The sequence below is a fragment of the Mycobacterium sp. DL genome (assembly GCF_039729195.1).
In the GTDB taxonomy this organism is placed as follows: domain Bacteria; phylum Actinomycetota; class Actinomycetes; order Mycobacteriales; family Mycobacteriaceae; genus Mycobacterium; species Mycobacterium hippocampi_A.
This window is the reverse complement of the sequence record NZ_CP155796.1, coordinates 4,455,387-4,686,072: the sequence shown is the minus strand read 5'-3', so window position 1 is coordinate 4,686,072 and position 230,686 is coordinate 4,455,387. Positions and strand designations below refer to the sequence as shown.

The window sequence follows — 230,686 nt, the reverse complement described above, 5'->3', positions numbered from 1 at the left end:
AGCGTTTTGACGACCTGGAACTCAACGTGGCCATCACCGCCATGCCCGTCGATGACTCGGGCACACCCGATCTGGCGATCACCCGCCATTCACTGCCCGGGCTGTCCGATGAAGAGATGCTGCGTCACCCCGGCGTGCTCTCGGGGTCGACCGACGAGATCGCCGGGCGGATCCGCGGCTATCGCGACACCTACGGCATCAGCTACGTGATCGTGCAGGCCCGCCACGCCGACGCGTTCGCGAAGGTGATCGCGCTGCTGAAGTAGCGGCCGCGACCCCTCAGAGGAAAAGGTAGAGCGCGGACAGCAGCGCCCACATGCCCACGCAGTAACACTCGAACGCGGCGCGCAACGGGATCGGCGCGTGCCGCAGTTCCATGAAGTCGAGTCCGACCAGGCGCACCTTGATCGCCGCGATGGCCAGCACGACGACCGCGGCCATCGACCCGGTGCCGTGGTCCGCGCCGACCACCCAGGAGACCAGGGTGGCGGCGATGAGCACCAACCAACTGGCGCCGGCACGGTTGCGCAGGAGTTGGACGACGGTCATTCAGCTCACCAGGTACAGGAGTGCGAACAGGAAGATCCACAGCAGGTCGACCAGATGCCAGAAGCAGGCCGCGCCCTCGACCAGGGCCGTACGGGTATGGCTCAGCTCGTCCCGCCGGGTCTGGGTGAGCATGAACGCCAGCACCGCCAGCCCCACGGTGACATGGAACAGGTGCAGGCCGGTGAGGATGAAGTAGTAGAGGTAGAAGTGATTGGCGCCGGGGCCATGGCCGGCACCGACCAGTGACACGTACTCGAACACCTTGAGTGCGACGAACACCAGGCCGCAGCCGATCGCCGCGGCCACCGCCCGGGTGGCGACCGATCGCGCGCCGGCGCGCATCGCGCCAAGCGCCAGCACCACGAACAGCGAACTGGTCAGCAGGACAAGGGTGTTGGCCACGCCGACACCGAGGTGCAGCGTGGTGCGGGCGACGTCGAAGACGTCCGGAGCTTTGGCCCGCTCGACGAGGAAGGTGACGAAGAACGCGCCGAAGACGAGCATGTCGCCGAACAGGAAGACCCAGGTGCCGCTCTCCCCGGGGATACGTCGGGTGCCGGGCGGCGTCGTCAGGCCCGTGCTCACTCCGCGGCGACCGCTTGCCGCTCGGCGGCCTCCTGCGCCGTGATCGATCGCGAGATCACGACGCTGGTCGTGATCATCCACGTCACCAGTGCCAGACCGGGGATGTAGAAGGCGAATACACCGTTCCACGCCAACGGGCCGTCGTTCATCATCACGACCACGCAGCCGGGCAGCGACAGCATCATCACCCAGATGTTCAGGTAGCCGTACCAGCGGGGGAAGGTCGAGGGTTCGGTCGTGTCGACGAAGGAGGCGATGGCCAGCGTGGTGTTCTGGACGACCAGCGTGCCGACTATGCCGATGAACCACAACCAGAACATGTCGTTGAACGCCTGGGTGATCTCGATTCCGCGTTCTGAGGGTCGGAAGGCCGCAGTGGCCAACGCAATCAGGGAGAAGATGAAGGCCGGCGTGAAGACGGCGGCGGCGAGCAACTGCGTCATCGACAGCATGCCGAACTGCCCCTCGACCCGGCGGATCCGCAGCACGATCGCCGCGTGAAAGGGCAGCGCCAGCGCGGCCACCAGCATCGAACCGGCGATGCCGAGGCGCACCCAGAGGTTCTCGTCGACGAGGAATTGCGTGACCTCGCCTGCGGTGTCCCTGGGCCCCGGCGGCGGCCAGAGCTTGCCGATGACGGAGAAGAACACACTGAAAAGGACGATCATCGCTGTCCCGCACCACGCACCGATGCGCTGCAATTTCAGCTCCACGGCTGGCACGCTACCGGCCGGAGATCGATGTTTTGTCATTTTTGCCATAACTGTCGACTTCCCAGGTGCAGGCGCGCTCAGTCAACCGGTAAGCTCCCATCGGGTCCGCCCCCGTAGCTCAGGGGATAGAGCACGGCTCTCCTAAAGCCGGTGTCGCATGTTCGAATCATGCCGGGGGCACCACCTGCTTGACGTCGCCCGGGTGGGGCGCGAAACCCTCTAGCAGCCAGAGGAATTGGGACGTACTGAGCGCTGCGCTGTAGTAGTGCCCCTGCACCGCGTCGCACCCGAACGCCGTCAGCGCCGCCGCGGCGGCAGCGGTTTCGACACCTTCGGCGACGGTGGTCAGGCGCAGGCTGTGCGCCAGATAGATGACCGACTGCACGATCGCGGCAGCGTCGGGGTCTGTGGTGATGGGTGCGACGAAGGACCGGTCGAGTTTGACTTCGTCGATCGGTAGGTCGCGCAGGTAGGACAGCGAGGAGTAGCCGCTGCCGAAGTCGTCGATCGCAATCGTGACCCCGTGGCGACGTATCTCGCCGAGCACGGTCCGGGCCCGCTCGAGGTGGCCCAGCATGAAGTCCTCGGTGATCTCGACCGCCAGATCCCCCGCTTGCAACCCGTGGCGCTTGAGCGCTTCGGCGATCCGAGTCGGCAGATCCCGGTCGGCGAACGTCGGTGGCGACAGGTTGACGGCGACCCTCACGTGGTGGCCTTCTGCGTGCCAGAGGCTGGCATCGCGCAGGGCGCGTTCGAGGACGAACTCCGTCATCGAGCGCATCAGACTGCTGTTTCTGGCAAGTGGGAGGAACTGGTCGGGGTAGAGAAGTCCCCGGCTCGGGTGTGGCCAGCGGACCAGCGCCTCTGCCCCGATGACTTCCCCTGTGCGAAGCACCATTTGGGGTTGGTAGTGCACCGCCAGTTCACCGTGGTCGATCGCGCGGCGCAGTTGCGCCCGCAGTTCCATCCCCGCACGAGTGGTGCCGTGGTCGTGGCGTTCGACCGTGTAGATCATCTGACTGACGTGGGCCTGCTTGGCCTGGTACATGGCGATGTCGGCGCAGCGCAACAGCGTTCCGACATCGCTTCCGTGATCCGGGCTGACGGCGATGCCGATGCTGGCGTCGGCGTGGACCTCCACTCCGTCGAGCTCGACGCCCTCCTCGAGGATGTCGATCAGCGCTGCCGCCGTACGTGCCGCTTCACCGATGTCGACGTGGGAGATCAGCAAGGCGAACTCGTCTCCGCCGAGTCGGCCGACGACGTCGTCGTCGTTCAGCGACGCGGTCAGCCTGGCTGAGACCACGCGCAGCAATTCGTCCCCGGCGGCATGGCCCAGGGAGTCGTTGACGTCCTTGAAATGGTTGAGGTCCAACAGCAGCAGGGCACAGGACGGTTCACAGCCGTGGTTCGGATCTTTCCGGGTGATGGTCTCCGAGGCCCGATCGTAGAAGCCGCGGCGATTCAGTACCCCGGTCAGATCGTCGGTGCGTGCCAGGTGCGCATGCTCTCCGGCACGCCGTGCTTCGAAGAAGGCCACCGCGAGGCGGGCAAGTGCGGCGAACATGGTGGCCACCGCCAACCACTCGGCTACCGGGGCCATCGCGACGAAGGAACCGGCGGCCTGGACACCGACGGCCGCAGCGGCGGCAAGCAATGGCGCCGCAAGCGGAGCCCATACCGGCGGCGGGCGGGCGTCAGCGCGACTCCGACTCCATCCCGGCGCCAGCGCCACGAGTGTCGCGGCGACGACCCATGCCGCATCGAGCCAGCCACCAGGCTCGTGGGTGCCCCGCGCCGCCCGGATGACGTAGAGGGAATCCACGACCCCGTACAGCACCAGTCCGCCCCCCAGCCACCACAGCGTCACCGGCGGTCGCCACTGGAACAGGGACATGGCGAACACCACCAACGCCAGGAGCAGCAGGTTGGCTATCGCGTAGGCGACGGTGACCGCCGTGCCCGCGGCGCCCCGATCCAGATGCGCCATGAGTTGCGGGACGACGACCGCTGCGCCGACCGTCGCGGTCCCGAGTCCGACCACCACACCGTCCAGCCACAGACCCACCGGCAGCCGTGCTACCCGGCGCCGCATGAACAGCACCAGAACGACGTAGGCGCACAGATAGGCCGCCAGCCACAGACCATCACCGAGCGACGGAACGCTCTGGATCGCTCGGGGGCGGACGAACCAGTCGAGATACGTGTTCGCCAGGCAGAAGAGCACCAGGCCGAGGGCGACGATTCGCCACGCCACGCGGTCAGGCGACCGCGCCGGGGTCCGCACCACACAGAGCACCGCGGCCGCGAGGTAGGCCAGGTTCTGCCAGATTCCGTCCATCCACCACGAAAAGCCCGGTTCCGCTCGCAACCCCGGCACCTTGGTCACCACAAAGCCGGCGATCACCGCGAGCAGCGCGACCTGCAATCTCCAGAACCGCACGGGTTCCACACTCTGCCGAATCACGCGTCGCCCGGACGGCAGACGTGAAGCCGAGTCGACAGGAAATTCGCTGAGATCGACGAACCCCGTACAGATCGGAAGCGAATGGCCCAATGCGGGCGCGCCACCACTTCTGCCCGCCAACCGAAATCGGCTCGAGCCGCTAGGGCCTCAGATCCGACGGTTTCCAGTGCTGAGGGCCACCTCACCCCTCAGGGTCCTCCCACAGGAACACGGTAGCCAAATGCGGGCTCCGACGCGGGACATCGGAGATTTCGAACTGATGGTCGCGCGCCGGGTGAATTCGCCAGAAACTCAGCGCGGCGAAAGCCGGGTCACTTCCCCCGCGTCTCGATCACCCTCGAGGCCACCTCGGTCAGGCGGGTGTTGCTGTCCTGCGAGAGCTTGCGCAACATGTCGAATGCTGCGACGTCGTCGACGTCGTAGCGCTCCATGATGATGCCTTTGGCCTGTCCGATCCGGTCCCTGGTCGACAGCGCCGACTCCAACTGCTCGCTCTGCCGGCTCGCCAGGATCGCGGCGGCTGCATGCGCGGCGAGCACTGCGCCGATCGTCTCCGCTTCCGCATCGAACGCGTGCGCTTGAAAGGAGAACAGGTTCAGCGCCCCCGCAGTCTGTGAGCTCGTGTACAGCTTGAACGACAGTCCGCTCAGCACCCCGAGTTCAGCGGCCGCCGCCGAGTACAACGGCCACCGCCGCTCGCTGCGGAAGTCCTCGGTTCGCACGATCAGATCGTCGAGCGCGGCCTGCACGCAGGGGCCCTCGCGGTACTTCATCTGCAGCTCATCGAGACGATGCGGCAGATCCGACGTCCCCGCCACCGACTCGAATCTGCCCGCCTTGCCGATGAGCAGCACGCCCGCCGTGTCGACGCCTGCGATCAGCTTTTTGGCCTCCGTGGTCACGTCGGACAGCACATCTTCGGCACTCCGTGGAGCTGCCACGGACCTGGCGAGCTCAGCCATTCGATGGGCGAGCTCGTGGTTCGACGATTCGATCATGCCCCCAGAGTTCCCTATGTGGGCCGCGTCGTACACCTCACGGGGTTTGCGTCACCCCTATGTGGGCAATGCCCCGCTGAGACACAGACGGCGGTCGACCTCCGTCTCTGTCAGGTCTCGTCGGTTCAGAATCGCAGCCGGCGGGACCGCTCTCAATCCCCGGAGTCACTCCGTTAGCTGTAGTACGATCCGGGCATGGCGGCACCGCAGGTGTGGATTCTCGGCGGATACCAGAGCGATTTCTCCCGCAACCTCGACCGCGAGGGTCTCGGCTTCGCGGACCTGACCGCCGAAATCGTCGACGCCACGCTCGACTCATCCGGTATCGACGCCGCCGACGTCGACGTCATCCACGTCGCCAATGCGTTCGGCGAACTGTTCGCCCATCAGGGCCATCTCGGCGCGATGCCGGCCTCGGTCAACGACGGGCTCTGGGGCACTCCTGCCCTCCGGCACGAAGCCGCCTGCGCGTCGGGCAGTGCTGCGGCCCTGGCGGCGATCGCCGACCTCCGCTCCGGCGCATACCGCACCGCCCTCGTCGTCGGTATCGAACTGGAGAAGACCGTGCCCGGGGACACGGCGACGACGATCCTCGGCGCGGCGGCGTGGACAGGCCAGGAAGGTCGAGACGCGACGTATATGTGGCCACACATGTTCGACAGCGTCGCCGCTGAGTACGACATGCGCTACGGCCTCGACGACACCCACCTGCGGGCCATCGCGGCGCTCAACTTCGCCAATGCCCGGCGCAACCCGAAGGCGCAGACCCGCGACTGGGCGGTTCCCACGCCGCTGACCGACGACGACATCCAGAACCCCGTCATCGAAGGCCGCTTGCGCCGCTTCGACTGCAGTCAGATCACCGACGGTGGCGCAGGCGTCGTGCTGGTCAGCGACGACTGGCTGCGGGATCACCCGCAGGCCCGGCCCCTCGGCAGGATCGACGGGTGGGGGCATCGCACCGTCGGCCTGGGCCTGCGACAGAAGCTCGACCGCTCCCGCGACGATCGGTACGTGCTCCCCCACGTCCGCACCGCGGTGCTGGACGCCTTCGGCCGCGCGCACGTCACCCTCGACGATGTCGACGGGTTCGAGGTGCACGACTGCTTCACCCCCAGCGAATACCTCGCGATCGACCACATCGGGCTCACGGGCCCCGGCGAATCGTGGAAGGCCATCGAGAACGGCGAGATCGAGTTGGGCGGTCGGCTGCCCATCAACCCCAGCGGGGGCCTGATCGGCGGCGGACATCCCGTCGGCGCCTCCGGGGTGCGGATGCTGCTGGACGCTGCCCGACAGGTCAGTGACACCGCGGGCGACTGTCAGGTCGAGGGCGCGACGACGTTCGGCACGCTCAACTTCGGCGGAAGCACCGCCACCACCGTCAGCTTCGTCGTCGGGAGACCGAAATGAGCCTTCACACCCACCCGGAGGTCGTCGGCAAATTCCTGTCGACTCTGCCCGAGCAGGACGACCACCCCTATCGCAGTGGCCCGTGGCGTCCGCAAACCACCGAGTGGGACGCCGACGACCTGATCGTCGTCGACGGCCAGATCCCGCAGGACCTGGACGGCGTCTACCTGCGCAACACCGAGAACCCGCTGCACCCGGCGCTGAAGTACTACCACCCGTTCGACGGCGACGGAATGCTGCACATCGTCGGCTTCCGGGACGGAAAAGCGTTCTACCGCAATCGGTTCGTCCGCACCGACGCGTTCGCCGAGGAGAACGCCGAAGGTGGCCCGCTGTGGCCGGGCATCGCCGAGCCGGTTGAGCTGGCGCGGCGCAACTATGGTTGGGGCGCAAGGACTCTGATGAAAGATGCGTCGTCCACCGACGTCCTCGTGCACCGCGGCACGGCACTCACCAGCCACTACCAGTGCGGCGACCTCTACCGCACCGACCCTGTCACCGGCGCCCCGCTCGGCAAGGAGGACTGGGCGGGGGGCTTCCCGTCGGACTGGGGGGTGTCCGCCCACCCGAAGGTCGACGACCGCACCGGCGAGTTGCTGTACTTCAGCTACAGCAAGGACGCCCCCTACATGCGCTACGGCGTCGTCAGTGGCGAAGGTCGGCTCGTGCACCATGTCGACGTCCCGCTGCCGGGCCCGCGCCTGCCGCACGACATGGCGTTCACCGACAACTACGTGATCCTCAACGACTTCCCGATGTTCTGGGACCCGGCGCTCCTCGACCTCAACGTCCACCTGCCGGGCTTTCACCGCGACATGCCGTCGCGGTTCGCGGTCATCCCGCGGCGCGGAGACACCTCGCAGATCAGGTGGTTCGAGGCGGACCCCACCTACGTGCTGCACTTCCCCAATGCCTACGAGGACGGCGACGAGATCGTGCTCGACGGGTTCTTCCAGGGTGATCCCGAACCCGCCGACGACGGCGTCGGCGACAAGTGGCGGCGCAGATTCCGGTTCCTGGCGATGGACCGGATGCAGACCAGGTTGCACCGATGGCGCTTCAACCTGGTGACCGGAGCTGTCCGGGAAGAGCAATTGTCCGACAGCATCACAGAATTCGGCATGATCAACTCCGGGTACGCCGGACGTAGTCACCGCTACACCTACGCCGCTACCGCCAAGCCGGGCTGGTTCTTGTTCGACGGCCTGGTCCGTCACGACCTGCAGACCGGTACCGAACAGCGGTACGCCTTCGGCGACGGGGTCTTCGGAAGCGAGACCGCGATGGCCCCGCGAATCGGATCCTCCGCCGAGGACGACGGATACCTGGTCACACTCACCACGGACCTCGGCGCCGACGCCTCGTACTGCCTGGTGTTCGATGCGGCGCGGGTCGACGACGGACCGTTGTGCAAAATCGCTCTGCCCGAACGAATCTCGAGTGGTACCCACTCGACGTGGGCGCCGGGGTCCGACCTTCGGCAATGGCGCAACACCGACAGTGCGGCCGCCGCGATCGGTCTCTAGTTGCCCCCGCCCCCCAACGCCGTCGCCCACATGCTCGGGCTTCTCGGCGACGAATGGACGCTGTTGATCGTCCAGCGAGCGCTGCTGGGCGCGACACGCTATCGCGAATTCGCCGCTGCCCTGCCTGTTTCCAACTCCGTGCTGACCGGGCGTCTGCAATCGCTGGCGGCAGGTGGCCTTCTCGCGCGGCGCGAATATCAGGTCAACCCGCCACGATCGGAGTATCTGGTGACGGCGAGGAGTCGGTCGCTGTGGCCGATGCTGACGTCGATCTGGCAATGGGAACGGCGCTGGGTTCCCGACCACGCAGAGCAGTTGCCCGGGATGCGCCACCGAGTGTGTGGCGGAGACTTCGCGCCGCAGGTCGTCTGCAGGGCATGCAACGCAGCCGCCGACGAAAAAGATGTTGTGGCGCAATGGGGACCGAGCGGATCCTGGCAGCGATCCATCCCAGCCGGCACCACCCGCCGGCGATCGGGCGCCCGCCGCAGTGGCGCAGGCCTGCTGTTCCCGCAGACCATGAGCGTGATCGGCGACCGCTGGGCATTCGCGCTGCTGGTCGCCGCATTCGTCGGCATCACCAGGTTCACCGACTTCCAGTCCCAACTCGGCGCGCCACCCGCCACGGTCGCCGGGCGCCTGGCGGTCTTCACGGCCGAAGGCATCCTCGTCAGCACCGACGGCAGGTACCGGCTGACCGAGAAGGGGCGAGCGTTCTTCCCCGTCCTGGTGACCGCGCTGCACTGGGCACAGCGCTGGTATCCGGACCCCGACGGTGCCGCGGTGATCCTGACGCATTCGGCATGCGGACGCAGATTCATCCCGGTGCTCGTCTGCGACCAGTGCACGACGGCGCTGCGTGGCACAGACGTCGTTCCGGTCTGACCACCGAAAGAAACGGGGCCAGAGTCGGCCCCCCACCGCGCTTCTCGTCGCGGAGGTTCGTCGCCGAGGACTGGAAAAAGTCCCGAAAAGTTCTGGCACTCTCCGGTCGAGAGTGCTAATCTCGCCGGTGCACAGTGATTGTGGGTCGCCCGCCAGGGTGGCGGGCTCTGAGTGAATTAGGAGGTGGATTGCTGTGCTCCGTTTTGATCCCTTCAGTGACCTCGATGCCGTGACCCGGAGCTTGCTGACCAGCCAGACCGGATCAACTCGCACTCCCCGGTTTATGCCGATGGACCTCTGCAAGATCGACGACCACTACGTGCTCACCGCCGACCTTCCCGGAATCGATCCCGGATCGGTGGACGTCGACGTCGACAACGGCACGCTCACCGTGTCGGCCCACCGCACCGCCCGCTCCGAGGAATCCGTGCAGTGGCTCGCCAACGAACGGTTCTTCGGCACCTACCGCAGGCAGTTGTCGCTCGGCGAAGGTGTTGACACGTCAGCGATCTCGGCAACCTACGAGAACGGCGTGCTGACCGTGACCATCCCGGTCGCCGAACGCGCCAAGGCGCGCAAGATCGACGTCGCCCACGCGGGAGGGCAGAGGTCGATCCAACCGACCACCGTCGATTCCGGCTAGCGACCGATCGGGGCTGCGGACGGATCGCATCTCAGCGCCACCTCGCGATCTGTCCGCAGTCTCGGCGTCTCAGGAGTGCCGGGACAGGCGGTATCGCAAGTTGTTGCGCACCGCGGGCCACTCGATGTCCAGGATCGAGTACACCACGGTGTCGCGCCGCGAACCGTCGGGCAGGATCTGCTGACTGCGAAGCACACCGTCGAGTTTCGCACCCAGCCTTTCGATGCCGGCCCGGCTGGTCGAGTTGAAGAAGTGGGTGCGGAACTCCACTGCCACACAACCTAACTCGTCGAAGGCATGGCCGAGCATCAACAGCTTGGTCTCGGAGTTGACCCCGGTGCGCCGGGCCGCGGCGCCATACCAGGTGTTGCCGATCTCGAGTCGGCGATTGGGGCCGTCGACGTTGAGGTAGCTCGACGATCCGACAAGGGCCCCGTCGCGTCCGCGCACCACGAATGTCAGACCGGTGTCCGGATGCTGCACCCCGAGTCTTGCCTCCACCCAGTCGGCCGCTGCACCCGCCTTCGGCGCGGCGGTGAACCAGAGCGCACCGAGTTCACCGTCGGCGGCGGCTGCCTCGATCTCGGGAAGATGTTCGCGGGTAAGGGGTTCCAGCGTCACCCACCGGTCCCCGGTCAACGTCACCTGTTCGACGAATCCACTCACGACGACGCCCTCCACGCTGTCAGCATGGTCCACACGGACAGCAGGACAGCGGCCGCTGCGACCGCGGCGCCGATGTAGAGCCCGTAGCCGGCCGAAACGGGCGGGTACACGTAGAGGCGGTAGAACCAGCCTGCGAGGACCACCAGGATCACCGAAATCGCCAGCGCCACCGTCGAAGCCATCCGAGCAGAGATGCCGCGCGCTGACATCGCCCCGGCGATGACCAACGACGATGCGAGCAACACGATGAACTGGCCGACCCCGAATCCCGGCGGCGGTACCGGCATGGCTCCGCCGATCCCGCCGATCGCATTGGCTCTCCCGCCACCGTCGGCGCTGGACGTCAGCCACGGAAACCACGCGCTCACCGCGACGATCAGCGCGCACAACGCCACCAACCATCCGGGACGCACGCGAGCCATGCCCGCACCCTACTAGTGTGGGCCGATGAGCGATCTTCCGGAATGGGCGCGTCGGCTGGACCTTTCCCCGCATCCCGAAGGCGGCTGGTTCCGTGAGACCTGGCGCAGCGACCTCACCGTCCCGCAGTCGGCGTTGCCGCCGGATTACGCCGGCCCGCGCAATGCGGGCACCGCGATCCTGTTCCTGCTCACGGCGGGCCAGCAGTCCGCGTGGCACACGGTCCGCAGCGCCGAGTTGTGGCTCTACCACTCGGGTGGTCCGCTGATCCTGGAGGTCGGCGAGGAACAGGACTCGGCGCAGTCGCATCTGCTGGGCGCCGACATCGTGGCCGGCGAGAGCCCCCAGTTCGTGGTCCCTCCCGGGCACTGGCAGCGAGCCCGCCCCCGTGACGATCGGCCCTGCCTGGTCAGCTGCGTGGTGGTGCCGGGATTCGACTTCGCCGACTTCGCCCTCGGAGCCGCTACCGACTGAGCAGGTCCACCGCAGCCGAGACCAGCGCGGCGTTACCGGGTGCGGTGGAGCCGTCGGGCAGAGACAGCGTGTCCTCCATCCCGATCCGGGTCTGGACCCCGCGAACACCGGCGTGTTCCAGTAGCGGCCAACAACTCTCGTCGAGGCCGTGCAGCAGGGTCGGCGCCGGTGAGCCTGCCGCCGCCACCATGGCGAGCAGTTCGTCGGCCGTCGCGATGTCGCCGTCGGCACCGAGTTCGATCATCACCCGCAGGCAGTGCGGTGCGATGTCGGAGACGGCCCAGGACTGCGCCGCCTCGGCATGGAAGATGCCCACCTCCACGCCGAGCCCGCGACTGAGCAGCAGCTTCGCCAGCTCAGGGGAACCCGGCTCGTGCCAGTTCAGCGACGCGAAGTCGGGCAGCACGCTCCAGCCCTCGACGGCCTTCAGTCGCTGCTGCGCGTCCGGCAGCGCCCAGAAACCCGTCGTCACGCCCAACGGAAGCCCGGGGGCGGCCTGACGGACCGCCGCCACTGCGGCGTCCACCTCGCCGGGCAGCAGCGAGTCGACACCGTCGGCGGTCTTGGGATGCATGTGCACGGCCTGTGCGCCCGCCCCGTGTGCGGCCACCGCCTCGGTGGCGAGTTGCTCAGGGGTGACGGGCAGACCGGGGTGCTGGTCCGGGGTGCGCGCGCCGTTGATGCACGCCTTGACGTAGATCTTGGGGCTGCGGGGCATCCCTCAATCTTGGCCTACATGTTCAGAATCGACAGGGCGGAGCCCGCCGACACTGCCTCGACCTGATGCAATCGCGCCGCCCCCGTGCCGTTAGTGTCGTCGGACACGCCGAAACGAGTCGTTTTCCCCGACGGCCGGATGGGTAGTAGAAAACAATCGTGCCGTCAGGCACGTCGTAATGGGTTATGCAGACAGGATGGGTCGATGTCGAACACTTCAGGCGGAGAGCCGACCACCACGACGGCCGAGTCGGCGTGGTTGTCGAAGTCCGCGTCGCAGACACGCGGATCGGACAAGCAGGAAGTCCAGTTCCACTACGACATATCCAACGAATTCTTCAAGCTGTGGCAGGACCCCAACCAGGTCTACAGCTGTGCCTACTTCGAGAAGGACGACTACACGCTCGAGCAGGCGCAGATGGCCAAGATCGATCTCTCGCTGGGCAAGCTGGGCCTCGAGCCGGGCATGACGCTTCTCGACATCGGCTGCGGCTGGGGCGCCACGATCAACCGCGCCGTCGAGAAGTACGACGTCAACGTCATCGGTCTGACCCTGTCGGAGAACCAGAAGCAGCACATCGAGGACCGCTGGCTCGCCAACTACAAGGGTGACCGCACGATGGAGGTGCGCCTGCAGCCCTGGGAGGATTTTGACGGCCGGGTCGACCGGATCGTCTCGATCGGCGCTTTCGAGCACTTCGGCTTCAACAAGTACGACGACTACTTCAAGAAGACCTACGACTGGATGCCCGACGACGGCGTGCAGATGCTGCACACGATCACCATCCCCGAGGATGAAGAGATCAAGGCCAAAGGCCTGCCGCTGACGATGTCCCGGGTGCGGTTCATCAAGTTCATCATGGATTACATCTACCCGGGCGGCCGTCTGCCGCTGGCGTCGATGGTCAAGTCACACGCCGAGAAGGCCGGCTACCGGGTCACCCGCGAGCAGCACCTCCAGCCGCACTACGTCAAGACGCTGGACACCTGGGCGCGGAACCTGGAGTCCAAGAAGGACGAGGCCATCGAGATCACCTCCGAGGAGATCTACGAGCGATTCCTCAAGTACCTCGACGGCTGTGCAGATCTGTTCCGCGAGGGATACACCGACGTGGTCCAATTCACCTGCGAAAAGTAGTAACTGACGGCGGTGTAGTAATTTGTGGGCACACACGTAGCCTGAGAACAGTGCACGAAACTAGTGTCCGCTTGGTTCGGATGGAGGTCGGTCTGCCGATGGTCGAGAGCAAGGTGCAGCCGCCGGAGAAGCGCAGCGCCATGGAGCCCCACTTCGAAGAGGTCCAGGCGCACTACGACCTGTCGGACGAATTCTTCGGTCTGTTCCAGGATCCGTCCCGGACGTACAGCTGCGCGTACTACGAACGCGACGACATGACCCTCGCCGAAGCGCAGATGGCGAAGATCGATCTGGCGCTCGGCAAGTTGGATCTCCAGCCCGGCATGACGCTGCTCGACATCGGTTGCGGCTGGGGTTCGGTGATGCAGCGTGCGGTCGAGAATTACGACGTCAACGTCGTCGGCCTCACCCTGAGCAAGAACCAGAGCAAGTTCGCTCAAGAACTCCTCGACGGCATCGACACCGAGCGTTCACGCCGCGTGCTGCTGCGCGGCTGGGAGCAGTTCGACGAGCACGTCGACCGCATCATCAGCCTCGAGGCGATCGAGGCGTTTCCGCAGGAGCGATACGCGCCGTTCTTCAAGGCGTGTCACAGCATGCTGCCCAGCGGCGGCCGCATGGTGATCCAGGCGATCCTCGGCCATCCGCTGAAGCGCTGGCCGGAGATGGGCATTCCGATCACGATGACCGATCTGCGGTTCATGCGGTTCATCGCCAAGGAGATCTTCCCCGGCGGGTCGGTGCCGTGTGACGACGACATCGTCGGACTGTCCGGCGACGTCGGATTCTCGCTGGAGCAGAAACAGCTGCTCGACGAGCACTACGTCCGGACGCTCGACACCTGGGCCGAGGCGCTGGAGGCCCACCACGACGAGGCGGTTGCCGCCACGTCCGAGGAGGTCTACCAGCGGTACATGAAGTACCTGACCGGCTGCAGCGACTTCTTCAACCGGGGCATCAGCGAACTCGGGCAGTTCACCCTCGTCAAAGCCTGAGCTCGGACAGGCCTCAGGCCCGTCCGAGCACCACCGCGACGTTGTGGCCGCCGAAGCCGAACGAGTTGGTGACCGCGTACTGGTAGTTGCCCGGCCGTGCGCTGCCGGCGACCACGTCGAGGTGGATCTCCGGATCAAGATTCTTCAGGTTGCGGGTCGCGGGCACGATGCCGTCCCGCAGCGCCAGCAGCGTCAGAATCGCCTCCACTGCGCCGACGGCTCCGACCGAGTGCCCGAGGGCACCCTTCGGCGCGTAGACCGCCGGTTGGTGGCTGCCCAGCGCGTGGTTGATGGCGATCGATTCGGCCACGTCGCCCACGGTGGTACCGGTCGCGTGGGCGTTGACGTGGTCGATGTCGGTCGGCAACAGGCCGGCGTGCTGAATGGCCCGGGTCATCGCGTAGCCGGCGCGTGAGCCGTTGGGATCCGGAGCCACCATGTGGAACCCGTCGGAGGTGATGCTGGCCCCCATCAACCTGCCCAGGATCCGCGCACCACGCGCCCTGGCGTGCTCCTCGGTCTCGATCACCATCAGCGCGCCGCCCTCACCGAACACGAACCCGTCACGGTCCCGGTCGAACGGCTTACATGCGCCCTCGGGATCGTCGTTGTTCTTCGACAGCACGATGCGCATCTTGGCGAACCCCGCGATCGGTACCGCCTCGATCCTGGCTTCGACGCCGCCGCAGATGGCGATGTCGGCCTCACCGAGCACGATGTGCCGCCAGACCTGAGCGATGCCCTCAGACCCGGAAGCGCAGGCCGAGACCGGCGTGAGCACACCAGCTCCCGCATGCCGTTCCAGCGCCACCGCAGCCGATGGGCCACTGGGCGCGTACTGCTGCACCGCGGTCGGCGACACCTCGTCGAGGCGATGCTCGCGGAGGTGTTCGTAGGCGAAAAGGAGTTCCTCGATCCCGCCCATGCCGGTGCCGATGGACACCGCCAGTCGGCGCGGGTCGACTTCCGGCGCCCCGGCGTCCGCCCAGACCCGTCTGCCGAGCACCACAGCCATTCGCTGCACGTACGACAGTGCAGCGTGCTCCTCGGGGGTCAACTCGTCGTCGAACGACTCCAGCAGATGACCGCCGATGCGGACCGGCAGGTCGAACTGCTCGACGAACGAGTCGCCGAGCAGGCGGATACCGCTTCGACCGTCGAGCAGCCCCTGCCAGGTGCTTTCTGCGTCGGTCCCCAGGGCTGTTGTCATGGCAACCCCGGTCACCACTACGTTCGGGAACTTTCTGTTGGTTGTCATCGTCACCTCGCGTCAACGAATTTCTGACGCCCCTATTACCCCCCTACGACAGCGATTACTCAAGGCATCAGCAATCGCCGCTGCGGGTAATCGGGCAGCCATGAGCAACCACCAGTTTAGAAAAGGCGACAAGGTCACGTGGCAGAGCCATGGCAATACGGCCGAAGGCACCGTCGAGGAGAAGATCACCTCCGACACCACAGCGGCCGGTCGCAACGTCCGGGCTTCCGAGGATGAGCCGCAGTACCGGGTGCGCAGCGACAAGAGCGGCAACGACGCGGTGCACAAGCCGGAGGCGCTGACGAAGAAGTCGGGTTGACGGGCCCGTGACTCTCGGGTCCGCGAAAGTACGGTTTCTGACGCGATCTCGCCGAGATCCGTCAGAAACCGTACGCTCGCCGGCTACTGCTAGCTGGGCGCGTAACCCAGTGCGGCCTTGGTCTCCAGGTACTCGTCGAACCCGAAATTCCCCCACTCACGGCCGTTCCCGCTGCGCTTGTAGCCGCCGAACGGGGCGTTGAGGTCGAAGCCGTGGTTGATCGCGACCGAACCCGCGCGGATGCGGCGTGCCACCGACCGCGCCTGGTCCAGATCGGCCCCGGAGACATACCCGGCCAGACCGTACTCGGTGTCGTTGGCGATCTCGAGAGCCTGATCGAGGTCGTCGTACCCGAGGATGCACAGCACCGGGCCGAAGATCTCCTCGCGGGCGATCGTCATGTTGTTGGTGACGTTCGCGAACACCGTCGGCCTGATGTAGTACCCGGCGTCGAGTCCGTCGGGACGGCCCGTTCCGCCGACCGCGACGGTGGCGCCTTCGTCGATGCCCTTCTGGATCAGGCCCTGGATCTTGTCGAACTGCACCTTCGAAGCCACCGGCCCGATGGCGGTCTTGTCGTCGGGGTCGCCGACCTTCACCGCACCCGCGGTCTCGCGGGCGATCTCGATCGCCTCGTCCATCCGGGCATTGGGCACCAGCATGCGCGACGGCGCGTTGCAGCTCTGACCGCTGTTCATCATCATCACCGACGTGCCCGCGGCCACGCTCTTGGCGAAGTCACCGTCGTCGAGCACGATGTTGGGGCTCTTGCCGCCGAGCTCCTGGGTGACGCGCTTGACGGTGGCCGCTGCGTTCTTGGCGACGTCGACGCCGGCGCGGGTCGAGCCGGTGAACGACACCATGTCGATGTCGGGATGGCTGGACAGCGCCGCGCCCACGCCCGGTCCGTCACCGTAGACGAGGTTGTAGACCCCTGCGGGAACGCCTGCCGCGTCCATGATCTCGGTGAAGATCTGAGCAGAGTACGGGGCCACCTCCGACGGCTTGAGCACCATCGTGCAGCCGGTGGCCAATGCCGGGAAGACCTTGCAGGCGATCTGGTTGATCGGCCAGTTCCACGGCGTGATCAGGCCGCAGACACCGATCGGTTCCTTGACCACCAGGGTGCTGCCGAGTTGCTCCTCGAACTGGAAGTTCTTCAGCACATCCATGGCGGTGGCCAGATGACCCAGACCCATGTTCACCTGCGGGCCCGCGGCCAGCGATGCGGGCGCACCCATCTCCTCGCTGACGGCGTCGGCCAGGTCGGCGGCACGCTTCTGATACTCGGCCATGATCCTGCCGAGCACCTCCAGGCGTTCCTCCCGACTCGTCTGCGACCAGGTGTCGAACGCCTTGCGGGCGGCCTCGACCGCCTTGTCGACGTCGGCCGAACTCCCGATGGCGATCTGGCCGGAGACCTGCTCGGTGGTGGGGTTGTCGACGTCGAGGGTTCTCGGTTCGACCGGATCAACCCACTGGCCGTCGATGTAGAACTTCAGGTATTCGCGCATGGTTCTAGCCTTCCCTAAACTCGCACGGCTACTGGGTGCCTTCTGCATACCAGGTCCGGAAACGGTCGTACTTGGGCATCTCCTCGGAGTTCGCGGTCGGGTCGATGCACACATGCACCACACCTACTTTGCCGCTGGCGTACGCGCGGGCGATCGCCGGGCCGATCTCCTCTTCCTTCTCGACATACTCGCCGTGGCAACCGAAGCCCTCGGCGATCTTGTCCATCCGGACGTCCTTGCTCCAGTGCACACCGGGCTGCGGGGACGGCTGCGCGAAGGTGCGCTTGTAGACGCCCACTTCCAGCCCCCACTGATGGTCGACACCGACCACACAGACCAGCGGCAGATTCTGTCGCGCCGCGGTCTCCAACTCCGCGATGTGGAACAGGAACGCCGAATCACTGGTCAGCAGCATCACCGGGCGCTTGCCACCCTCGGCGACCGAGGCACCGACGGCGTACGGCAGGCCCGTGCCGAGGTGCCCGAAGTTCTGGTTCCAGATCACGTCGCGCGGCTTGGACTGCGAGTAGGTCCACTGGAAGATCACCGTGGCGCCCCCGTCGCGCACCATGATGCCGTCGGTGAGTTCGGCGAACGCCTTGGTCGCCTCGACCACATAGCGGGCCGGGTGCACCGGGGTCCGGCCACTCGGGGCGTCCTCGGCCACCCGCGCAATCTCGGCGGCGTCTGCTTTGATCAGGGCATCGAGGTTGGCCGACGGTGCGCGCGGGGTGTCCCGTAGCGCCTCGACGAGCTGCGGCACCACGCCTCGTAGATCCCCGACCAATGGCACGTCGAAGGCACGGTTCACGCCGATGGCGGTCGGGTCTTGCTCGACGTACACCCACTTGCGGTTGGCGTCGTTTCCGGCCCAGTGCTGGGTCCGGCCGTAGTGCATCGGCTCACCGAGTTCGGTGCCCAGCGCGACACACAGATCGGAATCCTCGACTGCCTGGTTGGCGGCCGGGGAGAACAGGTACGGAAAAGTCCGCTCCTGCAATCCCGGGATGAACGACGTGCCGCCGGAGGTCTGGATCACCGGGCAGGCCATCAGCTCCGCGAGCTCCCTGACCGGACCCTGGGTACGTGAGGTGTGAACACCGTGGCCCACCAACAGGATCGGGCTCTTCGCCTCCCTGATGAGCTTGACCGCCTCAGCGATCTCCCGACCACCGGCGCCCTGGTCGACGAGCCGGTATCGGCTCGGCGGCAACGGGTCCGGAACGTCGAGTTCCTCGAGGATCACATGCGACGGGAACTCCACGTAGGACGGTCCCGGCGTGCCCGACATCGCACGGCGGATCGCTTCCCGGATGATCTCGTCGGTCTGGTCGGCATACTCGATCGACGAACTGTACTTGACCGACGGCGTGAAAAGGCCTTCCTGCTGCACGAATTGGATCCGACCGCGTCGTACCCGTCGCTCGGTGATGCGGGCTCGCTGGCCACCGAGGAAGATCACCGGCGAGTTCTCCACCAGCGCGCACATCATCGCCCCGGCGATGTTGGCGACGCCGGGGCCGAGCGTGCCGATGCACAGTCCGGGCCTGCCCGTCATGCGTGACGCGGCCTCCGCCATGAACCCGGCGCTGAGTTCGTGATGGGGCGCCACCACGGACCATCCGCGAGCCTCTGCTTCGGAGAACATGTGCACGAAGTTGGGGTCCGGGATTCCGAACAGTGTGTTGACACCCTCGGCCTCGAACAGGTCGAGAATGCGTTTGTACACGGGTACACCCATGGTCATATCCTTTTCATCCGGACTATCACAAATATCGGCGGGAGATTCGTTGTCGTTGTGCTGCAGGCGATCCGAACAGTGAGCGGTTCAGAAGGGCGCGTTTGAGGTAGGTGTGGACACCGCTCTCCCACGTGTAGCCGATACCGCCGTGCAGTTGCATGGCCTTGCCGACGACGTCGACGGCGACCGATGTGACCTGGGCTTTCGCCATCGCTGCTGCGACACCCGCATCCGCCCCCTCGGCGATCAGCGCAACCGCGTCGTCGACGAGCTGGCGACCCACCTCGATGCTGACCCGCATGTCCGCGCAGGCGTGCTTGACCGCCTGGAACGAGCCGATGGGGCGACCGAACTGGTGGCGGACCTTGACGTATTCCACTGTCGCGAGGAGCATCTGCTCGGCCAGACCCAGGCTGTCGCATGCGATCGCGACCGATGCGCGGTCCTGCAGCACGCTCCGTGCCGTTGCGGGGTCGACGTCACACGTCAGCACCTCGTCGACGGCCACCTTGTCCGCGACCACCTCGGCCAGTCGCCGGGTCTCGTCGACGACGGGTTGTGCGACCACCGCCAGCTCCGCGGTGGACACCGCCGCCACCCCGACATCGGCGATCACCAGCAGACGGTCCGCGCCGATCACGTCCGGGACGAACTCGGCGTGTCCCGACAGGCGACCCCCGGCGATCACGAAGTCACCGGTGACCACCGCAAGCCTGCTGTCACCGTCGGCCACATCGACAAGTAGCCGATCGCGTGCTGCACTGCGCTGCAACGTTTTCAGCAGTCCCACACTGAGTACCGCACCGCCGAGGAAGCTGTTCGTGCCGGCTGACCGGCCGATCTGCTCGAGGATCACTGCGGTCTCGCCGAAGGTGGCTCCGGCACCGCCGAGCGGTTCCGGCACCTCCAGCCCGGCCCATCCGGCGTCGACCAGCGCCGCCCACCCCACCTCGCGCTCCTTGGCGAGCAGGTCACCGGCGACGGATCGGAGTTCGTCGTGGAACTCCGCGAATTCGGTGGCCGACATCAGACCGCGCTCGGCTCTCGGGGCAGCCCCAGACCGCGTTCGGCGATGATGGTGCGTTGGATCTCGCTGGCACCACCGGGGATCGTCCACTCCCAGGAGCCGATGAAATCGAGCACCCAGGAGCCCGACTCCCACCCGCTGGACATGGGCTTGCTCAGGACTGTGTGGGCTCCGGGCCCGCCGATCTCGGCACCGAAGTCGGTGAGTCGTTGCAGCAGCTCGCTGTAGTACAGCTTGACGATCGACGCGTCGGCCGGACCGGATGCGCCGCGCTCGACGAGTCGGCGGCACATCCCGCGGAGGCCGGTGAGCTCGATCTCGAACTGCGCGAGCCGGTCGGCGACGACGGGGTCGTCAACCGGGGCGGACTGCAGCAGCCATCGGAATCCCGCGTTGCCGAGCCGTTCGGCCAGCTCAAGCATCGTCATTCCGCGTTCAGCTCCGAGCGTTTCCTGCGCCACCTGCCAGCCCGCGTTCTCCGCACCGATCAGGTTGGCCGCCGGGATGTGCACCTCATCGAGGAAGATCTCGCAGAAGTGCGAATCGCCGACCGCGTTGCGGATGGGCCGCACGTCGACCCCTGGGCTCGCCATGTCGAGAAGGAAGTACGAGATCCCTTTCCGCTTGGGGGCTTCCGGGTCGGTGCGGGCGAGCAGCAGGCACCAGTCGGCGTGCATACCGCCACTGGCCCAGAGCTTCTGGCCGCTGACGATGTACTCGTCGCCGACACGGCGCGCGGTGGTGCGCAGCGAGGCGAGGTCTGATCCGGCTTCGGGTTCGGAGAAACCCTGCACCCAGATCTCACCGCCGAGGATCGCCGGCAGGTGGCGCCGACGCTGCTCTTCGGTGCCGGCGATGAGCAGCGTCGACGCGGCGTGATGGATCCCGACGAACGCGAGCACCAACCGCGGCGCGTCGTGGGCGGCCAGTTCCTGGTAAAGCACCACCTGCTTGTCGACCGGCAGGCACATTTCTGCTCCTCGCGTGCGCGGGCCCCCGCCCCACTCGGCCGGCCAGTGCGGGACCGCAAATCCTGCGCTGTGCAGTTCGGCGAACCACGCCTTCTGGAAGCGCACGAACTCCTCGTCGTCGACGCCGGTCTGCCGGGAGCGCCAATCCGCCGGGACGTGCTCAGCACACCAGGCGCGCACATCGGCGCGGAAGTCGTCCAGTTCGCTCACGAGTACAGCCCGGTGAGTCCGCGCCGACCGGCGGATCGGGTCAGATGGTCGAGCGTCGCGGACACGCCGAAGGGGAGGCGTCGCAGCGGCTGACTGTAGCGCGACAGCCACGACAACGTGGTCTCGTCGCAGAAGCCGACGGCGCCGTGCAGTTGATGGCACACGCGGAACACCACGTCGGCGGCATCGAGAGCCGACATACGGAGCGCCAGAGCGTCTTCGGTGGCATCGGATCGGCCGGTGGCGATGCTCCACAGGGCGTGCTTGGCGAGGATGTCCACCCCGGCGCGCTCCACCTCCGCGTCGGTCAACTGGAACTGCACACCCTGGAACGCCGACAGCGACTGGCCGAACTGTTTGCGCAGGTTCACATGTGCGATCGTCAGCTCCAATGCGCGGTCCAGCATGCCGAGCAGCGTCCAGCACGGCAGCACCAGGCCCAGCGCCACGTCGCGGGCCCCGCCGTCGTCGATCTCGGACAACTCCAGTTCGGTGACGAAGCCCGGCTGAATCGGCCCTTTCGCCACGACCCTGCTGCGCCGACCGTCGAGGGTGACTGCAATCCAATCGGATTCGAGCCCGGCCACAGCTCCCGACGGACGTGCGCCGGCGACGACGATCAGGCCGTCGACGTTCATATCGGCCGGCGCAGCGAGGCGCTCGGCGAGCGGGTAGGGCAATGCCCAGTAACCCGCGCTGCGGCACAGGGCCGCGGCTGCCTCGAGACCATCGCTGTCGGTGCGCGGGTCGAGGTCCCACGCGCCGAGTTCGGCGAGCACCGGGCCGACCAGGTGTTCCCGGCGAGCGGGGGCCGCTTCGGCCTGCGCCACCAACTGGTCACCACCGGCGGCGTCGAAGGCGTGGCGGGCCTGACGTCCGTACTCCAGGGCGTCGTCGCTGAGATCCAGGATCATCGTCGGCCACCTCCGAGCAGCGACCGTGACAGCAGAATACGTTGCATCTCGATGCTTCCCGAGGACACCGTGGACGCCTGGGAGTAACGCCAGTGGTCGGCCACCTCACCGAGGAACCACTCCGCCCGGGCATCGCTGTGCACGACCTCGGCGGCGATGTCCATCAGTACCTCGGCGCTGTCCTGGTCGAGGGTGGTCACCGCGATGCGGTAGGCGGCCGCGTCGCCCGGTGCGATCCGGCCGCTGCTCTGCCGCTCCACCACCCGGTAGGCCAGCAATCGCGCACGGCGGCAATGGGTGAGCATCCGGATCCAGCGTCCGCGCAACTCCCCGGGCAGCTCGTCCCACCGCTCCCCGAGCACGCCGGGTGCCGCCGCGAGCAGGCGTTCGCACCGGGCGTATCTGGCGATGCCGACCCGTTCGAACGACATCACGTCCTGCACGATCGACCAACCCTGATCAACCGTGCCCAGGACGTCGGCGTCGGTGACCCGCAGATCGTCGAAGAACACCTCGTTGAGGTGGTGCGGCCCCATGATGCAGCCGATCGGTCGCACCGTGATCGCCGGATCATCCATCGGCACAAGGAAGATGGTCAGGCCCTGCTGCTTCTTCTGGGTTGCGCCTTCGCCCACTCGCGAGGTGCGGGCCAGCAGAAAACACCACTGCGCCATGGTCGCGTACGACGTCCAGATCTTCTGCCCGCTGACCAACCAACCGTCACCGTCCGGCCGGGCATGAGTGCGCAGCGACGCCAGATCGGAGCCGGCCTCGGGTTCGGAGAAGCCCTGGCACCAGATCACCTCACCCGCGGCGATCGGCGGCAGGTGCCTGCGCTGTTGTTCGGCGGTGCCGTGCCGCATGATGATCGGCCCGACCCAGTTGACGCCCATGTACTGCGCGCCGCGTGGTTCGTGGTGTGCCCACATCTCCTCGCGCACCACCGTCTGCTCCCAGACCGAGGCGCCGGCGCCGCCGAACTCCTCGGGCCACGCCAGGCACAGAAGGTTGCGCTCGGCGAGGGTGCGGCAGAACCGCTGCGCGGTCTGCAGATCCGTCGGATCGTCGGTGAAGGCGCCGAGGAAGTGCTCGGGGACCTGTTCTGAGACCAGATCCCGCAGTTCGCTGCGAAGATCGGTGGCACGCTTGCCCATGTCGAAATCCATCGGTGCCCCTACCCCGACCCCACCACATCGGCGGCCGCACCCAGCCCGAGTTCATCGAGCACGGTCGCGGTGTCGGCGCCGAGTTCCGGTGCCGGCCCGCGCACCCGGCCCGGGGTGCGCGAGAACCACGTCGGCACGCCGGGAAACCGCACCTTGCCGTGCGGGGTGTCCACGGTTTCGAAGAGCCCCACCGCGTTGAGATGAGGATTGTCGAACAGCGCATCCGGGGAGTTCAGCGGCGCCGCCGGGATCTCCAGTTCACCGAAGAGCGCCAGCCATTCGTCGGTCGTGCGCTGCACCAGCGTCTCGGCCACCAGGCCGTACACGGTGTCGATCTGGTGCGCACGCATCTCCAACGTTGCGTACAGATCCGAGGCCCATGGCGGCTGCACCGCGGCGATGAACGCGTTCCAATGCTTGTCGTTGTAGATGAGCACCGCGATGTGGCCGTCCTTGGTGCGGTAGGGCCTGCGGTTCGGGGCAACGGTGCGCGGGTAGACCGCCGGCCCGAGAGGGGGGTCGAACATGGCACCATTGGCATGCTCGACCAGCATGAAGGACGCCATCGTCTCGAACATGGCGACCTCGACCTCCTGCCCCTCCCCAGTGCGCTCCCGGTGGAACAGCGCCATCGTCGTCGCGTACAGCGCCGTCAGCCCGGCGACCTTGTCGGCGATGATGGTGCCGACGTAGTCGGCTTCGCCGGTGAGTTGTTGCTGCACATAGGGTAATCCGCATTCGGCCTGGATGGTGTCGTCGTAGGCGGGCCGGTCGCGCTCGGGTCCCCGCCTGCCGTAGCCGTAACAGTTGGTGTAGATGATCGCCGGGTTGATCGCTGCGACGTCGGCATAACCGAATCCCAATTTGGCGACGGCCTTGGCGCGCATCGAGTGGATGAACACGTCGGCCCGTTCGATGAGCGCGCGCATCGCGGCCTTGCCGGAATCCTCCTGCAGGTCCAGCACGACGCTGCGCTTGCCCCGGTTGACGTTGACGAACACCCCGCTCATCCCGGAGACCGGTCCGACCGAGATGTAGCGGGTGTTATCCCCCTGTGGCGGTTCGACCTTGATGATCTCGGCACCCATATCGGCCATGATCTGAGTGCAGTACGGCCCCATCACCATCGCGGTGAGGTCGACGACGCGCACGCCCGCCAACGGTCCAGATTCAGGCATGGACCTCTCCCCTGTTGGCCATCGAGAAGCTGTACCGGATGTGATCGCCGTGCCCGTCGGGCACCACCGGGAATCTCAGAGGCTCTGACATGTCCCGGATAGCACCGATGTGCTCGGCGACATCCGCGATCCCCCAGGAAGGCCGGTAGACCCCCGGTGCTTCGGTGACGGCGGCGGCAGCGACCCGACCGGCCAGTGCGACGAACATCTCGCCTGTGACAGAGCAGGATTCGTGGGCGAGGTAACCCACGACGGGAGAGACCAGGTCCGGACCCATCGGCGGGTAGGCGGAGGTGTCGATGCCCTCGGCCATCCGGGTCACGGCAGCCGGGACGATCACGTTGCTGGTCACATTGTGAGCCGCACCCTCCATCGCCGCGACGTTGGACAGACCGATGACACCCGCCTTGGCGACGGCGTAGTTGGCCACCTCGTGGTTGCCGTACAGGCCGCCGATCGAGGACGTCAGCACGATTCGGCCGTAGCCGGCCTCGCACATCACCGGGAACGCCGGTCGCACCACATGGAAGGCGCCGCGCAGGTGGACGTCGAGCACCGCGTCGAAGTCGTCATAGGTCATGTGCGCCAACGACGCCCGGCGCACGATTCCCGCGTTGTGGATCAGGATGTCGATCCCGCCGAAGCGCTGCATCGCGGTCTCGACGATGGCTTGTCCGCCAAGGGGCGTGGCGACCGAGTCGGTGCTGGCGACGGCTTCACCGCCGGCGTCGACGATCTCGCGCACCACCTCGTGTGCCGGACCCAGGTCGGCGCCGTCACCGTCGAGTTCGCCGCCGGGATCGTTCACGACGACCTTGGCGCCGTGGGCGGCCAGCAGCAGCGCATAGGAGCGGCCCAGCCCACGCCCGCCGCCGGTGACCACGGCCACCCGACCGTCGAATCTCATATCATCGTCTGAGTTCGAGGCCACCGAGATCACCCTTGTCCCGCCACGCCGTGATCAAATCCTCGAACGCGTAGAAGCCGGGCGAATAGAAGTCGCCGAGGAACGACCCGTTCCCGTCCGCACCGCCTCGGCCCTCGTTGTTGTAATAGCCTGGTGTACATGACAATTCAAACGCCGAATTGTCGATGGAAAGCTCTCGGACGGTGGTGATCCAGTTGTTCTGGCCTTCCTCGCTGGGCTCGACGGTGGTGGCACCGCGGTTCTGCGCCTCGGCGATGATGTAGGCGATGTGTTTGGCCTGCTGCTCGAACATCGCCGTGGTATTCGCCGACACACCTCCCTGGATGAAGCCCATGAAGAACTGGTTGGGGAAACCTCGGCTGGTCATGCCGTGCAACGTCTTGTAGTTGTCCTGCCAGTAGTCGAACAGCGACAACCCGTCTCGGCCGGTGATGGATTCGATCGCATACCTGCGGCTGATCTCGGTGGAGATCTCGTATCCGCTGGCGAAGACCACACAATCGACCTCGTACTCGACACCGTCTGCGACGATGCCCTTTTCCGTCATCCGCTCCACACCCTTGGACGCCGACACGTCGACGAGCGTCACGTTGGGGCGGTTGAACGTGGCCAGGTACTGCTCGCTGGACGTGGGCCGCTTGCACATGAAGCGGTAGTACGGCTTCAAGGCCTCGGCGGTGTCAGGATCCTCGACGATCTGGGCGACGCGGCGACGTAGCCGCTCCATGATCTTGTAGTCTTCCTCTTCCCGGAATGCCATGATCTGCTCGATCGTCACCGCTGTGGGGTCATCGCTGCCCGCGATCCTTGCGGTCAGGTTTCGGCCGAGCTCGGTCCAGAAGTCGCACACCAGATCCGGCTCACCGAACACGACGCCGACGAACGGCGACCAGTTGTGGAAGTTGCGCTTGCGCTCTTCCTGCCAGCCCGGCTGCAGAGCCGCGGCCCAGGCCGGATCGGTGGGTGGGTTGGACCGCTGGTCGACCGACGACGGTGTCCGCTGAAACACGAAGAGCTGCTGCGCATCACGACCGAGGTGCGGCACCAGTTGGATACCGGTGGCGCCGGTGCCGACGAGGGCGATGCGCTTGTCCGCGAGCTTGTCCAGACCGCCGTCAGCATCACCGCCGGTGTACTCGTAGTCCCAGCGCGCGGAGTGGAACATGTGTCCCTTGAAGTCACCGATACCGGGGATTCCAGGGAACTTCGGCCGGTTGTAGGAGCCTTGCGCCATGACGACGAAGCGAGCCCGGATCTCATCGCCACGGTCGGTGCTGATCTGCCAGCGCTCGGTCGCATCGTCCCAACACAATTCGCGTACCTGAGTCGAGAACAGTGCGCCGTCGTACAGCCCGAAGTGCTTCCCGACGTTTCGGCAGTGCTGGAAGATCTCGGCACCGTCTGCGAACTTCTTCGACGGCATGAAGTCGAGTTCTTCGAGCAGCGGGATGTAACAGTAGGCGTCGTTGTCACATTGGATTCCGGGGAATCGGTTCCAGTACCACACACCGCCGAAGTCGCCGGCCATCTCGATGACGCGGATCCCTTCGACACCGGCCTTCTTCAGGTACGCCCCGGCCAGCAGACCGGCGAAGCCTCCGCCGAGAATGACGACCTCGACATCCTCGACGATCGGGTCACGCTCCGTCACCGTTGTGTAGGGGTCGACCTCATAGAACTCGGCGAGGTCCCCTTCGAGTTCCAGATACTGCGTTGCGCCGTCGGCTCGCAGACGCTTGGCTCGTTCGGCGGCGTACTTCTCCCGCATCGCCGGGATGTCGATGTCGGTGGGGGTGTCAGTGGGCCCGCACGTGTTCACTGTTCTCCTTCTTCTGGGCGGATTCGCTAACGCTTGCGGGGTTCGCCGACTCCCATGTACTGCGACAACTGGTAGTGCAGGTTGACCGTGCTTCGTTCGCGGTAGGGGTTGGGCAGGGTGCCCGGGAAACCCGCGGACTTCATCCCCTGTTGCACCGCAGCCATGTTCGAGAAGTCCTGGGGCAGCACCGAGAGCCAGTTCGGGGAGTCCTTCGGGGTGTACTGCCATTCCGTGGCCGGCTCTTCACCTTTCGGATACAGCTCGAAGACCGCGACCTCGAAGATGCACTTGTCGGGGTTGTAGCTCGGGTCTGGCCGGGCGCTGTAACACAGCGCGCTCGTCAGCCCCTGGCCCACCTGGAAGTTCGGGAAGATCTGCCACGCCGTGCCACTCTGCCCCAGAATATCGGGCGGGATCGTCGGCCAGATCACCCCACGTGCGGCGTCGTCGTTGCGTGCCGACGTCAGCCAATGCTGTAGCACCTGATCGGCGGGGGTGCCCTCCGGCAGTTCGTCGACGAGTCGCTTGGCGGCGTTGACGAGCGTGTTCGTGGTGGTCGCGTTGGTCTCTTCCATCGTGTAGATCTGCATCTCGGCGGTGGAAATGCGCGGATCCCCGGTTCCCAGACGGATTTTGGACTTGGTCTCGTCCATACCCTTGGGTGCGTCATAGCCGATGTTGCTGTGCCGGCCCTGCGCCTTGGCCCAGCCCTTGAACTCACCGAACTTGTTGAACTCCGGGTGCGTGGTGAAGACATGGTAGGTCTCGTTGAAGGCCTCCATCGCCACTTTCCAGTTGCAGTCGAAGTACAGCCATTTGCGCCACTTGAAGCGCATGTTCTCCAGGCCGAACGGATCCAGGATCTTCGCGGCCGGCATCAGGTAGTCCGCCAGCGGTTCACAGTCGGGATCCATGTTGACGAAGAGCCACCCTCCCCAGGTGTCGACCTGCACCGGGGCCAGATGGGTGTTCTTCGGGGTCAGCGTCCCCTTCCAGTCGTCCTGCTCCCGAATGTGGGTGCACGCACCGTCCAAACCGTATGTCCAGCCGTGGAATCCGCAGACGAACGATTTGCGGGCGCGGCCGACGGCGTTCTTCGCACCGTCGGGGGTGTCGACGAGTTTCCGGCCGCGGTGCATGCAGACGTTGTGGTGGGCAGTGAAGGCCGAGGACGAGTTCCCGGTTTCGGTCCGGACGATGATGATCGAGTCGTCGAGGATGTCGTAGGTCAGGTAGCTGCCGACCTCGGGGATCTCCTCGACCCGGCCGACCTGCTGCCACACCTTTCGCCACAGCCGGTCCCGCTCGGCGCGCGCGTAATCCTCGGAGATGTAGGCGTCCACCGGGATGGTCATCGAGTCGGAGAAGTCCTCGGCGATCTCTCCGGTCGAGTCGTCCGGTTCGGCTTCGACCTCGATCGCGGCGTCGAGGTCGGTTTCGGTGTGGGTCACTAGATCCTCCTAATGGCTTCGCGGAAGGATTGGTCCTTGAGAAACAGCGAGGTGTTGTCGGTGCCGAGATGGGTCCATTTCAGATTCAGACCACCGTCGACCAGCAACGTCTGGCCGGTGATGTAGCCGGACAGATCGGACAGCAGGAACAGGATGGCACCGGCCTGCTCCTCGGGGGTGCCGCGGCGGCCCATCGCGATCGCGGTGCGGTCGCGCTCGGGATCGTCGTCGACGTAGGTCGCCGACGCAGCCGTTTCGGTGACCCCCGGCGCAACGGCGTTCACCCGGATGCCGTGTTGCGCCAGCTCCACCGCCATGGTCCGTGTCATCGCCACCACCGCGGCCTTGGCCGTGCCGTACGCGATGTGGAACGGCGCAGTGTTCATCCCGCTGATCGAGGACACCGAGACGATCGACCCCCTCAGGCTCCGGGCGAGCAATTCCCGGCTGATCGCCTGGCTCATGAAGAAGGCCGTCTCCAGATTCGCCGCGAACAGTGCGCGCCAGTCGTCCCGGGTCACCCGGGTCGACGGCATCCACGTCGCCGGTGCGGCACCGCCCGCGATGTTCACCAGCCCGTAGAGGTCACCGTCGGTGCGTCGAACATGGTCGAGCACGGTGGCGATGCCGTCGTCGGTGGCCGCATCGGCTGCGACGGGCACCACGGACAGGCCCTGATCGGCCAGCGGCGCGACGTGTTCGTCGAGGTTGTCCGTGGAACGACTGACCGCCACCACGGTGGCGCCGGCCTCCGCGGCCAGCCGGGTCACCGTGGTTCCGATCCCGCCACCACCAGCGCCGGAGACGACGACGATGCGCCCCTCCAAGCTCACTGAAATACCGGTGGTCATATCATTTGTCCGGACAAATAACACTGCTCTGCATATTGAAGAACACTATTCCGCAGGACTTATCCCATCGTCAAGGGCCGATTGTGTGCCCGCCGGTCGCTATTGTCTGGACTAGAGCGGCTTGCTAACGTCCGAACGCATGAAGGCCCGCTACACCGCGCAGAACCCGACCGCCGCCCAGGGATGGCACGTGCGGCGGGTGACCGCACCCAGCCGCCTGTTCGGCGCCAACGGCCTACGGACCGGTCCCGACGGACGGATCTATGTGGCGCAGGTGACCGGCAGCCAGATCAGCGCTCTGGACCTGGCGACCGGCGAACTGGACACCGTGAGCGCCAAGGGCGGGGACATCGTCGCGCCCGACGACGTCGCCTTCGGCGCCGACGGCACGCTCTATGCGACCGAGGTGATGGACGGCAGAGTCAGCGCGCGGGACAGCTCCGGGCACACCCGCGTGCTGCGCGACGACCTCCCGTGCGCAAACGGCATCACCGTGCACCAGGGCCGACTGTTCGTCGGAGAATGCCGCGACGGCGGCCGGTTGATGGAACTGCCTCTCGACGGTGGCGCACCGCGGATCCTGCTCGAGAACCTGCCCTCACCCAACGCGATGGAGGTGGGCCCCGACGGACTGCTGTACTACCCACTGATGACCGCCAATGAGATCTGGCGCGTGGATCCGGAGGGGGGCGAGCCGCAGCGCGTCGCCGGTGACCTCGGGGTGCCCGACGCCGTCAAGTTCGACTCCGAGGGCTTCCTGGTGTCGACCCAGGTGGCCAGCGGGCAGGTGTTGCGCATCGATCCGCGTAACGGCGAGAAAACCGTTCTGGCACAGCTCAATCCGGGCCTGGACAACCTGACGTTCGTCGGTGACCGATTGTTCGCTTCCAACTTCACCGGCGAGATCACCGAGATACTGCCCGGACAACAGAGCAGCACCGTGCTCGCCGGCGGCCTGAACTGGCCCCTCGACCTCACTGTGGCCGACGATGGCAACCTCTACGTGGCCGACGGCACCTACTTCTATGCGGTCACCCCCGAAGGCGCGCTGCAGACCGTCGGCATGCTGTTCTCGCCGGGTTACCCCGGGTTCCTGCGCGGACTCGCCACGGTCGGATCGGGTGAGTTCGTCGTCACCACCTCCGGCGGACAGGTCGCCCGATATCGACCTTCCTCGGGTGAGACCGACTACCTGGCAACCGACTTCGACCAGCTCTACGGCGTCGCCGTGGATCGCGACGGAGTCATCGTGTTCGCCGAACTGGGGACCGGTCGGGTCCACAGTCTGCGCTCCGGCACCGTCGAGACCCTGATGTCCGATCTCCTGGACCCGGTGGGGGTTGCGTTCGACTCCGACGGAGCGCCGCTGGTCGCCGAGTCCGGTGCGGGCCGGGTGGTCCGACTCGCCAGGGGCGGAGTCGACACCGTGGTGGAGGGTCTGTCGCGCCCCCAGGGCATCCACGTGCATGACGGACGGCTCTACATCGTCGACGCGGCAGCCAAAGAGCTGGTCGAGTTCGATCTGAACACCAAGGCGCGCAGTGTCATCGCCACCGGCCTACCTGTGGGGGCGCCGCCCGGCGTCGAACCCAAACCGCTGAGGGGCATGCCGCCGTTCTCCGGACCCCAGGGGCCTTTCGCCGGGATCACCAGTGGACCGGACGGAACCCTGTACCTCTCGGCCGACGGCGACGGGAGCGTGTTGGCGGTGCACCGAGCATGACCACCACGGCCGGCGACCATCGTTATCTGCAGGTGGCGCGCGCGCTCCGCAAGGAGATCGTCGACGGCGTCTACCCGGTGGGCTCCCAGTTGCCGACCGAACACGAGTTGTGTGAGCGGTTCGCGGTGAGCCGCTACACCGTTCGCGAGGCACTGCGCCGACTGCGGGACGACAACCTCGTCGCGTCCAAGCCGCGAGCGGGCACGCTGGTGGTCCCCAGGCCGAACACGAACTCCTATGAGCAGGACGTCGTCTCGATCGATGACCTGCTGGCTTTCGCGCAGGGCGCGCGCTTCGCGATCGAGACCAACACCATGGTCACCGTCGACGCCACACTCGCCGAACGCACCGGGCTGGACCAGGGCACCGAATGGCTTTCAGTGAGCGGGTATCGGCGGGTGGACGACGACACCGCGCCGACCTGCCGGACGGAGTACTACATCAACCGCAGCTTCGCCTCCGTCGGCCGGTTGCTCCATCGCCATACCGGTCCGATCTTCCCGCTGATCGAAGACCTCTTCGGGGTCAGCGTCGTCGAGGTACACCAGGAGATCTCCGCGGTGCTCCTCACGGCGGAACTGGCGGAGCGCCTGCAGATCGAAGCCGGCACGGCGGCGTTGCAGATGCAGCGTACCTACACGACCTCCGACGGTGAGATCGCGCAGGTGACCGTCAACACCCATCCGTCGTCGAGGTTCCGGCACGCGATGACGATGCGCCGAGTGCGGGACGCACAATCAGGCCTGAGTCGGGACGCACAATGAGCCACAGTCGGGACGCACAGTGAGCATCACGCTGGCCGACGCTCTTCGCGACGCGGCGCGCGAGACGCCCGACCGAATCCTCGTGCGAGACGACGTCGGCACGCTGGCGTGTGCCGAACTGCTGTACCAGGCAACAACATTGGCCCATGCGCTGACCAGCCGGACACCTGCGGGCAGCGTGGTGTCGTTCATGCTGCCCAACTGGCGCGAGGCCGCGGTCATCTACCTCGGAGCCACGCTGGCAGGCATGGTGGTCAACCCGATCCTGCCATCGCTGCGCGATCACGAGCTCGCGTTCATCCTCGCCGACGCCGACACTCGCGCGGTGTTCATCCCGCATACATTCGGCGGATATGACTACGCCGCGATGCTGGATCGGGTGCTGCCCGGGCTGCCTGCCTCCCCCGAGGTCATCGTGGTGCGTGGCGACCCAGGTGGGCACACCGACTTCGGCGACCTGTTCACCGGGACGGCCGCGGGCACGCTGCCGCCCCTGGATTGCGCCGCCACCCGGATGATCCTGTACACCTCCGGAACCACCGGCAGGCCCAAAGGCGTTCTGCACAGCCATGATTCCCTGCATGCGCTGATCACCCAGCTGGGCACCCACTGGCGAATCGATGCGGGCGACACCTTCCTGGTACCGTCCCCGATCGCCCACATCGGCGGATCCATCTACGCGTTCGAGTGCCCGCTGCTGCTCGGCACCGAGGCCGTTCTCATGCAGCGCTGGGACCCCGACGCCGCGGTGGCGCACATGCTCGAGCACCGCTGCACGCACATGGCCGGTGCCACACCCTTTCTGACCGGACTCCTCGCGGCGGCCGAACGTGCCGGCACGCGGCTTCCTGATCTGAAGGTGTTCATCTGTGGCGGCGCCTCCGTCCCGCCGTCGCTGATCCGGCGCGCGGCGGGCTACTTCGACCGTGCCCTCGTGACCCGAGTCTACGGCTCGACCGAAGTGCCGGTGAGCACCGTCGGATCGCTCGGCGACGTCGACCGCGGCGCCGACACCGACGGGCGCCCGGGCTCCGCCGACATCATCCTCGTCGACGGCGAGATCCGTGCCCGCGGCCCACAGATGCTCACCGGCTACCTGCACACCGAGGACAATCACCAATCCTTCGACGAAGCAGGGTATTTCCGCACCGGAGATCTGGGTCGGTGGACCGACGACGGCTACCTGGTGGTGACGGGTCGCGCCAAGGACATCATCATCCGCAACGGCGAGAACATCTCCCCCAAGGAGGTCGAGGACATCCTCGTCACCCATCCTCAGATCGCCGAGATCGCGATCGTCGGGATCCCCGATCCGCGGACCGGTGAGCGGGCCTGCGCGGCCATCGTCCCCGCCGCAGACTCCCTGCCCGACACGGTGGCGCTACAGGAGTTCCTCACCGATCGCGGCGTGGCCAAGTTCAAGGCGCCCGAGCAGGTGGTGCTCGTCGACGCGCTCCCCAAGAACGACGCGGGCAAGGTCCTCAAGCACCAGATCAAGGCTTTGCTCACCGGACTACAGAAAGACAGGTCGTGACATGCAGGTGGCAATCGTCACAGGGGCCAGCAGCGGCATCGGGTTCGGCTGCGCCACAATGCTTGCCGAGAAGGGTATGGCGGTGCTGGGCACCGGTCGCGACCCCGACCGGCTCGCCGACCTCGAGACAGCAGTCGGTGACCCGGACCGGATCGCCACCCTGGCGGTCGACCTCACCGCCGACGACGCACCGCAGCGGATCGTCGCCGCAGCGCTGGACCGGTGGGGGCGGATCGACTTCCTGGTGAACAACGCCGGGGTGGGTAGCCCCAAACCGCTGCACGAGACCGATGACGACTCGCTGGACTACTTCCTCGATCTGATGCTGCGGGCGCCGTTCCGGCTCGCCCGAGATGTGATCGGCCACATGCAGCCCGGATCGGCGATCATCAATGTGACATCGACGTTCGCTGTCGTCGGCGGACTGCGCGGCGGGGCGTACTCTGCCGCCAAGGGTGGTCTGACGTCCCTGACCACGCATATCGCCTGTCAGTACGGCGCACAGGGAATCCGCTGCAACGCAGTCGCTCCCGGTGTGACCCTGACGCCGATGGTCGCCACCCGACTCGAAGATGAGCGGTTCCGCAAGATCAATACCGAGATGACCCCCCATGAACGACTCGGTCGCGTCGAGGACATCGCGTCCACCGTGGCGTTCCTCTGTTCCGAGGGCGGCAGCTTCATCAACGGCCAGACGATCGTGGTCGACGGTGGCTGGAGTTCGACGAAGTACCTGTCCGATTTTGCGCTCAACGCCGAGTGGGTTGGGCGTCGATGAGCGCTCGCGCGAAGAGGAGACCGTGTCGATGAGCGCTCGCGCGAAGAGGAGACCGCGTTGAACCTGTTCGGCCTTCTCGAGCAGACCGCGGCACGGCACGGCGACCGCGGCGCGGTCTACCACGGCGAGCGCCGTGTACACACCTGGTCGTCGTTGCGGGACCGGGCGCTGCGGCTGGCGACGTCCTTTCGGGACCTCGGACAGGGGGCTCGGATCGCGGTGGCCAGCGAGAACCGGCCGGAGATCGTCGAACTGATGTATGCGATCTGGGCGGCCGAATGTGTCTTCGTCCCGGTCAACTACAAACTTCATCCCCGCGAGATGGAGCAGATCCTCGACGACGCCGGTGTCGCCCGGGTGTTCGCGTCACCGAAGATCGGCGCACTGCTGGCTGCGGAAACCCACGTCCCGATCGAGACCATCGGTGACTCCGAGTACCAGAGCCGCTGCACTGCCGAGGTCTTGGAACCACCCAGGAACACCGACCCGGAGAGTCTGGCGTGGCTCTTCTACACCAGCGGCACCACGGGGCGCTCCAAGGGGGCGATGCTGTCGCACCGCAACCTGATGGCGATGACGGTTGCGCACCTCGCCGACTTCGACTCCCCCGATGCGAATTGCAGTCTGATCCACGGCGCCCCGATGTCACACGGCTCGGGACTGTACGTGCCGCCGTACGTGCTGCGCGGCGCCCGGCAGGTGGTGCCGGCGTCGGGCGCCTTCGACCCGGCGGAGTTCCTCGACCTGTGCGAAGTCCATCCGGGCTGCAGTGCGTTCCTGGCGCCGACGATGGTGGCCCGGTTGGTGCACACCGGCCGACCGCGTCCGGCGAATCTGACGACCGTCGTCTATGGCGGCGGACCGATGTACGTCGACAGCCTGCGGAAGGCGATGGCCGCGTTCGGGCCGATCTTCGTTCAGCTCTACGGGCAGGGGGAGGCGCCGATGACGATCACCGGTCTGCGCCGTGCCGACCACGTCGCTGGTGACGGATGGGCCGACCACGCGAGGCTGGGCTCGGTCGGTTACGCCCGCTCCGGTGTCGACGTCGCCGTGCTGGGCCCTGCCGGTCTGCCGGCCGGGGTCGACGAGATCGGCGAGATCGTCTGCCGCGGTGACGTGGTGATGTCGGGCTACTGGAGGAATCCGGAGGCGACCGCGGCGACACTGCAGGACGGCTGGCTGCACACCGGGGACATGGGGTCGTTCGACGCCACCGGATTCCTGACACTGCGTGACCGCTCCAAAGACGTGGTGATCAGTGGCGGCAGCAACATCTATCCGCGCGAGGTCGAGGAGATCCTGCTCGAGCACCCCGGTGTCGTGGAGGCCGGCGTCGTCGGCGCTCCCGACGAGGAGTGGGGTGAGGTCGTGGTGGCGTTTGTCGTCGGGGCGGTTTCCCCGGGAGAGCTGGACGCGCACCTGCTGCAACGCATCGCGCGGTTCAAGCGCCCGAAGCGGTACGAGTTCGTCGACGAACTGCCGAAGAACAGCTACGGCAAAGTACTCAAGCGTGAGCTACGAGCGCGGCTGGTCTGAGTCAGCTCGGTCCACCGGGTTCCCGGGGTAACTCGAGACGACGGCTTCGCACCGAAGACCGCGGTGCGCGAGCCAGTTTGAGCACCAGGACCAGCTCTTCTCCCGACGGAGTGCGGGCCAGCCGGCGGAACCGCGACTGCAGACGCTGCAATTCCGCGCTGTAGCTGGGCGACATCCCGGTCAGTTCTTCGGGCGTGATCGCGTGCAGGAAGACCGGCGACAGGGGGTGCACCGCCAGCCCGCTCTGCTGCGCCTGTATCCACATCGCTTCGACCGCTGCGCCGCCGTGTGCAAAATCGGTGAGCGTGCCGCCCTGGACCGACACGACCGCCAACGCGGAGGCCGCTTCCACCCGAGCTGAGACATCTTGTCCCAATGCCGATCCGGCATCCCAACGCGCCAGCTCGGCCATCACATCGGGACGGCGCAGCACCTCCAGCACTGCCCGGTCGCTGTCGTCCAGTTCCAGGCTGCGGACGTCGATCCCGGAGTCCGGCCGCTCGTCACCGGCGAACCTGAGCTCGGTGAACATCTCGTGGTGCAGCGCCGGAGTGAGGTACCGGATTCGGTCAGCGGCGGCAAAGATGGCTGCGGCCTGGCTGATATCGCTTCGCTCGGTGATCAGCGTCAGCCGCCCCCCCTCGCTGTCAGCGGCCCGATGGAGGAGATCGACCGTCTCGTCGGCCAGCGGTTCGGGATCACCGCGGTGCCTGCTGGTCTCCCTGTTGAGCATGGGCTGGTAGAGGTGTGCGAGCCGAGGGCTCGTCCCGGCACTCAATCGCACGACAGCCTGCAACGGAGTGTCCGGGTCGCCCTCGCTCAGTTCGACTTTCCCGAGCATGTCATGGGCGGCGGCGGCGACTTTGGCGTTGAATGCTGCGGCCCCCACGGCCACCGCACTTCCCCGATGCGCCACATCCATCATCGAGGTGCGCTCCGGTGCAAGCCGGATGACGACGGCGTCGGAACCCACCTCGATGTGCCATGGCTGCGCGTTGCCGCCGGAGGGAGCGAGAACCGCTGCGGCGGCAACGGTGTGAGGCACCGAGGACGGCGTGTCGGTAGCGACGGCAGCAGCGGTGGGCGGAGCCGCCTCGGGGCTCTCGGCGACCACCGAGGGTTCGGTCAGGTGGTCGAGCGCGTCGGCCACATCCACCCTCGCCTGGCCGGACGAAAGCGGTTCTCCCAGTCCGATTCTGCGGACGGCCTCTGCGATGACGGCCGCGCCCATGGTGACCTCACCGACCAACTGGGGCCAGGAGGACAGCGTGCGACCAACCTCGACCATCGACGCGGTCATCCGTGGTGACGAACGGGTGGGATCGGCGTGGCGCAACGTGTAGGGAATGCGCTCTCGGCTGCTCAGACCGGCAAGCTGTGTCGAATCGACATCGCCCAGCAGGCCGTGAAGTATCGGCCGCCGCGGATCCTGGTCATACCGTTCGACATCGATCAGCCCACGGTCGCTCGTTGCCATCAGCACCGGAATCCGACGCTCCCGGGCGGCTTCTCGCACCATCGCCTTGACCTCGAGCGAATCACATTCCTCCACCACGATGTCGAGACCGTCGGCGAACTCGTCGAGCGAATCGGCGGTGACCCCCGTCGGGAACACCTCGACGTCGAGATACGGGTCGAGTTCGGCGATCCGGCGGGCCGCCACGATGGCCTTGTTGAGGCCGAGGTCGAACACGGTGGCGGGGACGCGGTTGAGGTTGGAGAGTTCGAGGTCATCGAAGTCGGCCAGCCGCAAACGTCCACACAGACCTTCTGCTGCCAGCGTATGCGCGATGATGTGGCCCACGCTCAACCCGACAACACCGATCGTCAGCTCAGCGAGTCGGGCTTGTTCTTCGACTGTGATCAGGTTCCGGTTGCGGTCCAGACGTAGTGTGCGAAAGGCGTTCTGGCCGAGGATGCCGACCACCACGCGCCGCCACGGATAGTAGGCCCATCGGGTCGGCTGGTCGGCGAGATCGCCTCTGACCGCTGGATGCAACTCGGTCAGTGACCGGATCTGTTCGGTACGCCGATCCACGAACTCGATTCGTTCGTCGTCTGTCAGCCCGTCGAGGACCTGCCGGTCAGCAGGATCGTCGGAATCCAGAATCGAGGCACGGTAGACAGCGCTGCCCTCGTCGATGTTCATGCCGTCGCCACTCGGCCACCAGGACGGCGGCGCCGGGTCCGAGCCATCACCGGTCCGCCCGGCACCATCGTAAAATGCAGCTTCAGTGGGAAATCTGTTGACAGTGAGGTGAACTCGGTACGACGCACAATCGTCGCCAGGGCCAGGGTGTTCTCGAGCATCGCGAAATGGTCTCCGATACATGAACGCGTCCCGCCGCCGAACGGGATGTACTGCCACCGGTCGAGTTTCTTGAACCGCTCGGGGCTGAACCGGTCCGGGTCGAACGACATCGGGTCGGTCCACAGCGCCGGGTCGCGTTGCACGGCCATCCGGCCGACGACCAGCATGGTCCCGGCGGCAATGCGGTACCCGCCCACCTGCATGTCACGTGTTGCCATACGGGTTCCGGTGGGTCCGGGAGGACACAGCCGGAGCGACTCGCGAATCACCTGAACGGTATAACCCAGGCGAGGGACATCGTCGGACGTCAGCTCACGGCCGGGCAGCGCGGAAACCTCTGCAGCTACCCGATTCTGGATGTCGGGGTGGTGTCCGAGCGCCCACAGGGCGTACGTCAGGGTGGTCGCGGTGGTGTCGTGGCCGGCGAAGATGAAGATGATCAGTTCGTCGGCTATCTCGTCGTCGGACAGCGCTCGGCCCGTCTCGGGGTCTCGCGCGTCCATGAGCGCCCGGACCAGTGGCGCCTCCACGGTGGGATCCTCGCGGCAAGCCTGCAGAATGCGGTGTGCGAAGCGGTGGACGTGAGCGCTGGCCTCCCGGGCGCGTCTGCGCATCGGTGTCGGCAGCCAGCGTGGCGCGCGGAGAGGAATCAGCGCGCGGTGCATGGCATACCGGATGGCGATGTGCAACGCCTCGACGACGTCGGGCCGTTCGTCGAGGTTGATGCCGAGCACCGAACGTCCCAACGCCCGCAGACTGAGTAGCCGGGATTCCGCATCGAGATCGATCTCTGCTCCGTCGGCCCACAGCGCGCCCACCGACTCCGCGGCCCCGGCCATGTGATCACCGAACTCGCGAACGTGCTGCTTGGTGAACACCGGTTGGATGGTCCGACGACGCGGGGCCCATGCCTCGTGCGGCAGGTTCGCGAGGTTGGCCCCGAGGACCCGGCGCACTTCGTTGAACACCGGGGTCGTCTTGTCGACCGACCCGTCCCTGGGGGTGAGCACGTCGCGGATGGCGCCCGGCGACGTCGCCAGCACCATCGTCGGCGTCAGCCATCGCGGCCCGATGTTCCAGCGTGTCACCGGGCCGCCTGCGTCCCGCAGCGTCTCCGGCCCGCTGTGATAGTTCCGCACAGCCCGCAATCGTTGGAAGTACGGCAGCGGGTTGAGCGGAGCCAAGGGGAGATCAGCGGTGTCGCCGTCGGCGGGCATCGAAGGGATCGTGGTCACGCGGGAAGACCTCGGGGTGATTCTCCCTGTCCCCGAACGATTTCGACGTACTCGGTGGGGTCGTGGGCGCAGAAGATCGTCACCTCGGGATGGTCGGCGTGCAACGCTCGTAGTCGGTCCTGGTTGTGACGGCGTGCCTTGTCCTCGGCGCCGACGACCGCTTGGAACACCGCTGCGGACCTGGCGCAAACCCGTTGGGGCAGTTTGACCTCGCGCTGGTCGAAGTACGCGTCGCCGGCGGCGAGCAGCCAGCCTGCGGGCGAACGGACGGCTATCCCGACGTGACCGTGGGAGTGGCCGTGCAGTGGCAGCATCAGGACGTCGTCGTCGAGTCCCTCCAGACCGCGCACGGCATCAAAACCCAGCCAGGTTTCACCGGACGGGTGGTAGGCATTCCACCGGGGACCGTGCGCCCACATTGCGGGCCGGTATCGCAGTCGGTCTCTCCAGTTCGTCCCTTGACGTGCCGCCCGCAACTCGGTGGTGTGCACATGCACGTGCGCGTCGGGGAAATCGCTGAGACCGCCGACGTGGTCCAGATCGAGATGAGTGAGCACGATGTGGCGGACGTCGCCCGGCGAGAGTCCGCGCTGGGAGATCTGCTCGGCGGCAGCCAGCGAGGGATCAGGCTCGGGCCGCGAATAGATCTTGGAGAATCCGAACCCAAGTCGCGAAGTGAGGTCCGCGTAATCCGCAGTGCCCAAACCGGTGTCGACCAGCACAAGGCCGGCGGACGAGGTCTCCAGGAGCAGGACATGGCAAACTAGAGGCAGACCCTGCAGTGAGCCACCTCGTAGCGTTGCGCAGTTCAGGTGGTGGACCCGTGTAACCCCCACCTAGATAGCCTAACTGCTTGAGGGTCTCCGTGAGTGCGGCGCCGGGCAATAACCACTGGGCGCATCGATCGGTCCGTAGCATGGCCTCATGAGTGCTCCCGACTCTTCGATCCCGCGTTTCCACCTCGCGATACCGGTTGACGACCTGGCCGCCGCCCGCCATTTCTACGGCGACCTGCTGGGCCTCGAACAGGGCCGCAGCGATGAGACCTGGGTTGACTGGAATCTGCACGGGCACCAACTCGTCACCCATCTGGCCCCCGATCGCACGGCTGCAGTGCACAACCCGGTCGACGGACATGACGTGCCGGTCCCACACTTCGGCCTGATCCTGACGGTCCCCGCGTTCCAGGAACTGAGCGATCGACTGCGCGTCGCCGGTGTCGATTTTGTCATCGAACCGTACGTGCGCTTCGCGGGCGAAACAGGCGAGCAGTGGACGATGTTTCTTCTCGATGCCGCGGGGAATGCTCTCGAGTTCAAGGCGTTCGCCGACGATTCACAGGTGTTCGCAACGTAGGAGGGACGACAATGCATGTAGTGGTCGCCGGAGGGCACGGGAAGATCGCGTTGATCCTCGAACGATTGCTGTCCGAACGTGGGGACACCGTCGCAGGCTTCATCCGCAATCCCGCGCACTCCGCAGATCTGGAAAGTGCAGGGGCACAGGCCATTGTGATGGATCTGGAGAACAGCTCCGTCGACGACGTGGCGGCTGCTCTTCGCGGAGCAGACGCTGTGGTGTTCGCTGCCGGGGCCGGCCCCGGCAGCGGTGCGGCGCGCAAGGAGACGGTCGACCGCGACGCGGCGATCCTGCTGGCCGATGCCGCCGAGCACGCCGGCGTTCGTCGCTATGTGATGATCTCGGCGATGGGAGCCGATGCCGAGCTCGATGACACCGATGATCCGGTTTTTGCCGCCTACCTGCGTGCAAAAAGCGCTGCGGACGCCGACATCCGGGGCCGCAGGAACCTGGACGCGACGATTGTGCGGCCAGGTCTGCTCACCGACGATCCGGGGACCGGACAGGTGACGATCGCGGCCGAGACCGGACGTGACAGCATCCCCCGTGAAGATGTCGCGGCGGTTCTGCTCGAGGTGCTCGACGCTCCCGGCACCGCCGGTCAGACGTTCGAGCTGATCTCCGGTGACACCCCGGCGGCCGACGCGGTCACCATGTTCTCGCGCGGTTGAGCACTGCAGCGGTCACCACATCAAGCCGCGAATCATCTCGATCGGCGGGATGTCTTCCACCGAGACCAGACCTGCGGGAGCGCCGCAGACCCAGTCGATCGCGTTCACCGCTCTCGCCGCGGTGGAGATGCATCCGGCATCGGTGACGTCGAGAACCGGGTGAGACAGGTGGGTGCTCACCTCCACCCGCGGTTCACCTTCCACCACCACCTTGTGCATGCCGAGGTGGCCGTCGGGGGGAAACTCCCACTCCGGTGCGGCCGCGGACGTAAGTCGGTTGATGTGTTCCACGGTGATGACCGGGACTCCGTCACGTACTCCTTCGACGGCGAACCGCACCGCCGCCAGGTTGCCGGGTTCGACGGTCGTCATCGTGCATTCGATGCGCTCCGGGGTGTACCAGGGCTCGAACCGCTGCCGAACCTCGTCGAGTTCCACGTCGAGGTGGCGTGCGAGGTTAGACACCAGCCCCCCGAACAGCGACGTGATGACGCCCGGTTGATAGGCGGGCGCCAGTTCGTCATCGGGGCTGCTGTTGAAACCCATTGCTGTCCCGGTGTATTCGTAGTCGTCGTAGTTGCTGTAGTCGAAGATCTCCTGCACGGTCACGGACCGGACACGGGTCACCAGGCTCAGCGCGGCGTGCACCGCGGTGTCACCGGAGAACCCGGGGTCGATCCCGTTGACGTAGAGAGAGGCGTTTCCGGCGGCGCAGGCCTCCTGCAGCGGAAGCCGCAGCCATTCGTCGGCCTGGCGTGGCGTCACCAGCCACACCATCGACGTTCCGACCACGTTGATGCCGGCAGCCAGCAGCGTGGACATCTGCTCGATGGCCTCCATCGGGCGTGTCTCCCCCAGCGCCGTGTAGACAACACAATCCGGCTTCAAGGCGATCAACGCATCGACATCATCGGTGGCCGTCACCCCTGTCGGTTCACCGAGCCCGCACAGGTCGGCGGCGTCGCGGCCGATCTTGTCGGGATTGGCGGCATGCACGCCCACCAACTCGAGGTCGGGCCTTCCGATGATCGCCGCCAGGGAGTGGCGACCGACGTTGCCCGTGGAGAACTGAACCACTCTGCGCATCTGGTGTCCGTTCCTGCTCAGTAGTCGAGGATGGGCAGCGGCGAAGTGTTCGAGTCGATTCCACCGTCCACATGGAAGACGGCGTTCGTCGCGTAGCAGTCCCGCGTCGCAAGGTACACGCAGAGCCGTCCGAGGTCCTCGACATCGCGGAAACGTCCAGAACCTGCGAGACCTCGGGGTGAAGTAGCCGATTGACTCTCGCTTTCGATTGACTATAGTCAGCGTCCATGAAATTGCCCACGCTGGGCCGGGGTCGGCGCGAAGTCCATCGCACCGCACCAACTACCTCTGCGAGCGGTCTCGACGAGCACCTGGAGGCGTCGCAACAAGCACAACGCCAGGCCGACAAGTGGCTCATCTCCGGGAGCCTGCTGATCGGCACCGCAGCGCTCGGCATCTTCGGATTGCCCCTCTTCCTGCGAGGGGTGTGGCTGATGCGCAAGGCGCAGCGGGACGGGCTCACGGTGCGCCCTCTGCTGGTGACCCTCATCGGCTATCTCGTCATCATCGACGCCGCGATCAACACCGTCGGATGGGCCCTCGATCTGGTCGCCAACCACACCTTGCTCGCCCGAGTGCTGTTGAACGGGTGGGGAAACATGTTCGACGCAGGGTACTTCTGGCACTACAACGAGCTGTGGCTGGGAGGCGCCGCCGGTCCGGGTGAGAAGGCCATGGAGGTGGGGATGATCCTGACCGTTTTCACCATGCGGATCGCCGCCGCAATCGGGTTCCTGCAGATGAAGCGCTGGGGCCACCAGTGGATGATCATCACCTGCTGGATGGGCGTGCTCATCTGGTGCCTCTACGTGTTCAACATGACGATGTACGCCGATGTCCGATTCGCCGGCGTCGTGCTCCCCGTCGTCGGATGGTGGCTCTACGACATCTTCTACATCACCCCCTTCTTGGCGATCCCCTACCTGCATTCGGTCAACCGCGAGATCTTCTCCGATTAATTCACTGACTTCTATCATTGACTACTATCAGCCAATCGGCTACAAAGATCGGACCATGACATCTCGGGTCAAGCACTCGGTCCGCGAACAACGTCGGCTGCAGACGCGCGAACGCATCCTCGGCGCAGCGATCGCGGAGTTCAAGCGGTCGGGAATGGCGCGGGCCGATATCGGCACGATCGTGGCGGCCGCAGGTGTCGCCCACGGGACCTTCTTCTTCCACTTCCCCAGCAAGGAGCATGTGCTGCTCGAGCTCGAGGGTCGCGAAGAGTCACGGATGGCAGCGGAGTTCGCCCGGTTTCTCGGCGAGGAGCACAACCTGGCCACAGTGTTGGCGGAGCTCGTGGGCCTGGTCGCCGGACTCGAACAACGTCTTGGACCGCTGCTGTTCAAAGAGCTTTTGGCGCTGCACTTCTCGCCGACCCGCTCGAGCGCGGACGAATGGTCGGACCACCCCGTGATCGTCCTGCTCGTCGGCGAGATCGAGCGGGCACGCGGTGACGGCGAGGTCCACCGCGAAGTCGAGGCGTTCTACAGTGCCGCGTTCTTCCTGCTCGGAATCTACGGCGTGCTGACCACCACGACGAACAGCGAACGCCGCGACGCAATGCTGGCCAACCTGATCATCACTGCCCGACGAGGACTGGAGGTCCGATGACGTACCCCTGCTACGAGGAGGTCTGACATGGTCGGCTGGATCTGGGAGATACTGCGTTATGTGGCGGCCTGGGGTGGCGCCGGACTCATCATCTGGTTCTGGTACTGGATGTTCTCCAACATCGGAACTTTCTGAGGCTCGCCCAGGACATGACCGGACTCTCCGACACACACGCGATGGCTACCGAGCGCAGCTGCGCCCTGACCGCCGTCGCGCTGAGTGACCGGCGCCGCACCGGCGCCCGCCTTGTCACCGGGCAACACCGCGGCTTCGGTTTGAGTTCGATGCTCGACGTCGTCCATGTCCCCCACCCGGTGGCACAGCGTGACTGGACGCGTCGCACCCTGACATGCGGTGTTGCCCTGCAGTGTTCACCTTCCAAGGATCGCCTCACCGACTACCGCCTCAATGAGCTGTCCGGCCGCGAACTGAGCGCGCTCGCGGTTGTCGAAGCCGGCGTTGCTCTCGGGTGGGTTGCCGAGAACTGGCCGGGGTTGCTCACCGAGATGAGGCGCGTGCTTCCCGAGATCGTGCCGGCGGCGGCCGACATGGATGGCCGGGAGATGCTGAACCGCGCTGTGGCACTGGCCCGCACTGAGCGGCCGTTGGCTGTTGATCCCCTGCTGGGGCGCCTGCCACGGGCGTACACGCTGCCGCAGGGATTGTCCGACAAGCTGCGCCGCTCGTTCGGGCGCCTGCCGTGGACGACGAACCAGAAACGGGTACCGCAACCGCATTCGGTCCCCGCCGGAGGCGACGGCGGTGTCCGCAATCCCAACCTGCCGCCGCCGAGTCGTCCGCAGGACAACGATCTCGACGTCACCCCGGACCACCGTCCGGGCATCCCCTATCCGGAATGGAATGCCTGGACCGAGAGTTTCATGCCGGATCACGTCGCCGTGCTCGAACAGGCGCACAGCGGCAGCACCGGGCAACCGGGTGCCATCGCCGTCGACGTCCGGCACTGGTTCGAGAAGAACACCCACCGTGCGATGAAGAGCCGCCTGGAGGACGGGTCCGACATCGACGTCGACCAGTACGTCGGTCACTACATCGACGTGACGACCGGAGAGGCGTTCGAACCAAGGATCTTTCGGGAGCTGCTGCCCACCAGCCGTGATGTCACCACAGCGCTGCTGCTCGACGGCAGCTCCTCACTGGGGATCCACGGCGGCACTGTCTTCAAGCTGGAACTGGCCTGCGCCGACGCGCTGTCCCGCGCGATGACGTCCGCACGCGAACGGCACGGCATCTTCACCTTCACCGGGAACACCCGCCATCGTGTCGAGGTCAACTGCCTCAAAGACTTTCCGGATCGGCGATTCGTGCCGCCCGGCAGTCTCGGTTTGTCTACCGCCGGATACACCAGGCTCGGTGCGCCACTTCGCCATATGACAAGTCGCCTTCTCGCCCAACCGTCGGAACGACGTCTGCTGATCGTGATCGGCGACGGCCTGATCTCCGACGAAGGGTACGAAGGGCGGTATGCATGGGCGGATGCTGCCCACGCAGTGGAGGAGGCGAACGACGCCGGGGTCTCGATGTACTACGTCGGCATCGGCCCCGTCCGAGTCGACCCACTCCAGGAAGTCTTCGGGCCGCGACGATCCCAGCGGATCCGCCGCGTCGACGACCTCCCCCGCGTTCTCGCCCACGTCCACAGGGAGCTGGTAGCGGCATGAACAGAACCGACACCTACCTCGCCAACGGCAGCGAAGTGCAGATGTTCGAACGGGCCTACCGGCAGCGACTGCCCGTGATGCTCACCGGACCCACCGGGTGTGGGAAGACCCGGCTGGTCGAGCACATGGGAACGCTGCTGGCCCGCCCCGTCGTCACCATCAGCTGTCATGACGACCTGACCAGCTCCGACCTGGTCGGGCGGTTCATGGTCACCGGAGGGGACGTCACCTGGACCGACGGGCCGCTCACCCGCGCGGTCAAGGCGGGCGCGATCTGCTACCTCGACGAGGTCGTCGAGGCCCGCCACGACTCCCTGGCCGTCCTGCACTCCCTCACCGATCACCGGCGCACCCTGTACCTCGATCGTGCGGGCGAGGTAGTCCAGGCGCCGGAGACGTTCATGCTGGTGTGCTCCTACAACCCCGCCTACCGCAGCTCGCTCAAAGAGCTCAAACCGTCGTTCCGCCAGCGATTCGTCACGCTGCCGATGCGCTATCTGCCGCCCGACCGCGAAGCCGAGGTGATCGTCGCTGAGTCGGCCGTCGGATTGCCGACCGCTCAGCGGCTGGTCAGGTGCGCCACGGCGATCCGAACAGCGGACGCCGCGTTCCACTTCGAGCCGCCCTCCACCCGCGTTCTCGTCACCGCAGCGCAGCTGATCGCTGCAGGCGCAACAGAACTGGAAGCCGCTGAAGCCTGCGTGCTCGCACCGCTGTCCAGCGACGGCGCCATCTCCGAGGGCCTACGCGAGGTGGCCGCGGCCAGTCTCGCCGAGGCTGACAGCCCGAATACGAACCGCTAGAAGGGATTGCCCGCATGGTCGACCAGAAGGAAAAGAACCGCAAGAAGGCCCTGATCGTCCTGCAGGTCGTCATCTACGGATACCTGCTCACGATGTTCCTCATCCAGCTCTACATGTCGTTCGCGCGCGGCTGGTGGTATCTGTGAATTTGCCACTGCTGAAACGGAAGTCGCGTACCGAGGTGCCGGCTTCCGTTCCCCTCGAGGGCTCGATCACCCTCGAAGAACACCACGAGCAGTCCCGACTGGCTCAGCGGCAGGCCGACAAGTGGATGATCGCCGGAGCGGCGCTGATGGGTATGTGGGCACCGGGTCTCATCGGTTTCCCGATCTTCATGCGCGGTGTGTGGTTGCAGCGCCAGGCGCTGCGCGCGGGATACTCGGTCCGACCGATGATCGTCACGCTCATCGGCTACCTCGTGCTGATCGACGGCATGCTCAACAGCCTGGGATGGGCTCTCGACCTCGTCGCCAACCACACGCTGATCAATCGGGTGCTGATGATCGGCTGGGGCAACATGTTCGACGCCGGCTACTTCTGGCATTACAACGAATTGTGGGTCGGGGGCAGCGCCGGACCGGGCGAGAAGTCGATGGTGTTCGGCATGATCGTCACCGTCTTCGCCATGCGGTGCGCCGCGGCGATCGGCTTCCTGCAGATGAAGCGCTGGGGTCACCAGTGGATGATCATCACCTGCTGGATGGGCGTGCTCATCTGGTGTGTCTACGTGTTCAACATGACGATGTACGCCGATGTCCGATTCGCCGGCGTCGTGTTCCCGGTCATCGGCTGGTGGCTCTACGACATCTTCTACATCACCCCCTTCCTGGCGATCCCCTACCTGCACACGGTCAACCGCGAGATCTTCACCGACTGAGCATGATCCGCAAGAACTCTAAGGAGCACGGCTGTGACCACATCTGAAACCACCGAGGAAGAGAAGGCCGAGGATCTCCCGCCCGGCACCACCCCGTACTACGCGCGGATGCACAAGTACATCAAACGCGCGGTGCTCGTGTGCCTGGTCGCCCTGGTCATCGAGGGTGCCTTCACGTTGCCGTTCATGGCGGTCTACTACGGCTATCCGACGTTGAGCCTCACAGAGGTCTGTAGCGAACTTCTCAAGGTCCGCTACTCCGATGACACCCTGGAGTGCAAGGTCCCGTATCCGCCGCTGGGACCACCGGAGGGGGCCGAGGGGAAGGACACTGCGCAGGACGAATGGGGTATCCAGCCGGTGCCCGAGTACAACCGAATCGGTTTCCGCGAACTCGTGCGTATCCACGAAGAGCGGGAGGCTCGTCAGGCGGCCGAACAGCAGGGGGCTTCCAGTCCATGACCAAACCCGTTGAGGAGCATGCGCAGAACTGGGATCTGCGCCACCCGGATTTCAACGACAACGACTACCTGTACGACGTCTACTCGCTGATGCGGCAGCAGGCGCCCTTCGCCCGCACCGACAACCCGTTCCTCAGCGCAACGCCGGCAGGCGCGTGGGTGGCGGTCCGCTACGCGGAGTGCGTCACGATCCTGCAGGATTGGGAGCACTTCTCCAGCAATCCGACCCCCGAAGGGGCCGAGCAGCTCGCCGGTGATCTGGTCATCACCTTGGACCCGCCGAGACAGCAGAAGTTCCGCAAGGTCCTCAACCCGTATTTCTCCCCGGCGAGAATGAAGGCACTGCGCCCGCAGATCGCCGAGGAGACCGACCGGCTCATCGATGAGCTCATCGAGAACGGGTCCGGTGACCTCGCCCAGATCGCCTGGCGGCAACCCGGCATCGTGTTCTTCAAGTATCTGCTCGGCATGCCGATCGAGGACGTCCCGCTGTGCATCAAACTCACCGACACCGCACTCAACGGGGCCGGCGAGGACTCCCGGATGGCCGCCTGGGGTGGGCTGTATCAGCATCTGCACGACGCCGTGACCGCACGCACCGAGCAGCCGCCGCAAGACGACATGATCGACGTTCTGCTGTCCGCCGAGATCGACGGCGAGAAGCTGTCCTTCCCCGACGTCGTGTCCAACGCGATGCTGCTTGTCCAGGCGGGCCTCGAGACCACCGCCAGTGCAATGTCTTTCGCCTACCACTATCTCGCCACCAACCCGGCCGAGCGGGACCGACTGATCGGAGATCCGGATCTCCTGGCCAGGGCGGTGGAGGAATTCATCAGATTCGCCGGATCGATCCACGGAATCCCCCGCACCGTGGCCGCCGAGGTCGAGCTCAGCGGGTGTACCTTTCAGCCCGGCGAGTCGGTGATCGTCAACTATGCCTCCGCCAACCGCGACGAGACGGAGTTTCCCGACGCCGGCCGGTGCATCCTCGACCGCCGGGAGAACAGACACCTCGGCTTCGGCGCAGGGGTGCACCGTTGTCTCGGGTCCAACCTGGCGCGACTCGAGTTCCAGGTCGGTCTCGAGCGTGTGCTGTCCCGGATGCCCGACTTCACGCTCGCGCCGGGAGCGCACGCGAAGTTCCACGGCAACTCCGTCACCCGTGGATTCCGCTCGGTGCCGGTCGATTTCACTCCAGGTCCGCGGTCATCGGCATTACGTTGAGGACCTGCAGTGGACGACCCGCAACAAGCTGAGAGGTGTTCCCGTGCCGCAGAAAACCTACCGAGTGATCCAGTGGATGACCGGCGACGTCGGACAGGTGGGTATCCGCCACTTCGCGGACAACCCCCTCTACGACCTGGTCGGAGTGCTGGTGCACAGCGAGGAGAAGAACGGCAGGGACGCCGGCGAGATCGCCGGTATCGACCCGATCGGTGTTCTCGCCACCAGCGACGTCGACTCGATGGTCGGCCTCGAGGCCGACTGCGTGTTCTATACGCCGATCATCATGGATGTCGACACCGTCTGCCGACTCCTGCGGTCCGGCAAGAACGTGGTGACGACAAGCGGGTTCTTCCACCCGTCGCCGGACTTCGAGGGGCCGGCGCAGTTGATCAGGGATGCCTGTGACGAGGGGGGCACGTCCTTTCACGGCGGGGGAATCCACCCCGGATACGCGGGTGACCTCCTGCCGCTCACGCTGGCGCGGGTGATGAGCAGAATCGACACCATTCAGGTGTACGAGGTCGTCGACGTCCTCAAAGACGCTCCGCTGGATCACATCGACTGGATGGGATTCGGCAAGGACAAGGACAAGTTCCTCACCGAGCCGACGATCCTCGGTCTCGGCACCCCGTTCTTCGCCCAGTCCATGTACATGATCGCCGACGGCCTCGGCGTCAGCATCGACAGCGTGACCTCGGAGGTGGAGGCCGCAGTGGCCACCGAGGACATCCCACACGACGAGGGAACCATCCCCGAAGGCACAGTCGCCGCGCAACGTCACGAATGGACGGCGTGGGTCGGTGGGCAGCCACTGATCGTCTTCCACGCGATCTACGTGACCGCAGGACCCGATCGGCTGGAGCCGGCATGGGATTGGGGTGAGACCCGGTACGAGATCGTGATCGATGGGGACCCGCCGACCGAGTTGACCCTCAAAGGCGTCAGACAGCCCGACGGCTCGATGAAGCACCCTGGGTATGACTGGACAGCCATGGGCGCCATCAACGCCATTCCCGATGTCTGCGATGCGCCACCGGGGTGGCACACCCACCTCGATCTCGGCCTGATACGACCTCGCGGACTGGTACGCCCGTGACCGCACCTCCGGCGAACGTGCCCCGGGTCCTCTACGAGGATCTTCCGATGTCGCGCGATCGCGGTGACGGATGGTCGATGCTGCGCCGCCTCGGACCGGTGGTCTACGGCGACGGCTGGTACTACCTCACTCGCCGTGAGGATGTCCTTGCGGCACTGCGGGACCCGGCGGTGTTCTCCTCGCGGATCTCCTACGACGACATGATCAGCCCGGTCCCGCTGGTGCCGCTGGGGTTCGATCCTCCCGAGCACACCCGTTACCGCCGAATCCTGCACTCCCACTTCAGCCCACAGACACTCAACTCACTGCTTCCCTCGCTGCAGGCCCAGGCCATCAACATCATCGAAGCGATCGCCCGCCGAGACGAGTGCGAGGTGATGGCCGATCTCGCGACCCCGTACCCGTCCCAGGTCTTTCTCACCCTCTTCGGGTTGCCGCTGGAGGACAGGGAGCGGCTCATCGCGTGGAAGGACGCCATCATCGCGTTCAGCCTTACCACCGACCCGGCGAGCGTGGACCTGACGCCGGCGGTGGAGTTGTACACCTACCTGACCGAAGCTGTTCAGACACAGCGGAACCAACCCCGTGCCGGGATCCTCTCCGAGTTGCTCCACGGCGACGAGACGCTCTCCGACAACGAGGCCGTGGGTCTGTCGCTGGTGTTCGTGCTCGCCGGACTCGATACCGTCACCTCGACCATCGGTGCCACCATGCTGGAACTCGCACGGCGACCCGAGTTACGGGATTCGCTGCGGCACCACCCCGACGACGTCGCCGCGTTCGTCGAGGAGATGATCAGGCTGGAACCGGCCGCACCCGTCGTCGGGCGGGTGACCACTCAGCCCGTCACCGTCGCAGGTGTCACACTGCCCGCAGGCGCGGAGGTGCGACTCTGTCTCGGCGCGATCAACCGCGACGGCGCCGATCCACAGTCCGGGGACGACTTCGTACTGGACGGCAAGCTGCACAAGCACTGGGGTTTCGGTGGGGGTCCACACCGGTGCCTGGGCGCGCACCTGGCCCGGATGGAGCTCAAACTCGTTGTCAGCGAATGGCTCTCGCGGATACCTGACTTCGAGCTGGCTGCCGGATTCGACCCTCAGATCACCTGGCCGTCAGCCACCTGCACACTGCCGGAGTTACCGATACGCATTTTCCCGAAGGGACGTTGATGGCCTACAGGATCGACCCCGACGTCCTGCAGAAGGTCACCTCGCAGGCTGTCGGCAGCCCTCTCGAGGGTGCTGAGCTCATCACGTACGCCATCGAGTTACTCGCCGACGAGTACCCCGACCTGATCGACCCCCGGCCGGGACGCTGGGTCGGCAGCAAGGCGGGCGGAATCCTCGGCAAGGTCCGATTCCTCTACTTCAGCCCGCGCGAGTACATCGTGATATTCGGATCCCCTACTGGTACGCAGGGCTTTTCGGGGCGCTACAAGCACGTCGACATCCACAAGTTCCTGATCGCCGGCCAGATCGATTCCTATGACCTCGATTCAGATGAAACCTCGGCGCTACCGCCGTTGTCTCCCGGTGAGCACACCTGCCTGGAGAGAGGTCACGCCCGCGGGCTGACGATTCACCCAGGCTCGTGGCACATCGAGTACGGCCGCGGGGCCGTTGCCACCACACTGCCGTTCGCGATGATCGACACGTTGCTGGTGTCACTGGAATTCGAATCCGTGCGCCGCTCGACGGTCGAGTTCGCGAAGCTGATCGGTCGGCGGTTCGGCCGCTGACCGAAGGTGGCCAAGGCGCCCACCTCTCATCACGAGGGCGCGAAGACCGCCTTGAACCGTTCCAGAGATTCCCGGATGTCGCCCTTCAAGGCGCCGGCGACCACCATTCCGATCGGACCGAACAACGCCGGTCCGCCCAGATGGACGTCGAACGTCAGGGTCGATCCCAGATCCGAGGGTTTGACCTTGCCGATGAGCTTGACCTTCACCCCACCCTTGCCGTCGCCGTTGAGCGTCATCGCCTCCGGCGGGCGGTAGTGCACGACGGTCCAGCGCATCCGGTTGGGCATGCCCTTGACCTCGACGATCGAGTCCAAGACCGTGCCCTTCTCGATGGTTTCCGGCAGCGAGGAGCGCCATACCCGGTGAATGGAGAGCCACTCCTTGTACCGGGACAGGTCCGAGGCGCTCTCCCACGCCTTGTCCGGCGCCAATGGCACATCGATGGAGACCGACAACTTGGCCATGCCGTGAGCTCAGCCTATGACGTCGGCGGAGCCGTCGGGGGTTGCTGCTGCGGCGGGGTTCCCGGCGGCGGCTGCGGGGGCGGGACCTGGCCCGATTGCTGCCCCGGTGGCACCTGCCCGCCCGGATTGGTGTTGTCCTGGACGGCCTTCTTGGCGGCGTCCTGAACCTTGTCGATCGTCGAGGCGTACTTGCCCTGGGTCTTCTTGTCGACCAGGTCACCGGCCTTGGTGATGGCGGTGTCGACCTTGTCGGCGTTCTTGCCCAGGAGGTCCTTGGCTTTGTCCAGTAATCCCATGGGAGCAACCCTACCGCTCGCGCGGACGCCACAACCTGCGGCGTTCACCCAGAATCGCGCCCTGCACCCACCAGATCACCTCGACGGCGAGCGCCCCGAGCAGGCCGATACCCAGCGCGATCGACGTGACGCCCACATCGGAAATGTCCAGGATGAACAGGTCACGGGCCGGCGGGATGCTGAAGATCACGACGTAGGCCAGGGCCGACACCGCGACCAACGCCACCCGCCACCATTCGTAGGGACGGGCCACCACCGACAACACCCACAACGCGGACACCAGCAGCGTGATCAGGGCGGCAGTGGACGCCTGGGTCTGCTCGGTCTCCGTCGCCGCCCGGCCCTCGTAGGCGAGCAGGTACGACACGAACGTCGCGGTACCTACGACCAGTCCCGACGGCAGCGCCGAGGTCATCACCCGCCGCACGAAGCCGGGTTGGGCGCGCTCCGTGTTGGGGGCGAGGGACAAGACGAACGCCGGGATGCCGATGGTGAACCAGGCCGCGATCGTGACGTGGATCGGCTGGAACGGAAAGGGCAGGGGGTCGGTCCCGAATATCTCCGCCGACAGCCCCGCCAATCCGACGAGCATCGCCAGCAACACCGAGTAGACCGTCTTGGTGAGGAACAGATTGGAGACGCGTTCGATGTTGCCGATGACCCGTCGCCCCTCGCCCACGACGTAGGGCAGGGTGGCGAACTTGTTGTCCAGGAGCACGATCTGCGCGACCGCGCGCGACGCCGAGCTGCCCGACCCCATCGCGACGCCGATGTCGGCGTCCTTCAGCGCGAGGACGTCGTTGACACCGTCGCCGGTCATCGCCACCGTGTGTCCGCGCGATTGCAGCGCGTGCACCATCGCCCGTTTCTGGTCGGGCCGTACGCGGCCGAACGTCGTGTACTCCTCCAAGGTGTCGGCGAGTGCCTCCGGTGCCGCCGGCAGCTGACGCGCATCCATGGTCTCGCCCTCGAGCCCGAGTGAACCGGCCACCGCACCCACCGAAACGGCGTTGTCTCCGGAGATGACCTTGACCGTGACCTTCTGTGAGGCAAAGTATTCCAGCGTGTCACGGGCATCGGGGCGAATCCGCTGCTCGAGCACCACCAGCGCCGCGGGGGTGACCGTTCCGGGTGCGTCGCCGTGGTCGACGGGCAGGTCGCTGGAACCCAGCAGCAGCACCCGCAGACCTCGCGCGCCGATCTGTTCGGCTGCATCGGCCGCCGGAGATGCCGGATCCAGCAGCACGTCGGGTGCACCGATCACCCAGTTGCCGTGCTCCGCGTAGGAGGAGCCGCTCCACTTGGTTGCCGATTTGAACGGCGCCGTGGCGGTCGCGGTCCAGCCCGGCGGTGACGCGTAGGCCTCCGCGATGGCGGCCATGCTGGCGTTGGGGCGGGCGTCGTCGGCGGCCAGTTGCGCCAGCACCTCGGCCACCGAACACTCGTCGAGTTCTTTGAGATCGCTGACCCGCATACCGTTCTCGGTCAGCGTCCCGGTCTTGTCGGCACACACCACGTCGACGCGGGCGAGTCCCTCGATCGCCGGGAGTTCATTGACCAGACACTGCCTGCGCCCCAACCGGATGACGCCCACCGCGAACGCGATCGACGTCATCAGCACCAGACCCTCGGGCACCATCGGCACCAGCGCGCCGACCATGCGCAGCACCGATTCCTGCCATCCCGCACCGGTGGTGAACAGCTGGGTGTAGATGATCAGCGCACCGGCCGGCACCAGGAGGTAAGTGATGAACTGCAGGATCTTGTTGATGCCGCTTCGCAGTTCGGATTTCACCAAGGTGAACTTGGAGGCCTCCTCGGCGAGCTTGGCGGCGTAGGCCTCCCGCCCGACCTTGGTGGCCCGGTAGGCCCCGCTGCCTGCGACCACAAAACTGCCCGACATGACGTGATCGTCGGCGTCCTTGGCGATCGGATCGGCTTCCCCTGTCAGCAGCGATTCGTCGATCTCGAGGTTGGACTCCTCGAGGATCACGCCGTCGACGACGATCTGATCACCGGGACCAAGCTCGATCACGTCGTCGAGGACAACCTCACTGGGAGCCAGCGCAGCGGTGCCGGATTCCCTGCGCACCATGGGTTTCGCTTGACCGACGATCGCCAGCTTGTCCAAAGTCTGCTTGGCCCGCAGCTCCTGGATGATGCCGATCGCGCTATTGGCGATGATCAGCAGACCGAATGCCCCGTTGATCACCGAACCCGTCGACAACACGATGACCAGCAGCACGCCGAGGATCGCGTTGATCCGCGTGAAGACGTTGCCGCGGACGATCTCCGAGACGCTGCGCGCCGCACGGGTCGGGACGTCGTTGGTCTTTCCTTCGGAAACCCGTTGCGCGACCTCGGCGTCGGACAGGCCCGTCGTGATTGCCGTCGTCATCGTCGTCTCTTCGCGCGAGCGCTCATCGCCGCCTTCTTCTCTTCGCGCGAGCGCTCATCGCACAAACACTCCGTTGCCTTCCCCGTCGTAATACTCCAGCGTGAGCCGATCACCGTCGAAGGTGGCCTTGGAAATCGTTCCCGGAGGCGCATTCTCGGTGACGAACGAGAAGGTGAAGACGTCGCCGTCCCAATGCGTGAGCGGCACGGTGAGCGTGGACCCCAGCGCGAGTTTCAGCCCACCGTCGCGCATGTTCACCCGCGCGGGACCCCAGAAGTCGTTGGTGTACACCCCGACGTAGCTCGCCAGCGGGGCGGCAGGGGCGGGATCTGCCGGCGGCTTCTGACCCACCAGTGAGCCGACGGGCTGTTCCATCTGCTCGAACGCCCGACTGTACGGCGTCCACCAGTCTTCGCGCGCCTCGCCGAACTGGACGAGGTCGGCGAACTGTGCGGTCAGCGTCTCCGGGACTCCCGACGGGGTGGCATTGGTCAGGGCGACAATCGCCACATCGGCCGACGGAAGCATGAGGAAGTTCGTTCCCGCACCCAACTCGAAGGCGCCCGAGTGACTGATCTGCTGGCGGCCCGCCGACGTCGTCCCCACGTTGAACCCGTAGCCGTAGAAGCCCGACCTCATGGCCGGCTCCGAGGCCCGGTCCGACACACTCTGCGGAGTGAGAGCAGGCAGCAGCGCTTGGGAGTCGACGATCTGCCTGCCGTCGTAGGTGCCGTTCGCGAGCACCATCGTCAGCCACTTCGACATGTCGTTGACCGAGCTGCTGACGCCACCGGCAGGTCCTTCGTTCTGCGGGTCGCGGACGTAGTCGGGCGCGTACTCGCCGTCGATGTGGATGTGGCCGACGGCGCGATCGGCGCGAGCCTCGTACTCGTCGAAACGTGAACTGGTCGACGTCATCCCGAGCGGTCCGTAGAGGACGTCCCGGCTGAGGTCCTCCCAGGACCTGCCCGCCGCGAACGCCACCGCTTCCGCACCGGCGGTGAAGCCGAAGTTGGTGTAGGCGTAGGAGATCCGGAACGGATCGAGCGGATAGTCACGCAGCTTGTCCAGCACCTGGCGACGGTCATAGCCGAGATCCTCGAGCAGGTCACCGGCGTGGTCGGGCAGCCCGGAACGGTGCGAGAACATGTCACCGACGCTCACCATCTCCGTGACCGCAGGGTCCGACAGCGCGAACCAGGGCAGCTTGTCGACGATCGGAGTGTCCCAGTCGATGGTGCCTTCGCCGACCTGGTGGGCGACGACGGTGGCGCTCAGCGACTTCGACAGCGACGCCAACTGGAACACGGTATCGGGGTTCACCCGGTTGTCCGGCGCGTCACCGTTGCGCACATCCTTGACGCCGAAGCCCTTGGCGTAGACCGTTTCTCCGCCGTGGACGACGGCCACCGCCATACCGGGCAGACCCGACTTCGCCATCAGGTCCTCGACCATGCCATCGAGCTTGGACACGGCATTGTTCACCGCGTTCTCGGGCAACGGCATCGCGGGGACCAGCGGCGGCGGCACCTCGGCCGACTGACTCGACGGAGGTGCCGTAGACGGTGCGGGGTCGGCGCGCTCGGCACTGTCGGCGCCGCACCCGGCCAGCAGCGCGATCAACACAGCGAGCGCGGCACCTCGGGCGGGTGGGTTCATGATCAGCACCGTAACGCGTCCGGCGGTGCTACATACGCCACCACGGCTGCAAAGTCGACTCCGGGTCGACACGCTCACCCGGAACGGGCACCGCGATCCGGATGCGTTCTGCTTCGGCGGCCGTGACCAGGCGCTCCACCGGTTCCGCCCACGGGTGCGGGGCAAGCCGGAAGGTGGCCCAGTGGATCGGCACCATCAGGCTGCTGCCGACGTCGGCCAGATCGAGGTGGGCGCGCACCGCTTCCTCGGGGTTCATGTGGATGTCGGCGAAGGCCGGGTGGTACGCACCGATGGGCAGCAGAGTCAGGTCGAACGGGCCGTACTCGGCGCCGATCTCGGCGAAGCTCTTCGTGTAACCGGTGTCCCCGCCGAAGAATGCGCGGTGCGTCGGCCCGGAGATCACCCAGGACGCCCACAGAGTGGTGTCGCGGCTGAACAACCGGCCGGAGAAGTGCCGTGCGGGGGTGCAGACCAGCGTCAGGTCGCCGATCCGGTGGCTCTCGTTCCAGTCCAGCTCGACTATTCGGCGCTCGGGAATGCCCCATTTGCGCAGATGCGCGCCGATGCCCAGCGGCACGACGAACGGAGCGCGCTGGGTGCGGGCCAGAGCGACGATGGTGTCGATGTCGAGGTGGTCGTAGTGGTCATGGCTGATCACCACCGCGTCGACGGCGGGCAGCGCCTCCAACAGGATCGGTACCTCGTGCATCCGCTGGGGACCGACCGCCCGCGACGGCGAACAGCGCTGGCTCCACACCGGGTCGACCAGCACCCGGTACCCGTCGATCTCGATCAACGCGCTGGAGTGCCCGTACCAACTTGCAGCGGCCTGCGACGCGGCGAGGTCCGCGGGCGGCTCGTCGGCCAACGGGATGGGACCGGGCGGCTGGCCGTGCGAGCCGGCGTTGGCGAGGTCGCGAAGCAGCTTGCGCTGCAGTTCGCGGTCCATCGTGAGGCCGGACGAGGTGGCTTCGAGGTTGAAGAAGACCCCGTCACGGTAGTGCGGCGAGCGGGTGGCCACCGCCGCGATCTCCACCGGGGTGGCCCCCAGGGAGGCCGGGGTGCCCTGCAGCGCGCGCAGTACCCACCCGCCGGCAAGCAGCGAGGCCGTACCGAACCCGAAGCGCAGCGCCGATCGCAGCATCAGGCGCCCTGGAACCGGGGTGACCGCTTCTCGATGCGCGCGACCTGCGCCTCGATCACGTCCTGGCTGGACCATGCGCGGTCGAATAGCTGCTGGTGCTCGGGCCACGGATCCTCGTAGGCGCCGTCGTCGTTGAGAACACGCTTCGCGTGTTGCAGCGCCAGCGGCGCGAACCCTGCGAGCTCCGCGGCCCACGCCTGCGCATCGGCGAGGGTGCCGATCCGGTTGGCCATTCCCGTCTGCAGCGCGGTCTCGGCGGTGAGCCGCTCCGCCGCCATCAGCATGCCCCGCGCCCGGCCCGCCCCGACCAGCGAGGTCAGCCGCCTGATGCTCCAGTTGTCCAGCGCGAGGCCGTATTTCGCGACGGGGAACTGGAAATACGCATCGGGTGCGACGACACGCAGATCACAGATCATCGACAGGATCACCCCGGCGCCGATCGCGGGGCCGTTGATCGCGCCGATCACCGGGACAGGCGCCTGGTCGATCGCGATATTGAGAGCCTTGGCCTTGTCGGGCAGCGCCTCGGCCACCCCCGCCGCGTCGGTCAGGTCCGCGCCGGAACTGAACACGTGCCCCTGGCCGGTCAGAACGATCGCGCGGATGTCTTCGGTTGCCGCTTTCTCGACCGCCTCGCGCAGGGCGTCGACGAGTTCGACGTTCAGGGCGTTGCGACGCTCCGCCCGTTGCATCTCCAACGTCATCACATGGCCGTCTCGAGTGACTCCAATCATGGGTCCACCCTAGTTAACCTTTGCCTGTGAGCCGGATCGGTGCCCTGACGCTGCGCGACGCCCTGCTCGACGACGGGTCTTTCATCAGCTGGGACGAGCCGCCACTGGACGTCGGCGCTGGTGAGGCCTACCGCCGGGAGTTGGCCGCCGCGGCCGCCAAGACCGGCCTCGACGAGGCTGTGGTGACCGGCGAGGGCCGCGTGTTCGGTCGTCGGGTGGCGCTGGTGGCCTGTGAGTTCGACTTCCTGGCCGGCTCGATCGGGGTGGCGGCCGCCGAACGCATCACCGCGGCGGTGCGGCGCGCCACCGCCGAGAAGCTGCCGTTGCTGGCCTCGCCGAGTTCGGGCGGCACACGGATGCAGGAAGGCACCGTGGCGTTCCTGCAGATGGTCAAGATCGCCGCCGCAGTCGAGCTGCACAAGCAGGCCCACCTGCCCTACCTGGTCTATCTGCGTCACCCGACCACCGGCGGGGTGTTCGCGTCCTGGGGCTCACTGGGCCACGTGACCGCCGCCGAGCCCGGCGCGCTCATCGGATTCCTCGGTCCGCGGGTCTACGAGCACCTGTACGGCGAGCCGTTCCCCGCCGGCGTCCAGACCGCGGAGAACCTGCAACGCCACGGCGTCATCGACGCTGTGGTGCCCCTCGAGGTGCTGCGCTCGACCCTCGACCGCACGCTGAAGGTCGTCGCCGACCCTCCCGGAGTGCCACCCCCCGGACCGGACCCCGAATCCCTTCCCGACATCCCCGCGTGGCAGTCGGTGGAGACGTCGCGCCGTCCGGACCGGCCCGGTGTCGGCTACCTGTTGCGACACGGCACCACGGAGCGGGTACTGCTGTCCGGAACCGGCGGGGGCGAGGCCGCGACCACCCTGCTGGCGTTGGCCAGATTCGGCGGGCAACCTGCCGTGGTGCTGGGCCAGCAGCGGGTCGTGGGTGGCCTGGTGGGACCGGCCGCGCTGCGGGAGGCCCGCCGCGGGATGGCGCTGGCGGCCGGCCTGAGGTTGCCGCTGGTCCTCGTCATCGACACCGCGGGGCCGGCGCTGTCCACCGAAGCCGAGCAGGGCGGGCTCGCCGGCGAGATCGCCCGCTGCCTGGCCGAACTGGTCACCCTCGACACGCCCACGGTGTCGGTGCTGCTCGGGCAGGGCAGCGGCGGGCCGGCGTTGGCGATGGTGCCGGCCGACCGGGTGCTGGCCGCGCTGCACGGCTGGCTGGCGCCGCTGCCACCCGAGGGAGCCAGCGCGATCGTCTACCGCGACCTCGACCATGCTCCGGAACTCGCTGCGGCACAGGGCATTCGGTCGGCGGATCTGCTGCGCAACGGAATCGTCGACGCGATCGTGCCCGAACACCCCGATGCTGCCGACGAACCCGGGGAGTTCACCCGACGACTGTCGGCCACCATCGCCGACGAGTTGCACCGGCTGCGGTCGGTGCCCGACGAGCAGCGCCGCGCCGCCCGGTTCGAACGCTATCGGCGCATCGGCCTGATGGGTTGACGGACCTCCTGGCCGACGTTGACACTGCGCTCCGGGCGGAAAAGTGCGAGTGGCGGGAGCCCTCACCGCAGTCTCAACGGAACGTTCAGGACGTGGACAGAAACCCGAGACCGCTCAGGCCGAGCTGCAGCACCAACCCGGTGAGCGCGACGACCGCAGCTGACCGGGTGCGGGCCAGCCGCCAGATGACCAGCCCCAGGCTGACGATCAGCAGAGCGATCCCACCGTAGAACACCACGTCGATCGATCGGCCCGCCAGCAGAAACAACGTCGCCCGGAAGACTGCGGCCTGAAGCAACAGGAGAAACACAGCGCCGGCGAAGTCGACAAGGCGCCGTTGGCTGTTCCGTCCGTCTTCCGTCGCTGCCGCTCGTTGCTCGCCCATCGCCCCATTATCAGTGCCGACCCGCGCGCGCTCCGGTGGCATTCTGGGGATGTGGAACCCATTCTCGATTTCGCCGGGAACTTCTGGTGGCTGATCTTCCCGCTCAGCGGTGTCATCGGCGGCGCGGTCAAAGGGGTCTCGGCGGCCAACGAGCGACGGGCACAGCGGCGCCTCGAGCGCTACCGGATCAAGCAGCAGACGAAGGTCGCGCTGGCTTCCGCTGCGGCAGCGGGTCAGGCCAACACCGAAGGCAACCGACGTGAGATGACCAAGCTGCTGGCGCGCCACGACGCGACCGATGAACGCTGGCTGTCCTACGAGATCGACGTGGCCAAGCTGCTGGACTTTCCGTTGATGACCGACATGCGCGACCCGCTGACCCTCGGCTTCCACAAAGCCAAGAGCCGAGCCGATCTGCTGCGACCGACTTCCGTGGACGACATCATCACCGACCGCGATGCCCAGCTCGAATACCGGGACGCCGTAGCCGATTACGTCGCTGCCTTCGACGCCGCCGAATCCGAGGCGACCAGACGGCGGCGCAGCGACTTCTCCTCTGACGACCAGGATCGGTTGGCCCGCGCACAGAACCTGTTGCGACTAGCGTCCGACGACGCCGCGACACCGCAGGAGCGACGCAACGCCTACGGTCGGGCGCAGAAGGAACTCGACGGGCTGATCGTGTTGCCTGCGGCGACGCAGGCGGCCATCCAGAGCAAGGTGATCGGCGAGATCGAGGCGTGAAAGCCGCAGTAACCGCTGAACCGATTGAACTACAGCGATGAGTCATCGCGAAGACGACCGTGCCGGCCATCCGGCTGCCGGTGTCGTGTTCGTCGACACCGGGCTGACCTGGATTTGGCGACACCCAACGCACCCACCCGGCCGACATAATTTGCAGGCCCCGTGATCCCCGCCCCCAGACGCAGCTATTTGCCAGTTCGGGCTAGCCGCGCGGGGGGCACGAAGAGATAGGGGTCTCCCTACTGGTTCAGCCAGGATGAACCAGTTTCGGCGCCGGGGAAGCAGCGCCATGAGCCACGGGTCCACGGGGGTAGCAACCACCGATCGCCGTGCCATGAATCGCGACATGATTGCCGTTTCAAGCAACCCCGCCCGGCTTTGCCCGTCTGAGACATCGGCGGCCGTCGCTGACTGTCATGATGTGCCACATGGGGGTCAGTTTGGTGTCTCGTGCTGCGGAGTGGGCGGCCATCGAGAAGCTGCTCGACGCCGCGACGACCCAGGCAGCGGGGTTGGTGATCACCGGTCCAGCGGGTATCGGCAAGACCGCACTGTGGCTGGCCGGACTCGACCATGCACGCGAGCGTGGGTTTCGGGTCCTCACAGCGCGAGGCAGCCCGGCCGAGTCGGCGTTGGCCTACGCCGCGGTCGCTGATCTACTGGCCGACATCGAGCCCGAGGTCTTCGATGCCCTGCCCGACGTCCAGCACCTCGCTGTCAAACGAATCCTGTTCCAGGACAACACAGACGGTGGTCCTTTTACCGACCAGAGGGTGGCTGCCGCAGCGGTGGTCGCGGTGATCGACAGGTTGTCCAGGACCGGTTCCGTGCTACTGGCGATCGACGACGCACAGTGGCTCGACAGTTCGAGCCGAGCGGTGATCGCCTTTGCCGCACGACGTCTCAACGGCCGCGTCGGATTGCTGTGCACCGAGCGCACCGACGGCCGTACCGCCGGGGGCACCCACTGGTTGCAGCTCAGCCATCCGGAGGCGTTGTCGAGAATCCAGATGACTCCGATGAGCTTGGCCGGTCTGCACGATGTGCTGATGAGCCAGTTGGGTCGATCGCTGCCCCGTCCGACATTGGTACACATCGCCGAAGCCGCCGGCGGCAATCCTCTCTACGCCGTGGAATTGGCGCGCGCACTCGACAACCGGCGGCCTCACTCACCTCTTGTCCTCCCGGCCACGCTGGCCGATCTCATCGCCCACCGCACGAAGCGCTTCGACGAGCACACCCAGCGGGCACTGCTGGCCGCCGCGTGCATGGTCGATCCGACGGTCGATCTGATCGCTGAAGCCACCGCCGCAACCACCCGGCGTGTTGTCGACCTGCTCGAGGCACCGGAACGCAACGGCGTCATCACGATCGAGGGCAATCGGGTGCGGTTCACCCATCCGCTGCTGGCCCGGGCGACCTATACCTCCGCCGGTGCGGCGGCCCGCAGGCGTATGCACCGCGCGCTGGCCCACGTCGAAGGCAATCTCGAGCTCAAAGCCCGCCACCTGGCCCTCAGCTCGACCGACGCCGACCCCGAAGTGGTCAGTGCGCTCGACGACGCCGCCACCGCCGCCCGCGCCCGTGGCGCCCCCTCGGCCGCGGCCGAACTCCTCGAACTGGCCATCGGTCTGGGCGCGGATACCTCAGGTCGACGAATCCGCGCCGCGAAACACTGTCTCCAAGGCGGCGACGCCGATCGCGCTCTGGCGCTGCTCGAACCGACCCTCGCCGATCACTCACCCGGACCCACCAGAGCCGCTGCGCTTCATCTCCATGCGGGAATACTCACGTTTCGCAACAACTTCGGGCGGGCTGCCGACGTACTGACGGACGCACTCTCCGGCGCGAGCGGTGACGAACGTCTTGCCGCACAGATCCATCTGGGCCTGGCGATGGCCCTGGGCATGTCGGGCGGCAGGGACATCCCGATTCGCCACGCCGAAGAGGCGGTCAGGCTCGCCGAGGCAGCCGAGGACCCATCGCTGATCAGCCAGGCGGTCGCCATGGAAACCACTTTGCGATGCGCCGACGGCCAAGGATTCGATGCTGTCCGACTGCATGGCGCCCTGGAGCTCGAGTCACCGGACAACGATGTGCCGATCGCATTTCGCGCGAGCGCCGTCCACGCCCTGATGCAGCTGTGGACCGGCCGACTCGAGCAGGCGCGCCTCGAACTCGGCGAGGTACACCGGCGTTGCCTCGAACGCGGCGCGGAAACAGATCTGGTGTGGGTTGTGGGGCACCGCTTCTTCGACGAACTGTGGTTGGGCGACTACCCGAGCGCCGCGGCGACGGCGGCCGAGTTGATGCAGCGAGGCCAGCAGCAGGGCTCCGATCACGCGACGATCATCGCGACCTATCAGCGAGCACTCATCGCCGCCTACGAGGGCCGCGAGGACGAGGCCCGCGACGGGGCGATGGCAGCAATCACCTCGGCGCTGCAGAGCAACGCGCTGTACATGATGTTGTGGCCGGCGATGGCCCTGGCTTTTCTGGACACGTCGCTGGGCAGGTACGACGAGGCACTCGCCACGATGCAGCCCCTGCTGGCCCGACTCGACCCCGCCGACGGCGCCTGTGAGATCTTCGCCTCGAGCTTCGTCCCGGACGCGATCGAGTCGCTGATCGCGGTGGGCCGCCACGACGAAGCCGTACCGCTGATCGACGCGCTGGAGAAGAATGGACGGCGCCTGGACCGGCCGTGGCTTCTGGCAGTCGGAGCACGTTGTCGTGCAATGCATCTGGCCGCCGTCGGCGATCTCAAACAGGCCACCGCCGTAGTCGTCGAGGCGATGGAGCATCACCAGCGGCTGCCGATGCCGTTCGAGACCGCGCGCACCCAACTGCTACACGGTCAGCTCGAACGCCGGCAACGCCGAATCCATTCCGCAGTAACGATATTGACTGACTCGGCAGAGGCGTTCGACAGCCTCGGCACGCCGCTGTGGGCTGCGCGGGCGCGACACGAGTTGGTCCGTACCAAAGTGAGCCGCAACAACGACCTCGAGTTGACGCAATCGGAACGCCGGGTCGCCGAACTGGCCGGCGGCGGCAAGACCAACCGTGACATCGCCGCCATGCTGTTCATCAGCCATAAAACCGTGGAGCAACACATCACTCGCATCTACCGCAAACTCGGTGTCACCAATCGCGCTGCACTCGCCCGCCGGATCAAACCCCCGCAACACTAGGGAAACCCCTGTTTCAACGGCCGCCGCCCGCCGATACCGTTGGGGCATGGCCGGAATGCCCCACCACCTCGTCGAATGGTTCCGTGCCGACGCCGACCAAGTGTGGGTCGATCACATCACCGCCGCACTCGAAGCGGCCGGTCCCGAACCTGACGTGCGACTCATCATCGTCATCGCGGTACCCAGCGACGAGGTGATCTTCGGATTGTTCGCCGCATCCTCGTCCGAGAACCTTCGACAGGTCTGCGTCCGCGCGGGGGTACCTCCCCAGCGCCTGACCGCCGACGTGCAACCCACACTGCTCGCCGCGCGCTGACGCTCGTCAGGCCGCGGCGAGCGCCGCCAGCATCGCCGCGCACGTCACCAGGTTCAGCGGAAGCCGCAACAGGCTACGTCGTGTCCACCGGATCGCCGCTGCTTCGTCGACTTCGCCGGGATCCACCTTCTCGAACGCCGAGGCTTTCGGGCCGAGGTCGATCACCGACCAGATCCACATCACCGTGTGGCCGGCCAGGGCCACCCACAGCGGCCCGCGGACGACAGCGTCACCCCAGGTGGAGACCAGCGTCGCCACCAGCAGTATCTCGAGCAGGACGTACACGGGTCGCCAGAACCGCACTCGCGAGATGCCACCGTTGTGGGATTGGACGATGCCGGGCCGCTTGGGCCAGGTCGGATCGACGACGACCGCCTCGTAGAGCGCACCGCCCAACGCGATACACGCCACCAGGGTCGTGACGGCGATCAGGACCAGAATCGGAGTGCCCACACCTCCCGATTATCCTGACTGAACCATGGCATCGATCCAGCCGTTCCGAATCGCCGTCTCCGACGAGATCCTCGTCGACCTCACTGCTCGACTTCAGCGCACCCGCTGGCCCGATGCCGAATGCGTCGGGGACTGGACCCAGGGCATCCCGCTGACCTACACCCAGGAGTTGGCAGCGTACTGGGCCAACGAGTATGACTGGCGCACAAGGGAAGCCATGCTGAACCGGTTCGACCAGTTCACCACGGACATCGACGGCCTTCCCATTCACTTCATCCATCAGCGCTCCGCGCACCCGGCCGCCTTTCCCCTGATCATCACGCACGGGTGGCCGGGTTCGATCGTCGAGTTCCACAAGGTGATCGAACCGCTCACCGAGGCGGGTTTCGATGTGGTCTGCCCGTCGCTTCCCGGCTACGGTTTCTCCGGCAAACCGTCGAGCACAGGTTGGGGTGTCGAGCACATCGCCGAGGCATGGGACCAGCTGATGGTCCGACTGGGGTATTCCCGCTACGGTGCGCAGGGCGGTGACTGGGGTGCCGCGGTGACCACCCAGATCGGCCGCAACGCAGCGCATTGTGTGGCCATCCACACCAACATGCCGATCGGCCGGCGACCGAAGGATCTGCGCGACCCGACACCCGACGAGGCCGCCGCGCTCGAGCGACTCGGCTATTACCAGCAGTGGGATTCCGGGTACTCGAAGCAGCAGGCGACCCGCCCGCAGACACTGGGCTACGGCCTGGTCGACTCTCCGGTAGGGCAGCTCGCCTGGATCGTGGAGAAGTTCTGGTCGTGGATGGACTGCGACGGCCATCCCGAGAACGTGCTCACCAAGGACGAATTGCTCGACAACGTGATGATGTACTGGGCCACCGCCAGCGGTGCGTCATCGGCTCGGCTGTACTGGGAGAGCTTCGGCAGTTTCTCGGGCGGCGAGAAGGTCACAGTCCCCACCGGCGTCGCGTCGTTCCCCAAGGAGATCCTTCGCTCGCCACGCCCCTGGTGCGAATCCACCTACAACATCACCCGCTGGACGGACATGCCGCGCGGTGGACACTTCGCCGCCTTCGAGCAGCCTGAACTCTACATCGAGGACGTAACAACGTTTTTCGCCGACTTCCGGTGACCCTCAGAGCACGGTCGGCGGGGTGAACGTCTGCACCGTGGTCACGTACTCGTCACCGACGCGCTGAGTCACCGTCACGTACGGCGTGCCATCGGTTCCGAACGCGACGGGCTCGAGCGTGCCGCCGGGCCCGAGATCCACGTCGAGCACCTTGGTGGCGCCCTGCGGCGACAGTGCCCACACTCCGGCGTCGGCACCCAGCAAGGTGGCGTAGGCAGTGCCGTCGGCACCGAAAGCCAGGGCGGCCTGGTCGAAGACGTAGTTCGACTGCTGCGGCACCAGCGGACCGGTGGCGTCCAAGGTCACGACCGTGGCACCGTCCTCGTCGATCCCCAGGAAGTGATATGTGAACGTCGCCGATTCGACCGTGACGAGGTACGCGGTGCCGTCGGGGCCGAACTCGATCGACTCGTAGTTCGGCTGCAGCGGCGATCCCGGGAGCGCTGTTGTCACCGCGTCATTGGACAACGTGAGCACCGCCTCGGAGGCGACGCGTCCCTGAGCGTCCCTGAACTGGATCACCTGGTAGACGGCGCCGTCAGGAGACACGCTCACCGGGTTGGTGACCACGCCGCCCTCGGGTAGTGCCACAGTGCGTGTGATGGTGCCGTCGGGGTCGAGCACCGCCAGATACGTTGTGCCACCGTCGGTATAGGCGACATAGCCGTTCTCGCCGGCATTCGGGTTGCCGACACTGGCCCCGGCAGAAGGAACACTCGGGGTGACAAGGACGATCGAACCCGGGATCGCGACGGTGGCGACCTCGCCGTCACTGCTGACGACCGCCACACGGTCGATCAGTGAGCTGAAGTCTCGAAGCGCCACGTACACCGTGCCCGTCGGGGTGACGGTGATCGCGTTGATGACAAAACCGTCTATGGGGTCCGAGGTCGTGATGGCGTCTGAGGAGATCCTCGAGATATAGGACATACCGGTGGACTCATCGTAGGTGGCCTGGTACACCCCGTCGGCAGTCACCACCGTCTCCCTGACCGGCCCGCCCGGGATCTCGCGGATCGTGCTCGACGTCCCGGTGAAGGTGTACACCCGTGTCATGTCGCTGCCGGACAACGACTGGCGACCGACCATGAAGTACGCCAGGCCATCCGGACCGATGACCGCGTCGTCGGGAGTCATCGCGCCCAGCGGAAGGGACACCCGTCGAGCGTTACCGCTCGGCCCGACCGCCAACAGCGAGGGAATGCCGAACAGTGGGCTCTCGGCCACGACGTAGGCACTGCCGTCAGGCGCAATCGCCGGCGCGCCGCCCGCCACCCCGAGGGAATACACCCGGACCCCGTTGGTGGTCGACAGGCGGACGAGTCGATCGCCGGACTGGCTGAACTGCCGGGTCTGCAGGAACACCGTCCCATTCGAGGTGACCTGCACGGGTGCGGACGCCTGGCCGATCACCGTCCCGGCCTTCTTGACCTCGCCGAACCCGTCCACGATCGAGATGACCGTCGTATTGGTGGATTCCTTGTAGGTCGTGAGGACCAGGCTGCCGTCCGGACGCACCACCGCGGGTGCCTGCTCCCGCGGAGCGCCGGCGATGTCGCCGGTGGTCCTCAGCACCTGGCCGTTCTCGTCGAGAATGCTGACGCGCGTGCGGGTGGGCAGCATCGTCGTCGGATCCACGTCGTAGATAACCTGGTACACGGTTCCGTTGGAACTGACGATGACCGGCCCGGCGGCCCTGCCGGGGGTCGACGCGCTCGCCTCGATGACGGGCGTGACATCGACAGTGACGCTCGCAGTCCGTAGCCCGCCATGGCCATCGCTGACGGTGAAGGTCAACGTATCGGTTCTGGCGTCAGCCGGGGCCCCCGGCTCAGATGCGGCTTCGCGTGCCGCGGCGGTCGGCGTGTAGGTGAACGTGCCGTTGCCGTTGTCGACCAACGTTCCCTTGTCGGTTGCCGGGCTTCCGGTGAAACTGAGTGTGTCCCTGTCGAAATCGAAGGCGCTCACGGTGACGATCACCGAACCGGTACTCAGATTTCCCGCGCCGGCGCGTGCCCGCGCGCCGAAAGGCACCGCATTCGTCGGCGAGATGTCGAGAGTGACCAGCTGTGTCGCGGTGTTGCCCGCAGTGTCGGTGATGGTGACGGTGAAGGTGTTGACCTTGTCCGCGTCGGTGGCATCGTCGGCCGCCGCTGCGTGGCGGGCCGCGGCAGTCGGGCTGTAGATGAAGCGCCCCGACGACAGCACCGTGACCTGCCCCTTGTCGGTGGTCGTTGACCCGGTGAAGGTGAGGCGATCGCCGTCGGGGTCCGTCGCCGTCACCCGACCGCTGACCGAACCGGTGAAGAAGCCCGGGCCACCGTGGGTCACCTCACCGGGCACCGGTGCCGCGTTGTCGACGGCCTCGACCAGTTCGGTGGTGCCGACCTGGGCCCCCGATTGGCTGATCTCGTCTCGCTGCTGCCCGAACTGGCGCCGCGCGAACGCCAAAACCGCCCACAGCAGCGGTGATTCGATCGGTGCGGCGGGGCTGTCGGTGCCGTGCGGTGACACGAAGGGCGCGAGCAGAGTGGTGACCACAGCAGCGGCAGATGTCGCAGGCAGGTCAGCGGCTACGTCCTCGTCCGCGACACCGGCCGACTCGGTGACGGTGCCGGGTATGACCGCCTCCGCCTCGCCCCGGGTGGGTGGCTGTTCGGCGTCGGCGTCCTCGGAAGCCGTTGCATCCTGGTCAGTGTCGGGCTTGTCGCCGTCGTCGGACTCGGCATCCGGCGAAGGCTCGACTCGCTCAGATGGGGCTTGCGGCGAGTTGTCGCGGGAGGACTGCTTCCTCGGCTTCGACGTCTCTACCTCGGCGTCGGCATCGTCGTCACTGGATGCGTCATCGCTCGGATCATCGATGTCGACGGACCCGTCGCCGACGTCGGTGTCCGACTCGGCGTCGCTGTCGGTGTCGGTGTCGTCCGACTCGGCGTCGGCGTCGGTGTCGGTGTCATCCGACTCGTCGGTGTCGTCTGAATCATCGGTGTCGTCTGAATCATCGGTGTCGCTCGATTGGGGAGCGTCGGCATCGCCTGTGGAATCCTTACGTGCAGTCGCATCCTGCGACGACTCGCGGGCCTTGTCGGCGGTTCCGTCAGATGACGTGTCATTGCCCGGTTGCGCCCAGACCACCCCCGGTGAAACGACCACCGCGGTACCGATCCCCAGCGCAACGGCAAGCGCACCGACCCGACCCACATAATTAGCTTTCGCCACCGTAAATTCCCCCCTCATAGGAATCGTGCCGAAGCAACACTAGGTCACATCGCGCGCCAGGATACGCAATTTCCTTGACTGCGAGTCGAACCCGGCTTCTACACAGGAATCTCACAGCGATCGAGCGGCGACCTATGATCGCCGATCGACGACGTCTTCGTAGCGGTACTCGGTTGCTATGACCTCGCCCGAGCGGTGCGCGTCGTCCTCGCGTCGACGCAACTCGACCCGGCGGATCTTGCCCGAGATGGTCTTGGGCAGATCGAAGAACTCGACGCGTCGAACTTTCAGATACGGCGCCAGGTGGTCGCGTGAGTACTCGAGGATGGCTCGGGCGGTGTTTTCATCGGCCGACCACCCTTCGGCGAGCACCACGTACGCCTTGGGGACCGCCAGTCGGGTGGCGTCGGGCTGCGGCACCACGGCGGCCTCCACAACTGCGGGGTGCTCGATGAGCACGCTCTCGAGTTCGAACGGCGACACCTTGTAGTCCGACGACTTGAACACATCGTCGGTGCGACCGATGTAGGTGATGTAGCCGTCCTCGTCGCGGCTGGCGACGTCACCGGTGTGGTAATAGCCGTCCCGCATGACGAGTGCGTTGCGTTTCTCGTCGTCGACATAACCCGTCATCAGGTTCACCGGCGTGGCACTCAGATCCAGACAGATCTCCCCCTCGTCGGCGAGGTCGCCACTGAGCGGGTCCACCAGCACGACGGGCACCCCGGGCATCGGGCGTCCCATCGAACCCGCTTTCACCGGTTGCCCCGGAGTGTTGCCGACCTGCAACGTCGTCTCCGTCTGACCGAACCCGTCGCGGATGGTCAACCCCCATGAACGCTGTACCGCACCGATCACCTCGGGGTTCAGCGGCTCACCTGCACCCAGAATCTCGCGCAGCGTCTCCGGCCGCTCACCGAGCTCGGCCTGAATCAGCATGCGCCACACTGTCGGTGGGGCACAGAAGGTACTCACTCCTGCGCGCCGGATCTGGTGCAGCAGGGCGGCGGAGTCGAAGCGGGCGTAGTTGTAGACGAAGATCGTCGCCTCGGCTATCCACGGCGCGAAGAAGCAACTCCAGGCGTGCTTGGCCCAGCCCGGAGAGCTGATGGCCAGGTGGACGTCGCCGGGGCGCACCCCGATCCACGCCATCGTGGACATGTGCCCCACCGGATAGCTCACCTGCGAATGCTCGACGAGCTTGGGCCTGCTGGTGGTACCGGACGTGAAGTAGACCAGCAGCGGGTCGGTGGTGTCGGTCCCGGGATCGAAGGGCCCGTCCGGCTCCACCGTGTCCGCGCCGGCATAGGCGTGCCACCCTGCCGCGTCGCCGCCCACCGAAATCCCGGTGAACTCGGCATCGATGCCCTCGAACTTTCCCGAATCCGAGGAGTTGGCGATCACGAAGCGAGCGCGCCCGCGACCGATCCGATCGGTGATGTCGGCCGGGCCGAGAGCGCTGGTCGTCGGCATGATCACCGCGCCGAGCTTCGCGACCGCCAGCATCGACTCCCACAACTCGACCTGGTTGCCGAGCATCAGGATGACACGATCGCCCTTCCCGACACCGAGCCCACGAAGCCAGGCCGCTACCTGATCGGACCGACGGGCCATCTGCGCGAACGTGATCTTCTGCTCGCTGCCGTCCTGCTCGACGATCCACAGCGCGGTGTTGTCGTTACCGGCGGCGATCACATCGAACCAGTCGGTGGCCCAGTTGAAAGCGCCGTCCAACCGCGGCCACTCGAAGGTCTCCACGGCCGTCTCGTAGTCGGCGATCACGTCGACCAGTCGATCGCGCGCGGCGCGATACTTCTCGGTGTTCAACGAGGTTGCAGTCATGGCTACCAGCATCCACGCCTCGAGGGGCATCAGGCCAGCGACTGCACCCAGGACTGATGCAACGCTGCGTAATGACCGCCCTCGCGGGAGGTGAGTTCCTCCGGCGAACCGTCTTCGACGATGCGGCCGTGCTCGAGCACCAGCACCCTGTCGGCGATCTTCACCGTCGACAGACGATGTGCGATCACCAGTGCGGTGCGGTCGGCCAGCACCGTCTCCAGCGCGCGCTGCACCATCCGCTCGCTCGGGATGTCCAGCGAGGAGGTCGCCTCGTCCAGGATCAACACCGCCGGGTCGGCCAGGAACGCCCGCGCGAACGCGACGAGTTGCCGTTGCCCCGCTGAGAGCCGCCCGCCTCGCTTGGCGACGTCGGTCTCGAAACCGTCGGGCAGCGCTTCGATGAAGACGTCTGCCCCGACTGCCGCGGCGGCGCCGCGAACCTCCTCGTCGGTGGCATCCGGCCTGCCGAAGCGGATGTTGTCGGCGACCGTTCCGCCGAACAGGAAGTTCTCCTGGGTCACCATCACGACGTGACGACGCAACTCGGCCTGCGCCACATCCCGCAGATCCACCCCGTCGAGCGAGACCGACCCCGACACCGGGTCGTAGAACCGTGTCACCAGCTTGGCGATCGTCGACTTGCCCGCGCCCGTCGTGCCGACCAACGCGACCGTCTGCCCCGCGGGTACCACCAGGTCCAGGCCGGGCAACACCGGCCTGCCCCGAGCGTACTCGAATTGCACGTTGTCGAAAGTGATCTCGCCGCGGACCGCCCCCAGCTCCACGGGGTCGGCCGGGTCATCGATGCCCGGCTTCTCCGCGAGCACACCGGCGAGCTTCTCCAGCGCCGAGGACGCGGACTGAAACGTGTTGAAGAACTGCGAGATCTCCTGCATGGGTTCGAAGAACATGCGCAGATACAGCAGGAACGCGGTCAGCGTGCCGATCGTCATCTCGCCGTTCAGCACCCGATAGCCGCCGTAGAGCAGCACCACGCCAGTGGTGATGTTGCCGACCAGCTTGACGCCGGGCATGAACACGGCGAGCAGTTTGAACGTCTTCTCGTTGATCACCCGGTAGCGGTCCGCGACGTCTTCGAAGATCTCCTGGTTGCGCGGCTCCCGCCGATACGCCTGCACCGCTTTGATTCCCGTCATCGTCTCGACGAACTGCACGATGACCAACGCTGAGACCTCGCGGACCTCGCGGTAGATGAGGGAGGACTCGCGGTGGAACCACACGACCAGCAGCACCAGAACGGGGAACGCCACCAGGCACATCAGGCCGAGCTTGGGGTCCAGCACGATCAGCAGCACCGAGGTACCGATCAGCGTGAGCACCGCGGTGATCAGGCTGTCGAAGCCGGTTTCCAGCATGTCCTGGATTGCCTCGACGTCGTTGGTGGACCGACTCACCACCCGGCCGGAGGTGTACCGATCGTGAAATGCGATGTCCAGCTTGCCGAAATGACGGAACACTCGCCGACGCAGTTCGAGCAGCACCTTCTGGCCGGTGCGGCCCGAGCGGCGCAGGAAGTACAGTCGGCTGATCGCCTGCACCACCACCACCCCGCACAACGCCGCGACGATCGTCATCAATGTCGTGGCCGGCCCGCCCTCGAGCAGCGGCGGGATGCCGTCGTCGATGCCCTTCTGCACCAGCAGCGGAACCGACAGCCGTGCAACGTTTTCCACTACGACGATGACGGCCAGGAAAGCGACCGTCCACCGGTAGGGCCGAAGCAGCGAGCCCAGCAGCGCGCGAGCCTCACGCTGCCGTGGCACCGTCTCGTCGATGGGCAGGTCGCCCTGCTCGTCGAACTTGCCGCGCCAATCGGTTGTCGTCTGCTCCTCGGGCGTCGCCGTCACAGCCTCTCCTCCAGCACTTCACGCTGCAGCCGCGCCCGCTCTTCGTCTTCACGCCACGTGCAGTCCCGCTCGGCCCCGTCGTCGAGTTCGTCGTCCGCGGCCAGCAGGTACCGGTAGGCGGGGACGGTGGCCAGCAACTCGGTATGGGTGCCGACGTGGGTGATGGTGCCGTTCTGCAGCAGCGCGACCCGGTCGGCGAGCAACACCGTCGACGCGCGGTGCGCCACCACGATGCCGGTGACCGAATGCAGCACGCGGCGCAGCGCCTCCTCGACCTCCGCCTCGGTGTGCACGTCCAGCGCGGAGAGCGTGTCGTCGAGCACCAGGATCCGCGGGTTGGCGAGAATGGCCCGGGCCAGCGAAAGTCGTTGGCGCTGACCACCGGACAAGCTCATGCCCTGCTCGCCGATACGGGTATCCAGGCCGAACGGCAGGTCGTAGACGAATTGGGCGGCCGCGACGTCGATGGCCTGCCGCAGGTCGGCTTCGGTGGCGTCCGGCCGGCCGAGTCGGAGATTCTCCGCGACCGACATCGAGAACAGCGTCGGATCCTCGAACGCGGTGGCGACCGTGCGCCGCAGGGCCTCCAGCGACAACTCGCGGATGTCCTGCGCGTCGATCCGGATCTCGCCCTCGGTGACGTCGTACAACCGGGACAGCAGACTGGCCAGCACCGATTTGCCGGACCCGGTGGAACCGACGAGCGCCAACGTCTCACCGGGTTCGACGGTGACATCGACGTGCCGCAGAACCCATTCGTCCGCCCCTCCGGACGCGCCCACATCTTCGCCGTCGGGAAACCGGAAGCCCACGTCGACGAGTTCGAGGCGCCCGCCCCGCGCGGGCTGGTCCCGTGGTCCGTCGACGATTTCGCGTGGAGCGTCGAAGATCTCGGCGATTCGGTTGGCGGCGGTGAACGACTCCTGCGTCATCGACAGCAGGAAGCCCAGCGACGCGATCGGCCACACCAGCGACAGCATCATCGTGATGAACGCGACGAGCGTTCCCATCGTCACCTGGCCGTGGCCGGCCGCGTAGGCACCGAATCCGAGGACCACGATGAGCGTCAGGTTGGGGATGACCTCCAGCAGCGTCCAGAATTTGGCCGACACCGAAACCCTGCGCACCTGGGTGTCGTACAGATCGGTCAGTTGCTCGTCGAAGCGGTCGTAGACGTAGTCCTCCCGGCCGAAGGACTTGACGACACGAAGGCCGAGCGCGGACTCCTCGACGTGCGTGGCCACGTGACCGGCCTGGTCCTGGGCCTGGCGGGACAGGCGGGTGTACTCCTGCTGGAAATGCAGCACCGTCAGCGTGATCGGCACGATCGAGACCAGCACGACGACCCCGAGAGGCCAGTACATCGCCAGCAGGATCGTGGTGACGACGGCGATCTGCAGCACGTTGAGCATCAGGAAGATCAGGCCGAACGACATGAACCGGCGAATCGTGCTCAGATCGTTCATGATCCGCGACAGCAACTGACCGGACTGCCACCGGCCGTGGAACGACATCGGCAGGATCTGAAGCCGCGCGTAGAGGTCTTTGCGGATGTCGGCCTCGACGCCCATCGTGGCGCGCGCCACCAACCAGCGGCGGATGAACCACAGCACCGCCTCGGCGACGCCGATGCCCATCGCCGCGGCGCCGAGCATCCACAGGCCCTGCTGGTCCTGCTGCCGGACCGGGCCGTCGATCACTGCCTTGGTCATCAGCGGGATCGCCACGGTGGCGGCGAGGCTGGCGAGCGCGACCACGATCATCGCGATCCACCGGACGCGGTACGGCATCAGGTAGGGCATCATCCGCCACAGGTCTGAACTGGCCCTCACCTGCTTGAACGGCGGCGCTATCGCGGGCGCCGCGCGCAGCGCGTTCGAGGAGTCACTCACTTAGTAGATCTTCCCATTGCGCGCAAGTGGTTAACCCCTCTGCCGAAACGGTATTCCGCGCGCAGAAAGGGGAGTGGGGGCCGCGCGGAGCGCAGTTTCGGCGGTCGGTGCCGAACTGGGTGCGGTACAGGTCGGCGTAGCGGCCACCGCGCGCCAGCAACTCCGTGTGCGTACCGCGCTCGACAATGAGCCCGTCCTCGACGACCAGGATCACGTCCGCGGCCCGCACGGTGGAAAGACGATGCGCGATGACCAGGGAAGTCCGGCCCGCCAATGCCTCGGCGAGCGCCTGCTGCACCGCGGCCTCCGACTCCGAGTCCAGGGATGCCGTCGCCTCGTCGAGCACCACCACCTGCGGGGAGGCCAGCAGCACCCGCGCGATCGTCAGCCGCTGCCGCTGACCACCCGAGAGCCGGTAGCCACGCTCCCCCACCACGGTGTCCAGACCGTCGGGCATGTCGGCGACCACATCGGCCAACCGGGCGCGCTCCAGCGCCTCCCACAGCTGGTCGTCGGTCGCCTCGGGAGCGGCCAGCCGGAGATTCGACCCGATGGACTCGTGGAACAGGTGCCCGTCCTGGGTGACCATGCCCACGGTGTCCTTCAACGACGCGAACGTGAGATCACGCAGATCGATCCCGTTCAACCTGATCGCGCCGGAGTCGACGTCGTACAGCCGTGCCAGCAGTGCCGCAATGGTCGACTTCCCCGCACCCGACGATCCCACCAACGCCACCATCTGACCGGGTTGCGCGGTGAAGGACAGGCCGTGCAGCACCTCGTCGCCGCCGCGCTCGTCCAGCTCGGCCACCTCCTCCAGCGAGGCCAGCGACACCTTGTCGGCGGACGGGTAGGAGAACCGGACCGAGTCGAAGTCCACGGTGACCGGGCCGGCGGGCACCGCCGTGGCACCGGGTCGCTCCTCGATCAGCGGGACCAGATCCAGAACCTCGAAGACCCGCTCGAAGCTCACCAGCGCCGTGGCGACCTCCACCCGCGCATTGGCCAGCGCGGTCAGCGGTGCGTACAGCCGGGTCAGCAGCAGAGCCAACGAGACCACCGCGCCGGCCTGCAGCTGCCCGCCGATGGCCAACGCCCCGCCCAGCCCGTACACCAGCGCCAGGGCCAACGCCGACATCAGCGTCAACGAGTTCATGAACGTCGCCTGCAGCATCGCGGTGCGCACCCCGATGTCGCGGACACGGCCGGCGCGCACCCGGAATTCGCGGGACTCGTCGCCGGAGTCGCCGAACAACTTCACCAGAGTCGCCCCGGGCGCGGAGAACCGCTCCGTCATCTGCGTGTTCATCGTGGCGTTGTGGGCCGCCGCCTCACGCGACAGCCGCGCCATGGAGCTGCCGATCCGGCGTGCCGGGATCAGGAACAAGGGCATCAGCGCCAGCGACAGCAGCGTGATCTGCCACGAGATGCTCAGCATCACCACCAGCGTCAACGTCAGCGCGACCAGGTTGGACACCACCCCTGAGAGCGTGTCGGAGAACGCGCGCTGCGCTCCCATCACATCGTTGCCCAACCGGCTGACCAGTGCGCCGGTACGGGTGCGGGTGAAGAACGCCACCGGCATCCGCTGCACGTGGTCGAAGACCGCGGTGCGCAGGTCCAGGATCAGACCTTCGCCGATCCTCGAGGACAGCCACCGCGTGACCAGCGACACCCCCGCTTCGGCGAGCGCGACCGCTGCGATCACCAGCGCCAGCGCCACGACCACCGCCGAACTGCCGGCGCCGGTGATCTGGTCGACCACCCGACCGGCGAGCAGCGGGGTCACCACGGTCAGCACCGCGCTGACGACGCTCACCGCCAGGAACACCGCCAACCTGCGGTGATGCCGCGCAGCGAAGCGCCAGATCCGGCCGAGCAGGCGTCGGTCCGCCAACGATCGCAGATCGCCGCCCCGCGCGTGCGTCTGCCGGTACAGCGATTGCCTGGCAACCGTTTCCAAACTCATGTTTTCACCGTAGAACCTCAACAATGGATGAGGTCAAAGGCTTCCCCGGCGCCCACACCCGCTAATCCTGCTTTTCCCCAGGAAAATTCGAGTGCCGTCCTGCACAACGCGGATTCCGGCGTGAATCAGGCGCACGTGCACGGCGTCCCGCGACTGGGCGGTGTCATCGGGCAAGATTGCGTCCATGGACAGTGGCGTGGGCTCACCCAGAGTGCTCGTAGTCGACGACGATCCTGACGTCCTCGCCTCCCTGGAGCGCGGACTGCGGTTGTCCGGGTTCGAGGTCTTCACCGCGGTCGACGGCGCCGAGGCGCTGCGCAGCGCCACCGAAACCCGGCCCGACGCGATCGTGCTCGACATCAACATGCCGATCCTCGACGGCGTCTCGGTGGTGACCGCGCTTCGCGCGATGGACAACGACGTGCCGGTGTGTGTGTTGTCGGCGCGCTCGTCGGTCGACGACCGGGTGGCCGGCCTGGAAGCCGGCGCCGACGACTACCTGGTCAAACCGTTCGTGCTGGCCGAGCTGGTCGCGCGGGTCAAGGCGTTACTGCGCAGGCGCGGGTCGACGGCGACGTTCTCGTCGGAGACCATCGCGGTCGGACCTCTCGAGGTCGACATCCCCGGCAGACGGGCCCGGGTCGACGGCGTCGACGTCGACCTGACGAAGCGGGAGTTCGACCTGCTGGCGGTGCTCGCCGAGCACAAGACCGCGGTGCTGTCCCGTGCGCAGTTGCTCGAACTGGTCTGGGGTTACGACTTCGCCGCCGACACCAACGTCGTCGACGTCTTCATCGGCTACCTGCGGCGCAAACTCGAGGCCAACGGCGCGCCGCGGCTCCTGCACACCGTTCGCGGCGTGGGATTTGTCCTCAGGCAGCAGTAGGTCGTCGTGACCGTGCTGTCCCGGATCTTCCGTCGCACGCCGTCGCTGCGCACCCGAGTCGCTCTGGCCACGGCGATCGGGGCGGCGATCGTCGTCGTCATCGTCGGCACCGTGGTGTGGGTCGGCATCACCAACGACCGCAAGGAACGCCTGGACCGGCGCCTCGACGAGGCCACCGGCTTCGCCATCCCGTTCCTGCCCCGGGGGCTCGACGAGATCCCGAACTCCCCCGACGACCAAGACGCCGTCATCACGGTCCGTGAGGCAGACGGGGAGGTCACGTCGACCTCCAAGGTCGTGCTGCCTCAGCTGGAACCCGGTTATGCCGACACTTACATCGGCGATGTGCGTTACCGGGTCCGCACCGTGGAGATCCGGGCCCCTGACCCGATGTCGGTGGCCGTCGGTGCCACCTACGACGCGACCATCGCCGACACCAACAACCTGCACCGCCGGGTGCTCATCATCTGCGTGTTCTCGGTCGGCGCAGCGACGCTGCTCGGTTGGCTGCTCGCGGCGTTCGCGGTGCGGCCGCTGAAACGGTTGGCGCAGCAGACCCGCCAGATCGACGCCGGCGACGAAGCACCCGACGTCGACGTGCGGGGTGCCAGCGAAGCGGTCGAGATCGCCGACGCCGTCAACGGCATGCTGCAGCGCATCTGGAGCGAGCAGAACCGGACCAAAGCCGCGCTGACCTCGGCACGTGACTTCGCCTCGGTCTCCGCACACGAACTGCGCACGCCGCTCACCGCGATGCGCACCAACCTCGAGGTGCTCGCGACACTGGACCTCGCCGAGGATCAGCGCAAGGAAGTCGTCAACGACGTCATCCGCACCCAGACCCGGATCGAGGCCACCCTGGGGGCGCTGGAGCGCCTCGCCCAGGGCGAGCTGTCCACCGCCGACGACCATGTGCCGGTCGACATCACCGAACTGCTCGACCGCGCCGCGCACGACGCCATGCGGGTCTACCCCGACCTCGAGGTGTCGCTGGCGCCCGCTCCGACGGTGATCATCGTCGGACTACCCGCCGGTCTGCGGTTGGCGGTCGACAACGCGATCGCCAACGCCGTCAAACACGGCGGCGCCACCCGGGTCCAACTGTCGGCGGTCAGCTCACGGGCCGGCGTCGAGATCGCGATCGACGACGACGGCGTCGGGGTTCCCGAGGAGGAACGCGCCATCGTGTTCGACAGGTTCACCCGAGGGTCCACGGCGTCGCACTCGGGCTCCGGACTCGGCCTGGCCCTGGTCGCCCAGCAGGCCGACCTGCACGGCGGCACAGCGGCTTTGGAGGCAGGTCCGCTGGGCGGAGCGCGCCTGCTGCTGCGCCTACCAGGCCCGCGCTGACCGCCGCCGAGACTGCTTCCTTCGCGCGGAATCCGACGTCGAGGCCGCGTGGAATACCGTTTCGGCGGTTCGGCTAGCGGGTGGCCAGCAGGTCGATGACAAAGATCAAGGTCTTGCCCGACAGGCGATGACCGCCACCGGCAGGACCGTAGGCCTTCTCCGGCGGGATCGTCAGCTTGCGCCGCCCGCCGACCTTCATGCCGGGGATGCCGTCCTGCCATCCCTGGATCAGCCCGCGCAGTGGGAACTCGATGGACTCGCCGCGATTCCAGGAGCTGTCGAACTCCTCGCCGGTGTCGTACTCGACGCCGACGTAGTGCACCTCGACATTGGCGCCCGGAACGGCTTCGAGGCCGTCGCCGACGACGATTTCCTCGATCACCAACTCGGTGGGGGCAGGACCATCGGGGAACTCGATCTCGGGTTTGGTAGCCATTCGACCAGCCTAACGGCCGACTTGTCCGGATCTGCCTCTCGCCGGCCCTCCGATACGGGCACACTGAAAGGCGTGACCAACGACCAAGACATCCTGGCGCAGGTGAACGGACTCGTCGCCGAGGAGAAGGAGCTGCGCGACAAGGTGCAGCACCACGAGATCGACGAATCCGAGGAACACCGGCGACTGAAGTCGATCGAGGTACAGCTCGACCAGTGCTGGGATCTGCTCCGGCAGCGGCGCGCCCTGCGTGCCAGCGGCGGCAACCCGGATGACGCGCAGGTGCGCCCGGCCGGTGAGGTCGAGGGCTACCTCGGCTGACCGGTGACGCCGCAGCGGACGCACAGTGACGTCGTCGTCGTCGGCGGCGGACACAACGGCCTGGTTGCAGCCGCGTATCTGGCCCGGGCGGGTCGCCGCGTGCAGGTGCTGGAGCGACTGGACCACGTCGGCGGCGCAGCGGTCTCGGCGCACGCCTTCGAGGGCGTCGACGCACGCCTGTCGCGCTACTCCTATCTCGTCAGCCTGCTGCCGCGCAGCATCATCGACGACCTCGGCGTGCGGGTCCGGTTGTCGCGGCGCCGGTTCTCGTCGTACACACCCGATCCGTCCGACGGTGGCCGAACGGGGCTGCTGATCGGCCCGACCTCGACGTTCGGCGCTGTCGGGGCCGGTGCCGACGAGGCCGGATTCGACGACTTCTACCGGCGCTGCCGAGCGGTGACGTCGCGGCTGTGGCCCACGATGATCGAACCGCTGCGGAGCCGCTCAGAGACGTTGCGGGCCGTCGTCGCCGACGGTGGCGACGACGCCGGGGCCGTGTGGCGGTCGGTGTTCGAGCGCCCCATCGGCGAGGCGATCACCGCGGCGGTCGCCAACGACCTGGTTCGCGGAGTGATGGCGACCGACGCGCTGATCGGAACGTTCGCCCGCCTCGACGACGAGTCGCTGCGGCAGAACGTGTGCTTTCTCTACCATCTGATCGGCGGCGGAACCGGCGACTGGGATGTGCCGGTCGGCGGCATGGGGGCGGTCAGCGGTGCGCTGGCGGCGGCGGCAACCGGGTTCGGAGCCGAAATCGTCACCGGAGCTGAGGTTTACGCGATCGAACCGGACGGCGAGGTGCGGTATCGGCATAACGATTCGGAGCATCGGGTCGCCGCCCACCATGTGCTGGCCAACGTGACGCCCGCAGTGCTGGCCCGACTGCTCGGTGAGGACGAGCCGGACCTGGCCCCGGGAGCCCAGGTCAAGGTGAACCTGATGCTGCGGCGACTTCCTCGCCTGCGGGACGAAACCGTCACGCCGGAGCAGGCTTTCGGCGGCACGTTCCACATCAACGAGACCTTCACCCAACTCGGGGACGCCTATCGGCAGGCAGCGCACGGTGCGGTACCCGATCCGCTGCCGTGCGAGATCTACTGCCACTCGCTGGCCGATCCGACGATCCTGTCCGATTCGCTGCGCGCGGCCGGCGCGCACACCCTGACGGTGTTCGGGCTGCACACACCGCACAGTCTGGCAACGTCGGGAACACCCGACCGGGTGCGTGACGACCTGACCTCCGCAGTGCTCACCTCACTGAACTCCGTTCTGGCCGAACCTGTTCAGGATGTGCTGATGGAAGACTCATCCGGTCGGCTCTGCATCGAAGCGAAGACCACCTCCGACTTGGAGGACTCGCTGGGTATGACCAACGGCAACATCTTCCACGGGGCGTTGACATGGCCGTTCGCCGAGGACGACGAACCGTTGACGACGTCGGCCCAGCGGTGGGGAGTTGCCACAGCACATGACCGAATTCTGTTGTGCGGATCCGGTTCTCGACGCGGTGGTGCTGTCTCGGGGATCGGCGGTCACAACGCGGCGATGGCTGTGCTGGAGGGCTAACGGCCGATCAGCTTGCCGACGATCGAGCGCAGCGCCACCAGGTCGTCGACGTCGAGATCGGCGAGTACGTCGGGAGCAGGATCGTGCACGTCGTCGATCGCCGCGACCATCGCGCGGCCCGCGTCGGTCAGCGACACCAGCTTGCACCGGCGGTTCGCCGGGTCGACCCGGCGGACGACCAATCCACGTTCCTCCAGGTCGTTGACGGCGACGGTCGCCGCTGGCGCGTCAACGGTCGCCGCGGCGGCGACCTGCTTGACCGACAGCGGGGTGCGCGTCAATCGCTGCAGGATGCGGATCCTGCTGAACGGCAGGCCGGATTGATCAACGACAGCCCGCTTCCAGCCATCCTGGTGATCGATGACGAACGCAGCCAGATCGCGCCAGACCTCGTCGGCGATGCTGTTGTCAGACACGGGCCTCCTTGACCGGCTCCGGGGGCCCGGCGATCAGCGGTGCCAGCCGCTCCGCCGAGCGCAGACCGCGCGGCGATGTCGCGAACAGACCCAACGCCAGGATCACCAGCCCCAGGCCCGCGCTCATGAACCACAGCGGGCGGGCGGCGGTCGCGAAGTCAGCACCACCGGCCGCCATCGCGGTGCCCGCGATCGAACCGCACAGCGCCACACCGATACTGACGCCGACCTGACGGCTCGTCGAGGTCACCGCCGAGGCCGCCCCGGCGCGATCGAGCGGCATCCCGCTCACCGCGGCGTTCGTGATGGGGGCGTTGACCATCGAGAAGCCGATTCCGAAGACGGTGAAGATCACCAACAGCACCCACACCGGCGTCGTCGCGGTCAGGAACGTCAGCAGGCACGATGCGAGGGTGATCAACACCCCGGCCGCCACCAGCGACGGCCGCGCACCGTAGCGACCGACGAGGCGTCCCGACAGCGGGGAGAACAGCAGCGCCCCGAGTGCGATCGGCAGATAGATGAGCCCGGTGTGCATGGCCGAGTAGCCGCGCTCGTTCTGCAGATACAACGACATCATGAACAGGAACGCGCCCCACGCGGCGAACGCACTGACCGCGGTGACCGTCGCGGCGGTGAACGGGATGCTGCGGAAGAACCGCAGATCCAGGAACGGGTCCCGGCGCCGGGATTCGTAGCGCAGGAACCCGACGAAGGCGACCGCTGCGACACCGGCGATGCCGACGACGCGGGCGTCCGTCCAGCCCAGTACGGGCCCCTCGATGAGGGCGTAGACGATGCCGAACAGGAAGGTCACCGCCAGCATCTGACCGACAGGGTCGACGCTTCTCATGGTCGCCGATCTGGATTCGGGGACGAACAGCGCGGTGAGCAGGATCGCCACCGCACAGATGGGCAGGTTGATCCAGAACACCGAACGCCACCCGATCGTCTCGATCAGCAGGCCACCGACGATCGGCCCGAGCGCCATCGAGATGCCGACCACCGCACCCCACACGCCCAAGGCGCGCGCACGCTCCACCCGGCCGGTGAAGATCTGCGAGATGATGGACAGCGCAACAGGATTAAGCATCGAACCACCGATGCCCTGCAGGAATCGCGCGCCGATCAGTGTATCGATGGTGGGCGCGAGGCTGCATGCGAGCGACCCGATCGCGAAGAGGGCGAGGCCGGTCTGGAACACCTTGCGGCGACCGAGGCGGTCCCCGGCGGCTCCGGAGAGCATCAGCAACGACGCGAGCACCAGCGTGTAGATGTCCACGACCCACTGCATCTGCGCGGGCGAGGCGGACAGGTCGGTGCGGATCGTCGGAATCGCGACGTTGACGATGGTCGCGTCCATCGACACGATGAGCAGACTCAGGCAGCACGAGACCAGAATGGTGGCCTTGCGCCTGGGCGTCATCACGCCGACGGTTGGATTCACCCGACCATTGTGAAACTACAACTGTTGCGGTGCAACGTGCACTACGTCACCCTCGATCGGCGCGAGCGTGCGCAGAACGCCGGCGATAGCGGCGTGTCGTCGTGCAGACCCGCGCGCTCGCGGAAGAAGAGGGGGTTGCTCAGCGGCCGCCGATGTCGTCGTAGTCGCGTTCGGTGTAACCGGTGTAGATCTGACGCGGCCGGCCGATCTTGTTGGGCTCGCCGTGCATCTCTCGCCAGTGGGCGATCCACCCCGGGAGCCGTCCCAGCGCGAACAACACGGTGAACATCCGGGTCGGGAAGCCCATCGCCCGGTAGATCACGCCGGTGTAGTAGTCGACGTTCGGGTAGAGCTTGCGCTCGACGAAGAAGTCGTCGGTCAGCGCGATCTCCTCGAGTTCCTTCGCGATGTCGAGCAGCGGGTCCTGCACGCCGATCTTGGCGAGGATCTTGTCGGCCTGCTCCTTGACGATCCGGGCGCGTGGATCGTAGTTCTTGTACACGCGGTGACCGAAGCCCATCAGCTTCACGCCGTCCTCGCGGTCCTTGACCTTCTTGACGAACGTCGCGACGTCGTCGTCACCGTCGCGGATCTTCGTCAGCATCTCGAGCACCGCCTGGTTGGCGCCGCCGTGCAGCGGCCCCCACAGCGCGTTGATGCCACCGGAGACCGACGTGAACAGGTTCGCCTGCGAGGAGCCGACCAGCCGCACCGTCGACGTCGAGCAGTTCTGCTCGTGATCGGCATGCAGGATGAACAGCATGTCCAGGGCCCGCACGATCTCCGGATCGACCTCGTAGGGTTCGGCCGGTAGACCGAACGTCATCCGCAGGAAGTTCTCGACCAGCGTCAGAGAGTTGTCCGGGTACAGGAACGGCTGCCCCTCGGACTTCTTGTAGGCGTACGCCGCGATCGTCGGCAGTTTGGCCAGCAGCCGGATGGTGGACAGCTCCACCTGGCCGGGATCGAACGGATCCAGCGAATCCTGGTAGTACGCGCTCAGCGCGTTCACGGCGCTGGAGAGCACCGGCATCGGGTGCGCGTTGCGCGGGAAACCGTCGAAGAAGCGCTTGAGATCCTCGTGCAGCAGTGTGTGCCGCTGAATCTGGGTGGTGAACTTCTCCAACTGCTCGGAGGTCGGCAGTTCGCCGAAGATCAGCAGGTAGCTGACCTCGATGAACGTCGACTTCTCCGCCAGTTGCTCGATCGGGTAGCCGCGGTACCGCAGGATCCCGGCGTCACCGTCGATGTAGGTGATGGCACTCTTGGTGGAAGCAGTGTTGACGAAACCGCCGTCAAAGGTGGTGTAGCCGCTCTTGGCGAGCAGCGACCCCAGAGCGATGCCGTCCGCTCCCTCAGAGGCTTGGACGATGTCAAGGTCGAGCTCGCCACCTGGGTACTTCAAGGTGGCATGTTGCTGCCCGGCTTCGGCGTTATCGGCCACTGGGATCCCTTCATGTCTTTCGGGAGTACGAAGTCTGCCTACAAAAGGTAGTCCCATTGCACCAGTCACGCCCGCGGGGGCGGACAGCGGGTCAGGCAGGCTGGCCAAGACGGGTGATTTCGCCCGCGAACTCGGCATAGGTGGCTTCGAAGACGGCAACGACGTCGTCGATGTCGATGGGGACGAGTGCTGCGAGATCGTCGGTCAGTTCCCGCAGCGCCGTCATCAGCAGAGCCGACCAGACTGCGGCTATCAGCTTCACCCTCCGGTCGTCGACGGTGGTGCCCATCCGCTGGGCGATCACCGCGTCGACGGGTCCCGCACGGAATTCGACGGCGGCCTGCCGCAGCGTCGCCGACGACACGATGATCCGCATGATCTGCAGCATCCGGTCCGACGACAGGCCGCCTGCGGGGGCCAGCCGGGTGCCCTGCGCCATCGCGATGTAGGCGCGGCGCAGCGCTTCGAAGTGACCGACGTCGAGAGGCTGGCGCGCGAGCTCGTCGGCCACGGTGGCGAGCACCTCGTCGATCAGCGCGAGCGCGATGGCGTCCTTGGTGGCGAAGTAGCGGCTGAAGGTGCGGGGTGACACGTCGGCGATGGCGGCGATCTGGTCGACGGTGGTGCCGTCGAAGCCCTGCTGGTCGCACAAGCCGACCGCGGCGTCGATCAGCGTCGCGCGGGTCCGGCGTTTCTTTCGTTCGCGCAGACCGAGGACAGACTCCCCCCCGGCTTCGATCACGGATCAGATGCTAATCCGTCTAGCTATGAAATAGATGAGAATGTGGCACCCGCCGACAGTTGCCGAATGGCGCGACTTCGACCGTGCATGCCACCGTCACGCGGGGATCAAGGCTGCAGGCGCTCGACGATCGAGCCGCGGACCCGAATCCTGTTGTGCACCCGGTTTTCCCGCCCCTGCCAGAACTCGACCACCTCGGGTGCGATCAGGTAGCCGCCCCAGTGCGGCGGTACCGGGACATCCTCGACATCGGCGAACCGCTCGGTGACGTCGGCCAGCTGCTGCATCAGGGCCGCACGGGAGTCGATCGGTCTGCTCTGCTGTGAGGCCCACGCTCCCAGCTGGGATCCGCGCGGACGCTTGCTCCAGTAGTCGGCCGTCTCCTCGGCGGCCACCTTGGTGACGGGACCTCGGAGGTGCACCTGGCGCCCGAGCAGGTACCACGGAAAGGTCGCCGACGCGTACGGAGTGGCCGCCAACTGGTCACCCTTGTCGGAGTCGTAGTTGGTGTAGAACGAGATGCCGGACTCGTCGACGCTCTTGCACAGCACCGTGCGGGTGACCGGCCGCCCGTCGTTGTCGACCGTGCCGACCACCATCGCATTCGGTTCGGAGACACCTGCCTGTTCGGCTTCGGTCATCCAGCTACCCAGCAGTGCCACCCAGCCGACGTCGAGCCAATCGGCGTCGAGGTCGCCGCTGCCGTCCTTTTCCACCGATCCGTACTCCACCCGCATCCGGGCCAGATGTTCAGAAGTGCCCACGCGACAACGTTACGCCGACAGTGCCGTCTGGTCGGCCCGCCGACGTGGGTGCGAGAATCGGCGCATGACTGCGGTGCCGAAGGATTTTGCTCCCGGGTTGGCGGGCGTGGTGGCGTTCGAGACGGACATCGCCGAGCCCGACAAGGACGGTGGTGCGCTGCGCTATCGCGGTGTGGACATCGAGGATCTGGTCGCGCGCCGGGTCACGTTCGGCGACGTGTGGGGGCTGCTGGTCGACGGACGGTTCGGCCACGGCCTGCCGCCCGCCGAGCCGTTCCCACTGCCGATCCACAGCGGCGATGTCCGCGTCGACGTGCAGGCGGGCCTGGCGATGCTGGCGCCCATCTGGGGCTACCCGCCTCTTCTGGACATCAGCGACGAGACCGCCCGCGACCAGCTCGCCCGGGCGTCGGTGATGGCGCTGTCCTATGTCGCCCAATCCGCGCGCGGCATCTACCAGCCCGCGGTGCCCCAGCGCACGGTCGACGGATGCGACACCGTCACAGCACGATTCATGACCCGCTGGCAGGGTGATCCGGATCCTCGTCACATCGAGGCCATCGATGCGTACTGGGTGAGTGCCGCCGAGCACGGCATGAACGCCTCGACGTTCACCGCCCGCGTCATCGCTTCGACCGGAGCCGATGTGGCCGCAGCACTGTCGGGCGCGATCGGCGCGATGAGCGGGCCACTGCACGGCGGCGCACCGGCGCGGGTGATCCCGATGATCGAGGAGGCCGAGGCGACCGGCGATGCGCGGGCGGTGGTCAAGGGCATCCTGGACCGCAACGAGAAGCTGATGGGCTTCGGGCACCGCGTATATCAGGCCGAGGATCCGCGCGCCCGGGTGCTGCGGGCGACCGCGCAACGACTGGCGGCGCCCCGGTATGAGGTGGCGGCCGCGTTGGAGCAGGCCGCGCTGACGGAGCTGCGCGAACGCCGGCCCGATCGGGCGATCGAGACCAACGTCGAGTTCTGGGCGGCGGTGATCCTCGACTTCGCGCAGGTACCGCCGAAGATGATGCCCGCGATGTTCACCTGTGGACGCACCGCGGGCTGGTGCGCGCACATCCTCGAGCAGAAGCGGCTCGGCAAGCTCGTGCGGCCGTCGGCGGTCTACGTCGGACCTGCGCCCCGCAGCCCCGAGTCGGTCGAGGGCTGGGACCTTCTCGGACTGTCGTGACCGGCACCAGGCCCAGCGCGGTGTTCGCTTCGGCCGCAGAGGCTTTCGCGGCGCTGGTACGACGGATACCCGACGGGCGCTGGGACGGTCCCGGACTGGGCGAATGGGATCTGCGGTCCCTGGTCGGCCACACGTCGCGATCGCTGACCACCGTGAGCACCTACCTGCAGAGCACCGCGGAGCGCGAAGACGTCACCGACGCCGCCGACTACTACGTGAAGATCCAGGACTATGCCGCGGGGATGGGCGCCGCCGCCGTCGTCGAGCGGGGGCGCCAGGCTGGACGGGACCTCGGCGCGGACCCCGTCGCCACGATCGAGGCACTGGTGCCGCGGGTGCTGTCCGAACTGGACCAGGTGGACGACCCGCTGATCGAGGTGATCGGCGGCCTGGGGATCCGGCTGAGCAGCTACCTGCCGACCCGCACCTTCGAGTTCGCCGTGCACGGACTGGACATCGCCAGCGCCGTCGACCTCGAGTTCTCAGCACCGCAGGAGGTGCTCGCCGAAGCGGCCGCGCTCGCCACCCAGATCGGCGTCCGACTCGGCCGCGGTCCAGCGGTGCTGATGGCCCTGACTGGCCGCCGGGATCTGCCGTCGGGATTCTCTGTGGTCTGAGCGCCGATGAGTTTTCCCGTCGACGTCGGTCTCCATGACAGCCACCTCAGGCAACCACGACACAGGAGAGCAACATGGCCGTCAACCCCGAAGCCAACACCCCAATGCTGGTGCCCCACCTCGTCGTCGACGACGCCGCCGCCGCGCTCGACTTCTACGCCAAGGCCTTCGACGCCGTCGAGATGGCCCGCATCCCGGGCCCCGAGGGCAAGTTGATCCACGCCGCGTTCCAGATCAACGGTTTCATGGTCTTCGTCAACGACGACTTCCCCGAGTTCTGCGAAGGCAAGTCGAGCACGCCGGCCGCGCTGGGGGGCACCTCGGTGACCCTGCACCTGCACGGCCCCGACGTCGAGGGCCGATTCCAACGGGCACTCGATGCCGGCGCCGCCGTGGTCAGTCCACTCGAGGACCAGTTCTGGGGCGACCGCTACGGCGTGGTCCGCGATCCCTTCGGCCACCAGTGGTCGCTGGCAGAGACGGTGCGCGAGGTCGACTTCGCCGAGATGACCGCGAACATGGGCAGCGAAGGCTAGCTCGTCACCGCATTCGGGACGTACTGCCCGAGCAGCCACAGAGGCAGTCCGTTCGCCGAGGTGATTCCACTGAGCGCGGCGATGCTGTCCGGTTTCGGAGTGCGTTCCAATTCGGGAGTGTTCGGATCCGAGCCGTACAGACCGAATTTCAGGTCGTACCCTTCGGACCATTCGAGGTTGTCGACGAAGGACCAGTAGGTGTAGCCGCGGATGTCTATTCCATTTGTGGCGCTGCGCGACGTCAGGTCCTGGACGACGGCGATGTGATTGACGATGTAGGACGGCCGCTTGGAATCGTCGGCGTCGGCGATCCCGTTCTCGGTGATCCACAACGGCTTTCCGTAAGAGGCCGCGAGTTCGAGCACCTCGCGAAATCCGCCGGGGTCGGTGGGCTGGTTGAAGTCACTGCACGTAGGCGAAGGCTGGCAGCGGATCGGGAAGCCGCGCAGGAACGGGAACCCGGGCACCGGCGCCACGCCGAAACCGATCATCGGCTGCGAGCCGTAGTACTGCACGCCCAGGAAGTCGACCTTGCCCACGAAGTCCGCGAACACCTCGTTGGCGGTTTTGATGCCGTCGAAGTCGACGTCCACCCAGCCGTCGATCACGGCGTTCGGGAACCACTGGTTGTAGTACTGGTTCCAGGCGTCGGCCGCCTGCACGTCGAGCAGGCTCACCGGGTTGGCCGGCCGGGCCGGGAGCATGTTGAGGGCGAATCCCACAAATGCAGCGGGGCCACCTGCGTTGGCCACCTCGGTGTCCCACGCGTGGATCGCGTCGTAGGCCGCGACGTGGCCGATGGCCTGATTGACCAGGAACGTCGAGGCGAGATCGGGGCGGATCACCCCGGGCGGCCAGTTCGGCACCACCCACGGGATCGCCAGGAACTCGGTCAGCACCGGCGAGAAGGGCTCGTTGACGGTGACCCAGTTGTCCACCTGGTCGCCGAACTTCCACGCCACGTAGGCGGCGTACTTCTCGAACTCCCCGGGTGTGCTCGACGACAGCCACCCCGCCGCGGGCGCAGGCAACCCCAACTGGATCAGCGGACGCGCGACGATCGGGTCGTGCACCCACACCGGCAGGGTGAAGTGGTTGACGGTGACCATCGGGTCGAGCCCCCGCAGCCGTAACGCGTCGAACACCGCCCGGTAGTGACCGACCTCGTCGAGGTTCGCCAGCGCGTCCAGCGCCTGCAGGTCGGCGAGGCTGACTCCGCCACCTTCATCTGAGATGTCAATCGCCGCAGTGGAGTTCGGGAAGATCCGACTCCACTCGATACCCATCCGGAAGGTGTTCACGCCGAGCTCGTCACGCGCCAGGTCAGCGTCGCTCTCGTAGGAGACGTACGCTCCCGGGCCGTCTTCGGGCACCCCGTTCACCAGGCCGAGCAGTTGATTGAGCGGATCGTGCACCCACCGGTACCAGTCGGAGTTGGGGTCCACCGGCGAACCGGGACCGCCCTCGGCCTGAAATCCCGAGTGCGCTACACCCCAGCGGAAGTCCGCCGGTAGTGACAGATCGACCCCGTCGACCGGATCGACGGTGACGGTGACTGTGTGAGCCACCCGGTGCCCCCCACTGGGATAGAGCAGCGGGCCCAGAATGGGCACGAACTTCAACAGACCGAGCAGGCCTCCCACCTGGAGGCCGGCGCGCTCGTCGCTGACGACGACGGTGAACGAGTCGGTGCCGCCCACCGCGGCCATCGCGTTCATCGGCCGGTACACGAAGTCACCGTGTTGATCGACCTGCACCGTGCCACCGTTGAGCGGCCTGCCGACCACGGTGTAGGTCAGCGGGTCGCCGTCGCGGTCCTCGAACCCGACAGCGCCGGTCACGACGACATCGCCGTCGAGGGTGAGGCTCTGCATGTAGGGCAGCGGATTCTCGACCGGAGTCGGCCTCTGGTTGAAGAACTCGCGTCGGATCCAGGCCAGCAACGCCCACTCGGTGGGGTTGGCCGAGGGGGCCGACGGCTTCGCCGCGAACGGCTGCAACAGGGCTTTGATGAAACTTCCGGCCAGATCGGCCACGTACGTCACCACGGTGCGTACGTCGTACGCGGTCGGCCAGAGGCGCCAGCTCGGCACCTTCGGCGGCGCGACGGTGGTCGTGACCATGGCCGGCGCTACCGAATGTTGTTCCAGCAGAGCAGAATCCTCGGAATCGGTGGCAGGTTCGGCGGGTTGGGGCGGGTCCTGCCTGCGGGCATCGGCCTCGACCGCCCCGGTGGTGTCGGCAACGGTGTCCGACTCGCGCGCCACGGCTCGCTTCACCACTGTTGCCGGATCGGCGTCGGCCGGCCGGTTGCCCTCATGTTCGACGGGCGGCTCCGAGGTGGTGTCGGCGTCGGACACATCCCCGCTGACCTCGACGGCCTCACCGGTCTCGATATCGTCCCCGCCGGTCGAGGGCTCTAGGTCGGGCTCGTCTTCCACGTCGACATCCGACCCGGCCTCCTCGGACTCCTCGGTCTCGACTTCCTCCGCCTCGGCCTCTGCCTCAGCCTCGGCCTCGGTCTCGGTCTCGTCGGTCTCGTCGGGGTCCTGGGCATCGGCACGCTTCCCGTCCGACTCCGCGGGGTCGCCCGACGGCTCTGTCGCAGCCGCGCTGGGCGCAGACCCACCGCCGTCGGCATCGTCGGTCGCCCACGCCACTCCGGAGCCGGTGAACACCGCAGCGCCGACGCCGAGCGCCACCGCCAGGCTCCCGACACGACCGATGACCTGTGCAGAGTTCATCCACATTGCATACCTCCGCCCGGGGACGGCCGGTGTGACTTTGCCCAAAGACGAATCCGCCCAGAACAGACCGGTGTGTTCGCGACGCGGCGACGGGTGGCGGCAGTGATAATTGCCCTTCGGCTGAGGGTTAGGGACGCGCTTGTGATTTGGCTTCTGCAGATTCCCGCACCGATCCTGGGCTTCCTCTGGGTCGCCGTGATCGTCGGACTGTCCGTGGGCGGACTCCTGGTGTTCCGGAAGGTGGTCTCCCACACCCGACTCGAGAACTCCAACGCTGTGTCCGGCACGATGTTTCAGCTCGCCGGGGTCCTCTACGCGGTGCTTGTCGCCTTCGTCGTGGTGGTCGTCTGGGAGCAGTTCGGGGATGCCGAAGACGCGAGTAGCCGGGAGGCGGCCGCGATCGCCGACCTCATGCGGGATTCCGCTGCGCTGCCCGCCGAATCACAGACGCCGATCCAACAGAGCCTCATCGCCTACACCCGCCACGTGATCGACGTGGAGTTCCCGCGGATGCACCGCGGTGAAAAGGTCGTCGAACGCTCGGCCGAAATGAACGCCGTATGGGAGAACTACCTCCGGGTTCAGCCCGAGACCCGCAATGAGATCGCCTTCTTCGACCACGCCATCAACCGGTTGAGCGACCTGGACACCGATCGCAAGACGCGGGTGTCGACAGGCGACTCGTCGGTGCCCGGCGAACTCTGGGTCCTGTTGGTGGGCGGTGGTGGCGTGGTGATGGCGTTCACGTTCCTGTTCGGCACCCGCGACCTGCTTCTCCACTCCCTGGCCGTCGGCCTGACCTCGGCGCTGCTGGCCTTCGTCTTCTACCTCATCTTCGCGCTCGAGCACCCGTTCGTCGGTGATCTGTCAGTGCAACCCACCGCCTACGTGAACGTGCTCGAGGCCTGGACGGACTGAGCCTCAGCGACGCAGGCCGGCGAGCAGTCGTTGGTATGCCGGCGGTTCCGGGGCGGTGGCGGCGGCGTCGAGCATGTCGGCGACGGCGGTGAACTTGTCGCGGGGTCGGTGCCCGCCGCCGCGGCTGATCTCGGCGTCGTCGATCGCCTTCCATCCGGCGTGGTCGACCACCTTCGGCTGACGACTCCGGACGAACCGATCGAGGGAGGAGACCTTGTGCACCGGGTCGGCGAGCAAGCCGTTGTTGTAGTCGTCGACGAGATTGTGCACCGTCTGCGCGGCACACGACTTGTTCGTGCCGATGAAGCCCGTAGGGCCGCGCTTGATCCAGCCCGCGACGTAGCTGCCACGCACGGCGCCACCCTGATCGACGACGCGACCTCCGTCGTTGGGGACCACCGCGGCCACCTCGTCGAACGGAAGGCCCCGAATCGGCTTGCCCCGGTAGCCGATCGACGTCAGCACCAGCCCCGCCGAGATCTCCACGGTCTCGTCGGAACCCGTCAGAGTGAACTCGATCCCGGTGGTTCCCGCGTTCCCGAGGATCCGTGTCGGGGTCAGGCCGTACGCGAGCCGGATCCTGGGCCGGGAGATCCCCGTCTCGCGGGCCGCGGCCGATTCGCCCAGTTTGGCCAGGATCTCGAGCTTGTTGCGTGTCAGCGGGTCGGTTTCGGTCGCAAGGTCACGGATCACCAGGTCGTGGTCCGCGGTGTCGAGCACCACGTCGCAGGTCGACGTCAGACCGATCAGTTCCGGCAGCGTGAAGGCCGAGGCGGCGGGACCCCGGCGGGCCGCGATCACCACTTCCTGCACCCGAGATTCGCGCAGTGCGGCCAGCGCATGGCCGGCGATGTCGGTGCGCGCCAAGGTGTCCGGATCGCTCGTGAGAATGCGTGCCACGTCGAGCGCCACGTTCCCGTTGCCGACTATGACAACACGCTCACCGCTCAGATCCACAGGCAGCTCGGTGAACTCGGGATGCCCGTTGATCCACGCGACCACCTCGGTGGCGGTCGACGTTCCGGGTCGGCCCATTCCGTCGATCTCGAGTCGACGGTCGTCGGGTGCGCCGACTGCGTACAGCACCGCGTGATGGTGTTCGAGCAGTTCGTCATGAGTCAGGTCCGAACCCACCTCACAGTTGAGGAAGAAGGAGAACCCGGGGGTCCGGGCAATCCGCTCGAACAGCCACGTCACCCTCTTGGTGCTCGGGTGGTCGGGTGCGACCCCGGCGCGCACCAGTCCGTAGGGCGTCGGCAACTTCTCGAAGACGTTGACCCTCACGCCCTGCTGCGTCAACAGTTCGTCGGCGGCGTACATCGCCGCAGGACCCGAGCCCACGATGGCGACCCGCAGCGGACCACCCGACCGTGTGTGCACCACCGGGGCTTCGATCACCGGAGCCAATTTCGACGTCGGCGGCAGCTTGCCCTCCCGCGCCGGGTAGAAGGCCGCGTTCAACTCGACGAACGGCAGCTGCTCCTCGGTCAGCCGAGTGTCGGCCGCGATCGCACCGACCGGGCAGGCCGACACGCAGGCGCCGCAGTCCACGCATGCCGCCGGGTCGATGTAGAGCATCTCGGCTGTGGCGAATCCCGGTTCGTCCGGGGATGGGTGGATGCAGTTCACCGGGCATGCGTAGACGCACGACCCGTCACTGCAGCACGACTGTGTGATGACGTGGGGCATGAAGATCCCGTCCGGGACCGCCTAGGCGGCGGTCACCACGTGTTGACGCGCGGGCTCGCTGCGGTAGCGGCTCGGTTGGCCGTCGATCCTGCAGATCCGCCACATCAGCTTTGCGAACGGGTTCATCAACCCGGTGTCGTGACACAGCATCCGGACGTCGCCGAACATGTCCCGCAGGAACTGCCGCGACTCCGGAGCCTGGAAGAACAGTTCCTTCTTGACCGAGCGCGGAATGTCGAACTCTTTCCAGAACGACCTCGGCGGCTTCACGATGGCCTGGCACAGCACCCGCATGATGATCGGGACGTGCAGCGACAGCAGGAACCGCTTCCGTCGAGGCATGTGCGGAACCCTCTTGCGCAGGTACTCGTGGGCAAACGAGATGTGCCGCGCCTCCTCGGCCACGTGGATGGCCATCACGCGCTCCATGATCGGATGCAGCGCTTTGCCCTCCCGGAGCACGTTCTTCTGCGTGTGGTCGATGGGTTCCTCGCCGGCGAGCACACCGAAGAAGAACGTGATGGGCAGCGGACCCGCGGCCAGCGGGATGACCTGGGAGAGCCACTTGAGCATCCGCGGCATGCCCGGAACGTCGGCACCGATGCGGTTCACCATCTCCTGGAACATCATGGTGTGGTTGCACTCTTCGACCGACTCGTGCAGGCAGTAGCGGTACTCCGGGGAGCCGTTGGGCACCCAGAACGCGTAGTTCATCAGCCCGCGGATCAGGATCGACTCGAAGTGCAGGCCGACCTTGGCCACGTTCGCCTGGCGCCACATCCCGATCTCGATCTGCCGTTCGACCGATTGTGACCGGTACCAGGGGTGGCGGCCGATCGGGTCGGTTCCCGGCAGGATCCACCGGGGGTCATTGGGGATCACCGCGAACTCGGGTGAGTCCCAGTCGATGTCGGTGTACGGATTGAAGTTCCGACGCACCGATCCCTCGGAGAGCGTGGTCAGCATGTCGACGTACTCGGTGTCGTCGGATACGTCCATGTTCTTGCGCCAGCGCCGGATGATGGGCGTTCGAGCTTCTTTGACAGCCATCCTGTGCCTCCCGTTCGTCCCCGTCGAGCTTTACATTCGTCTATCTGCTGTCTAAAGACAGTACCCATGGTCCCAGGAATTGAACAGGCCGATTTCGCAGATGTGTCATCACCGGGTTACCTACGTCACATGTGACTGAACTCACACCAGATGCGACGGTCGGCCGCTGAAGGACCCACGCTCGGCAACGCGACGGCCGGAACTTAGGCTTGTCACCATGGCCGACGCCTCGACTTCCCTGACCATCCCGTCCGAACTCCGACCCTCGGACGGGCGGTTCGGCTGCGGGCCGTCCAAGGTCAGGCCCGAACAGTTGCAGGCGCTCGCCGCGGCGGGCGAGTTGTTCGGGACATCGCACCGCCAGGCACCGGTGAAGAACCTGGTCGGGCGCGTCCGCGACGGCCTTCGCCAACTGTTCGCACTGCCCGACGGCTACGAGGTGATACTCGGCAACGGCGGATCCACCGCCTTCTGGGATGCCGCCGCGTTCGGGCTGATCGACCAGCGCTCTCTACACCTCACCTACGGCGAGTTCAGTTCGAAGTTCGCCTCCGCTGTGGCCAAGAATCCGTTCGTCGGCGATCCCATCGTCATCAAGGCCGACGCGGGCAGCGCACCCAAGCCGGTGTCGGACCCGTCCGCCGACCTGATCGCCTGGGCGCACAACGAGACCTCCACCGGCGTCGCAGTGGCCGTCGAACGGCCCGAAGGCGCCGGTGACGCACTCGTCGCGATCGACGCCACCTCGGCGGCCGGCGGCCTGCCCGTCGACATCGCCGACGCCGACGTCTACTACTTCGCGCCGCAGAAGAATTTCGCCGGCGACGGCGGGCTGTGGATCGCGCTGCTCTCCCCCGGCGCCCTCGCCCGCGTCGAGGCGATCGCCGGCACCGGACGCTGGGTGCCCGAGTTCCTGTCACTGCCGATCGCCATCGAGAACAGCGTCAAGAACCAGACCTACAACACCCCCGCGATCGGAACCCTGGTGCTGCTCGCCGAACAGATCGACTGGCTGCTCGGCAACGGTGGTCTGGACTGGGCGACGGCGCGGACCGCCGACTCGTCGGGGCGGCTGTACGCGTGGGCCGAGAAGTCCTCGTTCGCCACACCGTTCGTCGCAGACCCGGTCTTGCGCTCACAGGTCGTCGGTACCGTCGACTTCTCCGATGACGTGGATGCGGCCGCGGTGGCGTCGATCCTGCGCAAGAACGGCATCGTCGACACCGAGCCCTATCGCAAACTCGGCCGCAATCAGCTGCGCGTCGGAATGTTCCCGGCCGTGGATCCAGACGACGTCAGCGCCCTGACAGGGTGCATCGACTTTGTTGTCGAGCGGCTTTGATCGACTGCCGCGTGTCACCCCGGTTACGGGTTGATAACGCAGTAGGGTGACCTCCGTATCGGGCTCGGCAACAGCCCGGAGGAGGTCGAAATGCGGGAACTCAAGGTCGTCGGACTCGATGTGGACAGCCGACGGATCATCTGCGAAACCGACGACTCCGGAGAGAAGTTCGTCCTGCGCTCCGACGAGCGCCTCAAGGCCGCGGTGCGCGGCGACCAGGTGAGTTCGAACCAAACCGCGATCGATGTCGAGGTCAAGAACATGCTGCGCCCCAAAGAGATCCAGTCGAAAATCCGCGCGGGCGCGTCCGTCGAACAGGTCGCGGCGGCCTCGGGAATGGACATCGCGCGCGTGGAGCGATTCGCCCACCCGGTGCTTCTGGAGCGCGACCGCGCCGCCGAACTGGCGACCGCGGCCCATCCCGTACTCGCCGACGGCCCGTCGGTGCTGACGCTGCTGGAGACCGTCTCCACCTCCCTGGTCTCGCGCGGCCTCGACCCCGACCTCACCGTCTGGGACGCCTGGCGCAACGAGGACGGCCGCTGGACCGTGCAGGTGGCGTGGACAGCGGGTAGGTCGGAACTCCAAGCGCACTTCCGATTCGCCCCCGGTGCGCACGGCGGGACCGTCACCGCGTTCGACGACGCGGCCTGCGAGCTGATCGACCCGAGCTTCGCCCGGCCGCTGCGCCCGTTGGCGCCCGTCGCGCAACTGGCACTCGAGGAACCCGACGCACCGCTCACGACGCCCACCGAGGCTCCCGAGCCGCCGCCGACGACAAAGCCCCCGCGCCCGAAGAAGAGCCGGCCCGCTGTGCCGGCGTGGGAAGACGTGCTGCTAGGCGTACGTTCCAGCGGCGGCCAGCGCTAGCAGAGCGATCCAGGCGCCGCCCACACCGACGGCCGATCCGAGCACGAACCACCGCCAGACCGGCACCGTCCGCCATCCCCACACCGTCGGGGCCAGCCCGCCCACCGCAACAAGATTGAGGCCGACGGCGAGCAGCGGATGAACCCTGATCAGACCGATGCTCAGCACCACGATCGCCGCCGCGATCACGGCCGCGACGAACGCCGCCAACGTCAAACCGGTCGCCCAGGGTGTGGAGTCGTCAGTCATATCTCCCTGTCCCTGTCCCGCTCATAGAATGCCAGCGCCGCGGCGGTGGCGACGTTGAGTGAGTCGGTCCCCCGCGACATCGGGATGCGCACGCGCATGTCGCTCGACCGCATCGTGTGCTCCTGAAGGCCCGGCCCCTCGGCACCGACGAGGACCGCCACCGGCTGCCCGGCCAGCCCGGTCATCGCCTCGGCCAGCGACGGCGCCGCCGGGTCCGGGGTCATCGCAAGAATGCGAAAGTTCTTGTTGCGCAATAACTCCAGGTCTCGAGGCCAGTTCTGCGCCCGAGCAAAAGGCACCAGCAGGGCGTGGCCCATCGAGACCCGGACCGCACGTCGATACAACGGGTCGGCGCATCCGCTGCCGAAGACCACCGCCCCGACCCCCAGCCCCGCGGCGTTGCGGAACACCGACCCGAGGTTCTCGTGGTCGTTGACGCCCTCGAGCACCGCGACCGTCCTCACGCCGTCGAGCACCTGCGCCACCGTCAGCTCGGCGGCGCGCGATGCCGACGCGAGCACCCCACGATTGAGGTGGAAGCCGACCACATCGGCCATCACCTCGGCAGACGCCCGGTAGAACGGCGCGTCGACGCCGTCGAGGTCGGCACCGAGTTCAGCCAGCCGCCGATCGGTTCCCAGAAACGCACGCGGTGTGAACCGGGAGGCGAGCATCCGCTGCACCACCAGGACGCCCTCGGCGATCACCAGCCCTTTTCCGGTGGGCAGGTCCGGCCGACGGTCGACGCTGTTGAGGTCCCGGAAGTCGTCGAGCCGGGAGTCACCGGGGTCGGCGACGTCGATGACGTTGGCCATCACGCGTTTTCGTCACCGTCGCCAGTGCATCCGACAGCTCTCACGGCGTCGAGACTACCCAGCGCCTCTCGGCACTCGACCGGCGATCGACTACGTTCGCAGGTGATGACCGCGTCCGAACCACCTCAGCCGCCCGCGCTTCCCGCGGCGCTGCGGGCGCCGTGGCCCGTCATCGCCGTCATCACCTGCGCCTGGTTGATCGCAGCGGTGCTCGCTTTCACGGTGAGTTCGCTGCACGACTGGCGGCCGATCACGGTCGCCGGTTTGGGTGTCGGCGTTCTTGGCACATCGATATTTCTGTGGCAACGTCACGCCGTGCGCCGCGGATCGCGCGGCGCACAGAGCGGCCTCGACTAGGAGCAGCAGCAATGGCAGCACCCGTCCTGCAAGCGCAGATCGACATCAATGCCCCGGTTTCGAAGGTGTGGGCGCTGGTCTCCGACCTGAAGAAGATGCCGCAGTGGAGCCCGCAGTGCCGCCTGATGAAGCCGATCGGTGGGATGCGCCAGGGTGCCCGCACCATCAACTTCAATCGGCGTGGGTTCCTCGCCTGGCCCACCACCAGCCGCATCACCGAGCTGATCCCCGAGAAGAAGCTCGCGTTCCGGGTCAACGAGAACCACACCGTGTGGAGCTACGAACTCGAACCCACCGAGGCGGGCACCCGACTGATCGAGACCCGGCACGCCGAGAACGGCACGACGGCAATGTCGAACTTCCTCGTGAACTCGATGATGGGCGGGGTGCCCAGCTTCGAAGACGAACTGATCGAGGGCATGAATCTGTCACTGAACCGCATCAAGGCGGCCGCGGAGCGCTAGCTGTCCGCGCGTTCCACCATGTCGAGCACGCCGTCGTCGTAGGCGTCGTACAACGGTGACCCGGTGCCGGCCGGCGCTGGGGTGTCCGAGTGCGCACCGCACCCGTACTCGGCGTCGACGACGTGTCCGTCGGAGGCGTACTCGTTGGCGCACACCCCGAACATCACCCCGAGGGCTCCGCCGAGGGGCAGATAAAAACCGCAGTCACGACACGACCGACGGGTCGCTCTGGCCATCGCAGACCCCGGCCCGTGTTCGCCGTCATGCCAACGCTGGGCGGCGTCGGCGCGCCCCCACATGCTCAGCACCTGACGACGACCCAGTCCGACCTCGACGGCAACGTCATCGATCTGCGGGTCACCGGTGGCCGTGTAACCCGGAACCAGGCGCGGGTCGTCGGTCTGCGGAGCCAAGAGGTCACCCGGGCCCAGATCGCCGGGGCGAACCCGCTCATCCCAGGGCACCCACTTGGGAGCCAGCAGCGCGGTCGGCCCGGGTACCAGCACCACCTCGCTGATCGTGGCCTGCTCGGCACCGGGGCACGCTGCGACCACGACGGCCCACTGCCAACCGCGATAGCCGGGAAGCTCGGCGAGGAATCGGTGGGTGGCTGCGGTCGGGTCCTCGAATCCCGCGCCCAGGTACTCACCGACGCTGTCCTCGCCGCTGTGCTCGACGATGGCCGCGCGCGCCTCGGCAACGGCGCCCATCAGCACCCCGGCGAGATCGGGCGCGTCCTCGGCGGCGGTCGGCTCAGGAGCCGCCACCGGTTCCTGCGCCGGTGCCGGTTCCTGCCCTGGGTTCGCTTCGGACTGTTGATCCGGTTCGGTCACGCTGTCCATTGCCTCCAATCTTGCCCGACGGGGCCAACATGTAGCCACACCGGCCGCCCGCACGCCTGCTGCCGTCCGGATGGGGGAGAATCGACACGTGACCGGAGAGCGGCGTGACCACCGGGACCCTGGCGGTCAGCATGGTGCACGCTACTACCCTCCGCGCCCACCTGCGGGCGAACACCCCGGGATGGCGAACTACCCCAGCGACCCGCACTGGAGCCCCGGCCAACGGACGCCGCGCAACCCTGCACCGCCGAACCACGGCGGCAATCGCTGGCTGCCACCCCTCGACGAGAGCACCCGCCACTCGGGCTCCTCGTCCCGCTACGACAGCTTCGATCCGTCCGGTCGCGCCGGTGCGAGCGCCGGCGAGAAGGTGACGGTGACACGTGCCGCCGCGCAGCGCAGCCGCGAGATGGGGTCGAAGATGTACGGCCTCGTGCACCGGGCGGCCACCGCCGACGGCGCGGACAAGTCCGGCCTGACCGCACTGACCTGGCCGGTGGTGGCGAACTTCGCGGTGGACGCGGCGATGGCGGTCGCACTGGCCAACACGCTGTTCTTCGCGGCCGCCTCAGGTGAGAGCAAGGGCAAGGTCGCGCTGTATCTGCTCATCACCATCGCACCGTTCGCGGTCATCGCCCCGCTGATCGGGCCGGCGCTGGACCGGTTGCAGCACGGGCGGCGGGTGGCGCTGGCGGCCTCGTTTGTGCTCCGCACCGTGCTGGCCGTGGTGTTGATCGCCAACTACGACAGCGCCACGGGCAGCTTCCCGTCATGGGTGCTCTACCCGTGCGCACTCGGGATGATGGTGCTGTCGAAGTCCTTCTCGGTGCTTCGAGGCGCCGTCACCCCACGGGTGTTACCGCCCTCGATCGACCTGGTGCGGGTGAATTCCCGACTGACCACGTTCGGATTGTTGGGCGGCACCATGATCGGCGGCGGTATCGCCGCGGCCGCCGAGTGGGGGTTCAGCCTCGTCCAGATGCCCGGCGCGCTGTACATCGTGGTGGCGATGACGGTCGCCGGCGCCGTTGTGGCGATGCGCATTCCCAAGTGGGTGGAGGTGACCGAGGGTGAGGTCCCCACCACCCTCAGCTACCACGGCGGCGCCGACGATCTGCGCCGCCGCACGGATACCCACGGCGCCACCACCAAGACGCGGCAACCGCTGGGCCGCAACATCATCACCGCCCTGTGGGGCAACTGCACCGTCAAGGTCATGGTGGGATTTCTGTTCCTCTATCCGGCGTTTGTGGCCAAGGCCCACGACGCCAGCGGATGGGAGCAGCTGCGCATCCTCGGCCTGATCGGTGCGGCGGCAGCAATCGGCAACTTCACCGGCAACTTCACCGCCGCGCGGCTGACCCTCGGGCATCCGGCGCGTCTAGTGGTGCGCTGTGCCACCGCAGTCACGGCCGTGGCGCTGGTGACGGCTCTGACCGGCAACCTGCTCGTCGCCGCGGGGGCGACACTGGTCACGTCGGGGGCCAGCGCGATCGCCAAGGCGTCGCTGGATGCCTCACTGCAGGACGATCTACCCGAGGAATCCCGGGCGTCGGCGTTCGGCCGATCGGAATCGCTGCTGCAGCTGTCGTGGGTCGCCGGCGGAGCCACCGGGGTGTTGATCTACACCGATCTGTGGGTGGGCTTCACCACGATCACCGCGATCCTGATGCTCGGCCTCGCCCAGACGATCGTGAGCTACCGGGGTGAGTCGCTGATACCCGGTTTCGGAGGCAATCGTCCGGTGCTCGCCGAGCAGGAAGGTGTACCGATGGACACGGCGGCGGTGACGCGCGAGTGAAACGTGTTGTCGCCATGCTGGCGGCGGTGGCGCTCGTCGCGTCCACCGGTACCGGGGTGCTGGTGTGGCGGTTGTCCCGAGACCACACCCCGCAGCCTCCCGAGATCTCCGCCTACTCGCAGGGACACCTCGCCCGCGTGGGCCCGTTCCGGTTCTGCGAGGTGCTCAACCCGACCGACTGCGTCGTCTCCGGTGAACAGGGCGAGCTGCCGGTGACCGGCCGCCATCCGATTCAGCTGTCGGTGCCGTCCGCCATCTCGCAGGCACCATGGGTGCTGCTGCGCGCCTACGAGGACGCCGATCTGATCGAGGAGTTCCGGCCCGATACCCGGCTGGCGGTGACGATCCCGACCGTCGACGCGCAGCGCGGCCGACTCGTCGGCATCGCGGTGCAGCTTCCGACGCTGGTCCGTGATGAAACGGGTGACGAGTTCCCGGTGCCGCACGCCGAGTGGTCGGTCCGCACCGTGTGGGATTGACCGGCCGCTAGCCAGCCGAATGCGCTGCCGGCACCCGCTCCGCCTCCCGCGTCGGCGGCGGCGGCGTCCCATCACCGAATGGTCTGCCGCCCAATGCTTCCCGACCGTGCGGTGTGAGCCAGTTGGTCAGGTCCGGCCCCTTGGGCACCACCCCGGTCGGGTTGATGTCGGAATGGACGATGTAGTAGTGCTGCTTGATCTGGACGAAGTCGGTGGTGTCGCCGAACCCGGGGGTCTGGAACAGGTCGCGTGCGTAGGCCCACAGCACCGGCATCTCGGAGAGCTTGCTGCGGTTGGTCTTGAAGTGCCCGTGGTAGACGGGGTCGAACCGGGCCAGCGTGGTGAACAACCGGACGTCGGCCTCGGTGATGGTGTCCCCGACCAGGTACCGCTGATCGGCCAGCCGCTCGGTGAGCCAGTCCAACGCGGTGAACAACCGGTCGTAGGCCTTCTCGTAGGCGCGCTGGGATCCCGCGAATCCGCACCGGTAGACGCCGTTGTTGACCTCGGTGTAGATGCGTTGGGACACCTCGTCGATCTCGTCGCGCAGCGGCTCCGGGTACAGCTGCGGCGCGCCGTCACGGTGGTGAGCCGTCCATTCGGTGGAGAAGTCCAACGTGATCTGTGCGAAATCGTTGGTCGCCACCGCTCCGGTCGGGACGTCCACGACGGCGGGAACCGTCACGCCCTTGGGATAGTCGGGGATGCGTTTGTTGTAGGCGTCGCGCAGGTAGTGGATGCCCAGCACCGGGTCCACGCCGTCCGGGTCCAGGTCGAAGGTCCAGCTGCGCTCGTCGTGTGTCGGGCCGCAGAAGCCAATGGAGAGAACATCTTCGAGCCCGAGCAGACGCCTGACGATGATCGTGCGATTGGCCCACGGGCAGGCCCTGGCGACGACGAGCCGGTACCGGCCGGGTTCGACGGGATAACCGTCTCGGCCGTCGGCGGTGACCCGGGTGTTGATGTAGTCGGTGTCGCGGTTGAACTCACCGTTGGCGGACGAGGAATCGGCGACGTAGCTCATGCACCCAGTAATACCCGCATCAGTGCGTCCCCGGCTCCCGGTTCCGGCTCAAGCTGCTACGCGTCGAGTTCCTGAGCGACGGCCTTCACCACTTCAGAGACGCGGCGCGCCACCTTACGGTCTGGGTAGCGGCCCTTGCGAAGCTCCGGCTGCACTGCGCTCTCCAACAGCGTGATCATGTCCTCGACCATGCCGTGCAACTCGTCCGGAGTGTGCTTGTGCTCGACCGTGGCGGCCTCTCGGCGGGTCTTGCTCAGGCTCGGCGGCGGATCGATCAGCTTCAAGCTCAGCGCCTGGGGCCCACGACGGCCCGCAGCGACACCGAACTCGACACGCTGGCCCGCCTTGAGACCTTCCACACCGGCGGGCAACGCCGAGGACCGCACGTAGACGTCCTCACCCTCCTCCTGGGAGAGGAACCCGAAGCCCTTCTCGGTGTCGTACCACTTCACCCGGCCGGTCGGCACTGGTCTCACCTGCTTGTCTATCTGAAGCGAATAAAGGTCTGTACCTGTTGGGTACACAAGTAAAGCGCCCCGCCTGCGTCGGGACGCGTCCGAGGCGATCTTACTCGGACGCCACCGCCGCCAGCATCCCCTTATGTAGGTAGGCTGCAGAAATCGTTGGAGGAAGAAGATGCGACTGATACTGAATGTGATCTGGTTGGTCTTCGGCGGACTGTGGCTCGCGCTCGGCTATCTCCTCGCGGCGCTCATCTGCTTCATCCTGATCATCACGATCCCGTTCGGCTTCGCTTCGCTGCGCATCGCGGCGTATGCGCTGTGGCCGTTCGGCCGCACCATCGTCGACAAGCCAGGAACCCGCCCCGGCGCGCTGGTCGGCAACGTCCTCTGGGTCATCCTCTTCGGGGTGTGGCTGGCCCTGGGTCACATCATCACCGCGGTCGCGATGGCCATCACCATCATCGGGATCCCGCTGGCGCTGGCGAACCTCAAACTGATCCCGGTGTCGCTGATGCCTCTCGGCAAGGAGATCGTGCCGGTCGATGCGGTGAATTCGCCGGCCTTCGGAGCCGCGCCGTGACTGTCGTCGGACTCGGGGTGCCATCGGTACACCGCATCCGGTCCTCCGCGCCTGCGGACGGCCCGTTGGTCGACACCTTCGGCCGGGTCGCGACCGACCTGCGGGTGTCCCTGACCGACCTGTGCAATTTGCGCTGCACCTACTGCATGCCCGCCGAGGGACTCGACTGGCTGCCCGGTGACCAGAAGCTGCAGCCCGCCGAACTCACCCGACTGCTTCACATCGCGGTGACCCGGCTCGGGATCACCAGCGTCCGGTTCACCGGGGGCGAGCCGCTGGTGGTTCCCCACCTCGAGACGGTCGTCGAGCAGACGGCCGCGTTGCGTCCACGTCCGGAGATCACGCTGACCACCAACGGGGTCGGCCTGGCGCGGCGCGCCGCCGCGCTCAAGGCGGCCGGACTCGACCGCATCAACGTCTCACTGGACACCGTCGACGCCGCGCACTTCGCCGCCATCACCCGCCGCGACAAGTTGGCCGACGTGCTGGCCGGGCTGGACGCCGCCAAGGCAGCGGGCCTGAGCCCGGTGAAGGTCAACGCGGTGCTCGATCCGGTCACCGGGCTCGCAGACGCCGTGGAATTGCTGCGCTTCTGTCTGCAGCACGGCTACCAGCTGCGCATCATCGAGCAGATGCCGCTCGACGCCGGGCATGCCTGGGAGCGCGACCGCGCGATCAGCGCCGACGACATCCTCCGCACGTTGCAGGGTGCGTTCACGCTCACCCCCGACCCGACTCCGCGCGGGTCGGCGCCGGCACAGCTGTGGCAGGTCCACGATCAGGCCGGGCTGTCCGGCAAGGTCGGCATCATCGCGTCGGTCTCGCACGCCTTCTGTGCCGCGTGCGACCGCAGTCGGCTGACCGCCGACGGCCAGGTCCGCAACTGCCTGTTCGCAACTGAGGAGACCGACCTGCGCGCGCTCCTGCGCTCCGGCGCAGACGACGACGCCCTCGAGGCCGCGTGGCGTGCCGCGATGTGGGCCAAAGCCGCGGGCCACGGCATCAACGACCCGGATTTTGTCCAGCCCGACCGCCCGATGAGCGCGATCGGCGGTTAGACGATGCCGACAGACCTCCGAGTGCGCGTCACCGTGCGGTACTTTGCCGCAGCGCGCGCCGCCGCGGGCGCCGAGACGGAGATTTTCGACCTGCGAGCTGGAACAACGGTGGCCGAGTTGATCGCGACGCTGAAGTCCAGGGATGCCGAACTGGCAAACGTGCTGGCCAGGTGCTCCTATCTGCGCGATGGAATTGCGGTGCGAGACATGGAAATCGTGCTCGATGACGCACAGACTCTGGATGTGCTCCCGCCCTTCGCCGGTGGCTAGCGACCGGCCGGGATCGATGTATTCCGTGATTTACGTCACATAACAAAACGGTCACGAGATGGCTACGGCGCGGTTGCGGCGGGCGGCACCTGCAGGAACAACGAACTTTCCTGGGTTTTTAGAGTTTTTTTAATATTTGCTTCGGCAGGAAACGCCGAGGCAGCCACGGGGTGACGGGACCGGGCCTTCCGGTTACCGTCTTGACTCAAGCCGTCGATCCCAAACCCGACCGGCCCGCCGTGAGACCGATTGCGCCGAGCTCCATCCGTCGGTCTGCGGGGACAACGAGAAACAACCTGGATGGAGGCGGGGGACCCACCGGTCCACCGAACACAAGGGACCTGGGGCCGTTCACGGCTCCTAGGGGTGAAGCCGTCTTCGTTTCGACGAAGCGGCCGGGCGACCTCTCCAGCCCGAACCCGACAGCTGACCTCGCGGGCGCTACAGAGAGGACCACAAGTTTTATGAGTGGACGGCATCGCAAGCCCACTTCGTCATCAGTAAGCGTCGCAAAGATCGCCTTCACCGGCGCAGTCATCGGTGGCGGCAGCATTGCACTCGCCGGCCAAGCAGGTGCTGCGACCGACGGTGAGTGGGACCGCGTCGCGAGCTGTGAGTCCGGCGGCAACTGGGCCATCAACACCGGCAACGGGTATCACGGCGGACTGCAGTTCTCGCCGAGCACCTGGTCCGGCCACGGTGGCGCCGACTTCGCACCCGCGGCGTACCTGGCGACCAAGGAAGAGCAGATCGCCGTCGCCGAGCGCGTGCTGGCGTCTCAGGGCAAGGGCGCATGGCCGTCGTGCGGCGGGCCGCTCTCCGCCGCAACGCCACGCAACGTCGTCAACGAACCCGAACCGCCTGCGCCGGTCGACCCGGTGGCACTCAACGGCGTGCTGCCTCCTCCGCCCCCGCCGTTCGCCCCGCCTGCCCCCGCACCGTTCGATGCGATGTCGGCCCCGCTGCCCGAAGCCCCGCCGCCGCTGCCCCCGGCTCCGCTGCCTGAGGCCCTGCCTCCGGCTCCCGCGCCGATGGATGCTCCCCTTCCCCCACCCGCGCCGCTGCCGCCCGCACCGGCGCCAATGGACGCACCGCTGCCCGCCCCGGCGCCAATGGACGCACCCCTGCCGGCCCCGCTGCCCGCTCCGGCACCGATGGATGCGCCGCTGCCGGCACCCGCACCGGCGATCGTCGAAGCCTCTCTCGCGGCACCGCTCGATGCGCCGCCGGTCGAACTGCCGATCGCCACCGCCGGCAACTGGGACACCCCGCACGGCCCGGTTCCTGCCGATCAGGCCCAGCTGTGGTCGCTGCACGCAGACGCACCACTGCAGCCCGCGCCGGCACTTCCGCCGCTTCCCCCGGCGCCCGCTCCCGCCCCTGCACCGGCCCCCGCCCCGGCGGCCGTCGCAGCTCCCGCGCCGATCGATCCGCTGGCCCCGTTGGCCGGTGTCGACGTGCCCGCTCCGGCATACGACATGGCCAACCAGGCGATCACCGGGGACCTGCCCATGCCCGAAGCCACCCCGCACCTGGTGAGCCCGGACAACCTGCCTCCCGGTACCACGGTCGACCCTGCGCTCGTTCCGAGCGAGAGCCCGAACGTCACGTACCTCAAGGAGATCTGGCACGCGATCCAGACCCAGGACATCTCCGGCAGCGACGCGTTGCTGGCGCTGACCCAGCGTCCGCTGACCACTCCGGACCCGGGTGGCCCCGCGCCGAGCATGCCGGTCCCGGTCGGCGCCGATCCGGCCGCGGTGCCTCCTCCGGCACCCGCACCGGTGTTGCCGCCCGCCTGACGCGACCCATCGCCGACTCGTCCCACGGTCGTCGTGGACTACGCGGAGTTGACCCACTCCTCGGTTCCGTCGGCGAAGAACTGGTGCTTCCACACCGGTAGCCGTTCTTTCACGCTGTCCACCAGGCGCGCACAGGTCTCGAACGCGGCGCGCCGGTGGTCGGCAGCGACGGCGGCAACCAGCGCCGCGTCGCCGATGTGCAGGGTGCCGACCCGATGGCTGACGGCGATGGCGCGGACCCCCGGGCAATCGGCCGCGATCTCGGCGACGACGTCCTCGAGGGTCTGTGCCGCGGACGGATGCGACGAATAGTCCAGTCGAGTCACGGTTCGGCCGCCGTCGTGGTCGCGCACGACGCCGGCAAAAACCACGACGGCGCCCGCGGCGTGGTGTGAGACCAGCGCCTCATGCTCGGCCGAATCGATGGGCTGATCGGTGAGAGCAGCCCTGACCACCGTCGTCATCGCACGTGGTCCCCTCCGCGCAATTGATCCAGCGCGTGCTCGAGAACATCGGCGAGCACTCCCAAGCCGTCTTTGACCCCGCCGGATGAGCCGGGGAGATTCACGATCAACGTTCGGCCGGCGACGCCGCACACTCCGCGCGACAAGACCGACGTCGGCACGTGCGGGAGTCCGGACTGTCTGATGGCCTCGGCGAGACCCGGGACCTGGTAATCCACCACCGCCGCAGTCGCCTGCGGAGTGGAATCGGTGGGTGAGATGCCCGTGCCGCCGGAGGTGACGATGACGTCGGGGCTGTCACGCAGAGCAGATCGCAGCGCCGATTCGACCGGTTCGCCGTCAGCGACGACCACGGGTGAGGGGGTGTCGACGCCGCGGCCGTTCAGCCAGTCCGCGATGACGGGACCGCAGCGGTCCTCGTAGACACCGGCAGAGGCCCGGGTGGAGGCGATGATCACCACACCTGACCGCGTCACGCGGTCCACATACCCGTTTTGCCACCCTCTTTGCGCACCACGCGGATGTCGTTGATGCATGCGGCGCGGTCGACCGCCTTGATCATGTCGTAGATCGTCAGCGCGGCCACGCTGACTGCGGTCAGCGCTTCCATCTCGACCCCGGTGCGGTCAGTGGTGCGCACGGTGGCGGTGATGCCGACCAGTCCCGGGTCGTCCGCACCGCCCACGGTGAAATCGACGTCGACACCGGTGATCGCCAGCGGGTGGCACAGCGGGATCAGTTCGCTGGTGCGTTTGGCAGCGAGAATCGCAGCGACCCGCGCGGTGGCCAACGCGTCACCCTTGGGCAGCCCGTTTGCGCTGATCATCTCGACGACATCGGGACGGGTCCGTACTGCTCCCACCGCTATCGCAACGCGCTTGGTGACATCCTTGGCGGTGACATCGACCATATGAGCTGCGCCCGACTCATCGAGATGCGAGAGGCCTTCTCCCACCCCGGAGCTCACCGCTACCTGTTGATGACCGTGGAGGACTGGATGAACGGGAGCTCGTCAGCCGGTAGCGGGAACGTCACGTCGCCGAACGGTGACAGTGCGCCCGTGCGGTCAGTGGCAAGCTCGCTGACCGCGTGATCGTCGGGGTCGGTCGTCGGCCAGCCCGGGTCGACGTACTTGTCCTTCTGCCGTTTCTCATCAGCCACACGAACATTGTGGCAGGCGTCTCGCCGTCTGGCGAGGTCGGGACGCTGCTTTAAGCTGGTCGGCGATGAGGCCTCGGACGAAGAGCAGACAGTGCCGATGAGGCCTCGGACGAAGAGCAGACAGTGCCGATGAGCGGGAATCCCCCGGTCGTACCGTTGGGCGCCTGGTTGGCCGAGTCCGACGATGACCGGCTGATCCGCCTGCTCCGGCTACGCCCCGACCTCACCCAACCCCCGCCGGGCACCATCGCCGCGCTGGCCGCCCGAGCTGCGGCCCGCCAATCGGTCAAGGCCGCTACCGATGATCTGGACTTCCTGCACCTGGGCGTGCTCGACGCCCTGCTCACGCTGCACGCCGACACCACCGGTGTCACCGTCGCCCGGTTGACCGAACTGCTCGGCGAGAAGGTTGACGGCGAGGCCGTCGGCGCGGCGGTCCAGGACCTCCGGGAGCGCGCCCTGGTCTGGGGCGACGACCCACTGCGGGTGGTCGCCGAAGCCGGGTCCAGCCTTCCCTGGTACCCCGGTCAGGCCACCGACGAGAACGCCGCCCCGTCGAGTGCGGACATCGCCGACGCGATCGAAGCCCTCGACGGTCCCGCGCGCGAGTTGCTGGACAAGCTGCTCGAAGGCTCGCCCGTCGGACGGACCCGTGACGCGGCGCCCGGAACCCCACCCGACCGGCCGGTGCAGCGACTGCTCGCCGCCGGCCTGCTCCGCAGTCTCGATTCCGACACCGTGATCCTGCCCCGGCTGGTCGGCCAGGTGCTTCGCGGCGAAGTCCCCGGCCCCGTCAGCTGGACCAAACCCGACCCCACCGTGTCCACGACCAGCGCCCGCGATGTGGATGCCGTGGCCGCCGGTGCGGCGATCGATCTGTTGCGTGAAGTCGAGATCATCATCGAAACACTGAGTGCCGCACCCATTCCCGAACTACGCAGCGGGGGCCTCGGGGTGCGGGAGGTCAAGCGGTTGACCAAGCAGACCGGCATCGAGGATCGCCGACTGGGACTTCTCCTGGAGGTCAGCGCCGCCGCCGGCCTGATCGCACCGGGAATGCCCGAACCGGATCCACCCGATGCCGCCGGACCGTACTGGGCGCCGACGGTCGCCGCCGATCGGTTCGTCGAATCCCCGACAGCGGTCAAATGGCACCTGATCGTGTCGGCGTGGTTGGACCTGCCGGGTCGACCGGGCCTCATCGGCAGCCGTGGCCCTGATGGCAAACCGTATGCAGCGCTGTCGGATTCGCTGTTCTCGACTGCTGCGCCCCTTGATCGTCGACTTCTTCTGGAGACGCTGGCGGAGTTGCCGCCGGGTTCCGGTGTCGACGGCGACAGCGCATCGCTGGCCTTGGTGTGGCGGCGACCCCGATGGTCGGCGAGGCTCCAACCCGCACCTGTCGCCGACCTGCTCACCGAGGGCCACGCAGTCGGTGTCGTCGGTCGGGGCGCCCTGTCCACGCCGATGCGGCGACTCCTCGCCGGCGAATCCGACGACGCGGTCGTCGCGGCCATGTCCAAGGTCCTTCCCAAACCGATCGACCACTTCCTGCTGCAGGCCGACCTGACGGTGATCGTGCCCGGACCGCTGGAGCGTGCGCTGGCCGAACAACTGGCAGCGGTCGCAACGGTGGAATCCGCGGGCGCGGCAATGGTGTACCGCATCACCGAGGCGTCCGTCCGGCGCGCACTGGACACCGGGAAGACGGCGGGCGAATTGCACGCATTGTTCACCCGCCACTCCAAAACCCCTGTGCCACAGTCCTTGACCTACATGATCGACGATGTGGCACGTCGCCACGGCCAGTTGCGCGTGGGCATGGCTTCGTCGTTTGTTCGCTGCGAGGACGCCGCGCTGCTGGCCCAGGCGGTCGCCGCTCCGGCAACCGAAGCGGTCGAGTTGAGGCCTCTGGCCCCGACTGTGGCGGTGTCGCAGGCCCCGATCGCCGAAGTGCTCGCCGCTCTGCGACGCGCCGGCTTCGCCCCGGCTGCCGAGGACTCCACCGGAGCGATCGTCGATCTGCGCAGCCGGGGCTCGCGAGTTCCGCCGGCGGGCCGTCGCCGCGTACACCGGCACCACCTGACACCTACGGATCAGACCCTCGGCGCGATCGTGGCGGTGCTCCGCAAGGTCGCTTCGACACCGTCGGGAATGCGGTTGGACCCCGCGGTCGCGATTTCGGAACTGCAGTACGCCGCTCACCACCAGGAGTCGGTGGTGATCGGATACGTCGATCCAGCCGGGGTGGCCACGCAGCGCGTCGTGGCACCGATCAACGTCCGGGGAGGCCAGCTCACCGCCTATGACCCTGCCTCCGGCAGGGTCCGGGAGTTCGCCATTCACCGCGTGACTTCGGTGGTGGCCGCCGAATCCGGATAATGGGTGGGATGACTTCCTACCGAGACCGCGCATGACCGACGGCCCGCTGATCGTGCAGTCCGACAAGACGGTGCTGCTCGAGGTCGACCATGAGCAAGCCGGGGACGCCCGTGCGGCGATCGCACCGTTCGCCGAGTTGGAACGTGCACCCGAGCACATCCACACGTATCGCATCACCCCGCTGGCACTGTGGAACGCCCGCGCCGCCGGACACGACGCCGAACAGGTGGTCGACGCCCTGGTCAGCTTCTCCCGCTACGGGGTGCCCCAGCCATTGCTGGTCGACATCGTCGACACCATGGCCCGTTACGGCCGGTTGCAACTGGTCAAGAGCCCGGTCCACGGCCTCATCCTGGTCAGCTTGGATCGCGCGGTCCTCGAAGAGGTCATGCGCCACAAAAAGATCGCTCCGATGCTGGGAGCGCGGATCGACGACGACACCGTCATCGTGCACGCCAGCGAACGTGGCCACATCAAGCAACTCCTGCTGAAGATCGGCTGGCCGGCGGAGGACCTCGCCGGCTATGTCGACGGTGAGGCGCACCCGATCAGCCTGGCGCAGGACGGTTGGCATCTGCGCGACTACCAGGAGATGGCCGCGGACTCATTCTGGGCGGGCGGCTCCGGTGTGGTGGTGCTGCCGTGCGGGGCAGGAAAGACGCTGGTCGGCGCAGCCGCGATGGCCAAGGCCGGAGCCACCACCCTGATCCTGGTGACCAACACAGTGGCCGGCCGCCAGTGGAAGCGCGAGCTGATCGCCCGGACCTCGTTGACCGAGGAGGAGATCGGCGAGTACTCCGGAGAACGCAAGGAGATCCGGCCGGTCACCATTGCCACCTACCAGGTCATCACACGCCGCACCAAGGGCGAATACAAGCATCTGGAGCTGTTCGACAGCCGTGACTGGGGCCTGATCATCTACGACGAGGTGCACCTGTTGCCCGCGCCGGTGTTCCGGATGACGGCCGATCTGCAGTCGCGCAGGCGCCTGGGACTGACAGCCACCCTGATCCGTGAGGACGGCCGCGAGGGTGATGTGTTCTCGCTGATCGGACCGAAACGCTACGACGCGCCGTGGAAGGACATCGAGGCACAGGGATGGATCGCACCGGCCGAGTGCATCGAGGTCCGCGTCACGATGACCGACAACGAGCGCATGCTGTACGCCACGGCTGAACCCGAAGAGCGCTACAAACTCTGCGCGACGGCGCACACCAAGATCGCGGTGGTGAAGTCGATTCTCGAGCGGCACCCCTCAGAACCCACGCTGGTCATCGGCGCCTACCTCGACCAGCTCGATGAGCTCGGTGCCGAACTCGACGCCCCGGTCATCCAGGGGTCGACGAAGACCGCTGAGCGGGAGGCCCTGTTCGACGGGTTCCGTCGCGGCGAAATCCGCACCCTGGTGGTTTCCAAAGTCGCCAACTTCTCGATCGACCTACCGGAAGCCAGTGTGGCAGTTCAGGTCTCGGGAACCTTCGGCTCCCGCCAAGAGGAAGCTCAGCGGCTGGGACGGCTGCTGCGGCCCAAGGCCGACGGCGGCGGTGCGGTGTTCTACTCGGTGGTGTCGCGTGACAGCCTCGACGCCGAGTATGCCGCGCATCGGCAGCGGTTCCTCGCCGAGCAGGGCTACGGATATGTGATCAAGGACGCGGACGATCTTCTCGGACCGGCGATCTGAAATCAGAGGAGCAGCGACGAGTGCGAACCCGATCCGTTTCGGGGTGGCCGTGTTTGAAATGGGCTACGCAAGTCGCGCTCAACCGGCTTGAAACGCTCAACCGGGCCCAAAGCGACAGTTGGGGCTTGCTGCAACTTCCAGAGTCAATGAGCAAAAAAATTTGCTGTTGTGACCTCAGCGCAACTCTGACTTGACCGGAGCGCGAATCATTCGACCTGACTAGTCGGACACTGTCTTGTTACCCACGAAAACCCAATTCAACGTCCGTGAAGTCCCAGAGATTTGATAACAGCATGCCTTCGTGCCGGAGGTCCTGTTGCTAAGCATTCCGGGGGACCACCAATCTGCTGCGAAGAACTCACACTATAAGTCATATATAGCAACGGGAAATCGATTTGCTATCAGCGCATACTGATGCATTTAACCAGCATTGCTGCAAAACAGGGTTTTCCTTCATGCAATATGAGCATGCAGGCAGACGGCTTGGCAACACACGTCATCGCGGGGGATCGCACATGTCAGATATTCACGAGAGAGGTGTGACAACCGGCAGTGGGCCGACCAAGGGGGCGCGCAACGGTGGGCGCGCCCGCAGGCAAAGAAGGATCGAGCCCTACGCGTGGCTGACCGCGGGTGCGGTCAGCGTCGGTATCGGCGCGGCCGCGTTCACCGGAGCGGGGTTGGCGGCCGCCGATGACACCGCCGGCGATTCCGCCTCGGCGAGCAGCAGCGCTTCGGCGGGGAGCGAAACGGCCACAACAGGGCCCGCGAAGCGCGAGCCCAGCGCCGCCGACGGCACCCGCCCCAGCGACGTCGACCGCACTGATCGCGAGTCGACGGACGACGACGAAGCAGATGACGAGGTAAGTGAACAGTCCGACCAGTCGCTCGATGGAGGCGATCGTGCTGACGACACAAAGGACGCCTCCAGCACCGAACCTGAGTTCAGCGAAAGCGACCCAGATGACATGGTTGGTGACCACGCCACAGCGGTCAGGGCCAAGCGATCGGAGAACAGCACACCGCGCGAGGCCCAAGTAGAAGCGAGTGTCGACCAAGGTCTGCGCCCGGGAGCCGTCTCCGCCGCCGACATTGAATCCATCTCATCCACGTCGGAGGAACAGGAATCCCGTTCGACCGCAGTTTTGCAAGAGTCGAACCAGTCCACAGAATCGGTGTTGACAGGCGCAGTGCCGGGAACCGCCGGCGGATTCGATGCCAACGGCGCTCCTGTGACGGTGAAGCTTTCTGTCACACCGAAACAGGGCCGCGTCGAGGTCAACACGGACGGGACGTATAGCTATACGCCTTCGAGTGCCTTGGCTGCCAGCGGCGGGACGGACACGTTTTCCGTCACTGTCACCACACTCAACCCACCAGAAACCGGCCTGAAGGCGCTCTGGAGCGCCATGATCCGGATGTTGACAATCGGATTGGTGAAGCCCGCCGTCAGCACCAGCGTCACGAGGACCGTGACGGTCACCGTTGCGAAAACCGCGGACATCGATACCGACCCAGCACCGGCCCCAGTTCCACCCAGCAAGTACGACTCTGGGCTGTCGGATCCCTTCCAGATGCCCAGCGCGAGTGCGGGTAAGACGTTGAACGTCCGCGACTACGGCGCGACGTCCAACAGGTCCTCTGACAACGATGCGACTGCCATTCAAAAGGCCATCAATGCAGCGCAGGCCGGCGACACGGTGTACATCCCGAACGGCACCTACCACATCAAATCCACGATCGGCCTGAAAGCTGGGGTGTCTCTCATTGGCCAATCACGGGACGGCGCCGTATTGGCCTCCGCCTTCTGGAGCAGTCCCCACGCGATGATCTATGCGGCGCCAAACGTCTCGAACTTGACTGTGTCCTCATTCACAATCACCCGAGCATCAGGAAGTGCGGTGAAGGCTGCCGTCCGGTTGGGTGTAGAAGGCAGCGCAGGTGTAGTCTCCCGCATAGTCGTCAAAGATCTGTTCATAGAGAAGTTTCAACGCTTCGGCATCCAGTTGCAAAATGCGTATCAAGTACTCGTCGACGGAAACACGATTCGAAATGCGACGGCACTGGACGGCGGGGGGTCGGGTTACGGAATCCTCATCGATCAGAGCCGGTCCAGTAATAATTGGATTCGGAACAACGATATTGGACCCGTCATCCGACACGGCATTCTCATACAGATGAGCGCGCACCACAACCTCATCGAGAACAACCGCATCACGGGCACGGTGTCCGGGGCCATCGATCTGCATGGCGAAGATGAATACAGCAACGAAATCCGTTACAACACAGTCTGGAACGGCGTTCGCAACGGCACCACCGTAAGCCCGAATGGAGCCGGCATCGAAGTCGGCGAATACAGCGGAAGCATCGGCAGTAGCGCCCAGCATGACAATTCCGGAGCGAACAACTGGATCCATCACAACGTGGTCTACGGATACAGCTACGGATTACGCATCGTGAACAACAGCAATGGCACTTACATCGAGAACAACATCTTCTACGACAACTTCGGCAGCGGAATTCTTGCCGATCTCGCGCCCATGAACAATATTCACATTTCAGGCAACGAGATCTACAACAACGCGAGCGGCATCACTCTTTACGATGTCACAGCGGCGAGCATCGAAGACAACGTAATCCGCGACAACGACAGCTATGGTATTTGGACCAACGCGGGAACAACCGGCTACATCGTGACGGGCAACACCGTAACGGGCAACGGGGTGAACGTCGCCCTCGGCAGCAGCAATGGTGTGTACAGCGTCAGCGCATAGCGGGTCATTTTTCGGCCGGTCAATGAAAGACATCTATGAAAGTCATTGCCCGACCGATCAGGTCGTGGGTGCCTCCAGCCCCCGCGAAAGGATCCACAAGCCAACACATCACCACGTGACTTCGTTTCCACAGAATGTGACGATGGTCAGCGCCTGGCACCTCGAGGTAGTCGACCCTGCCGCCGAGTGCGCAGCTCTGAGATACCGCGAACCACAACGCGGATGACGCGCGGACGACCATCGCTGACACAATCGATGATGACGTCAGCGAGGAGGCGCGAACCACAGACGTTATCGGTGCCTTCGACTACTCCACAGCCATCGATGTTCGCCAACGTCTTCGAGTACATCCCGCCGGACGAGCGCGACAGCAGCCTGCAGGAGATGTTCCGTATCTTGAATCCGGGTGGCGTCGTCCGTCGCCCAACCCCTAATTCGTGATCGAGTCTCGCCGTCGTCTCCCGTTCGTGGGCTGTTTGCCGACGAAGTGGCAGCATCGGTACTGGAAGCTCGCCCCCGTCCACTGGGAACATGACTTCTACGTGGTTACGACGAAGCACCTCAAAGAGTCCGCCGGACGCGCCGGTTTCACCCTGCACCACGTGCGGAACTTCAACTCTCCAGCCGACGCCATCCCCCACAATGCGCGGGAGGGCCGCACGACTGTTGAAACGACCGATGCGTCATCTGCCGTGGTCTTGGCAATTTGTACTACAGCGTCCGGCCGGAACTCGCCGACCAGCGCCCAAAGCATCTCGTCAGCGAGCCACGCACCACCAGTTCAGTCGGTCACCGCCGGACCTTGTGGCCGTGTGGTGCGGGTGTCCTGCCTTGACAAGCGAGTCCGGAAGGATAGACGCGCAATAGCTACATGTTTGAATAGCCATGTGAGCGCAGGTGTCGACTTGCTTGGCGGAGGCAGCGGTGTGCCCCGGCGCGCCGGCATTCCGTGCAGCGGCGGTGGATGAATGCGTCCCCGCCGGCCCAGTCGCGAGCCAGAGGTCCGCGCCACCCTGATCCGCTACGCCAAGTCGTTGTGGCCACTTGCCCTTGTCGGATTGCTCCTGGTGAGTCTTGCCACAGTCACGGACAGCGGCCCGAAGTTGCCATCGTCGCCGTCGGCGGATCCGATTATTACGTCGATCCCCGGGATAGCCGGTGACGTGTGGGCCAGCAGGGGACTTGTGGTTCACCGAGAGACCTACGGCGACGTGCCGCTCGAGGACAAGGACGCCGTCCTCGGTGAGGCATGGAGAGCCGTGTACACCTCGGTATCTGGGGTGGACGGCGGGATACGCGAGGTGTCCGGCGCATTCTTCATCCCCCGGGGGGTCGCCCCTGCGGAGGGTTGGCCGGTCGTCTCACTTGCCCATGGAACAACTGGTATCGGCAACAATTGCGGCCCGTCTCAACAACCGGACCTCATGGGGTACGGACCAGTGGTGGGATCGTTGCTCGCCAACCGTTTTGCAGTGGCGCTGACTGACTACGAGGGACTGGGCCCGAGCGGGACACATCCTTATCTGGAACCACGGACCGCGGCGTTCAACACCATCGACGCGGTCCGTGCCCTTCGCGAAATCTCGCCAAGCGTATCCAGTCGCTGGGTAGCCCTTGGTTACTCCCAAGGCGGACAGGCGGTTTGGGCCGCCAATGAATTGGACAGTTTTTATGCCGACGACCTCGAGCTACAGGGAAGTGTCGCACTGGCACCCGCGGCTAATGTGACCGGCGTGGCCGATCTGGCTTGGTCGCGCTCGATGAGCGACGAGCAACGAGCAACATATCCGCTACTCGTCGTGGGCGTTTCGCGCTTCACACCAGATTTGGACAAGCATGCGTTCCTGCATGGGTCAGAAGGGAATGACTTGAGTTGGTTGAGCCATTGCGAGATCAACACCAACGATACTGAGAAGACGCCGGTGACACCGTATCGCTGGCAAGAGGCCATCGCTCGCACACGCCAAGCCGACGAAATGAAGCCAGCGACAACGCAAGATGCCGACACGCTGCGGAATTCACTGCGCAAAGCAGCCCTGCCACAACGACCACTCGAGAAGCCCATGCTGGTCATCACCGGCAGGGCCGATTCGCTTGTCTTGTCTGAATGGGTCCAGGCAGCAGTCACCGACAGCTGCGCAATCGGTGGAAGAATAGAGTACCTAGACATCCCCGATGTCGACCACCGTGGAATTCTCTGGAAGGCAAGCGACATCGTGATGGGTTGGATGGACGACCGCTTTGCGGGTCTCCCTGCGCCGTCGAATTGCTCTGCACAGCAACCCTAGCGGGCGTTAGCAGTCAAGTCGAACGTTTCCTGCCACGGCTCGCTGTTTGCAGCGCACACTGGATGAACGTGACCGTCGAATCGCTCGGGTCTGGTCTACTGCACGCTTGCCAACTTGATCTGGCGAACCCGACCAGTGACCCCGGTAGGACTCGACCTCGACCGGGACGGCGGTGACGCGCTTTATCGCCTGTGACCACCGGCACGGCGGAGCGCTGCAACGTAACCGAAGCGGGCTTTGCCCTCGCCGCTTAGACGGGCCGACGAAGGATGAACTGCCATGACCACGGCATATAGCGCATTGGTCGTTCCAACAGTCGCGCCACCCACCTGACCTTTCGTGGGATCACTTCATGGGGATAGTTGAAGTTTCGGACATGGCTCACTTCAAAGCCTGCACGCTCAGCCGACTGTTTGACATGCTTCATCGTGACGACGTAGAAGTCGTGGTCCCAATGGACCGGCGCCATCTTCCAGTATCGATGCTGCCATTTTGTCGGCAACCAGCCCATGAGCGGTAGTCGACTGTGAGACTCGATCAGGAAGTAGGGGTTCGGTATCTGCCCAACGACCACGCCTCCCGGTTTGAGAATCCGAAAGATTCCGCCAAGGCTGACATCTCGCTCGGCTGGCGGAATGTGTTCGAATACATTCGCGAACAATGCGACGTCGAATGTTCGCTCGGGAAATTCGAGTTGGCTGGCCCGTGCGGGTTGTAGTACACAACCGTGTTCGGTCACCAGTTCCCCGGGCAACTTCGGATCGATGCCGGACCATATCGGCACGCGGGTCAGCTGGCCCATCCGATCCGTTAATGCACCACGCTGGCAACCGATCTCGATTCCCGAGGTCGCGCCGCGAGGGCTGAACTCGTCAACCAGATTCGCCAAGGACCTACTGAGAACCTCGCCGCGAGTGACCCACTCCTCCTCGGTTTGCAGAAACTGCGCTCGGGCGTATCGGCGCAGCGGGCCGACAGATTGCCGAAGGACCGCTTCATCTTCACCGGCCATGAGTTGAATACGGCGGTCAGCCGTGGCTCTGCTAGCAGACATCGTAGCCCTCTCCAATAATCCAACTCATCTCTGCAGCAGGGCCTCTCATCAGGAGGGCCCGCCAGTACTTCCTAATCTTCATTTGCTCGCTTTCGACTTTTGTTCGATCACATGGGAATTGACAGCAGCCGACAAGGTTCATGCTGCTCACCTCACAACCTCCCCACAGTGGGCCCGCAGTAGCGCGCACAATTCGACGCGCTCGCGCTTATTCAACCGTCCGTGTGCCGGCAGCGTGACCAGCCTCTCGGCAATCCAAGATGCGCCCGGCCACTGCAGGGCAGCATCCTCGGGTGCTTCGCCCATGATCACGGGCAGCGCCTGCCCGTAGAGTCGGGAAACTCCGAGGTGCCACGCCTGCGAAGCCAGGTGCGCTGCAGCATCCGGCGAGGGACACAGCACAGGGATTCGCCACAGTGGGAGTCGATTAGCCTCTCGCGAAACGGCATCCGGAATGTCCATGCCCGCCTGTTGTGCGAGTTCCAGCATACTGTTCGTTTCGTCTCGCCAGGTATCGAACCTTCCACGGGCTTGGTTCACCGCTGCGGCAAAGACGCCCGTCCAGGCGACAGGCATTCGGCGGACATCGTCAAGCGGACTGAATTCTGTTCTACCGACGTTGAGCTGAGGAATGGAGGATAGCGGGCCGAGAACAGCGGGCCGCATCGAAAGACCATACAGTGCTGCTCGCAACGCGAATTCCACCTTCGACGTCGCCGCTTCGGCGGCGAAGGATGCATCGACAATCCCCGCCCTGGTGAGCAGCGCGCCTCCTCTCAATAGCGACACTGGCTTTGCCCGACCGGTGCTAACAACTGTGTAGCGTGCGGTAGGCAGCCAATCTCGCTTATAAGGTGCAAAACTCTGCGCAAGGTCGTGAATCACGCGCGGGTGATCAGGGGGGTAGCAATCGGCGCCGAACATGTCCACGTGCACGATGGCGGTGCCTTCGTCGGCGAGGCACTCGGCGAAGCCATCCCTATCCGGAGCGAGATCGCCGTCCAGGTCGTAGTAGAGAGGCTTCGCGCCAGCCCACAGAGTTGCGGCCACCAGACTCGGACATGCGTAGGCCGGCAAAGCAACCCGCCTTGTTGCCCCCGGAGGGACTTCGATGAGGCAGTGCCGTATGGCCAGGGCCAACGCTGACGTACCCGAGTCGAGCAGGCACACCTTTGTGTCGGCCCAGATCGTGCCAGGGTCCCGATTGCCGAATCCACGAACGGCGCGTGCCGGAACGGCACGACCCGACGGCGCATGCCGTCCGCGGAGCTTTCGAGGCGTGGTCCCCGCTGGTGGAGTTGACTCGTTCATCTATTTCAACTCGGCGTTCAGGGGGAGAAACCGGATGCGACGGCGAAAGAGCAGCCACCGCTCTTCTCGCTGCGCGAAGGGAACCCACCCGGCCTTCTCGCCGGCCTTCAGGGATGCGGCATTCCATTCCGCGATGAATGCAACACCGCGCCGCGCACCGTCGGATTCTCTGGCCCGCTCCATAAGTCGGGTCGCCACGTCTGGCAGAATTCCCAGCCCTCGATGCGTTTCGGCGGTGAAAGCGCCTTCTATCGCGACTTCGTGGGGTTCGAGCGTCGGCAATAGCGGTCCCAACGTTGCCTTCACAGATGCGTTGTCCCGAGCACTGAGCATCCAGGTGATCATGCACACCCTCCCGTCGGGATCGACGGCCACCCACGGAGGAGGAAGGCTGGATTCGAGAAACCAGCGTTGGTCAGCCCGTTGTTGCGCTAGGCGGGACCCGAGTTCAGAGACTTCAGAGACGATCGACAGGTCATCGTCGGGTCGAAGCTGCCGCACCTCTAAGGGGATCTTCGCCGAAATTGTTGGGTGCGGCACCGTCAAGTCGCGGCTGATGCCGACCGCCGTGCGACGCGAGTAGAGCCGCTGCAGTGCGGTCCGCCACGCCCAACGGCGGCCGCTGCTAGAGCGAAGTAGTTCGACGCCCTCCCGCACACGCATCATGGACATCCAGAAATCGGTGGGCGTAGGAGGTACCGCCCCAGACCCAGCGGCGTTTCAATTGGCATGGCGGACAATTTCATCACCAACTATTTCAGTGGCTGCACGACGACGCAGTGCCGAATCTGCTCGCGCATAAGCCACGCGCGCCCGCTGAGCGACTCGATGCAACGACGGGCTCTGCAGGATCGCGTGATGTACCCGCTCCGCCGATTCCTGCCTCACCCAGTGCAGCCCACCCCCTGCCGATCGACGCACCACGCGTCCCCGAGCAACAACACCGTCCCGGCTGCGGAACCACTGCTTGTACGGTTCGTCCCCCGGACCCATATCTACGTCCTGCATCCCGGCGGCCCAAGCACCCTGGGCCAGATCGAGATTCATGATCAGGCCGGGGCCATAGATTCGGAAGCGAGTGTCATACGACGGAAACCACAGGGCCAGCACGCGGTCTGACCGTAATCCGAAATGGCCGGCGACTGGTTCGTCACCGGCGTACAGCATGGACATGACGCCCGAAAAGCTCTCACTACGGGTCTCGAGCAACAACTCGAGCAGGCCAACCATGAATGGCGAGGCGAACCGATCTGCCCAGCCCGACCGCAGATACTGGGCGGATTTCCAAGCCATTACGACGCGTAACGCACCCGCATCATGGGTATCGAAGACGAACCGCAACTCGCCTACCTCGCGCTCGAGCTTGCGGCGCGTGCGTGTCAGTTCCTTGAACTTGGACTTGCGCCTGCGTAGTTGCGAAACGAAAGGATCAAATCCCGCGGACAGGTCCATGATCGGAGATGGCAGGCGGACCTTGTGATACTTCGCGAGTGGTATCTGTCCGTCCACGAGATGGTCGAATTCCCAGACAGCCAGCCCGCACGCGCGCAACAGTTCCTGAGGATCCCACTCCAGACCGGGCAGACTCACCAGGCCCTGGCAGTCGTTGTGGCCTGAGCAGATCGGGACGCCGTGCCCAAGGCCGCGTCGCTCGAAGGGGAAGAATCCGACGATTTCGGCGCCGTCTGAGAGCACCGCAACGCGCGCTTTCGAGCGAAGACGACCCACAGCGACGGTGAACTCCGGGGACAGGAAGGGGCTGGCCAGGGACGGCGTCCCCTTCTGAATACTCCGCCACTTGATCATTTCCGACCGACCAAGCTCACCGGGGTGGACGACGTCGATCTTCATCGGCGGGCCCTATTCTTTCTGAACATCGCGCGACCTCCTACGCCATCACGGGTTTTAGTGCGTCGGCCACCGCACCGGACAAGTAATCCGCGTAGCCCTTCGTGAAGTGATAGGGGTTGTAGTAGACGATGGTGTCGGCAATGACCGGCTGACACCTCTCGGTGCACACCCACGGCACGGTATCGACGTAGAGCACACCTGCCGCCGATGCCGCTTCGCGCTCAGCGTCGAAGTACGGTGACACTGCGTTGGCCCGCTCGGTGCTGCATGCCTGTATGTCGCGTGCATGGGCGGCGACGCACTGCGCACCGTTTGTGTCCCAGTTGGGAATCGCCCCGAGAATCGCCAGTTGACTTCCGGGCTGAGCCAGCTTTTGAAACGTCGATTCCCAGCCGGCCTGCCATTGCAGGTTTGTCGGCATCTCACCGTTTGCCAGCCGGTGTCCGGCATGGCTCGCGGTGACCACCAGTTGCGGTTGGAGCTTGCGGATTTCCTCGATAGCGGCCGAACGAAATGCGTCGCAATCTGGATCAGGTGCGTTGGTCTCGTTGTTCTCGAAGGACAGATCGGCCGCAGGGCAGCCACCTTTGGCAAACACACGCAGCTGCCACCCGCTGACGGCCGCAACCCGCTCCAGGCTGGCCGCCCACATCGGCGCACGTGAATCGCCATAGATGACCATCTGTTTGGTGCCCTCGGGGTCACCGTAGGCGCACTCGCCAAACGTGGCGTCTGGTGTCACGGCGTTCATCTCGCGCCTATCGAAGCAATTCTCAGGTCCGTCTTGAACCTGGCCTTGGCTCAGCGTCGCCAGTTGTTGGGCAGCAGCACTCGGTAGTTCCTGGGTCTGCTGGGCTGCCGCCACGGCAGCGATCACTTCGTCAGTTGTGGCGTAACTCTGCGTGGCCAGACCAGAAACCTCAGAACCAGCGACCGCTTCATTCGCTTGATACGAGGGAATCTCGGTGCCGCCATACGTCGAGCATGAGGTCAGGACGATGGTCAGGATCGAGGCCACCGGAGCAACCCATCGAGTCCGCCGCCGGTGTGTGGGCTTGCGCAGACCGGTCGCCGACCTCGACGGGTGCGGCAGTGCGTTAGTTGAATTCATCAGATCTCCAATGGTTTAGACGAAAACGTTCCAGGTTCCGTAGTGGGAGGCGAGCTGCCACTGCGCCAGCAGGATCGTCACTGCCACTAGGATCGCCCCCAAAATCAGAGTCATTCCGGTGCGTGAGGTGAACATCCCGGCTCGCCGCACCGGATTCTCGACAAGCCGATAGGTTGCTGCCGATGCCACTACGGTGACCAGCACCAAGCCGGTGTTCTCGAGCACGCTCAGATCTCTGCCCGCATATTGCGCAGGGATGATCAGAAGTGGCCAGTGCCACAGGTACAACGAGTACGACCGGGCCCCAACCCATTGCATCGGTCGCGCCGACAGGATCCGTCCGACGAAGGTCTCCTGATTTGCGCATCCGGCGGCGATCAACACCGCACTTCCGACCACCGGCAGAATGGCGGCGTATCCCGGGTAACGAGTTTCTGAAGTGAAAACTATTGCGGAGATGAAGATTCCGGCTAGTCCAAGGACAGCCAGAGCCTGTGCGGCCCATGCAGGTCTCAGTCTCGCGATCGACGGAGCCAAAACCGCGACGAGCGCCCCCAGCGCCAACTCCCACGCCCGGGTCAACGGTGAGAAGTACGCCCATGTTTGATTGACCGAGGTTTGGGCCACGGACCAGATCAGCGAGGCTGCGATGATCACCGAAACCGCCGCGGCCAACACCCTGCGATAACGCGCACCGCGTGCGAGCAGAGCGACAATCAACAATAAACCCGGCCACACGGCGTAAAACTGCTCCTCGACGCCCAATGACCACATGTGCTGCAGAGGCGACGGCGGCGACTGCGCTCCGAAGTAATCGGTGCGGACCCAACCGAAATGGAGGTTGGCCCCGAAAATCGCTGTCCACTTGGCATCGTTGGCCACACTGTTCCCGGCAATGAACCCGAGCCAGTGATAGGTGGCGAACAACGTCACGAGCACCACCAAAGTGGAGGCTGGCAGTATCCGCCTGGTGCGTCTGGCGTAGAAACCGGACAGCGAGATTCGGCCTACACGCGTCTGCTCTCTGAGAAGCAGGCTCGTGATCAGGAAACCAGAGATCACGAAAAACACATCCACCCCGACAAACCCGGCGGTGAATGGCAGGTGGTAAGCGTGAAAAAGTATCACCAGGAAGACCGCGATCGCCCGCATGCCCTCGATGTCTGGCCGAAACTGAGCGCGCGTTGGCCCGACACGACTCAGCCCATCCGGGGAGCTGTCGACTTGCCCCGCCGGCGAAGAAGAACTTTCGGAGTCGGCGGCATATCTCTGTGTCATGTCGCCCACCATCGGCGTATCACCTGTTCAGCAGCCTTGCCTTTGGGTGAGAAATCGTGGGCTTCGGCCAGGCTGTAGGGCGGGGTGATCCAGACCCACCAGTACACGCCTTCCCACCATGGCTGCCCACTGAACGTCGCCAGAAGCGCCTGATAGGCCGCAGCTTGCTCAGCCTCGTTGATAATGGTGCTGATCCGCCAGTTCGAGGGATCGGTGATGGTGCCCTGCTGGCTTGTGTAGCCGGCCTCGGTGAACACGACCTTGCGGTCGTACTGCGCCGACAGTGCCGCCAGAACACCAACGGCGGGCTGCCACGCCTCCTGCAGCAACCGCGTATCGGTGGTGGACGTTGTCCCCAGTGGCAGGTACGCGTCAATGCCGATCATGTCGACTGCATTCCAGAATGAAACTGTCGCGTAATCACGCCCTGCGGCATACAACACGACGCCGTCGTACACATCGCGCACCGCTTGGATCACCGGCATCCAGGCGGGGCGGTCGTTGCTAATCGAGGACAACTCGGTACCCATAGCGAACTGTTCGACTTCCAGGCGCTGCGCCATCGCCGCGTAGTGGGTGATGAACGTCGTGTACGAGGCGAACCACGCCTCGCGATCTGCGGGAACGATGTTGTTACGACTGTCCTGGCCGGGCACCGGTAGGTCGACGTGGGGCTTGAGAAAGACCTTCAGACCCTGTTGGTGGGCGAGCCTGATCGCCCGCTCAACACCTGAATCACTGACCGTCTCGACCGTTCTGGTGACCTCGTTCGAATGCCTGTTCTGCTGAAACCACGTGGGAGTGAACTGAACCCACGTGGCGCCCACAGCCTTCACTTCCTGCAGAGACTGCTCCACGTCCGGGCCGTCATAGCCGTTCACCTGCCAGGACGGCAGCGCAAATCCTCGCTGCTGCGGCGGGGCTTGGGCTTTCACGGGCGCAGTGCGCGAATCGATCAACAGACCCAGCACCGCGGCTGCCAACAGTAACGACGCGACCACAATTCGAGTGAGTCTGGACGCGTGGCGCCCCCTCTTCGTCTGGTTCATCGGCCGGTCCTCATCCACGACGGCGTTGTCCCATAGCAACCCTCTTTGTCACAGATGCTCGACATGAGGACCCCTCAGCCGATGGCGACAGTCCAGGATCAACTTCGAATGAGCGACGATCTCGTCGAAGTTGAACTCGTCGTGGTCGGTCAGCAAAACCACCGCATCAGCAGACGCCAACACCTCCGGGGTGGCTTCGACACGGCTGACCAGACCGTCGATGGTGGTCGCCTCCACAATGTGGGGATCGGCACCGAGTACCTCCGCGCCCATCGCTGCGAGAAGCTGCGCGACCCGCACCGACGGCGACTCACGCGCATCGCCGGTGTTCTTCTTGTACGACAGGCCAAGCAGCAGGATGCGGGATCCGTTGACCGAGCGCCTTTCCTCGTTGAGTGCCATCGTGATTCGCCGAACCACATGATCAGGCATATGTTCGTTGATGTCGTTTGCCAACTCGACGAATCGGAAGTTGTGGCCCAGCGTCCGCTCGACACACCACGACAGGTAGGACGGGTCGATCGGCAGACAGTGCCCACCGACGCCCGGTCCGGGCGTGAAGCGCATGAATCCGAACGGCTTGGTCGACGCCGCGTCGATCGCGTCCCACACGTCGATACCCAGTTCGTGTGCGAAGATTGCGATCTCATTGACAAGGGCGATGTTCACGTGCCGGAACGTGTTCTCCAACAATTTGGCCAACTCCGCCTCCCGCGGAGAAACCACCGGGATCGTCTGCTCCACGATGGTTTCGTAGAACTCCCGAACGGCTGCCAAAGATGCTTCGTCCACTCCCGAGACGATCTTCGGCGTGTTGACGAGAGTCCAGGTGGTGTTGCCGGGGTCGATGCGTTCGGGACTGTACCCGAGGTGAAAGTCGGTGCCGACGAACAATCCAGAGCCATCTTCGAGGATGGGGCCGACCAGTTCCTGGGTGGTTCCCGGGTACGTCGTCGACTCCACGATGACGGTCGCCCCGGGTCGTAGGTAGCGCGCGAGCGTGTGCGCGGACTGTTCGATGTAGCAGAGATCGGGTGCGCCGTCACGGAGCGGTGTGGGTACTGCGATGACCGCGACGTCGAAGGCTGCACATGCGCGCGCTTCGGACGACGGAAGAAAAGTGCCGGCCGCCAATATTGCATTCAGGTCCTCGTCGGAGATGTCCTCGATGTAGGACTCGCCGGTGAGGAGCCGTTTTATCCGAATCTCGTCGATGTCGTACGCGACGACCTGGTGGCCGACCTGTGCGGCGCGGACCGACAACGGAAGGCCCACGTATCCCTGGCCCACGACTACTACGCGCATCATTGCACTCCTCGGTAGCGCCGAACACCGTAGCGATTGCCGACGGCGAGTGTTGAGACCAGGTGCTTGGCGTACAGTCGCAGCGCTGTGTCGCCCTCGTGCACCAAAGTCCGCGGAATAGCCTGGCGACCAATGGATTGGGTTGGTCTGACCGCACAGGAGTAGTCGTAACCCGCGGTCCGAGCAGCTTCCACGACGCGGGCATCCAGAGACCCATAGGGATAGCAGAACCCTCGTACCTGCCACCCGAGTAGGTCCGCCAAGATCGCCCGACTACGCACGACCTCATCACGCAACTGCGCGTCGTCGGCACCCACCAACGAGATGTGCTTCAGTCCGTGTGAGCCGATTTCCATTCCTGCCTTGTGAATCTCGCCTACCTCATCAGCGGTCAACAGCGCCTTGGCCGGGCCGGGCCTACTCCATTCATTCTCGCCGCCGAGCCGCCCCGCAAGGACGAATACTGTTGCGGTGAAACCGAATCGCTGAATCAATGGCATCGCAGTCGTGAGGAAGTCCTGGTAGCCATCGTCGAAGGTCAACCCGACCAGCCGGCGTGCCCGGCCCGCTGCCTTCGCCTGGAGCAACTCTCCCATCGAAACGCCCCGCAGACCTCTTCTACGAAGCCACCGCATCTGCTTCTCGAACCGCTGCGGGGTCATGGTGACCTCGTAGGGATCCTCGCTGTAAAGCGCAATCGAGTGGTACATCCACACCATGGGTATGGCGGTCAACTCTGCGGTCACAGGCATGCCTGCAGTGGTCGAAGGTCCCATGTTCACACCACCTCTGCTGCAGCGGGGTTTCGACATCGATTTCCTCTCCCGGACCGAGTTCTCGGGCTGGATTCCTGGCTCTTGTCGGCGTCGGCGAGGACCTGCAGGTAAACGGCATCGACTCGAGGCGCCACCTGTGACAACGTGAAGCTGGCCGCTTTCGCCGGCCCCGCCGCAGCCAGCCGGGACCGCAGAGCCTCGTCACCGAGCAGGCGCCGTATTGCGCCGGCCAGTGCGGCCGCGTCGCCGGGTGGTACATGTAGCCCGTCGATTTCGTCGGTGACGATGTCCAACAGACCGCCAAGCGCCGACACCACGCAGGGTGTGCCCGCCGCAAGGCATTCCACTGCGACGCGTCCGAACCCCTCGGGAACCACGCTCGGCACGACGCCGGCTATGGCGTGCCGCCACGCGGCGACCACCGCCTGTTGCGGGATGTTCGTCGCGACAACGACCCCGGGCCGCTCTTCCAACGGGAAATCGTCTCGTGGCAGCCCCGCAAGAACGAGCGGAACCTTGATCCCGTCCGCGCGGAGGCGAGCGTGAGCATCGAGCAGCACATCGACACCTTTGTATGCCCCGAGCGCTCCCGCGTAGAACAGGTAGGGCCCCGTTTGTGGGACGAAGTCGGGCCGCTCGGCGGTCCGCTCGTCACTGGCAAGGGCGAGCAGGTCATCGTCGATGAACGTCGGGATCACTGTCATCACGCCGCGGTCAGCGGGACGAGGCGCCGAACCGCGAGCAGCGAGAGCGGAGGAGGTGGCCGTCCATTGCGCGACCTCGCGATGCCGCCGCGAGCCCAGCTGATGCAGACCGGCCGCCAGTGGAATGCCCTTGAGTCCGTAGTGCGAGCGGGCGCAGCTGATGCACTTTCCGAGCTCCGGTCCGGAACAGAGGCTGCTCCCATGGTGCAACATGATCTTGGTGGAACACACCTGACCGTGGTCGTGCGCGCTCGCGACAACGGGGACGCCCGCACGATGCGCAGGACCGAGCACACTGTAGAGAATCCACCCCCGCACGTGGATCACATCCGGGCGGAAGTGGCGGATGATCTCGGCAAATGCGCGTGCGAACAACGGATCTGGGACAGGTGGAAAAAAGAGATGCGTCGGTGAGGCATAGGCTCCCGGCAGGTGAGCCATCGCCATCGGAAGCCGATGCACTTCGACGCCGTCCATATCTTCTCGGTCCGACGCACCCGGGTGCCGGGCAGTCGCCATCGCGACCACCCGGCCACGCCTCGCTTGCATCCGGGCCAGTGCCGCAATCGAGAGCTCGAGCCCGCCGACATTGGGCAGGAAGCTGTCCATGGCGTGCAGGATTCTCAGCCCATCGAGCGGTTCGCTTGCGTCATCCGGGTACGGCGCCATGTTCTCGGTCCCTGGGGCTGACATCATTTCCGACCTACTCGATCTCGGCGTCGATTCGACAGCTGGCCCGAGGCAACGATCTCCGATGACTCATCGCCGCTGAGACCGGGCGCGTCTTTGTGTTCGCCAGAGACATTTTCGGCCGAGACCGGGGAGCCACGCACCAGCGTGGCAGACAATGCGGCTAACGCGATCGCCTGCGAAGCGAACAGGGCCACGATCGCCCCGCTCACACCCATACTCGGCATCAACAGCCACGTCCCACCGATGGTGATGGTGGCCCCCAACACGGTTACGACGGCGACTTCAGTTAGTCGGCGCATCACCCGCAGGGCCGCGAGCGCCACGTTGATCAGCGCATCGGGGAAGGTGGACAACAGAAGCAGGATGAGCACCAAGCTGTAGTCGGCATAGCCGGAACCAAAGAGACCCAGCACCACCCGAGCCAGCAGGCAGGTGATTATGACGGGGGGAATCAACAGCACGGCGGCGAAACACAGAGCACGTCGCGTCTGTGCTCGGAGCCTTGCCGGATCGTCGGCGCAGTCCGCCAGCAAGGCGTTGGATACGGCGCCGGGCACCGCGAGAAAAGCACTGGCGATCATCACCGCCACCACCAGGTATCCGACCTCGGTGGGCGGCAGATGCGCGGAGGCGAGGATCGGTAACGCCAAGGCCGGTGCCCTGAGCGCGAGCGTGGCTACGTGGTCCCAGGCGACTGAGCGCCACACAAGAGAGAACCACATCGGGCCGGGACTGAAACGAAAGCCAGGTGCCGCGCGGACGAGCAACCAGATGGACAGGACTCCGGATATCCAGAGAGAGACTATCCACACGATGAGAATGGTGTGAACGGAACTCGTGCCGGCACCAGCGGCGGCCACACCCGAGGTCACGATCGCCGCAATGACTATGAGCCGGGCCAGGCTGGCGGCGACGCTGCCCAACAGGGAGAGATCGGCCCGGCGGACGCCCAGTAGCGCTGCGTTGATCACAAGCAGCATGGCGGTACCCACCGCGCCAGTGCTCACCAGCACCATCAACCATCCGGTGCCGACTGCGGCGTGGAGACGCTGCGGAAGCAGTAGCGCCGCCGCAACACCCACCAGACCTGACACAATGACGGTCAGAACGAATGCTGCACTGCAGACGCCACTGCGTTCCTCAGCGGTGGCTCCCGGTAGCAGGCGAGGCAACATCGGGATGTAACCCGCGACAGCCAGGATTGCAACCAGGGTCATCGCCGCAATGACCGTGTTGGTGATACCGATGACACTTGCGGGAACCCAATGGGCGCAGAGCATCCAGAACGCGTAACCGAGCAATGCCGTGATCTGGGTCGTTGCCAGGAGCGCGACGCTGTTGCCCAGCAGGCCACGGGCCACTTCAGGGCGGGACACCGTCATCCGGCACACCACCGCTCCGGGATCACGGCCTGCATTCGCACCCCGGTGATCCGATCGCCGACGGTGATTTTGGCCGGTCGATCTGGCCGGCACAACACCGATTGACTGCCCGGTGGCATTTCGACCAGCAACACCGCACGACTTGCCGTGCCGTCGGCGCCCACCGACCGCAACTGGACGGGCACCGGCCGTCCGGATTCATCGGCGGCACTGAACTCGGCTTGTCGCATGAGCCGGGGGCCCTCCGCGCCGATCGCGGTCAACGAGAACGCCAAATCGGCCCCCGGTAGAGCAGGGACCTGTTCGATCCCAAAAGCTGACGGCATCCGTTGCGCTGGTGACCAATTCATGTTCGCCACCGCCAGCGACAAGCAGGTTGCCACAACCACCCCGAATGAGAACAGGACAGCGCGAGTGTTGGCGATCGTCCGCGTCTGCGGCAATTTGGGACGTAACAGCGCTCCGACGGTCACGAGGATCGCGCAGCCGAATGCGATCAACCACTCCAGGCGCCGGATGTGTGCGTAGTTCATGTCGTGGGTCCAGAACCACATCGACGCCGAGATGACAACCTGAGCACAGGCCGCGCCAATTACTGCGGGCAAGAGGATTCGCAGCCAGCGACGCATGGGCCGGCGTGACAAGCCGAGCAGAACACCAAGGGCGACGCATGCGGTGGTCGCCGTCGTCGCCAGCACTATGCCGCCGGTGGTGACCCTTGCCCCTTGGCCGACCTGATGAATGACCGGACCCACCGCCGAGTACCAGATCAGCGTCGTTGCGATTCGGGTCCCCATCCACGCCGCAGGTCCGGCACCAGTGCGCATCACGACTGCGGACATCCACAACCCAGGAACTAGCCATAGGCCGATGAAGCCGAAGACCAAGGAGATCGCGGCCGCGGGACTGGACGGAAAGGCAAACAGTGAGCCTTGGTCGGGTTGAAGCCATTGCGCTGCAACCAGACACACAATCCCGATCATGGTCCAGGCACATAGCCGCAAGCGGAGTACCCGGTCCTGTTGTCCAGCGTATTCGGCAGGAGCGCCGATCCCGGCCAAGACCGTGTCGTGCCAACGGCGCCGACGTCGGCGCCGCGGAGCACGACCGGAAGGGACTGTGCGTGGCTCCGTCGATATCTCAGGGGACCCACCCACTGTCGTGCTGCCCGGTATCGACTGTTCATCTACTTCGTGGTCGGTTCGGGCGATTCCGCCGCCACCGGACTGCAGATCGCTCAGCATCTCCTTCATTCCGTCCGCACCTCGCAGGTACCTGCCGCGGTGCGGCGCAACGTGTCGCCGTTGACCTCGTAGACGGTCAAAGGACCTGCGGCAAATACCCCCTGCAACCACGGCAGACAATTGAACCGATCGAGTGCCGCTTGCGGAAACACGTCGTCACTGCGAACCCCGGGTTCGTTTCGCGTGAACCAGTATCCCAATCGAGGACGGGTTGTTGCCATCCGCGAGTCGACCACGAAATAACGGATGTCGGAATCCCAGATCTGCTTGAGAACTTCCGGACGTACCGGCGCTGCACTCATGTACAGGTCCCAGATGGGGAAGTTTGCACTGGGCCGCAACGCCGACATGCGCCCCAGGGAGCCGATCTGCAGCGACACATACCGGTCCCCCAGGACTGGGGTGTCGACCGGCGCGTGTGCTGCCATCCACGCAGCCACCGCCATGCCTTCCTTCGACATCGACCGCGCATCGTCACCGACATTCGCGGTTCCCGGAAATCGAGTCGAGAGATTGACGCCCAGCGTCGCGCTACCAAAGGCCAATACGGTGAAGACCGCGCACGCGGCGCCAGCCCTGACTCCGGGACGGCCCAGTGCGCCGACGAATGATCGAAATGGTTTGGTGACTGTCATTTTGGAGCGTGGCCCGTACGACCAGGCCATGCCGCAGACGACCGCGATGCCGATGAAGCTGTAACCCCACGACCGGTGGGCTCCCTCAGCGCCTCCATGTGTCAACAGCATCGGCATGCTTGCGAAGAACATCGCGCCCAGAACTGCGAAGGCCCACAGGGTTGTTCCGACGTTGCGTCGATGGCGCCACAGCACCACGAGCGACCAGAGGAAGAGCGCCAGCACCACAAACGGGTAGAGGTAGCCGGAGACGACCTCGTAGATCGGGTTCAGAGAGTTGCCGAAAAGCGACCGCTGGCCAGCGGACCGACCGATGCCGTCCAGGATCTTCCCGAGCTGCGAAAGACCCTCGGTCCAGGCGGGGCTGAGATACGAAAGCAGCCAGTCGTACTTCTCGGACCACCACAGGTGGATTGATGCGAGCAGGCTGCACCAGATGAGTACCAACGGCCACAGGCGCTCACGGCTTGCGCCGAGGCCACCGACTATGGTTCGAGGGAACCAGTAGGCGAAGCGGGCCGCGATGAGCAGCGCCAGAATCACGCACAGCATGATCGTGCTCAGGTGATGCACGATCGGCAGTACAAACACACAGAGCAACGCCGCGGCGATAGGTCGCCCGGCCGGTTTATTCGTGGCCCGGCCAGCCGCCACCGTTGCGGCGAGGCACCAAAGGGCCAACGGCAGCGCCACGCTCTCGTATGAGAATGCGGCGTTGAAGAACAACCAAGAGGGATTGAGCGTGTACATGATCGCGCCCACGGCCGCCCCCGGTGCGGGTACACCCACGGTTCGGCAGAGCTGGTATATGGCGAGCACTGACAGGACGTGCGCAAGGAGGATCACGGTCATGGCGGCGTACCACACCGGGAAGCCCGTCAGCCTCGCGAACGCACTGGTCAGTTGGTGAAGGCCGAAGAACTCCTCGCTGATCGGCAGGAGAAATAGGGTGTGGCCGACCTCGCCGTCGAAAAACGCCTCCATGGTCTGGCGCAGATGAATGAACTCGTCGGACCCTGCAGGGCCGAAGCGCTGGAGCCTCGGGATCATCCCAAACAGGCCGATGCCCGCAAGTGCGCAGGCCCGTGTAACACCATCGGTCCGCCGGGCGCATGCCAGAGCCGCGAGCGACAGCATCCCTGCCAAGAAGCCTGCCCAGTACAGCGCGAACTGGAGATCGTCCGGCTCAGCCAATCCAGCTGCATGATGGTACGCGAACACGATCAGGGTAGCCCCTGTCGGGACCGCGACGGCGGCCACCCACATGAGCATGCGCTGCTGTTGTGAGACAACATATTTCGGCAGCCGGTCCACAGATGTGGCCGAGGCCGAGATTGTGACGGTAGTCAAAGCCTGCTCACATTCTCGCTCGCTCGCTCGCCGCAGTCAGCGTCTCAAGAAGCTGCTCGACCACCTCGGCTGAACTGGGTAGGGAGCAACGAATTGCACGCTTCTCACGGGAGTCATGCAGGCTGAGCAGTTCGACGATTGCATTGGCATATCGAGAGGCCGCCTCGGCATCGGAGACATCACCTCCGCACAACCGCGTTGCCGCATCCGGCCCGGCGCGACTTATCACTTCGCAATGGGCGGGAATAGCGCTGGCGACCACCGGCAAACCAGCCGAGAGGGCCCCGGCGAGTCCAATGCCGTACGCCTCCTGCAGACTTGCACTCGCGTACACCGAAGCCGACGCCCACCAGCGTCCCAATGTCTCGTCGTCCACCGATCCGGTGAATGTCACCAGATGCTCAACCCCGAGCCGTGCTGCGAGCCCTCGGTAGGCAGCCAGAGCAGAGCCGTCGCCGACAACAACGAGTCGGGCGGAAATCCTACGTTGATTCAGGAGTGCTACAGCGCGCACAAGTAAGTCGGTGCGCTTGTAGGGTTCCTGGCGCGCCACAGTCAGTACGATGTTGGACTGGTCGTTGGACCGTTGTTGTCCACGCGTCGGATCTGTCACCACCGGGGGGATGATGGCGATCTGTTCTCGCTGCACCTGGCCGGCGAAATGCCGAAGTACCAGACTCGCCTCGCTATCGGTGTCCACCACGATTCGACGGCTCATCGCCATGAGGCGGCGACCAGCGGGCCGGTAGGCGCGGTGCAGCGCATGGCGCACCGGGGTGTGACCGACTCCGTGGTAGTGCGGAGTCAGCACCATAGGCCCCTTCACCTGCTCGGCCGCCAGCCAAGCCAACGGCGTGTGGTAGCTGTGCAGCCACACCACGTCGAAGCGTCCGCGCTTCGACGCTGCGCGGGCGGCGGACAGCGAGGGCACGTCATAAATGTCGGTCACGGGCAGCCGGTGACGTTCGATGGCGTATCCATCGCGCATCTCCTGCCGGGGCAGTGCGGCGCTGCGCGGTGCCTGTGTAATGACGCTCACCTCAACGCCTTCCGCAGCCAGAGCGGCGGCTGCGGATCCTACATAGGTCTCCATCCCACCACGGAATGGCGCGAAGCGTGGCACGACAACGCCCACTCGCAGGGCAGCTTTCCTCATGCAAAGACTCCCGGCACGCTGGTGCTCCACGGCCGATCTGCAGCAGTGCTGCACTCGCTGCAACACTCTGATTCGTTGCGGTGCAACGAATCTGCATACCGCCCAGCGCTCCGGCGCCACGAATGCGGGTCTGCATGTGCTTTGCCTATCAGCGGCAGCTCAGTTCCACTGCGGAATGGCGCGAACCGCGGCATGACGAGCCCGACCCGCAGGGCGAAGCGCTTCATACGAGCTCTACCGGCACACTGGCTTCTTCCGCACGACTTTCTGCAACTGGCGCGCTGCAGATCCAGTCTGCGTCGATTCGGTTGAGCAGAGATACATACCGCTGAGCACTCCAACGCCACGAATGCGGGTCCGTGTGGGTGATGCCTATGAGCGGCAGCGCCTTCCGAATCCCCTCAGCCAGAGCGGTCGGATCACACGGAGAAACGAGCACAGCTCCTGTGTATCCGGCAGTTGCCTCGACAAGCCCACCTACCGACGTGGTCACTACCGGCAGCCCACAACTCATTGCGATATGCAGCGGACCGGAGGCCGACGATCGGCGGTAGGGAAGCACGATAAGGTCAGCGGCAGAGAAGAACCCGGGAACCTCATCGTCGGCAACGTACCGGTCGACTATCGTCAGCCGATCTGCCGGAAGGGCCGCCCTCAGTTCTTTCAGCGGTCGTCGGTAGTCCTGCCAGACCTCGCCCACGACACTCAGGTGAATATCGAGACCCGACGCCTTGAGGATGGGAATCGCCGCCGCGAGCTCAGCATGGCCCTTATACGGCCGCACCACTCCGAAGATGAGCACGCGAATTGGACCGCCCCGCTTCGTCGGACAGCGTCGCTGTGAGACGCGACCGTCGGGTTGCGCCGTTCCTACGTGATGCGTGTATGGCCCATGCTGGATCACTTCGATCGGCAACTGTGCGAACTGTGGATAGGCGCGCCGAAGTTCGTGTTGATCGAATTCAGAGTGCACGACGATGGCATCTGCGCGACGCAGCAGGAGCTGCATGCCCGCGCGTGTATATCGCCCTGCCAGAGGCAAACTCGCCTCTCCGACATCTTGCAGCTCATGGAACTCGATCACGAGTCGAGCGCCCGCTCGTTTGGCCAGCCAGGCCATGGACAAGTAGCTGTGAAGCACCGTCCCGGTCCACCATTGCAAGACCACCACACTGGGTCGGATACTTCGCCAGAAGCGCCAGGCACGCACCGCCGAGAAGCCCCAGAACCAGTCCAGCCCATTAAAAACCGGGACTTGCGGCAGCGGCAACGCACCGTCCGTTCTTCCCACCCGCGCCCGACCTGGGTACAGGGCGCGGGGGCACAGCCTGCGCAGCAGCAGCACCGCCACCGGTCCTTGCTCAGCCAGAGCCGACGTGAGTAGCGCCGTGTAGTAACTCACTCCTGAGAGAAAACGGTCCCCAGGACCGACTATCAACGTGACGCGACCGACCTGGGGGTGCTCGCCTCCCCTCGGGTGCAATTCGGTCACGCCGTTCTCCCGATGGGCTCGCCGGCATGAACCTGTTTGCGGATCGCTTGTACGACAAAGCCGCTGACCCCAGCACGATGACCTCGAAGCACAGTTCGCAACACCCTGATGCCATCTCGAATCGAATTGAGATTGGATTTGCCTGCTCGCCTTGGCAGCTCCAGACTCGGAACCTCTGCGACTCGCAGGCCCGCCTGCATCGACCGCACCACCATTTCGGCCTCGATCTCGAAGCCCGTCGCCGAGAGCGCTAAGAGTTCGAGGTATCGACGGTGAAACGCACAGAAGCCGTAGCAGAGGTCGGTGAGTTCGGCCCGATACAAGGTGTTGAACACACCGAGCAGAAAGCGATTTCCCAGCCGCCGGAAGCCTGTGATGTCCAACGATCCTCCGCCCGGAATAAAGCGCGACCCCTTCACGAAGTCGTATCCGTTGGCGAGGAAATGCAGGTAGTGCTTGATTTCGGAGGGCGCCATGCTGCCGTCCGCATCCATCATCACGATGATGTCGCCTGTTGCCGCCAGGAACCCGGTCCTCAGGGCGCTCCCTTTGCCCACTCCGTCCTGGGGCACGATCTTGATGTCTGGGCGGCAACTTCGCGCGGTGATCAGGGTCGCGTCTGTCGAGTTCCCGTCGACCAAAATGAGCTCGCTGATGCCGTCGGGTATCTGTTCGAGTACCCAGGCGATATTGCGTGCCTCATTCATTACCGGGATGACCAGGCTGACGGTCGACGCCGGCCGTGACGTGGCCGATCGAGCCGCTTGGCCAGACATGCCGCCGAGCAGCGCGCTCGGATCAGCAACGTCAACCCTAGGGGTCCTCAGATCCGCTTCAGCAGACGGTTGCTGCTGCCCGTTTGCCGTCGATTGTTGTGCCATTATCGCCCCCTGGAAACCCGTTGCTGCAAATACAGTGAATTACAGTTGATTAGCTATTTATGGATGCCCGGGCCTCCCCGCCCTCGTGGAACGAACCGTAGCACCCCTTTACATCACCCACAAGAACTGGTTACAGGCCTCTTAATGGCGATTGGTGGCTAGTTTCTCGGATCCACACCGCCTCGTCAGGAAATTAGCTGAAGTAGATCTAGCGATGTTTGACAAGTCAAAGTTTTCCATCGCGCACGGGTAAGTGACATAACGTGTGACCTGCAGGTTCCGCGATGCGGCCATTGGGCTGTGGCAACGATATTGGCGACCCGGGCATGCCACCGACGGGGAGTCGACGAGCCTCATGGGGCTGGTGTGATCTGACGGAGGCATTTCGTCGACTGAGCCGTCATACGGCGACCGGCGGGCGCAATGGTCTACTCCCCACTTCTGCGCGACGGCCTACATGCCGAGCCGACGTGGACGTTGGCGATGCCGCCGTTGGTGGCCCATGTCTTGGTTCCGTTGAGGACCCCCGCGCATCGGCAGCTATACCTCGCCGAGCAGGGCTACGGATATGTGATCAAGGACGCGGACGACCTTCTCGGACCGGCGATCTGAAATCAGAGGACCAGGGTCATCGTCCCCGACGTGGTGTTGCTGATGAGCCCCTGCGCGTCCCGGACGACCATGGTGATGTTTCGGAACCCGAGCAGATTGAGCACCGACTTCGAGAACCTGATCGACTGAATGACCGTTTGATATTCGAGCACCGTGCCCAATCCTGTCAGCGTCAGTACACCGGCCGAGTACGCGCCGGTGATCGAACCCGTAGGAGTGAACGTCAGTGAATCACCGCTCTGAACGTTGGTGATGGTGACGACAGCCCGGTCGAGATATGACGAATCATCCAGGATCACAGCGGTGGAGCTCAGCACCTGCGCCCCCAGGAGGACCAGGCCGCCACCCAGCGGCGCTGTGAGTATCGGTGCGGAGTTCGCCGTCACCGTGACCAGCGCTGCCGCTGGGAGACTCGTCGCGCCTTGCGGATCGGTCACAGTGAACGTCACCGTCTTGACGGCAGCCGGAGCAGTTCCGTTCGTGGAGAACGTGACCGATCGCAGTAGCTGCTGGTACTGCGCCGGAGTCCCGCTTCCAGTGAACGTCAGGATTCCGGTAGCTGCGTCGTAGCTACCGCTGATGCCTGCAACCGCGGTGAATCCGAGGAGGTCTCCCGACGCGAAGTTCCCGGTGATCGCCACCGATGCACCCGTCAGCGTCGCCGAGTCCAGGTCGAGCACGGTGAGCAAAGGATTCACATCTACCGCGGTGTTTCCGGCGGTGTAGATCGGGCCCAACGCGGTCGTCACCACCAATGGCGCCAAGTTGACCGGCGCCGCCACCACAGTGACCACGACGTTGGCGGGCAGCAGGCTTGGCGTTCCCTCAGCGTCGACCACGCTGAACGACACCGTCTTCAGAGACGCGATCGCACCGGAACCCGTCGACAACGTCACAGAACGCAGTGCCTGTTCGTAGAGCGCGATGCTCGCCGTCCCCTCGAGGGTCAATACTCCGTCGGCGCTGTTGTAGGCGCCGGTGATGCCGGTCGGCGCCGTGAACGACAGCACGTCGCCGGCTGCGAATCCACCGGTGATCTCGACCGTCGCTCCCTCCAGCGAGGTCGAATCGAGATCGAGCACACTGACCAACGGATCGACGGTGATGGCGCTGTTGCCCGCGGTGTATGAAACGTTGACGACCGACGTGGTCACCAGCGGCGCGATCTGCAGCGGCAACGTCACGACCGTCACCGCGACGAGAGCAGGGGCACTGACCTTGTCCTGGTCGTCGGTGACGACGAACGAGATGGATTTGATCGTCGCCAGGGCATTGGAGTCAGTCGAGAACGTCACGGAACGAAGAAGCTGTTGATACGCGGCCACGGAGGCGACCCCGTCAAAGGTCAGGACGCCTGCGTTGTAGCTGCCGTTGATGCCCGCCTGCGGGGTATAGCCGAGACTTTCGCCGGCCGCTGCGCCGCCCACGATGGCCACTACAGCACCCGACATGGTCGTCGAATCCGCATCCAGCAGAATCAGGCCTGGATCGACGACAATGGCTGAATCACCAGCCGTGTAGGCGACATTGACCACCGAAGTCACCACAGCAGGCGTGGCCAGGATGGGCAGCGACAGCACCGTGACGGTGACCAACCCTGGGGAGCTCACACCTTGCTGGTCGTCTGTGATGGTGAACGAGATGGTCTTGATTGTCGCCAGTGCTGATGAGTTCGTCGAGAACGTCACCGACCGCAGAAGTTGCTGGTAATCACTGACTGATGCAGTGCCCTCGAACGTCAGGACACCTGAGTCAAAATCTGCGGTCACGTCGGTCGGTAGCGGCCCATAAACCAACGTATCGCCCACTTGGGGGTCGATGATCGTCACGGTCGCGCCCGTCATCGTCGTCGAATCGCCATCGAGGATGATCACGCCGGGATCGATTGCGACCCCGGTTGTCCCCGCGGTATAGGACACGTTGACAACGGAGGTCAGGACAATCGGGGCAGCAGAAACCGGAAGGCCCACCACCGTCACCGCGGTGACCGCCGGCGCCACACTGGTGTTGCCGTCACTGTCGGTGACCGTGAAGGTGACCGACTTGATCCCCGCCGTCGCCGAGGTCAACGTCACCGAAGCGAGCAGGTCCCGGTACTCGGCCACCGACGCGGTCCCGGTGAACGACAGCACCCCACCAGAAACATTGGCAGTCACATTGGTGGGCAGGGTCCCCCAGCCGAAGGAATCCCCCACACCGGGATTGCTGAGAGTGACTGTCGCCGAGTCGAGTTGGCTGGAGTCCAGATCGGTGATCACCACCACCGGCGACACCGTGATCGGCGACCCGGTCGTTCCCGCCGCGATCGGCGTCGCGACCAGCACCGGCGCCACCGACGCACCCGGCACCCCCACCACCGTCACTGCCGTGACCGCCGGCACCACACTGGTGTTGCCCTCACCATCGGTGACAGTGAACGTGACCGACTTCAACCCGGCCGTCGCCGAGGTGAGAGTGACCGACTCCAACAACGCCTGGTAGTCCGCGACTGACGCCGACCCGGTGAACGACACCACCCCACCAGTCACCGTCGCGACGACGTTGGTCGGCAGCGATCCCCAGCCGAAGGAATCCCCCACACCCGGACTGCTGAGAGTGACTGTCGCCGAGTCGAGTTGACTGGAGTCCAGATCGGTGATCACCACAATCGGCGACACCGTGATCGGCGACCCGGTGGTACCTGCCGCGATCGGCGTGGCCACCAGCACCGGCGCCACCGATGCACCGGGCACCCCCACCACCGTGACCGCGGTGACCGCCGGCACCACACTGGTGATGCCCTCACTGTCGGTGACCGCGAAGGTGACCGACTTCAACCCGGCCGTCGCCGAGGTGAGAGTGACCGACTCCAACAACGCCCGATAGTCCGCCACCGACGCCGACCCGGTGAACGACACCACCCCACCGGAAACACTGGCCGCCACAGTGTCCGGCAGCGTCCCCCACCCGAAGGAATCCCCCACACCCGGACTGCTGAGAGTGACTGTTGCCGAGTCGAGTTGGCTGGAGTCCAGATCGGTGATCACCACGATCGGCGATACCGTGAACGCCGACCCGGTCGTTCCCGCCGCGATCGGCGTCGCGACCAGCACCGGCGCCACCGATGCACCGGGCACCCCCACCACCGTGACCGCGGTGATCGCCGGCACCACACTGGTGTTGCCCTCACTGTCGGTGACAGTGAACGTGACCGACTTGATCCCCGCCGTCGCCGAGGTCAACGTCACCGAAGCGAGGAGGTCCCGGTACTCGGCCACCGACGCCGACCCGGTGAACGACACCACCCCACCGGTCACCGTCGCGGCGACGTTGGTCGGCAGGGTTCCCCACCCGAAGGAGTCCCCCACATCGGGGTTGCTGAGAGTGACTGTCGCCGAGTCGAGTTGGCTGGAGTCCAGATCGGTGATGACCACGATCGGCGACACCGTGATCGGCGACCCGGTCGTTCCCGCCGCGATCGGCGTGGCCACCAGCACCGGCGCCACCGACGCACCCGGCACCCCCACCACCGTCACCGCCGTGATCGTCGGCACCACACTGGTGTTGCCGTCACTGTCGGTGACAGTGAAGGTGACCGACTTGATCCCCGCCGTCGCCGAGGTGAGAGTGACCGACTCCAACAACGCCTGATAGTCCGCGACTGACGCGTTCCCGGTGAACGACAGCACCCCACCGGTCACCGTGGCCGCCACGTTGGTGGGCAGGGTCCCCCAGTCGAAGACGTCATCGATGCCGGCACCGGACAACGTCACCGTCGCCGACTGCAGGTTCGCCGAGTCCAGGTCGGTGATGACCACGATCGGCGACACCGTGATCGCCGAGTCGGTGGTACCTGCCGCGATCGGCGTGGCTACCAGCACCGGCGCCACCGACGCACCCGGCACCCCCACCACCGTCACCGCCGTGATCGCCGGCACCACACTCTCATTGCCGTCACTGTCGGTGACCGCGAAGGTGACCGACTTGATCCCCGCCGTCGCCGACGTCAACGTCACCGAAGCGAGGAGGTCCCGGTACTCGGCCACCGACGCGGTCCCCGTGAAGGTCAGAACCCCACCAGAAACATTGGCAGCCACAGTGCCCGGCAGCGTCCCCCAGCCGAAAGAATCTCCCACACCCGGACTGCTGAGAGTGACTGTCGCCGACTCCAACTCCGCCGAGTCCAGGTCGGTGATCACCACAACCGGGGACACCGTGATCGGGGACCCGGTGGTTCCCGCCGCGATCGGCGTGGCCACCAACACCGGCGCCACCGACGCACCCGGAACCCCCACCACCGTCACCGCAGTCACCGCCGGCACCACACTGGTGTTCCCGTCACCATCGATGACCGCGAACGTGACCGACTTGATCCCCGCCGTCGCCGACGTCAACGTCACCGACCCCAACAACGCCTGATAATCCGCGACCGACGCGGTCCCCGTAAACGACACCACCCCACCAGTGACCGTCGCGGCGACATTGGTCGGCAGCGACCCCCAGTCGAAGACGTCATCGATACCGGCACCGGACAACGTCACCGTCGCCGACTCCAACTCCGCCGAGTCCAGGTCGGTGATCACCACAACCGGGCTCACCGTGATCGGGGACCCGGTCGTCCCCGCCGCGATCGGCGTGGCCACCAACACCGGCGCCACCGACGCACCCGGAACCCCCACCACCGTCACCGCAGTCACCGCCGGCACCACACTGGTGTTCCCGTCACCATCGATGACCGTGAAGGTGACCGAATTGATCCCCGCCGTCGCCGACGTCAACGTCACCGACTCCAACAACGCCTGATAATCCGCCACCGACGCGGTCCCCGTGAAGGTCAGAACCCCACCAGAAACATTGGCAGCCACAGTGCCCGGCAGCGTCCCCCAGCCGAAGGAGTCCCCCACACCCGGACTGCTGAGAGTGACTGTCGCCGAGTCGAGTTGGCTGGAGTCCAGGTCGGTGATCACCACAATCGGGGACACCGTGACCGGGGACCCGGTGGCGCCCGCGGCTGCCGGGGACACGATCACCAGCGGTGGAACCTCCACCGCCAGACCCACCACCGTGACTACCGTCGCTGCCGGTACCACACTCGCATTACCGTCGCCATCAACCACGGCGAAGGTGACCGACTTCAGACCGACTGTCGACGACGTCAGGGTGACCGACTCCAGCAACGCCTGATAGTCCGACCGCGTCGCCGTTCCGGTGAACGTCAGGACTCCGCCGACGAGACCCGCGGTCACACCCGCAGGCACATCACCCCACCCGAACGAATCCCCCACACCCGGATCTGCGAGAGTGACTGTCGCTGAATCCAACTCCTCCGAATCCAGATCGGTGATCAGCACAACCGGGGACACCGTGATCGGTGAGCCGGTCGTTCCAGCGGCGGCCGGGGACACGATCACCAACGGCGGCACCTCGATAGCCAGACCGACTACGGTGACCACCGTCGCTGCCGGTACCACACTCGCATTACCGTCACCATCGACCACCGCGAACGTCACCGACTTCAACCCCGCCGTAGCCGACGTGAGGGTCACCGACTCCAACAACGCCTGATACTCCGACCGCGTCGCCGTCCCGGTGAACGTCAGGACTCCACCGACCAGACCCGCGGTCACACCCGCAGGGACATCACCCCACCCGAACGAATCCCCCACACCCGGATCGGTAAGAGTGACTGTCGCCGAAGCTAACTCCTCCGAATCCAAATCAGTGATCACCACCACCGGCGACACCGTCACCGGGGACCCGATGACGCCCGCGGCGGCCGGGGACACGATCACCAACGGCGGCACCTCCACCGCCAACCCGACCACCGTGACCACCGTCGCTGCCAGCACCGTCGACGCATTCCCATCACCATCAACCACCGTGAAGCTGACCAACTTCAAACCGGCACTGGACGACGTCAACGTGACTGATTCCAACAACGCCTGATAGTCCAAGACCGACGCGGTCCCCGTGAAGGTCAGAACCCCACCGGTGACAGTCGCTACCACATTGGTCGGCAGTGATCCCCACCCGAACGAATCCCCCACACCCGAACTGCTGAGAGTGACCGTGGCCGAGTCGAGTTCAGTGGAATCGAGATCGGTGATCACCACAACCGGCGACACCGCCACCGGGGACCCCGCAGCACCGGCGGCGGCCGGGGACACGATCACCAACGGCGGCACCTCCACCGCCAACCCGACCACCGTGACGACCGTCGCCGCCGGCACCACACTCGCACTGCCGTCAGCATCGGTGACGGCGAAGCTGACCGACTTCAAACCGGCGGTCGACGACGTCAGGGTCACCGAGGCGAGGAGGTCGCGGTACTCCGCCACCGACGCCGACCCGGTGAACGTCAACACCCCGCCGGTCACCGTCGCGGCGACACTGGTAGGCAGGGTCCCCCAGCCGAAGGAGTCCCCCGCACCGGGGTCGGTGAGAGTGACCGTGGCCGACTCCAACTCCTCCGAATCCAAATCGGTGATCACCACAATGGGCGACACCGTCACCGGGGACCCGGTCGTACCCGCAGCGGCCGGCGACACAATCACCAACGGCGGCACCTCCACCGCCAGACCCACCACCGTGACCACCGTCGCCGCCGGCACCGTCGACGCATTCCCATCGCCATCAACCACCGCGAAGCTGACCACCTTCAAACCCGCACTGGACGACGTCAACGTGACTGACTCCAACAACGCCTGATACTCCGACCGCGACGCCGACCCGGTGAACGTCAACACCCCACCGACCAGACCCGCGGTCACACCCGCCGGCACATCACCCCACCCGAACGAATCCCCGGCAGCCGCGCTGCCCAACGTGACAGTCGCTGACTCGATATCCGCTGAGTCCAGGTCAGTGATCACCACAATCGGACTCACCGTGATCGGTGAGCCCGTGCTGCCCGCAGCGGCCGGGGACACGATAACCAGCGGTGGCACCTCGACAGCCAACCCGACCACCGTGACGACCGTCGCCGCCGGTACCACACTCGCATTGCCGTCAGCATCGGTGACGGCGAAGCTGACCGACTTCAAACCGGCGGTCGACGACGTCAGGGTGACTGATTCCAACAACGCCTGATAGTCCGAGACCGACGCGGTCCCCGTGAAGGTCAGAACCCCGCCGGTAACAGTCGCGGCGACATTGGTCGGCAGTGATCCCCAGCCGAACGAATCCCCCACACCTGGACTGCTGAGAGTGACCGTTGCCGAGTCGAGTTCAGTGGAGTCCAGATCGGTGATCACCACCACCGGGGACACCGTCACCGGGGACCCCGCAGCACCGGCGGCGGCCGGGGACACGATCACCAGCGGCGGCACCTCGACAGCCAGACCCACCACCGTGACCACCGTCGCCGCCGGCACCACACTGGCATTACCGTCACCATCGACCACCGCGAAGCTGACCAACTTCAAACCGGCGGTCGACGACGTCAACGTGACCGAGGCGAGCAGGTCACGATATTCCGCCACCGACGCCGACCCGGTGAACGTCAACACCCCACCGGCATAACCGGCGGTCACACCCGCAGGCACATCACCCCACCCGAACGAATCCCCCACACCCGGATCGGCGAGAGTGACTGTCGCTGAATCCAACTCCTCCGAATCCAAATCAGTGATCACCACGATCGGCGACACCGTCACCGGCGACCCCGCAGCACCGGCGGCGGCCGGGGACACGATCACCAACGGTGGGACCTCCACCGCCAACCCGACCACCGTGACCACCGTCGCCGCCGGCACCACACTCGCATTACCGTCACCGTCAACGACGGCGAAGCTGACCAACTTCAAACCGGCGGTCGACGACGTCAACCTGACTGACTCCAACAACGCCTGATACTCCGACCGCGTCGCCGTCCCGGTGAAGGTCAGAACCCCACCGGCGACAGTCGCGGCGACATTAGTCGGCAGCGTCCCCCACCCGAACGAATCCCCCGCACCTGGATCGGTGAGAGTGACCGTGGCCGAGTCGAGTTCAGTGGAGTCCAGATCAGTGATCACCACGATCGGGCTCACCGTCACCGGCGACCCCGCAGCACCGGCAGCGACCGGCGACACAATCACCAGCGGCGGCACCTCCACCGCCAGACCCACCACCGTGACCACCGTCGCCGCCGGCACCACACTGGCATTGCCATCGCCATCAACGACGGCGAACGACACCAACTTCAGACCGGCGGTCGACGACGTCAGGGTGACTGACTCCAACAACGCCTGATAGTCCGACCGCGACGCGGTCCCGGTGAACGTCAGGACTCCGCCGACGAGACCCGCGGTCACACCCGCAGGCACATCACCCCATCCGAATGAATCCCCACCTCCCGGATCGGTGAGAGTGACTGTTGCCGAATCTAACTCCTCCGAATCCAAATCAGTGATCACCACCACCGGCGACACCGTCACCGGCGACCCCGCAGCACCGGCGGCGACCGGCGACACAAGCACCAGCGGCGGCACCTCCACCGCCAGACCCACCACCGTGACCACCGTCGCCGCCGGCACCACACTCGCATTACCGTCACCATCAACGACCGCGAAGCTGACCAACTTCAACCCCGCACTGGCCGAGGTCAACGTCACCGAAGCGAGGAGGTCCCGGTACTCGGCCACCGACGCAGTCCCCGTGAAGGTCAGCACCCCACCGTTCACCGTCGCGGCGACGTTGGTGGGCAGGGTCCCCCAGCCGAAGACGTCATCGACGCCGGCACCGGCACCGGCCAACGTCACCGTGGCCGAATCTAACTCCTCCGAATCCAAATCGGTGACCACCACAATCGGGCTCACCGCGATCGGCGATCCGGTCGTGCCCGCGGCGGCCGGAGACACGATCACCAACGGTGGGACCTCCACCGCCAGACCCAATACCGTGACCACCGTCGCCGCCGGCACCACACTCGCATTACCGTCACCATCAACGACGGCGAAGTTCACCAACTTCACACCCGCACTGGACGATGTCAGGGTCACCGAGGCGAGAAGGTCACGATATTCCGCCACCGACGCCGACCCGGTGAACGTCAACACCCCACCGGCATAACCGGCGGTCACACCCGCCGGCACATCACCCCAGCCAAACAAATCCCCAGCAGCAGGATCTGTGAGAGTGACTGTGGCCGAGTCCAACTCCTCCGAATCCAGGTCGGTGATCACCACAACCGGCGACACCGTCACCGGTGACCCCGCGGAACCCAAAGCTACCGGCGACACCACCACCAATGGTGGGAAACCGATCACTGCGATCGTCGCGACTCCCGGCACCGGGCTTGTGACATCAGTGTCGTCAGTGACACGGATCAGGACACCCCGCGGTATCCCGGCGTCGGTGGTGAAGAACGAAACCGCCTTGAGCGCCTCCCGATACTCCGCCAGGGTTCCCGGTCCCGTGAGCGTCAGAGTCTTCGTCTCCGCGTCCCACTCTCCCACGACGGGATTACTTTCGGGTGCAACGTATTCCAGGACATCACCATCCTGAGCGCCCGTCGCTATCGTCACCGTGGCGGAGGACAGGTTTGTCGAGTCGACGTCGGTGATCACCACCGAGGACAGCAACTGGACAGGATCGGAACCCAGCGCATAGATGGGGGCGCCGACGGTCACAACAACCGGGGGCAACTGAACTAGCGGATCGATCGTGACGGGAATCGTGACGGTGACCTTGTCGGGCTCGGCAAGTCCAATGGCCCGGAACACGCAGTGGAAGACGCCTTGGATGAGGCCTGCAATACCTTTGAGGTGCTCCGAGTCGTCACTGACGATGACCTGGAAAGTATCGGTCACGGGTTCCGTGACGATCGTGGTGGGCGTGTAGATGAATGTTCCGGTGATGGGATCCCTGATGACCAGGCCGTTCTCCGGCTGAATGATGGTATAGGTCAGCGGGTCACCGTTTGGGTCTGAGGCGCTCAGGTCGATGAGCAACTGACCGGTGACGATCTGTGATGTGGTAATCGGGCCGATGACCGGGCTCTTGTTGAAGAACGTATGGGTTATCTGCCTGCGAACCCATGCCATCAGCGCGTCGAACCACGGCACTTGGGCTGGCGCCGCCGGGTCTGCGAACGGCGAGATGACGCCGGCAACCATTGCGGAGACGATGTTGACGTTTTCTACGCCGACTTCCGTTGGCGATGCCGCCGGCGCCAACGCGACCGAATCGTCGGTCGTCGACGTCTCCAGCGAAACCATCTCGGTCTGAGGCCTGCCGTCGTCGGTTGGTGCGTCTCCTTCAATCTGGAGATCAGACGCTTCGTCACCGCTGTCGACCGGTGACTCTGCGTCAGTTCCAACGATGGCGTCGACGTCGCGCGTCGGGGTTGGTTCTGTTAGGGGCGGCGCCTGAGGGGCGTCATCAGAGTCGACGGGCAGATCGGAGACCCCGCCGGACGGCGGCTCTGTTTCGGGGGCGACCGCCTCCTCTGAGTCGACCTCCTCGTCGGGGGATTGACCCTCGTCTCCAGGGTCTTCGACTTCGGCATCTCCGTCCGGGACCTCCTCGTCCTCGGTGATGTCCTCGGTGATGTCCTCGGCAACATCGTCGGCGTCCTCATCGGGGGATTCGTCGTCGGACGACGTTTCTTCATTCGGTTCGCTGCCAGCCGTCGCTGAGGACTTGCGTGGGCCCGCGGACGGGGAGTCATCGTCGGATTCTGTTCTCGACGACACCGATTCCGAGTCGGTGTCCGCGTAGGCGACACCGGCGGTGTTCGCGATGGCCAGGCCAACACCGAGGGAGACGGCCAGCGCCCCCACCCGGCCGATATGCGGTGCGTACCACGACTGCACTTTGCGCGTATGCCTGGCCGAACGACCTTGCCCGGCACTCTCGACGAGGTCTCGTGCTGCCCAGAACTCCCGCTCGCAGTCAGGGGTGTCCTTGCGCTGCGCACGATGACGAGCTGGGGTCGCACACATACGTTGTCCTCCGTTTGCTCTGCTTGCGAACCCCCCGCCGGCTGATGTTCGCGCGGCTATAACAAGGGCCACGCTGGATTTCGGGAGGAACCTGCACCGCGCCGTCCGCTCATCACGCAAGCACGCAGCGCCATCGCCAGTCCCCGACTCGCTCAAACTCCCGAATAATGGTTTGCTAGGGGCGGTCTCTACGTTCACTGATCACGCCCAGCAGTCCGAGCCTAAATCACAAAAGTGACCTTGATCACAAAGTTTGCAAAGAAATTTGCGCACGCAACTATTGCGCTAATCAGCAAGCTTCGGTGTCACCGCAAACAAGCTGACTAATCTACTGAACAAGCAACTTTCAGCAAATTATCGGTGACGAAAAATTACTTCTCGGCAACCGTTCCACCGGCCGCAGACAGCAGCCTGACCTCGCTCGTCACTACATCTGGCGCCAGAGACGAGCGTCTACGAGTTGCCTCACCCGGTATGGCATCCAAGTTCGCCAATTGGCTCCACAGATCGATGCGCTCGCGGCGGCCTGCCACCGGCACGGTCATCGCGGCGGACGCCGCTGGCGGAATGCCGGCCGGGATCTCGTCACCCCGATTCGGCGATTCCGGATGGTTGCTCGACGAGAGCGGAACGACCGCACAGCAGTTTCGCTCAACCGGAAGAGAATGTCGCCGAAGCGGACGCTCCGATCCACTGCCCTGCATTCGGATCGCAGAGTGTCTCGCCGTGCTCGGGAATCACCTCAGCGCGGGAATGACTTCTTCTGCAAAGCGGTCGATGCTCGACCGGTCGTAAGCGGCCTCGGGGAAGTAGCAGATCACGTACTCACAGCCGAGGTCTTTGAGCTTCTGCAGCGACTCGATGAGTTGCTCCGGTGTGCCACTGCCGCCTTGGGGCGTGCTCATCGAATTCAGCATGGCGTCGGCAGCAGAATCGCCGGTGAGACCGCTGATCCGGGATCGCACCTGAGCCAGCCGATCCCTGACCTCTGACTCTGAAGCGCCGACCACCGCGTTGACATTGGCGGAGCGGACGATCGAGCCGAAATCGGTTCCCACATCTTGACAGTGCTCGGACAGTATCTGAGACTTGTGGGCGAACCCTTCCGGTTCGGCGGTGAAGTTCGTGTACTGGGCATACTTCGCCGCAATGCGCAGAGTGACCTTCTCGCCACCGCCGGCGATCCACAGCGGAATACCTTCGTCCTGAAGCGGTTTGGGTGCGACTATCGCGCCGTCGACCTGATAGTGCTTGCCGTTGAACGTCACTGCCCCGTCACGCCATGCGTCACGCATGATCTGCACGCCCTCGTCGAGCCGCGCCAACCGTACCCCCGCCGACGGAAACCCGTAACCGTATGCGCGCCATTCATGTTCGTACCAGCCGCCGCCGATGCCCATTTGGACGCGGCCACCCGAGATGATGTCCGCGGTCGCCGCGACCTTCGCAAGGTACGCGGGGTTGCGATAGCTCATCGCCGTACACATCTGACCCAGCTTTATTCTCGAAGTGGTGGCGGCGAAGGCAGCCATCAGCGACCACGCCTCGTGGGTGGCCTCGTTCGTGGGCATCGGCACGGTGTGGAAGTGGTCATAGACCCACAGGGAATCCCAGATGTCGCCCTCGTCGACGTAGGTGGCGAGATCCGACATCACCCGCCACTGGTCGACGGGTTCGATTCCTACCAGGTCGAGACGCCAGCCCTGCGGGATGAATAGTCCGAATCGCATGCACTCGACTGTAGGTGCGAGCGGACCAATGTGGAACGAGGCTCGGCCGAGCGGCGACTGTCAGCTGAGCTCAGTTCGCGCTAAGCCCGCGCACCCGGGTACAACGCGGCGACGGCGGGAAGGCTCACCTTCAGCGCGGGGTTGCGAGGCAGGGCGTCGACCGCAGTCAGGGCCACAGGCACGTTGTACACAGGCAATGCCCCTCGGACCAGGTCTTGGAGCTCCTCGTCAGTAGGACGGTCCATGCCAGGAGCGATCTCGATGGCCGCGAACGGCACTTCGCCGAGGCGAGCGTCGGCAACCCCCACCACACATGCGTCGCGAACACCGGGGTGCGACATCAGCACCCGCCGAACAGTTTCGGGCAGAACTTTGAATCCACCTCGGTTGATGGCGCCGTCCGACCTACCGTGCAACGTCACGAAGCCCTCAGCGTCGACGCTGGCGATATCGGTGGTCCGGATCCAGTCCGGTCCGAGCGGGCCGACCTTGGCTTCCAACAGACCCTGCTCACCCGCGGGCAGTTCCATGCCGGTCTGCGGGTCGACGATGCGCAGCTGGGTGTCAGGCAGCGCCCGGCCCACGCTGTCGCGCTTGGAGTCGCCGAAGTCCCGCAGCATCTCAGGAGTCCAGGCGCACAGGGATCCGGCGAATTCAGTTGCCCCGTAGGCCAACCGGATCGGAATGCCGTACCGATCCTCGAACTCGTCGCGGGTCTCGGGGTCGAGCGGTCCCGAGGCGCTGATCAGGAACTCCAGCGATGCGAGGTCCGCCCTCGGCACGTCGGCGTCCAGCAACATCCGGATCACGGCGGGCTGGACTCCGCTGCGCGCCAAGCGATGCCTCCTGATCGCATCCACCCAGCCCTCCACAGTGAACCGCTCGAGCATCACGATCCGACGGCCGTTGTAGACGCCGGCGATCAGCTGGCACACCCCGATACCGCCGAACTGCCAGTACGCGAATTCCGGCGGCGCATCCGGTGCGGCCGCTTCACCGCTGGTCACACTGAACACGGTGCGTTCCAGCACAGGCGCCTTGATCGCCTGTCTCTTCGGCGGGCCGGTGGTACCGCTGGTGAGAATCTGCAGTGCCACACCGGGTTCAGCTCGGGCATGCGATTGCGATGCGTCCCGACCCCCCAAACCATCGACGAGCGCGACCGTCGGACGGGTCAGTGAGATCGCGACGCCCGCACTACCCGCGCGCCGCGCGGCAAGTACGACCTCAGCGCTCCAGTCTTCACGGTCGGCGACGACACCGGCCAGCGCCAGCTTTTCGACATCGCGGCCGATCGCTTCCGGCGACTGGAATGAGTAGATCATCGAGACAGGACGGCCGGTGGCCAGGAAGCCGATGATCGCCGCAGCGTGCTGTAGTCGGTTACGCACCACCAAGCCGACGGGTGCTGCCTCAGGCACTCCGGCGTCGTGCAGTGCCGTGGCAATGGCGTCGGCGTAAGCAGTGATGTCAGCTCCGGAGTACCAGTGGCCGCCGAACTCGATGCACGGCCGGTCGCCGTAACTCGCCAACCCTGTCGCGAACTGCTCGGTGAAACCTTCAGGCACGATCTCATTCTGGCGGGCGGACGGCCGGGTGAACAGCCTCAACCGGTGAAGCAGGCCCGGTACTCGCTGGGGGTGGTCCGCATTTGGCGGACGAAGTGATACCGGTAGGTGACGGGCGAGTCGAAGCCGACCCGACCGGCGATCTGCTCGACCGAGAACGACGACGATTCGAGCAGGGCGAGGCTGGCCTGTATTCGCTGAGCTGTCAGCCATTTGATCGGCGTGGTGCCGGTCGCTTTGGCGAATTGCCTCAGGTAACTGCGGCGGGACATCGTCGACTGGGCTGCCAGGTCGTCGAGCGTGATCGTGCTGTCGAGATTCTCGAGCGCCCAGGCCATTCCCGCGGCGATCCGCCCATCGGTGGTGGGTTCGGGCACCGGGATCTCGATGTACTGGGCCTGTCCGCCGCCACGATGCGGGGCGATCACCAAGCGGCGCGCCACATCATTGGCCACCCGCGCTCCGTGATCTGACCGGACGATGTGTAGGCAGAGATCCAGACCCGCGGCACAGCCCGCGCTCGTGAGCACGCGGCCGTTGTCGACGTAGAGCGGCGCGGGATCGATGGTGATGGCTGGGTAGCGCTCCCGGAGCAGATCAACGTAGATCCAGTGGGTGGTGGCAGACCGACCGTCGAGCACCCCCGCCGCCGCGAGCGCAAAGGCACCCGAACAGATCGACACCAGCCGAGCCCCTCGGCTGTCGGCGGCCCGGATCGCGCTGACCAGCTCCGGCGAGATCGGTTGCGCGACATCACTCACGCTCGGAATGACCACTGTGTCCGCGGCCGCGAGATCATCCAGACCGTATGAGGTGCGCACCGTCGCACCGCCGAGCAACCGAATCTCCGGCTGCTCAGAGCACAGCTTCACCGAATACCAGGGAGATATCAGCCCCGCAGAGAACCTCTCGGACAGCTCGGTCATTCCGAAGATCTCCGCCGCCACCCCCGACTCGAAGCCCGACATGCCGTCGTAGGCGAGGATCGCGACAGAATGCATGTCACTATCTTATCGAACAGCGGCACCAGGGCCACTGTGCAGGAGCGCCACCGCCGGGCACCCTGGAAGGCATGCTGTACAAACGACCTACCCTCTGGGACCGGCTCCGCCGAAACATCTTGATCACTGAAGTATTTCGGCTGACCAAGGAGTTCGCCGCGGGCATCGATGCCGCCCACGGACTGGCGCACGGGATCACGCCGTCGCCTGATTCGGCCGCCCGCGCAGTTCGCGCACGCAAAAACCCCGGCAGCGCCTGTCGGTCCCGTGGCTAGCCTGAAGTCATGGCCCTATCCAAAGAAGAACGCGAACAGTTCCTGGCCGAGCCTCATATCGCGGCATTATCGGTGTACGCAGGCGATAGCCGGGGCCCGTTGACGGTGCCGATCTGGTATCAGTACTCCCCCGGCGGTGAGCCGTGGATCCTGACCGGCGCGGGGTCCCGCAAAGAACGGCTGATCGCGGCGACGGGATTCTTCTCGCTCATGGTCGAGCGGGTGGAACCCACCACCAGGTACGTGGCGGTCGACGGTGCGGTCAGCCGCATCGAGCCGGGAACCGACGCCCAGATGGAAGAGCTCACCTACCGGTATCTCAACGGCGAGGCGGCCGAGAACTACCTGAAGTTCGCCCGCGAGAATCTGGGCGACCATGTCGCGATCTACCTCCAACCGCAGCACTGGTTGTCCTCGGACATGGGTAGCTTCTGACGCACGAAGCCCCCGACACAGCCAAAAATGGAAGTGTCGGGGGCTCTGCGTCAAGCGGTTACGTCAGTGAATCCGGCGGAGTGAAGCGCTCGCCGTACTTGGCGGCCAACTCCCTGGCGCGGGCCACAAAGGCCTCCTTGCCGACACCGCCCGCACCCTGGTAGCCGACGATGAACTGCGCCGAACCACCGGTGTAGGGCGGGAATCCGATACCCATGATGGAGCCGATGTTCGCATCGGCGGTCGAGGTGAGCACACCCTCGTCGAGGCACTTCTGGGTCTCCAGCGCCTCGGCGAACAGCATGCGATCGATCATGTCCTGCAACGGGATGTCGCCGGCGTCTGCCTTGAACGTCTCGGCGAGACCGTCCCACAATCCGGTGCGCTTGCCGTCGACATACTCGTAGAAGCCTGCGCCCTTGAGCCGTGACGGCCGCCCGATCTCGATCATCGTGTTCACGACGGCCTCGGCCGGGTGCGGCTCGTAGGTGGCACCGGTCTCCTCGACGGCCTTGCGGGTCGCGGTGGCGATCTTCTGCATCAGCTCGAGGTTGAGCTCGTCGGACAGCTGCAGCGGCGGTGCCGGGTAGCCGGCCTGTGAACCCGCCTGCTCGATACTGGCCGGAGCCACACCCTCGCCGAGCATCGCCAGCGCCTCGTTGACGAAGGTGCCGATGACGCGGCTGGTGAAGAAGCCGCGGCTGTCGTTGACCACGATCGGGGTCTTGCCGATCGCCAGCGTGTAGTCGAACACCCGGGCCAGCGCCTCGTCGGATGTCTTCTCGCCCTTGATGATCTCCACCAGCGGCATCTTGTCGACCGGCGAGAAGAAGTGGATGCCGATGAAGTCGTCCTGGCGCTTCACGCCCGTGGCGAGCTCGGTGATCGGCAGCGTCGAGGTGTTCGAACCGAGCACCGCATTGGGCTCCACGATGTCCTCGATCTCCTGGAACACCTTGTGCTTCAACTCAACCGACTCGAACACCGCCTCGATGACGAAGTCGACACCCTTGAGGTCGGCCGCGTCGGCCGTCGGCGTGATCCGGGCCAGCAGCTCCTTGGACTTCTCCTCGGTGGTGCGGCCACGCTCCAGCGCCTTGGCCTCGATCTTCTCCGAGTAGTTCTTGCCCTTCTCGGCGGCCTCGACGCTGACGTCTTTGAGCACGACGTCGTAACCGGCCTTGGCCGAGACGTACGCGATGCCTGCGCCCATCATGCCCGCGCCGAGCACGCCGATCTTGGTGATCGGGGTCTTGCCGATGCCATCCGGACGCGACCCGCCACCGTTGATGGTCTGCAGGTCCAGGAAGAACGCCTGGATCATGTTCTTGGCGGTCTGGCCGGTGACAAGCGTGGTGAAGTAACGGCTCTCGATGCGACTGGCGGTGTCGAAGTCGACCTGCGCACCCTCGACGACGGCGTCCAGGATGGCCCGAGGCGCCGGCATCGGCGCGCCCTTGAGTTGCTTGCGCAGCAACGCCGGGAACGACGGCAGGATCGCCGCAAGCGCCGGGTGAGACGGGGTACCGCCGGGCATCTTGTAGCCCTTCTGGTCCCACGGCTGCGTGTGGCTGTCCGGATTGGCCTTGATCCACGCCTTCGCGGCCGGCACCAACTCCTCAGTGCTGCTGACTAATTCGTCGACCAAGCCGATGTCCTTGGCCTTGCCCGGCTTGAACCGGGTGCCTTGGCTCAGGACCTCCATGAACGCCTTCTGGATACCGAACATCCGCGTCGTGCGGGCCACGCCGCCACCGCCGGGCAGCAGGCCCAGGGTGACCTCGGGCAGGCCGATGACGACACCCTTGACGTCGGCGGCGATGCGATGGTGACACGCCAGCGCGATCTCCAGGCCGCCGCCGAGCGCGGCGCCGTTGATGGCGGCAACGACAGGTACGCCCAGGGTCTCGAGCTTGCGGAGATCGGCCTTGATGAACTCGACCTCGGCGAACGACTCGGCGGCATTGTCGGGGCCGACGTTCATCATGCCCTTGAGGTCACCGCCGGCGAAGAAGGTCTTCTTCGCGCTGGCGATCACCACGCCGGTGATCGAATCCTTCTCCTCGACAAGGCGCTCTACAGCCTTGTGCATGGATTCCTTGTAGTGCTCGTTCATCACGTTTGCTGAACCCGTGGGGTCGTCCAGCGTCAGGGTTACGATGCCGTCGGCATCCTTGTCCCACTGAATGGTGTTCTCTGCCATGGTCATATCTCCTAGACGCGCTCGATGATGGTCGCGACGCCCATGCCGCCGCCGATGCACAGCGTGATCAGCGCGCGTCGAGCGCCGCGGCGCTCGAGCTCGTCGACCATGGTTCCGGTGATCATGGCGCCGGTGGCGCCGAGCGGGTGGCCGAACGCGATGGCGCCACCGTTGACGTTGAGCTTCTCGTCGGGGATGTCGAGGTCCTTCTGGAACTTCAGCACCACCGAGGCGAAGGCCTCGTTGAGTTCGAACAGGTCGATGTCGTCGACCGTCAGACCGGCACGGTCGAGCACCTTGCGGGTGGCCGGCGTGGGACCGGTGAGCATGATGACCGGGTCTGCGCCGCTGGTGGCGGTGGCCACGATGCGCGCACGGGGGGTGAGGCCCTGCGAGCTGCCTGCACTTTCAGAACCGATCAGCAGCAGCGCGGCACCGTCCACGATGCCGGAACTGTTTCCGCCGGTGTGGACGTGGTTGATCTTCTCGACGTAGTGGTACTTCTGCAGCGCCACGTCGTCGAAGCCACCCATCGCGCCGATGCCGTCGAAGGCGGTCTTGAGCTTGCCGAGGCTTTCCACAGTGGAACCGGGACGCATGTGCTCGTCGTGGTCGAGCACGACCAGGCCGTTCTGGTCCTTGACCGGCACGACGGACTTGGCGAAGTAGCCGCCCGACCATGCTGCGGCGGCCTTCTCCTGCGAGCGCGCGGCGTAGGCGTCGACGTCTTCACGCGAGAAGCCCTCGATCGTGGCGATCAGGTCGGCGCCGATGCCCTGGGGGACGAAGCCGATCCGGTAGTTGGTCTCGGGGTCACTGGCCCAGGCGCCGCCGTCGGAGCCCATCGGAACGCGGCTCATCGATTCGACACCGCCGGCGATCACCAGGTCGTCCCAGCCGGAACGGATCTTCTGCGCGCCCAGATTGACGGCTTCGAGGCCGGAGGCGCAGAAGCGGTTGAGCTGGAATCCGCCGGTGGTCTCCGGCAGACCTGCCACCAGAGCTGCGGTGCGGGCGATGTCACCGCCCTGGTCGCCGACGGGGGAAACCACGCCGAGGATGAGGTCGCTGATCATGTTCTCGTCGAGGTCGGGGTAACGCGATCGCATTTCGTCGATCAGGCCGACGACCAGGTTGACGGGTTTGATCTCGTTCAACGAGCCGTTTCGCTGCTTGCCGCGCGGGGTGCGGATGGCCTCATAGATGAAGGCTTCTTCGGACATCGGTGTCCCACTCCTATTGATGTTGGTGTGCGGGCCCCGGAAGGCGTGGGTCCGCAGGAGGACAGTCCTCTGGCCAGCAGCCTAACAGCTTCGCCCAACCCGTTGGTTGGGCAGGGTTTGTCCACCTCTACTAGTGCACAGACACCAACTCGCACGATCCGGAGCGGGATCGTGCGAGTTGGTGTCTGGTCGCGAGTCAGGCGGAGAGCTGCTCGGCCTCCGCGAGCGTCGGGTAGTCGATGTAGCCGACGGGCCCCGGGGCGTAGAACGTCGCCACGTCCGGCTCGTTGAGTTCTGCGCCGATGACCAGCCGATCGATGAGGTCGGGGTTGGCCAGGTAAGCGCGGCCGACGGCGGCTGCGCTGATCACACCCCACTCGGCCAGGTTCTCCAGCGCCGCGAAGTCGCTGTCGACCTCGCGCGGGGTGTTGAGCACCAGGGCGCCTTCCCACTGGGTCCGCAGGGTTGCGAACGCGGGTTGCGAGGGTTCGATCAGCATGTGCAGGTACCCGATGCCCAGCGGGGCGATCCGGCACAGCAGAGCCTCATAGGCGCCGACCTTGTCGTCCTCACGCATGTCGCCCGCACCGTTTCCGGGTGAGATGCGCAGCCCGACGCGCTCTGCGCCGATCTCGGCAGCCACCGCTTCGACCACCTCGGCGGTGAACCGGGCCCGGTTGCGGGCCGATCCGCCGTAGCCGTCGGTGCGCTGGTTGACGACGTCGGACATGAACTCGTGGAGTAGGTAACCGTTGGCGGAGTGGATCTCGACGCCGTCCATGCCCGCGTCGACGGCACGCCGGGCGGCGGCGCGGAACTGTCCGACGATCGATTCGATTTCGTCGACCGTCAGCGCGCGCGGCACCGGCAGTGGCTGCTTACCCGACGGGGTGTGGGTGAGCATGTCGGCGGCGATGGGCGACGGACCCACTGTTTCGAAGCCGCTGATCTCCGGGTGCGCCATCCGGCCGACGTGCCACAACTGGACGAACATCTTGCCGCCGGCCGTGTGCACCGCGGAAGCGATGTCGGCCCACTTGTCCTGATGCCGGTCGGTGTAGATGCCCGGCGTGTTCATGTATGCGCCGTTGGCCTGTTCGCAGACCGCCGTGGCCTCGCTGATGATCAGGCCCGCCGAGGCACGCTGCGAATAGTAGACGGCGGCCAACTCAGACGGGGTTGCGTCGGCATCGGCGCGGGTTCTGGTCAACGGCGCCATGAAGATTCGATTCGACATGGGTGCGCCACCCAAGGTGACAGGCTTCAGCAGGGCGGAGTTCTCACCGAGAGCGAAGGTCATGCCTGCAGTCAGCACACGTGGCCGCGGATTCATTCCCGATGGGTATGGCGCCCCCCGTCAGTTGTGGTCGCCGACGACGGCGGAGACGCGGATTTCGACACGCATGTTCGGTGCTGCGAGTGCGGCAACTCCGATCGCAGTCCAGATGGGCGCCCGGTCCGGCAGGTGTTTGCGCACCTGCTCGACCATGAACCGAGTGTGGTCGTCGTCAAAGGAGCCGACCGCAGCGGCGACGTGGTACGAGTTCACCGCGATGACGTCGTCCCAGGTGGCCCCCGCGGTAGCGAGGGTCCGTTCGACGTTTTCGAACGCCCGGGCTATCTCGTCCTCGAGAGACTCCGGGAAGTTCAACTCGTCGTCCCAGCCGCCCTGCCCGGAGATCTCCACGCGGTCACCGACACGAACCGCTTGGTGGTAGTGGCGCTCCTTCAAGAACATCTCGCCGTATCCGGGGGTGGCGAAGAACGCGATCCTCGACATGACACACCTTTCGTTTGGTTACTTCACGCTTGAAGTAACCGTACACGACATGACTTCATGCGTAAAGTCACGCAGGCTCGCTACTGTGCTCGTATGGCCGGTACTGCATCACCAGATTCAGACGACGCACTGTGGCTCTCCCCGGACGAGAAGGAAGCCTGGACAGGCTTGATATCGCTGATCCTGCTGCTGCCGGGTCAACTCGAGGCGCCCCTGCGGCAGGTGGATCTGACCCTCTTCGAGTACCTGACCCTGAGTCACATCTCTGAGGCCCCGGGCCGGCGGATACGCATGAGTGAACTGGCGTATCTGGCCAACGGGTCACTGTCGCGATTGTCGAACGTGGTCAAGCGATTCGAGCAGCGGGGCTGGGTGACCCGGTCCCCCGATCCCGACGACGGCCGCTACACCCTCGCCGAACTGACCGACGCCGGCTACCGCCTCGTCGTCGCCGCCGCCCCGTTGCATGTGCGCGCGGTGCGGGATCTGGTTCTCGACCCGCTCACGGCGACCGACCGGCAGGCGCTCGCCCGCATCGCGGCCAAGCTCCGGGTCCGGCCGGCAGACCTCGCCTAGTTGCCGTCGATGAAAGATTCTGCACTTCCGAAGAACAACGCGACTGCACCAGCCCACACCGATGTCCTGGTCATCGGTGGGGGAATCGTCGGACTCGCCACGGCATGGAAGATTCAACAGCGCCGCCCCGGACTCACCGTCACTGTTCTGGAGAAAGAGAGTGGGGTGGCACAACACCAGACCGGCCACAACAGCGGCGTGATCCACTCGGGCATCTACTACGAACCGGGCAGCCTCAAGGCGACCTTGTGTAAACGCGGAGCGGCGGAGACCAAAGATTTTGCCGCAGCTCACGACATCCCGTTCCGGACCACCGGGAAACTCCTGGTGGCCACCAATGACCTCGAACACCAACGCATGCTGGCGCTGTACGACCGCGCCAAGACGAACGGTCTCGAGGTCACGCTCATGGACGCGTCGGCACTGCGGCGCGCCGAACCGAATGTGCGCGGACTGGGAGCCATCGAGGTGGCGGCCACCGGCATCATCGACTACACGAGAGTCTGCGAGGCCCTGCAGCACCTGGTGCGACGCGGCGGCGGATCGGTGCGAACCGGCACAGCAGTCACCGGCCTTCACGAGACCGCCGACGGTGTCATCGTGGAAACCCGAGACATGACATGGCACGCCGATCGACTGGTCTCCTGCGCGGGACTGCAGGCAGACCGAGTCGCCGCCATGGCCGGAATCGACGTCGACATCCAGATCATCCCGTTCCGTGGCGAGTACTACTCATTACCAACGGCCCGAACGGGAATCGTCACGCGCCTCATCTATCCGATACCCGACCCGGCGCTCCCCTTCCTCGGAGTGCACCTGAGCCCGACCATCGACGGTGGTGTGTCGGTGGGCCCCAACGCCGTCCTCGGATTCTCCCGGGAGGGATATCACAAAGGCGCCGTGCGGCCGCGTGACGTCCTCGAATACGCCCGCTTCCCCGGAATGTGGAGAGTCGCCAGGGCGAACCTCCGCACCGGAGTCCACGAGATGAAGAACTCCCTGTTCAAACGCGGTTACCTCGCCGAATGCCAGAAGTACTGTCCTGAACTCACTTTGGGCGATCTGCTCCCCAAAGAGGCCGGCATCCGGGCGCAAGCGGTCCGGCGCGACGGCACGCTGGTCCATGACTTCCTGCTGGAGACAACGCCGCGCAGCATCCACGTGCTGAACGCGCCCTCGCCGGCCGCCACGTCGGCGCTTCCGATCGGTCAGACTCTGGCCGAGATGCTCCTGCCGGACCCGACCTAGTCAGATCAGGATCGTCAGCGGATTCTCGATCCTCCGCACGAATGCTGCCATCCACTGCGCGGCCACCGCACCATCGATCACGCGGTGATCGGCGGACAGGGTCACGGTCATCACTGTGCCGACAGCCAATTCGCCCTCCACCACGACCGGACGTTGGGTCGCCCCGCCGACAGCGAGGATTCCCGACTGTGGCGGGTTCAAGATGGCGGAGAACTCGCTCACCCCGTACATGCCGAGGTTGGAAACCGAGAAGCTGCCGCCTTCGAGCTCATGCTGTTGGATCCTGCCGGCGCGGGCGCGCGCCGCCAGGCCGGCGATCTGGGTGGCGATCGCCGACACAGTGAGACTCTCCACGCCCCAGATCACCGGCGTCAGCAAGCCACCGTCGACCGCGACGGCCACCGCGATGTCGGCCGCCGAGAATCGGCGGATCGAATCGCCGTTCCAGATCGCATTCGCCTCGGGCACTTCCACCAGTGCGCCGGCCACCGCCTTGAGCACGAAGTCGTTCACCGACACCTTGGTGCTGCCTGCCTCGTTGACCGAGCGCCGCAGGTCCAGCAGGGCGTCCACGCGACAGTCCGCAACGACGTAGAAGTGCGGCACCGTCGTCTTGCTCTCGGTGAGGCGTCGAGCGATCGCCCTGCGCATACCGGTCAGCGGGATGTCGACGTGATTCGTTTCTGCGGGCCTGGCCGTTGCTGCGGGTGCTCGCACGGGTTGTGTTGCAGCCTGCGCCTTCTGGGGCGGCAGCCGGTCCAGATCCCGACGGACGATTCGACCGCCGGGTCCCGTGCCGGTCACCGCATCAAGGTCGATGTCTCTCTCCCGGGCCAGCTTGCGCACCAACGGTGTGGCGAACAGGCGTCGACCGTTGGTCACCGGCCGCGCCTCGAGAACGGGTTCGGCCGCCTCCAGTACCGGCGACCCCGATTCCGGATCCCGCGCCGGCTCACCGCCCAGCGGGTCCGACTCACCGCCGGTGGCGGTTTCACCCGGTGCCAACACCAGGGCGATGGGTTCCCCGATGGCGACGGTCGCACCGGCGTCGGCGAGCAAGCGTGACAGCACACCGCCCACCTCGGCTGCGTACTCGACAACCGCCTTGTCCGTTTCGATTTCGGCGATCGGATCGCCGATCGAGATCTCCTGGCCGACTTCGACCAGCCAGGTCTGGATGATCGCCTCGGTCGCATTGGCCAATACCTCGGGCATCCGCACGACGGTGGCCATCAGTTCACCTCACCCATGCCGATACGGATCTTCTCCAGTCCGGCAACCACTTCCTCGGTGCGTGCGATCGCAGCGCGTTCCAGCACTCTCGAGATACTCGGCGACGCCTCCTCCCCCGACACCCGCTCGACGGGCTGGTCGAGCCAGTCGAAGAGTCGGCGCTGGATCTCGTCGGCGAGCCAGCCGCCGTAGGAACTGCCCTGCGCCCCCTGTTCCACGATCAGGACGGCGTTGGTCTTCTTGACGCTGGCTTCGATGGTGCCCCAGTCGATCGACGCGCGGTCCAGCCAACGCAGGTCGATCAGTTCGGCGTCCATGCCGGTCTGCTCGATCGCCTCGGCGCAGTGGGCCACCATCGACAGGTAACTGATCACGGTCACGTCGTTGCCGGCCCGCCGGATCGCGGCTTGGCCGGGCGGAATGATGTAGTCGAGATCCACGTCGGGAATCTGATCGGCAATCCCGTAGAGGTCCACATGCTCGATCACGAGTACCGGATCCTGCAGTGCCAGTGCGGCGTTCATCAGACCGACGTAGTCGGCGGCTGTTGACGGCGCCACGACTCTCCAACCTGGGCTGGTGGCGAAGATCCCGGCCGGATCCATCAGATGCTGCGAGCCGTAACCGGATCCCATCGCCACCTTGGTGCGGAGCACGAAGGGAACCGAGTTCTCGCCGCCGAACATGTGGCGCGCTTTGCCGATCTGGTTGAACACCTGATCGGCGGCGACCCACATGAAGTCGGGGTACATGAACTCCACCACCGGCCGGAACCGGCCGTCGAGCGCCATGCCTCCACCGATTCCGGTGAAGGCGTTCTCACTGATCGGGGTGCCGACCAACCGGTTCTCGCCGTACTTGGCCAATCCCTTGGTGGCGCCGTTGGTGCCACCGTTGAGATGGTGGACATCCTCGCCGAAGATCACGATCCGATCGTCGGTTTCCATCCGGCGGTCCATCACCCCCGAAACGGCTTCGACAAACTTCACCGGGCGCCAAGGGCCTTCGAACGTCGTCGGCTCCAGCGCGTCAAGCGATTTCAGTTCGCTGGCGTCGCCGCGGACACCGACGTTGACGAAACTGGGATCCGGCCAGAGTTCCGGCCGGATGCGGCGCTTACCTGCCTTTTCCGGATCGGATTCCAACAGTTCGGATACCGCTGCCGACATCGCGTCCTTGGCCTGTCTGCGCAACGCCGCCACCCCGGCCTCGTCGATGAGACCCAGCGCGATCATCTGATCCGCCACCTTCTGGAGGGGATCCCGCGACCGCCATGACGCTTCTTCGTCTTTGTCGCGGTACCCGAAGGCACTGCCCGGGAACGGGCCGTTCTGATGGAAGAACCGGTATACCTCCGCCTCGATGACGGCGGGACCACCGCCGTTGCGCATCTGTTCGGCCGCCTGCTGGGTCGCCAGATGCACCGCGAGCGGGTCCATTCCGTCGACGCGCCAGCTGGGAATCCCGAAACCCTGCCCACGGACCGACAAACGTGGATCGGCGGTGATCTCATCGACCCGGGTCGACACCGCGTACCGGTTGTTCTCGATGAAGAAGCAGAACGGCAGCTTCCAGGCGGCCGCCAGGTTCATGGTCTCCAGCACGGAGCCGATCTGGCTGGAGCCGTCACCGAAGTAACTTATCGTCAGGTCTGTTGTACCACTGTGCTTTTGTGCCCAGGCATTTCCGGCTCCCATCGGGACCCCGCCGCCGACGATCGCGTTGGTCCCCAGTGCGCCCGCCTCGAACCACTGCAGGTGCATCGAACCGCCGCGACCGCGGCAGAACCCCTGGGCCAGGCCGAGGATCTCGGCGAGCGTCTTCTGAAGCAGGCGCTGGATCTTGGGGGTGATCGCCGCGGCCGGGTCGATCACCCCACCGGAGACGTGGGTCAACGCTTTGGCCAGGAATTGGTGGTGTCCGCGATGGGAACCGTTGACCGCATCGGACGACCGGAGGCCGACGATGGATCCAACCGCGCCACCTTCCTGCCCGATGCTCGAGTGCGCGGGACCATGAACCAGACCTTCGCCGGCCAGCTCCAACACCACCTCCTCGAACACCCGGATGATGTGCAGCTCGGCGAGCATCGTGCCCAGAAGCGCCGGGTCAGCGGCCTTCCAGTCCTCGTCGGTGGTCGACAACTCGATCCAGGGAGCGCCCGTTTCCAGGCGGTTCTGCTGTGGCATGTCCCTCATCTCCATCGACGGCGGGCGGCTTGAGTGCCGGTCGATCTGTTGACGCTAGGCCGCGAACATACCCTGATTGGATTCACTTTGGCCATAGTTCTTGCAAAAACGGCCCCCGTAGCCGCTATTATCAGACGTATTGGATCCACTGAGGAGGTTTCATGCCGCTACCGGGTCTGGTCGGCACCGACCACATCGGCTTCACCGTGCCCGACCTCGAGCAGGCGCACGACTTCTTCGTCCGCGTTCTCGGATGCACCCACGTCTACACACTCGGGCCCTACGCCCACGACGACGACTGGATGGAGGAGCACCTCAACGTCCACCCGCGCACCGTGATGCGTGAACTCCGGTTCTACCGCTGCGGCACCGGGGCGAACTTCGAGGTCTTCTCCTACGAACCGGCGGACGGCCAAGCGCCACAACCACGCAACAGTGACGTCGGCGGACACCATCTGGCCTTCTACGTGCACGACATCGACGCCGCGGTTGCGTATCTGCAGTCCGAGACCATCGAGGTGCTCGGCGGCCCGACAGCCAGTCGAAACGCCAGCGAAGGGCAGCGTTGGGTGTACTTTCTGAGCCCGTGGGGCATGCAATTCGAACTGGTCAGCTTTCCCGATGGCAAGGCCTACGAAGCCGACGCCGACGTACTGCTGTGGAACCCGAACCATCCGGCGGACTGACTCCGCGATGACCCAACCCCAGGTGCGCGACGGTGTCACCGGCGCCCGAGTGGCTGACGAACTGCGCAATGCCATCCTGCGCGGGATGTATCCGCCGGGAACACGGTTGCGGCAGGAGGAGCTCGCAAACCAGTACGGCGCCAGCCGAGTGCCGGTGCGAGAAGCGTTGCGAATACTCGAATCCGACGGCCTGGTCACCACGGTGGCCAACGCCGGCGCCTGGATCTCCCGCCTGAGCCTCGACGAATGCGTGGAGCTCTATCAAGTCCGCGAACGGATCGAACCGCTGCTGCTGCGCTACAGCATGCCGCACCTGCGCAGTGAACAGGTCGACCGGCTGGCCACTCTGGCCGAGGAGATGGCGGCAGTCCACGATGTCGAGCGGTTCCTGGAACTGGATCGCGAATTCCACCTCGGCAGTTACGCGGGAGCCAGCACCACGTTCCTGGGGCAGACCGTGGAGCGGCTGTGGAATACCACCCAGCACTATCGCCGCGCATTCACCCAGCTCCTGAACGAAGACAGTCATCGCATCCTGCACGACGAGCACCACATGTTGGTCGCCGCGATCCGCGACGGCGATTCCACCGAAGCCGAGAGGGTGCTCCTCGGCCACATCCGACGCACCCGCCGCCAACTCGCCAATCATCCAGAAGTTTTCGAGTAACCCCACCACCGAACAGGATCCACATGGCAATCGCGACCATCAACCCGGCCACCGGCGACACCGTCGAGACCTTCGAACCACACGACAGCGCCGAGGTGGAACGGCGCATCGCCGAGGCCTACCAGGCGGCGCAGACGCTGCGCAGCACCAGCTACGCTCAGCGGGCGGAATGGATGCACGCCACTGCCGACCTTCTGGAAGCCGATGTGGATCGTGCCGCCGCCATGATCACCCTGGAGATGGGCAAGCCCGTCGCCCAGTCCCGCGGCGAGGTACTCAAGTGCGCGAAGAACATCCGCTTCTACGCGGACAACGCCGAATCGTTCCTCGCCGGTGAGGAACTCGCCGATCCGTCCGCGGTGGCGGCGTCCTCCGCGGGCACGGTGTGGCAGCCGCTCGGAGTCGTGCTGGCCGTGATGCCGTGGAATTACCCGCTTTGGCAGGTCATTCGGTTTGCCGCACCGGCGTTGATGGCAGGCAACACCGGCCTGCTCAAGCACGCTTCGAACGTGCCGCAGTCCGCAATGTACCTCGACGAACTCTTCGAGAGGGGTGGCTTTCCCTCCGGGTCGTTCCGCACTCTGTTGATCGGGTCGGCCGAGGTCGCCGCGGTGATCGAGGACCGACGCGTCAAGGCCGTCACGCTCACCGGTTCTGAGCCGGCGGGCCGTTCGGTGGCCTCGACTGCCGGCCGGGAGATCAAGAAGGCTGTGCTGGAACTCGGCGGTTCGGACCCCTTCATCGTCATGCCCAGCGCCGACCTCGAGGCGGCATCAACCACCGCGGTGAAGGCCCGGATCTCCAACAACGGCCAATCCTGCATCGCCGGAAAGCGATTCATCATCCACACCGATGTCTACGATCAGTTCGTCGGCCTCTTTGTCGACAAGATGAAGGCTCTTGTCGTCGGCGACCCGATGGACGAAGCCACCGATATCGGCCCACTCGCTACCGCATCAGGTCGCACCGATGTCGCCGACCTGGTCGACGATGCGGTCGCCAAGGGTGCGGAACTCCTCACCGGCGGTAGTGCCCCGGACCAGCCCGGGTGGTTCTACGAACCGACCGTCTTGGCCGGTTTGTCCGACGACATGCGGATCGTGATGGAGGAGACATTCGGCCCGGTCGCCTCGGTGTACAAGGTGGCAGACCGCGAGGAGGCCGTGCGCGTCGCCAACCAGACGACATTCGGGCTGAGCTCGGCGGTGTGGAGTAACGAAGAGGCAGAACAGGATTGGTTTGTCGCCAACCTCGACGCCGGCGCGGTGTTCCTCAACGGAATGACGGTTTCCTACCCCGAGCTGCCGTTCGGCGGGGTCAAGGACTCCGGCTACGGTCGCGAGCTTGCCGCCGCCGGCATTCGCGAGTTCTGCAACCTGAAGACGGTCTGGAAGGCCTGAGCTACCGATTCGGCGGCGGACCGGTAGAGCCCCGCACCACCAGCGCCACCGGCAAGAGGCGATGCGCCGGGCGACCATCATTGATCATTCCGAGGATCAGCTGCGCCGCTGCTGCTCCGATGTCGTTCTGCGGGATGGCCACCGTCGTCAGGGCGGGGTCCAGAAAACCCGACAACGGCATGTCGTTGAAGCCGACCACCGACACGTCCTCGGGACAACGCAGCCCCCGTTCCCGCAGCGCCGAGTAACAGCCGATCGCGATCATGTCGTTGCCGGCGATCACTGCTGTCGGTATGTGGCGGTCCAGGAGACGACCGAATGCGCGAGCCCCTTCGTCCACCGCGTAACGATCGGCCCTCTCGATCAGGTCCGGATAGGCGGCGAGGCCCGCGGCGGCCATCACCTCTTCGAAGGCGGCACGCCGAACCTGGGTCATCGACAGCGTCGCCGGGCCGGTGACGTGCGCGATTGCCGCGTGTCCCAGCCCGATGAGATGGTCAACCGCCGCCCGCATGCCGGTTGCATCGTCGCTGACAACCGACGCAGTCGCGGTGTCCATCAACCGGTTCACCAGCACCACAGGGACTTTCGACTCCACAAGTGCTGCCACGGCAGGGTCGTCGCGTCGCGAGGAGGCGATGATGAAGCCGTCGCAGTGCCGTGCCGTGAGCACCTTGATCAGATGGTCTTCGCGCTCGGGGCTGTCATCGGTGTTGGCGATCAGCGCCTCGTAGCCGGCGTCGCGCAGACCGTCCTCGATTCCGCGGACGATCGGCGGAAAGACGGGGTTACCGAGGTCGGGAATCAGCACCCCGATGGTGTGGGAGCGGCGGGTGCGCAGATTCCGCCCGAGTTGGTCGGGCACGTAACCCAGGCGCGTCGCCGCCTCTTTGACACGCCGGGTGGTCTCGGGGGTGATCCGGCCCGCGAGTTCGGGGTTGAGTGCCCGCGACGCGGTACCGGGATGAACGCCGGCAGCGCGGGCGACATCCTGGATGGTCGGCTTGGGCACGCGGCAAGCGTAGTCGGATTCCGGTCGACCATTGCGGTCCAGCCACATCCGAGTAAGCTGATTGGCAATCGATTGCCACCTGGTAGAAGGACTGCAAATGCCCCGGATCAGCTACGTCGACCCCGATTCGATCACCGACCCCGAGCTCGCCGGTTACATCGCCGACTCCCGCGCCTACGGCACACCGCGTGTCGAGAGCCAGGCGATCCGCGCGCACGTCCCGGCGGTATTGCGCTCGTTCAACCAGTCATGGCAAGCAGTGTTCCGCGAGGGTGTGCTCGACCATTCCGTCAAAGAGCTCGCACGGGTCTTCATCGCCAAGTCGCTGGACTGCGGTTACTGCGCCGGCCAGCGCTCCCACCTGGCACTGGCCGCCGGCCTGTCCGAGCGCGAGTTCGACGACGTGATCGAATTCCGTGACTCCGAGGCCTTTTCACCCCGGGAGAAGGCGGCCCTGCTGCTTGCCGAGGCCATCGCCTGGGATCCCAGCCTGGCCGACGACAGCGTCTGGACGCTTCTGCACGCGCACTTCACCGAGCCCGAGATCGTCGAACTCGGCTACTTCATCGGCTTGACCATGGGTCAGCAGAAGTTCCTCAAGACACTCGGCATCCAACACGGAGATCTCGACAGAGCCTCCACTGCCGGGCTCGCACCCGAGGTCGCCGCCGCGCTGCAGACCTGACCGCCGACCTCGGCCTAATACTCGTTGGCGACGAAGAGCTCCTGGGCCGGGAACTTCGTCAGGATCACGGGGCCGTTGTCGGTGACGACCACCTCTTCCTCGATGCGGGCAGCGGAGATGCCGTCGGAGGCCGGAGCGTAGGTCTCCATGGCGAACACCATGCCGGCCTGCAACTCGACCGGGTTCTCCAGCGAGTTGAGCCTCGAGATGATGGGCCGCTCATGCAACCCGAGCCCGAGACCGTGGGCGAATTGCAGTCCGAACGCCGCCATTTCGTTCTCGAAGCCGAAATCCTCCGCCTTCGGCAGCAGCCGGGCTATCTGATCCGACCCCACCCCGGGCTGGATCGCCTCGACGGACCGATCCATCCATTCCCGGGCCTGCTTGTAGGCGTCACGCTGGCTCTCCGTGGCACTGCCCACTCCGAATGTCCGGTAGTAGCAGGTGCGATAGCCGTTGTAGGAGTGGATGATATCGAAGAATGCCTGATCACCCGGACGGATGATCCGGTCGGTGAAATTGTGCGGGTGCGGATTACACCGTTCGCCGGAGATCGCATTGACGGCCTCGACCTGGTCGGAGCCCATCTCGTAGAGGCGCTTGTTGGCAAGTGCGACGATCTCATTCTCCCGGACACCGGGCTTGAGGACGTCGACAATGTCCTGATACACGCCGTCGACCATGGCCGCGGCTTGGTTGAGCAGCATGATCTCGTCGGCTGACTTGATCACCCGCGCGTCGAGCATGCTCTGCTGCGCGTCCACCACCGACAGCCCCTGGCGCTGCATCTCGAACAGGAACGGCGGCTCGACGATGTCCATGCCCACCGGTAAATCTGCCAGGCCGGCATCGGAGAGAATGCCTTTGATCTCGGTGACCGCATCACGCATCAGGCCGGCATCCGGGGCCACGGCACCGCGGAACCCGAGGAAACCCGCCCGCCAGTTCTCCTGCGGCAGCCACGGGGAGTACAGCTTGTGGTGCCGTACCGCCGAACCGAAGTCCCAGAGGATCGGGTCTCCCTCGCGGGTGAGCAGACAGTACCGAATCATCTTGTCGCCCAGTGCACCCCCGATCCAGGTCTGGGTGGTGTAGCGGATGTTGTAGAAGTCGAACAGCAGGAAGGCCCCGCAATCGCTGGCCTCCAGCGCGGCTTTCGCCCGCCCGATCCGGTAATCCCGGAGCCGGGCGAAATCGACCCGCTGCTCGTAGTCGACACCCATGTGGCCGGGCGCACCGATCGGGCGCACCGCGACCGGCGGAGCAACCAGCGCCGTCATGAATGCACCGGGGTCAGACCGTCGTCCACCGAGACGTTCTCCGACTTCAACTCGATACCCGCACCACGGGCCACCTCGAGCAACAACGTCGCAAAATCCTCCTCGATGCCCACACCCGCACCCGCAGCCTGAGCCACGATCTGACGGGTCGCCGACGCAATCGGCATCGGGGACTTCAGCGCATACGCCGCTTCCAACCCCAGATCGAAGTCCTTCTGCAGCAACTCCATGGTGAACGTCGGACTGAAGTCCAGATTCACAAACGCCGGCGACTTGTACTGAGTGAACACCGAACCCATCACCGAGTCATTCAGGAAAGCCAGGAAATCAGCACGGCTGACCCCACCCTTCTCCACCAACACCGTGATCTCGGCCAGACACTGAGTGACCACACCCAGCATCAGGTTGTGGGCGATCTTCACCAACCGCGCCACCTCACCCTCACCCACATAGGTGACACTGCGGCCGAACACGTTGAGCACCGGCTCGATCGAGTCGAACACCTCACGCGGACCCGACACCGCCACCGTCAACTTGCCCGCCGCGATCACCTTCGGATTCCCACTGACCGGGGTCGCCAGCAAGTCGCATCCACGCGAGTTGGCCGCCTCCCGGATCCGCGCACTGACCTCCGCCGACACCGTCGACGAATCAGCGATGATCCGAGGCGACGCCTCACCGGTGAGCAGACCACCCTCGCCGAGCATCACCTGCTCCAGATCCTTCGACGACGACACCATCGAGAACACCAGGTCACGATCAGCCAGATCCACCGGTCGGGCCGCCACTTTCGCGCCCTTCTCCACCAGATGCGCGACCTTCGACGCCGTCCGGTTGTACACCGTGACGTCATAACCGGCATCCAACAGCCGAGTGACGAGCTGAGCACCCATCCGGCCCGCACCGATCCAGCCGATCTTAAAATTCGCGACAGACATGTGATTTCCTATTCTCTTCAGGCCGTGGGTTGGGTGGCCGGGGTGTCGGAGGCGGCAGGTGCCTGTACCGCTCCGCCGAAGTAGAGATCAGCGATCTCGGGGTTGTTGAGCACGGATTGTGCTGGGCCGGTGAGTAATACCCGTCCGCTTTCCATCACGATGCCGCTGGATGCCATCCGGAGGCCGAACCGGACGTTCTGCTCCACCATCAGCACGGCTTTGCCGCTGGAGCGCATGATCGCCACGGCTTCGTCGATGACGGTGAGCGATTTCGGGTCCAGGCCAAGCGACGGCTCGTCGAGCAGGACCAGTTTGGGATCCAGCATGAGGGAGCGTGCGAACTCCACCATGCGCCGCTGCCCGCCCGAGAGGTTGCCGCAGCGGATCCCGGTCTTGTCCTTCACCAGCGGGAACATGTCGAGCACCTCGTCGTAGCGCTGCTTCACCAGTGCGCGCTGGCGGCGGATGACGTACGCGCCCATCAGGATGTTTTCTTTGACGGTGAGCGTCGGGAAGAGCCCGTTGCTCTGCGGAACCTGAGTGACGCCGCAGCCCAGCACCGCATCGGGCGCCATCCCGGTGATGTCTTTGCCGTCGAGCAGGATTCGGCCCGCGCTCGGCTTGAGGATCCCGCTCACCGCGCGCAACACGGTGGACTTTCCGGCGCCGTTCGGTCCGACGATGCAGCCGAGTTCTCCGGCCGCGACCTCGAGATCAACACCCTGGAGGACATTGCCGCCGCCATAACCGGCGACCACTCCTTCGAGTCGGATCATGCGGGATTCCTTTCCACCACTGAGACGCTGGTGCCCTTGGACGGTGCCTCGAGCAGGTAGTCGTCGCCGAGATAGGCGTCGAGCACCAGCGGATCCTTCTGAATCTGCTCCGGTGTCCCCTGTGCGATCACCGCTCCGCGGGCCAGCACCCGGATGGGGTCGCACAATCCGACCACGAACGGCATGTTGTGTTCGACCAGCAGGAACGTCGTGCCCTTGGCATTCAGTTCGCGGATCAGGTCCCCCATCCGCTCGATCAAAGTCGGGTTGATGCCACCGGCCGGCTCGTCGAGCAGGATCAGCTTCGGATCCAGCATGAGCACCTGAGCGAGTTCGACGAGCTTCTGCTGGCCGTAGGACAGTGCTCCGGCCCGGGCGTCACGGTAGGCGGCCATGCCTACGAACTCGAGCAGTTCCTCGGCGCGAGCGGCTTCGGATCCGCTGACCGCACCCAGCCCGAGTTGGCCCACCGAGAAGTCCCGCAGCGGCGAGACGACGTTCTCGAGCACCGTCATCTCCCGGAACAGCCGGGTGATCTGGAAGGTCCGGCCGACCCCGCGGTGGGCGCGCGACCACGGTGACAGTCCTTCGAGATGTTCACCGTTCAAGAGGATTTCGCCCTTGTCGGGTGCCATGGTCCCGGAGATCAGATTGAACACCGTCGTCTTGCCCGATCCGTTCGGTCCGATCAACGCCGTGATCGATCCTTCAGGCACCGTGAAACTGCAGTCGTTGACGGCGTGGTTACCGCCGAAGCTCTTGTGCAGGCCGCGGACCTCGAGCAGGGTCTTGCCGGTCGGTTCGGGCCTGCGGACCTCGGCGGTGGCCGCCGGACGATCCAGCGGATTGAGCCGGGCACCTGAAAGCCCGACCGTGCCTTGGGTTCTCGCCTTCTCGATCAGGCCGGCCAGGGTCGGCAGAATGCCCTTGGGGAGCAGGATCACCAGCAGGATCAGCAAGCCACCGAACAGGACCAGGCGGGCGTTGCCGCCACCGAATGCCTGGTTGGCATAGATGTTGACCGGCTGGATGATGAAGGCGCCCAGCACCGGACCGAACAGGGTGCCGCGGCCACCGAGAATGACGGAGAGCACGATCAGCGCGCTGGTGATGATGGAGAACATGCCGATCGGGTCGACGAAGGACAGGTAGTACCCGTACACCGAACCGGCCATGCCGACGAACAACGCGCTGGCTCCGAACGCGAGCAGTTTGTAGACGGGCGCGTTGACACCGATGGTGCCTGCTTTGCCCTCGTCCTCGCGGATGGCGATCAGGCCCATGCCGAACTTGGTGCGCCGGATCCACCACGTCATGAGCAGCGACAGCCCGAGCAGCACACACAGGCACAGGTGGAATGGCCAATTGCCCCAGGAATCAGGCCAATCCGGCAGCGGCAGCGTCAGACCGGCGGAGCCATTGGTGACCGGTACCCACTCGATGGCGACGAATTGGATGAGGAACAGGAACGCGACCGTGATGATGACGAACGCCGGGCCGCGCGATCGGTAGGTGACCAGACCGAGCAGCATCGCGATGCCGGCGGCGATGATGCCGGCCAGCGGGACCCACAGCAGTGGTTCGATGTCGGTGAAACGATTCGACAGGATCGCACCGACGTAGGCGCCGATCCCGATGAACGCACCCTGGCTGAGCGACAGGTAGCCGGTGAAGCCGGTGATGATGTTCAGTCCGCTGGCGCCGATGGCGAGTACCAGCGACAAGATGACGATGTTCTGCGCGGACATGCTGGGCGACAACGGGAAGAGGAGGATGACAACAGCCGCGACAGCGACCAGTCCGCGGGTCACCCAGGTGTGCAGGTTCGGATCGAGCAGACGGGTTCTGGTGGTCGTAGGGGTACTCATGCCACCGCGTCCTCTCTGAGTCGGGTGCCGAGCAGGCCCTGCGGCCTGGTGATCAGCACGACGATGATGACCAGGAACGGCACGGCCACCGGCCAGGCTGCTCCCACGTAGGCGGTGGCCGCCATCTCCCCGACGCCGATCACCAAGGCGCCGAGGACAGCGCCCGGCAGGCTGCCGAGACCACCGAGAACCACGATCGCCAGCAGTCGGGCGATCCACTGGTAGTGCGTTCCGGGCAGGAACGGGTAGATGGTGGAGAGCATCGCCCCGCCGGCGCCGAGAGTGGCCACACCGATGGCGAAGGTGAGCGCGGCGATTGTCGCTACGCTCACCCCCACCAGCAGCGCGCCACTCTCATTGGACGAGGCCGCGCGGATCGCCCGGCCCGCCCACGTGTGGTTGAGCAACAAGTAGAGCGCGCCCATCACCGCGACCGCGATGACCGCGGCGATGAGCATGGCCTGCGGTACGTAGATCGAACCCAGCGTCAGCGAGGCGTCGGTGTAGGACACCACCACGGTGCTCGAGGTATTGCCCCAGATGAAGCCCATGATGCCCTCGAGCATCAACGCGATCCCGAACGTCGCCAGCACCGTCATGGTGACATGTGCGCCACGGACGTGGCGGATCACCAGGACGTAGACCAGCCAACCGAACCCGAACATCACCGCCATGACGATCGGGATGGACAGCAGAGGGTCCAGTCCGAGTTGCTTCCACAGGGTGTAGGTCAGGAACGCCGCGAGCACGGCGAAGGCGCCGTGGGCGAGGTTGATCACCCGCATGACCCCGAAGATCAGGGTCAGCCCGGACGCCATCAGCGCGTACAGCGCGCCGACGAGCAGGCCGAGGATGAGCGTTTGGACAAGGGATGTCATGGAACTTCAGCTCCTAAACAGAACAGGGATGTCGGTATGCCGAGATCATCAGATGTCGCCGCCGCGCCAGCGCATGATCTGATCGGAAGTGGAGACATCGGTGGGTAACACGACCTGCGACACGCCGCTCTGCCACTGGCCTACGAGGAAGTCCCCCTTCGGGCTGCCGTCCTCGTTCCAGCTCAGGTTGCCGAGTACGGTGTCAACGCTGTTGCCGCGCAGCCAATCTGCGAGCGCAAGCTGATCGTCGAACGATCCGACCCCATTGATCGCGGCGGCGAGCACCTGACCCGCGGCGAACCCGTCGGCGGCATCCTCAGGCGGGCTCTGGCCGAACTTCTCCTCGAATCGCTGGACGAACTCCGCGTTCTGAGTGGTGTCCGCCAGCGTGCTGTAGCTCGACGAGAAGAACACCCCCTCGGCATTGTCTGCGCCGACCGCGTCCAGGTACTGCTGCCCATAGGTGGGCGAGCTGCTCTGATACAGGAACGCCGGCTGGTAGTTCGCTCGGTTCATCGAGCGGATCATGTTGACCCCGTCTTCGAATTGTGCTCCCTGGAGCACGATTTCCGCTCCGGCATCACGTATCGCGTTGACTACTGAATCGAAGTTCTTGGTGGTGGCCGGGTACTGGTCCTTGTATACGGTCTGAATGCCTGCCGCGGAGAGGATCTTCTCGGCGCCTTCGACGACGGGGCCGGCGAACGGATCATCAAGCGATGGGTACGCGGCAGTCTTGGGGCGCTGGTCGGGCGGCAGGTTGGCGATCCACTCGGCGAACACCTTCGCCTGGTCGGTGGCAATGGCCTGCTGCGAGAAGAAAATGTACTTGAAGCCGCGGTTGAACATGTCCGGCGATCCGCAGGATGGGCAGACGAAGAGCATCTTGTTCTTCTCGGCGATGGCCGAGGCCGGGATGTTCAACAGCGAGGACTGGCTGCCGAGAAGCAGGTCGACCCCGTCCTGGGAGATGAGGTTGTTGTAGTTGCTGACCGCCGTCTCCTGTTGGGTGGCGTCGTCTTTGACGACGATCTCGACCTGCTTGCCCATCAACCCGCCGGCCTCATTGGTCATCTCGACCCAGGTTTCGTAGCCTCGTTGCGTGTCGAGGCCGCCCTGACTGAACTCGCCGGTCAGTGGAAGCGAAGCACCGACGCGGATGGTGTCACTGTCACCGCCGCCATCAGCGGAACACCCTGTCGCTGCCAGCGCGATCGCAGCTGCTGCCGCAACCCCGCGAAGAGCAGTGGTTATGCGCATGTCCAACCTCTCTGTCAGACCGATTGCCCTGAACAGAGCCAAACTGTTGCGTAGCTCACCTGCAATCGATTGCAGTGAATCGTCACACATGCTTGCGGCGGGTGTCAACGGCAGATGCGGACCCGTTTCAACGGGCACGGTGATTTTGGCGCCCGATGGCTACTTATCGGCCATTTCCATTCGCCTGGTTCACGCGGCGGCCTATAGTCAAGTGCAATCGATTGCACAAAGTTGACCACAGACCCTCGGAGTGATCATGACGACGACCGACACCGCGGTCAGCAGGCCCGGCGCGCTGGAACGCACGCAGTGGGGAGCATTCATCGACGGCGGCTTCGTCCCCGTCGGCGACCAGGAGACCTTCGAGGTCGTCGAGCCATCGACGGCCCGACCGCTGGCCAGGGTCGTCTCTGCCGACGCGGCACTGGTCGACCGGGCCGTGCACTCGGCCCGCCGGGCCCTGCCGGCCTGGCGGGCGCTGTCGGGCCGCCAACGCGGCGCGTACCTTAAGGAGGTGGCCGAGCGGATCCGTGCCCACGCCGACGAACTCGGCGAACTCGTCTCCCGCGAAAACGGCAAGCCCAAGCGCGACGCACTGGCCAACGACGTCTCTTTCAGCTCCACCTGTTTCGATTTCTTCGCCGGCCTCGGCGACAGCCTGCCCGGCGAGATCATCGACCAGGGCCCCATCGAAACCCGCGTCCTCTACGAACCCTACGGTGTCGTCGCGTGCATCCTGCCCTTCAACTGGCCACCGATTCACTTCGCGAAAAAGGGTGCGCCGGCATTGATCACCGGCAACACCGTGGTGATCAAGCCCGGCGAGCAGGCGCCGCTGACGGTGCTCCGCCTCGTCGAGATCGCCAACGAGGTGTTGCCGCCCGGGGTGCTCAACGCGGTACCGGGACTGGACGCCGGCGCCGCACTGGCCGGTCACCCCCTGGTCGAGAGGATCAGCTTCACCGGGGCGACGGCGACCGGGCGACGCGTGCTGGAAACTGCGGCGCAGAACCTCACCTACGCAACCATGGAACTCGGCGGCAAGAACGCACTCATCGTGTTCCCTGACGCCGATCTGGACCTCGCCGTGGAGGTGTCCATCGAGGGTATGTTCTACAACCAGGGCGAGGCGTGCACGTCCACCGCGCGAATCCTCGTGCACCACGACGTGTACGACACGTTCCTGGAGCGGTTCGCCGAGGCATCGACCGCTCTGGTGGTCGGTGACGGCCTCGATCCGCGCACGGATGTCGGCCCGATGGTGGATGCCCGACAACGTGATCGCGTGCTCGGCTATCTACAGACCGCGCTCGACGAGGGCGCGCGGGTGGTGGCCCAGGGGTCGGTGCCCTCCGATGCGATGTACGCCGACGGCTACTGGGTGCCGCCGACGGTGCTCGCCGATGTGACTCCGGATTCGACGGTGGGTCAGGAAGAGATCTTCGGGCCCATCGCACTCGTCATGCGCTACTCGACCATCGACGAGGCGATCGACATCGCGAACGGCACTGCCTACGGGCTGACTGCGGCCATGATCACCCGGGACGAAGCGCGGGCCTGGCAGGTCGCGCAACGACTCGAAGCAGGCATGATCTTCGTCAACAACTACATGCGGCGTTCCTTTCTGGGATCGCCGTTCGGCGGCATCAAGGGCAGCGGATTCGGGCGCGAGAACGCCCCGGAGACATTGCAGGAGTTCGTGCGGTCCAAGGCGGTGCGGTTTCGGTCCGGCCGGGGCGAGATCCCGGTGTGGCCACCCCGTGGCTGATCCGCCACCCTCAGCCGGAGTTGCCAAACCTGCAACAGCCCAATGATTCTCGTCATTGCCGCTTTTGTCTCGATGATCGATCGTTCGGTGATGCCGACGCTGGTGCCGGTGATCGCCGAGGACCTCGGCGCTCCGATCGAAGCGGTGGGTCAGTCCCTCACCGTCTACGCGGTCTCGTACGCCGCTCTGCAGTTGGTGTGGAGCACATCGGCGGCCCGGTTCGGACGGGTCCGGGTGCTCGTGGTGTCCACGGCCCTGGCGGGACTGGCCAATGTCGGATCGGCCTTGGCAACCGACGCGCTGATGTACAGCGTCATGCGGGGACTCTCGGGAGCAGCCTTCTCCGCGACCATCACCACAGTGCTGATCTACTACGGGGACACCCTTGCGCTCAGACAGCGTGCCGTCGCCACGGCGAACCTCGCAGCCGCGATCTCACTGGGTCTTGCCGCAGGAACTCTGGGCGCCGGAGTGGTCGCCCAATGGTTCGGCTGGCGCTGGGTCTACGCAACCGTCGCTGCCTTCTGTGTCGTGTTGACCGTCTGCCTGACCCGCCTGACGGAGTCTGCGTCAGGAACAACCGAGCGGCTACTACCGTCGATCAGGCGGCTGGCCGGGAACCGTTGGGCGCTGATGATTCTCGTTTTCACCGTGGTCGAGGGCGCTCTGCTGATCGGAGTGTTCAACTACCTCGCAGTGGCCTTGCAGGCCACGGGAGTCAGCGTCCTGGCCGCAGGCCTGGCGACTGCCACTTTCGGCGCCGCCGTAGTGATCGTGAGCCAACTCATGAAGCTCATCCTCGGCCGGTGGCCGTCCTGGGTGCTCATGCTCTTGGCAGGGCTCTCGATCATCGGGGCGTACACCGCTGTCGCCATCGATGTCTCGACCGCCGGTGTGGTCGTGGCGGCGTCGCTGCTCGGTCTGGCGTGGGCGCTCGGTCACACTACGATGCAGACCTGGATGACCGATGCCGTCGCCGACGGTCGGGCGATCGGGATGTCGTTCTTCTCCATAGCACTGTTCGTCGGTGCGTCGATCGGCGCAGCAGTGGGAAACCTGGCTGCCGGAGGACACCGCTTCGGCTTGCTGTTCGCGGTGAGCACCGTCGTGGCCGTGGTGTTCGCAATCACCACCAGCATTGCCCGCGCCAGATACGTGGAGCGCGAATGACGCCGTCAGGTGACCAGAACGCCGTCTCGCGCCACTTCGTCGAGACGCGACGTCAGGCCGTCGAGCTCGGGAGAAGGCAGGAACCGGCGACGAAGCTCCACGAGCGTACTGAGCGACGCTACGTCCACCGTTCCGTCGGGGATCAGCCCCCGCGCCGGATCCCGCAATAGCGCCACGTGTTCGCCGGCCAGTTCCGTTGCAAGACCGAGCAACCGGGCAGCGGCCTCGACGGCTTCTCGCTCGAGTGCACCGCTGCGGATGGCATCCGCCGTATCGCCCAGAACGTGCACCAGCCTGTCCACCGCCTCGGCTCCGGGTGCCTGCCGCATGCGCGCAAGGACCGTTCCCAGATAGGGCCCGAGGGACGTGACGTCCGCCAGTAGCGAGCATCCCTGTCCGCGGGCGATGAGTTCATTGCCCGCGTTGAGGACCGTCACATCGCAGCCGCCGGTGTGTAACGCGTTGGCCCGCTGCGGTGTTGAACCGAGTGCGACGATCTCGACATCGTGTCTCGAGAGGCCGAGTTCCTCCAGCAGCGCGTAGGCGACGAAAGCAAAGCCGGAGTTCGGGACATCAACGCCGAGGCGTCCGCCGCGCAGGTCGGCAGGATCGGCGACGTCCGGGCGCACCCCCAGACACAACCCGAGGCCGCGGTCGATTCCGGCGACGATCTCCACATCGAGCAACTCGCCCAACGGGTTCGCGGGCAGGAACCGGTAGGCCAACACATTGTCGGGACTGGTGAAGACGGCGTCGTACTCGCCTCCCTGCAGGGACGCGAACTGCGCGGGCGATGAGCGCACCGGGACGTCACGGACCTCAAGATCGGCGTCCGCCAGCCAGCCTGTCGTTCGGGCGACGTCGAGGAGTACCGAAGGGCTGAAGACCCCGAGCGTGAGCTGATCCATCGGCTGCAATCGATTGTAGTGGCAGTGTTCTGCAGCGTACCCGTAGCGCCGGCCTGTCGACCGCCGAGCCCGTCAGCCGCCGACAGGTCCGGTGGAACCGCGGACCACCAGCGAGACCGGCAGCGTCACCGTCGCACCTTCCTGCGCACCGGCATCGATGCCGCGCAACAACAACCGGGCGGCCTCGGCTCCGATCTCGCGCAGGGGCATGTGCACCGTCGTCAACGGCGGCCAGAAATCCTCCGCGAAGGGCATGTCGTTGAACCCGACCACCGACACGTCTTCCGGGCAGCGCAGACCTTCCGCCCGCAGTCTTCGGATCAGGCCGAGCGCCACGAGATCGTTCCCGGCGACCAACGCGGTGGGACACGCGCCCCGGCCCGCAAGAATCTGATCGGCGACGTCGAAACCGGCTTCGATGGTCAGGCCCGAGGCGTAGATGGTGCCGTGCTCGACACCCGCCTTCGTCGCTGCGGCTTCGAATGCCTCGGCGCGCGAGCGGGTGGTCGAGAAATTCAGAGGGCCGGCCGCATGGACGATGTGCCGATGCCCGAGATCGAGCAGATGGGCCAGCGCCAGGTCGATTCCGTGTGCATTGTCACCGGAGACCAACGGGAATCCGCCCAGTCCCGCCCCGCGGTTCACCAACACGACGGGCACGTCGGCCGCCGTCGCCTCGTCGACGACGGTGTGATCGTCGAGCCGCCCGGTCGCGAGGATGAAACCGTCGACCCTGCGCTGCAACAACGACTCGAGAACCGAGATCTCCACATCGTCATGGGAGTCGGTGTTGGCGATGAGCACGGTGTACCCCTGGGCCTGCAACACGTGTTCGATGCCGCGGATGATGGGCGGGAAGATCGGGTTCATCAGGTCGGGGATGATCACGCCGATCGTCATCGACCTGCTGGTGCGCAGTCCGCGTGCCATCGCGTTCGGAACGTAACCGAGTTGGCGCGCCGCGCGCTTGACACGCTTGAGTGTCTCGGCGTTGACCTGGTCCCGGGTCTGGGCGTTGAGCGCGCGCGACACGGTCGCCTTGTGGACCTCGGCCAGGCGTGCCACGTCATCGATCGTCACTCGCCGCGGCATGCTCGGAGCTCCCCTACCCTCCCTGGAGCCCGGGCTGATGGGCTCCGGAGTCAGATTACCGCCCGATGGCTGCGAACAAGCCGATGCGGTGCAATCGTTCGCAAGGCCTACCCGGCCCCGGAACCGTCAGGCGAGTTCGCGGGCCACGCTCGCCGCGTTCAGGTCGGCCAGGATGCGCCCTGACACCAGACCCCATGACATCGCCAGCGAGACACACGACGCGCGATTGCTCGCCCCGAGTTTGACGATCGCATTCTCGACGTGGTGACCGGCGGTGCGGGCGCTGATGAACAGGCGACCGGCGATCTGGTTGTTGGTCAGGCCGAGCACGGCCAGGGTCAGGGCGTCGAGTTCGCGAGGCGTGATGCCGAAGGGCAGTTCGGCTCTGCTGACCAGGATCACACCGCTGAGGCTGTCACCGCGATAGCGCGGCGAGGTGGAGATGTGGCGGGCGTGCAGCCAGGACGAGCCGTCGTGCCACCGTGTCGCGTCCGGCCGTAGGTGCGCGCCGAGCGCTTGGGTGGCCATCGCCATGTCCGACACCAGCGGGATGTCCAACGGGTTTTCGAACGCATCTCCGCGTCGCAACAGGTGCGTGCGTCCGGCGTCGTCGACGGCCCATGCCTGGGCGTCGGGTGAGAGTAGTTCGGCGACCATGCGGGGCCGCAGCGAGAAGTCCAGATGCTCGGCCATCTGCCGGCGCAGCGCGTTGATCTCCAGGACGTCGTCGTCGCTCGGATAGCGCGGGTCGTCGCAGTTGACGTGGATCGTGCCTGCGTAGCTGCCGTCGGCGGTGACCAGGCGCGCAGACAGACCTTCGTCGAATCCTGCGGGGGTGAACACGGACGTGACCGAGTACGTGCTGCGGTAGTCCGGGAAATCGCGCCAGCGCAGCGCGCCGAGGTCCCGGCTGCACATCGATTCGAACAGCGGGTCGTGGTCGATGAACCACGTGTTGAGGTGGGCGATCACCTCGTCGGGGTAATCGTGGTTGGCGATCGCGACGTGGTTGCGGGCGATCGGGTCCCACAGGCAGATCGCCGAAGCCGAGGAGGCGGCGCGCGAACCGAGCGCATCGAGCATCTCGTGCGCGCGCGTCTCGATGCTGGCGGTGCTGCCCAGCACGTCTCCGTAGGTGCCTGCCATCTCGCACATCATCAACAGCCGACGTTTCCGCAGTGTTTCGCTGCCGGGGCGGACACGCAAACACCGGCGGCAAATGGGAGATTCGTCCCATAGTCACCCGGGTCGTGCCGTTCCTACGCTGGCGGGCACCCAGGAACGACGGCACAGTGCGGTGCCCGAGCTGACGGCACGAAGCAGAAGGCGTACCTCACATGTTTGGTTCATCGATAGGTTCCACCGGCCGGTTCAGGCACCGAACTCTCGCGCTGGCGACAGCGGTGACGCTGCTGGCCGCCGGCTGCGGCAGCAGGGCGGGCGACGAGAACGCCGCCGCCGCACAGGCAGGCTGCGCCGACACCTCGGGCGAGACCGTGAAGGTCGGGGCGATCAACTCGCTGTCCGGTGGCCTGGCGGTCAGCGAGTCCGTGATCCGCGACGCGATCGTGCTGGCCGTCGAGCAGGTCAACGCCTCCGGCGGCGTGCTGGGCAAGCAGCTCGACCTGATCGGCGAGGACGGCGCATCGGAGCCGACCGTGTTCGCCGAGAAGGCGCAGAAACTGGTGCAATCCGACTGTGTCGCTGTGGTATTCGGCGGCTACACCTCGGCGAGCCGCAAAGCAATGCTGCCGGCGTTCGAGAACGCCAATGCGCTGCTCTACTACGGCCAGCAGTACGAGGGCCTGGAGAGCTCACCCAACATCTTCTACACCGGCGCGACCACCAACCAGCAGATCATCCCTGCGCTGGACTACCTCAAGCAGCAGGGAGTGAAGTCGCTGTACCTGGTCGGCAGCGACTACGTGTTCCCCAGGACGTCCAACGCGATCGTCAAGGCGTACGCGGAGGCCAACGGCATCGAGATCAAGGGCGAGGACTACACCCCACTTGGCAGCACCGACTTCTCGACGATCGTCAACAAGATCCGTGCCGCCGGCGCCGACGCGGTGTTCAACGTCGTGGTCGGCGACTCGTTGGTGGCGTTCTTCCGCGAGTACCGCGCCGCCGGGTTGACTGCGGAAGCGATGCCGGTGATGTCCATGTGCGTCGGAGAGGAGGAGGTCCGCAGCATCGGCCCCGACACACTCGTCGGCCAACTGTCGTCGTGGAACTACTACCAGACTCTGGATTCGCCGCAGAACACCCAGTTCGTCGCCGACTTCAAGACGAGGTTCGGAGCGGACCGCGTGACGTCCGACCCGATGGAATCGGCCTACACAGCGGTCATGCTGTGGAAGGCGAACGTCGAGAAGGCCAACTCTTTCGAGGTCGCCGACATCCAGGCGACTGCCGACGGCGTCACCGTCGACGCACCCGAGGGCACCGTCAGCATCGACGGCGAGAACCACCACGTCACCAAGACCGCGCGGATCGGCCGCGTCGCCGACGATGGGCTGATCTACCAGGTCTGGGCGTCGCCGGCACCGATCGAACCCGACCCCTACCTCGACGGCTATCCGTGGGCCGAGGGAATCACGGGCTGAAGACCATGCATCTCACGCCCAAAGACGAGGACCGACTGCTGCTGTTCCTGGCGGCAGAGCTCGCACGCAAGCACCGCTCCGCGGGGCTGGCACTGAGTTACGCCGAGGCCCGCGCCCTGATCGCCGACGAGGTGGTCGAAGCCGCTCGTGCCGGTGCGACGGTCGCCGAGGCCGCCGCACACGGTGCCACGGTGCTGACCGACGACGACGTGATGCCCGGCGTGACAACGCTACTGGGCTCGGTACAGGTCGAGGCGTTCTTCGCCGACGGCCAGAAACTGGTGACCGTGCACGAGGCGATCGGCCCCGGTGCCGGCGCGTCGAAGGAGCCGGCGGTCATCCCGGGCGAGATCCTGCCCTGCGACGGCGACGTGGAGCTCAACGCGGGCCGCAACGCCACGACCCTCACCGTCGAGAACACCGGCGATCGCCCCATCCAGGTCGGATCTCATTTCCACTTCTTCGAAGTCAACCGGGCCCTGCGTTTCGACCGGACCGCCGCCTTCGGCATGCGCCTGGACATCCCCTCCGGTACCGCGGTTCGCTTCGAACCCGGTGAAGCACAGGAGGTCTCGGTCACACGGTACGGCGGCGAACAGGTGGTCGTGGGGCAGAACGACGTCACCAACGGTTCGACGACGGGCGCACCCACCGCCGAGTTGGTGGGACGACTGCGCACGCAGGGCTTCCTGGATTCGGTTCGGGGGTCCTGACGTGGCGCATCGCATCTCCCGCAGGCATTACGCAGAACTGTACGGACCCACCACCGGGGACCGGGTCCGGTTGGCCGACACCGAACTACTCGCCAAGGTCGAGCATGACGCGACCGTCTACGGCGACGAATCGGTGTTCGGCGGGGGCAAGACCATGCGCGAGGGCATGGCGGTGCACGGCGACCTCACCAACGCCGGCGGCGCCTTGGACTTCGTCATCACCAACGTTCTCGTCATCGACGCTGTCCTGGGAATTCGCAAGGCCGACATCGGAATACGTGACGGTCGTATCGCGGCGGTGGGCAAGTCCGGGAATCCGCGCACGATGGACGGGGTTCACCCCGACCTCGTCATCGGCGCCGGCACCGACATCCGCGCCGGCGAGGGCATGATCGCCACGGCCGGCGGCATCGACGTGCACGTGCACTTCGACAGCGCAGGTCTGGTCGAGGAAGCCATCTCCAGCGGTATCACCACGATGATCGGCGGCGGTCTGGGCCCCGTCACGGTGGGCATCACCTCCTCGGGGCCGAACAACCTGGCACGGATGCTGCGCTCCGCCGAGGGATTCCCGATGAACTTCGGATTCATCGGCAACGGCAGCGCGTCGAGCACCCCCCCGTTGATCGAGCAGGGTCTGGCGGGGGCGATCGGCTTCAAGATCCACGAGGACTGGGGCGCCACCCCCGCGGCCATCCGCGCATCGCTGGACGCCGGCGACGAACTCGACCTGCAGGTGCAGATCCACACCGACACCCTCAACGAGTCCGGGTTCTTCGAGGACACGATGGCCGCGATCGGCGGCCGACCGATCCACACCTATCACGCCGAGGGCGCGGGCGGTGGCCATGCCCCCGACATCATGCGCGTGGTCGGCGAACCGTACTGCCTGCCCTCATCGACCAACCCGACGAATCCCTACACGCTCAACACGTTCGACGAACACCTCGACATGGTGATGGTGTGCCACCACCTCAACCCGCGGATCCCCGAGGACGTGGCATTCGCCGAGTCGAGAATCCGGCGCGAGACCATCGCCGCCGAGGACGTACTGCACGACCTGGGTGCGATCTCGGCGATGGGATCCGATTCCCAGGGGATGGGCCGCATCGGTGAGACCATCGCGCGGACCTGGCAACTGGCGTCGCACATGCGGGCCACCAGGGGCGCGCTGCCCGCCGACGAGGGCACCGGCGCCGACAACGCACGCATCCTGCGCTACGTCGCCAAGCTGACGATCAACCCCGCGAGGTTGTTCGGGATCGACCACGAGGTCGGATCTCTGGAGCCCGGCAAGCTGGCCGACATCGTGCTGTGGGAGCCGAAGTTCTTCGGTATCCGGCCCGAAGTGGTGTTCAAGGGCGGGTTCCCGGCGTGGTCGGTGATGGGTGAGGCCAATGCCTCGCTGATGACGTGCGAACCCCTGCGGTACCGCCCGCAGTGGGCGGCATTCGGCCGCACGCCGGCCGACGTGTCGGTCAACTTCGTGGCGGGCGCGGCGATCGAGGCGGGACTGGGTGACCGACTGGGTCTGGAAACCAGGTTGGTCGCCTGCCGCGGCTCGCGGGCGTTGACCAAGGCCGACCTGCTGCACAACGACTATCTGCCGAACATCACGATCGAACCCGACACCTACCGCGTCACCGTCGACGGCGAACCCTGTGTGAGCACTCCCATGAGCAGTGTGCCGCTCGGGCGGCGTTACACCCTCAAATAGCAAGGAGCACAACGTGGGTGAAGTGATACGCATCGGCATCGGCGGGCCGGTGGGCTCAGGCAAGACCCGGCTGGTCGAGCAGCTGGTGCCGGAGTTGACCCGCGCCGGACTGAGCGTCGCCGTGATCACCAACGACCTGGTTACCGACGAGGATGCCCAACGCGTGCGTCGCAGCGGGGTCATCGATCCCGAACGGGTGCTGGCGGTGGAGACCGGTGCGTGCCCGCACACCGCCATCCGCGAGGACCCGTCGGCGAATCTGGCCGCGGCACACCGGCTGGGCCGGCAGTTCGCCGACCTCGACGTGATCCTCATCGAGTCCGGCGGCGACAACTTGGCTGCCACGTTCACCTCCGACCTGGTGGACTACTGGATCTTCGTGATCGACACCGCCGCCGGCGACGACATCCCCCGCAAGAAGGGAATCGGCCTGCTGCAGGCGGATCTGTTGGTGGTCAACAAGATCGACCTCGCACCGCTGGTAGGCGCCGATTTGGACACGATGCGCCGCGACTGCGCTCTGGCCCGCCCCGTCAAACCGACGGTGTTCACCGACCTGCGGGCCGGGCACGGGCTGGCCGAGCTGACAGAGCAGCTACTGGACGGCGCGATGCTGGTGAGTCAGCGGTGACTGCGCCCCCGTCGATCGCGGCGGGTGAGCTCGGCATCAATGTCGTCGCCGATGCGTCAGGCCGCACCCGTGCCACGTCGCTGCGACAGTGTTATCCGCAGCGGGTGACCATGCCACTGCGCTGCGACCCCGACCATCCCGGCGCCGCCACCCTGTGTGTGCAGAGCCCCAGCGGCGGCGCCTTCTCCGACGACGACTTGCGCACCACCGTGCAGTGCGCCCCTGGGACCCACCTGCACTTGACCACGCAGGCCGCCACTCAGGTGTTCGCCGGCTCCGGGCCCGGCGCCCGGCACCGGCTCAGCTTCTCGGTGCGTGCCGGCGCCGTGCTCGAGTACTACCCGGGAACGGTGATCCCCCATGCGGATTCCACCTTCTGTCAACGACTCGATGTCGACGTCGCCCGCGGCGGGGTCTACCTCGGCTGGGAAGCCGTTGCGGCGGGCCGGATCGCCCACGGAGAACGGTTCGGCTATGAGTGCTACGACAGCGCCTTCGTCGTCCGCGTCGACGGTCGACCCGTCGGGCGCGACCGCCAGGTCATCCGACCGCGCACCGCAGACACCGGCGGGTGCCTGATCGAGGGCGACTACCTGGCGACGTTCGTCGCAGTGGCACCGGGTCGGACAGTCGACGGTCTTCTCGACGAGGTCCGACGGATCCTGACCGGACGCGACGATTGGCACGGCGGCGCCGGGCGCCTGCCCGCAGACACGGGCGTCTTCGTCAGACTGGGCGCCCGGCATGCGCCGGCGCTGCAGCGAGCCCGCCGATCACTGTTCGACGCAGCCCGCGCCGTGCTCCTGCCGGTCAACCAGAGTGCTGCAGAATCGAGTGATAAGTGAAAGTGCACAGCATCATCGGCCATATCGCCGAATCTCGATTCGCCGGCCGTCGTCGACACGTCGTCGACATCGGGTGGGGCGACGCCACGAAGCACCGGCAGGTCGTCACCACCGACTCCGGTCTCGAGGTGCGAATCACGCTGCCCCGCGGCACCTTTCTGCGCGACGGTGCCGTCATCTGCGACGACGGCACCGACGTGGTCGTCGTCCGGCGTCCCACCGAGCCGGCCATCACGGTGCGGTTCGACGACAACGGCGGTCCCGAGGGCGCCCGTCGGATGCTGCTGTTGGGGTATCTGCTGGGCAACCAGCACGCGCCCATCGACGTCGGGGCCGATGCGCTCGCCGCGCCGCTGTTCACCAGCGCGCAGGCGGCCCGACAGATGCTGACCGAACTCGGCGTGATCGGCGATGTCGGACCCGCCGTGATGGCCACAGACGGTTGGTCCCGAACGTCGGCGGAGACCCATGCCGGCCATCACCACTGATCCGGCCGTCGCACTGGCGCTGTGGATGCAATTGCACGACAGCGCGTTTCCGACGGGACGGATGGTCCACAGCCAGGGGCTCGAAGAATGGCTCGCCGAACGCCCCGACGCCGGACCCGACGAGATCGGGGCCGTCGTCACGGAGTATTTGGCGAACGGCTTCGCACCGTTGGACGCGAGCATCACCGCCGCGGCCTGGCGCTCCGCCCCCTCCCCGGTGGTGCTGCGCGAACTCGACGAGCTCACCGCGACCTACAAGCTGTTCGACAACGCCCGGACCGCATCGGAGTCGGCGGGCAGGCAGTTGGCCACCGCCGCGACCGAGATCGGGTTGATCGGGGACTGCGGCTATCTGGACGCGGTGCTCACCGGACAGACGCCGGGCCACAACGCCGTGGTGGAGGGCGCGTTGCAGGCACGTCTCGGGGTCACCCTGCACGTCGCGGTTCTGGGGTCGATGCGCTCGATGATGGCCTCGATGCTCAGCGCCGCCATCCGGCTTGGTCGCCTCGGTCCGCTGCACAGCCAGCGGATCCAGGCCCGCTGTGTCGACCAGGTCGTCGAACTCGCCCATGACGCGTGCCGCCGCGGCCTCGATGACCTGTGGAGCACCGCACCCACCCTCGAGGTCAGCGGGATGCGTCACGAGACCCGCACCGCCAGGTTGTTCGCGACCTGACAGGCCGCGGCTAGGCTTCGAGCCTGATGACGGTTCACAGGTTGCAGCCCTACGCGGTGACGATCTTCGCCGAGATGTCGGCGCTGGCGGCCCGGATCGGTGCCGTCAACCTCGGGCAGGGATTTCCCGACGAGGACGGCCCGCCGGCGATGCTCGAGGCGGCCCGGCAGGCGATCGCCGACGGGGTCAACCAGTATCCGCCAGGCCTGGGCATCCCGGCCCTCCGGCAGGCGATCGCCGACCAACGTCGTCGCCGTTACGGCACCGAGTACGACCCGGACACCGAGGTCCTGGTGACCGTCGGCGCCACCGAGGCCATCGCCGCGTCCGTGCTGGGGCTCGTCGAACCCGGTTCCGAGGTGCTGCTGATCGAACCGTTCTACGACTCATACTCCCCGGTGATCGCGATGGCCGGCTGTGTCCGGCGGGCGGTCCCGATGCGGCCCGCGGGGAACGGCTTCGCCATCGACATCGACGGGCTGCGCAGCGCCGTGACCGCCAAGACCAAGGCGATCATCGTCAACTCTCCGCACAATCCGACCGGCATGGTGGCCTCCGACGACGAGCTTCGGGCGTTGTCCGAACTCGCCGTCTCCGCCGATCTGCTGGTCATCGCCGACGAGGTCTACGAGCACCTGGTCTTCGACGGCAGACGCCATCTGCCGCTGGCCGACTATCCGGGGATGGCCGAGCGCACCATCACCATCTCCAGCGCGGCCAAGATGTTCAACGTCACCGGTTGGAAGATCGGTTGGGCGTGCGGACCGGCCGAACTCATCGCCGGGGTGCGGGCCGCCAAGCAATACCTCAGTTATGTCGGTGGCGCCCCGTTCCAGCCCGCGGTGGCTCAGGCCCTCGCGACGCAGGACGCGTGGGTGGGTGCGCTGCGTGATTCGCTGCAGTCGCGGCGTGACCGGTTGGGAGCGGCCCTGCTCGACATCGGGTTCGACGTGCACGACAGCGTCGGAACGTACTTCCTGTGCGCCGATCCCCGGCCACTCGGTTACGACGACAGCACCACGTTCTGCGCGGAGCTACCGGAGACGATCGGGGTGGCCGCCATCCCGATGTCGGCGTTCTGCGATCCCGCGGCCGAGCATGCGGGTCAATGGAATCACCTGGTGCGCTTCGCCTTCTGCAAACGCGACGACACCCTCGACGAGGCGATCCGGCGACTGCAGACGCTGTCGCGGCGACACTGACGCGCTACTGCGCGGCGGCCATCACACGCTCGCGCAGGTTCTCCAGTGCGACGTCGAGAACCATCTTCTTGGCGCGCTTGACCAGGAACGACGGATAGGGCGCAGCCAGGTCCAGAATCAGGTCGAACCGGACACGCGTCTTGTCCTCACCCACCGGCGTCAGGTTGTACTCGCCGTGTTGACCGCGCTGCTGCATTGTCTGCGCCGCGTCCCACACCACCCAGTCATCGCCCCAGTGGTACTCCAGGATCTCCCGGTCGGTGATCCCCATGATCTTGACCGTCGCCCTGACATGGTGGGGACGGCCGTCGGGATAACGGTCGAGCACCTCGGCGTCCTTGTGCAGGATCGACCACGACGCCACCGCCTCGATGTCGGCCAGTGCCTCCAGGATCGCCTCGGGCCCAGCCTCGATCACGACTTCACTCGACGCTCGGACCGCCATACCGGCAAATCTTAGCCATGCGAGCGGCCTCGTGTGGAGGTTTCAGCAGCTAACCTTCCTCACCACCCGATCAGGTCAACCGGGGTGGCGCTCCGCGGCGGGGCCGCCACCGGATCCGGCGGGGTCCTCGAGAAGCGGGGCGCCGGTGCCGCCTGATCGACACCGTCCCGCGTGACGATGGTTCCGCGGGCACGAAGGTGTTCACTGTGGGCTGCTTCGCTCCAGGTGAGGACCGGCGTGACGCAGGCGTCGGTGCCGGCGAAGATCTGCGTCCACTCGTCGCGGGTCTTCTCCGCGAACCGTTCCGCGAACAGCGCGTGCAGGGCCGGAAACGCCGACCGATCCCTCTGGGCCGGCAGCTCGTCGGCCGAGAGTCCGAGACCGGCGAGTAGCTGCGCGTAGAACTGGGGCTCGATCGCTCCGACGGCCATGTACCGCCCGTCAGCGGTCTGGTAGGTGCGGTAGAACGGCGCGCCACCGTCGAGGAGGAACGATTCCCTCTCGTCCTTCAGGCTCCCGACCGCCTTCATCGTCCACGCCATCTGGGCCAGCATGCTGACCCCGTCGACCATCGCGGCGTCGATCACCTGTCCCTGTCCGGACTGCTCGCGCTCGAACAGTGCGGCCATGATGCCCACCAGCAGCAGCATCGATCCACCGCCGAAGTCTGCCACCAGATTCAACGGCACCACCGGCGGCCTGTCGCGGTATCCGATGGCCGACAGCGCTCCGGTCTGCGACAGGTAGTTGATGTCGTGACCGGCAGAGGTTGCCAGGGGACCGTGCTGGCCCCATCCGGTGATCCGGGCGAAGATGAGCCGCGAATTGACTGCCTCGCAGTCCTGCGGCCCGATCCCGAGTCGCTCGCAGGTTCCGGGCCGGAATCCGTCGATCAGCACGTCGGCTTTCGCCACCAGATCGAGTAGCACCTGTCGATCCGACTTCAGATCGAGGTCGACGACCCGTTTGCCGCGGTGCATGAGATCGACGTCCTCTCGGGGCATCTCGAGACCGCCGCCGGGGCGGCGTACCCGGACCACGTCGGCACCCAGATCGGCCAGCACCATGCCGGCATGCGGTCCCGGGCCGATTCCGCCGAGTTCGATGACTCTGACGCCGATCAGGGGGCCCGTGTTGATCACCGTTGCAACGTAACTCAGAACCACGTTTGCTCAGCGGGCGGGAAGCCCCAGACCCATCACGTGGATCGACCCCGCCGAGATCGATTCCGGCGTTCGTCGTCGATCGGGGGCATATTCTTGCCGGCAGGGGCAATCGAACCCGGAATCGGCGGTGCTCGGATGACGGCAGGCGTGGTGTGCCGATCATGTGGCACAGCGCTTCGTGGCAACGCCAACTACTGCGACGAATGCGGCGCTCCGACTGCTCTTTACGTCGATGCGGCGACCTACAAGCAGGTGACGGTGCTGTTCGCCGACGTGGTGCGGTCGATGGACATCGCGGCCGCTGTGGAACTGGAGCGACTACGCGAGATCATGACCACGCTGGTGGAACGGTCGGCGGCCGTCGTGCAGCACTACGGCGGGACCGTGGAGTCCACCGGAGACGGGGTGATGGCGTTGTTCGGCGCACCGATTGCTCTGGAAGATCATGCTTTTCGCGGTTGTCTCAGTGCGCTGGCCATCCAGGTTGAGGCGCGCCGGTTGGCCGAGGACGTGCAGCGTCGTGACGGGGTGGCGCTGCAACTGCGGGTGGGGCTCAACTCGGGCCGCGTGATCGCCGGTGAGTTGGGCTCGGGACTGCTGGGGTATGCCGCGATCGGCGAGACGGTCGGGTTGGCGCAGCGGATGGAGTCAGTGGCCCCGCCCGGTGGGGTGATGCTCTCGCAGTCCACCGCGCGCCTGGTCGAGGACATCGCCGTGCTCGGCGAACCCGAGTGGGTGCACATCAAAGGGTCCGAAGAACCGGTGCGAGCACACACGCTGGTGGGCATCAGCCCGCGGGAGGGCCTGGTCGGGCACACCGAGGCAAGCCTGGTGGGACGGCGTTGGGAGATGGCCGCGCTCGACGCCCTTGTCGATCACACGATCAGTGGCCGCGGCGGTGTGGTGAATGTCGTGGGACCGCCGGGTATCGGCAAGAGCCGCGCGGCCCGGGAGACCGCAATGCTCGCGGCGAGTCGCGGTGTCGAGGTGCACTGGGCATTCTGCGAGTCCCATGCCAGCGACATCCCCTTTCAGGTGGTGGCGCGACTGCTGCGCTCGAGCACCGGTATCGCCGACCTCGACCATGGTGCCGCCAGGGTTCGCCTCCGAGGCGAATTCCCTGAAGCCGACCACGAGGACCTGCTGCTGCTCGACGATCTGTTGGGCGTCGCCGATGCCGATGTGCCGCTGCCCGCCATCGACCCGGACGCCCGGCGGCGCAGGCTGACCACACTGATCAACACCGCATCGATGGCGCGCACCGAACCCGCACTGTTCATCGTCGAGGACGCGCACTGGATCGACCCGGTCAGCGAGTCGATGCTGGCCGACTTCCTGTCCGTCATTCTGCGTACCCCGTCGATGGTGCTGATCACCGCCCGCCCCGAGTACGAGGGAGCGCTCACCCGGGTGTCCGGCGCGCAGACGATTGCGCTTGCGCCACTGGCAGATTCGGATACCGGGGCGCTACTGGGCGAGCTGCTGGGATCGGATCCCTCGATCGGCGAGCTCGCGGCGATCATCACCGAGAGGGCCGCCGGTAACCCGTTCTTCGTGGAGGAGATGGTCCGTGAGCTCGAACAGCGCGGGGCGCTCACGGGTGAACGCGGCGGGTATGTCTGCCGGGCGGATCTTTCCGAACTGACTGTGCCGGCGACGGTGCAGGCGGCCATCGCGGCGCGCATCGACCGGCTGGCCGCCCCGGCACGGCGGACATTGAATGCCGCCTCGGTGATCGGAGCCCGCTTCGGGGCCGAGCTGCTCACCGCCCTTCAGATCGATCCGGTTCTCGACGAGTTGCTCAGTACCGAGTTGATCGATCAGGTGCGGTTCACCCCGAGTCCCGAGTACGCCTTCCACCACCCGTTGATCCGCGCGGCGGCCTACGAATCACAGTTGAGATCCGACCGCGCCGAGTTGCACCGGCGTCTGGCCGCCGCGATCCAGGAGTCCGATGCGGGGTCGGTGGAGGAGAACGCGGCGCTGATCGCCGAACATCTGGAGTCGGCCGGCGAGCTGCGCGAGGCGTACGGCTGGCGCATGCGTGCCGGCGCGTGGTCAACCGAACGCGACCTCCGCGCCGCGCGATTCAGCTGGGAACGGGCGTACCGCATCGCCGACACACTGCCCGACAGCGACCCCGACCGGCTGGCGATGCAGATCGCACCTCGCACGATGCTGTGTGGGACCGCATTTCGAGTCCACAAGAATGTGGCCGGCGCACACTTCGAGGAGTTACGCGAACTGTGCACCGCCGCAGGGGATAACGCGTCATTGGCGATCGCCACGGCCGGATTGATCATGGATCACACCTATCACGCGCGTATCCGGGACGCGTCGCGGGTGGCCTCGGACGCCATGGCGCTGGTCGAGGCGGTCGGCGATCCGGACCTGACGGTGGGACTGTCCGTTCCGATGATCTACGCCAAGATCGAGAGCGCCGAGTGGTCTGACGTGTTGGGGTGGTCGCAGACCGTCATCGACCTTGCCGACGATGACCCCTCCAAAGGCAACGTCCTTTTCGGGTCGCCTCTGTCCGTCGCAATGACGTCGCGGGGCATGGCCCGGTGGTTCATGGGTCGTCCCGGATGGCGAGACGACCAACGCCACGGCCTCGCGATGGCCCTCGCGGCCGACCCCCTGTCGCTCGCTGCAGCCCTGCCCTACATCTACTTTCTGGGGATCCCGTACGGTGTGCTGCGCCCCGATGATTCTGCGGTGCGCGAGATCGAGAATGCACTGCGAATTGCCGAGAGATCCAGCGATGACCTGGTACTGGCCAACGCCCGGATGACACTGGGAATCGCTCTGGTGCACCGCGACACGATCGCGGAGCGCGACCACGGACGGTGTCTTCTGGCCGAAGTCGGCGAGATCTTTGTCAAGGGGGAACACAACCTGGCCGACCTACCCATCGTCGAGGTCTACGTCGCGCGAGAGCAGGCTCGCAGCGGAGAACGCGATGCGGCGATCCCTTTGATGAGCGACGCCGTCGATCATCTGTACCGCGAGAAACGGCTTCCCGTATGGGCGGTCGTAGCCACGGGTGTGCTGGTGGAGACCCTGCTCGCGCAGGGCACCGAACGTGAAGTCGCCGAAGCGGAGTCCGCCATCGCGCGGTTGACAGAGGCGGATGTCGGTGAGGGCCTGGTCGTGCGGGACATCTGGGTGCTGCGACTGCAGACTCTGCTGGCGCGGGCGCGCGGCGATGTCGGTGCGTATGCGCGTCTGCGGGATCGTTATCTCGCAACCGCGACGTCGCTCGGTTTCGAAGGACATATCGACTGGGCCGAGACGATGATCGAGAATCACGACTGGAATCACAACCTGCGCATCTCCCGGGACATCGCCGCCTGCTCCAAGAACTCGGTGCGCCGTGGCGGATAGTGACGGGGCTCTCGCACTTCAGCCGCGGGCGCCCTCCGGAACATCGCCTGGATGGCGGCGATCAGCCCACGGGTGGCCTTGGTACGAGGCATCGACACTGCGGCGGCTGTGCTGAAAAGGACTTCCTGCTCGGTGATGACCACTGCCGGACGGCTCGGCGCCGCCGTCGCCTGCTCAGTGCGCGTGGCGCTCTTCTTCGGTTCTGCGGCTGCCGCAATCAACTCGGACACGACGTGTCCTCTCTGCCCTGGCGTTTGTGACTCGTCAATCGTCGGTCGGCAAGCCTGCGGGGAGCTCAGTAGTGCGCTACTGCAGTCTTGGATCCCCGGCTCCGTACCACTGAGTCGCCCCCCGGCGCAGCGGTCGATCGTCTCGCCGTACTAGTCGGACCGCTTGCGCCGTTGCAGCAGAGCTGCCAGTTCCTCACGACTCGTGGTGCCCGTTTTCGACATGGCGCGGAAGATATGGCTTTCGACGGTACGCACCGACAGGGTCAACCGCTCGGCAATACCGCGGTTCAACAGTCCTTCACCGATCAGCAGTGCGATCTCCACCTCGCGCTCGGTCAGCGGCAGCGGTTCGCGGGCCTGCCGGAGTACCCACGTACTGAGGCCACCGCATGCGTCCGCAAGAGCGTCGGCTCGTGTCGCGGCACTCAACGCCGATCCCCGTTTGCCTTGACGGCGATACGCGAGGGCCGCGTGGGCGAGGGCATCCACAGCCGCCACCCGGTCACCTGCGGCCTCGAAATCCTCTGATAAGGAGGATAATTCGGCGCCATCACCGTCACGCAGAGCGACAGCGAACCGCACGGCGAGTTCCACCCGCGGACCTTCCACCATCGACGTGAGCTCGCGGAGTCGAGGTCCACACGTTCGATCGCCGAACTGGGTGGCGGTCTGCAGGCAGAGCACCTCAGCGGCGAATCGTCCTACACTCCTGGCGCTTTCCGCTGCCTCCCCAGCGAACTTGATCGCCTCGCTCACTGCGCCCTGGCCCGCCGACACCCAGGCCTTAGCCAGGCTCAACTCGTCGTCCAGCGAACGAAAGGTACGTTGCACCTTCGCGATATCGGCCAGCCCGGCCGCCGCCTCGTCTGTCAGGCCACGCATCGCGAGTGCGGTCGTCCGCGGAATGCTGTAGCGGTATCCCCACCCGATGGGATAGGACGCCGACAGGCTCTCGGCCGCCCGGTCGAGCAGCGTGGATGCGGTGCGTAGGTCGCCGGCCCCGAGCGCCGCTCGACCCGCCACGGCAACGCCGAGTGCTTGTGCGGCCCCGGGGAGGTCGGCCGACTGCCGCCGGGTGCGCTCTGCCACATCGAGCGCATCGGCGATGTTGCCGGCCAACAGCAGCGCAGTGACTTCGGCATCGGCGATGTTGAACCTCATGTGCGGCGCGTCGAGGGATCGACTGGCGACCTCGTATCCCGATTCCGCGACGGCCAGAGCCTCACCGGTGCGCCCTGCATCCGCGAGTATCTGCGCGAGCACCCACGCGATCTCGGCGCCGACGACCGGCAGATCCTCGAGTGCGAGTTCCCGTGACACCTGAACCGCTGCTTCGGGTTGATCCAGCGCAAACCAGTACACCGTCAGAAAAGCGTCGATGTAGGTCCGAGCATCAGCAGGCGCGTGGCGCGCTGCCTCGTCGATGAGTTCCTTCGCGCGCCGAGGGTCACCCAGGGCCCACATCGTGTTGCTGCACCGCCAGAATGCCAGTCGGGCGCGGTCGTGGTCGGACAACCCTTCGACAGGGATCTCGGCAAGCACCGCATCGGCCTCTGCGCCCCGCCCCAGCCAGGACAGCGCATGCGCACGGACGAAGGTCGGTTCCTGTCCCGCTCCGGCGCGAATCGCCGCTTCCGCCAGTCGCTCTGCCAGCGCCAGATCCGCAAGCCAGACAGCCCCGTTCGCGGCGCGGACGAGCAACTCCGGATCGGGTTCGAGGTCGGACTCCAGACTCAGGCTGGCGCGGCGCACCACGACCCGGATGTCGTCGCGGTCACTGGATGCCGCAAGCTCGGACGCCACCAGCCCCCGCAGTCGTCGCAGCCGGGTACGTGCCGCGCGGTTGCGGCGTATCTCGCCGTAGAGCGGATGGGCCACGCGCGCCTCGATGCCGCCGCCGGCAGGGGTGAGTGTGATGAGCCCACGGGTTTCGGCCTGCTCGATCGCGTCGGCGTCGGTGAGCCTCGTCAACGTCGCGAGGTCAATCGGTTCCCCGACGGCAAGCAGGTCGATCACATCGCTGACCACAGGGGGCAGCGAGCCGATCCGCGACTCGATCAGTTCCACCAGTCCGGGCGGCACCATCGGATCGCCCACCCAACGCCAACAGCCGCGTTCGTCGACGATCCGGCGGTCGGCGATCTCCTGTTCGACGATGTTGCGCAGATACAGAACATTGCCGCCGGTGAGCTTCCACAATCGCTGAGACGCATCCGAATCCACTGATCCCGACAGCGCCGCGGACAGCAGCGAGGTGGTGTCGGCCTGGGACAGCGGGCGGAGATCGAGTCGGACGAAATCGCCGACCTTCCGCATCTCGTGCACTGCGGCGGGAATCGGTTCATCCGCGCGGACGGTGACGACCAGCTTCGCCAAACCCTGCTGCACGATCTGATGCACGACGAAGATCGACAGTTCGTCGAGAAGATGGATGTCGTCGACCCCTACAACCACCTTGGCACCCGGACGCGCGGCGGTCAGTGACTCGATCACGCCCCGCAGCAACTGCACGGTGTCGGTGGCGTCCGATGGCGCCCAACTGGTGAACGCACCGAGCGGAATCGCCCGCGCCGAGGATGTGCCGACCGTCCATCGGGTTTCCCACCCCGCCGACGCCGCGGCCGACAGCGCTTCCCGGGTGGTGCGGCTCTTCCCCACACCCTCTGCTCCGCAGACGAGCACGCCGGAGACGTCCGGAGCCGCAAGGGCAGCTTCGATGGTTCGCGTTTCCTCTGAGCGGCCAATTAACGGCCACGACAACCGCACCCAGGGAAGCCTAGGAGTCTCGACCGCGGTTTGCGCGGTTTACGGCGACTTCGCGCCTACCGCGATGCCTTGATCACTGCTGCAAAACCTTGTGGACCTGCTTCTTCAGGCCTTCGGTCGCGGTCTCGACCCCGCCCTTCATCGTCCGCTTGAGGATGAAGCCCGGCATCGGCACGGACAGGTCGATGGCGATGTCGAACTTCACCCGCGTCTTGTCACCCTCCGGCGTGAGTGTGTAACCGGCGTCTTGGGCCTTGAGCTGACCGGCGGAGATCAATGTCCACGTGACCTTGTCGTCCGCCCAGGTGTATTCGATGACCTGCTCGTCGGTCAGCCCTGCGGCCTTGACCGTCATCTTGACCCTCTTGGGCCTGCCGTTGTCGAAACTCTCGAGGATCTCGGCCTTCTGGTACTGGGGCGACCAGGACGGGGTCGCCTCGACGTCGGCGATGACGTCGAGAATCTGCTGCGGTGTTGCCTCGATCACGACCTCGCGGGAGTCCTTGGTTGCCATGGCGCGACGATAGACCACGCGGCGGGCCGTTCGGATCGAGATGAGCGGACTGCCCGGGGTGGGTAGGCTCGCCGTCGTGAGCGCCGCGGTTGATCCGACAGTTGCCCCGAGCGGTACCGGTTGCGTCGAATGCGATGCGGCCGGTGGCTGGTGGGTGCATCTGCGCCGCTGCGCCGCGTGCGGCCACATCGGCTGCTGCGACGACTCCCCGTCCCGGCACGCGTCGGCGCACTGGCGCCAATCCGGCCACCCGGTCATCAGGTCGTTCGAGCCGGGCGAGGACTGGTTCTGGAATTTCGAGACCGACGACTACTACGACGGCCCGGAACTCGCTGCGCCGCAGAGCCGCCCCGCCGACGAAACGGCGCCGGGTCCGCGCGGCCGGGTCCCGGCCGACTGGGTGGAGCAACTGCAGGCTCGCGGCCACTGAGTCAACCGGTCGCCGACGGGGTAGTACTCACCGGTGAACAAAGACAAGCCGAACACCACAGAGTCCGACGCGGGTTCGGACGAAGCCGACAAAGATGTGCTCAGCGATCCGTCCAAGGGGGCTGAGGAAGGGGCCGACTGGTCCGACGAGGGTGGCGCCACTCCCAGCGGGCCGGCGACCTGACAGTCAGTCGCGGTCGGCGAGCACCTGCTGCGCAGCGTTGTAGCCGGGGATGAAGGTGATGCCGGGGCCGCCGTGGCATCCCGCACTCGCCAGATACAGGCCGTCGATCGGAACCGGTTGATCGACATAGCCTTTCGGCCCGGGACGATTCCGACCCATCTGCTCGGGATGGATCAGCCCATGGCAGTAGTCACCGCCCGGTGCCCCGAACATCGTTCCCATGTGCTTGGGCGTGAACGTCGTATGGCGCAGGATCAGGCTCTCGAAATCGGGGGCCAGTCTGGTGATCTTCTCGATGACCCGGCGCCCCATCTCGGCCTTCATGTCCCCATAACTCGAGTCGCCCGACTCGATCGGGAACCACAGGGAGAACGCCGAGACCGCATGTTTGCCCGGCGGTGCCAGGCCGGGGTCGTTGGCCGACGGTATCTGCAGTGCGATGGCGGGGTCGGCGGGAACGATGCCGCGCCCCGAGTCCTCCCACTGCCGCTGCAGTTCCTCAGGTGTGGAGAAGATGCCGATCGCCGACTGGTAGTCCGGATCGTTGAGCACCTGGTAGGGCTCAGCGAAAGTCGGCGGCCCGTCGAGGGCAAAGTGCATCTGCAGGTAGCTGCCGCGATGATCGATGCGCGAGAAGCGTTCTCGGATGTCGGGCGGCATCGCAGCGGGGTCGATCAGCCCGTTCACGGTCAGATCCGGTGCGACGCCGGAGACGACAACAGGTGCTCGCAGCGTCGTCCCGTCCTCCAGACGCACTCCGGCGACCCGACCGTCGGCGACCACGATCTCGTCGACCTTGCTGCGCAGCCTCAGTTCCCCGCCGGCCGCGCCGAACATCTGCAGCAGGTGCTCGGTCACCGCGCCCATCCCGCCGCGGAACTTCTTGATCAGCGTCGCGTTCTCATCGGGCACTGCGAGCCCGAAGGCCAGCGCGGCGGCACTGCCCGGAGTCGCAGGCCCCCGGTAGGTGGTGTTGACGGCCAGGAAGGCCAGCATGCCGCGGAGCGCGCCGTGCTTCTCCCGGTCCGGCAGATACCGGTCCAGCACATCGGTCACCGACCCGAACAGCATGTCGCTGATCGCCTGGCGCTCGAATTCATTGGTGGCACAGGCATACATCTCGTCGAGGGACTTCGGCGGCTGGGCCGCATCGAAGCGACCGAGCGCCCTCGTCGGTGCCTGGCACCAGGCCATCAGACCCGCCATGCCGTTGACGGCCTCCGCGCCGTGCACCTCGTTGAGATGGGTCAGCAGCTTCATCGGGTCGGTGTAGTAGATGACGGGATCGTCGCCGACACCCCGCAACTGCACCGACATGACCTCGAGATCGACGGTGGGTAGGCCGTCCAGTCCCAGCGCCTCACTGACCACTGCCGAGGTGGGCACCTGCACCGAGCCGGCGATCTCGAATCTGAAGCCGTCGAAGAGTTCGACAGTGGAGGCCATCCCGCCCGGGTAGAGCTTGGAATCCAGACACAGAGTGCGTAGCCCGGCCTGCCGCATCAGTGCCGCAGCGGTCAGTCCGTTGTGTCCCGCTCCCACGACGATGGCGTCGAAGTCCGTCATCGGCTGAGGCTGACACGACACCCAGGTTTTGTCAATATTGACGAAACTTTTGGGGTGCCGGAATTGCGTTCCATCAGCCCGAGGTCGAGAACGAGCCTGCCGGAATGCAATTCCGGCGGTCAGAGGCGGTCGTTGATCCCGGTTCGCAGCAGTTCCAGGGCATGCCGGCACAACCGGTCCAACTCCGGCAGCGAGCGGTCCTCGCCGAGCATCCACACCTCCATCGCGCCGAACACCGCGGCCGCGATACACCGTGCGGTGACGGTGACCCGCATCCGCTCGTCGGTGCCGGGCGCGGGAGGGTCCGCACCGCCCAGATGTCCTTCGACCGCCTCGGCGAAATCGGCCTCGACCTGGCGGAGGTGGCGCAGAATCCGTCCCGGGTCGAGTTCCTGTGAGCGCATCGTGGCGATCTCGGCGACGGCCCAGTCGTCGTACGGCGAGGCCATGATCGCCGACTGCACCGATTCGATGATCGACTCATCGGCAGAGCGCGCGGCGAGTGCCGCGCGGAACCAGTGCAGTCCGGCGTCGTAGTCGGCGAACAGCAGATCGTGTTTGGACGCGAAGTGTCGATAGAACGTCCGCAGCGATACCCCGGCATCTGTGGCGATCTGTTCGGCCGACGTGTCCTCGACGCCCTGCGCGAGAAATCGGACCACTGCCGCCCGTCGCAGGGCTTCCCTGGTGCGCTCACTGCGCGCCGTCTGGGCCGGTCGGACCATCTGCGTAAGTTACCCCACCCCGCAACGTCAATATTGACAAAAGCTTCACCTGTGGCCGACGGTCGTCGCAGCCCTGTTGACAGGTCGGCCCCCGTCGCTTTGACTTGCTGGTCAACGAGTTTGCCGACGATCCATTCGACGTCGCGACCGATCCGCCGGGAGGGGCGCAACGGCGGCGCAGTTTTCAGACGGCGCCGGCACGAATTGAGATCGAGCACATGACCATCAAGAGATCGCGGTGTAGCGCCGCGGATCACAGGGGGCACGGGTGAAAGTTCGTCATCTGAACTGCGGGACGATGCAGCCCCCCGGGGTGGGGCCGCTGGTGTGTCATGTGTTGCTCATCGAAACCGACAGCGGGTTGGTGCTGATCGACAGCGGCTTCGGCTCGTTGGACTGTGCCAAGCGGGCCCGCTTCGGGCAGATCCGGCGCCACCTCATCCGTCCGGTGTTCGACCCTGCCGAAACCGCCTTGAGCCAGATCGAGAAGCTCGGGTACGAGCGCTCCGACGTCCGCCACATCGTCCTCACCCACTTCGACGCCGACCACATCGGAGGCATCGTCGACTTCCCCGACGCACAGATCCACATCACGGCCGCAGAAGCCGTCGGCGCCATGCGGTCCCGCTCATACCGCGACCGCGTGCGCTTTCGCTCCGTGCAGTGGGCGCACGGCCCCAGGATCGTCGAGCACGACGTCACCGGGGAGGCATGGCGTGGTTTCGCGGCCGCCAAGGAACTCTCGGAGATCGCTCCCGGCTTCGTGTTGGTGTCCCTGCCCGGTCACACCCGGGGGCATGCCTGCGTTGCTGTCGATGCCGGCCATCGTTGGATACTGCATTCCGGCGACGCCTTCTACCACCACGGGACCATCGAGGGTTCTCCGCCGACACCGGTGGCGACAGCCAAGCTCGAGAAGCTCATCGCCTTCGATCGGAAGATGGTGCGGAACAACCATTTACGCCTCGCCGAGCTGCACCGTCGCCAGGACCCGGACCTGATGATCGTGTGCTCGCACGACGCGGTGCTCTACGAGCGGGCCAGGGCTACCGCGCTGGTGTGATCAGGTCGGGACGCCGACGCACGCCGGTAGACCACCACCCGCCCGCCCAGGTGCGGCGCAGTCGCAATGCCACGCGATCTGCGGCGCTCCGCGGGAGCGTTGGTGGTCGAGAACTCGAAGTCGCGCAACAGTTCTCGAAGGGTGACCGTCATCTCCATGTTGGCAAAGGCGGCACCGATGCAGCGTCGGACGCCTCCGCCGAACGGGATCCACGTGAGCGAGTCCGGACTCCGGCCGACGAACCGGTCCGGGTCGAACTGCTGCGGCTCGGCGAAATCACGCGGCGAGTTGTGCATCAGCGCGATGCTGGGCATGATGCCGTGACCTTCGGGGACTACCCAGTCCCCCAGGCGGATCCGTTGCTTGGCCACCCGGAACATCGCCTCGACGACCGGTCTGGTCCGCTGAACCTCCCAGACGGTGGCCTGCGTGAGTTCGGTGCCACCGGTATCGACTTCCGCAGTCAGGCGACACAAGAGCTCCGGATGTCTGCGCAGCCGCTCCAGCGCCCAGGCCAACGTGGTGGCGGTGGTTTCGTGGCCTGCCGCCAGCAGCGTCAGCAGCTCGTCGGCGATGTGCTCGTCGGCGATCCTCGACCCGTCCTCGTGGCGCGCACTCATCAGCAGCGCCAGCACGTCCCTGCGATCGTCGAACCCGGGATCGGACCGTGCCTGGGCGATGAGCGAGGCGATGATCTTGTTGTAGCGGGTGCGCGATCTCAGCACCCGGCCCCACGGACTCCACGGTCCGAGATCCTTGCGCAGCGCCGGGGGCAACACCACCATCAGTGACGCCAGCGGGACCATCGGGGGAAGCAAGCGACGAAGCTCGTCGAGCTCGGCGTCACGGGCCCCGAACACCGCACGCAGGATCGCGTTGAGGGTGATCCGCATCATCGGTTCCAGGGTCGAGAACTCGCGGCCCTCCGGCCAATTCGCGGTCTCCCTGCTGACTTCGTCGGCGACGATCGCTTCGTAATCGCTCATCCGTCTGCCGTGGAACGGGGGAAGCAGCACCTTGCGCCGAGCGCGGTGCTCGTCACCGTCGAGACTGAACGACGAGCCGGGGCCCAGCACCGCACCGAGGTTGGAAGCGCGGTTGACCAGCTCGCTGTTGGCTGCGAAGAGCTCCCGGACCAGCGCCGGTTCGCTGATCACCATGGTGTGACCGAAGATCGGCAGATCCACCGTGAAGCTCTCGCCGTATCGTGCGGAGATGGCGGCGAGAGCCCGGCGGCGTGCGGTGAAAAAGCCCAGCGCAGCGGCGACTTTCGGGATAGGTGGACCCGGCGGCAAGCGGACGGGATCGGTGGTGACCTCAGCCATCGTCAGCCCCCGTGCGGGCTCAGCAGGGCGATCGACGCGTCGACGGCCTCGTCGGTGACGTCGCTCATCCGGCCGCCCTCCTCCACGGTGATCGCCGTCAACTCGCGCAGACCACCGAGCAGCATGATGATTCGCCGCCGCGAGACCGGACCGATGCCGGCCGCGCGGAATTCATCGGTGGCGCCGAGTGCGCCGACCATGTCGATGAAGCTCTCCATGGCATCTCGCTGCAGTCCCCGGGCTGCGGCCCCCAGAGCGGGCACGTCCCGGATCCAGCTGACCATCAGCGCCGAGCGCGCCTCCCCGGACGAGATCCACGCCTCGATGGCCTGACGCACCTGCTTCTGCCACGGCGCGCTGGGATCGACGGCGTCGGAGATCTGTCGGATCTGCGCGGCGTTCGCGTCCGAGAGCAGCGCGACGAAGCACGCCTCCTTGCTGTCGAAATGCTCGTAGAAAGTCCGTCGTGAGGTTCTCGCCCGCCGGACGATGGTGGCGACCGTGGTCTTGACGTAGCCGTCCTCGGCGATCGACGCCTCCAGGGCAGCGAGCAGCCGCCGACGAAAGTCGCCCCTGTCGGCGTCGACGCTGCTGTCCGGGTCCGTGCTAGTCATGTCTGGGACATGATTCCACGACTACCTGCAGTAGTTGCGGGTGGCGAAGTCGACGGCCTGCCGATACAGCGGGTCCAGGCCACGTGCGTGGATCACCGCCACCTTGGCTGCATCGAGGTCGGCGCGACACATCGGCGAGTGCAGCACCTGCCACTCGTCGGCCATCTCGGTGACCATCGTTCGGTTGAGCCCGTCGATGGTGGACCGCGAGGCCGACAGATCGGGCGCGTCGACAGGAGCCACCGCGGGGTCGAACTTCCACTGAGCAAGCCGGGTGTACTGGATGGCGGTGGTGGCGTCGATCTGGTCGCGGAACACGGTCGTCACGTACGCCGGGTCGATGTCGCGGTCGGTCGCCTCGCCGGCGACGGCGTCGAGGACCTGCTGCTCGCGCGTGGGGTCCTCGATCAGCCCGCCGTCGAGGAACTTGGAGGCGGCCACCGGTTCGGCGACCTGCAGTCGCTGCGCGGCGGCGTCCACCAACGGAAACAGCGGGTTCGGTGGTTGGCCGGATGCGGCAGGGGCGACGGAGAGGACCGCAGCAAAAGCGGCACACGAGGCGACAGTGCGCATCAACCAGTTGATCATGCTGTGGCCAGGGCCGGGACCGAACCGGCGACCTTCCGCGTCTCGGTCGGCAGTTCTCGACACGCCGTATTCGATTTCATTCGTCCACTGTATGCAGGGACTTCTCCACGCTGGGATTGCCGTCGATTTCTTCTAATTCTCGGCGCACCGCGGGCGATAACGTCGGATAACCGTCGGTTCATGCGCCGCTCACTTCTTGCGGCGTTTTCTGCGCTGTCGAACTTCGGGCACATTCAGCGTCGACACCGACCTACGCATGAACTTGTCAAAATGGGGGACTGTGAACGCAGCGTAGCCGTGACTGGGGGTATACAGCAGCCCCTTTTCAATCAGTCCGGACCTCGTCGGGCCACATTGTTCCGAAGTTCGGTTGAGCAACTTGGCGACCTCACTCGCCAACTGCGGCTCGGGGCCGAGTTCAGCCATAGCCCGCAGAAATGCGGTCTCCAACTCCGTGGCGCGGTCAAGCCTCACCCTGAAGAAGCTGCTGTCGGGCTTGCCTTCATACACTGCCTTGGCGGCCGCGAGATCGACCCTGGCGATGCGGCCGTCGGAGGCGAGGGTCCAGACGGCGTAGCCCAACTCCTGGATAAAGTAGGAGTATCGGCCGGAAGGAGCACATCGCCAGGAACTGGGCAGCCGCCGCGCCGATGAGAAAGCCCGTCTTGAACTGATTCCCAGTCCTCCCGCAGGAAGTGGCGAAGCGTTGCCGGTGCGGTCACCTCGTACCGCTACGGGAGGCCAGCCCGAACAGCCACCATACAAGCCGACCGGCAGGAGGATGAGTCCTTCCCGGCGACGAGCAATGCCGCGAGGGGCCCAATCAGCCAGCCCTTGACACCCCCGATCAGCGTCAAGTCCTTCCCGAGTAAGGCCGCTGACACAGCTAGCACCAGAGTCACGAACCCTGTCGCCCCAGTCAGCGCCCCCCGCCGCCCGCGTGTTGAGGCCGCTGCGGCGCTCGCTCCGCCCTCAGTTCAGCTTCGATAAGGTCAAGTCCACTGACGTGGTGTACGACGTCGTCGTGTGATTCTTCGAGGTGATGGTTCAGGCGGTCAGTGCCGCCGGGGTGTCCTCCTGTTCGGTCGGTGAGTTGTTGTCGGCGCGTGATTTGCTCGGGACGTCGAGGCCGAGGTAACGCCGCGACTCGGCCCATTCATCGTGTTGCTCGGCCAGCACGGCGCCGACGAGGCGGATCAGCGCGGCACGGTCGGGGAAGATGCCCACGACGTCGGTGCGCCGCCGGATCTCCCTATTGAGCCGCTCCTGGGGGTTGTTGGACCAGATCTGGCGCCAGATCTGCTTGGGGAAGCTGGTGAACGCCAGCAGATCCGACCGGGCGGCTTCCAGGTGCTCAGCGGTCTTGGGGAGCTTGTCGGCCAGGGCGTCGATGATCCGGTCATATTGTGCGGCAACGGATTCAGAATCGGCTGGTCGAACACCGAGTGCAGCAGGGTGCGGACCCACGGCCAGGAGGACTTCGGAGTGACGGCCATCAGGTTGGTCGTGTAGTGGAACTTATGCCGACGTCGGCATAAGTTCCATTACGCCGACGTTCGGATTATGCCGATCTGGGTGGTGTCTGCGCTGGTGATGGGACCGGGCGGGCTGTTGAAGTCGGCATAATCGGGCGCTCGGACGCGCGACGCTTTTCTTCTCTGTTCATTACGAGAAGGAGGCGTCATGGGAAGTCCGGATCGGGTCCGGGTGGCGGGGCCGCTGGCCGCGTTCAGCAGTGGTTTTGCTGCCGAGTTGGTTCGGCTGGGGTATCGGCCGAATGCGAGCGCTAATCAGCTGCAGTTGATGGCGCATTTGAGCCGGTGGATGATGCAGAGCGGCCTTGCCGCCGATGGACTGACGGCGTCGGTGCTGGCGGATTTCCTCGCCGCACGACGCGCTGCGGGTTATCGGTTGTGGTTGTCTCCCAAAGCGTTAACGCCGTTACTCGAATACCTGCGCGGGGTGGGTGTGACGCCGGTGGAGCCGGACCCGCAGCCGGGAGGGGCGGTGGAGACGCTGTTGGCCCGCTACCGCGGCTATCTGGTGGGTGAGCGGGGATTGTCGGCTGCCACTGCCGCGTTGTATGCCCATCTGACGAGGCCGCTGCTCGTGAGCCGGATGGCGGGTGGTGAACTGGATGTGGCGTCGCTGACCGCGGCCGATGTCATCGGGTTCGTGCGGGTGTCGTGCCCTGGACGTGCGGTGGGAACGGCGAAGCTGATCGTGACCGCGGTGCGGTCGCTGCTGGGCTTTCTGCACGTGGACGGCGTGATCGGCTCGTCGTTGGCGTCGGCGGTTCCGTCGGTGGCCGGCGGGACAGGTCTCGGCGTGCCGCGGGGCTTGGACCCCGACGCGGTCGCACGGCTGTTGGCTTGCTGCGACCGCAGCAGCCCGATGGGTCGGCGGGATTACGCGATGCTTGTGCTGCTGGCGCGACTGGGGTTGCGGCCGGGTGAGGTCTGCTCCTTGCGGCTTGACGATATCGATTGGCGTGCTGGTGAGCTCGTCGTCACGGGCAAAGGGCATCGGATTGAGCGGTTGCCGCTGCCGGTGGACGTGGGCGAAGCGGTGGCCGATTACCTGCGCGACGGCCGTCCGGCGACCGTCGATTGCCGGACCGTGTTCGTGCGGTTCCGTGCCCCGCACCGGTCCTTGTCGGTGTCCGGCGTGACCGACACCGTCCACCGGACAGCCGCGCGAGCCGGGCTGGGCTGCATCAGAGCACGGCAGTTACGGCACACCGCGGCCACGGCGATGGTGCAGGCGGGAGCAGCGCTCCCCGAAGTCGGTCAGGTGCTGCGCCACCGCCGCCTGTTGACCACCAGCATCTATGCCAAGGTCGACATTGAGGGCCTGCGTGAACTGGCCCGCCCGTGGCCCGGCGGTGCGGCATGAATCCGCTACGACAGGCGTTGGTCGACTATTTGAGCCTGCGCCGATCCCTCGGCTACGCGCTGCAGCGTCCCGAGAAGCTGCTTAACCAGTTCCTCGATTACCTCGAAGAGCGCAACGCGGCGGTGATCACCGCCGATCTGGCGTTGGCGTGGGCGCGGCTACCACAAGACGCCAGCCCCCTGTGGTGGGCGCATCGCCTCACCGTCGTGCGGGGGTTCGCCGCATATCTGCATGTCCTCGACGAGGCGCATGAGGTGCCGGCCAGCGATGTGTTGCCGTGGAAATCCCACCGTGCCAACCCGTATCTCTACACCGACGCCGAGATCGCCGCGCTGATCGCCACTACAGCCACGTTGCGATTTCCGTTGCGGGTGGCGACCTACCAAACCCTGATCGGGCTGTTAGCGGTCACCGGGATGCGGGTCGGCGAGGTGATCGCCCTCGACGTCGACGATTTCGACGCTGAGCGCGGGGTGCTGCTGATTCGGCACGCCAAAGGCGGTGGCGCACGCCAGCTGCCATTGCATCCCAGTACCACAGCAGCCGTTCTGACCTACCTGCAGCGCCCCGACCGACGATCAACGGCCCACACGACGGCCCTGCTGATCTCCCCGGCGGGCACCAGGCTGCTCTACTGCAACATTCAGTGGACGTTCCAGAAACTGTTGCGGCAGGCCGGCATCGGACCCCGGTCGTCGTCGTGTCGGCCACGCATCCACGATGTGCGGCACAGCTTTGCCGTGTCCAGCCTCCTCGACGCCTACACCGGCGATCTGGACATCGATCGCCGACTGACCCTGCTGGCAACCTATCTCGGCCACCGCAGCCCCGCAGGCACCTACTGGTATCTGTCGGCCGCGCCCGAACTGCTCGCTGCAGCCCTGCACCGGCTCGACCACAAAGACGAGGATCGGTCATGACCGCGCTGGCTCCAACCCTGCAGGCGTTCTTCACCGACCGGCTCCGCCAACAACGCCACGCCAGCGACGAAACTGTCCGCGCCTACCGCGACGCCTGGAGGCTGCTGCTCGGTTTCGCCGCCGCGCGAGCCGGTAAGCAACCCTGCTCACTGGACATCGACGACATCGACAGCGACCTGATCGCCGCGTTCCTCGATCACCTCGATCGCGATCGGCACAACAGCGTGCGCACCCGCAACGCCCGGCTCTCGGCGATCCACTCGCTGTTCCACTTCGCTGCGCCACGCCACCCTGAACACGCCGCCACCATCAGCCGCGTCCTGGCCATGCCGTCCAAACGCTTCGAACGAGCTCTGGTCACCTACCTGACCACCGAGGAGGTCGACGCCCTGCTCGCGGCACCGGATCTGACAACCCGAACCGGACGACGCGATCGGGCGCTCATCCTGCTGATGGTTCAAACCGGCTTACGCATATCCGAGCTAATCATGCTGCGCGGTAACGATATTCACCTCGGGGCCGGAGCCCACGTCGCCTGCCACGGCAAAGGACGCAAAGACCGGATTACACCGCTGACCAAACCGACCGTCAACGCCCTACGCCACTGGATGGCCGAATCCTCAATCACGCCAACAGATCCGATCTTCTCGACACGATCCGGGAAATCACTGAGCCGCGACGCCATCGAGCGCAGATTTGCCCATCACCAACACACCGCCGCCCTCGCCTGCCCGTCGATGAACGCCAAACACGTCACCGCCCACGTGTTACGGCACACCGCGGCCATGCGGCTGCTCGAAGCCGGCGTCGACACCACCGTCATCGCACTGTGGCTCGGACATGAACGCGTCGACACCACCGCGATCTACCTGCACGCCCACCTCGACATCAAGGAGAAAGCCCTCGCCCGCACCACCCCACCGCATACCCGGCCCGGTCGCTACCACCCGCCGGACGCGCTACTGGCGTTCCTCGAAGGCCTCTGATTATGCCGACTTCAACAGCCCGCCCGGTCCCACCACCAGCGCAGACACCACCCAGATCGGCATAATCCGAACGTCGGCGTAATGGGTGCGGCAGCGCCGCCACGCCGCCCCGGGCAGGGTCGCGCCGATCGCGGCGACCAGCCCGGTGTGGGCGTCGCTGGTGACCAGCTTGACTCCCGAGAGGCCGCGGGCGGTCAGCGACCGCCAGAACGTCAGCCAGCCCGCCCCGTCCTCAACCGTGGTGACGTCGATGCCGAGGATCTCGTGGTAGCCCTCCTTGTTGACCCCGACGGCGATCAGGGCGTGCACGTTGACCACCCGGCCGCCTTCGCGGACCTTGAGCACCAGCGCGTCGGCGGCGACGAAGGTGTACGGGCCGGCATCCAGGGGCCGGGTACGGAAGGCCTCGACGGCGGCATCGAGTTCCTTGGCCATCACCGACACCTGCGACTTCGACAGCGACGTGACGCCCAGGGTCTCCACCAGCTTGTCCATCCGCCTCGTCGAGACACCGAGCAGGTAGCACGTCGCCACTACCGTGGTCAGCGCCCGCTCGGCCCGTTTGCGGCGTTCCAGCAGCCAGTCCGGGAAATAGGACCCCTGCCGCAGCTTCGGGATGGCGAGATCCAATGATCCTGCGCGGGTATCGAATTGACGGTGCGGGTAGCCATTGCGGGAGTTGGTGCGCTCGGTGCTGCGCTCGCCGTATCCGGCGCCGCACAGCGCGTCGGCCTCGGCACCCATCAGGGTGGATGAACGTGGCCAGCAGCTCGCGCAGCACGTCGGGGTGGGTGGTGGTGAGTCGTTCGGCCAGCACCGTGGGCAGGTCGATATTGTGGGCAGCGGTCATCGCGTGTGTTCCTTCTTTGCTCGAGTGACTTTGGTCGGTCCCTCGAAGAATCACGCGATGACCCTCAATCACTCGGCTACGACACGCCGGTACCGCTGATCAGGTCCGACTCGTACACCACTCTGCTGGACGCAACCCTTCGATAAACGCGGTGTACGGCCGTCCGCGTGCTGCGGTGCGTCAACGATCCTGTCACGCCTGCTCTCAGATGGGGCGGATCCGGCATTGGCCAGCGAAGTCGATTAGTGCGACATACGAAAGCCCGCTAGGCATTTGACCGCCTGACCTGCTCTTCTTCGGTAGAGATGCCAAGAACCGAACTCGGTGCAGAATACGATTGAGCGGCGGGAATGCTGATTGCAGGACGCAAGAGCACGCCGAGAAACGCTTGACGACCTGTGGAACGTCGAGCGTGTTGAGGGCCGACGGCTGCCGCGATCTCGGCTGAGGCTTCGTCACCCTCCTGTCGGACGACCGGCGGAGCCGGCCCGGCTCAGGGAGGGGCGATACCGACGCGGGTGACACTGTTCGACGGCAGATGCTCACCTAGGTGGATGGAGAGACCATAATCGTCGGATATGAAGCGATGGGAGCCCCGTTTCGATGCGGGGGCGAGCCGACGAAGCCACGTTGCGCCCAAGGTACGGGTCTCCCGAGGGCCGCGGGGTGAAGCCGAATGACCGTTGACGGCCAGCACGCCGATACTGCCGTACGCAAGATCCTGGTCGGCACGATGAAAGCGTTGAGCAGGCAGGGCACCCAGAAGCTATCCGTGAGTGACATCTGCAAGGCGTCACATGTCGCCCGTGGCACCTTCTACCGGTACTTCAACAACAAGGAAGAGGTTCTGGCTGCTGTCGGCCGGCATTTCGAGGTGGGCATCGCCGCGGCGTTCGAGGCTGCGATCGAGGCGGATCCCGACCCGGCAGTACGGGTCAAGGTCGTGTTGGACACGCTTATCGCCTATCGAGCCTCCGGCGGTGACTTGAACCGAATGCTCGATGTGGCACCGGAATTCACCTTGACGCTCATCCGGGACACATTTCCCCAACTGGTCGACGTGGTGACCGCGGCGCTGGGCCCAGCGGCCGAAGAGTCGCCGCTCGTGACAAGTGGAGCTTTGACGAAACGTCAGCTCGGAGATCTGTTTCTGCGCAGTGTCATGTCGATGCTGTTGTTGCCGGGTAGTCGTTCCGATGAAGTCCCCGCGCTGGTGGCTTCGCTGTTCAGCGACCCTCGGGACGCCAAGCCTCGTCGATGACGTCACACCAACGCCAGCGCCGGCTGCCATCCCGGTTTCATCGAGTCGCAATCATCCCAGCCTCACGGCGACGGCGGCAGCAACATTGACTGCCACGTCTTGTTCTGGTCGGCGCCTTCAGCAAGATTGGACTGCGTGTAGACCCGGCCATCGGGTCCCAGGTACGTGCCCGTTGCAGGGTTGTACGCCGCTGCGGCTACCGGCGGCGGCGATGCGGGCGGCGGAGCGGCTTGAAGTGCGGGCGGCGATCCCGGTGGCAGTTGCGGGACCGACTGCCCCGTAACAGTGGCGTTCGGGTCGCCCTTCCAGTTGTATCCGTCGTTGAGGGGCACGTAGTTCTCGTCGCTTTCGCACATCTTCACCGTCGGCGCGCGCTTGCCGGGCACGGTCGTGCAGGGGACGTTGCGCGCCCCGCGGACGCTCAGCGGTGAATCCTGCGGCACCCGGCAGTACAGGTCGCCTTCCGGACGCTTGGGGTAGTCCACTTCGCTGGCCGGCCGCCGCTGCTGAGCGGGCAGAAAGCCGGTGGTGCACGCCGGCGGCAGGTTCAGATTCAGGTTGAAGTCGAGGTAGAAGCCCCGGTAGTCCTGCTTGGCGTGAAGATTCGGTACCAAGCCGCCGCCCATGATGGCGGTTCCCTGTGGGAGCAGCACCAGCAACTGCTCGATGTTGTCCTGGTAGGTGATCGCGACATCGCCGACGGCGACGAGGTTGGCGAGCAGGATGGGAACAGTCGGGCGCACTCGCTCGAAAAGTCGCCTCACTTCCTCGGCAGTGGGTGGCCCCTTCTCCAGGATGCCCGCGACGGCGCGGTCCTGCTTCTCGAGCTGGCCGGTAAGGTCTGCCAGGTTTGCGGCCCATGCCTGGATCTCGTCCGCCGAGTCGGCCTGCGAGTCCAGTACGGGCGCCGACTGGTCGATCAGGCCGATCAAGGGAAGCAGCTCCTTCCTGGCGTCGATGGCCAGGGTCGTCGACCCCTTCACTATTCGGGAGAGTTCGGGCCCGAGGCCACCGATCGCGGTGTAGCTCTCGTCGACAACGGTTTTCAGGTTACCGAGAGGGATCGCACCCAGCGCGGTGTTGGTCGCGTCGAGCAACGAATTGATGTCCGAAGGCACCGATGTCCGCTCCCGCGGTATCACGTCACCCTCACGCAGCGGCCGGGCACTGCCATCGCGCGGCAGCAACGCGACATACTGTTCACCAATTGCCGATTGGCTGTGTACCTCAGCGTCGAGGTCGGAGGGGATCTCGATGTCGGAGTTCAACGCGAGTTCGGCCTCGACACCGGTTCCCGCCACTCGCACATCAACGACCCGCCCCACCTTGGTGCCGCGGTAGGTGACGTTTCCGCTCTTGTACAGGCCACCTGACTCGGGAAGCTGGACTGTCACGGTGTACTGACCGACACCGGGCACGAGGCTGGACAACTTGATATAGCCGAAGACTGTCACCGCGATCGCAATTGCTGACACCGCCGCGAACACCGCGAGCTTGATCCGTACTTGCCGCTCTAAGCGCATTACGGTCCCTGATCGTGCTGGTAGGGGAAAGTGAGCGGATTGCCCGCGGTGTAAGGACTGGGCTGCTGGCCGATTGTGCGACCCCACTGCGCCTCCAGCTCGGTCAGGCTGCCCTCGAAGCGGGTGCCGGTCAGCAGCGCCGAGTCGAGGCGGCTCAATGTCAAGTCCAGCACCAGCGTGAGGTTGGCGAAGTCGCCGCGAAACCACTTGGGAATCAGTTCTTTTGCCCACGGAAATGTTGTGAGAAAGCTCAACGATCTGGTCATCGACGGGCCGGCGTTGGCCAGGGACTCGAGCACCGGGCCAAGGTCCTTCAGCTCCTGAACCAGGGCTTCCTTGGTGAGGTTCACCGAGTCTGCGACGAGCGCGCCGAACTCACCGAGCTTGTCGACCACTTCCGCCAGCTGTTCTCGCTGCTCCTCCAGGACGGCCAGTGCGTCGGGAAAAGTACGCAGGCCACGGTCCACCACGGGTTTCTGCTCGGCAAACTGGCCGACCAGGTCGTTGACGTTCTCCGTGGCGGCGATGATGTCGTCGGTTTGCGCACTCAGCCGGCCGATGAACACGTCCAGCTGTTCGATCAGGCTCCGAAGATCCTTCTCTCGGCCGGCGAACGCGGTGCTGAACGCCGCGGTGATGTCCTGGACTTGGCCGATCCCGCCACCGTTGAGCACCAGCGATAGCGCTGCCAATGTCTCCTCGGTGGTCGGGTAGCCGCCCGTCGCGGACAACGGGATCAGCGATCCGCTGTGCAGCCGGCCCTGCGGCGGTGCGTCGACCGGGGGTGCGAGCTCGATGTGCAGTGAACCCAGGAGACTTGTCTGACCGATCGTCGCAGTGACGTTGGCAGGCAGCGACACATCACCGTCGAGTCGCATAGTCACCAGTGAGTGCCAGTCCTGCCGCTCAATGGCGGTGACGTTGCCAACCGTCACGTCACCCACCCGCACGCGCGAATTCTGTTGGATGTTCGTCACATCCGGCAGCTGAGCTTTGATCTCGAACGAGCCCGGGCCATCGCCCGCGGTTCCGGGTAGCGGAAGAGAGTTCAGCCCGCGCCAGCCGCAGCCCGAGAGTCCTATTACAGCGGTGAGCACCAGCACCAACCCCGACTCACGGGCGTGACGGGACCGCGTCACGACCCGCCTCCGGAGGGGATCATCAAGCCGGGCAGGCCGTCGGCGGGGTTGGTGGCGACCGCCTCGGCGGGCAGCAACGGAGCGCTGTCCGCGGGCCTTGAGGTGTCCGCCGGTGGTGGTGTGTCAGGCGCCGGCGGAATGTAACCGGGACGTAGCCGGTCCTCGCTGTAAGTCACCTCGTTCGGCCGGGCCTGGGCGCCGATGAAGAGGTTCTCTCCGAGTGGTGGAAAGTTGTACTGACGATTCTTGATGATCGGAGCGAGGTATTGCGCGCACAGCTTGGCCGATTGTTCGCCGTTCATCCGTGACGCCGCCTGCACAGCACCACAGAGGAACGAGATGGTGTTGGCGAAGTTGTTGATGACCAGCGCGCCCGACAGGGCACCTTGGGCAGGCTGCCAGATGTTGTTGTAGTTGTTGAGCGCCGTGGGTGCAATGTGCAGCGTCTGCTTCACATCGTCGAGGCTGTCCGTGACTGCCTGGGAAACGGACGCCAACTTGTCCGATGTAACGCCCAGTGCTTCCCGGTTCTCGGCCACGAAGCTCTGGACCTCGCCCACTGCGCCGTTGAGGTCCTGCATTGCGATACCCACCGCGCCCGGATCTGCTGTCAGCAATGCGGTAACCGCGGCAAGGTTGCCGTTCAGCTGCTGCATCAGATCCGAACTGGCTCGCAGAGCCGCCACCAGAATGGAGAGGTTCTTCACGGTGCCGAAGATGTCGGTGCTGTGGTCGCTGAGCGCAGAAATCACCCGCGAGAACTTGATGATCGCGTCACGGATGTTGACGCCCTCGCCCCGGAGGTTGTCCGCGGCTGTGTTGATGAAGGCGCCCAGCGGAGCAACGCCGCCGGGTTCGCTCGGCTGCAGCATCTCGGTGAGCGAGTCGAGTTGCGTACGGAAATCGTCCCATTCGACGGGGACGGCGGTGCGATCTTCGGGGATCACCGCGTTGTCCCCCATGACGGGGCCGCCCGAGTACGCCGGAGTCAACTGAACAGCGCGCGCCGTGACCAGCGACGGTGAGAGGACCGCAGCGTTGGCGTCGGCGGGCACCTTATACCTGGCGTCGTACCAGAAGATCACCTTGACGCGGTCGGGCTGCGGTTCGATCTTGGCGATCTCGCCGACCGGAACGCCCAGGATCTGTACCTCGTCACCGGCGAACAGACCGTTGCTGTTCTCGAAGTACCCGACGACGGTGACCCGGTCGGCGGACTTCAGCTCGGGCAACACCGTAACCAGGCCGGCGATCAGCAGCAGCACCAGGACCGACGCCAAGCCGATCCTGCTGCCGCGCAACGCGGTCACGCCCCATCCTCCGCAGGCGGTCCGGGCGGTGGGCCCCCCGGCGGCGGTTGTGGGAGCGGTGAACTGTACGGGTAGCGGGGATCGCCCGGCTTGCCGGTGATGGCGTCGGGCAGCGTCAAGTTCGGCTCCCCGCCCTGCCCCGTGCGCGGATACGGCACCGGCAGGGGCGGTGTCCCCGGCTGACCGACTGCGGGATCGGAGAGTTCCGATGGCAGCAGGACGTTGGGGTCCAGACCGAGATCGGAAAAAGCCGCGTCGATGAACGGTTGAATGAACTGACCGGGGAGCAGATTAGCGACATAAGCCTTGAAGAACGGGCCAGCTGCCACCGCCTCACCCAACGACATCGCATACGCATTGAGTCCCTTGATCGCCTCCTGCACGCGATCTTTCCGATTGTCCACGATCGTCAGCACGCCATTCAGCTTGTCCAGCGCGGGCTTCAGCTGTGCGCGATTGTCGGCCACCAACCCCGACAGCTGCCGTGACATCGCGGAGATGTTGGATGCAACCGTCTGCAGTGCGTTGCTCTGATTCTGCAGCTCCACCATCAGCGCGTTGGTGTCGGAGATGAGGCTGACGATCTGGGCGCTGCGTTCGGACAACACAGACGTGACCTTGTTGACGTTGGCGAGCAGGTTGCGCAATTGCGCGTCTCGGGCATCGATCGTCTGCGACAGCCGGGCCACACCCTGTACAGCGACCTTGAGTTCGGGTGGCGTCTCGGCGAAAGTCTGTGCCAACACCGACAGCGAGTCGGATACCTGATCGGTGTCCAGGCCGCTGATAGTGGTGGTCAGATCGCCGAGGGCATCGGGCAGCTGATAAGCCGGTGTAGTCCGTTCCAGCGAGATCGTGCCCGACAACCGGCCGTCGCCGCGCGGTGTCACCTCGAAGATTTTGGTGCCCAACAGACTTTTGGTCTTCACCGCCGCTTCAGTGCGGTCGCCGAGCGTGATGTCTTTCGATACATCGAAGGTGATCAATACACGGGGTCCGTCCAGCTCGATGCTCGACACCTGACCGACGCGTGTACCGAAAACCTGAACGGCGGCGCCTGGTCTGAGTCCGCCGGCCTCCGCGAGATATGCCGAGTAGGTATGGTCCTCCGAAATAAAGGGAAGCTTGTCGTACAGCGTTGCGGCCACAACGATTCCAACCGTCAGCGCGCAGCCGACAGCGCCAGTGATCAAGGAATTGCGTTCAGCGAAAGATTTCACTGAGGTGTACACCTTCCGGTTGACTGGCCCGCCAACTTGACGAACACGGGCTGACCGCCCTTGCCGTTGACCTTGAGGATCAGGTCGCACAGATAGAAGCTGAAGAAATCGCCGTACATCCCTTGCCTGTTGAGTTGCTGGTAGGCGTCGGGGAGCGTGTTGAGCAGATCGTCGACGTAGGCGTGGTCGGCGACGACGATCCCTGCGGCACGGTCGGTCTGTGCGACCGTGCTCTTCAACGGCGGGCGAGCTTGGGTCAGGAGGTCGGCGATCGACGTCGCGGCCGAGTCGATGTTGGCCAGGCCATTGCTGATCTCGGTTCTGCGTTGCGCCAGTCCCGCCACCAGTTCCGACAGTGAATCGACAGCCTTGCCGAACTGGTCGCTCTGACCGGCCAGCGAGCCAAGCACGGTGTTGAGGTTTTTGATCACCTGTCCGATCAGATCGTCGCGGTCGGCAAGTGTGCTCGTCAACGCTGATGTCTGCGCGAGGAACGAGGCAACCGTCGTACCCTGACCTTCGAAGGCCGAAATCAATTGTCGGGTCAGCGTATTGACCTGGTCGGGGTCGAGCGCACGGAACAGGGGCCGGAAACCGCCGATGAGCGCGTCCAAGTCGAGCGCAGGCGTCGTCCGGTCCAGGGGAATGGTCTGCCCGGGCTCGAGCCTGTCGGCGACACCGGCCCCCTCCTCCAAAGCGAGAAACCGGCCGCCGATGAGGTTGTCGTATCTGATGACGGCTTTGGTGCCCTGGGTGAGAACCACCGAATCGTCCGTACTGAACTCGACGAGTGCGAACGCGTTCCGCTCCACCGAAACCTTTTCGACCTTGCCCACCTCAACGCCGGCGATGCGGACGAAGTTGCCTCTCTCCAGCCCGGCCACGTTGGCGAACTCGGCGTTGTACGCCTTTGCGGCTTGGAACCGCCACTGCCCGAGAACAACGTAGAGGCCGAACAAGGTCAGGGCGCACACCGTGACGAAGATGGCCAGTCGCCAGATGGCGCCTGCGAAGTTGTCTCTCACGGCTGCGCTCCTGACATGCCCGCGGGAGGTAACGGCGGGCCGACGGGCGGTGCGGGTGGCCCGGGCGCCGGAAGCGGCGCCGGCGGCCCTTCGCCACGAATGCTTGGTGGCTCGGGCACGGCGCGTGTGACCGGAAAGTAGTTGACATACCACGGGTGGCCGATGCCCGGGTTGGGCCGGAAACCACCTCCGGTGCCCCACCCTGTGTCCGTGACCATCTGCCGCACCGGATAGTTCTTGCTGGCGTCAGGAAGGGAGCCGCAGCCCGGCTTACCACCGGGCCCGCCCTTGGCGCCGATCACGGGCAGGTTCTGCGGGTACTTGTACTCGTCATCGCCGAGCAGAAAGGTGGCGTCCAAGATGCCTGTTCGGCCGTCACCCTCACCGAGGGTATGTCGGCCACCGTTGTCGAGAAACCAAGTGGCGCCCAGAAGCATGCAGGTGTAGGAGGGGTTGTACTTCATCAACAGGTTCGTCGTGGGCTCGAGCACATTGATGGCATGGACCAGGTTGTCCTGGTTCGGCGCCAGGAGATCGGTTCCGCTGCGGGAGAATCCGATCATGTTGAGCAGCAGCGCGTCGAAATCCGCGGCGCGAGCGGTGATGGTCGTACTTGTGGTGCTCACCGCCGAAAGGCTCTTGATGAGGTTCTGCGCAGCAGCACTGTAGGCGGCGCTGAATCCGCTCAGCGACCGGAGGTCTTCACGCACGGTCTCCATTCGCGGGTTCACCGCCAGCAGAACCTCGTTCGCGTCGGTGGTCGCCTGCCCGATGATCTCACCCTTGCCGCGAACTCCCTCCGCCAACGCCGTCAGCGTGGCGTTGAGCTTGGCGGGATCGATTTGTCGCAACAGAAGCACGAGGTTTTCGAACACAGTGTTGACCTCGGTGCTGACGTTGACGGCTTGTAGCGCCGTTCCCGCCGTAATGCGTGCGACGGCGGGATCGTCTGGGTAGATCAAGTCGACATACTTGGCGCCAAAGACCGTGGAGGCCCTGATCTGTGCTCTCGTGTTGGCCGGAAGGTGCTGGACTTCGTCCGGGTCGATCTCCAGCTGCAGACTGACCCGTTCTGCCCCTGCGGTCACCGAGCCGACGCGTCCGACCTGTACCCCGCGGAACCTGACCTTGGCACCGGTCTCCATGATCAGACCGGAGCGGTCAGACGTCAATGTGACCGGGACAAACGACCGGAACGATCCCTTGAACAAACCAGCCGACAACAGCATCAGGGCGACGATGACGATGAGCAGGATCGCCGTCCACCAACCCAGGTACCTTTGGCCTCCAGAGGATTCCATGCTCAGTACCGGACCGCGCCGAGGTCGCCGGCATCGTTGATCACAGACACCTAAGCTCCCGAGAATTGGAAATCGCCGCTCTGTCCATAAATGGCAAGCGAAGCGAACAAAATCACGAACACCGCTGCGATCAGCGACGTACGAACCGCACGACCAACAGCTTCCCCGACGCCGGCGGGTCCTCCGGACGCCGTGAAGCCGTAATAGGTGTGCACCAGCATCACGACAAAGCCCATCAATACCGCCTGAAACAGTGACCAGAGGATGTCGGAGGGCTGCAAAAACGTCGAGAAGTAGTGGTCGTAGATGCCGGTCGCCTGCCCGTAATACACAGTGGTCGCGAAACGCGCGGACATGAAAGACATCCACACCGCGATGCAGTACAGCGGGATGACCACGATGACGCCGGCGATGACCCTCGTCGAAGCCAAGTAGGCGACGGAGCGGATACCCATCACCTCGAGTGCGTCGATCTCCTCATTGATTCGCATCGCACCCAACTGGGCGGTCGTGCCCGCGCCGATGGTGGCGGACAGGCTGATGACCGCGGTCAGCGGTGTGACGATACGGCCATTCACGTAGGCGGACACGAAACCGGTCAGGGCCTCGACGCCGATGTCGCTCAGCGAGCTGTAGCCCTGGATCGTGACAAGCGAACCCGCTGTCAGGGTGAGGAAACCGACGATGCCCACTGTGCCGCCGATCATGGCCAGCGCGCCGGCGCCCAAGCCCATTTGCGCGATCATGCGCAGGGTTTCGCCCCGGTAGTAGACGAGGGCCTCCCACACAGAGCCGAGCGTCTTCGCGTAAAACCGCGCCTGCGCACCGATCCGTCGCCAGCCGGCCACCCAGCCGTCCAAGCGGTGCGTCAGGCCGGGAAACCGCGGGCCGGCCACGCTGAGGCTCATGCCGTCGCCTTGATGCCGACAGCGGTGACGATGACGTTGATGACGAACAGCGACACGAACGAATAGACCACCGTTTCGTTCACTGCGTTGCCTACGGCCGCCGGTCCCCCACCGACCGAGATTCCCTTGTAGCAGGCGAGGAGACTGGCGGTCAGACCGAAGAGCCCAGCCTTCACCAGAGCTATGCCCAACTCGGGTGCGCCGGTGAGCAGTGTGATGCCCGCGACGAAGGAACCCGGTGTCACGTTCTGGACGAATACCGAAAAGCCGAAGCCACCGACGAGGCCCGTCACGATCACCACGCCGGACAGCAGTAAAGACACCAACGTGGCTGCGAGCACTCGAGGTACCACCAGCGCCTGAACGGGATTGATCCCCAGGACGCGAAGCGCGTCGAGTTCTTCGCGGATGGTGCGGGAGCCGAGGTCGGCGCACATCGCGGTCGCGCCCGCACCCGCCACCACCAGAACACTGACGAGGGGACCGATCTGCGTGACAGCGGCAAGGGCTGCACCGCTGCCGGAGAAGTCACCTGCACCGAACTCCAGCAACAGGACGTTCAACGTGAAGACCGTGAGCACAGTGAACGGAATGGACAGCATCAACGTGGGAACCAGCGATACCCGGGCGACGAACCAGGTCTGCAGGATGAACTCCCGCCCGGCAAATGGCCGGCGCGGAATCTGCACCATGGTGTCCGCCGCGAGCGCGAAGAAATCCCCGAGTGCTCGGACCGGCTTCGCCACCGAGTGAGACGAGGTCACCGTGACCTCTCTGACGAAACCCTGGTGAGGTTGCTGAAACGCAGCGCGAGCTGCTGTCCGGTGACACCGTCCGCGAAGGGGCGCGGTCGCAGCGAGAGTGGGCCGCACCGCCGCAGGCGCTGCCAGGAGACATGTGCACGAGACGGGTGAAGTGTCATTGCGACGATACTTTAGTTTCATAACAATAGTGGGTCAAGGGGGGTCTGAGATCTGGAACACAGCACGTGCGATGCCGCCGCCCGTCCAAGATGACCCGACATGACAGAATGCACGATACACGTTGTCGTCCAACCTATTACGCTGCGCTAACGGCGGGATGTCGCTCCGCTAATACGGTCATCAGCCACCATCTCGGGCGCCTCCGATCCTCCTTCAGAGGTCGCCAACGTATCGCTGGAACTAGCCGGCGTCGGTCGGCACCACGGGAGAGGCTGCGCTCTGAAGCGCGCACATGAAGAGACGCCCGACGGGGCGCCGTAGCAACCGCCAGATGAGCGTCGATGCGATCAGAAGATGTTCGACCCGGGCCGCATTTAAGTTGCTGAATTACATACAGCACAGGCTGGAACGAACTTCCTGATTTGTCATCGGGAACGACAGATTGAACATATACCACTGCAAATGTTCATCAGGTTGAATTGCGATATTATCCCTGCACCAGGGAGTTTTTCCGCATCCGCGGTGAACTGGACGCGAAAGGCCGATCCGGTGGCAACTAAGGCGACTACACAGGCGCGCATTTTCGACGGCGCCCTCCACGCGCTCGCGCGGCAGGGACCGAGAAAGCTGGCGATGAGCGATATCGCCGACGAAGCCGGGTTGTCGGTCGGCACGTTGTACCGCTATTTCAAGAACAAGGACGAACTGATGCGCTCGCTCGGCGATCATTTCGTCGAGAAGCTGCAGTCAGTACTTCAGCAGGCGATCGAAGACAATCCCCGACCGGCTGACCGGCTGCAGATCGTTGTCGACGTGATGCTGCGATTTTGGCTGGAGAATCCGGCGACCGTACAGATCGGTCAACTCGAACCAGGTTTCGTACTGGACTACATCAGACGGGTGACCCCCAAACTGTCGAAAGTATTGCACGACGCCATCGAGCCCGTGCTCAAGGACAGCACCGCCGTCCTCAGTGGATCAGTGACCTTGGACGAGGTGGCAGATCTAATTGTGCGAATGGCTTTTTCGCACTACTTCATGCCCTCGAACGATTATCGGGAGTTCCGTGACGTCCTGGTCGTCCTCGGTGCATCAGCCGGGCTCGAACCCAGAAGGACCCGCGCCAGAACCGCCAACAAAGCCGCCAGCTGAGGCGGTCACAGCAACTTTTCGCCCACGGTGTTGCGAAGAACGCCGACGCCTTCTACCTCCGCCTCGACGATGTCGCCCGCCTGCAGATATCGGCCATCCTCAAACCCGACACCGTCCGTCGTGCCGGTGAACACGATGTCGCCGGCAGCCAATGGCATCCTGGCGACGACATAATCCAAGCACTCGTCGATGCTGAAGATCATCTTGCCGGTGCGATCATGCTGGCGCTGCTCACCGTTGACCCGCAGAGAGATACCGACATCGATCTGACCGGACCCACCGAATTCATCCTTGGTGGTGATCCACGGTCCCACCGGCGTCGTTCCACCGAGAGCTTTGATGGAGAATAGATCCAACCCCCCGCTCATCGGCACGGCGGCATCACGAGCGCTGACGTCGTTGCCCACCGTGTAGCCCAAGACGGCATCGGTGAGCCGTCCACCGGGGTGACCCACCGGCTGGGCCATCACCACCACAAGTTCGACCTCGAAGTCCAACTGCTCAGTGATGACGGGATTGGCCAGGACGTCACCGTGACCGATGATCGCCGCATGGGGCTTAAGGAATCCGAGCGTGCTTTTCGGCCGCTCGGTGACGCCCAACTTCTCCAGGTGGGACCAATAATTCATGCCGACTCCCACGACGGTGGACGTCGGCGTGATCGGCGGCAGCAGCCGAACATCCGCCAATTTCAACGGCGGTCCACTGAAATCGAAGGATGCCCGACCTTCGGCGGCTGCCGCGCCCCAGTCAGCGATGTCGCCGAAAAAGGGCTGCACTGTCGCGTTGTCGACATCCACCACCGCCCAGGAATCATTGTCCGGCAAGCCAATCCTGGCGATCTTCAGTGCCCTGTCCCTTCACTTGACGCAGTAGGCGAACCCTCGAGACGAATATCGACGGCGACGGTCTGTGATATCGCGCGGTCGAGGAACCTCGGACGCACGTGGTAGACGAAGCCGAAGTCCCGGCGGACGAATTGCGCGCGGCCCGTGATGATCGGCCTGGGCCGACCGTCACCGGGAGCGAAGCGCTCCAGTCGAATTCGCAGTGGCACTTGTCTTGTCACGTTCAGGAAAGTGAGCTCGCCAGAGAGCAGGTACTCACCCGGGCCAGAGCCCGCGGCAATACCGGTGGAGCGGTACGTCGCCGTCCGGTGCTTGTCGACGTCGACGAGATGCGCCGAGAGGATCGCGTCGTCACGACCCTTGCTACCCGTTTTCACCGACCGCATGTCAATGGTTGCGGTTACGGACGAATCGAGCGGGTCCTCGGCCACCACGATCTGACCCTGGACGGCGAGCGTGCCGTGTACGGTGTGCAGACCCAGGTGACCGACCGAGAACTTCAGCTCCGACCGGACGGTATCCACGGGCCACATCCCTGGCCTGTACCCCGGTATTTCCGATGTCGCAGAAGACATTGGTACCTCACTTGTGTAATTGCCGGCCAGCTGGACGGCACTCGGCTGTTTGCTCCAGAAATCCGGCTACAGATAGACCGCCAAATTCTGTACCCCCAGCGTGGCCTGTTCGAAATAGATTGTCCGCGCGGCGAGTTTCCACTCATCCCCTATCCGGATTCTGTCCACCCGTCGAGCCGGGAGGAACTCCAGCTGCGGCTCGTCATAGCGGGAGCGGATCAGGACGATCGAGCTGAAGACTTCGTACTCGTCGGCCTTGTCGGTCTCGTAGGTTCGCACCTTGTGCACGATCCGCTGGGTGCGCGACAACGGATTTTCTGACCAGGCACTGTCGGTCTGGGTCAGCCGCATGAGCTTCAACATCAGCGTCATGATGTTCTCGTTGAAGTGGTACATCTCCGCCTCGAACACACCCTTCGATCGATGATCGCGGGTGGTGCGTACCGGCGCCCGGTAGATGATGTCGGGCGCCAGCAGGGCCAGCCAGCCAGTCAGATTGTCGTCGTCCAGCAGCGACGACTCGTCTTCGAGCCATTCCACGATCTGGACATGGCGCGGGTCGGTTGCCGGCAACCGCTTGCCTTGCGGCAGCGGGTAATCGACGGTGCCCAGGCCCGCATGGGCGGGGGGAACAGCCTCTTCTCGGGTCGCTTCAGCGGTCACCATGCTCTCCCTTCCATCATCTCGGTGTAGCGGACCCAGAAGTTCCACTGCGTGTCGTCCTTCGGGAAGCCGGCATAGATCTCGCCGGGACCCGGCCAGTCATCTGGCTTGTTTTCGCCGGTGATCGCCTGGTAGCGCAGTTTCTGGTCCTTGCCGAGGGCACCACGGGCGGCATGGGTCTGCATCGGCCAGGTGTCAGTGTCGTCGGCCTCGACGAAACCACTGATGCCGAATGTGGCCGCTGTCATCAGATTCACGGTGTCGCGGAGTTCCTGCGGCGCGTCGCGCTCAACCAGGCTCCAGTGGAAGAGCTCGAAATGCTCCGGACCACGCGGCACCCATACCCGCCAGCTGAGGAAGGCCGACGGCGTGCCGTCGGGGAACTGGAACGGCATGCAGAGAGCGGCCACGTTCGGCCACAGCTGGCCGACCTGCGGAGTGAACTCCGCAAGGATCTTGAGTTGTCCGTCGTCGAATCGTTCCGCCAGGCCGTCGACCATGTCGGGTGACATCCCCGGCGGCGGGACGAGGTGCAGCCGCTCCATTGGCGTCATCTCAGCGAGGTTCTTGCCTTTGAGGGCGTTGACGTAGTGCTCCTGGGTCAAGTCGAAGCAGCGCACGAAATGGCCGTTATAGCTGGCGCTCACGCCCGCCATCGCCGGCTCCTGTGACTCCCCTTCAGTCGACAGCAGCTGCAGTTCCTGCATCGATCGGTGCAGCGACAGGGTATGGAAGATATCGCCGGCGAACTGCTCAGCGGCACTCTTCCAGTTTGCCTTGATGATGAACCGCTGGGGATGACCAAGGACCGTCATACCACCGCGACTGCGGTCGAACATCAGATCCCAGTAATACGTCATCGGGCCGAGGTACTCCCGCAGGGTCGGCGCATCATCGTCGAACGTCACGAAGATCATGCCGCAATAGGTTTCCACCCGCCCCTTGGCCAGACCCAGTTCGGACTTGGGACGCAACAAGCCGTGCATGTCTTCACGGGCGATGGGCGCTCCGACGAAGGTGCCGTCGGGCTTGTACACCCAACCGTGGTAGGCGCACTGAAACGTCTTGGCGTTTCCCGCCTCGAACCGGCACACCTTCGCTGCACGGTGGGCACACACGTTGAGCGCTACCGTGAACTCGCCGTTCGCCGCCCGGCTGATGATCACCTCGTCTTCACCAACGTAACGCAGGACGTAGTCGTCCAAGTTGGGAATCTCATCCTCGTGCGCTACCGCGGTCCACGCCTTGGCGAAAATGTGTTTCAACTCCAGCTGATAGAGTTCCGGATCGACCAGGACCCGCAGCGAAACTTCCCTGAAATCCTTGTCAATCAGCTCCGACAACGGGGTCCCGTCCGACAGGACCGGTCCGGTCGGGGCGTGTTTCACCTCATCTATGGTCACGACAACTTCTCCTTTTCGTGTGATTTCATTGCCCGGGACTGGCGGGCGGTGAGTCGAACACCGAGGGATCCGGCGGCCGGGTGTTCAACCTCGGCACATGCAGGCCGCCGTCGACCGGAATCGTTGCCCCGGTGACGAAGCGGGCTTCCTCGCTGGCCAGAAAGGCGACCACGGGGGCGATGTCGTCTTCCGGGTCACCCATCCGTCCCATCGGGATCATCATCGGAATCGCCTCTCCGAGAGTGGGGTTGTCGGCCACCATCTGTTCGAAGGCGGCTGAGGCGGCGATCGGCGCGATGGCGTTGACACAGATGTTGTGGCGCGCCCACTGAAAGCCGGCCGTGCGGGTCAGTGCCTGCACGCCGCCTTTTGCCGTGTTGTAGTCCCCGTGCACCCAGTTGCCGTTGTCCGCGTCGATCGAATAGAAGTTGATGATCCGCCCTCCGCCGCGGGCCTTCATCAGTGGGAACGCGGTCTGCATCCCCCACCAGACACTCCACAGTCCGACTTTCATCGTCTGCTCGAGCATTTCGTCTGTCTTGTACTCCAACGGAACATCTGGCGTCAGCGCGATGGCGTTATTGACCAGAATGTCCAGTCCACCGAAGGACTCTTGCGCGGCAGCGAGGGCGTCCCCGATATCGGCCTTCTGGGACACATCGGTCTGCACGAACAACCCTTCGCCGCCGAGCTCACCCAGGCTGTCGGCCACCTGCTTGCCTGCGTCCGGATCAAGCTCCGCGACAATGACTTTCGCACCTTCGCGGGCGAACCGACGAGCGATGCCACGGCCGATGCCTTTGCCGGATCCTGTGACGACGGCAACCTTACCGTCCAACCGACTCATTACGCGGTGCTCTCGGATCCGGCCTTAGCTTCGACGACTTCGCGGACACGCGCGCGGAAATTGGGGTCGTGGGTGTGGCTGAAGTTCACGTTTCCGCTCTCGCCGTCGAACTCATGCAGACCGGTGAGATCGCGGTCGCGGTCGGCGAAGTCGGCAGCGTAGCCGTTCTCACGAACCGCCACGATCTCCCACCAGTTGCCGTCGGGGTCGGTGAAGTAGAACGACGTGTCCCCGTGCATGTGACGGGGCTCGGTGATCTGCTTGATGCCCCACTGGTCTTTGATCTCGAGCAGCTTTTGATGTGCGACGTGGACTTCTTCCACGGTGCCGACGTCGAGGCCGTTGTGCGCCAACATCGTCATCGTGCTCTCTTTCCCGGTCTCCACCACGGCGTAGGCGTGGTTGGTCCCGAGTCGGATCATCATCGATCTGCTGCTCGGCTGAATCACCTCCAGCCCGAGTACTTCCTCGTAGAAGCGGCGCGCCCTGGCTAGATCCACGGTCTCGAGGGTGCCGTGACCGAGGCGCTGAAGCTTCAGGACAGGTTCACCGGTGAACTTGTCTGTGATTGCGGGCATCTGGAGTTCCTTCTCATCGATGGTGAATATCGGACCGGTCACACCGGGGTCTTATGGGCTGGTCTGCAGAGCTTGCATTGCGGCCGCCATCTGGGCCGAGTCCATGTATTCGTCGATCCGTCGGATCTGGCCGTTCACCACCGAGATCCGCTGAATGGCCGGGATGGAGGCCGGCTGCCCTCCGGGCAGAGTGATGTGCACGACGTGGCGTTGAACGCAGGCACCGACGACCAGTTCACGCCCTGCAATCTCGTAGCGGGGCGCAAGCGCCGCCAGTCCGGCGAGTGCCGCCAGCGCCTCTCTGGCCGGCTGTTCGACCTGGTCGTAGTTGTGCCAGATCACTGCATCGTGCGTGAAGATGGCGTCGAGAACGCCTGCGTCGCCCGTCGTCAGCGCGGCGACGAACTTCTCCACGGTGCCCAGAACGTCATGCTGATTCTCAGCCATGTGACTCGCTTTCGTTGTTCCGGCCCGATCACGGCCATACCTTGGGGGTGAAGATCGGGCGTGCGATCCTTGAGGAGATGCGCCAGCCCTCTGTGGTTTTGGTGTAGGTGTCGTGAAACTCGATGACCCGTCCGTTGTCAGTGGCGTAGACCACCGGCCCACCGTCGTCCGCGAGCGGACCGTGATAGACCATGGCGCACACCACCGCTTCTGCGGAGTCGTCGTCGGCCCTGGTCAGGTGGAAGTTCGTCAACAGATGACGGGTGGTCACCTTCGGCCGCTCCCGCATTCCCTGACGCATCTCCTCGTGGCCGTGATGGACGATTCCGGCCCGGTCGAACACCGCGTCTGGGGTGAACAGCCCGATCATGGAATCGAATTCACCGTTGTCCATGAAGTAGGCGAAAGCGTTGTTCAGGCGGCTGAGCTCCCAGTAGGTCGTCACGGCCTGTGGCGTCATCGTGGCTGTCATGGCGTCGGTGGTCATCCTGTCGGTTGTCCCGGCCGCTAGGCCAAGGCCGCCGGCGGGACGTCCTCTCCGACGAGCAGCGCTCCGACGATCGTGTAGATCTCTGCACTGGCGGCGGCGTGCTGCGCCGCTGTCCGCACATCGCGAAGACGTCGCTGCAGAGTGGATGTGTTGTACATAGCGTTGCTGCCTGCCAGCCCGAACGCTTCGTTGACGATCTCGACACACTCCGTGTGGGCCCGCGCCACCATCGCCCGCTGGCGTGTGGCCTGCAGCGGCGAGATGGGTTCACCTGCCGACGCCGCGTCCCACATCAGACGGACTTCCTTCTCGGCCAACGCACGAACCGAAGCCAACCGGATGTCGAGTTGCCCCAGCCGGTATTGGAATACGGGGTCCTCAGCCAGTCGCATCATGGGGTTGAACGCGGGTCGTTTCGTCTTGGCCAGCTCACGAAGGTCGCTCAGAGCGCCCTCGGCGATGCCCATGACCACCGCGACATGGGTCGGGCCGAGCGCCAAGCGGACAGGCAGGCGAAAAAGCGTGGTGTCCACGGTGGCTGGCCCAAAGAAGATACCAATGTGGTGATCGGGAACAAAGACATCCTTGAGCACGAAGTCGTTGCTGTTCGTCCCGCGCAGGCCAACGGAATCCCACGTTTGAACGAAGTCAGCTTCCTGAGCCGGCACCATCGCGAGCACCATCTCGGGGACACCCGCGTCGGTCATGACGGGCGCACCGTTGCGCAGCACAATGCAGCTGCCCATCATCCACTGATGCTCGTAGCTACCGCTGGCGAGAGGCCACTGACCGTTGACGACATAGCCGCCGTCGGTGCGGATCGCCACACCTTTGGGCGCGAACGCCCCGCGGGCCATGGTGTCGGGCCCTTCGGGATAGATCTCGCCGTCGAGGACGTGCTGGGGAAAACGGCCGAACACCGGCGCGAAGTCAGCACCGATCATCACGGTCCACCCGGCCGAGGCGTCGGCCTTGGCTACCTCCTCGATGACATCCATGGCATCGAGCATGCTCATCTCTTCGCCGCCGTACTGCTGAGGGACGAACATCCTGAATGCCCCTGCGTCCGTGAGCCGTTGGATCAGATCGGCCGGGATCAGCTTCGCCGCCTCGATCTCATTCGCTCGTTCGGCGATCTCGGGGACGAGCGCCCGGACGGCCTCCAGGACGGTGGTGGTGTCGGCCTCGACGGCTGTCATGTGGTGTCCTCCAATTGTCCAATCGCTCGGGCGGTTACGCCGGCGTTGGTTAGACGAATAGTTCGTGTTGAACAGTAGTAGTATTATGTGTTCAGCATCACCACGGCGTCAAGGCGTCAGCCGAAGTTTCCTTCGCACCGAACCGCGGCGCACCTCACATCGGATTGCCCCGGGAGCCCGATGCGACCTCGCTGTCCACAGCCAAGTCGAGACGACGAAATGCACTGCCGTGGAACACCAGTGGGGCAACGCCCGGCTCGGTGTGCAGCCGATGGATCTCCAACATGGCGATGGTGTGGTCGCCTCCCGGGACCTCATCGAATAGGGAGCACTCCAGCCACACCGACGCACCTGACACGAAGACGGCGCCGTCGGCCGTACGCACCCAGTCGATGTCGCTGAAGCGATCGCCCTTGCCCGACAGCCGCACGCATGCATCCTCCTGGTCCTGTGCCAGCACGGTCAATCCGAGCCGACGCAGCCGTCGCAGCCGGGGCCAGGAGGTGGATGTTTTCTGCATGCAGACTGCCACCAGCGGCGGATCCAACGACAGCGAAACAAACGAGCTCGCCGCCATCCCGACTGGATCGCCGCCTGCGCCCACACCGCACACTGCAGTCACGCCGCTGGGGAAGGACCCGAAGGCGGTACGTAGCACCCGTCGGTCCGTTGATATCGGATTAAGTTCCGTGACACGTTGTTTCGGGTCAGCCAACCTGCGCTCCTCCGGCCATCGCGAGGGTGGCCCCAGGCGAAAGGTCATATGCGATTAGGACACAATCTGTATAGACTGTTCAACTCAGGACGATACCCCAAATAGTTTCACTTCCCAGGCCATCGGAGGAGCCGAGCATCATGGCAGACAGCCAGCTACCACTTGTGATCACAGTCGACCGGTCGAAGTGCTGCGGATACACCCTGTGCGCCACCGAAGGTCCCGACGTCTACACGATCGACGACGCTGGATACGCCGTTGCACCTGAGAGCGTGCCGCTTGAGCTCGAGGCTCAGGCCTGTCGAGGAGCGGAGGCCTGCCCTGCCGACGCCATCACCGTGCGTCGCGCCGAACCCGGCCAGTGATGTCGACGATTCGGGCCGATTGAGGTTTCAGACCAGGTGCAGGTCGGGAGTCCATCGGGTCAAACAGGGCAACGCCAGGATCGCCCGCGG

The 230,686-nt window shown here is 65.6% G+C and carries 203 protein-coding genes, 1 tRNA gene, 3 pseudogenes and 1 riboswitch (2 of these 208 only partly in view); of the genes and pseudogenes, 83 read left to right on the top strand and 124 right to left on the bottom strand.

What is annotated here, in order from left to right:
- On the top strand, window positions 1-266 hold the end of the coding sequence (locus ABDC78_RS22345) for an LLM class F420-dependent oxidoreductase (RefSeq protein ID WP_178358300.1). It extends 559 nt beyond the left edge of the window; 266 of the gene's 825 nt are visible here — the last part of the coding sequence; its start codon lies off the left edge, out of view; it ends in the stop codon at window positions 264-266.
- Between the two features lie 13 nt (window positions 267-279).
- Here ABDC78_RS22345 and ABDC78_RS22340 read toward each other — a convergent pair whose 3' ends face one another.
- From ABDC78_RS22340 to ABDC78_RS22330, 3 genes are all read right to left on the bottom strand, one after another.
- Window positions 280-549 carry a cytochrome C oxidase subunit IV family protein gene (locus ABDC78_RS22340; RefSeq protein WP_178358301.1) on the bottom strand — a complete coding sequence of 90 codons (270 nt, stop codon included), beginning with the start codon at window positions 547-549 and terminating at the stop codon, window positions 280-282.
- Complete coding sequence (locus tag ABDC78_RS22335; protein ID WP_178358391.1) at window positions 550-1,053, bottom strand: cytochrome c oxidase subunit 3; 504 nt, start codon at window positions 1,051-1,053, stop codon at window positions 550-552.
- Window positions 1,054-1,130: 77 nt separating this feature from the next.
- Window positions 1,131-1,802: a hypothetical protein gene (locus tag ABDC78_RS22330; protein WP_178358392.1), complete on the bottom strand. Its 672-nt coding sequence runs from the start codon at window positions 1,800-1,802 to the stop codon at window positions 1,131-1,133.
- Window positions 1,803-1,954: 152 nt separating this feature from the next.
- On the opposite strand from ABDC78_RS22330, the gene ABDC78_RS22325 reads away from it, so the two are divergent.
- A tRNA-Arg gene (locus tag ABDC78_RS22325) sits at window positions 1,955-2,030 on the top strand.
- Here the strand turns inward: ABDC78_RS22325 and ABDC78_RS22320 are convergent.
- Both ABDC78_RS22320 and ABDC78_RS22315 read right to left on the bottom strand, forming a co-directional pair.
- Complete coding sequence (locus ABDC78_RS22320) at window positions 2,014-4,290, bottom strand: EAL domain-containing protein (RefSeq protein WP_178358302.1); 2,277 nt, start codon at window positions 4,288-4,290, stop codon at window positions 2,014-2,016. The genes ABDC78_RS22325 and ABDC78_RS22320 overlap by 17 nt on opposite strands.
- A 335-nt stretch (window positions 4,291-4,625) precedes the next feature.
- Window positions 4,626-5,312 carry a GAF and ANTAR domain-containing protein gene (locus tag ABDC78_RS22315; protein WP_178358303.1) on the bottom strand — a complete coding sequence of 229 codons (687 nt, stop codon included), beginning with the start codon at window positions 5,310-5,312 and terminating at the stop codon, window positions 4,626-4,628.
- A gap of 195 nt (window positions 5,313-5,507) precedes the next feature.
- Between ABDC78_RS22315 and ABDC78_RS22310 the strand changes: the two genes are divergently transcribed.
- The 4 genes from ABDC78_RS22310 (at window position 5,508) to ABDC78_RS22295 (ending at window position 9,779) form a co-directional block, all read left to right on the top strand.
- Entirely contained in the window at window positions 5,508-6,725 is a 1,218-nt protein-coding gene (locus ABDC78_RS22310; protein ID WP_178358304.1) for an acetyl-CoA acetyltransferase, read from the top strand.
- Window positions 6,722-8,251, top strand: coding sequence for a carotenoid oxygenase family protein (locus ABDC78_RS22305; RefSeq protein WP_178358305.1), 1,530 nt, complete (start codon window positions 6,722-6,724; stop codon window positions 8,249-8,251). The genes ABDC78_RS22310 and ABDC78_RS22305 overlap by 4 nt, the downstream gene beginning before the upstream one ends.
- A 30-nt stretch (window positions 8,252-8,281) precedes the next feature.
- Complete coding sequence (locus ABDC78_RS22300; RefSeq protein ID WP_178358393.1) at window positions 8,282-9,136, top strand: helix-turn-helix domain-containing protein; 855 nt, start codon at window positions 8,282-8,284, stop codon at window positions 9,134-9,136.
- A gap of 193 nt (window positions 9,137-9,329) precedes the next feature.
- Window positions 9,330-9,779, top strand: a complete 450-nt coding sequence (locus tag ABDC78_RS22295) for an Hsp20/alpha crystallin family protein (RefSeq protein ID WP_178358306.1) — start codon at window positions 9,330-9,332, stop codon at window positions 9,777-9,779.
- 69 nt (window positions 9,780-9,848) lie between these two features.
- On the opposite strand, the gene ABDC78_RS22290 is transcribed toward ABDC78_RS22295, so the two are convergent.
- Together ABDC78_RS22290 and ABDC78_RS22285 are read right to left on the bottom strand one after the other, a co-directional pair.
- Window positions 9,849-10,445: a GNAT family N-acetyltransferase gene (locus ABDC78_RS22290; RefSeq protein WP_178358394.1), complete on the bottom strand. Its 597-nt coding sequence runs from the start codon at window positions 10,443-10,445 to the stop codon at window positions 9,849-9,851.
- Window positions 10,442-10,867: a hypothetical protein gene (locus ABDC78_RS22285; RefSeq protein WP_178358307.1), complete on the bottom strand. Its 426-nt coding sequence runs from the start codon at window positions 10,865-10,867 to the stop codon at window positions 10,442-10,444. The genes ABDC78_RS22290 and ABDC78_RS22285 overlap by 4 nt, the downstream gene beginning before the upstream one ends.
- 25 nt (window positions 10,868-10,892) lie before the next feature.
- Here ABDC78_RS22285 and ABDC78_RS22280 point away from each other — a divergent pair, with 25 nt between their 5' ends.
- On the top strand, window positions 10,893-11,339 hold the full coding sequence (locus ABDC78_RS22280; protein WP_178358308.1) for a cupin domain-containing protein: 447 nt from the start codon (window positions 10,893-10,895) through the stop codon (window positions 11,337-11,339).
- On the opposite strand, the gene ABDC78_RS22275 is transcribed toward ABDC78_RS22280, so the two are convergent.
- On the bottom strand, window positions 11,329-12,057 hold the full coding sequence (locus ABDC78_RS22275; RefSeq protein ID WP_178358309.1) for a 3-keto-5-aminohexanoate cleavage protein: 729 nt from the start codon (window positions 12,055-12,057) through the stop codon (window positions 11,329-11,331). The two genes, ABDC78_RS22280 and ABDC78_RS22275, sit on opposite strands and share 11 nt — an antisense overlap.
- A 204-nt stretch (window positions 12,058-12,261) precedes the next feature.
- Between ABDC78_RS22275 and ABDC78_RS22270 the strand changes: the two genes are divergently transcribed.
- On the top strand, window positions 12,262-13,194 hold the full coding sequence (locus ABDC78_RS22270; RefSeq protein ID WP_306172906.1) for a cyclopropane mycolic acid synthase family methyltransferase: 933 nt from the start codon (window positions 12,262-12,264) through the stop codon (window positions 13,192-13,194).
- A 98-nt stretch (window positions 13,195-13,292) separates the two neighbouring features.
- On the top strand, window positions 13,293-14,189 hold the full coding sequence (locus ABDC78_RS22265) for a cyclopropane mycolic acid synthase family methyltransferase (RefSeq protein ID WP_306172909.1): 897 nt from the start codon (window positions 13,293-13,295) through the stop codon (window positions 14,187-14,189).
- Between the two features lie 13 nt (window positions 14,190-14,202).
- Here ABDC78_RS22265 and ABDC78_RS22260 read toward each other — a convergent pair whose 3' ends face one another.
- Window positions 14,203-15,447 (bottom strand): KasA/KasB family beta-ketoacyl-ACP synthase, encoded by a 1,245-nt coding sequence (locus tag ABDC78_RS22260; protein ID WP_178358310.1) that lies wholly within the window; start codon window positions 15,445-15,447, stop codon window positions 14,203-14,205.
- A gap of 100 nt (window positions 15,448-15,547) precedes the next feature.
- Between ABDC78_RS22260 and ABDC78_RS22255 the strand changes: the two genes are divergently transcribed.
- Complete coding sequence (locus tag ABDC78_RS22255) at window positions 15,548-15,766, top strand: DUF2945 domain-containing protein (protein ID WP_178358311.1); 219 nt, start codon at window positions 15,548-15,550, stop codon at window positions 15,764-15,766.
- 89 nt (window positions 15,767-15,855) lie between these two features.
- Here ABDC78_RS22255 and ABDC78_RS22250 read toward each other — a convergent pair whose 3' ends face one another.
- Genes ABDC78_RS22250 through ABDC78_RS22200 form a run of 11 tightly spaced genes read right to left on the bottom strand, consistent with a single transcriptional unit; the run spans window position 15,856 to window position 29,536 of the window.
- Entirely contained in the window at window positions 15,856-17,280 is a 1,425-nt protein-coding gene (locus ABDC78_RS22250; protein WP_178358312.1) for an aldehyde dehydrogenase family protein, read from the bottom strand.
- Window positions 17,281-17,308: 28 nt separating this feature from the next.
- Complete coding sequence (locus ABDC78_RS22245; RefSeq protein ID WP_178358313.1) at window positions 17,309-19,021, bottom strand: thiamine pyrophosphate-binding protein; 1,713 nt, start codon at window positions 19,019-19,021, stop codon at window positions 17,309-17,311.
- Between the two features lie 25 nt (window positions 19,022-19,046).
- A complete protein-coding gene (locus ABDC78_RS22240; protein ID WP_178358314.1) occupies window positions 19,047-20,048 on the bottom strand; it encodes an acyl-CoA dehydrogenase family protein in 1,002 nt (333 codons plus the stop codon).
- A complete protein-coding gene (locus tag ABDC78_RS22235) occupies window positions 20,048-21,229 on the bottom strand; it encodes an acyl-CoA dehydrogenase family protein (protein ID WP_178358315.1) in 1,182 nt (393 codons plus the stop codon). Before ABDC78_RS22235 ends, ABDC78_RS22240 begins: the two co-directional genes overlap by 1 nt.
- A complete protein-coding gene (locus tag ABDC78_RS22230; RefSeq protein WP_178358316.1) occupies window positions 21,226-22,143 on the bottom strand; it encodes an acyl-CoA dehydrogenase family protein in 918 nt (305 codons plus the stop codon). Before ABDC78_RS22230 ends, ABDC78_RS22235 begins: the two co-directional genes overlap by 4 nt.
- A complete protein-coding gene (locus tag ABDC78_RS22225) occupies window positions 22,140-23,309 on the bottom strand; it encodes an acyl-CoA dehydrogenase family protein (RefSeq protein WP_178358317.1) in 1,170 nt (389 codons plus the stop codon). Before ABDC78_RS22225 ends, ABDC78_RS22230 begins: the two co-directional genes overlap by 4 nt.
- Before the next feature lie 8 nt (window positions 23,310-23,317).
- A complete protein-coding gene (locus ABDC78_RS22220; RefSeq protein WP_178358318.1) occupies window positions 23,318-24,487 on the bottom strand; it encodes a CoA transferase in 1,170 nt (389 codons plus the stop codon).
- On the bottom strand, window positions 24,480-25,394 hold the full coding sequence (locus ABDC78_RS22215) for an SDR family NAD(P)-dependent oxidoreductase (protein ID WP_178358397.1): 915 nt from the start codon (window positions 25,392-25,394) through the stop codon (window positions 24,480-24,482). The genes ABDC78_RS22220 and ABDC78_RS22215 overlap by 8 nt, the downstream gene beginning before the upstream one ends.
- Window position 25,395: 1 nt before the next feature.
- Complete coding sequence (locus ABDC78_RS22210; protein ID WP_178358319.1) at window positions 25,396-27,234, bottom strand: NAD(P)/FAD-dependent oxidoreductase; 1,839 nt, start codon at window positions 27,232-27,234, stop codon at window positions 25,396-25,398.
- A gap of 26 nt (window positions 27,235-27,260) precedes the next feature.
- The gene (locus ABDC78_RS22205) at window positions 27,261-28,685 is read right to left on the bottom strand and encodes an aromatic ring-hydroxylating dioxygenase subunit alpha (RefSeq protein ID WP_178358320.1); all 1,425 of its coding nucleotides are present in this window, start codon (window positions 28,683-28,685) and stop codon (window positions 27,261-27,263) included.
- Window positions 28,685-29,536: an SDR family oxidoreductase gene (locus ABDC78_RS22200; RefSeq protein WP_178358321.1), complete on the bottom strand. Its 852-nt coding sequence runs from the start codon at window positions 29,534-29,536 to the stop codon at window positions 28,685-28,687. Before ABDC78_RS22200 ends, ABDC78_RS22205 begins: the two co-directional genes overlap by 1 nt.
- Window positions 29,537-29,675: 139 nt before the next feature.
- Between ABDC78_RS22200 and ABDC78_RS22195 the strand changes: the two genes are divergently transcribed.
- Genes ABDC78_RS22195 through ABDC78_RS22175 form a run of 5 tightly spaced genes read left to right on the top strand, consistent with a single transcriptional unit; the run spans window position 29,676 to window position 35,874 of the window.
- Window positions 29,676-31,259, top strand: coding sequence for an SMP-30/gluconolactonase/LRE family protein (locus tag ABDC78_RS22195; RefSeq protein WP_178358322.1), 1,584 nt, complete (start codon window positions 29,676-29,678; stop codon window positions 31,257-31,259).
- A complete protein-coding gene (locus ABDC78_RS22190; RefSeq protein WP_178358323.1) occupies window positions 31,256-32,023 on the top strand; it encodes a GntR family transcriptional regulator in 768 nt (255 codons plus the stop codon). Before ABDC78_RS22195 ends, ABDC78_RS22190 begins: the two co-directional genes overlap by 4 nt.
- A 19-nt stretch (window positions 32,024-32,042) precedes the next feature.
- Window positions 32,043-33,557, top strand: a complete 1,515-nt coding sequence (locus ABDC78_RS22185) for an AMP-binding protein (protein WP_178358324.1) — start codon at window positions 32,043-32,045, stop codon at window positions 33,555-33,557.
- 1 nt (window position 33,558) lies between these two features.
- Complete coding sequence (locus ABDC78_RS22180) at window positions 33,559-34,335, top strand: SDR family oxidoreductase (RefSeq protein ID WP_178358325.1); 777 nt, start codon at window positions 33,559-33,561, stop codon at window positions 34,333-34,335.
- 57 nt (window positions 34,336-34,392) lie between these two features.
- Window positions 34,393-35,874, top strand: coding sequence for an AMP-binding protein (locus tag ABDC78_RS22175; protein WP_178358326.1), 1,482 nt, complete (start codon window positions 34,393-34,395; stop codon window positions 35,872-35,874).
- Window position 35,875: 1 nt separating this feature from the next.
- Here the strand turns inward: ABDC78_RS22175 and ABDC78_RS22170 are convergent, their stop codons facing one another.
- From ABDC78_RS22170 to ABDC78_RS22160, 3 genes are read right to left on the bottom strand one after another with little or no spacing between them, the layout of a single operon-like run.
- Window positions 35,876-38,023, bottom strand: coding sequence for an Rv1355c family protein (locus ABDC78_RS22170; RefSeq protein WP_178358327.1), 2,148 nt, complete (start codon window positions 38,021-38,023; stop codon window positions 35,876-35,878).
- Window positions 38,020-39,402 carry a cytochrome P450 gene (locus tag ABDC78_RS22165; RefSeq protein ID WP_178358398.1) on the bottom strand — a complete coding sequence of 461 codons (1,383 nt, stop codon included), beginning with the start codon at window positions 39,400-39,402 and terminating at the stop codon, window positions 38,020-38,022. Before ABDC78_RS22165 ends, ABDC78_RS22170 begins: the two co-directional genes overlap by 4 nt.
- A gap of 14 nt (window positions 39,403-39,416) precedes the next feature.
- Complete coding sequence (locus tag ABDC78_RS22160) at window positions 39,417-40,256, bottom strand: MBL fold metallo-hydrolase (RefSeq protein ID WP_178358328.1); 840 nt, start codon at window positions 40,254-40,256, stop codon at window positions 39,417-39,419.
- An 88-nt stretch (window positions 40,257-40,344) separates the two neighbouring features.
- Between ABDC78_RS22160 and ABDC78_RS22155 the strand changes: the two genes are divergently transcribed.
- Entirely contained in the window at window positions 40,345-40,776 is a 432-nt protein-coding gene (locus tag ABDC78_RS22155; protein ID WP_178358329.1) for a VOC family protein, read from the top strand.
- 11 nt (window positions 40,777-40,787) lie between these two features.
- Window positions 40,788-41,450, top strand: a complete 663-nt coding sequence (locus ABDC78_RS22150) for an SDR family oxidoreductase (protein ID WP_178358330.1) — start codon at window positions 40,788-40,790, stop codon at window positions 41,448-41,450.
- A 12-nt stretch (window positions 41,451-41,462) separates the two neighbouring features.
- Here ABDC78_RS22150 and ABDC78_RS22145 read toward each other — a convergent pair whose 3' ends face one another.
- The gene (locus tag ABDC78_RS22145) at window positions 41,463-42,536 is read right to left on the bottom strand and encodes a dihydrodipicolinate reductase (RefSeq protein ID WP_178358331.1); all 1,074 of its coding nucleotides are present in this window, start codon (window positions 42,534-42,536) and stop codon (window positions 41,463-41,465) included.
- 17 nt (window positions 42,537-42,553) lie between these two features.
- Window positions 42,554-42,682, bottom strand: a pseudogene (locus ABDC78_RS22140) (oxidoreductase); the annotation flags it as partial.
- An 81-nt stretch (window positions 42,683-42,763) separates the two neighbouring features.
- Between ABDC78_RS22140 and ABDC78_RS22135 the strand changes: the two are divergent.
- The 11 genes from ABDC78_RS22135 to ABDC78_RS22085 all read left to right on the top strand — a co-directional run bounded on the left by ABDC78_RS22135 (window position 42,764) and on the right by ABDC78_RS22085 (window position 52,040).
- Complete coding sequence (locus ABDC78_RS22135; protein ID WP_178358332.1) at window positions 42,764-43,495, top strand: hypothetical protein; 732 nt, start codon at window positions 42,764-42,766, stop codon at window positions 43,493-43,495.
- A 55-nt stretch (window positions 43,496-43,550) separates the two neighbouring features.
- Window positions 43,551-44,153 carry a TetR/AcrR family transcriptional regulator gene (locus tag ABDC78_RS22130; RefSeq protein ID WP_178358333.1) on the top strand — a complete coding sequence of 201 codons (603 nt, stop codon included), beginning with the start codon at window positions 43,551-43,553 and terminating at the stop codon, window positions 44,151-44,153.
- 149 nt (window positions 44,154-44,302) lie between these two features.
- Window positions 44,303-45,835 (top strand): MorD protein, encoded by a 1,533-nt coding sequence (locus ABDC78_RS22125; RefSeq protein WP_178358334.1) that lies wholly within the window; start codon window positions 44,303-44,305, stop codon window positions 45,833-45,835.
- Window positions 45,832-46,638 carry a CbbQ/NirQ/NorQ/GpvN family protein gene (locus tag ABDC78_RS22120; protein ID WP_178358335.1) on the top strand — a complete coding sequence of 269 codons (807 nt, stop codon included), beginning with the start codon at window positions 45,832-45,834 and terminating at the stop codon, window positions 46,636-46,638. The genes ABDC78_RS22125 and ABDC78_RS22120 overlap by 4 nt, the downstream gene beginning before the upstream one ends.
- Window positions 46,639-46,652: 14 nt before the next feature.
- Window positions 46,653-46,784 (top strand): hypothetical protein, encoded by a 132-nt coding sequence (locus ABDC78_RS22115; protein WP_256735999.1) that lies wholly within the window; start codon window positions 46,653-46,655, stop codon window positions 46,782-46,784.
- A gap of 35 nt (window positions 46,785-46,819) precedes the next feature.
- On the top strand, window positions 46,820-47,515 hold the full coding sequence (locus tag ABDC78_RS22110; RefSeq protein ID WP_347133530.1) for a hypothetical protein: 696 nt from the start codon (window positions 46,820-46,822) through the stop codon (window positions 47,513-47,515).
- A 33-nt stretch (window positions 47,516-47,548) separates the two neighbouring features.
- Entirely contained in the window at window positions 47,549-47,977 is a 429-nt protein-coding gene (locus tag ABDC78_RS22105; protein WP_178358337.1) for a hypothetical protein, read from the top strand.
- A complete protein-coding gene (locus ABDC78_RS22100) occupies window positions 47,974-49,200 on the top strand; it encodes a cytochrome P450 (RefSeq protein WP_178358338.1) in 1,227 nt (408 codons plus the stop codon). Before ABDC78_RS22105 ends, ABDC78_RS22100 begins: the two co-directional genes overlap by 4 nt.
- Window positions 49,201-49,243: 43 nt before the next feature.
- Window positions 49,244-50,299, top strand: a complete 1,056-nt coding sequence (locus ABDC78_RS22095) for a dihydrodipicolinate reductase (protein ID WP_178358339.1) — start codon at window positions 49,244-49,246, stop codon at window positions 50,297-50,299.
- A 47-nt stretch (window positions 50,300-50,346) separates the two neighbouring features.
- Entirely contained in the window at window positions 50,347-51,471 is a 1,125-nt protein-coding gene (locus ABDC78_RS22090; RefSeq protein ID WP_178358399.1) for a cytochrome P450, read from the top strand.
- The gene (locus ABDC78_RS22085) at window positions 51,471-52,040 is read left to right on the top strand and encodes an isomerase (protein ID WP_178358340.1); all 570 of its coding nucleotides are present in this window, start codon (window positions 51,471-51,473) and stop codon (window positions 52,038-52,040) included. The genes ABDC78_RS22090 and ABDC78_RS22085 overlap by 1 nt, the downstream gene beginning before the upstream one ends.
- Window positions 52,041-52,069: 29 nt before the next feature.
- On the opposite strand, the gene ABDC78_RS22080 is transcribed toward ABDC78_RS22085, so the two are convergent.
- From ABDC78_RS22080 to ABDC78_RS22055, 6 genes are read right to left on the bottom strand one after another with little or no spacing between them, the layout of a single operon-like run.
- Window positions 52,070-52,507, bottom strand: coding sequence for an SRPBCC family protein (locus tag ABDC78_RS22080; RefSeq protein WP_178358341.1), 438 nt, complete (start codon window positions 52,505-52,507; stop codon window positions 52,070-52,072).
- 14 nt (window positions 52,508-52,521) lie between these two features.
- Window positions 52,522-52,803 (bottom strand): antitoxin, encoded by a 282-nt coding sequence (locus tag ABDC78_RS22075; protein ID WP_178358342.1) that lies wholly within the window; start codon window positions 52,801-52,803, stop codon window positions 52,522-52,524.
- A gap of 10 nt (window positions 52,804-52,813) precedes the next feature.
- Window positions 52,814-55,201: a cation-translocating P-type ATPase gene (locus ABDC78_RS22070; protein WP_178358343.1), complete on the bottom strand. Its 2,388-nt coding sequence runs from the start codon at window positions 55,199-55,201 to the stop codon at window positions 52,814-52,816.
- 54 nt (window positions 55,202-55,255) lie between these two features.
- Window positions 55,256-56,860 carry a serine hydrolase gene (locus tag ABDC78_RS22065; protein WP_178358344.1) on the bottom strand — a complete coding sequence of 535 codons (1,605 nt, stop codon included), beginning with the start codon at window positions 56,858-56,860 and terminating at the stop codon, window positions 55,256-55,258.
- 28 nt (window positions 56,861-56,888) lie between these two features.
- Window positions 56,889-58,004 carry an MBL fold metallo-hydrolase gene (locus ABDC78_RS22060; protein ID WP_178358345.1) on the bottom strand — a complete coding sequence of 372 codons (1,116 nt, stop codon included), beginning with the start codon at window positions 58,002-58,004 and terminating at the stop codon, window positions 56,889-56,891.
- The gene (locus tag ABDC78_RS22055; protein WP_178358346.1) at window positions 58,004-58,738 is read right to left on the bottom strand and encodes an enoyl-CoA hydratase; all 735 of its coding nucleotides are present in this window, start codon (window positions 58,736-58,738) and stop codon (window positions 58,004-58,006) included. The genes ABDC78_RS22060 and ABDC78_RS22055 overlap by 1 nt, the downstream gene beginning before the upstream one ends.
- Window positions 58,739-58,764: 26 nt before the next feature.
- On the opposite strand from ABDC78_RS22055, the gene ABDC78_RS22050 reads away from it, so the two are divergent.
- Window positions 58,765-60,240: a carboxyl transferase domain-containing protein gene (locus ABDC78_RS22050; RefSeq protein ID WP_178358347.1), complete on the top strand. Its 1,476-nt coding sequence runs from the start codon at window positions 58,765-58,767 to the stop codon at window positions 60,238-60,240.
- A gap of 85 nt (window positions 60,241-60,325) precedes the next feature.
- On the opposite strand, the gene ABDC78_RS22045 is transcribed toward ABDC78_RS22050, so the two are convergent.
- Window positions 60,326-60,625, bottom strand: coding sequence for a hypothetical protein (locus tag ABDC78_RS22045; RefSeq protein WP_178358348.1), 300 nt, complete (start codon window positions 60,623-60,625; stop codon window positions 60,326-60,328).
- A gap of 51 nt (window positions 60,626-60,676) precedes the next feature.
- Between ABDC78_RS22045 and ABDC78_RS22040 the strand changes: the two genes are divergently transcribed.
- From ABDC78_RS22040 to ABDC78_RS22030, 3 genes are all read left to right on the top strand, one after another.
- Window positions 60,677-61,369, top strand: coding sequence for a hypothetical protein (locus ABDC78_RS22040; RefSeq protein ID WP_178358349.1), 693 nt, complete (start codon window positions 60,677-60,679; stop codon window positions 61,367-61,369).
- A gap of 428 nt (window positions 61,370-61,797) precedes the next feature.
- Complete coding sequence (locus tag ABDC78_RS22035) at window positions 61,798-64,563, top strand: LuxR family transcriptional regulator (protein ID WP_178358350.1); 2,766 nt, start codon at window positions 61,798-61,800, stop codon at window positions 64,561-64,563.
- 46 nt (window positions 64,564-64,609) lie between these two features.
- Entirely contained in the window at window positions 64,610-64,879 is a 270-nt protein-coding gene (locus tag ABDC78_RS22030; protein ID WP_178358351.1) for a hypothetical protein, read from the top strand.
- A 6-nt stretch (window positions 64,880-64,885) separates the two neighbouring features.
- Here the strand turns inward: ABDC78_RS22030 and ABDC78_RS22025 are convergent, their stop codons facing one another.
- Window positions 64,886-65,332: a hypothetical protein gene (locus tag ABDC78_RS22025; protein WP_178358352.1), complete on the bottom strand. Its 447-nt coding sequence runs from the start codon at window positions 65,330-65,332 to the stop codon at window positions 64,886-64,888.
- A 25-nt stretch (window positions 65,333-65,357) separates the two neighbouring features.
- On the opposite strand from ABDC78_RS22025, the gene ABDC78_RS22020 reads away from it, so the two are divergent.
- On the top strand, window positions 65,358-66,461 hold the full coding sequence (locus ABDC78_RS22020) for an epoxide hydrolase family protein (protein WP_178358353.1): 1,104 nt from the start codon (window positions 65,358-65,360) through the stop codon (window positions 66,459-66,461).
- Window positions 66,462-66,464: 3 nt separating this feature from the next.
- Here ABDC78_RS22020 and ABDC78_RS22015 read toward each other — a convergent pair whose 3' ends face one another.
- From ABDC78_RS22015 to ABDC78_RS21995, 5 genes are all read right to left on the bottom strand, one after another.
- Window positions 66,465-69,680, bottom strand: a complete 3,216-nt coding sequence (locus ABDC78_RS22015; protein ID WP_178358354.1) for an Ig-like domain-containing protein — start codon at window positions 69,678-69,680, stop codon at window positions 66,465-66,467.
- Between the two features lie 132 nt (window positions 69,681-69,812).
- Window positions 69,813-71,522, bottom strand: a complete 1,710-nt coding sequence (locus ABDC78_RS22010; RefSeq protein ID WP_178358355.1) for an AMP-binding protein — start codon at window positions 71,520-71,522, stop codon at window positions 69,813-69,815.
- A gap of 29 nt (window positions 71,523-71,551) precedes the next feature.
- The gene (locus tag ABDC78_RS22005; RefSeq protein WP_178358356.1) at window positions 71,552-73,390 is read right to left on the bottom strand and encodes an ABC transporter ATP-binding protein; all 1,839 of its coding nucleotides are present in this window, start codon (window positions 73,388-73,390) and stop codon (window positions 71,552-71,554) included.
- Window positions 73,387-75,282, bottom strand: coding sequence for an ABC transporter ATP-binding protein (locus tag ABDC78_RS22000; RefSeq protein WP_178358357.1), 1,896 nt, complete (start codon window positions 75,280-75,282; stop codon window positions 73,387-73,389). The genes ABDC78_RS22005 and ABDC78_RS22000 overlap by 4 nt, the downstream gene beginning before the upstream one ends.
- The gene (locus ABDC78_RS21995; RefSeq protein WP_178358358.1) at window positions 75,275-77,251 is read right to left on the bottom strand and encodes an ABC transporter ATP-binding protein; all 1,977 of its coding nucleotides are present in this window, start codon (window positions 77,249-77,251) and stop codon (window positions 75,275-75,277) included. Before ABDC78_RS21995 ends, ABDC78_RS22000 begins: the two co-directional genes overlap by 8 nt.
- 175 nt (window positions 77,252-77,426) lie before the next feature.
- Between ABDC78_RS21995 and prrA the strand changes: the two genes are divergently transcribed.
- Together prrA and ABDC78_RS21985 are read left to right on the top strand one after the other, a co-directional pair.
- Window positions 77,427-78,137 (top strand): two-component system response regulator PrrA, encoded by a 711-nt coding sequence (gene prrA / locus ABDC78_RS21990; RefSeq protein ID WP_178358400.1) that lies wholly within the window; start codon window positions 77,427-77,429, stop codon window positions 78,135-78,137.
- Window positions 78,138-78,143: 6 nt separating this feature from the next.
- The gene (locus ABDC78_RS21985; protein WP_178358359.1) at window positions 78,144-79,487 is read left to right on the top strand and encodes a HAMP domain-containing sensor histidine kinase; all 1,344 of its coding nucleotides are present in this window, start codon (window positions 78,144-78,146) and stop codon (window positions 79,485-79,487) included.
- Between the two features lie 73 nt (window positions 79,488-79,560).
- Here ABDC78_RS21985 and ABDC78_RS21980 read toward each other — a convergent pair whose 3' ends face one another.
- On the bottom strand, window positions 79,561-79,923 hold the full coding sequence (locus ABDC78_RS21980) for an FKBP-type peptidyl-prolyl cis-trans isomerase (protein ID WP_178358360.1): 363 nt from the start codon (window positions 79,921-79,923) through the stop codon (window positions 79,561-79,563).
- Window positions 79,924-79,995: 72 nt separating this feature from the next.
- On the opposite strand from ABDC78_RS21980, the gene ABDC78_RS21975 reads away from it, so the two are divergent.
- Complete coding sequence (locus ABDC78_RS21975; protein ID WP_178358361.1) at window positions 79,996-80,244, top strand: DUF2630 family protein; 249 nt, start codon at window positions 79,996-79,998, stop codon at window positions 80,242-80,244.
- Window positions 80,245-80,247: 3 nt separating this feature from the next.
- The gene (locus ABDC78_RS21970; protein ID WP_178358362.1) at window positions 80,248-81,813 is read left to right on the top strand and encodes an NAD(P)/FAD-dependent oxidoreductase; all 1,566 of its coding nucleotides are present in this window, start codon (window positions 80,248-80,250) and stop codon (window positions 81,811-81,813) included.
- On the opposite strand, the gene ABDC78_RS21965 is transcribed toward ABDC78_RS21970, so the two are convergent.
- The 5 genes from ABDC78_RS21965 to pdxH form a co-directional block, all read right to left on the bottom strand.
- Window positions 81,810-82,229: a MarR family winged helix-turn-helix transcriptional regulator gene (locus ABDC78_RS21965; protein WP_178358363.1), complete on the bottom strand. Its 420-nt coding sequence runs from the start codon at window positions 82,227-82,229 to the stop codon at window positions 81,810-81,812. The two genes, ABDC78_RS21970 and ABDC78_RS21965, sit on opposite strands and share 4 nt — an antisense overlap.
- Window positions 82,222-83,655: an MFS transporter gene (locus tag ABDC78_RS21960; RefSeq protein ID WP_178358401.1), complete on the bottom strand. Its 1,434-nt coding sequence runs from the start codon at window positions 83,653-83,655 to the stop codon at window positions 82,222-82,224. The genes ABDC78_RS21965 and ABDC78_RS21960 overlap by 8 nt, the downstream gene beginning before the upstream one ends.
- Before the next feature lie 160 nt (window positions 83,656-83,815).
- Complete coding sequence (locus ABDC78_RS21955; RefSeq protein ID WP_178358364.1) at window positions 83,816-85,120, bottom strand: citrate synthase; 1,305 nt, start codon at window positions 85,118-85,120, stop codon at window positions 83,816-83,818.
- Window positions 85,121-85,211: 91 nt separating this feature from the next.
- Window positions 85,212-85,862, bottom strand: a complete 651-nt coding sequence (locus ABDC78_RS21950; RefSeq protein ID WP_178358365.1) for a TetR/AcrR family transcriptional regulator — start codon at window positions 85,860-85,862, stop codon at window positions 85,212-85,214.
- 107 nt (window positions 85,863-85,969) lie between these two features.
- Window positions 85,970-86,599 (bottom strand): pyridoxamine 5'-phosphate oxidase, encoded by a 630-nt coding sequence (pdxH, locus tag ABDC78_RS21945; RefSeq protein WP_178358402.1) that lies wholly within the window; start codon window positions 86,597-86,599, stop codon window positions 85,970-85,972.
- Window positions 86,600-86,690: 91 nt separating this feature from the next.
- Here pdxH and ABDC78_RS21940 point away from each other — a divergent pair, with 91 nt between their 5' ends.
- The 3 genes from ABDC78_RS21940 to ABDC78_RS21930 all read left to right on the top strand — a co-directional run bounded on the left by ABDC78_RS21940 (window position 86,691) and on the right by ABDC78_RS21930 (window position 88,962).
- A complete protein-coding gene (locus tag ABDC78_RS21940) occupies window positions 86,691-87,809 on the top strand; it encodes a citrate synthase 2 (RefSeq protein ID WP_178358366.1) in 1,119 nt (372 codons plus the stop codon).
- Window positions 87,806-88,426 (top strand): maleylpyruvate isomerase N-terminal domain-containing protein, encoded by a 621-nt coding sequence (locus ABDC78_RS21935; protein ID WP_178358367.1) that lies wholly within the window; start codon window positions 87,806-87,808, stop codon window positions 88,424-88,426. Before ABDC78_RS21940 ends, ABDC78_RS21935 begins: the two co-directional genes overlap by 4 nt.
- Window positions 88,427-88,500: 74 nt before the next feature.
- Window positions 88,501-88,962 (top strand): VOC family protein, encoded by a 462-nt coding sequence (locus tag ABDC78_RS21930; RefSeq protein ID WP_178358368.1) that lies wholly within the window; start codon window positions 88,501-88,503, stop codon window positions 88,960-88,962.
- Here the strand turns inward: ABDC78_RS21930 and ABDC78_RS21925 are convergent.
- A complete protein-coding gene (locus ABDC78_RS21925) occupies window positions 88,959-91,706 on the bottom strand; it encodes a family 1 glycosylhydrolase (protein ID WP_178358369.1) in 2,748 nt (915 codons plus the stop codon). The two genes, ABDC78_RS21930 and ABDC78_RS21925, sit on opposite strands and share 4 nt — an antisense overlap.
- Window positions 91,707-91,850: 144 nt before the next feature.
- On the opposite strand from ABDC78_RS21925, the gene ABDC78_RS21920 reads away from it, so the two are divergent.
- Window positions 91,851-92,627, top strand: a complete 777-nt coding sequence (locus tag ABDC78_RS21920; protein WP_178358370.1) for a DUF4239 domain-containing protein — start codon at window positions 91,851-91,853, stop codon at window positions 92,625-92,627.
- Window positions 92,628-92,630: 3 nt separating this feature from the next.
- On the opposite strand, the gene ABDC78_RS21915 is transcribed toward ABDC78_RS21920, so the two are convergent.
- Both ABDC78_RS21915 and ABDC78_RS21910 read right to left on the bottom strand, forming a co-directional pair.
- Window positions 92,631-94,316, bottom strand: a complete 1,686-nt coding sequence (locus ABDC78_RS21915) for an FAD-dependent oxidoreductase (protein ID WP_178358371.1) — start codon at window positions 94,314-94,316, stop codon at window positions 92,631-92,633.
- Window positions 94,317-94,337: 21 nt separating this feature from the next.
- Window positions 94,338-95,366, bottom strand: coding sequence for a diiron oxygenase (locus ABDC78_RS21910; RefSeq protein WP_178358372.1), 1,029 nt, complete (start codon window positions 95,364-95,366; stop codon window positions 94,338-94,340).
- A gap of 217 nt (window positions 95,367-95,583) precedes the next feature.
- Here ABDC78_RS21910 and serC point away from each other — a divergent pair, with 217 nt between their 5' ends.
- On the top strand, window positions 95,584-96,708 hold the full coding sequence (serC, locus tag ABDC78_RS21905) for a phosphoserine transaminase (RefSeq protein ID WP_178358373.1): 1,125 nt from the start codon (window positions 95,584-95,586) through the stop codon (window positions 96,706-96,708).
- A gap of 90 nt (window positions 96,709-96,798) precedes the next feature.
- Window positions 96,799-97,578, top strand: coding sequence for a septation protein SepH (sepH, locus tag ABDC78_RS21900; protein WP_178358374.1), 780 nt, complete (start codon window positions 96,799-96,801; stop codon window positions 97,576-97,578).
- Here sepH and ABDC78_RS21895 read toward each other — a convergent pair.
- Together ABDC78_RS21895 and ABDC78_RS21890 are read right to left on the bottom strand one after the other, a co-directional pair.
- Window positions 97,546-97,827 carry a DUF2537 domain-containing protein gene (locus ABDC78_RS21895; RefSeq protein ID WP_178358375.1) on the bottom strand — a complete coding sequence of 94 codons (282 nt, stop codon included), beginning with the start codon at window positions 97,825-97,827 and terminating at the stop codon, window positions 97,546-97,548. The two genes, sepH and ABDC78_RS21895, sit on opposite strands and share 33 nt — an antisense overlap.
- A complete protein-coding gene (locus ABDC78_RS21890; RefSeq protein ID WP_178358376.1) occupies window positions 97,824-98,642 on the bottom strand; it encodes an RNA methyltransferase in 819 nt (272 codons plus the stop codon). The genes ABDC78_RS21895 and ABDC78_RS21890 overlap by 4 nt, the downstream gene beginning before the upstream one ends.
- Window positions 98,643-98,747: 105 nt before the next feature.
- On the opposite strand from ABDC78_RS21890, the gene ABDC78_RS21885 reads away from it, so the two are divergent.
- Both ABDC78_RS21885 and ABDC78_RS21880 read left to right on the top strand, forming a co-directional pair.
- Complete coding sequence (locus tag ABDC78_RS21885) at window positions 98,748-98,999, top strand: DUF2530 domain-containing protein (protein ID WP_178358377.1); 252 nt, start codon at window positions 98,748-98,750, stop codon at window positions 98,997-98,999.
- Between the two features lie 11 nt (window positions 99,000-99,010).
- Window positions 99,011-99,463: an SRPBCC family protein gene (locus tag ABDC78_RS21880; protein WP_178358378.1), complete on the top strand. Its 453-nt coding sequence runs from the start codon at window positions 99,011-99,013 to the stop codon at window positions 99,461-99,463.
- Here ABDC78_RS21880 and ABDC78_RS21875 read toward each other — a convergent pair.
- Window positions 99,460-100,296, bottom strand: a complete 837-nt coding sequence (locus ABDC78_RS21875) for a DUF3027 domain-containing protein (protein WP_347133529.1) — start codon at window positions 100,294-100,296, stop codon at window positions 99,460-99,462. The genes ABDC78_RS21880 and ABDC78_RS21875 overlap by 4 nt on opposite strands.
- A 190-nt stretch (window positions 100,297-100,486) precedes the next feature.
- On the opposite strand from ABDC78_RS21875, the gene ABDC78_RS21870 reads away from it, so the two are divergent.
- Both ABDC78_RS21870 and ABDC78_RS21865 read left to right on the top strand, forming a co-directional pair.
- Window positions 100,487-102,106 carry an MFS transporter gene (locus tag ABDC78_RS21870; RefSeq protein ID WP_256736012.1) on the top strand — a complete coding sequence of 540 codons (1,620 nt, stop codon included), beginning with the start codon at window positions 100,487-100,489 and terminating at the stop codon, window positions 102,104-102,106.
- A complete protein-coding gene (locus ABDC78_RS21865; protein WP_178358381.1) occupies window positions 102,103-102,585 on the top strand; it encodes a DUF2771 domain-containing protein in 483 nt (160 codons plus the stop codon). The genes ABDC78_RS21870 and ABDC78_RS21865 overlap by 4 nt, the downstream gene beginning before the upstream one ends.
- Window positions 102,586-102,592: 7 nt before the next feature.
- Here ABDC78_RS21865 and ABDC78_RS21860 read toward each other — a convergent pair whose 3' ends face one another.
- Both ABDC78_RS21860 and ABDC78_RS21855 read right to left on the bottom strand, forming a co-directional pair.
- Window positions 102,593-103,609 carry a glutathione S-transferase C-terminal domain-containing protein gene (locus tag ABDC78_RS21860; protein WP_178358382.1) on the bottom strand — a complete coding sequence of 339 codons (1,017 nt, stop codon included), beginning with the start codon at window positions 103,607-103,609 and terminating at the stop codon, window positions 102,593-102,595.
- A 56-nt stretch (window positions 103,610-103,665) separates the two neighbouring features.
- Window positions 103,666-104,076: a cold-shock protein gene (locus ABDC78_RS21855; protein WP_178358383.1), complete on the bottom strand. Its 411-nt coding sequence runs from the start codon at window positions 104,074-104,076 to the stop codon at window positions 103,666-103,668.
- 169 nt (window positions 104,077-104,245) lie between these two features.
- Between ABDC78_RS21855 and ABDC78_RS21850 the strand changes: the two genes are divergently transcribed.
- The 4 genes from ABDC78_RS21850 (at window position 104,246) to ABDC78_RS21835 (ending at window position 107,783) form a co-directional block, all read left to right on the top strand.
- Complete coding sequence (locus tag ABDC78_RS21850) at window positions 104,246-104,653, top strand: YccF domain-containing protein (RefSeq protein ID WP_178358384.1); 408 nt, start codon at window positions 104,246-104,248, stop codon at window positions 104,651-104,653.
- A complete protein-coding gene (gene moaA / locus ABDC78_RS21845; RefSeq protein WP_178358385.1) occupies window positions 104,650-105,711 on the top strand; it encodes a GTP 3',8-cyclase MoaA in 1,062 nt (353 codons plus the stop codon). Before ABDC78_RS21850 ends, moaA begins: the two co-directional genes overlap by 4 nt.
- A 3-nt stretch (window positions 105,712-105,714) precedes the next feature.
- Window positions 105,715-105,981 (top strand): MoaD/ThiS family protein, encoded by a 267-nt coding sequence (locus tag ABDC78_RS21840; RefSeq protein ID WP_178358386.1) that lies wholly within the window; start codon window positions 105,715-105,717, stop codon window positions 105,979-105,981.
- A 242-nt stretch (window positions 105,982-106,223) separates the two neighbouring features.
- A riboswitch (cyclic di-AMP (ydaO/yuaA leader) is annotated at window positions 106,224-106,437 on the top strand.
- Window positions 106,438-106,445: 8 nt separating this feature from the next.
- Entirely contained in the window at window positions 106,446-107,783 is a 1,338-nt protein-coding gene (locus ABDC78_RS21835; RefSeq protein ID WP_347133191.1) for a transglycosylase family protein, read from the top strand.
- A 38-nt stretch (window positions 107,784-107,821) separates the two neighbouring features.
- Here the strand turns inward: ABDC78_RS21835 and ABDC78_RS21830 are convergent, their stop codons facing one another.
- The 4 genes from ABDC78_RS21830 to ABDC78_RS21815 are packed head-to-tail and all read right to left on the bottom strand — an operon-like array spanning window position 107,822 to window position 109,408.
- Entirely contained in the window at window positions 107,822-108,247 is a 426-nt protein-coding gene (locus tag ABDC78_RS21830; protein WP_178361930.1) for a molybdenum cofactor biosynthesis protein MoaE, read from the bottom strand.
- Complete coding sequence (locus ABDC78_RS21825; RefSeq protein WP_178361929.1) at window positions 108,244-108,723, bottom strand: MogA/MoaB family molybdenum cofactor biosynthesis protein; 480 nt, start codon at window positions 108,721-108,723, stop codon at window positions 108,244-108,246. The genes ABDC78_RS21830 and ABDC78_RS21825 overlap by 4 nt, the downstream gene beginning before the upstream one ends.
- Window positions 108,720-109,157, bottom strand: a complete 438-nt coding sequence (gene moaC / locus ABDC78_RS21820; RefSeq protein ID WP_218621404.1) for a cyclic pyranopterin monophosphate synthase MoaC — start codon at window positions 109,155-109,157, stop codon at window positions 108,720-108,722. Before moaC ends, ABDC78_RS21825 begins: the two co-directional genes overlap by 4 nt.
- A gap of 59 nt (window positions 109,158-109,216) precedes the next feature.
- A complete protein-coding gene (locus ABDC78_RS21815; protein ID WP_178361928.1) occupies window positions 109,217-109,408 on the bottom strand; it encodes a hypothetical protein in 192 nt (63 codons plus the stop codon).
- A 129-nt stretch (window positions 109,409-109,537) separates the two neighbouring features.
- Here ABDC78_RS21815 and ABDC78_RS21810 point away from each other — a divergent pair, with 129 nt between their 5' ends.
- From ABDC78_RS21810 to ABDC78_RS21795, 4 genes are all read left to right on the top strand, one after another.
- Complete coding sequence (locus ABDC78_RS21810) at window positions 109,538-111,790, top strand: helicase-associated domain-containing protein (protein ID WP_178361927.1); 2,253 nt, start codon at window positions 109,538-109,540, stop codon at window positions 111,788-111,790.
- A 31-nt stretch (window positions 111,791-111,821) separates the two neighbouring features.
- On the top strand, window positions 111,822-113,471 hold the full coding sequence (locus tag ABDC78_RS21805; protein ID WP_178361926.1) for a DNA repair helicase XPB: 1,650 nt from the start codon (window positions 111,822-111,824) through the stop codon (window positions 113,469-113,471).
- 515 nt (window positions 113,472-113,986) lie between these two features.
- Entirely contained in the window at window positions 113,987-116,245 is a 2,259-nt protein-coding gene (locus tag ABDC78_RS21800; RefSeq protein WP_347133190.1) for a right-handed parallel beta-helix repeat-containing protein, read from the top strand.
- Between the two features lie 968 nt (window positions 116,246-117,213).
- Complete coding sequence (locus ABDC78_RS21795; RefSeq protein WP_178361924.1) at window positions 117,214-118,533, top strand: lipase family protein; 1,320 nt, start codon at window positions 117,214-117,216, stop codon at window positions 118,531-118,533.
- 250 nt (window positions 118,534-118,783) lie between these two features.
- Here the strand turns inward: ABDC78_RS21795 and ABDC78_RS21790 are convergent, their stop codons facing one another.
- The 16 genes from ABDC78_RS21790 to ABDC78_RS21715 form a co-directional block, all read right to left on the bottom strand.
- Window positions 118,784-119,545 (bottom strand): class I SAM-dependent methyltransferase, encoded by a 762-nt coding sequence (locus ABDC78_RS21790; RefSeq protein WP_178361923.1) that lies wholly within the window; start codon window positions 119,543-119,545, stop codon window positions 118,784-118,786.
- Window positions 119,546-119,734: 189 nt separating this feature from the next.
- A complete protein-coding gene (locus tag ABDC78_RS21785; protein WP_256736443.1) occupies window positions 119,735-120,898 on the bottom strand; it encodes a DegT/DnrJ/EryC1/StrS family aminotransferase in 1,164 nt (387 codons plus the stop codon).
- The gene (locus ABDC78_RS21780) at window positions 120,899-121,570 is read right to left on the bottom strand and encodes a GNAT family protein (protein ID WP_178361921.1); all 672 of its coding nucleotides are present in this window, start codon (window positions 121,568-121,570) and stop codon (window positions 120,899-120,901) included.
- Between the two features lie 48 nt (window positions 121,571-121,618).
- Window positions 121,619-122,749 carry a GNAT family N-acetyltransferase gene (locus ABDC78_RS21775; RefSeq protein WP_178361920.1) on the bottom strand — a complete coding sequence of 377 codons (1,131 nt, stop codon included), beginning with the start codon at window positions 122,747-122,749 and terminating at the stop codon, window positions 121,619-121,621.
- 37 nt (window positions 122,750-122,786) lie between these two features.
- Window positions 122,787-123,767, bottom strand: a complete 981-nt coding sequence (locus tag ABDC78_RS21770) for an SGNH hydrolase domain-containing protein (protein WP_347133189.1) — start codon at window positions 123,765-123,767, stop codon at window positions 122,787-122,789.
- A gap of 108 nt (window positions 123,768-123,875) precedes the next feature.
- Window positions 123,876-125,150, bottom strand: coding sequence for an acyltransferase (locus ABDC78_RS21765; RefSeq protein ID WP_256736442.1), 1,275 nt, complete (start codon window positions 125,148-125,150; stop codon window positions 123,876-123,878).
- Window positions 125,135-126,187 (bottom strand): hypothetical protein, encoded by a 1,053-nt coding sequence (locus ABDC78_RS21760; RefSeq protein WP_178361918.1) that lies wholly within the window; start codon window positions 126,185-126,187, stop codon window positions 125,135-125,137. The genes ABDC78_RS21765 and ABDC78_RS21760 overlap by 16 nt, the downstream gene beginning before the upstream one ends.
- Window positions 126,188-126,235: 48 nt before the next feature.
- Complete coding sequence (locus ABDC78_RS21755; protein ID WP_178361917.1) at window positions 126,236-127,492, bottom strand: nucleotide sugar dehydrogenase; 1,257 nt, start codon at window positions 127,490-127,492, stop codon at window positions 126,236-126,238.
- A complete protein-coding gene (locus ABDC78_RS21750; RefSeq protein WP_256736441.1) occupies window positions 127,492-128,244 on the bottom strand; it encodes a polysaccharide deacetylase family protein in 753 nt (250 codons plus the stop codon). Before ABDC78_RS21750 ends, ABDC78_RS21755 begins: the two co-directional genes overlap by 1 nt.
- Before the next feature lie 26 nt (window positions 128,245-128,270).
- Window positions 128,271-129,665: a glycosyltransferase family 4 protein gene (locus ABDC78_RS21745; protein ID WP_178361916.1), complete on the bottom strand. Its 1,395-nt coding sequence runs from the start codon at window positions 129,663-129,665 to the stop codon at window positions 128,271-128,273.
- Window positions 129,665-131,047, bottom strand: a complete 1,383-nt coding sequence (locus ABDC78_RS21740; protein ID WP_178361915.1) for a polysaccharide biosynthesis C-terminal domain-containing protein — start codon at window positions 131,045-131,047, stop codon at window positions 129,665-129,667. The genes ABDC78_RS21745 and ABDC78_RS21740 overlap by 1 nt, the downstream gene beginning before the upstream one ends.
- Entirely contained in the window at window positions 131,044-131,889 is an 846-nt protein-coding gene (locus ABDC78_RS21735) for a hypothetical protein (RefSeq protein WP_178361914.1), read from the bottom strand. Before ABDC78_RS21735 ends, ABDC78_RS21740 begins: the two co-directional genes overlap by 4 nt.
- A 407-nt stretch (window positions 131,890-132,296) precedes the next feature.
- Entirely contained in the window at window positions 132,297-134,186 is a 1,890-nt protein-coding gene (locus ABDC78_RS21730) for a hypothetical protein (RefSeq protein ID WP_178361913.1), read from the bottom strand.
- Between the two features lie 97 nt (window positions 134,187-134,283).
- A complete protein-coding gene (locus ABDC78_RS21725) occupies window positions 134,284-135,369 on the bottom strand; it encodes a glycosyltransferase family 4 protein (protein WP_178361912.1) in 1,086 nt (361 codons plus the stop codon).
- Between the two features lie 286 nt (window positions 135,370-135,655).
- Entirely contained in the window at window positions 135,656-136,834 is a 1,179-nt protein-coding gene (locus ABDC78_RS21720) for a glycosyltransferase (protein WP_178361911.1), read from the bottom strand.
- 86 nt (window positions 136,835-136,920) lie between these two features.
- Complete coding sequence (locus tag ABDC78_RS21715) at window positions 136,921-137,700, bottom strand: glycosyltransferase family 2 protein (protein WP_178361964.1); 780 nt, start codon at window positions 137,698-137,700, stop codon at window positions 136,921-136,923.
- A gap of 528 nt (window positions 137,701-138,228) precedes the next feature.
- Between ABDC78_RS21715 and ABDC78_RS21710 the strand changes: the two genes are divergently transcribed.
- Window positions 138,229-138,417 carry a hypothetical protein gene (locus ABDC78_RS21710; RefSeq protein ID WP_178361541.1) on the top strand — a complete coding sequence of 63 codons (189 nt, stop codon included), beginning with the start codon at window positions 138,229-138,231 and terminating at the stop codon, window positions 138,415-138,417.
- A gap of 2 nt (window positions 138,418-138,419) precedes the next feature.
- Here ABDC78_RS21710 and ABDC78_RS21705 read toward each other — a convergent pair whose 3' ends face one another.
- From ABDC78_RS21705 to ABDC78_RS21690, 4 genes are all read right to left on the bottom strand, one after another.
- Window positions 138,420-149,321: a hypothetical protein gene (locus ABDC78_RS21705; protein WP_347133188.1), complete on the bottom strand. Its 10,902-nt coding sequence runs from the start codon at window positions 149,319-149,321 to the stop codon at window positions 138,420-138,422.
- Between the two features lie 737 nt (window positions 149,322-150,058).
- Entirely contained in the window at window positions 150,059-151,051 is a 993-nt protein-coding gene (locus tag ABDC78_RS21700) for an LLM class F420-dependent oxidoreductase (protein ID WP_178361909.1), read from the bottom strand.
- An 80-nt stretch (window positions 151,052-151,131) separates the two neighbouring features.
- The gene (locus ABDC78_RS21695; protein ID WP_178361908.1) at window positions 151,132-152,619 is read right to left on the bottom strand and encodes an AMP-binding protein; all 1,488 of its coding nucleotides are present in this window, start codon (window positions 152,617-152,619) and stop codon (window positions 151,132-151,134) included.
- 38 nt (window positions 152,620-152,657) lie between these two features.
- Window positions 152,658-153,620, bottom strand: coding sequence for a helix-turn-helix domain-containing protein (locus ABDC78_RS21690; protein WP_178361907.1), 963 nt, complete (start codon window positions 153,618-153,620; stop codon window positions 152,658-152,660).
- A 284-nt stretch (window positions 153,621-153,904) separates the two neighbouring features.
- On the opposite strand from ABDC78_RS21690, the gene ABDC78_RS21685 reads away from it, so the two are divergent.
- Window positions 153,905-154,330, top strand: a complete 426-nt coding sequence (locus tag ABDC78_RS21685; RefSeq protein WP_178361906.1) for a pyridoxamine 5'-phosphate oxidase family protein — start codon at window positions 153,905-153,907, stop codon at window positions 154,328-154,330.
- A 58-nt stretch (window positions 154,331-154,388) separates the two neighbouring features.
- On the opposite strand, the gene ABDC78_RS21680 is transcribed toward ABDC78_RS21685, so the two are convergent.
- The 4 genes from ABDC78_RS21680 to ABDC78_RS21665 form a co-directional block, all read right to left on the bottom strand.
- The gene (locus ABDC78_RS21680; RefSeq protein ID WP_178361905.1) at window positions 154,389-156,533 is read right to left on the bottom strand and encodes a 3-hydroxyacyl-CoA dehydrogenase NAD-binding domain-containing protein; all 2,145 of its coding nucleotides are present in this window, start codon (window positions 156,531-156,533) and stop codon (window positions 154,389-154,391) included.
- 11 nt (window positions 156,534-156,544) lie between these two features.
- A complete protein-coding gene (locus ABDC78_RS21675; RefSeq protein ID WP_178361904.1) occupies window positions 156,545-157,756 on the bottom strand; it encodes an acetyl-CoA C-acetyltransferase in 1,212 nt (403 codons plus the stop codon).
- A 196-nt stretch (window positions 157,757-157,952) separates the two neighbouring features.
- Window positions 157,953-159,056, bottom strand: a complete 1,104-nt coding sequence (locus ABDC78_RS21670) for an alkene reductase (RefSeq protein ID WP_178361903.1) — start codon at window positions 159,054-159,056, stop codon at window positions 157,953-157,955.
- 57 nt (window positions 159,057-159,113) lie between these two features.
- A complete protein-coding gene (locus tag ABDC78_RS21665; RefSeq protein ID WP_178361902.1) occupies window positions 159,114-159,536 on the bottom strand; it encodes a RidA family protein in 423 nt (140 codons plus the stop codon).
- A gap of 93 nt (window positions 159,537-159,629) precedes the next feature.
- Here ABDC78_RS21665 and ABDC78_RS21660 point away from each other — a divergent pair, with 93 nt between their 5' ends.
- Entirely contained in the window at window positions 159,630-160,112 is a 483-nt protein-coding gene (locus ABDC78_RS21660; RefSeq protein ID WP_178361901.1) for a MarR family transcriptional regulator, read from the top strand.
- 9 nt (window positions 160,113-160,121) lie between these two features.
- Window positions 160,122-161,360: an L-2-hydroxyglutarate oxidase gene (gene lhgO / locus ABDC78_RS21655; protein WP_178361900.1), complete on the top strand. Its 1,239-nt coding sequence runs from the start codon at window positions 160,122-160,124 to the stop codon at window positions 161,358-161,360.
- Here lhgO and ABDC78_RS21650 read toward each other — a convergent pair whose 3' ends face one another.
- Both ABDC78_RS21650 and ABDC78_RS21645 read right to left on the bottom strand, forming a co-directional pair.
- On the bottom strand, window positions 161,361-162,593 hold the full coding sequence (locus ABDC78_RS21650; RefSeq protein ID WP_178361899.1) for a dihydrolipoamide acetyltransferase family protein: 1,233 nt from the start codon (window positions 162,591-162,593) through the stop codon (window positions 161,361-161,363).
- On the bottom strand, window positions 162,593-164,782 hold the full coding sequence (locus ABDC78_RS21645; RefSeq protein ID WP_178361898.1) for an alpha-ketoacid dehydrogenase subunit alpha/beta: 2,190 nt from the start codon (window positions 164,780-164,782) through the stop codon (window positions 162,593-162,595). The genes ABDC78_RS21650 and ABDC78_RS21645 overlap by 1 nt, the downstream gene beginning before the upstream one ends.
- A gap of 161 nt (window positions 164,783-164,943) precedes the next feature.
- Here ABDC78_RS21645 and ABDC78_RS21640 point away from each other — a divergent pair, with 161 nt between their 5' ends.
- Genes ABDC78_RS21640 through ABDC78_RS21630 form a run of 3 tightly spaced genes read left to right on the top strand, consistent with a single transcriptional unit; the run spans window position 164,944 to window position 167,535 of the window.
- Entirely contained in the window at window positions 164,944-165,468 is a 525-nt protein-coding gene (locus tag ABDC78_RS21640; protein ID WP_178361897.1) for a VOC family protein, read from the top strand.
- Between the two features lie 7 nt (window positions 165,469-165,475).
- The gene (locus ABDC78_RS21635) at window positions 165,476-166,135 is read left to right on the top strand and encodes a GntR family transcriptional regulator (protein WP_178361896.1); all 660 of its coding nucleotides are present in this window, start codon (window positions 165,476-165,478) and stop codon (window positions 166,133-166,135) included.
- 23 nt (window positions 166,136-166,158) lie between these two features.
- Window positions 166,159-167,535, top strand: a complete 1,377-nt coding sequence (locus ABDC78_RS21630) for an NADP-dependent succinic semialdehyde dehydrogenase (RefSeq protein ID WP_178361895.1) — start codon at window positions 166,159-166,161, stop codon at window positions 167,533-167,535.
- Between the two features lies 1 nt (window position 167,536).
- Here ABDC78_RS21630 and ABDC78_RS21625 read toward each other — a convergent pair whose 3' ends face one another.
- Window positions 167,537-168,547, bottom strand: coding sequence for a LacI family DNA-binding transcriptional regulator (locus ABDC78_RS21625; RefSeq protein WP_218621402.1), 1,011 nt, complete (start codon window positions 168,545-168,547; stop codon window positions 167,537-167,539).
- Between the two features lie 97 nt (window positions 168,548-168,644).
- On the opposite strand from ABDC78_RS21625, the gene ABDC78_RS21620 reads away from it, so the two are divergent.
- Window positions 168,645-169,232: a carboxymuconolactone decarboxylase family protein gene (locus ABDC78_RS21620; RefSeq protein WP_178361893.1), complete on the top strand. Its 588-nt coding sequence runs from the start codon at window positions 168,645-168,647 to the stop codon at window positions 169,230-169,232.
- Between the two features lie 14 nt (window positions 169,233-169,246).
- Here the strand turns inward: ABDC78_RS21620 and ABDC78_RS21615 are convergent, their stop codons facing one another.
- From ABDC78_RS21615 to ABDC78_RS21590, 6 genes are read right to left on the bottom strand one after another with little or no spacing between them, the layout of a single operon-like run.
- On the bottom strand, window positions 169,247-170,512 hold the full coding sequence (locus ABDC78_RS21615; RefSeq protein WP_178361892.1) for a Xaa-Pro peptidase family protein: 1,266 nt from the start codon (window positions 170,510-170,512) through the stop codon (window positions 169,247-169,249).
- Complete coding sequence (locus ABDC78_RS21610) at window positions 170,509-171,450, bottom strand: NAD(P)-dependent oxidoreductase (RefSeq protein WP_178361891.1); 942 nt, start codon at window positions 171,448-171,450, stop codon at window positions 170,509-170,511. The genes ABDC78_RS21615 and ABDC78_RS21610 overlap by 4 nt, the downstream gene beginning before the upstream one ends.
- Before the next feature lie 17 nt (window positions 171,451-171,467).
- Window positions 171,468-172,226 (bottom strand): ABC transporter ATP-binding protein, encoded by a 759-nt coding sequence (locus tag ABDC78_RS21605; protein ID WP_178361890.1) that lies wholly within the window; start codon window positions 172,224-172,226, stop codon window positions 171,468-171,470.
- Window positions 172,223-174,094, bottom strand: a complete 1,872-nt coding sequence (locus tag ABDC78_RS21600) for a branched-chain amino acid ABC transporter ATP-binding protein/permease (protein WP_178361889.1) — start codon at window positions 174,092-174,094, stop codon at window positions 172,223-172,225. The genes ABDC78_RS21605 and ABDC78_RS21600 overlap by 4 nt, the downstream gene beginning before the upstream one ends.
- On the bottom strand, window positions 174,091-174,972 hold the full coding sequence (locus tag ABDC78_RS21595) for a branched-chain amino acid ABC transporter permease (protein WP_163894730.1): 882 nt from the start codon (window positions 174,970-174,972) through the stop codon (window positions 174,091-174,093). Before ABDC78_RS21595 ends, ABDC78_RS21600 begins: the two co-directional genes overlap by 4 nt.
- 48 nt (window positions 174,973-175,020) lie before the next feature.
- Window positions 175,021-176,232 (bottom strand): amino acid ABC transporter substrate-binding protein, encoded by a 1,212-nt coding sequence (locus ABDC78_RS21590; RefSeq protein WP_178361888.1) that lies wholly within the window; start codon window positions 176,230-176,232, stop codon window positions 175,021-175,023.
- A gap of 256 nt (window positions 176,233-176,488) precedes the next feature.
- Here ABDC78_RS21590 and ABDC78_RS21585 point away from each other — a divergent pair, with 256 nt between their 5' ends.
- Window positions 176,489-178,000, top strand: a complete 1,512-nt coding sequence (locus tag ABDC78_RS21585; protein WP_178361887.1) for an aldehyde dehydrogenase family protein — start codon at window positions 176,489-176,491, stop codon at window positions 177,998-178,000.
- A 42-nt stretch (window positions 178,001-178,042) separates the two neighbouring features.
- Window positions 178,043-179,170: an MFS transporter gene (locus tag ABDC78_RS21580; RefSeq protein ID WP_178361886.1), complete on the top strand. Its 1,128-nt coding sequence runs from the start codon at window positions 178,043-178,045 to the stop codon at window positions 179,168-179,170.
- Between the two features lie 5 nt (window positions 179,171-179,175).
- Here the strand turns inward: ABDC78_RS21580 and ABDC78_RS21575 are convergent, their stop codons facing one another.
- From ABDC78_RS21575 to ABDC78_RS21565, 3 genes are all read right to left on the bottom strand, one after another.
- A complete protein-coding gene (locus tag ABDC78_RS21575; RefSeq protein WP_178361885.1) occupies window positions 179,176-180,078 on the bottom strand; it encodes an ABC transporter substrate-binding protein in 903 nt (300 codons plus the stop codon).
- 72 nt (window positions 180,079-180,150) lie between these two features.
- Window positions 180,151-181,170: a LacI family DNA-binding transcriptional regulator gene (locus ABDC78_RS21570; RefSeq protein ID WP_178361884.1), complete on the bottom strand. Its 1,020-nt coding sequence runs from the start codon at window positions 181,168-181,170 to the stop codon at window positions 180,151-180,153.
- Window positions 181,171-181,296: 126 nt separating this feature from the next.
- Window positions 181,297-182,316, bottom strand: coding sequence for a helix-turn-helix transcriptional regulator (locus tag ABDC78_RS21565; RefSeq protein ID WP_178361883.1), 1,020 nt, complete (start codon window positions 182,314-182,316; stop codon window positions 181,297-181,299).
- 191 nt (window positions 182,317-182,507) lie between these two features.
- Between ABDC78_RS21565 and urtA the strand changes: the two genes are divergently transcribed.
- The 8 genes from urtA to ABDC78_RS21525 are packed head-to-tail and all read left to right on the top strand — an operon-like array spanning window position 182,508 to window position 190,051.
- Window positions 182,508-183,776, top strand: a complete 1,269-nt coding sequence (gene urtA / locus ABDC78_RS21560; RefSeq protein ID WP_178361882.1) for an urea ABC transporter substrate-binding protein — start codon at window positions 182,508-182,510, stop codon at window positions 183,774-183,776.
- 5 nt (window positions 183,777-183,781) lie between these two features.
- Window positions 183,782-184,489, top strand: coding sequence for an urease subunit beta (locus ABDC78_RS21555; RefSeq protein ID WP_178361881.1), 708 nt, complete (start codon window positions 183,782-183,784; stop codon window positions 184,487-184,489).
- Window position 184,490: 1 nt separating this feature from the next.
- Window positions 184,491-186,206, top strand: coding sequence for an urease subunit alpha (ureC, locus tag ABDC78_RS21550; RefSeq protein WP_178361880.1), 1,716 nt, complete (start codon window positions 184,491-184,493; stop codon window positions 186,204-186,206).
- Window positions 186,207-186,219: 13 nt separating this feature from the next.
- The gene (ureG, locus tag ABDC78_RS21545) at window positions 186,220-186,837 is read left to right on the top strand and encodes an urease accessory protein UreG (protein WP_178361879.1); all 618 of its coding nucleotides are present in this window, start codon (window positions 186,220-186,222) and stop codon (window positions 186,835-186,837) included.
- Entirely contained in the window at window positions 186,834-187,682 is an 849-nt protein-coding gene (locus tag ABDC78_RS21540) for an urease accessory protein UreD (protein ID WP_178361878.1), read from the top strand. Before ureG ends, ABDC78_RS21540 begins: the two co-directional genes overlap by 4 nt.
- Entirely contained in the window at window positions 187,679-188,170 is a 492-nt protein-coding gene (locus ABDC78_RS21535; RefSeq protein ID WP_178361877.1) for an urease accessory protein UreE, read from the top strand. The genes ABDC78_RS21540 and ABDC78_RS21535 overlap by 4 nt, the downstream gene beginning before the upstream one ends.
- Window positions 188,151-188,849, top strand: coding sequence for an urease accessory UreF family protein (locus ABDC78_RS21530; protein ID WP_178361876.1), 699 nt, complete (start codon window positions 188,151-188,153; stop codon window positions 188,847-188,849). Before ABDC78_RS21535 ends, ABDC78_RS21530 begins: the two co-directional genes overlap by 20 nt.
- Window positions 188,850-188,875: 26 nt before the next feature.
- Window positions 188,876-190,051: a pyridoxal phosphate-dependent aminotransferase gene (locus ABDC78_RS21525; protein WP_178361875.1), complete on the top strand. Its 1,176-nt coding sequence runs from the start codon at window positions 188,876-188,878 to the stop codon at window positions 190,049-190,051.
- A 4-nt stretch (window positions 190,052-190,055) separates the two neighbouring features.
- On the opposite strand, the gene ABDC78_RS21520 is transcribed toward ABDC78_RS21525, so the two are convergent.
- Complete coding sequence (locus tag ABDC78_RS21520; RefSeq protein ID WP_178361874.1) at window positions 190,056-190,496, bottom strand: SRPBCC family protein; 441 nt, start codon at window positions 190,494-190,496, stop codon at window positions 190,056-190,058.
- 59 nt (window positions 190,497-190,555) lie between these two features.
- Window positions 190,556-191,638, bottom strand: coding sequence for a CaiB/BaiF CoA-transferase family protein (locus tag ABDC78_RS21515; RefSeq protein WP_178361873.1), 1,083 nt, complete (start codon window positions 191,636-191,638; stop codon window positions 190,556-190,558).
- A 159-nt stretch (window positions 191,639-191,797) separates the two neighbouring features.
- Here ABDC78_RS21515 and ABDC78_RS21510 point away from each other — a divergent pair, with 159 nt between their 5' ends.
- Window positions 191,798-195,049 (top strand): adenylate/guanylate cyclase domain-containing protein, encoded by a 3,252-nt coding sequence (locus ABDC78_RS21510; RefSeq protein WP_178361872.1) that lies wholly within the window; start codon window positions 191,798-191,800, stop codon window positions 195,047-195,049.
- Here ABDC78_RS21510 and ABDC78_RS21505 read toward each other — a convergent pair.
- From ABDC78_RS21505 to ABDC78_RS21495, 3 genes are all read right to left on the bottom strand, one after another.
- Window positions 194,983-195,279, bottom strand: coding sequence for a hypothetical protein (locus ABDC78_RS21505; protein WP_178361871.1), 297 nt, complete (start codon window positions 195,277-195,279; stop codon window positions 194,983-194,985). The genes ABDC78_RS21510 and ABDC78_RS21505 overlap by 67 nt on opposite strands.
- Before the next feature lie 150 nt (window positions 195,280-195,429).
- A complete protein-coding gene (locus ABDC78_RS21500; RefSeq protein WP_178361870.1) occupies window positions 195,430-198,045 on the bottom strand; it encodes a LuxR family transcriptional regulator in 2,616 nt (871 codons plus the stop codon).
- A 73-nt stretch (window positions 198,046-198,118) separates the two neighbouring features.
- Window positions 198,119-198,559 carry an SRPBCC family protein gene (locus ABDC78_RS21495; protein ID WP_178361869.1) on the bottom strand — a complete coding sequence of 147 codons (441 nt, stop codon included), beginning with the start codon at window positions 198,557-198,559 and terminating at the stop codon, window positions 198,119-198,121.
- Between the two features lie 76 nt (window positions 198,560-198,635).
- On the opposite strand from ABDC78_RS21495, the gene ABDC78_RS21490 reads away from it, so the two are divergent.
- On the top strand, window positions 198,636-198,989 hold the full coding sequence (locus ABDC78_RS21490) for a UBP-type zinc finger domain-containing protein (RefSeq protein ID WP_347133187.1): 354 nt from the start codon (window positions 198,636-198,638) through the stop codon (window positions 198,987-198,989).
- 33 nt (window positions 198,990-199,022) lie between these two features.
- Window positions 199,023-199,172, top strand: a complete 150-nt coding sequence (locus ABDC78_RS21485; protein WP_178361867.1) for a hypothetical protein — start codon at window positions 199,023-199,025, stop codon at window positions 199,170-199,172.
- Window positions 199,173-199,175: 3 nt separating this feature from the next.
- Here ABDC78_RS21485 and ABDC78_RS21480 read toward each other — a convergent pair whose 3' ends face one another.
- Both ABDC78_RS21480 and ABDC78_RS21475 read right to left on the bottom strand, forming a co-directional pair.
- On the bottom strand, window positions 199,176-200,738 hold the full coding sequence (locus ABDC78_RS21480; RefSeq protein ID WP_178361866.1) for an NAD(P)/FAD-dependent oxidoreductase: 1,563 nt from the start codon (window positions 200,736-200,738) through the stop codon (window positions 199,176-199,178).
- Between the two features lie 119 nt (window positions 200,739-200,857).
- On the bottom strand, window positions 200,858-201,463 hold the full coding sequence (locus tag ABDC78_RS21475) for a TetR/AcrR family transcriptional regulator (protein WP_178361865.1): 606 nt from the start codon (window positions 201,461-201,463) through the stop codon (window positions 200,858-200,860).
- Window positions 201,464-201,731: 268 nt separating this feature from the next.
- On the opposite strand from ABDC78_RS21475, the gene ABDC78_RS21470 reads away from it, so the two are divergent.
- Window positions 201,732-202,526 (top strand): MBL fold metallo-hydrolase, encoded by a 795-nt coding sequence (locus tag ABDC78_RS21470; RefSeq protein ID WP_178361864.1) that lies wholly within the window; start codon window positions 201,732-201,734, stop codon window positions 202,524-202,526.
- On the opposite strand, the gene ABDC78_RS21465 is transcribed toward ABDC78_RS21470, so the two are convergent.
- The 5 genes and pseudogenes from ABDC78_RS21465 to ABDC78_RS21445 form a co-directional block, all read right to left on the bottom strand.
- Window positions 202,493-203,851, bottom strand: a complete 1,359-nt coding sequence (locus ABDC78_RS21465; protein WP_178361863.1) for a cytochrome P450 — start codon at window positions 203,849-203,851, stop codon at window positions 202,493-202,495. The genes ABDC78_RS21470 and ABDC78_RS21465 overlap by 34 nt on opposite strands.
- 2 nt (window positions 203,852-203,853) lie before the next feature.
- The gene (locus tag ABDC78_RS21460; RefSeq protein WP_178361862.1) at window positions 203,854-204,465 is read right to left on the bottom strand and encodes a TetR/AcrR family transcriptional regulator; all 612 of its coding nucleotides are present in this window, start codon (window positions 204,463-204,465) and stop codon (window positions 203,854-203,856) included.
- Window positions 204,466-204,486: 21 nt separating this feature from the next.
- Window positions 204,487-205,038: a chorismate mutase gene (locus tag ABDC78_RS21455; RefSeq protein WP_256736438.1), complete on the bottom strand. Its 552-nt coding sequence runs from the start codon at window positions 205,036-205,038 to the stop codon at window positions 204,487-204,489.
- Window positions 205,039-205,242: 204 nt separating this feature from the next.
- On the bottom strand, window positions 205,243-205,635 hold the full coding sequence (locus ABDC78_RS21450; protein ID WP_178361860.1) for a hypothetical protein: 393 nt from the start codon (window positions 205,633-205,635) through the stop codon (window positions 205,243-205,245).
- 465 nt (window positions 205,636-206,100) lie between these two features.
- Window positions 206,101-206,567 (bottom strand): annotated as a pseudogene (locus tag ABDC78_RS21445) (transposase); the annotation flags it as partial.
- Window positions 206,568-206,736: 169 nt separating this feature from the next.
- Here ABDC78_RS21445 and ABDC78_RS21440 point away from each other — a divergent pair.
- Genes ABDC78_RS21440 through ABDC78_RS21430 form a run of 3 tightly spaced genes read left to right on the top strand, consistent with a single transcriptional unit; the run spans window position 206,737 to window position 209,854 of the window.
- The gene (locus ABDC78_RS21440) at window positions 206,737-207,948 is read left to right on the top strand and encodes a site-specific integrase (protein ID WP_178361859.1); all 1,212 of its coding nucleotides are present in this window, start codon (window positions 206,737-206,739) and stop codon (window positions 207,946-207,948) included.
- Entirely contained in the window at window positions 207,945-208,868 is a 924-nt protein-coding gene (locus tag ABDC78_RS21435) for a tyrosine-type recombinase/integrase (protein ID WP_178361858.1), read from the top strand. The genes ABDC78_RS21440 and ABDC78_RS21435 overlap by 4 nt, the downstream gene beginning before the upstream one ends.
- Window positions 208,865-209,854 carry a tyrosine-type recombinase/integrase gene (locus tag ABDC78_RS21430; protein ID WP_178361857.1) on the top strand — a complete coding sequence of 330 codons (990 nt, stop codon included), beginning with the start codon at window positions 208,865-208,867 and terminating at the stop codon, window positions 209,852-209,854. Before ABDC78_RS21435 ends, ABDC78_RS21430 begins: the two co-directional genes overlap by 4 nt.
- A gap of 75 nt (window positions 209,855-209,929) precedes the next feature.
- On the opposite strand, the pseudogene ABDC78_RS21425 reads toward ABDC78_RS21430, so the two are convergent.
- Window positions 209,930-210,704 (bottom strand): annotated as a pseudogene (locus ABDC78_RS21425) (IS256 family transposase); the annotation flags it as partial.
- Window positions 210,705-211,380: 676 nt separating this feature from the next.
- On the opposite strand from ABDC78_RS21425, the gene ABDC78_RS21420 reads away from it, so the two are divergent.
- The gene (locus tag ABDC78_RS21420; protein ID WP_178361856.1) at window positions 211,381-211,965 is read left to right on the top strand and encodes a TetR/AcrR family transcriptional regulator; all 585 of its coding nucleotides are present in this window, start codon (window positions 211,381-211,383) and stop codon (window positions 211,963-211,965) included.
- A 62-nt stretch (window positions 211,966-212,027) separates the two neighbouring features.
- On the opposite strand, the gene ABDC78_RS21415 is transcribed toward ABDC78_RS21420, so the two are convergent.
- The 8 genes from ABDC78_RS21415 to ABDC78_RS21380 are packed head-to-tail and all read right to left on the bottom strand — an operon-like array spanning window position 212,028 to window position 221,083.
- Window positions 212,028-213,488: an MlaD family protein gene (locus tag ABDC78_RS21415; RefSeq protein ID WP_178361855.1), complete on the bottom strand. Its 1,461-nt coding sequence runs from the start codon at window positions 213,486-213,488 to the stop codon at window positions 212,028-212,030.
- Window positions 213,488-214,627 carry an MCE family protein gene (locus tag ABDC78_RS21410; RefSeq protein WP_178361854.1) on the bottom strand — a complete coding sequence of 380 codons (1,140 nt, stop codon included), beginning with the start codon at window positions 214,625-214,627 and terminating at the stop codon, window positions 213,488-213,490. Before ABDC78_RS21410 ends, ABDC78_RS21415 begins: the two co-directional genes overlap by 1 nt.
- Window positions 214,624-215,937, bottom strand: coding sequence for an MCE family protein (locus ABDC78_RS21405; protein ID WP_178361853.1), 1,314 nt, complete (start codon window positions 215,935-215,937; stop codon window positions 214,624-214,626). The genes ABDC78_RS21410 and ABDC78_RS21405 overlap by 4 nt, the downstream gene beginning before the upstream one ends.
- Entirely contained in the window at window positions 215,934-217,157 is a 1,224-nt protein-coding gene (locus ABDC78_RS21400) for an MCE family protein (RefSeq protein WP_178361963.1), read from the bottom strand. The genes ABDC78_RS21405 and ABDC78_RS21400 overlap by 4 nt, the downstream gene beginning before the upstream one ends.
- The gene (locus ABDC78_RS21395) at window positions 217,154-218,182 is read right to left on the bottom strand and encodes an MCE family protein (RefSeq protein WP_178361852.1); all 1,029 of its coding nucleotides are present in this window, start codon (window positions 218,180-218,182) and stop codon (window positions 217,154-217,156) included. The genes ABDC78_RS21400 and ABDC78_RS21395 overlap by 4 nt, the downstream gene beginning before the upstream one ends.
- A complete protein-coding gene (locus ABDC78_RS21390) occupies window positions 218,179-219,483 on the bottom strand; it encodes an MCE family protein (RefSeq protein ID WP_178361851.1) in 1,305 nt (434 codons plus the stop codon). Before ABDC78_RS21390 ends, ABDC78_RS21395 begins: the two co-directional genes overlap by 4 nt.
- A gap of 50 nt (window positions 219,484-219,533) precedes the next feature.
- Window positions 219,534-220,391, bottom strand: a complete 858-nt coding sequence (locus ABDC78_RS21385; protein ID WP_178361850.1) for an ABC transporter permease — start codon at window positions 220,389-220,391, stop codon at window positions 219,534-219,536.
- Entirely contained in the window at window positions 220,388-221,083 is a 696-nt protein-coding gene (locus tag ABDC78_RS21380) for an ABC transporter permease (RefSeq protein WP_218621476.1), read from the bottom strand. The genes ABDC78_RS21385 and ABDC78_RS21380 overlap by 4 nt, the downstream gene beginning before the upstream one ends.
- Window positions 221,084-221,776: 693 nt before the next feature.
- Between ABDC78_RS21380 and ABDC78_RS21375 the strand changes: the two genes are divergently transcribed.
- The gene (locus ABDC78_RS21375; RefSeq protein ID WP_178361848.1) at window positions 221,777-222,466 is read left to right on the top strand and encodes a TetR/AcrR family transcriptional regulator; all 690 of its coding nucleotides are present in this window, start codon (window positions 221,777-221,779) and stop codon (window positions 222,464-222,466) included.
- Window positions 222,467-222,471: 5 nt separating this feature from the next.
- Here ABDC78_RS21375 and ABDC78_RS21370 read toward each other — a convergent pair whose 3' ends face one another.
- The 10 genes from ABDC78_RS21370 to ABDC78_RS21325 form a co-directional block, all read right to left on the bottom strand.
- The gene (locus ABDC78_RS21370) at window positions 222,472-223,269 is read right to left on the bottom strand and encodes a fumarylacetoacetate hydrolase family protein (protein WP_347133186.1); all 798 of its coding nucleotides are present in this window, start codon (window positions 223,267-223,269) and stop codon (window positions 222,472-222,474) included.
- A gap of 41 nt (window positions 223,270-223,310) precedes the next feature.
- Complete coding sequence (locus tag ABDC78_RS21365; protein ID WP_256736437.1) at window positions 223,311-223,847, bottom strand: YceI family protein; 537 nt, start codon at window positions 223,845-223,847, stop codon at window positions 223,311-223,313.
- Window positions 223,848-223,955: 108 nt separating this feature from the next.
- Complete coding sequence (locus ABDC78_RS21360; protein ID WP_256736436.1) at window positions 223,956-224,555, bottom strand: aromatic-ring-hydroxylating dioxygenase subunit beta; 600 nt, start codon at window positions 224,553-224,555, stop codon at window positions 223,956-223,958.
- Window positions 224,549-225,955, bottom strand: coding sequence for an aromatic ring-hydroxylating dioxygenase subunit alpha (locus tag ABDC78_RS21355; protein ID WP_347133185.1), 1,407 nt, complete (start codon window positions 225,953-225,955; stop codon window positions 224,549-224,551). Before ABDC78_RS21355 ends, ABDC78_RS21360 begins: the two co-directional genes overlap by 7 nt.
- A 25-nt stretch (window positions 225,956-225,980) precedes the next feature.
- On the bottom strand, window positions 225,981-226,802 hold the full coding sequence (locus ABDC78_RS21350; RefSeq protein WP_178361846.1) for an SDR family NAD(P)-dependent oxidoreductase: 822 nt from the start codon (window positions 226,800-226,802) through the stop codon (window positions 225,981-225,983).
- Complete coding sequence (locus ABDC78_RS21345) at window positions 226,802-227,380, bottom strand: VOC family protein (RefSeq protein ID WP_178361845.1); 579 nt, start codon at window positions 227,378-227,380, stop codon at window positions 226,802-226,804. The genes ABDC78_RS21350 and ABDC78_RS21345 overlap by 1 nt, the downstream gene beginning before the upstream one ends.
- Before the next feature lie 51 nt (window positions 227,381-227,431).
- The gene (locus ABDC78_RS21340; RefSeq protein ID WP_178361844.1) at window positions 227,432-227,827 is read right to left on the bottom strand and encodes a nuclear transport factor 2 family protein; all 396 of its coding nucleotides are present in this window, start codon (window positions 227,825-227,827) and stop codon (window positions 227,432-227,434) included.
- A 28-nt stretch (window positions 227,828-227,855) separates the two neighbouring features.
- Window positions 227,856-228,314: a nuclear transport factor 2 family protein gene (locus ABDC78_RS21335; protein WP_178361843.1), complete on the bottom strand. Its 459-nt coding sequence runs from the start codon at window positions 228,312-228,314 to the stop codon at window positions 227,856-227,858.
- Window positions 228,315-228,334: 20 nt separating this feature from the next.
- Complete coding sequence (locus tag ABDC78_RS21330) at window positions 228,335-229,516, bottom strand: acyl-CoA dehydrogenase family protein (protein WP_178361842.1); 1,182 nt, start codon at window positions 229,514-229,516, stop codon at window positions 228,335-228,337.
- Between the two features lie 154 nt (window positions 229,517-229,670).
- Entirely contained in the window at window positions 229,671-230,231 is a 561-nt protein-coding gene (locus ABDC78_RS21325) for a flavin reductase family protein (RefSeq protein ID WP_178361841.1), read from the bottom strand.
- Between the two features lie 140 nt (window positions 230,232-230,371).
- On the opposite strand from ABDC78_RS21325, the gene ABDC78_RS21320 reads away from it, so the two are divergent.
- Window positions 230,372-230,596 (top strand): ferredoxin, encoded by a 225-nt coding sequence (locus ABDC78_RS21320; RefSeq protein WP_178361840.1) that lies wholly within the window; start codon window positions 230,372-230,374, stop codon window positions 230,594-230,596.
- 27 nt (window positions 230,597-230,623) lie between these two features.
- Here ABDC78_RS21320 and ABDC78_RS21315 read toward each other — a convergent pair whose 3' ends face one another.
- Window positions 230,624-230,686, bottom strand: partial view of a TetR/AcrR family transcriptional regulator gene (locus tag ABDC78_RS21315; RefSeq protein WP_347133183.1) — the 3' end only. Its footprint extends 432 nt past the window's final position; 63 of the gene's 495 nt are visible here — the last part of the coding sequence; its start codon lies off the right edge, out of view; its stop codon occupies window positions 230,624-230,626.

Excerpts from the sequence above, each read along its gene's own strand:
- ABDC78_RS22340 (WP_178358301.1), bottom strand. The coding sequence starts at position 549 with ATGACCGTCGTCCAACTCCTGCGCAACCGTGCCGGCGCCAGTTGGTTG.
- ABDC78_RS22335 (WP_178358391.1), bottom strand. The coding sequence starts at position 1,053 with ATGCTCGTCTTCGGCGCGTTCTTCGTCACCTTCCTCGTCGAGCGGGCC.
- ABDC78_RS22330 (WP_178358392.1), bottom strand. The coding sequence starts at position 1,802 with ATGATCGTCCTTTTCAGTGTGTTCTTCTCCGTCATCGGCAAGCTCTGG.
- ABDC78_RS22315 (WP_178358303.1), bottom strand. The coding sequence starts at position 5,312 with ATGATCGAATCGTCGAACCACGAGCTCGCCCATCGAATGGCTGAGCTC.
- ABDC78_RS22310 (WP_178358304.1), top strand. The coding sequence starts at position 5,508 with ATGGCGGCACCGCAGGTGTGGATTCTCGGCGGATACCAGAGCGATTTC.
- ABDC78_RS22305 (WP_178358305.1), top strand. The coding sequence starts at position 6,722 with ATGAGCCTTCACACCCACCCGGAGGTCGTCGGCAAATTCCTGTCGACT.
- ABDC78_RS22300 (WP_178358393.1), top strand. The coding sequence starts at position 8,282 with ATGCTCGGGCTTCTCGGCGACGAATGGACGCTGTTGATCGTCCAGCGA.
- ABDC78_RS22285 (WP_178358307.1), bottom strand. The coding sequence starts at position 10,867 with ATGGCTCGCGTGCGTCCCGGATGGTTGGTGGCGTTGTGCGCGCTGATC.
- ABDC78_RS22280 (WP_178358308.1), top strand. The coding sequence starts at position 10,893 with ATGAGCGATCTTCCGGAATGGGCGCGTCGGCTGGACCTTTCCCCGCAT.
- ABDC78_RS22275 (WP_178358309.1), bottom strand. The coding sequence starts at position 12,057 with ATGCCCCGCAGCCCCAAGATCTACGTCAAGGCGTGCATCAACGGCGCG.
- ABDC78_RS22270 (WP_306172906.1), top strand. The coding sequence starts at position 12,262 with ATGTCGAACACTTCAGGCGGAGAGCCGACCACCACGACGGCCGAGTCG.
- ABDC78_RS22265 (WP_306172909.1), top strand. The coding sequence starts at position 13,293 with ATGGTCGAGAGCAAGGTGCAGCCGCCGGAGAAGCGCAGCGCCATGGAG.
- ABDC78_RS22260 (WP_178358310.1), bottom strand. The coding sequence starts at position 15,447 with ATGACAACCAACAGAAAGTTCCCGAACGTAGTGGTGACCGGGGTTGCC.
- ABDC78_RS22255 (WP_178358311.1), top strand. The coding sequence starts at position 15,548 with ATGAGCAACCACCAGTTTAGAAAAGGCGACAAGGTCACGTGGCAGAGC.
- ABDC78_RS22250 (WP_178358312.1), bottom strand. The coding sequence starts at position 17,280 with ATGCGCGAATACCTGAAGTTCTACATCGACGGCCAGTGGGTTGATCCG.
- ABDC78_RS22245 (WP_178358313.1), bottom strand. The coding sequence starts at position 19,021 with ATGGGTGTACCCGTGTACAAACGCATTCTCGACCTGTTCGAGGCCGAG.
- ABDC78_RS22240 (WP_178358314.1), bottom strand. The coding sequence starts at position 20,048 with ATGTCGGCCACCGAATTCGCGGAGTTCCACGACGAACTCCGATCCGTC.
- ABDC78_RS22230 (WP_178358316.1), bottom strand. The coding sequence starts at position 22,143 with ATGATCCTGGATCTCAGCGACGACGCCCTGGAGTACGGACGTCAGGCC.
- ABDC78_RS22225 (WP_178358317.1), bottom strand. The coding sequence starts at position 23,309 with ATGGATTTCGACATGGGCAAGCGTGCCACCGATCTTCGCAGCGAACTG.
- ABDC78_RS22220 (WP_178358318.1), bottom strand. The coding sequence starts at position 24,487 with ATGCCTGAATCTGGACCGTTGGCGGGCGTGCGCGTCGTCGACCTCACC.
- ABDC78_RS22215 (WP_178358397.1), bottom strand. The coding sequence starts at position 25,394 with ATGAGATTCGACGGTCGGGTGGCCGTGGTCACCGGCGGCGGGCGTGGG.
- ABDC78_RS22200 (WP_178358321.1), bottom strand. The coding sequence starts at position 29,536 with ATGACCACCGGTATTTCAGTGAGCTTGGAGGGGCGCATCGTCGTCGTC.
- ABDC78_RS22195 (WP_178358322.1), top strand. The coding sequence starts at position 29,676 with ATGAAGGCCCGCTACACCGCGCAGAACCCGACCGCCGCCCAGGGATGG.
- ABDC78_RS22190 (WP_178358323.1), top strand. The coding sequence starts at position 31,256 with ATGACCACCACGGCCGGCGACCATCGTTATCTGCAGGTGGCGCGCGCG.
- ABDC78_RS22180 (WP_178358325.1), top strand. The coding sequence starts at position 33,559 with ATGCAGGTGGCAATCGTCACAGGGGCCAGCAGCGGCATCGGGTTCGGC.
- ABDC78_RS22170 (WP_178358327.1), bottom strand. The coding sequence starts at position 38,023 with ATGAACATCGACGAGGGCAGCGCTGTCTACCGTGCCTCGATTCTGGAT.
- ABDC78_RS22165 (WP_178358398.1), bottom strand. The coding sequence starts at position 39,402 with ATGCCCGCCGACGGCGACACCGCTGATCTCCCCTTGGCTCCGCTCAAC.
- ABDC78_RS22155 (WP_178358329.1), top strand. The coding sequence starts at position 40,345 with ATGAGTGCTCCCGACTCTTCGATCCCGCGTTTCCACCTCGCGATACCG.
- ABDC78_RS22150 (WP_178358330.1), top strand. The coding sequence starts at position 40,788 with ATGCATGTAGTGGTCGCCGGAGGGCACGGGAAGATCGCGTTGATCCTC.
- ABDC78_RS22145 (WP_178358331.1), bottom strand. The coding sequence starts at position 42,536 with ATGCGCAGAGTGGTTCAGTTCTCCACGGGCAACGTCGGTCGCCACTCC.
- ABDC78_RS22135 (WP_178358332.1), top strand. The coding sequence starts at position 42,764 with ATGAAATTGCCCACGCTGGGCCGGGGTCGGCGCGAAGTCCATCGCACC.
- ABDC78_RS22130 (WP_178358333.1), top strand. The coding sequence starts at position 43,551 with ATGACATCTCGGGTCAAGCACTCGGTCCGCGAACAACGTCGGCTGCAG.
- ABDC78_RS22125 (WP_178358334.1), top strand. The coding sequence starts at position 44,303 with ATGACCGGACTCTCCGACACACACGCGATGGCTACCGAGCGCAGCTGC.
- ABDC78_RS22120 (WP_178358335.1), top strand. The coding sequence starts at position 45,832 with ATGAACAGAACCGACACCTACCTCGCCAACGGCAGCGAAGTGCAGATG.
- ABDC78_RS22115 (WP_256735999.1), top strand. The coding sequence starts at position 46,653 with ATGGTCGACCAGAAGGAAAAGAACCGCAAGAAGGCCCTGATCGTCCTG.
- ABDC78_RS22100 (WP_178358338.1), top strand. The coding sequence starts at position 47,974 with ATGACCAAACCCGTTGAGGAGCATGCGCAGAACTGGGATCTGCGCCAC.
- ABDC78_RS22090 (WP_178358399.1), top strand. The coding sequence starts at position 50,347 with ATGTCGCGCGATCGCGGTGACGGATGGTCGATGCTGCGCCGCCTCGGA.
- ABDC78_RS22085 (WP_178358340.1), top strand. The coding sequence starts at position 51,471 with ATGGCCTACAGGATCGACCCCGACGTCCTGCAGAAGGTCACCTCGCAG.
- ABDC78_RS22080 (WP_178358341.1), bottom strand. The coding sequence starts at position 52,507 with ATGGCCAAGTTGTCGGTCTCCATCGATGTGCCATTGGCGCCGGACAAG.
- ABDC78_RS22075 (WP_178358342.1), bottom strand. The coding sequence starts at position 52,803 with ATGGGATTACTGGACAAAGCCAAGGACCTCCTGGGCAAGAACGCCGAC.
- ABDC78_RS22070 (WP_178358343.1), bottom strand. The coding sequence starts at position 55,201 with ATGACGACGGCAATCACGACGGGCCTGTCCGACGCCGAGGTCGCGCAA.
- ABDC78_RS22065 (WP_178358344.1), bottom strand. The coding sequence starts at position 56,860 with ATGAACCCACCCGCCCGAGGTGCCGCGCTCGCTGTGTTGATCGCGCTG.
- ABDC78_RS22060 (WP_178358345.1), bottom strand. The coding sequence starts at position 58,004 with ATGCTGCGATCGGCGCTGCGCTTCGGGTTCGGTACGGCCTCGCTGCTT.
- ABDC78_RS22055 (WP_178358346.1), bottom strand. The coding sequence starts at position 58,738 with ATGATTGGAGTCACTCGAGACGGCCATGTGATGACGTTGGAGATGCAA.
- ABDC78_RS22045 (WP_178358348.1), bottom strand. The coding sequence starts at position 60,625 with ATGGGCGAGCAACGAGCGGCAGCGACGGAAGACGGACGGAACAGCCAA.
- ABDC78_RS22035 (WP_178358350.1), top strand. The coding sequence starts at position 61,798 with ATGGGGGTCAGTTTGGTGTCTCGTGCTGCGGAGTGGGCGGCCATCGAG.
- ABDC78_RS22030 (WP_178358351.1), top strand. The coding sequence starts at position 64,610 with ATGGCCGGAATGCCCCACCACCTCGTCGAATGGTTCCGTGCCGACGCC.
- ABDC78_RS22020 (WP_178358353.1), top strand. The coding sequence starts at position 65,358 with ATGGCATCGATCCAGCCGTTCCGAATCGCCGTCTCCGACGAGATCCTC.
- ABDC78_RS22010 (WP_178358355.1), bottom strand. The coding sequence starts at position 71,522 with ATGACTGCAACCTCGTTGAACACCGAGAAGTATCGCGCCGCGCGCGAT.
- ABDC78_RS21995 (WP_178358358.1), bottom strand. The coding sequence starts at position 77,251 with ATGAGTTTGGAAACGGTTGCCAGGCAATCGCTGTACCGGCAGACGCAC.
- ABDC78_RS21980 (WP_178358360.1), bottom strand. The coding sequence starts at position 79,923 with ATGGCTACCAAACCCGAGATCGAGTTCCCCGATGGTCCTGCCCCCACC.
- ABDC78_RS21960 (WP_178358401.1), bottom strand. The coding sequence starts at position 83,655 with ATGACGCCCAGGCGCAAGGCCACCATTCTGGTCTCGTGCTGCCTGAGT.
- pdxH (WP_178358402.1), bottom strand. The coding sequence starts at position 86,599 with ATGCGGGTGGAGTACGGATCGGTGGAAAAGGACGGCAGCGGCGACCTC.
- ABDC78_RS21940 (WP_178358366.1), top strand. The coding sequence starts at position 86,691 with ATGACTGCGGTGCCGAAGGATTTTGCTCCCGGGTTGGCGGGCGTGGTG.
- ABDC78_RS21930 (WP_178358368.1), top strand. The coding sequence starts at position 88,501 with ATGGCCGTCAACCCCGAAGCCAACACCCCAATGCTGGTGCCCCACCTC.
- ABDC78_RS21925 (WP_178358369.1), bottom strand. The coding sequence starts at position 91,706 with ATGAACTCTGCACAGGTCATCGGTCGTGTCGGGAGCCTGGCGGTGGCG.
- ABDC78_RS21915 (WP_178358371.1), bottom strand. The coding sequence starts at position 94,316 with ATGCCCCACGTCATCACACAGTCGTGCTGCAGTGACGGGTCGTGCGTC.
- ABDC78_RS21910 (WP_178358372.1), bottom strand. The coding sequence starts at position 95,366 with ATGGCTGTCAAAGAAGCTCGAACGCCCATCATCCGGCGCTGGCGCAAG.
- serC (WP_178358373.1), top strand. The coding sequence starts at position 95,584 with ATGGCCGACGCCTCGACTTCCCTGACCATCCCGTCCGAACTCCGACCC.
- sepH (WP_178358374.1), top strand. The coding sequence starts at position 96,799 with ATGCGGGAACTCAAGGTCGTCGGACTCGATGTGGACAGCCGACGGATC.
- ABDC78_RS21895 (WP_178358375.1), bottom strand. The coding sequence starts at position 97,827 with ATGACTGACGACTCCACACCCTGGGCGACCGGTTTGACGTTGGCGGCG.
- ABDC78_RS21890 (WP_178358376.1), bottom strand. The coding sequence starts at position 98,642 with ATGGCCAACGTCATCGACGTCGCCGACCCCGGTGACTCCCGGCTCGAC.
- ABDC78_RS21885 (WP_178358377.1), top strand. The coding sequence starts at position 98,748 with ATGACCGCGTCCGAACCACCTCAGCCGCCCGCGCTTCCCGCGGCGCTG.
- ABDC78_RS21880 (WP_178358378.1), top strand. The coding sequence starts at position 99,011 with ATGGCAGCACCCGTCCTGCAAGCGCAGATCGACATCAATGCCCCGGTT.
- ABDC78_RS21870 (WP_256736012.1), top strand. The coding sequence starts at position 100,487 with ATGGCGAACTACCCCAGCGACCCGCACTGGAGCCCCGGCCAACGGACG.
- ABDC78_RS21860 (WP_178358382.1), bottom strand. The coding sequence starts at position 103,609 with ATGAGCTACGTCGCCGATTCCTCGTCCGCCAACGGTGAGTTCAACCGC.
- ABDC78_RS21850 (WP_178358384.1), top strand. The coding sequence starts at position 104,246 with ATGCGACTGATACTGAATGTGATCTGGTTGGTCTTCGGCGGACTGTGG.
- ABDC78_RS21840 (WP_178358386.1), top strand. The coding sequence starts at position 105,715 with ATGCCGACAGACCTCCGAGTGCGCGTCACCGTGCGGTACTTTGCCGCA.
- ABDC78_RS21835 (WP_347133191.1), top strand. The coding sequence starts at position 106,446 with ATGAGTGGACGGCATCGCAAGCCCACTTCGTCATCAGTAAGCGTCGCA.
- ABDC78_RS21830 (WP_178361930.1), bottom strand. The coding sequence starts at position 108,247 with ATGACGACGGTGGTCAGGGCTGCTCTCACCGATCAGCCCATCGATTCG.
- moaC (WP_218621404.1), bottom strand. The coding sequence starts at position 109,157 with ATGGTCGATGTCACCGCCAAGGATGTCACCAAGCGCGTTGCGATAGCG.
- ABDC78_RS21810 (WP_178361927.1), top strand. The coding sequence starts at position 109,538 with ATGAGCGGGAATCCCCCGGTCGTACCGTTGGGCGCCTGGTTGGCCGAG.
- ABDC78_RS21805 (WP_178361926.1), top strand. The coding sequence starts at position 111,822 with ATGACCGACGGCCCGCTGATCGTGCAGTCCGACAAGACGGTGCTGCTC.
- ABDC78_RS21800 (WP_347133190.1), top strand. The coding sequence starts at position 113,987 with ATGTCAGATATTCACGAGAGAGGTGTGACAACCGGCAGTGGGCCGACC.
- ABDC78_RS21795 (WP_178361924.1), top strand. The coding sequence starts at position 117,214 with ATGCGTCCCCGCCGGCCCAGTCGCGAGCCAGAGGTCCGCGCCACCCTG.
- ABDC78_RS21790 (WP_178361923.1), bottom strand. The coding sequence starts at position 119,545 with ATGGCCGGTGAAGATGAAGCGGTCCTTCGGCAATCTGTCGGCCCGCTG.
- ABDC78_RS21785 (WP_256736443.1), bottom strand. The coding sequence starts at position 120,898 with ATGAACGAGTCAACTCCACCAGCGGGGACCACGCCTCGAAAGCTCCGC.
- ABDC78_RS21780 (WP_178361921.1), bottom strand. The coding sequence starts at position 121,570 with ATGTCCATGATGCGTGTGCGGGAGGGCGTCGAACTACTTCGCTCTAGC.
- ABDC78_RS21775 (WP_178361920.1), bottom strand. The coding sequence starts at position 122,749 with ATGAAGATCGACGTCGTCCACCCCGGTGAGCTTGGTCGGTCGGAAATG.
- ABDC78_RS21765 (WP_256736442.1), bottom strand. The coding sequence starts at position 125,150 with ATGGTGGGCGACATGACACAGAGATATGCCGCCGACTCCGAAAGTTCT.
- ABDC78_RS21760 (WP_178361918.1), bottom strand. The coding sequence starts at position 126,187 with ATGAACCAGACGAAGAGGGGGCGCCACGCGTCCAGACTCACTCGAATT.
- ABDC78_RS21755 (WP_178361917.1), bottom strand. The coding sequence starts at position 127,492 with ATGCGCGTAGTAGTCGTGGGCCAGGGATACGTGGGCCTTCCGTTGTCG.
- ABDC78_RS21750 (WP_256736441.1), bottom strand. The coding sequence starts at position 128,244 with ATGCCTGTGACCGCAGAGTTGACCGCCATACCCATGGTGTGGATGTAC.
- ABDC78_RS21745 (WP_178361916.1), bottom strand. The coding sequence starts at position 129,665 with ATGTCAGCCCCAGGGACCGAGAACATGGCGCCGTACCCGGATGACGCA.
- ABDC78_RS21740 (WP_178361915.1), bottom strand. The coding sequence starts at position 131,047 with ATGACGGTGTCCCGCCCTGAAGTGGCCCGTGGCCTGCTGGGCAACAGC.
- ABDC78_RS21735 (WP_178361914.1), bottom strand. The coding sequence starts at position 131,889 with ATGTCCGCAGTCGTGATGCGCACTGGTGCCGGACCTGCGGCGTGGATG.
- ABDC78_RS21725 (WP_178361912.1), bottom strand. The coding sequence starts at position 135,369 with ATGGAGACCTATGTAGGATCCGCAGCCGCCGCTCTGGCTGCGGAAGGC.
- ABDC78_RS21715 (WP_178361964.1), bottom strand. The coding sequence starts at position 137,700 with ATGTCTGGCCAAGCGGCTCGATCGGCCACGTCACGGCCGGCGTCGACC.
- ABDC78_RS21710 (WP_178361541.1), top strand. The coding sequence starts at position 138,229 with ATGGTCTACTCCCCACTTCTGCGCGACGGCCTACATGCCGAGCCGACG.
- ABDC78_RS21705 (WP_347133188.1), bottom strand. The coding sequence starts at position 149,321 with ATGTGTGCGACCCCAGCTCGTCATCGTGCGCAGCGCAAGGACACCCCT.
- ABDC78_RS21700 (WP_178361909.1), bottom strand. The coding sequence starts at position 151,051 with ATGCGATTCGGACTATTCATCCCGCAGGGCTGGCGTCTCGACCTGGTA.
- ABDC78_RS21690 (WP_178361907.1), bottom strand. The coding sequence starts at position 153,620 with ATGCATTCTGTCGCGATCCTCGCCTACGACGGCATGTCGGGCTTCGAG.
- ABDC78_RS21685 (WP_178361906.1), top strand. The coding sequence starts at position 153,905 with ATGGCCCTATCCAAAGAAGAACGCGAACAGTTCCTGGCCGAGCCTCAT.
- ABDC78_RS21680 (WP_178361905.1), bottom strand. The coding sequence starts at position 156,533 with ATGGCAGAGAACACCATTCAGTGGGACAAGGATGCCGACGGCATCGTA.
- ABDC78_RS21675 (WP_178361904.1), bottom strand. The coding sequence starts at position 157,756 with ATGTCCGAAGAAGCCTTCATCTATGAGGCCATCCGCACCCCGCGCGGC.
- ABDC78_RS21670 (WP_178361903.1), bottom strand. The coding sequence starts at position 159,056 with ATGACCTTCGCTCTCGGTGAGAACTCCGCCCTGCTGAAGCCTGTCACC.
- ABDC78_RS21665 (WP_178361902.1), bottom strand. The coding sequence starts at position 159,536 with ATGTCGAGGATCGCGTTCTTCGCCACCCCCGGATACGGCGAGATGTTC.
- ABDC78_RS21660 (WP_178361901.1), top strand. The coding sequence starts at position 159,630 with ATGGCCGGTACTGCATCACCAGATTCAGACGACGCACTGTGGCTCTCC.
- lhgO (WP_178361900.1), top strand. The coding sequence starts at position 160,122 with ATGAAAGATTCTGCACTTCCGAAGAACAACGCGACTGCACCAGCCCAC.
- ABDC78_RS21650 (WP_178361899.1), bottom strand. The coding sequence starts at position 162,593 with ATGGCCACCGTCGTGCGGATGCCCGAGGTATTGGCCAATGCGACCGAG.
- ABDC78_RS21645 (WP_178361898.1), bottom strand. The coding sequence starts at position 164,782 with ATGCCACAGCAGAACCGCCTGGAAACGGGCGCTCCCTGGATCGAGTTG.
- ABDC78_RS21640 (WP_178361897.1), top strand. The coding sequence starts at position 164,944 with ATGCCGCTACCGGGTCTGGTCGGCACCGACCACATCGGCTTCACCGTG.
- ABDC78_RS21635 (WP_178361896.1), top strand. The coding sequence starts at position 165,476 with ATGACCCAACCCCAGGTGCGCGACGGTGTCACCGGCGCCCGAGTGGCT.
- ABDC78_RS21630 (WP_178361895.1), top strand. The coding sequence starts at position 166,159 with ATGGCAATCGCGACCATCAACCCGGCCACCGGCGACACCGTCGAGACC.
- ABDC78_RS21620 (WP_178361893.1), top strand. The coding sequence starts at position 168,645 with ATGCCCCGGATCAGCTACGTCGACCCCGATTCGATCACCGACCCCGAG.
- ABDC78_RS21615 (WP_178361892.1), bottom strand. The coding sequence starts at position 170,512 with ATGACGGCGCTGGTTGCTCCGCCGGTCGCGGTGCGCCCGATCGGTGCG.
- ABDC78_RS21610 (WP_178361891.1), bottom strand. The coding sequence starts at position 171,450 with ATGTCTGTCGCGAATTTTAAGATCGGCTGGATCGGTGCGGGCCGGATG.
- ABDC78_RS21605 (WP_178361890.1), bottom strand. The coding sequence starts at position 172,226 with ATGATCCGACTCGAAGGAGTGGTCGCCGGTTATGGCGGCGGCAATGTC.
- ABDC78_RS21600 (WP_178361889.1), bottom strand. The coding sequence starts at position 174,094 with ATGAGTACCCCTACGACCACCAGAACCCGTCTGCTCGATCCGAACCTG.
- ABDC78_RS21595 (WP_163894730.1), bottom strand. The coding sequence starts at position 174,972 with ATGACATCCCTTGTCCAAACGCTCATCCTCGGCCTGCTCGTCGGCGCG.
- ABDC78_RS21590 (WP_178361888.1), bottom strand. The coding sequence starts at position 176,232 with ATGCGCATAACCACTGCTCTTCGCGGGGTTGCGGCAGCAGCTGCGATC.
- ABDC78_RS21585 (WP_178361887.1), top strand. The coding sequence starts at position 176,489 with ATGACGACGACCGACACCGCGGTCAGCAGGCCCGGCGCGCTGGAACGC.
- ABDC78_RS21580 (WP_178361886.1), top strand. The coding sequence starts at position 178,043 with ATGATTCTCGTCATTGCCGCTTTTGTCTCGATGATCGATCGTTCGGTG.
- ABDC78_RS21575 (WP_178361885.1), bottom strand. The coding sequence starts at position 180,078 with ATGGATCAGCTCACGCTCGGGGTCTTCAGCCCTTCGGTACTCCTCGAC.
- ABDC78_RS21570 (WP_178361884.1), bottom strand. The coding sequence starts at position 181,170 with ATGCCGCGGCGAGTGACGATCGATGACGTGGCACGCCTGGCCGAGGTC.
- ABDC78_RS21565 (WP_178361883.1), bottom strand. The coding sequence starts at position 182,316 with ATGGCAGGCACCTACGGAGACGTGCTGGGCAGCACCGCCAGCATCGAG.
- urtA (WP_178361882.1), top strand. The coding sequence starts at position 182,508 with ATGTTTGGTTCATCGATAGGTTCCACCGGCCGGTTCAGGCACCGAACT.
- ABDC78_RS21555 (WP_178361881.1), top strand. The coding sequence starts at position 183,782 with ATGCATCTCACGCCCAAAGACGAGGACCGACTGCTGCTGTTCCTGGCG.
- ABDC78_RS21530 (WP_178361876.1), top strand. The coding sequence starts at position 188,151 with ATGCCGGCCATCACCACTGATCCGGCCGTCGCACTGGCGCTGTGGATG.
- ABDC78_RS21525 (WP_178361875.1), top strand. The coding sequence starts at position 188,876 with ATGACGGTTCACAGGTTGCAGCCCTACGCGGTGACGATCTTCGCCGAG.
- ABDC78_RS21520 (WP_178361874.1), bottom strand. The coding sequence starts at position 190,496 with ATGGCGGTCCGAGCGTCGAGTGAAGTCGTGATCGAGGCTGGGCCCGAG.
- ABDC78_RS21510 (WP_178361872.1), top strand. The coding sequence starts at position 191,798 with ATGACGGCAGGCGTGGTGTGCCGATCATGTGGCACAGCGCTTCGTGGC.
- ABDC78_RS21495 (WP_178361869.1), bottom strand. The coding sequence starts at position 198,559 with ATGGCAACCAAGGACTCCCGCGAGGTCGTGATCGAGGCAACACCGCAG.
- ABDC78_RS21480 (WP_178361866.1), bottom strand. The coding sequence starts at position 200,738 with ATGACGGACTTCGACGCCATCGTCGTGGGAGCGGGACACAACGGACTG.
- ABDC78_RS21475 (WP_178361865.1), bottom strand. The coding sequence starts at position 201,463 with ATGGTCCGACCGGCCCAGACGGCGCGCAGTGAGCGCACCAGGGAAGCC.
- ABDC78_RS21465 (WP_178361863.1), bottom strand. The coding sequence starts at position 203,851 with ATGGCTGAGGTCACCACCGATCCCGTCCGCTTGCCGCCGGGTCCACCT.
- ABDC78_RS21460 (WP_178361862.1), bottom strand. The coding sequence starts at position 204,465 with ATGACTAGCACGGACCCGGACAGCAGCGTCGACGCCGACAGGGGCGAC.
- ABDC78_RS21455 (WP_256736438.1), bottom strand. The coding sequence starts at position 205,038 with ATGCGCACTGTCGCCTCGTGTGCCGCTTTTGCTGCGGTCCTCTCCGTC.
- ABDC78_RS21440 (WP_178361859.1), top strand. The coding sequence starts at position 206,737 with ATGGGAAGTCCGGATCGGGTCCGGGTGGCGGGGCCGCTGGCCGCGTTC.
- ABDC78_RS21435 (WP_178361858.1), top strand. The coding sequence starts at position 207,945 with ATGAATCCGCTACGACAGGCGTTGGTCGACTATTTGAGCCTGCGCCGA.
- ABDC78_RS21430 (WP_178361857.1), top strand. The coding sequence starts at position 208,865 with ATGACCGCGCTGGCTCCAACCCTGCAGGCGTTCTTCACCGACCGGCTC.
- ABDC78_RS21420 (WP_178361856.1), top strand. The coding sequence starts at position 211,381 with ATGACCGTTGACGGCCAGCACGCCGATACTGCCGTACGCAAGATCCTG.
- ABDC78_RS21415 (WP_178361855.1), bottom strand. The coding sequence starts at position 213,488 with ATGCGCTTAGAGCGGCAAGTACGGATCAAGCTCGCGGTGTTCGCGGCG.
- ABDC78_RS21390 (WP_178361851.1), bottom strand. The coding sequence starts at position 219,483 with ATGGAATCCTCTGGAGGCCAAAGGTACCTGGGTTGGTGGACGGCGATC.
- ABDC78_RS21385 (WP_178361850.1), bottom strand. The coding sequence starts at position 220,391 with ATGAGCCTCAGCGTGGCCGGCCCGCGGTTTCCCGGCCTGACGCACCGC.
- ABDC78_RS21380 (WP_218621476.1), bottom strand. The coding sequence starts at position 221,083 with ATGGTGCAGATTCCGCGCCGGCCATTTGCCGGGCGGGAGTTCATCCTG.
- ABDC78_RS21375 (WP_178361848.1), top strand. The coding sequence starts at position 221,777 with ATGTTCATCAGGTTGAATTGCGATATTATCCCTGCACCAGGGAGTTTT.
- ABDC78_RS21365 (WP_256736437.1), bottom strand. The coding sequence starts at position 223,847 with ATGTGGCCCGTGGATACCGTCCGGTCGGAGCTGAAGTTCTCGGTCGGT.
- ABDC78_RS21360 (WP_256736436.1), bottom strand. The coding sequence starts at position 224,555 with ATGGTGACCGCTGAAGCGACCCGAGAAGAGGCTGTTCCCCCCGCCCAT.
- ABDC78_RS21350 (WP_178361846.1), bottom strand. The coding sequence starts at position 226,802 with ATGAGTCGGTTGGACGGTAAGGTTGCCGTCGTCACAGGATCCGGCAAA.
- ABDC78_RS21345 (WP_178361845.1), bottom strand. The coding sequence starts at position 227,380 with ATGCCCGCAATCACAGACAAGTTCACCGGTGAACCTGTCCTGAAGCTT.
- ABDC78_RS21340 (WP_178361844.1), bottom strand. The coding sequence starts at position 227,827 with ATGGCTGAGAATCAGCATGACGTTCTGGGCACCGTGGAGAAGTTCGTC.
- ABDC78_RS21335 (WP_178361843.1), bottom strand. The coding sequence starts at position 228,314 with ATGACCACCGACGCCATGACAGCCACGATGACGCCACAGGCCGTGACG.
- ABDC78_RS21330 (WP_178361842.1), bottom strand. The coding sequence starts at position 229,516 with ATGACAGCCGTCGAGGCCGACACCACCACCGTCCTGGAGGCCGTCCGG.
- ABDC78_RS21320 (WP_178361840.1), top strand. The coding sequence starts at position 230,372 with ATGGCAGACAGCCAGCTACCACTTGTGATCACAGTCGACCGGTCGAAG.